The 230686-nt window shown below is 61.4% G+C and carries 183 protein-coding genes, 4 tRNA genes, 3 rRNA genes and 4 pseudogenes; 89 read left to right on the top strand and 105 right to left on the bottom strand.

The features are described from left to right. Positions 1 to 154 precede the first annotated feature (154 nt). Entirely contained in the window at positions 155 to 3043 is a 2889-nt protein-coding gene (locus K1X80_RS04435; protein WP_258571541.1) for a UDP-N-acetylmuramoyl-tripeptide--D-alanyl-D-alanine ligase, read from the top strand. Positions 3044 to 3060: 17 nt separating this feature from the next. Here the strand turns inward: K1X80_RS04435 and K1X80_RS04430 are convergent, their stop codons facing one another. From K1X80_RS04430 to K1X80_RS28050, 5 genes are all read right to left on the bottom strand, one after another. Continuing rightward, complete coding sequence (locus K1X80_RS04430; RefSeq protein WP_120731500.1) at positions 3061 to 3954, bottom strand: S9 family peptidase; 894 nt, start codon at positions 3952 to 3954, stop codon at positions 3061 to 3063. A 14-nt stretch (positions 3955 to 3968) separates the two neighbouring features. After that, positions 3969 to 5156, bottom strand: coding sequence for an HlyD family efflux transporter periplasmic adaptor subunit (locus tag K1X80_RS04425; protein WP_178118078.1), 1188 nt, complete (start codon positions 5154 to 5156; stop codon positions 3969 to 3971). Between the two features lie 29 nt (positions 5157 to 5185). Beyond that, positions 5186 to 7369 carry a type I secretion system permease/ATPase gene (locus K1X80_RS04420; protein ID WP_120731498.1) on the bottom strand — a complete coding sequence of 728 codons (2184 nt, stop codon included), beginning with the start codon at positions 7367 to 7369 and terminating at the stop codon, positions 5186 to 5188. Continuing rightward, complete coding sequence (locus tag K1X80_RS04415) at positions 7366 to 8817, bottom strand: TolC family outer membrane protein (protein WP_169989843.1); 1452 nt, start codon at positions 8815 to 8817, stop codon at positions 7366 to 7368. The genes K1X80_RS04420 and K1X80_RS04415 overlap by 4 nt, the downstream gene beginning before the upstream one ends. A 131-nt stretch (positions 8818 to 8948) precedes the next feature. Next, positions 8949 to 10871, bottom strand: coding sequence for a BapA/Bap/LapF family large adhesin (locus K1X80_RS28050; RefSeq protein WP_258571540.1), 1923 nt, complete (start codon positions 10869 to 10871; stop codon positions 8949 to 8951). A gap of 9 nt (positions 10872 to 10880) precedes the next feature. Between K1X80_RS28050 and K1X80_RS28045 the strand changes: the two genes are divergently transcribed. Beyond that, the gene (locus K1X80_RS28045) at positions 10881 to 12152 is read left to right on the top strand and encodes a hypothetical protein (RefSeq protein WP_258571539.1); all 1272 of its coding nucleotides are present in this window, start codon (positions 10881 to 10883) and stop codon (positions 12150 to 12152) included. Here K1X80_RS28045 and K1X80_RS28465 read toward each other — a convergent pair. The 3 genes and pseudogenes from K1X80_RS28465 to K1X80_RS04400 all read right to left on the bottom strand — a co-directional run. After that, positions 12036 to 13202, bottom strand: a pseudogene (locus K1X80_RS28465) (Ig-like domain-containing protein); the annotation flags it as partial. The gene K1X80_RS28045 and the pseudogene K1X80_RS28465 overlap by 117 nt on opposite strands. Positions 13203 to 14310: 1108 nt before the next feature. Continuing rightward, positions 14311 to 15198 (bottom strand): 3-hydroxyisobutyrate dehydrogenase, encoded by an 888-nt coding sequence (gene mmsB / locus K1X80_RS04405; RefSeq protein ID WP_120731496.1) that lies wholly within the window; start codon positions 15196 to 15198, stop codon positions 14311 to 14313. A gap of 14 nt (positions 15199 to 15212) precedes the next feature. Then, positions 15213 to 16739 carry a CoA-acylating methylmalonate-semialdehyde dehydrogenase gene (locus K1X80_RS04400; RefSeq protein ID WP_057439323.1) on the bottom strand — a complete coding sequence of 509 codons (1527 nt, stop codon included), beginning with the start codon at positions 16737 to 16739 and terminating at the stop codon, positions 15213 to 15215. 131 nt (positions 16740 to 16870) lie between these two features. Here K1X80_RS04400 and K1X80_RS04395 point away from each other — a divergent pair, with 131 nt between their 5' ends. After that, positions 16871 to 17818 carry a LysR family transcriptional regulator gene (locus K1X80_RS04395; RefSeq protein ID WP_057439324.1) on the top strand — a complete coding sequence of 316 codons (948 nt, stop codon included), beginning with the start codon at positions 16871 to 16873 and terminating at the stop codon, positions 17816 to 17818. A 106-nt stretch (positions 17819 to 17924) separates the two neighbouring features. On the opposite strand, the gene K1X80_RS04390 is transcribed toward K1X80_RS04395, so the two are convergent. The 13 genes from K1X80_RS04390 to K1X80_RS04330 form a co-directional block, all read right to left on the bottom strand. Beyond that, positions 17925 to 18440, bottom strand: a complete 516-nt coding sequence (locus K1X80_RS04390) for an OmpA family protein (RefSeq protein WP_057960630.1) — start codon at positions 18438 to 18440, stop codon at positions 17925 to 17927. After that, positions 18421 to 19689: a diguanylate cyclase domain-containing protein gene (locus K1X80_RS04385; protein ID WP_057960631.1), complete on the bottom strand. Its 1269-nt coding sequence runs from the start codon at positions 19687 to 19689 to the stop codon at positions 18421 to 18423. Before K1X80_RS04385 ends, K1X80_RS04390 begins: the two co-directional genes overlap by 20 nt. Next, positions 19686 to 20258 carry a YfiR family protein gene (locus K1X80_RS04380; protein WP_057960632.1) on the bottom strand — a complete coding sequence of 191 codons (573 nt, stop codon included), beginning with the start codon at positions 20256 to 20258 and terminating at the stop codon, positions 19686 to 19688. The genes K1X80_RS04385 and K1X80_RS04380 overlap by 4 nt, the downstream gene beginning before the upstream one ends. A gap of 139 nt (positions 20259 to 20397) precedes the next feature. Then, a complete protein-coding gene (gene recD / locus K1X80_RS04375) occupies positions 20398 to 22446 on the bottom strand; it encodes an exodeoxyribonuclease V subunit alpha (protein WP_057960633.1) in 2049 nt (682 codons plus the stop codon). Then, positions 22443 to 26120, bottom strand: coding sequence for an exodeoxyribonuclease V subunit beta (recB, locus tag K1X80_RS04370; RefSeq protein WP_220172682.1), 3678 nt, complete (start codon positions 26118 to 26120; stop codon positions 22443 to 22445). The genes recD and recB overlap by 4 nt, the downstream gene beginning before the upstream one ends. Then, entirely contained in the window at positions 26117 to 29566 is a 3450-nt protein-coding gene (gene recC, locus K1X80_RS04365) for an exodeoxyribonuclease V subunit gamma (RefSeq protein WP_057960635.1), read from the bottom strand. The genes recB and recC overlap by 4 nt, the downstream gene beginning before the upstream one ends. A gap of 155 nt (positions 29567 to 29721) precedes the next feature. After that, a 5S ribosomal RNA gene (rrf, locus tag K1X80_RS04360) occupies positions 29722 to 29837 on the bottom strand. A gap of 172 nt (positions 29838 to 30009) precedes the next feature. Continuing rightward, positions 30010 to 32903 (bottom strand): 23S ribosomal RNA (locus K1X80_RS04355). A gap of 248 nt (positions 32904 to 33151) precedes the next feature. Beyond that, a tRNA-Ala gene (locus K1X80_RS04350) sits at positions 33152 to 33227 on the bottom strand. Positions 33228 to 33257: 30 nt separating this feature from the next. Next, positions 33258 to 33334, bottom strand: a tRNA-Ile gene (locus K1X80_RS04345). A gap of 81 nt (positions 33335 to 33415) precedes the next feature. Beyond that, positions 33416 to 34952 (bottom strand): 16S ribosomal RNA (locus K1X80_RS04340). The 16S, 23S and 5S rRNA genes sit together here with 2 tRNA genes alongside, the layout of an rRNA operon. A gap of 629 nt (positions 34953 to 35581) precedes the next feature. Then, positions 35582 to 37075 (bottom strand): CoA-acylating methylmalonate-semialdehyde dehydrogenase, encoded by a 1494-nt coding sequence (locus tag K1X80_RS04335; RefSeq protein WP_220172681.1) that lies wholly within the window; start codon positions 37073 to 37075, stop codon positions 35582 to 35584. A 74-nt stretch (positions 37076 to 37149) separates the two neighbouring features. After that, a complete protein-coding gene (locus K1X80_RS04330; protein WP_220172680.1) occupies positions 37150 to 38499 on the bottom strand; it encodes an aspartate aminotransferase family protein in 1350 nt (449 codons plus the stop codon). Between the two features lie 125 nt (positions 38500 to 38624). Between K1X80_RS04330 and K1X80_RS04325 the strand changes: the two genes are divergently transcribed. The 6 genes from K1X80_RS04325 to K1X80_RS04300 all read left to right on the top strand — a co-directional run bounded on the left by K1X80_RS04325 (position 38625) and on the right by K1X80_RS04300 (position 44600). Further along, positions 38625 to 39545: a LysR family transcriptional regulator gene (locus K1X80_RS04325; protein WP_057437664.1), complete on the top strand. Its 921-nt coding sequence runs from the start codon at positions 38625 to 38627 to the stop codon at positions 39543 to 39545. Between the two features lie 86 nt (positions 39546 to 39631). Further along, positions 39632 to 41026 carry a uracil-xanthine permease family protein gene (locus K1X80_RS04320; RefSeq protein ID WP_057958251.1) on the top strand — a complete coding sequence of 465 codons (1395 nt, stop codon included), beginning with the start codon at positions 39632 to 39634 and terminating at the stop codon, positions 41024 to 41026. An 87-nt stretch (positions 41027 to 41113) separates the two neighbouring features. After that, positions 41114 to 41773, top strand: coding sequence for a TetR/AcrR family transcriptional regulator (locus K1X80_RS04315; RefSeq protein ID WP_057437660.1), 660 nt, complete (start codon positions 41114 to 41116; stop codon positions 41771 to 41773). A gap of 13 nt (positions 41774 to 41786) precedes the next feature. After that, complete coding sequence (locus tag K1X80_RS04310; protein ID WP_057437658.1) at positions 41787 to 42368, top strand: YigZ family protein; 582 nt, start codon at positions 41787 to 41789, stop codon at positions 42366 to 42368. A 46-nt stretch (positions 42369 to 42414) separates the two neighbouring features. Continuing rightward, complete coding sequence (locus tag K1X80_RS04305; protein WP_057437656.1) at positions 42415 to 43101, top strand: SDR family oxidoreductase; 687 nt, start codon at positions 42415 to 42417, stop codon at positions 43099 to 43101. Positions 43102 to 43241: 140 nt separating this feature from the next. Next, positions 43242 to 44600, top strand: a complete 1359-nt coding sequence (locus K1X80_RS04300; protein WP_220172679.1) for an 8-oxoguanine deaminase — start codon at positions 43242 to 43244, stop codon at positions 44598 to 44600. A gap of 85 nt (positions 44601 to 44685) precedes the next feature. Here the strand turns inward: K1X80_RS04300 and K1X80_RS04295 are convergent, their stop codons facing one another. Both K1X80_RS04295 and K1X80_RS04290 read right to left on the bottom strand, forming a co-directional pair. Then, the gene (locus K1X80_RS04295; protein ID WP_057958249.1) at positions 44686 to 46011 is read right to left on the bottom strand and encodes an MFS transporter; all 1326 of its coding nucleotides are present in this window, start codon (positions 46009 to 46011) and stop codon (positions 44686 to 44688) included. 59 nt (positions 46012 to 46070) lie between these two features. Further along, the gene (locus K1X80_RS04290; protein WP_057958248.1) at positions 46071 to 47033 is read right to left on the bottom strand and encodes an alpha/beta fold hydrolase; all 963 of its coding nucleotides are present in this window, start codon (positions 47031 to 47033) and stop codon (positions 46071 to 46073) included. A gap of 132 nt (positions 47034 to 47165) precedes the next feature. Between K1X80_RS04290 and K1X80_RS04285 the strand changes: the two genes are divergently transcribed. Further along, a complete protein-coding gene (locus K1X80_RS04285) occupies positions 47166 to 48101 on the top strand; it encodes a LysR family transcriptional regulator (RefSeq protein ID WP_128593777.1) in 936 nt (311 codons plus the stop codon). 6 nt (positions 48102 to 48107) lie between these two features. On the opposite strand, the gene K1X80_RS04280 is transcribed toward K1X80_RS04285, so the two are convergent. Next, positions 48108 to 49196 carry a calcium:proton antiporter gene (locus tag K1X80_RS04280; RefSeq protein WP_198791903.1) on the bottom strand — a complete coding sequence of 363 codons (1089 nt, stop codon included), beginning with the start codon at positions 49194 to 49196 and terminating at the stop codon, positions 48108 to 48110. 194 nt (positions 49197 to 49390) lie between these two features. On the opposite strand from K1X80_RS04280, the gene K1X80_RS04275 reads away from it, so the two are divergent. Then, a complete protein-coding gene (locus tag K1X80_RS04275) occupies positions 49391 to 50344 on the top strand; it encodes an adenosine deaminase (protein ID WP_032859755.1) in 954 nt (317 codons plus the stop codon). 31 nt (positions 50345 to 50375) lie between these two features. On the opposite strand, the gene K1X80_RS04270 is transcribed toward K1X80_RS04275, so the two are convergent. After that, positions 50376 to 51074 carry a helix-turn-helix transcriptional regulator gene (locus tag K1X80_RS04270; protein WP_220172678.1) on the bottom strand — a complete coding sequence of 233 codons (699 nt, stop codon included), beginning with the start codon at positions 51072 to 51074 and terminating at the stop codon, positions 50376 to 50378. Between the two features lie 137 nt (positions 51075 to 51211). Next, positions 51212 to 52138: a LysR family transcriptional regulator gene (locus K1X80_RS04265; protein ID WP_057958244.1), complete on the bottom strand. Its 927-nt coding sequence runs from the start codon at positions 52136 to 52138 to the stop codon at positions 51212 to 51214. Positions 52139 to 52260: 122 nt separating this feature from the next. Here K1X80_RS04265 and K1X80_RS04260 point away from each other — a divergent pair, with 122 nt between their 5' ends. Both K1X80_RS04260 and K1X80_RS04255 read left to right on the top strand, forming a co-directional pair. Next, a complete protein-coding gene (locus K1X80_RS04260; protein WP_057437646.1) occupies positions 52261 to 53274 on the top strand; it encodes a zinc-binding alcohol dehydrogenase family protein in 1014 nt (337 codons plus the stop codon). 149 nt (positions 53275 to 53423) lie between these two features. Beyond that, complete coding sequence (locus K1X80_RS04255; RefSeq protein WP_057437642.1) at positions 53424 to 53603, top strand: hypothetical protein; 180 nt, start codon at positions 53424 to 53426, stop codon at positions 53601 to 53603. An 8-nt stretch (positions 53604 to 53611) separates the two neighbouring features. Here the strand turns inward: K1X80_RS04255 and K1X80_RS04250 are convergent, their stop codons facing one another. After that, positions 53612 to 54805 carry a multidrug effflux MFS transporter gene (locus K1X80_RS04250; protein ID WP_057437641.1) on the bottom strand — a complete coding sequence of 398 codons (1194 nt, stop codon included), beginning with the start codon at positions 54803 to 54805 and terminating at the stop codon, positions 53612 to 53614. An 86-nt stretch (positions 54806 to 54891) separates the two neighbouring features. Beyond that, positions 54892 to 55089: a heavy-metal-associated domain-containing protein gene (locus K1X80_RS04245; protein WP_057958241.1), complete on the bottom strand. Its 198-nt coding sequence runs from the start codon at positions 55087 to 55089 to the stop codon at positions 54892 to 54894. 147 nt (positions 55090 to 55236) lie between these two features. Here K1X80_RS04245 and K1X80_RS04240 point away from each other — a divergent pair, with 147 nt between their 5' ends. Further along, the gene (locus K1X80_RS04240; protein ID WP_057437637.1) at positions 55237 to 55617 is read left to right on the top strand and encodes a hypothetical protein; all 381 of its coding nucleotides are present in this window, start codon (positions 55237 to 55239) and stop codon (positions 55615 to 55617) included. 260 nt (positions 55618 to 55877) lie between these two features. Beyond that, a complete protein-coding gene (gene cueR / locus K1X80_RS04235) occupies positions 55878 to 56279 on the top strand; it encodes a Cu(I)-responsive transcriptional regulator (RefSeq protein ID WP_057437636.1) in 402 nt (133 codons plus the stop codon). 75 nt (positions 56280 to 56354) lie between these two features. Here the strand turns inward: cueR and K1X80_RS04230 are convergent, their stop codons facing one another. Both K1X80_RS04230 and K1X80_RS04225 read right to left on the bottom strand, forming a co-directional pair. Further along, positions 56355 to 57251 carry a PA4780 family RIO1-like protein kinase gene (locus K1X80_RS04230; RefSeq protein ID WP_029297573.1) on the bottom strand — a complete coding sequence of 299 codons (897 nt, stop codon included), beginning with the start codon at positions 57249 to 57251 and terminating at the stop codon, positions 56355 to 56357. A gap of 174 nt (positions 57252 to 57425) precedes the next feature. Then, on the bottom strand, positions 57426 to 58703 hold the full coding sequence (locus K1X80_RS04225) for an acetyl-CoA C-acetyltransferase (protein ID WP_115127314.1): 1278 nt from the start codon (positions 58701 to 58703) through the stop codon (positions 57426 to 57428). A gap of 105 nt (positions 58704 to 58808) precedes the next feature. Between K1X80_RS04225 and K1X80_RS04220 the strand changes: the two genes are divergently transcribed. The 4 genes from K1X80_RS04220 to K1X80_RS04205 all read left to right on the top strand — a co-directional run bounded on the left by K1X80_RS04220 (position 58809) and on the right by K1X80_RS04205 (position 64812). Continuing rightward, positions 58809 to 60161, top strand: coding sequence for a 3-oxoacyl-ACP reductase (locus K1X80_RS04220; RefSeq protein WP_057958239.1), 1353 nt, complete (start codon positions 58809 to 58811; stop codon positions 60159 to 60161). 2 nt (positions 60162 to 60163) lie between these two features. Further along, positions 60164 to 61012 (top strand): MaoC family dehydratase, encoded by an 849-nt coding sequence (locus K1X80_RS04215; protein WP_220172677.1) that lies wholly within the window; start codon positions 60164 to 60166, stop codon positions 61010 to 61012. 312 nt (positions 61013 to 61324) lie between these two features. Next, positions 61325 to 62962 (top strand): collagen-like triple helix repeat-containing protein, encoded by a 1638-nt coding sequence (locus K1X80_RS04210; protein WP_220172676.1) that lies wholly within the window; start codon positions 61325 to 61327, stop codon positions 62960 to 62962. Between the two features lie 167 nt (positions 62963 to 63129). Next, entirely contained in the window at positions 63130 to 64812 is a 1683-nt protein-coding gene (locus K1X80_RS04205) for a ShlB/FhaC/HecB family hemolysin secretion/activation protein (protein ID WP_057958237.1), read from the top strand. Positions 64813 to 65259: 447 nt separating this feature from the next. On the opposite strand, the gene K1X80_RS04200 is transcribed toward K1X80_RS04205, so the two are convergent. From K1X80_RS04200 to K1X80_RS04190, 3 genes are read right to left on the bottom strand one after another with little or no spacing between them, the layout of a single operon-like run. After that, positions 65260 to 65448 (bottom strand): Flp family type IVb pilin, encoded by a 189-nt coding sequence (locus K1X80_RS04200; protein WP_128593916.1) that lies wholly within the window; start codon positions 65446 to 65448, stop codon positions 65260 to 65262. Between the two features lie 44 nt (positions 65449 to 65492). After that, positions 65493 to 65885, bottom strand: coding sequence for a response regulator (locus K1X80_RS04195; protein ID WP_057958235.1), 393 nt, complete (start codon positions 65883 to 65885; stop codon positions 65493 to 65495). 55 nt (positions 65886 to 65940) lie between these two features. Continuing rightward, positions 65941 to 66129 (bottom strand): Flp family type IVb pilin, encoded by a 189-nt coding sequence (locus K1X80_RS04190; protein WP_057958234.1) that lies wholly within the window; start codon positions 66127 to 66129, stop codon positions 65941 to 65943. A gap of 329 nt (positions 66130 to 66458) precedes the next feature. Between K1X80_RS04190 and cpaB the strand changes: the two genes are divergently transcribed. Genes cpaB through K1X80_RS04150 form a run of 8 tightly spaced genes read left to right on the top strand, consistent with a single transcriptional unit; the run spans position 66459 to position 73886 of the window. Continuing rightward, positions 66459 to 67406 carry a Flp pilus assembly protein CpaB gene (gene cpaB / locus K1X80_RS04185; RefSeq protein ID WP_057958233.1) on the top strand — a complete coding sequence of 316 codons (948 nt, stop codon included), beginning with the start codon at positions 66459 to 66461 and terminating at the stop codon, positions 67404 to 67406. 19 nt (positions 67407 to 67425) lie between these two features. Further along, on the top strand, positions 67426 to 68628 hold the full coding sequence (locus K1X80_RS04180) for a type II and III secretion system protein family protein (protein ID WP_057958232.1): 1203 nt from the start codon (positions 67426 to 67428) through the stop codon (positions 68626 to 68628). Continuing rightward, entirely contained in the window at positions 68625 to 69818 is a 1194-nt protein-coding gene (locus tag K1X80_RS04175; protein WP_057958231.1) for a pilus assembly protein, read from the top strand. The genes K1X80_RS04180 and K1X80_RS04175 overlap by 4 nt, the downstream gene beginning before the upstream one ends. Continuing rightward, a complete protein-coding gene (locus tag K1X80_RS04170; protein ID WP_057958230.1) occupies positions 69815 to 71086 on the top strand; it encodes a CpaF family protein in 1272 nt (423 codons plus the stop codon). The genes K1X80_RS04175 and K1X80_RS04170 overlap by 4 nt, the downstream gene beginning before the upstream one ends. Positions 71087 to 71096: 10 nt before the next feature. After that, entirely contained in the window at positions 71097 to 71978 is an 882-nt protein-coding gene (locus K1X80_RS04165; protein WP_200659432.1) for a type II secretion system F family protein, read from the top strand. A 1-nt stretch (position 71979) separates the two neighbouring features. Beyond that, complete coding sequence (locus tag K1X80_RS04160) at positions 71980 to 72867, top strand: type II secretion system F family protein (RefSeq protein WP_057958228.1); 888 nt, start codon at positions 71980 to 71982, stop codon at positions 72865 to 72867. Positions 72868 to 72877: 10 nt separating this feature from the next. Next, a complete protein-coding gene (locus K1X80_RS04155; RefSeq protein WP_057958227.1) occupies positions 72878 to 73594 on the top strand; it encodes a tetratricopeptide repeat protein in 717 nt (238 codons plus the stop codon). 19 nt (positions 73595 to 73613) lie between these two features. Further along, on the top strand, positions 73614 to 73886 hold the full coding sequence (locus K1X80_RS04150) for a DUF3613 domain-containing protein (protein WP_198817311.1): 273 nt from the start codon (positions 73614 to 73616) through the stop codon (positions 73884 to 73886). Positions 73887 to 74011: 125 nt separating this feature from the next. Here the strand turns inward: K1X80_RS04150 and K1X80_RS04145 are convergent, their stop codons facing one another. Together K1X80_RS04145 and K1X80_RS04140 are read right to left on the bottom strand one after the other, a co-directional pair. Beyond that, positions 74012 to 74788 carry a response regulator transcription factor gene (locus tag K1X80_RS04145; protein WP_170044503.1) on the bottom strand — a complete coding sequence of 259 codons (777 nt, stop codon included), beginning with the start codon at positions 74786 to 74788 and terminating at the stop codon, positions 74012 to 74014. Between the two features lie 126 nt (positions 74789 to 74914). Further along, a complete protein-coding gene (locus K1X80_RS04140) occupies positions 74915 to 75388 on the bottom strand; it encodes a prepilin peptidase (RefSeq protein WP_057437604.1) in 474 nt (157 codons plus the stop codon). A 72-nt stretch (positions 75389 to 75460) separates the two neighbouring features. Between K1X80_RS04140 and K1X80_RS04135 the strand changes: the two genes are divergently transcribed. Further along, complete coding sequence (locus K1X80_RS04135; protein ID WP_057437602.1) at positions 75461 to 75898, top strand: TadE/TadG family type IV pilus assembly protein; 438 nt, start codon at positions 75461 to 75463, stop codon at positions 75896 to 75898. Continuing rightward, complete coding sequence (locus K1X80_RS04130; protein WP_220172675.1) at positions 75895 to 78648, top strand: ATP-binding protein; 2754 nt, start codon at positions 75895 to 75897, stop codon at positions 78646 to 78648. The genes K1X80_RS04135 and K1X80_RS04130 overlap by 4 nt, the downstream gene beginning before the upstream one ends. Here K1X80_RS04130 and K1X80_RS04125 read toward each other — a convergent pair. The 6 genes from K1X80_RS04125 to pbpC all read right to left on the bottom strand — a co-directional run bounded on the left by K1X80_RS04125 (position 78637) and on the right by pbpC (position 85729). Further along, entirely contained in the window at positions 78637 to 80574 is a 1938-nt protein-coding gene (locus K1X80_RS04125) for a pilus assembly protein TadG-related protein (protein WP_057958223.1), read from the bottom strand. The two genes, K1X80_RS04130 and K1X80_RS04125, sit on opposite strands and share 12 nt — an antisense overlap. Positions 80575 to 80961: 387 nt before the next feature. Then, positions 80962 to 81519: a DUF4136 domain-containing protein gene (locus K1X80_RS04120; protein ID WP_186625835.1), complete on the bottom strand. Its 558-nt coding sequence runs from the start codon at positions 81517 to 81519 to the stop codon at positions 80962 to 80964. Between the two features lie 45 nt (positions 81520 to 81564). Then, the gene (locus tag K1X80_RS04115) at positions 81565 to 82167 is read right to left on the bottom strand and encodes a DUF4136 domain-containing protein (protein WP_057437597.1); all 603 of its coding nucleotides are present in this window, start codon (positions 82165 to 82167) and stop codon (positions 81565 to 81567) included. Positions 82168 to 82191: 24 nt separating this feature from the next. Beyond that, a complete protein-coding gene (locus K1X80_RS04110; protein ID WP_057437591.1) occupies positions 82192 to 82941 on the bottom strand; it encodes a methyltransferase in 750 nt (249 codons plus the stop codon). Then, a complete protein-coding gene (locus K1X80_RS04105) occupies positions 82934 to 83242 on the bottom strand; it encodes a MazG-like family protein (protein ID WP_057437589.1) in 309 nt (102 codons plus the stop codon). Before K1X80_RS04105 ends, K1X80_RS04110 begins: the two co-directional genes overlap by 8 nt. 156 nt (positions 83243 to 83398) lie before the next feature. Further along, positions 83399 to 85729 (bottom strand): peptidoglycan glycosyltransferase PbpC, encoded by a 2331-nt coding sequence (pbpC, locus tag K1X80_RS04100; RefSeq protein WP_169989301.1) that lies wholly within the window; start codon positions 85727 to 85729, stop codon positions 83399 to 83401. A 99-nt stretch (positions 85730 to 85828) separates the two neighbouring features. Here pbpC and K1X80_RS04095 point away from each other — a divergent pair, with 99 nt between their 5' ends. Beyond that, positions 85829 to 86122 (top strand): hypothetical protein, encoded by a 294-nt coding sequence (locus tag K1X80_RS04095; RefSeq protein WP_057437585.1) that lies wholly within the window; start codon positions 85829 to 85831, stop codon positions 86120 to 86122. Positions 86123 to 86250: 128 nt separating this feature from the next. Here K1X80_RS04095 and K1X80_RS04090 read toward each other — a convergent pair whose 3' ends face one another. The 3 genes from K1X80_RS04090 to K1X80_RS04080 form a co-directional block, all read right to left on the bottom strand. Then, positions 86251 to 91146: an alpha-2-macroglobulin gene (locus tag K1X80_RS04090; protein WP_220172674.1), complete on the bottom strand. Its 4896-nt coding sequence runs from the start codon at positions 91144 to 91146 to the stop codon at positions 86251 to 86253. 130 nt (positions 91147 to 91276) lie between these two features. Continuing rightward, positions 91277 to 92230 (bottom strand): LysR substrate-binding domain-containing protein, encoded by a 954-nt coding sequence (locus K1X80_RS04085; protein ID WP_169959864.1) that lies wholly within the window; start codon positions 92228 to 92230, stop codon positions 91277 to 91279. Further along, positions 92230 to 93078 carry an EamA family transporter gene (locus tag K1X80_RS04080; protein WP_057958219.1) on the bottom strand — a complete coding sequence of 283 codons (849 nt, stop codon included), beginning with the start codon at positions 93076 to 93078 and terminating at the stop codon, positions 92230 to 92232. Before K1X80_RS04080 ends, K1X80_RS04085 begins: the two co-directional genes overlap by 1 nt. Positions 93079 to 93294: 216 nt before the next feature. Between K1X80_RS04080 and K1X80_RS04075 the strand changes: the two genes are divergently transcribed. Together K1X80_RS04075 and K1X80_RS04070 are read left to right on the top strand one after the other, a co-directional pair. Continuing rightward, positions 93295 to 94638, top strand: coding sequence for an MATE family efflux transporter (locus K1X80_RS04075; RefSeq protein WP_120731453.1), 1344 nt, complete (start codon positions 93295 to 93297; stop codon positions 94636 to 94638). A 118-nt stretch (positions 94639 to 94756) separates the two neighbouring features. Further along, positions 94757 to 96250 carry a M91 family zinc metallopeptidase gene (locus K1X80_RS04070; RefSeq protein ID WP_170060007.1) on the top strand — a complete coding sequence of 498 codons (1494 nt, stop codon included), beginning with the start codon at positions 94757 to 94759 and terminating at the stop codon, positions 96248 to 96250. Positions 96251 to 96254: 4 nt separating this feature from the next. On the opposite strand, the gene speA is transcribed toward K1X80_RS04070, so the two are convergent. From speA to K1X80_RS04050, 4 genes are all read right to left on the bottom strand, one after another. Then, the gene (speA, locus tag K1X80_RS04065; RefSeq protein ID WP_029297633.1) at positions 96255 to 98168 is read right to left on the bottom strand and encodes an arginine decarboxylase; all 1914 of its coding nucleotides are present in this window, start codon (positions 98166 to 98168) and stop codon (positions 96255 to 96257) included. 196 nt (positions 98169 to 98364) lie between these two features. Further along, positions 98365 to 98736 carry a translation initiation factor Sui1 gene (locus K1X80_RS04060; RefSeq protein ID WP_029297635.1) on the bottom strand — a complete coding sequence of 124 codons (372 nt, stop codon included), beginning with the start codon at positions 98734 to 98736 and terminating at the stop codon, positions 98365 to 98367. Positions 98737 to 98918: 182 nt separating this feature from the next. After that, on the bottom strand, positions 98919 to 99455 hold the full coding sequence (locus K1X80_RS04055; RefSeq protein WP_057437578.1) for an NUDIX hydrolase: 537 nt from the start codon (positions 99453 to 99455) through the stop codon (positions 98919 to 98921). 3 nt (positions 99456 to 99458) lie between these two features. Further along, a complete protein-coding gene (locus K1X80_RS04050; RefSeq protein WP_057958214.1) occupies positions 99459 to 100526 on the bottom strand; it encodes a DUF2333 family protein in 1068 nt (355 codons plus the stop codon). A 274-nt stretch (positions 100527 to 100800) separates the two neighbouring features. Here K1X80_RS04050 and K1X80_RS04045 point away from each other — a divergent pair, with 274 nt between their 5' ends. From K1X80_RS04045 to K1X80_RS03990, 12 genes are all read left to right on the top strand, one after another. Continuing rightward, positions 100801 to 102471, top strand: a complete 1671-nt coding sequence (locus K1X80_RS04045; RefSeq protein WP_115127297.1) for a PleD family two-component system response regulator — start codon at positions 100801 to 100803, stop codon at positions 102469 to 102471. A gap of 54 nt (positions 102472 to 102525) precedes the next feature. Next, complete coding sequence (locus tag K1X80_RS04040) at positions 102526 to 104487, top strand: methyl-accepting chemotaxis protein (protein ID WP_220172673.1); 1962 nt, start codon at positions 102526 to 102528, stop codon at positions 104485 to 104487. Between the two features lie 300 nt (positions 104488 to 104787). Beyond that, positions 104788 to 105243: a type II 3-dehydroquinate dehydratase gene (aroQ, locus tag K1X80_RS04035; RefSeq protein ID WP_057437567.1), complete on the top strand. Its 456-nt coding sequence runs from the start codon at positions 104788 to 104790 to the stop codon at positions 105241 to 105243. 24 nt (positions 105244 to 105267) lie between these two features. Continuing rightward, entirely contained in the window at positions 105268 to 105732 is a 465-nt protein-coding gene (gene accB, locus K1X80_RS04030) for an acetyl-CoA carboxylase biotin carboxyl carrier protein (protein WP_057437565.1), read from the top strand. A gap of 17 nt (positions 105733 to 105749) precedes the next feature. Then, positions 105750 to 107111 (top strand): acetyl-CoA carboxylase biotin carboxylase subunit, encoded by a 1362-nt coding sequence (gene accC, locus K1X80_RS04025; RefSeq protein ID WP_003188188.1) that lies wholly within the window; start codon positions 105750 to 105752, stop codon positions 107109 to 107111. Positions 107112 to 107384: 273 nt separating this feature from the next. After that, positions 107385 to 108263 (top strand): 50S ribosomal protein L11 methyltransferase, encoded by an 879-nt coding sequence (gene prmA / locus K1X80_RS04020; RefSeq protein WP_057958210.1) that lies wholly within the window; start codon positions 107385 to 107387, stop codon positions 108261 to 108263. A 30-nt stretch (positions 108264 to 108293) separates the two neighbouring features. Continuing rightward, complete coding sequence (locus K1X80_RS04015; protein ID WP_169989296.1) at positions 108294 to 109502, top strand: DUF3426 domain-containing protein; 1209 nt, start codon at positions 108294 to 108296, stop codon at positions 109500 to 109502. 186 nt (positions 109503 to 109688) lie between these two features. Then, positions 109689 to 110702, top strand: a complete 1014-nt coding sequence (gene dusB / locus K1X80_RS04010; RefSeq protein WP_057437552.1) for a tRNA dihydrouridine synthase DusB — start codon at positions 109689 to 109691, stop codon at positions 110700 to 110702. Continuing rightward, positions 110699 to 111019 (top strand): DNA-binding transcriptional regulator Fis, encoded by a 321-nt coding sequence (gene fis / locus K1X80_RS04005; protein WP_003186237.1) that lies wholly within the window; start codon positions 110699 to 110701, stop codon positions 111017 to 111019. The genes dusB and fis overlap by 4 nt, the downstream gene beginning before the upstream one ends. Before the next feature lie 81 nt (positions 111020 to 111100). Then, positions 111101 to 112708: a bifunctional phosphoribosylaminoimidazolecarboxamide formyltransferase/IMP cyclohydrolase gene (gene purH / locus K1X80_RS04000; RefSeq protein WP_057958208.1), complete on the top strand. Its 1608-nt coding sequence runs from the start codon at positions 111101 to 111103 to the stop codon at positions 112706 to 112708. A gap of 104 nt (positions 112709 to 112812) precedes the next feature. Next, entirely contained in the window at positions 112813 to 114105 is a 1293-nt protein-coding gene (gene purD, locus K1X80_RS03995) for a phosphoribosylamine--glycine ligase (protein WP_200659408.1), read from the top strand. Between the two features lie 102 nt (positions 114106 to 114207). Continuing rightward, positions 114208 to 116985 carry a hybrid sensor histidine kinase/response regulator gene (locus tag K1X80_RS03990; RefSeq protein WP_198830432.1) on the top strand — a complete coding sequence of 926 codons (2778 nt, stop codon included), beginning with the start codon at positions 114208 to 114210 and terminating at the stop codon, positions 116983 to 116985. 62 nt (positions 116986 to 117047) lie between these two features. Here the strand turns inward: K1X80_RS03990 and K1X80_RS03985 are convergent, their stop codons facing one another. Further along, the gene (locus K1X80_RS03985) at positions 117048 to 118010 is read right to left on the bottom strand and encodes an IS110 family transposase (protein ID WP_076965387.1); all 963 of its coding nucleotides are present in this window, start codon (positions 118008 to 118010) and stop codon (positions 117048 to 117050) included. Positions 118011 to 118382: 372 nt separating this feature from the next. Here K1X80_RS03985 and K1X80_RS03980 point away from each other — a divergent pair, with 372 nt between their 5' ends. After that, the gene (locus K1X80_RS03980) at positions 118383 to 118979 is read left to right on the top strand and encodes a MarC family protein (protein WP_057437546.1); all 597 of its coding nucleotides are present in this window, start codon (positions 118383 to 118385) and stop codon (positions 118977 to 118979) included. A gap of 8 nt (positions 118980 to 118987) precedes the next feature. Here the strand turns inward: K1X80_RS03980 and K1X80_RS03975 are convergent, their stop codons facing one another. The 5 genes from K1X80_RS03975 to cobG all read right to left on the bottom strand — a co-directional run bounded on the left by K1X80_RS03975 (position 118988) and on the right by cobG (position 124354). Next, entirely contained in the window at positions 118988 to 119770 is a 783-nt protein-coding gene (locus tag K1X80_RS03975; protein WP_120731444.1) for a hypothetical protein, read from the bottom strand. Positions 119771 to 120068: 298 nt separating this feature from the next. After that, positions 120069 to 121706, bottom strand: a complete 1638-nt coding sequence (gene cobJ / locus K1X80_RS03970; RefSeq protein ID WP_220172672.1) for a precorrin-3B C(17)-methyltransferase — start codon at positions 121704 to 121706, stop codon at positions 120069 to 120071. Then, on the bottom strand, positions 121706 to 122440 hold the full coding sequence (locus tag K1X80_RS03965) for a precorrin-2 C(20)-methyltransferase (RefSeq protein WP_370694595.1): 735 nt from the start codon (positions 122438 to 122440) through the stop codon (positions 121706 to 121708). Before K1X80_RS03965 ends, cobJ begins: the two co-directional genes overlap by 1 nt. After that, entirely contained in the window at positions 122437 to 123063 is a 627-nt protein-coding gene (locus tag K1X80_RS03960) for a precorrin-8X methylmutase (protein WP_057437540.1), read from the bottom strand. Before K1X80_RS03960 ends, K1X80_RS03965 begins: the two co-directional genes overlap by 4 nt. Then, positions 123056 to 124354: a precorrin-3B synthase gene (gene cobG / locus K1X80_RS03955; protein ID WP_198792000.1), complete on the bottom strand. Its 1299-nt coding sequence runs from the start codon at positions 124352 to 124354 to the stop codon at positions 123056 to 123058. The genes K1X80_RS03960 and cobG overlap by 8 nt, the downstream gene beginning before the upstream one ends. A gap of 111 nt (positions 124355 to 124465) precedes the next feature. Between cobG and cbiE the strand changes: the two genes are divergently transcribed. The 11 genes from cbiE to K1X80_RS03900 all read left to right on the top strand — a co-directional run bounded on the left by cbiE (position 124466) and on the right by K1X80_RS03900 (position 136701). Then, positions 124466 to 125671, top strand: coding sequence for a precorrin-6y C5,15-methyltransferase (decarboxylating) subunit CbiE (cbiE, locus tag K1X80_RS03950; protein WP_198799457.1), 1206 nt, complete (start codon positions 124466 to 124468; stop codon positions 125669 to 125671). Beyond that, positions 125668 to 126378, top strand: coding sequence for a cobalt-precorrin-6A reductase (locus tag K1X80_RS03945; protein ID WP_169989292.1), 711 nt, complete (start codon positions 125668 to 125670; stop codon positions 126376 to 126378). The genes cbiE and K1X80_RS03945 overlap by 4 nt, the downstream gene beginning before the upstream one ends. A 272-nt stretch (positions 126379 to 126650) precedes the next feature. Then, positions 126651 to 127046, top strand: coding sequence for a DUF2946 domain-containing protein (locus K1X80_RS03940; RefSeq protein ID WP_200656727.1), 396 nt, complete (start codon positions 126651 to 126653; stop codon positions 127044 to 127046). A 45-nt stretch (positions 127047 to 127091) separates the two neighbouring features. Beyond that, the gene (locus K1X80_RS03935) at positions 127092 to 127574 is read left to right on the top strand and encodes a copper chaperone PCu(A)C (RefSeq protein ID WP_115127288.1); all 483 of its coding nucleotides are present in this window, start codon (positions 127092 to 127094) and stop codon (positions 127572 to 127574) included. A gap of 19 nt (positions 127575 to 127593) precedes the next feature. Then, positions 127594 to 128016, top strand: coding sequence for a DUF2946 domain-containing protein (locus K1X80_RS03930; RefSeq protein WP_220172671.1), 423 nt, complete (start codon positions 127594 to 127596; stop codon positions 128014 to 128016). A 93-nt stretch (positions 128017 to 128109) separates the two neighbouring features. Then, positions 128110 to 130185 (top strand): TonB-dependent copper receptor, encoded by a 2076-nt coding sequence (locus K1X80_RS03925; protein ID WP_057958197.1) that lies wholly within the window; start codon positions 128110 to 128112, stop codon positions 130183 to 130185. Between the two features lie 94 nt (positions 130186 to 130279). After that, entirely contained in the window at positions 130280 to 131662 is a 1383-nt protein-coding gene (locus K1X80_RS03920; RefSeq protein WP_170060001.1) for a PepSY domain-containing protein, read from the top strand. Positions 131663 to 131815: 153 nt separating this feature from the next. Then, complete coding sequence (locus tag K1X80_RS03915; RefSeq protein ID WP_057958195.1) at positions 131816 to 133924, top strand: TonB-dependent siderophore receptor; 2109 nt, start codon at positions 131816 to 131818, stop codon at positions 133922 to 133924. Positions 133925 to 133961: 37 nt separating this feature from the next. Beyond that, positions 133962 to 134750, top strand: coding sequence for an ABC transporter ATP-binding protein (locus K1X80_RS03910; RefSeq protein WP_057437525.1), 789 nt, complete (start codon positions 133962 to 133964; stop codon positions 134748 to 134750). Further along, the gene (locus K1X80_RS03905; RefSeq protein ID WP_057958194.1) at positions 134747 to 135694 is read left to right on the top strand and encodes an ABC transporter substrate-binding protein; all 948 of its coding nucleotides are present in this window, start codon (positions 134747 to 134749) and stop codon (positions 135692 to 135694) included. The genes K1X80_RS03910 and K1X80_RS03905 overlap by 4 nt, the downstream gene beginning before the upstream one ends. After that, complete coding sequence (locus K1X80_RS03900) at positions 135691 to 136701, top strand: iron ABC transporter permease (RefSeq protein ID WP_057958193.1); 1011 nt, start codon at positions 135691 to 135693, stop codon at positions 136699 to 136701. Before K1X80_RS03905 ends, K1X80_RS03900 begins: the two co-directional genes overlap by 4 nt. 51 nt (positions 136702 to 136752) lie before the next feature. Here K1X80_RS03900 and K1X80_RS03895 read toward each other — a convergent pair whose 3' ends face one another. Further along, positions 136753 to 142680: a DUF4329 domain-containing protein gene (locus K1X80_RS03895; protein ID WP_057958192.1), complete on the bottom strand. Its 5928-nt coding sequence runs from the start codon at positions 142678 to 142680 to the stop codon at positions 136753 to 136755. Between the two features lie 301 nt (positions 142681 to 142981). On the opposite strand from K1X80_RS03895, the gene urtA reads away from it, so the two are divergent. The 12 genes from urtA to K1X80_RS03835 all read left to right on the top strand — a co-directional run bounded on the left by urtA (position 142982) and on the right by K1X80_RS03835 (position 154227). After that, positions 142982 to 144247 (top strand): urea ABC transporter substrate-binding protein, encoded by a 1266-nt coding sequence (gene urtA, locus K1X80_RS03890; RefSeq protein WP_220172670.1) that lies wholly within the window; start codon positions 142982 to 142984, stop codon positions 144245 to 144247. 84 nt (positions 144248 to 144331) lie between these two features. After that, entirely contained in the window at positions 144332 to 145834 is a 1503-nt protein-coding gene (urtB, locus tag K1X80_RS03885; protein WP_128593127.1) for an urea ABC transporter permease subunit UrtB, read from the top strand. Next, positions 145834 to 146913, top strand: a complete 1080-nt coding sequence (urtC, locus tag K1X80_RS03880; protein ID WP_057437513.1) for an urea ABC transporter permease subunit UrtC — start codon at positions 145834 to 145836, stop codon at positions 146911 to 146913. The genes urtB and urtC overlap by 1 nt, the downstream gene beginning before the upstream one ends. Then, entirely contained in the window at positions 146910 to 147770 is an 861-nt protein-coding gene (gene urtD / locus K1X80_RS03875) for an urea ABC transporter ATP-binding protein UrtD (protein WP_408980317.1), read from the top strand. The genes urtC and urtD overlap by 4 nt, the downstream gene beginning before the upstream one ends. A 47-nt stretch (positions 147771 to 147817) precedes the next feature. Then, positions 147818 to 148516, top strand: coding sequence for an urea ABC transporter ATP-binding subunit UrtE (urtE, locus tag K1X80_RS03870; RefSeq protein WP_057437509.1), 699 nt, complete (start codon positions 147818 to 147820; stop codon positions 148514 to 148516). Positions 148517 to 148547: 31 nt separating this feature from the next. After that, entirely contained in the window at positions 148548 to 149387 is an 840-nt protein-coding gene (locus K1X80_RS03865) for an urease accessory protein UreD (protein ID WP_200659396.1), read from the top strand. Between the two features lie 86 nt (positions 149388 to 149473). Beyond that, the gene (locus K1X80_RS03860; RefSeq protein ID WP_032862374.1) at positions 149474 to 149776 is read left to right on the top strand and encodes an urease subunit gamma; all 303 of its coding nucleotides are present in this window, start codon (positions 149474 to 149476) and stop codon (positions 149774 to 149776) included. Between the two features lie 9 nt (positions 149777 to 149785). Beyond that, on the top strand, positions 149786 to 150316 hold the full coding sequence (locus K1X80_RS03855; RefSeq protein ID WP_220172669.1) for a GNAT family N-acetyltransferase: 531 nt from the start codon (positions 149786 to 149788) through the stop codon (positions 150314 to 150316). Between the two features lie 5 nt (positions 150317 to 150321). Beyond that, positions 150322 to 150855: a GNAT family N-acetyltransferase gene (locus K1X80_RS03850; protein WP_057437504.1), complete on the top strand. Its 534-nt coding sequence runs from the start codon at positions 150322 to 150324 to the stop codon at positions 150853 to 150855. Next, positions 150852 to 151160, top strand: coding sequence for an urease subunit beta (locus K1X80_RS03845; protein ID WP_057958190.1), 309 nt, complete (start codon positions 150852 to 150854; stop codon positions 151158 to 151160). The genes K1X80_RS03850 and K1X80_RS03845 overlap by 4 nt, the downstream gene beginning before the upstream one ends. Before the next feature lie 141 nt (positions 151161 to 151301). Beyond that, on the top strand, positions 151302 to 153002 hold the full coding sequence (gene ureC / locus K1X80_RS03840) for an urease subunit alpha (protein ID WP_115127279.1): 1701 nt from the start codon (positions 151302 to 151304) through the stop codon (positions 153000 to 153002). A gap of 100 nt (positions 153003 to 153102) precedes the next feature. Next, positions 153103 to 154227 carry a sensor histidine kinase KdpD gene (locus K1X80_RS03835; RefSeq protein ID WP_169959875.1) on the top strand — a complete coding sequence of 375 codons (1125 nt, stop codon included), beginning with the start codon at positions 153103 to 153105 and terminating at the stop codon, positions 154225 to 154227. A 796-nt stretch (positions 154228 to 155023) separates the two neighbouring features. Here the strand turns inward: K1X80_RS03835 and K1X80_RS03830 are convergent. After that, a complete protein-coding gene (locus K1X80_RS03830) occupies positions 155024 to 155968 on the bottom strand; it encodes a DnaJ C-terminal domain-containing protein (protein WP_120731426.1) in 945 nt (314 codons plus the stop codon). Positions 155969 to 156240: 272 nt separating this feature from the next. Here K1X80_RS03830 and K1X80_RS03825 point away from each other — a divergent pair, with 272 nt between their 5' ends. Further along, a complete protein-coding gene (locus K1X80_RS03825; protein ID WP_115127277.1) occupies positions 156241 to 157509 on the top strand; it encodes an Hsp70 family protein in 1269 nt (422 codons plus the stop codon). 37 nt (positions 157510 to 157546) lie between these two features. Here the strand turns inward: K1X80_RS03825 and K1X80_RS03820 are convergent, their stop codons facing one another. The 4 genes from K1X80_RS03820 to K1X80_RS03805 all read right to left on the bottom strand — a co-directional run bounded on the left by K1X80_RS03820 (position 157547) and on the right by K1X80_RS03805 (position 160382). Continuing rightward, positions 157547 to 157888, bottom strand: a complete 342-nt coding sequence (locus K1X80_RS03820) for a co-chaperone YbbN (RefSeq protein ID WP_057437492.1) — start codon at positions 157886 to 157888, stop codon at positions 157547 to 157549. Positions 157889 to 158011: 123 nt separating this feature from the next. Continuing rightward, the gene (locus tag K1X80_RS03815) at positions 158012 to 159025 is read right to left on the bottom strand and encodes an AI-2E family transporter (protein WP_057958180.1); all 1014 of its coding nucleotides are present in this window, start codon (positions 159023 to 159025) and stop codon (positions 158012 to 158014) included. A 197-nt stretch (positions 159026 to 159222) separates the two neighbouring features. Next, on the bottom strand, positions 159223 to 159522 hold the full coding sequence (locus tag K1X80_RS03810; protein ID WP_057437488.1) for a PsiF family protein: 300 nt from the start codon (positions 159520 to 159522) through the stop codon (positions 159223 to 159225). 71 nt (positions 159523 to 159593) lie between these two features. Continuing rightward, entirely contained in the window at positions 159594 to 160382 is a 789-nt protein-coding gene (locus K1X80_RS03805; RefSeq protein WP_220172668.1) for a helix-turn-helix transcriptional regulator, read from the bottom strand. A 97-nt stretch (positions 160383 to 160479) separates the two neighbouring features. Here K1X80_RS03805 and K1X80_RS03800 point away from each other — a divergent pair, with 97 nt between their 5' ends. Beyond that, on the top strand, positions 160480 to 161352 hold the full coding sequence (locus tag K1X80_RS03800; protein ID WP_198791921.1) for a DMT family transporter: 873 nt from the start codon (positions 160480 to 160482) through the stop codon (positions 161350 to 161352). Here K1X80_RS03800 and K1X80_RS03795 read toward each other — a convergent pair. After that, complete coding sequence (locus K1X80_RS03795; protein ID WP_186625844.1) at positions 161349 to 162239, bottom strand: triacylglycerol lipase; 891 nt, start codon at positions 162237 to 162239, stop codon at positions 161349 to 161351. The genes K1X80_RS03800 and K1X80_RS03795 overlap by 4 nt on opposite strands. A 175-nt stretch (positions 162240 to 162414) precedes the next feature. On the opposite strand from K1X80_RS03795, the gene K1X80_RS03790 reads away from it, so the two are divergent. After that, complete coding sequence (locus K1X80_RS03790; RefSeq protein WP_057958177.1) at positions 162415 to 162945, top strand: bacterioferritin; 531 nt, start codon at positions 162415 to 162417, stop codon at positions 162943 to 162945. Between the two features lie 133 nt (positions 162946 to 163078). Here K1X80_RS03790 and K1X80_RS03785 read toward each other — a convergent pair whose 3' ends face one another. Continuing rightward, positions 163079 to 165148, bottom strand: coding sequence for an AsmA family protein (locus tag K1X80_RS03785; protein ID WP_198830442.1), 2070 nt, complete (start codon positions 165146 to 165148; stop codon positions 163079 to 163081). 367 nt (positions 165149 to 165515) lie between these two features. Here K1X80_RS03785 and K1X80_RS03780 point away from each other — a divergent pair, with 367 nt between their 5' ends. Further along, positions 165516 to 165935, top strand: a complete 420-nt coding sequence (locus K1X80_RS03780) for a hypothetical protein (protein ID WP_057437478.1) — start codon at positions 165516 to 165518, stop codon at positions 165933 to 165935. A 152-nt stretch (positions 165936 to 166087) separates the two neighbouring features. Continuing rightward, entirely contained in the window at positions 166088 to 166720 is a 633-nt protein-coding gene (locus K1X80_RS03775) for a TetR family transcriptional regulator (protein WP_057958175.1), read from the top strand. Positions 166721 to 166725: 5 nt separating this feature from the next. On the opposite strand, the gene K1X80_RS03770 is transcribed toward K1X80_RS03775, so the two are convergent. Further along, on the bottom strand, positions 166726 to 167244 hold the full coding sequence (locus K1X80_RS03770; RefSeq protein WP_128593132.1) for a C40 family peptidase: 519 nt from the start codon (positions 167242 to 167244) through the stop codon (positions 166726 to 166728). A gap of 342 nt (positions 167245 to 167586) precedes the next feature. Between K1X80_RS03770 and ureE the strand changes: the two genes are divergently transcribed. From ureE to K1X80_RS03745, 5 genes are all read left to right on the top strand, one after another. Then, the gene (gene ureE / locus K1X80_RS03765) at positions 167587 to 168087 is read left to right on the top strand and encodes an urease accessory protein UreE (RefSeq protein WP_057437471.1); all 501 of its coding nucleotides are present in this window, start codon (positions 167587 to 167589) and stop codon (positions 168085 to 168087) included. Further along, entirely contained in the window at positions 168084 to 168758 is a 675-nt protein-coding gene (locus K1X80_RS03760; RefSeq protein WP_186625847.1) for an urease accessory protein UreF, read from the top strand. Before ureE ends, K1X80_RS03760 begins: the two co-directional genes overlap by 4 nt. Positions 168759 to 168767: 9 nt before the next feature. Next, entirely contained in the window at positions 168768 to 169382 is a 615-nt protein-coding gene (gene ureG / locus K1X80_RS03755) for an urease accessory protein UreG (protein WP_003217431.1), read from the top strand. A gap of 21 nt (positions 169383 to 169403) precedes the next feature. After that, a complete protein-coding gene (locus K1X80_RS03750) occupies positions 169404 to 169976 on the top strand; it encodes a HupE/UreJ family protein (RefSeq protein WP_057437463.1) in 573 nt (190 codons plus the stop codon). 174 nt (positions 169977 to 170150) lie between these two features. Next, positions 170151 to 171272, top strand: coding sequence for an AGE family epimerase/isomerase (locus K1X80_RS03745; RefSeq protein ID WP_220172667.1), 1122 nt, complete (start codon positions 170151 to 170153; stop codon positions 171270 to 171272). Positions 171273 to 171392: 120 nt separating this feature from the next. On the opposite strand, the gene K1X80_RS03740 is transcribed toward K1X80_RS03745, so the two are convergent. The 9 genes from K1X80_RS03740 to K1X80_RS03700 all read right to left on the bottom strand — a co-directional run bounded on the left by K1X80_RS03740 (position 171393) and on the right by K1X80_RS03700 (position 182506). Further along, positions 171393 to 172298 (bottom strand): cation diffusion facilitator family transporter, encoded by a 906-nt coding sequence (locus K1X80_RS03740; RefSeq protein ID WP_220172666.1) that lies wholly within the window; start codon positions 172296 to 172298, stop codon positions 171393 to 171395. Positions 172299 to 172494: 196 nt separating this feature from the next. Beyond that, a complete protein-coding gene (locus tag K1X80_RS03735) occupies positions 172495 to 173259 on the bottom strand; it encodes an SDR family oxidoreductase (protein ID WP_220172665.1) in 765 nt (254 codons plus the stop codon). A gap of 800 nt (positions 173260 to 174059) precedes the next feature. Further along, positions 174060 to 174776: an ABC transporter ATP-binding protein gene (locus K1X80_RS03730; protein ID WP_057437450.1), complete on the bottom strand. Its 717-nt coding sequence runs from the start codon at positions 174774 to 174776 to the stop codon at positions 174060 to 174062. Further along, positions 174773 to 175648: an ABC transporter ATP-binding protein gene (locus K1X80_RS03725; protein WP_057958172.1), complete on the bottom strand. Its 876-nt coding sequence runs from the start codon at positions 175646 to 175648 to the stop codon at positions 174773 to 174775. The genes K1X80_RS03730 and K1X80_RS03725 overlap by 4 nt, the downstream gene beginning before the upstream one ends. Beyond that, positions 175645 to 176922: a high-affinity branched-chain amino acid ABC transporter permease LivM gene (gene livM, locus K1X80_RS03720; protein WP_057958171.1), complete on the bottom strand. Its 1278-nt coding sequence runs from the start codon at positions 176920 to 176922 to the stop codon at positions 175645 to 175647. Before livM ends, K1X80_RS03725 begins: the two co-directional genes overlap by 4 nt. Positions 176923 to 176924: 2 nt before the next feature. Then, a complete protein-coding gene (locus tag K1X80_RS03715) occupies positions 176925 to 177839 on the bottom strand; it encodes an ABC transporter permease subunit (protein ID WP_057437447.1) in 915 nt (304 codons plus the stop codon). Positions 177840 to 178061: 222 nt separating this feature from the next. Further along, entirely contained in the window at positions 178062 to 179198 is a 1137-nt protein-coding gene (locus tag K1X80_RS03710) for a branched-chain amino acid ABC transporter substrate-binding protein (RefSeq protein WP_057437446.1), read from the bottom strand. A gap of 389 nt (positions 179199 to 179587) precedes the next feature. Further along, entirely contained in the window at positions 179588 to 180871 is a 1284-nt protein-coding gene (locus K1X80_RS03705; RefSeq protein ID WP_057958170.1) for an FAD-binding oxidoreductase, read from the bottom strand. 144 nt (positions 180872 to 181015) lie between these two features. Continuing rightward, positions 181016 to 182506, bottom strand: a complete 1491-nt coding sequence (locus tag K1X80_RS03700; RefSeq protein ID WP_057958169.1) for an aldehyde dehydrogenase family protein — start codon at positions 182504 to 182506, stop codon at positions 181016 to 181018. A gap of 154 nt (positions 182507 to 182660) precedes the next feature. Here K1X80_RS03700 and K1X80_RS03695 point away from each other — a divergent pair, with 154 nt between their 5' ends. The 3 genes from K1X80_RS03695 (at position 182661) to nadE (ending at position 185766) form a co-directional block, all read left to right on the top strand. Next, positions 182661 to 183551, top strand: coding sequence for a LysR family transcriptional regulator (locus K1X80_RS03695; RefSeq protein ID WP_057437442.1), 891 nt, complete (start codon positions 182661 to 182663; stop codon positions 183549 to 183551). Positions 183552 to 183720: 169 nt separating this feature from the next. After that, on the top strand, positions 183721 to 184935 hold the full coding sequence (gene pncB, locus K1X80_RS03690; RefSeq protein WP_057958168.1) for a nicotinate phosphoribosyltransferase: 1215 nt from the start codon (positions 183721 to 183723) through the stop codon (positions 184933 to 184935). 3 nt (positions 184936 to 184938) lie between these two features. Next, entirely contained in the window at positions 184939 to 185766 is an 828-nt protein-coding gene (nadE, locus tag K1X80_RS03685) for an ammonia-dependent NAD(+) synthetase (RefSeq protein ID WP_057437440.1), read from the top strand. 133 nt (positions 185767 to 185899) lie between these two features. Here the strand turns inward: nadE and azu are convergent, their stop codons facing one another. Beyond that, a complete protein-coding gene (gene azu, locus K1X80_RS03680) occupies positions 185900 to 186346 on the bottom strand; it encodes an azurin (RefSeq protein WP_057958167.1) in 447 nt (148 codons plus the stop codon). A gap of 382 nt (positions 186347 to 186728) precedes the next feature. On the opposite strand from azu, the gene K1X80_RS03675 reads away from it, so the two are divergent. Continuing rightward, the gene (locus K1X80_RS03675) at positions 186729 to 186917 is read left to right on the top strand and encodes a hypothetical protein (protein ID WP_057437435.1); all 189 of its coding nucleotides are present in this window, start codon (positions 186729 to 186731) and stop codon (positions 186915 to 186917) included. Positions 186918 to 187110: 193 nt separating this feature from the next. Here K1X80_RS03675 and K1X80_RS03670 read toward each other — a convergent pair whose 3' ends face one another. From K1X80_RS03670 to rnr, 16 genes and pseudogenes are all read right to left on the bottom strand, one after another. Beyond that, the gene (locus K1X80_RS03670) at positions 187111 to 188001 is read right to left on the bottom strand and encodes a transglutaminase family protein (RefSeq protein ID WP_115127263.1); all 891 of its coding nucleotides are present in this window, start codon (positions 187999 to 188001) and stop codon (positions 187111 to 187113) included. Further along, a complete protein-coding gene (locus K1X80_RS03665; RefSeq protein WP_057437433.1) occupies positions 188001 to 190487 on the bottom strand; it encodes a circularly permuted type 2 ATP-grasp protein in 2487 nt (828 codons plus the stop codon). Before K1X80_RS03665 ends, K1X80_RS03670 begins: the two co-directional genes overlap by 1 nt. A gap of 194 nt (positions 190488 to 190681) precedes the next feature. Next, complete coding sequence (locus tag K1X80_RS03660) at positions 190682 to 193966, bottom strand: DUF2126 domain-containing protein (RefSeq protein WP_120731413.1); 3285 nt, start codon at positions 193964 to 193966, stop codon at positions 190682 to 190684. Between the two features lie 252 nt (positions 193967 to 194218). Next, entirely contained in the window at positions 194219 to 194662 is a 444-nt protein-coding gene (locus K1X80_RS03655; protein WP_220172664.1) for a hypothetical protein, read from the bottom strand. Between the two features lie 12 nt (positions 194663 to 194674). Then, complete coding sequence (locus tag K1X80_RS03650) at positions 194675 to 195124, bottom strand: hypothetical protein (RefSeq protein ID WP_057958161.1); 450 nt, start codon at positions 195122 to 195124, stop codon at positions 194675 to 194677. Further along, positions 195121 to 195282: pseudogene (locus K1X80_RS28040) on the bottom strand (NAD synthetase); the annotation flags it as partial. The gene K1X80_RS03650 and the pseudogene K1X80_RS28040, both read right to left, overlap by 4 nt. 15 nt (positions 195283 to 195297) lie before the next feature. Continuing rightward, positions 195298 to 195750 carry a hypothetical protein gene (locus K1X80_RS03645; protein WP_220172663.1) on the bottom strand — a complete coding sequence of 151 codons (453 nt, stop codon included), beginning with the start codon at positions 195748 to 195750 and terminating at the stop codon, positions 195298 to 195300. After that, complete coding sequence (locus K1X80_RS03640; protein ID WP_057958159.1) at positions 195750 to 196667, bottom strand: hypothetical protein; 918 nt, start codon at positions 196665 to 196667, stop codon at positions 195750 to 195752. The genes K1X80_RS03645 and K1X80_RS03640 overlap by 1 nt, the downstream gene beginning before the upstream one ends. 220 nt (positions 196668 to 196887) lie before the next feature. Further along, complete coding sequence (locus K1X80_RS03635) at positions 196888 to 199191, bottom strand: YgiQ family radical SAM protein (RefSeq protein ID WP_057958158.1); 2304 nt, start codon at positions 199189 to 199191, stop codon at positions 196888 to 196890. A 190-nt stretch (positions 199192 to 199381) separates the two neighbouring features. Beyond that, positions 199382 to 200779: a replicative DNA helicase gene (gene dnaB, locus K1X80_RS03630; RefSeq protein WP_017138451.1), complete on the bottom strand. Its 1398-nt coding sequence runs from the start codon at positions 200777 to 200779 to the stop codon at positions 199382 to 199384. Between the two features lie 110 nt (positions 200780 to 200889). After that, positions 200890 to 201336 carry a 50S ribosomal protein L9 gene (rplI, locus tag K1X80_RS03625; protein ID WP_003171376.1) on the bottom strand — a complete coding sequence of 149 codons (447 nt, stop codon included), beginning with the start codon at positions 201334 to 201336 and terminating at the stop codon, positions 200890 to 200892. Positions 201337 to 201354: 18 nt separating this feature from the next. Further along, on the bottom strand, positions 201355 to 202248 hold the full coding sequence (locus K1X80_RS03620) for a hypothetical protein (RefSeq protein ID WP_057437422.1): 894 nt from the start codon (positions 202246 to 202248) through the stop codon (positions 201355 to 201357). A 36-nt stretch (positions 202249 to 202284) separates the two neighbouring features. Then, on the bottom strand, positions 202285 to 202515 hold the full coding sequence (rpsR, locus tag K1X80_RS03615; RefSeq protein ID WP_003171373.1) for a 30S ribosomal protein S18: 231 nt from the start codon (positions 202513 to 202515) through the stop codon (positions 202285 to 202287). Between the two features lie 29 nt (positions 202516 to 202544). After that, positions 202545 to 202967 carry a 30S ribosomal protein S6 gene (rpsF, locus tag K1X80_RS03610; RefSeq protein WP_003217491.1) on the bottom strand — a complete coding sequence of 141 codons (423 nt, stop codon included), beginning with the start codon at positions 202965 to 202967 and terminating at the stop codon, positions 202545 to 202547. A 324-nt stretch (positions 202968 to 203291) separates the two neighbouring features. Beyond that, positions 203292 to 204047 (bottom strand): 23S rRNA (guanosine(2251)-2'-O)-methyltransferase RlmB, encoded by a 756-nt coding sequence (gene rlmB, locus K1X80_RS03605; protein ID WP_057444490.1) that lies wholly within the window; start codon positions 204045 to 204047, stop codon positions 203292 to 203294. Beyond that, positions 204044 to 206677: a ribonuclease R gene (gene rnr / locus K1X80_RS03600; protein WP_057958157.1), complete on the bottom strand. Its 2634-nt coding sequence runs from the start codon at positions 206675 to 206677 to the stop codon at positions 204044 to 204046. The genes rlmB and rnr overlap by 4 nt, the downstream gene beginning before the upstream one ends. 224 nt (positions 206678 to 206901) lie before the next feature. Between rnr and K1X80_RS03595 the strand changes: the two genes are divergently transcribed. From K1X80_RS03595 to K1X80_RS03580, 4 genes are all read left to right on the top strand, one after another. Further along, a tRNA-Leu gene (locus tag K1X80_RS03595) sits at positions 206902 to 206988 on the top strand. Between the two features lie 179 nt (positions 206989 to 207167). After that, positions 207168 to 207254 (top strand) — tRNA-Leu (locus K1X80_RS03590). A gap of 144 nt (positions 207255 to 207398) precedes the next feature. Continuing rightward, on the top strand, positions 207399 to 208424 hold the full coding sequence (locus tag K1X80_RS03585) for an extracellular solute-binding protein (protein WP_057958156.1): 1026 nt from the start codon (positions 207399 to 207401) through the stop codon (positions 208422 to 208424). Continuing rightward, the gene (locus K1X80_RS03580) at positions 208424 to 209989 is read left to right on the top strand and encodes an iron ABC transporter permease (RefSeq protein ID WP_220172662.1); all 1566 of its coding nucleotides are present in this window, start codon (positions 208424 to 208426) and stop codon (positions 209987 to 209989) included. Before K1X80_RS03585 ends, K1X80_RS03580 begins: the two co-directional genes overlap by 1 nt. Before the next feature lie 72 nt (positions 209990 to 210061). Here K1X80_RS03580 and K1X80_RS03575 read toward each other — a convergent pair whose 3' ends face one another. The 12 genes and pseudogenes from K1X80_RS03575 to K1X80_RS03520 form a co-directional block, all read right to left on the bottom strand. Further along, on the bottom strand, positions 210062 to 211996 hold the full coding sequence (locus tag K1X80_RS03575; RefSeq protein WP_220172661.1) for a methyl-accepting chemotaxis protein: 1935 nt from the start codon (positions 211994 to 211996) through the stop codon (positions 210062 to 210064). A gap of 139 nt (positions 211997 to 212135) precedes the next feature. Continuing rightward, positions 212136 to 213425: an adenylosuccinate synthase gene (locus K1X80_RS03570; RefSeq protein ID WP_057437412.1), complete on the bottom strand. Its 1290-nt coding sequence runs from the start codon at positions 213423 to 213425 to the stop codon at positions 212136 to 212138. Between the two features lie 54 nt (positions 213426 to 213479). Then, complete coding sequence (locus K1X80_RS03565) at positions 213480 to 214667, bottom strand: ATP phosphoribosyltransferase regulatory subunit (protein WP_057958153.1); 1188 nt, start codon at positions 214665 to 214667, stop codon at positions 213480 to 213482. A 296-nt stretch (positions 214668 to 214963) separates the two neighbouring features. Beyond that, positions 214964 to 215830 (bottom strand): protease modulator HflC, encoded by an 867-nt coding sequence (hflC, locus tag K1X80_RS03560; RefSeq protein WP_017849753.1) that lies wholly within the window; start codon positions 215828 to 215830, stop codon positions 214964 to 214966. Continuing rightward, a complete protein-coding gene (hflK, locus tag K1X80_RS03555; RefSeq protein ID WP_057958152.1) occupies positions 215830 to 217008 on the bottom strand; it encodes an FtsH protease activity modulator HflK in 1179 nt (392 codons plus the stop codon). Before hflK ends, hflC begins: the two co-directional genes overlap by 1 nt. A gap of 96 nt (positions 217009 to 217104) precedes the next feature. After that, positions 217105 to 218406 carry a ribosome rescue GTPase HflX gene (gene hflX, locus K1X80_RS03550; RefSeq protein ID WP_029299582.1) on the bottom strand — a complete coding sequence of 434 codons (1302 nt, stop codon included), beginning with the start codon at positions 218404 to 218406 and terminating at the stop codon, positions 217105 to 217107. Between the two features lie 12 nt (positions 218407 to 218418). Further along, complete coding sequence (gene hfq / locus K1X80_RS03545) at positions 218419 to 218679, bottom strand: RNA chaperone Hfq (RefSeq protein ID WP_010221594.1); 261 nt, start codon at positions 218677 to 218679, stop codon at positions 218419 to 218421. A 95-nt stretch (positions 218680 to 218774) separates the two neighbouring features. Next, positions 218775 to 219746 (bottom strand): tRNA (adenosine(37)-N6)-dimethylallyltransferase MiaA, encoded by a 972-nt coding sequence (gene miaA, locus K1X80_RS03540; RefSeq protein ID WP_057958151.1) that lies wholly within the window; start codon positions 219744 to 219746, stop codon positions 218775 to 218777. After that, entirely contained in the window at positions 219746 to 221644 is a 1899-nt protein-coding gene (gene mutL / locus K1X80_RS03535) for a DNA mismatch repair endonuclease MutL (protein ID WP_186625919.1), read from the bottom strand. Before mutL ends, miaA begins: the two co-directional genes overlap by 1 nt. 14 nt (positions 221645 to 221658) lie before the next feature. Continuing rightward, a pseudogene (locus K1X80_RS03530) lies at positions 221659 to 223078 on the bottom strand (N-acetylmuramoyl-L-alanine amidase). A gap of 17 nt (positions 223079 to 223095) precedes the next feature. Next, entirely contained in the window at positions 223096 to 223563 is a 468-nt protein-coding gene (tsaE, locus tag K1X80_RS03525; RefSeq protein ID WP_057437400.1) for a tRNA (adenosine(37)-N6)-threonylcarbamoyltransferase complex ATPase subunit type 1 TsaE, read from the bottom strand. Continuing rightward, positions 223551 to 224410, bottom strand: a pseudogene (locus K1X80_RS03520) (NAD(P)H-hydrate dehydratase). Before K1X80_RS03520 ends, tsaE begins: the two are co-directional and overlap by 13 nt. 63 nt (positions 224411 to 224473) lie before the next feature. Between K1X80_RS03520 and queG the strand changes: the two are divergent. Beyond that, complete coding sequence (queG, locus tag K1X80_RS03515; RefSeq protein WP_057958149.1) at positions 224474 to 225553, top strand: tRNA epoxyqueuosine(34) reductase QueG; 1080 nt, start codon at positions 224474 to 224476, stop codon at positions 225551 to 225553. Here queG and K1X80_RS03510 read toward each other — a convergent pair. After that, a complete protein-coding gene (locus K1X80_RS03510; RefSeq protein ID WP_169851492.1) occupies positions 225535 to 226149 on the bottom strand; it encodes a trimeric intracellular cation channel family protein in 615 nt (204 codons plus the stop codon). The two genes, queG and K1X80_RS03510, sit on opposite strands and share 19 nt — an antisense overlap. A 197-nt stretch (positions 226150 to 226346) precedes the next feature. Further along, positions 226347 to 226889 carry an oligoribonuclease gene (gene orn, locus K1X80_RS03505; protein WP_220172660.1) on the bottom strand — a complete coding sequence of 181 codons (543 nt, stop codon included), beginning with the start codon at positions 226887 to 226889 and terminating at the stop codon, positions 226347 to 226349. Positions 226890 to 226995: 106 nt separating this feature from the next. On the opposite strand from orn, the gene rsgA reads away from it, so the two are divergent. Both rsgA and K1X80_RS03495 read left to right on the top strand, forming a co-directional pair. Further along, positions 226996 to 228027 (top strand): small ribosomal subunit biogenesis GTPase RsgA, encoded by a 1032-nt coding sequence (rsgA, locus tag K1X80_RS03500; protein ID WP_057437388.1) that lies wholly within the window; start codon positions 226996 to 226998, stop codon positions 228025 to 228027. A gap of 283 nt (positions 228028 to 228310) precedes the next feature. Beyond that, positions 228311 to 228706 carry a type II toxin-antitoxin system PemK/MazF family toxin gene (locus K1X80_RS03495; protein ID WP_200659362.1) on the top strand — a complete coding sequence of 132 codons (396 nt, stop codon included), beginning with the start codon at positions 228311 to 228313 and terminating at the stop codon, positions 228704 to 228706. A 53-nt stretch (positions 228707 to 228759) separates the two neighbouring features. Here the strand turns inward: K1X80_RS03495 and motB are convergent, their stop codons facing one another. Both motB and motA read right to left on the bottom strand, forming a co-directional pair. Then, positions 228760 to 229782: a flagellar motor protein MotB gene (gene motB, locus K1X80_RS03490; protein ID WP_128593134.1), complete on the bottom strand. Its 1023-nt coding sequence runs from the start codon at positions 229780 to 229782 to the stop codon at positions 228760 to 228762. Positions 229783 to 229785: 3 nt separating this feature from the next. Further along, a complete protein-coding gene (gene motA, locus K1X80_RS03485; RefSeq protein ID WP_057958147.1) occupies positions 229786 to 230637 on the bottom strand; it encodes a flagellar motor stator protein MotA in 852 nt (283 codons plus the stop codon). Between the last annotated feature and the right edge of the window lie 49 nt (positions 230638 to 230686).

The following is a 230686-nucleotide window of genomic DNA, read 5'->3' as shown; positions in this document are numbered from 1 at the left end:
AAAACGTGCATATGTTTTCCATGTCATCGCTGACAACTTCGAAGCGGCATGGCAAACAGGGGCGAATGAACTACAACGAACTCATGATCAGCTGTTGATGCAGTCGGGTAATAACCCTGAATGTACGTGGATACGTATTGAACGTGCAGTTAACGTGAAGCCAATCACTTGGGCAAAGCTCAACGAACGCTTCAAGCACCACAAGCGTAATTACTTTCGCAGTGGCATCGCGCTCGACAGTAATCTGCAAATAGCGCTCACCGAACAGGAACTGAACGCTAACGCAATCCTCTACGGCGGCAGCGAAATTGCCCATGCAACCTTCAATACAGGCAATTTTTCTGTCTATGCCAAACGCCGTTTTGCAGGGTCAACGGCATCGAACGCAATTGCCACGTTGCAACCCGATACCTTGGTCTATCTGTTCGACACGGCGGGCGTGTTCTGCGCCGAAGATGGCGTGCCCCATAGACTCAACAGCAACGCCGCAGAGGTCGGCTGGCGCACCCTGGCGGCCCTGGAGCCTGACGACGTCAGGCGGCCCATCTGCACCGCTGCCACGTATCTGGGGGAGCAGGTGCAGGACAGCGGCCAATTCGTCTACGGCTACTTTCCGTGTTTCGACCGACCGATCAAGAACTACAACACCCTGCGCCATGCCAGCAGCACCTACGCGATGATCGAAGCCTGGGCCTTGAACGGCGACGAGACGTTGAAGTCCGCGATTCAACGGGCATTGGACTATCTGACCCAAACGCTGATCAGGCCCAGCCTGCTGCCCGATGGTAGCGTGGCCGCCTTCCTGGTGGACACAGACAACGAGATCAAACTGGGCGGCAACGCGGTATGCCTGCTGGCCCTGGTCAAGTACAGCGAAGTGACCGGCACCCGCCAGTATTTACCACTGCTGGAAGCCCTCGCCAACGGTATGGCCTGGATGCAGGACCCCACCACCGGTGCTTTCGTACACGTATTGAACGCCCATGACTTGAGCCTCAAAGAGCCGTTTCGCATCATCTATTACGACGGTGAGGCCGCGTTCGGACTGATGCGCCTCTATGGGCTGACCCACAATGAACGCTGGATCAATGTCGTAGAAAAGGCCTTCGATTACTTCATCGGCAAAGAGCACTGGCGCGAGCATGATCACTGGCTCAGCTACTGTGTGAACGAGTTGACACGCTATCGCCCCGACGAGAAATACTTGCGCTTCGGCCTGAACAACGTCGCGGGCTACCTGGGTTTCGTCCAACAGCGCATTACCACCTTTCCCACCCTGCTCGAGCTGATGATGGCCGCACAGCAAATGCTGGAACGGATCGCACAACAGCCATCGCTACATCACCTGCTCCAGGACATTGACCTGCACGCTTTCTATCGGGCCTTGCACCATCGCGCCCGTTACCTGCTCAACGGTTATTTCTGGCCGGAGATAGCGATGTATTTCGCCAACCCGGCACGCATCGCCGGCGCATTCTTCATTCGGCATCACGCTTTCCGGGTGCGTATAGACGACGTCGAACACTACCTTTCCGGGCTGATTGCCTATCACCGGTATCTGCTGGATGGTGCGCCGCAAGTGAGCCAGCCTCCACCGACTGAAGCCACATCCGACTGGACCTGGGACGCCGTGACCGTGGCCCGTGTAACGCAAGGGACATGGGTACCACAGCCACCCTCGGACTGGAGGGCCACTGGCTTGACGCCCTCCATGCAGTTCTTCAAGCCGGGACGCATGCTCAATCGCCACCCCACCAAAGTCGGTCCGAACGAGGCGCAATCGGCCCTGCGCTGGGCACAGGCCAAGCCTGAGCGGCGGCCCTCGGCCTTCTTGTGCGTGGACCCGACCCCCTATCTGGACTGCGGCTTGCCGGCGCTGCAAGTCGCCGACACCAGCGAAGCGATGTTGCAGTTGGGCAGGCACGCCCGACAGCACTTCAGCGGGCAGGTGTTCGGCGTGACCGGCAGTTTTGGCAAAACCACGGTGGTGGCCATGCTCGCCCACGCGCTGAAACACTGGGGTGAGGTCGGACAAACCGAAGCCAACGCCAACCTGCCGCATGGCATTGCCTGGAACCTGGCAAGCATGCCCCCTGCAACTAGGTTCTGGGTTCTGGAAATGGCCGTGGGACGGATGCCTATCAACTCGGAACTGGTTCGCCCACACATCGCTATCGTCACCGGCCTGGCCCCCGCACACCTGGAATACCACGGCACGCTGGAGAACCTGGCCCGCAAGAAAAGCGCAATCTTCCGCTCCATGGCACCGGGCGGCCACGCGGTGCTCAACCGGGGCATGCCGTATTACGAGCTGTTCGCCCAGGCAGCAGAAACCGCGCGTCTGCAGGTGATCAGTTACGGCGAACACGTCGATGCGGATCTGCGCCTCCTGGATTGGCGCAGCGAATCGCAGCTGGTTTACGTCCGCGCGCAACGAGGCTCACAGGCACTCAACTTCACCCTGCAAGCCCGCGGCCGGCACATGGTACTCAACGCACTAGCGGTGCTGGCGTCGTTGTTCGCAGCGGGTCTGGAAGCTTGCCAGGCGCTCGAAATCCTGACTGGATTCGAACCCGTTGAAGGACGTGGCAATGTCATGCAGATCCCATGCGCGGGTGGTCATTTCCAGATGATCAACGACGCCTACAACGCCAACCCAGGCTCCATGGCCGCAGCACTGCAATCCATGGCGGACCTCCCTGTACCCTCACGACACCGGGTGCTGGTATTGGGGGATATGCTGGAGCTCGGTCCTGACACCCAGCGTTATCACCTGGAGCTGGCCACACCATTGCGTATGGCAGCGCCACGCCATGTGCTGTTGTGCGGCCCATTGATGCGCGCGCTGTACCTCGAGCTGCGCGGTGAACTGTCGGTCCAGTGGTTCGAGAATGCCAAAGCGCTGAACCTGGCCTTGATGCAGAACCCGGCGCAGTGGTTTCAACCAGCAGATTGGGTGCTGGTGAAAAGCTCGGGCGGGACCGGTTTGTCGCAAGTCTGCGAGTGGTTGAGGACGATGGAGCAGACGGTACTTGCCGAGTAACCCGCCAAGCGAAAAGCTTACTTTGCGCAACCGGCCGCCGTTTTAAGCGCGATATCGTTGCGCAATTGATGAAACGCCGGCGCCACGGCGTCAGCCTTGATCAATTGCGCCCGATGCCCCGCTTTAATCAGCGCCAGGAAAAAGCCTTCCTGCAACACGAACGGCGCCACCTGATCATCGACGTTGCCTATCACGAACAGCTGCCGCTTGGGCGCTGCGACAATGCCGTCAATGTGCTGGCCGGGATCATAGGGGTGGAGTAATCCATTGGTGTCGCGTCCCGGCCTGGAAGGCAGGCCTTTGCTCTGGCGAATCATCTGCGCACGCTGCACCAGGGCGAACGCGCCGGAGCTCATCACCGCGCATTTCACATCGTCGCGCCCCAGGGTCAATAACGCAGCAGCCACGGTCGCGCCACCGCTATGGCCCAACAAAACATACTGCCCAATGCCGTGGAGCTCACGCAGTTCATCCAGAGCGCCATTCAGCGCCATGAATTCCCGGGCCTGGCGCCGCTGCCCATGATTGCCGCTGGAGCCGTAGGTACCAGGCCGAGCCACAATCACCAGCGGTACGCCAGCCCTTTTGCTCAGTGCTTTTGCCGCAATTACCTTGGCGGCCAGGGTGTTGCCGCGGATCGCCTCGGGCGCCTGATGCATCTCGATATTTCGATCACCATGGAACATGACGATCACCACTGGCGCATGATCGAGGATAGCCCCTGCAAAGTAGCGGATGCATTCCTCACCCTGGGCAAACTCGACCCACAATGCCGAGTCCGGGTCGCTACATGTCGCCTTGTCGGCGGACGTGTTCCAAGGCAAAGGCGCTGAGCTGTCGTCGAGCGCCAAGGCACAAGGCGCGCCGACAACACTCAACCCTAGCAGCAACAGCCTGAGGGCTTTGCCCATCAGCACGTCCTCTGTCAGCGCTCGCGCAAAGCTTCACGCGCACGGTTCATGGGCTTGATCAAGTAGTCGAGGACAGTTTTCTGCCCGGTCTTGATATCCACTGAAGCAATCATCCCCGGCACAATGGAGAACGACTTGCCAGCCTTGTTCTTCAAGGTGTCGGCGTCGGTGCGGATAAACACCCGGTAGTAGAAAACCTCGGGTTTGACTTCGTCCTGGATGGTGTCGGGCGAGATGGTCACCACCTTACCGTCCATGCCGCCATAAATCGCGTAGTCGTAGGCCGTGATCTTGACCTTGGCCACTTGGTCGGGATGGATAAAAGCGATGTCCCGCGGCGAAATACGCGCCTCGATCAGCAGTTGTTCATCCAGAGGAACGATCTGCATCAAGCGCCCATTGGGTGGGATGATCCCGCCGATGGTGGTGACTTCGATGTCTTTGACGATACCGCGGACCGGAGAGCGCAAGGTCAAGCGAGTCACTGAATCCGAGCGCCCGCGCATGATCGATGACAGCGTCTCGACATCGGCATTCGCCTTGGCCAGTTCCTCACCGGCGCGCACCATGTAATCGGAGCGGGCCTGGGTCAGCTTCATCTCCAGCTCTGCCTTCTGGCGTTTGAGGCGCAGTACTTCAACACTGCTGGCGGCACCGACTTTGGCCAGGTTCTGGGTAATCTCCAACTCGCTGCGCACCAGCCCCAAGGATGAACGTAAACCCGCCTGGGTGTCCTCCAGCCCCTTGCGCCGGGTACTGAACAAATCGGTTTCGGCTCGGATCAACTCGGGGTGGCGCTGTAGTTCAACAGGAAACACCAAAGGTTTGCTGTTCACCTCTGCCTGCAAACGCGCGACGCTGGCCAGGGATGCCCGGAACTTGGAAGCGCTTTCATCGAAGTTGGATTCGGTCTTGGTCGGGTCGAGTTTCGCCAACGTCTGGCCACTGTTGACGATATCGCCCTCGGTCACGTTCAGTTCAGTGACGATGCCGCCTTCCAGGGACTGGATAATTTGCTCGCGGGAGGTTGGGATTACCTTGCCGCTGCCAGTCGAAACCTCATCGATCTCAAAAAAATAACCCCACGCACCAAACGCAACCAACAGGACAAACACCCAGAAAACCACCCGCGTCGAGCGCACTACTGTGTTGTCATCAACACCGTCGTTATAGGGTTGGGCGCCCTTGTTCTCGAGGCCCAACAGCGGAATTCTTTTGCGCTCATGGGTGTTCACTGATTCTTCCCCTTGGTTTTGGAAAGCCGGGCAATCGCGTTGTCCTTGGTGTCATCGACAAGGATCTGTCCGTTGTCGACGACGATGATCCGGTTCACCAGACTCAACACACTCATGCGGTGGGTCGCGATGACCAGCGTGCGGTGGGCCGCCCACTTGTCCAGGTTGTGGATCAATTGGCGCTCGGTCGCTTCATCCAGAGACGCCGTGGGTTCGTCCAACAGGACGATGTGCGGCTGACGGATGATCAAGCGCGACAGCAGCAACGATTGACGCTGCCCGCCTGACAGTCCGAGGCCGCCTTCCAGAATCATGTGGTCCATGCCGTCGGCGAACTTACCGATAAAGTCCGCTGCGCCCGTCAACGCCAGCGCCTGGAGGATTTCCTGATCAGAGGCATGGGGCGCACCCATGATCAGGTTGTCTCGCAGAGTGCCGTGGAACAGGCGCGAGTTTTGCGTCATCAGCCCGACATCCCGGCGCACGTCCGCCGGGTCGATATGACCGAGCGCGACCCCATCGAGACTGATGCTGCCGCTCTTCAGATCGAGCATGCCGGCCAAGGCCTGCAGCAAGGTGGATTTGCCTGCACCATTGCGACCGAGAATGGCGATGCGCTCACCCGGTTGTATCTGCAAGTCCGCCACCAGCAATGCCGGCGCCGGCGCATCGTCGGAATACTGGAATGCCGCCTGCTTGAGAACGTAATGGCCGCTCACCACTGGCAAGTGCACGCGCTTGCTGCCTTCGGCATGGTCCACCGGCAATTCCATGAGCCGGTTCAGGCTTTGCAGGGCCACCTTGGCCTGCTGCCAGCGGGTCAACACCTGGGTGACCTGCGACATCGGCGCCATCATGCGCGAGGCCAGGATCGAGGCCGCCACCAAACTACCGGTGGTCATGTCACTGGCCATAACCATCGGTGCACCGAACACCACCACCACGGCAAACACTGAACCTTGCACGTTGTTGGTCCAGGCCATCAGCTTGTTGGTCAACATCCGCAGCCGCAGGCTGGCGTCGCCACAGGTGGCGTTGTAGTGATTCCACTGGTGCTCGAAGCGCTGCTCGGCTTGCAGCGCCTTGATATCGTCCAGGCCCTGAATGGTCTCCACCAACATGGCGCTGCGCAACGAGCTTTCGCGCATGGATTGGTTGGCCAGCACTGCGAGTTTCTTCTGCGACAACACACCAGGCACCACCAGAAACAACACTGCCACCATCGGCACCGCTACCAGAGGCCCGGCGATCAGCCAGTAAATCACCAGGAACAACAGAAAAAACGGCAAGTCTGCCAAGGCCGTTGCCGTACTGGAGGTGATCAATTCACGCAGTTGCTCCAGTTCCTTGAGCTGGGAAATGAACGAGCCGGTGGACTTGGGCCGGGCGCTGTTACGCAGGCGAATGGCATGCCCGAACACCAGGTCGGACACTCGCATGTCTGCCCGCTTGCCAAGCATGTCAGTGATCCGCACGCGGGTGATGCGCATGATGAAGTCGAACACCAGCGCCAGCATGACACCACCAAACAACACATACAGGGTGGGCATCGACTCGGCCGGGATGACCCGATCGTACACCTGCATGGAAAACAGCACCCCGGCCAGTCCGAGCACACTGGTCACCAGCGAAGCCAGCATGACATAGCCATAAGGCCGCATGTCCCGCAGCACGATGCCTTTGAACCAGTCCTTCTCATAAGGTTTGATGTAGTCATCGACGCGAGTATCGCGTACGGCACTCATGGGTCGCAAAATCACGCTCTTGCGCGCCGAGTCGAGCAACTCCAGGCAACTGAGCCGGCTTTGCAGACCGCCATCGCCACTGTAGGCGATGCCCACGTGCTCGCCATCGCCCAGGGTTTCCAGGACGCCGACCTGGCCGTCACTGAACTGCAAGATCATCGGCAGTTGCCGCTGCATCAAGGTCGAGGCGTTGAAGTCGGCGATCGCACAGTTTAATCCGGCCTGGCGGGCCATCTGCCGCACCACGTCTTCCACCGAAGCGCCTTCGGTCCACTGCGCGGCAAGCCGGACACTTTGCGCCGAGCACTCCAGTCGGTAATGCCGGGCGATGCTCAGTACCGCCTCCAGCCACACCTCATAATCGAACGCCGGCGCCGGATCGGGTGCCGCGTCCACTGCACTCATGTCGCCCTCAAGCATCACGGCATCATTCATGGCCGAATCTCCACACCTTGCAAGGTGCTGTTATCTAGATGGAACGCCGCGCGCAACCCGCCGGTGTTGTAGAGACAGTCGATTTTCAGGCGCCGCAGGTCAGCCGCGGTGTTTTCCCGGTCCATGCGGGCCTGGTGGATTTCCTGCTCGGCATTGAGCAAGTCCAGCAGCGGCCGGGTGCCCAGTTCGAGGTACTGCTGACGATAAAGGTCGCGGGTCTCGGAAATGCTGCGCTCACGAAAATCCAGGGTGGAGAGCCGCTGGGCCAGACTCGAAATCTGATCCCGCGCTTCCAGCAGCCCCTGGCGTACAGCGAGCCGGGCGGCGTCGTTGGCCGCTTCGGCAGAACGCAGGGCTTGTTGTGCGGCGGACTTGCGCGCAGTAATGGCGCCGCCCTGGTACAACGGCATCTTCACGTTGAGGAACACACCGTAGCGGGTCCGGTCCCGACCGCCGGGGATGCCGGTGTCGTCGTTGTTGTCCAGATACTGAGTCACCGATGGGTCCAACGATACAGTCGGCAACGCTTGCGCCCGGGCCTGGGCGATCAGTGCCAAGGCATCGGTCCGTTGCGCCTGGGCAATCAACAGCGCCGGGGTGACCGCTTCATCAGGCGCCAGACCTTGACAGGATTGCTCCAGGCTCGCCGGAAAGTCCTGCGTAACGCTCACCGGAGACTGCGCCCCCAGCAAGCTGCTCAAGGCGCTGCGCCAGCGATTGAACTGCGCCTGCAGTTGTAACTGTGTCGCCTGCGACGCCTCGACTCGCGAACGGGCCTGGATCAGGTCTGAGCGGGTGCTGGCGCCCATGTCGCTGCGTTGCTTGGCCAGTTGCGCAATCGCCGAAATGCCCTTGATCTGGTCACCCGCCAGCGCCACCAGCAGCTGCGAACGCTGCAACTCGATCATGGCGTACGAGGTATCACGGGCCACTTGGTCGATTGACAGCAAAACCGCCGCCTGACTGCCACTGACCCTGGCCAGAGCACTGTCCACGGAACTGGACACCTTGCCGAAGTCGTAGAGCATCTGCGATGCCGACAAGGAAAAGGTCTGGCTTTGGCCGTTGCCACTCAGTCCGCTGTCGTAGCCGGAATTGAAACCGCCGCTCACTTGCGGGTAGTAACCGGAACGGGCAATGGTCACGTTCTCATTCTGCTGGTACAGCTGACCGATCGCCTCGGCAATGGCCGGGTGCCATTCCACGGCTAATTGAATAGCCCGTGTCAGGTCGAGGTTTTTCGGTATGGTCCGTTGCGGTGCCACCGGTGCGCTGACGCCCGTTGGACCACCCGGTAAATTCGTGCCCAAGTCACTGGGGCTGATGATGTTGACGCTTTCTTCGTCGTCGATAAACGACTTGGCCATGACCTGCCCTGTCGCCGGTGCAGTCAATGCCGCTGCCAGGAAAACCGCAGACAGCTGTTTAGCCAGGCTCTTGTACCTCACGTCACGTCCCCTGCTTGTTATCAACTTGTTGGGTACAACCATGGACCGTGACTGACACCTGTCACGGTCCATCGCTGCATTACCGTTGGTGAGGGAAACCGGGCCTTGCGGCCCGGCCGTCGGGTGCGTGGTTACACCACGCTGATGCCGCTTTGTATCCAGAGCTGATGGGTCTCATCTTCCTGGCTCGTGTAGATCACGTACTCCAGACCGTTCTCTACCTGAGTCGCACCAGCAGACCAGTCGCCTGTCAGATGAACGCTGTCCTGATCATCGCCCTGGATCATCAAGCGATCCGACTCGGGGCCTGTGATGGATACCAAGTCCTCCAGGCTCAACGTCAGTTCAACCGCGCTGACGTCGTTCAGGTCAATGCTCTGCACACCGCTGGCAGTGCCGATCAGGTCGCTCAGGTTGATGGCAGCATCACCACCCTCCCACAACCACCCCTCTGCCCCCGCGCCACCATCGACGTGGGTGAAGTCAGTGCCGTCGACTACCACAGGGTCGTCGCTGCCACTGTCTGCGCCGCCTTCAGTGCCCGTACTGTCATCGCCTGACGCGGCCTCATCCACCATGATGCTGGCGGCGGCGAAACCGGCGCCCTCAGTGGCAGGTGAACCAGGGTTGGCGTCGTCCCAGACCAGATCGCGGTCTGGCGAGTCGATGCGGATGTACAGATTGGCCGTGTCCTCCTGGCCGGCGGGTGTGGTGAGCTTGTAGGTGAATGTATCCACCTGGCCGATGTCCGCAAGCGCCAGACCCGGGGTTGGCGTGTAGCTATAGGAACCATCCGCTTGCAACGTCAGCGTGCCGTAGAGCCCCTGGACTTGCGCTCCAGCTTGACCGGGTATGACGTAGAGCCCGTTGACCAGCACACTCAGGACGGTCAGCGTCGAGCCGAGGCTGTCTGCTGGCGATAGATCACTGAGTTCAAGGACATTACCCGTTGCGGCGACTGCAGCCCCCGTGACGAACTCGGTCAGGTGGGTAGTGGACAACGTCAGGTCAACCGTCACAGTTCCGGCCGATACAAGCGCACCAGTCGTCGACGTCACTCGGTACTCACCCGCATCCAGCCCCGTGAAGGTATGAGCGGCCGTAGTCGTGGTCTGCTGCGTTGTCCAGACACCGTCGATCAGTTTCTGCAGGTTGATGGTCGTCGTAGGCAGCACACCGATACCTACGAAGCTGCGGCTGATTTCCAGCTCTGCCGTCGTATCGACAGCGACCACAAAGCTCTCGCTGGTATCTGTAGTGCTCCCGATTACTGGCGGCGAGTAGCTCAGCTCCGTCAGGCTTTGCGTGTCGACCAGGTTGTCGATATCGACCTGTGCAGCACCGATATCATCCGTGGCAACAACATCCACGACACCCGGTGCCGCTGGATCGGTAGGACTCCAGACAATCGTCGTATCGTTGCTGTCTATGCGGATGTACAGGTTGGCCGAAGCCACACCGCCAGCCGCCGTCACCAGTTGATAGGCGAAGCTATCGACCTGACCAATGCTCGCCACATCGCCATTTGGCGTGTAGCTGTAATCACCATTGGCAAAGATCGTCAGCTCACCGTACTGCCCTTGCAGGACCGTACCGACCGTCGCATCTGCATCGACAAACACGCCGCCGACTTCAACCTGTACTGTCGCATCACCCAGAGCCCCCGTGGAGTCCGGTTGCCCATTGAAACCTGGGTCGGTGATGACGTTACCTTCAACATCAGCGCCGGGTTCGACAATGAAGTCGGTCAGGCTTGCGTTATCGACACTCAGGCTAGCCGTTGCAGAAGCCCCAACCGCTACCAGGTTCGGGTCAAGGCTGAGCGTGAAGCGATATTCACCTGCGGCCAGACCGTCGATTTGCGCGGTCGTACCCGAACCGAACAGCCCCAGCAGATCGAGCAGGCCCGTACCACCGCTAGCCTGGTCGATACCGACCCAGCCGCCAGCACCATCGCTGACTTCAAGCACTCCAGTAAAGCCACCACCCAAGACAGACAACAGGTCCCCTTGACTGAAGGACAGGTTCAGCGTCCCGGAACTACCAGCATCCACAGAGAACTCTTGAGTCAGCGAAGGCTCCCCGACCTGGATACCACCGACTCCCAGCAACGTGAATACTCGCATATCGTCCAGTGCTGTCTGCGTAGTCACCGGCGTAACGATGAGTTCAGCAGTACCGACGTCGTCGGTTGCTTCCAGGTCAGCATCCGCGTCAGCGTCGGCATCGGCATCGGCATCGGCATCGGCGTCCGCATCGGCATCCGCGTCGGCGTCGGCGTCCGCATCAGCATCAGCATCAGCATCAGCATCAGCATCAGCATCAGCATCAGCATCAGCATCGGCATCGGCGTCCGCATCAGCATCAGCATCAGCGTCAGCGTCAGCGTCAGCGTCAGCGTCGGCGTCAGCATCGGCATCGGCGTCCGCGTCGGCGTCGGCGTCAGCGTCAGCATCGGCATCCGCGTCGGCATCGGCATCCGCGTCGGCATCAGCGTCAGCATCAGCATCAGCATCAGCATCAGCATCGGCGTCAGCGTCAGCGTCAGCGTCAGCGTCAGCATCAGCATCAGCATCGGCGTCGGCGTCGGCGTCGGCGTCAGCATCGGCATCGGCGTCCGCATCAGCATCAGCATCAGCATCAGCGTCAGCGTCAGCGTCGGCGTCAGCATCAGCGTCAGCATCAGCATCAGCGTCAGCATCAGCATCGGCGTCGGCGTCGGCGTCAGCATCGGCATCCGCGTCGGCATCGGCATCGGCATCCGCGTCGGCATCAGCATCAGCATCAGCATCAGCATCAGCATCAGCATCAGCATCAGCGTCAGCATCAGCGTCAGCATCAGCATCAGCATCAGCATCAGCATCAGCGTCGGCGTCGGCGTCAGCATCAGCGTCGGCGTCAGCATCGGCATCGGCATCGGCATCGGCATCGGCATCAGCATCAGCATCAGCATCAGCGTCAGCGTCAGCATCGGCATCCGCGTCGGCATCGGCATCGGCATCCGCGTCGGCATCAGCGTCAGCGTCAGCGTCAGCGTCAGCGTCAGCATCAGCATCAGCGTCAGCGTCGGCGTCGGCGTCAGCGTCAGCGTCAGCATCGGCATCGGCGTCAGCGTCGGCATCGGCGTCGGCATCAGCGTCCGCATCAGTTTCATCAATGTCGTGTGCAACTACCGAGCTTGGGCCGGACTCGTTCCCCGCCGCATCCTTCAGTGTCACTCCCAGCGTTTCGCCGTTGACCTGAGGGATGTCCAGCGTGACCTGGAAGTTACCGTCAGTACCGACTGTGCCCGTCCCGATCACGTTGCCAGCGGCATCCTTGACCGTGGCGGTTGAACCCGGCTCGCCCTTGCCACTGACGGTGGTGCCATCCGTGCTGACGGCCAAGTCTGTTGGCGCATCGGGCGCTGTGGTGTCGCCCGCGCTGACAGTGCCAGTCGGCGACTCATTGCCTGCAGTGTCTTTGAGGCTGACCTGCAGGGTCTCGCCATTGGTTTGTGGCGTGTCCAGCGTGACCTGGAAGTTACCGTCAGTACCGACTGTGCCCGTCCCGATCACGTTGCCAGCGGCATCCTTGACCGTAACGGTTGAACCCGGCTCGCCCTTGCCACTGACGGTGGTGCCATCCGCGCTGACGGCCAAGTCTGTTGGCGCAGCGGGCGCTGTGGTGTCGCCGGCTACGACAGTGGCGGGCGGTGACTGATTGCCCTGAGCGTCCTTGAGGGTGACCTCCAGGGTCTCTCCATTGGTTTGTGGTGTATCCAGCGTGACCTGGAAATTACCGTCAGCGCCCACAGGACCGGAGCCGATCACATTGCCAGCAGCATCCTTGACGGTCACCGTAGTGCCCGGTTGCCCTTTGCCGATGACGCTCTTGCCATCGGCACTGACGGATAAACCAGTTGCTGCACCCGGTGCCGCCGTAACTCCCCCACCGGTACCGCCGCCACCACCGCCGCCACTGCTGCTGATTGCGGCCACTGCACCACCCACGGCAAGGAGGCTAAGCCCCCAGAGTACCCAGTCCGGTACCGCGCTATCTGCCACTATGCCTGCCGCGGCCAGGTCGTCGAGCGTAGAGATCTCGCTGAATGTAAAGCCCGAATACGGCGATGAATAGTTGCCCAACAGCAACGTTCCGTCAGCGTTAGTCATTACCAGCTGGTTAGCCGCACCGTCAGCGCCAACTACAAAAAAATTCTGAATGGTGATGGTTTCTCCAGACTTTAGCGTCACCACCAAGTTCTGACCGGACTGCTGAAAGGACTGAACGCTTTCAGGCCCAACGGGTAGTTTGACAATGCTTGTGCCCTTCAGGCTGACATTGCCAAGCGTATGCTCCGTTGCCGCTCCCGTTGCTTTATCGACAATTGTTATATTTTTCATCTCACACCTGTTCTCTCTTCGATAAATGGACACACAGATTTCAGCGCGAGCGAATACTCCACGACGGTAATAACCGCCGAGCGCTCAACTTTATTTTTGCGTTATTGAAAACTAACCAGGTGCCAGTAGTTTCAGCCCACACCGGTCTCTTCACGGAGTTGCAGGCGCATTCCCCTTTGATTGCAAAGCGCGGGAGTCTCAAGGCGTGATGTGAACAGGGTTCTTGAAGGGCGTTGCGCTAGCACTTTTGTCGTGCATTGCGCCATTGTCATGAGGTCATGCAGAGAGATGCCGGACTGTCGTGGAGCCATTGGCAAAGGGCGACCGCTGGCCCAGAGGTGCAGTAACGAGCAGAGACGGCGGGCCAGTTTTTGTGCTCTCTCGAGCTCCCTGGCCTCGGCAACCTGTTCGGTTGCAAGCCCGAAACTATTTGATGTACGCATCCATTCATCAACCATCTCAGATACACCCGCACAACTTAGAAAAATTACAGCTATTCGGTTGTGACTTTCGAGGCACAACAACAGTGCCAACACTTGCCTGATCGATACTAGCGGGGAGGAAACTCAACATCAAAGGAGAAAACAAGCACGATGCAAACACTCACTAAACGTAAGTGTTTGTTCTGTTAACCCATCGCATACCTACGTTAAATAACCCATACACCCGTTATCAAAGGATGATAATCACATGTAACTACAGGGCTAACCCCATGAATATTCTATGAACAGAATCACAAACTTTACTAAAATAAAAAGAAATTGTAATACTTTATTTCGCAACTTTAATAACCCACTAAAAACCCTTCCAACTAAATAGTAGATTAGTGATAGAAACCCTATATACCGCTGTAAATACGAAATAAATGGCAAGCGACAAGGCTTGCCACATTTAGTTCTTTCAGGATGGGGAGTTGGCCAGTATTTGATGAGCTGACCAGGCTGGCTCAGCCACGGACGACCGCTACGCACAAGAGGTGCTTCGGCTAACGCTGACCAACGGAGGGAGTTGAATATCTCGTTGAGAAACAACGGAGATGGAAGGGATCGGAACTGTGTACAGCGCCAAAAACCCGAGAACCCGCCCGACGCAAGTTCTCGGAAAAAACCTATTGGGGTTTGCGGTAGCTGTTAATGATTGCCGAGAAGTCCTTGCTGCCTTCCCCACGCTGGCTCATCGCCTGATACAACTGCTGGGCCACCGCACCGAGAATTACCGGCTGGTGCGCCTGACGCGCTGCCTCAGTGGCCAGCCCAAGATCCTTGAGCATCAGTTCCGCACCAAAACCACCGGTATAACCACGAGACGACGGTGCCGTCTCGATAATGCCCGGCCATGGGTTGTACGTGTCGGAACTCCAACAACGCCCGGTTGAACTGTTGATAATCCCGGCCAGTACTTTTGTGTCGATACCCAATGCATCGCCCAGGGCCATGGCCTCGCTGACGCCGACCATGGTGATGCCCAGCAGCAGGTTGTTGCAGATCTTGGCGATTTGCCCGGTGCCGACTTCACCGCAATGCACGATGTTGCGGCCCATCTGCGCCAGCACCGGTTGCAGGGTGGCGAACAGTTCCGGGGTGGCGCCGACCATAAAGGTCAGCGTCCCCGCCTGCGCCCCGCCCGTGCCGCCGGAGACCGGCGCATCGGCCATCGCCACGCCGTGCTTGGCTGCCGCAGCCGCCACATCGCGGGCGGTCTGAGGGTCAATGGTGCTGCAATCCACGGCCGGCACGCCTTTGCCGATACCGGCGAGCACGCCGTCTTCATTCAGCCAGACGCTGCGCACATGGGCGGCAGCGGGCAGCATGGTCAACACCAGTTCGGCGCCTTCTGCTGCTGCGCGCGGTGAGGCACTGATGGTGCCGCCCAATTCGGCCAGTTCCTTGAGCACGGTCTGGTTCAGGTCAAACAGGTTCAGCGCGTGGCCAGCCTTGATCAGGTTGCGGGCCATGGGTGCGCCCATGTTGCCCAGGCCGATAAATGCAATCTTCATGGTCGTCTCCTTGATCAACGCAGGTTGATGGTGGTGTTGACACCATCATTGACGCTGTCGTCGTCGAACCAGCGGCTGGTGACGGTTTTGGTCTGGGTGTAGAACTGCACCACTTGCTTGCCGTACGGGCCCAGGTCGCCGAGTTTCGAACCACGGGAACCGGTGAAGCTGAAGATCGGCACTGGCACTGGGATCGGGATGTTGATGCCGACCTGGCCGACGTCGATTTCGCTCTGGAACTTGCGCGCCGCCGCACCGCTCTGGGTGAACAGGCCGGTGCCGTTGCCGAACGGGTTGGCGTTGACCAGGGCGATGGCTTCGTCGAGGGTATCGACTTCCAGCACCACCAGCACCGGGCCGAAGATTTCCTGGGTGTAGATCTGCATATCGGTGGTCACGCCCGAGAACAGGGTCGGGCCGACGAAGTTGCCTTGCTCGAAGCCCGGCACCTGGATGTCGCGGCCGTCCAGTTCCAGCTTGGCGCCTTCTTTCACACCGCTTTCGATCAGGTCGAGGATACGCGCCTTGGCGCGCTTGGAAATCACTGGGCCCACGTCGGTCCCGGCTTCGCTGCCGGCGTTGACTTTAAGCTTCAGCGCCAGGGCCTTGAGGTCCGGCAGCCACTGCTTGGCCGCGCCCACCAGCACCACCACCGAGGTGGCCATGCAGCGCTGGCCGGCCGCGCCGAAACCAGCGCCAACCAGTGCGTTAAGCGTCTGTTCACGGTTGGCATCGGGCAGCACCACCGCATGGTTCTTCGCGCCCATCATCGACTGCACGCGCTTGCCGTGCTTGCCCGCCAGGTCGTAGACGTGGGTGCCGACGGCGGTCGAGCCGACAAAGGACACGGCCTTGATATCTTTGTGGGTGCACAGAGCATCCACCACATCCTTGCCACCGTGGACCACGTTCAACACACCGGCCGGCACCCCGGCTTCCAGCGCCAGTTCCACCAGCATCAGGGTCGACAGCGGATCCTGTTCCGAAGGCTTGAGCACGAAGGTGTTGCCGCAGGCGATGGCCATCGGGAACATCCACAGCGGGATCATCGCCGGGAAGTTGAACGGGGTGATGCCGGCGCAGACGCCGATGGGTTGGCGCAGGGTGTAGGTGTCGACGCCACCGGCGACGTTCTCGGCGAACTCGCCCATTTGCAGGGTGCCGATGGAGCACGCGTGCTCGACCACTTCCAGGCCACGGAAAATATCACCCTCGGCATCGGCAATGGTCTTGCCCTGCTCGGCACTGAGGACTACGGCAATGCGTTTGGAGTGTTCACGAATCAGCGCCTGCAGCTTGAGCATGATGCGCATGCGCGCGCCGATCGGCGTCAGCTTCCAGGTCTGGAAGGCGCGATGGGCAGCGTCGATGGCCGCGTTGACTTCATCGGCCGTGGCAAAGGGCACACGGGCCAGGACTTGTTGGGTCGCCGGGTTGACGATGTCTTGCCATTCGGTGGTCTTGGACTCGACCCATTCACCGTTGATCAACAGTTTGGCCTGTTTGACGGTGGTATCGGCAGACGTAAGCGATGCGTTCATTGTGGTCTCCAGATCTTGTAGTTATGCAGAGAGCCAAGGCGTGAAGCGCCTTGAGGATGAGGCGTTCGGACGATTTTTGGAGTATAGATGTGCAAACTTCCAATAAGAACCCACATAAAAGCCGGTCCAACATGCAAAAAAACATCACGTCTTTAGGCTCGCTGAACTGGGATGACCTGAAGTTTTTCCTCGAAGTGGCGCGTACCCGCAAGGCCAGCGTCGCTGCCAAGCGCCTGGCGGTGGACTACACCACCGTGTCGCGGCGCATCAGCTCGCTGGAAGGCTCGCTGGGCACCCTGCTGTTCGAGAAATCCCGGACCAGCGGGTTTGTGCTGACCAATGAAGGCCAGCGTTTACTGGGTTACGCCGAGTCCATCGAAAGCACCCTGCACATGGCCTGCGAACAAGTATCGGGCTCCGGCGTGGCGCTGTCGGGGCATGTGCGCATGGGCTGTACCGAAGGGTTCGGTAGTTTTTTCGTCACCCCGCAACTGAGCCACTTCGTCGATACCTACCCGGCGATCTCGGTCGACATCCTGCCCCTGCCCCACTTCATCAGCCTGTCCAAGCGCGAAGCCGACATCGTCATCGCCCTGGAACGCCCGGAACACGGGCCCTACGTGTGCTGCAAACTGTGCGACTACAAGTTGCAGCTGTACGCGACCCAGGAATACCTCGACCAGCACCCGCCCATCCGCCGCCCGGCCGATTTGGCCGACCATCCGTTTATCAGCTACGTGGATGACCTGGCGTTCAGCTCAGAGCTGCTGTACCTGGCCAATGTCGTCCCGGGCGCCAGCGCCAGCCTGCGCAGCACCAGCGTGATTGCGCAGTACGTGGCGGCGCAGCAGGGGCGCTCGCTGGCGATCTTGCCGTGCTTCCTGGCCGCGCAGGACTCGCGGTTGCTGCCGGTGTTGGGAGAGGAGATCAATATTACGCGGCAGTTCTGGATGTATTGCCGCGAAGACCTGCGCAAGCTCAAGCGGATTACCCTGTTGTGGGATTACATCCGGGAGGTGACGGAGCAGAACCAGGGGTTGTTGATGGGGGAGACGCGGGAGATGGTGTTTGCAGACTGAATGGCTGCTGCGGGCGCAGAACGTTGGGTCGGCACTGATAAGTGTGGGAGCGGGCTTGCCCGCTCCCAAAGTTGAGCGTGTTTGAAATTCAGACCGGCCTGTCGGCTCAGTCGGCGATCACTACAATCGACACCCGGCGATTCTCGGTACGGCCCGCAGAAGTGCTGTTGGAGGCCACCGGCTCGCTGCTGCCCAGGCCTCGCAGTTGCACGTTTTCTTCCTTCATACCCACGTCCACCAAGACCTTGCCCACGCTTTTCGCCCGGCGCAGGGACAGTTGCTGGTTGTAGGCTTCCTTGCCCGAGGCATCGGTGTGGCCGTCTACGCGCACGCGTTCGATGCCCACGCCGGTGAGGGCCTTGCCGATGCGTTCGACGATCTCGGTGCTGGGCGTGTTGAGTTTTTCGACGTCGCTGCCAAACAGCACTTTGCCCGACAGGCCAAACGCCCAACCTTCGTCGGTCAGTTCGAAGCCTTGTTGTTTGAGCACCGCCACTTGCACCGGGGTCAGGCCTTTGGGGGGGGGAGTCTGGCAGCCACTCAGGGCCAGTAGCGCAATAAACAAGGTGATAAACAGAACGCGTGTGTTAGCAAACAAGGGATCAACTCCTGTGTTGAACATTGGCAGCGGGGTGCTCCGACTCCGCCGTGTGCTGGCCGCCCTGGGAAAGGCGTTTGGCCTGGTACATCGCCACATCGGCGGCATTGAGCAAGGCGCCGGGAGTGGCACCATGATCGGGATATACCGCGATACCGATACTGAGTGAGGTCAACACTTCGGTGTTGCCCGGCAGCGGGATGGGCTGGTCCATGCTGGCGATGATTTTGTCGGCGATGCGCTGGGCATCTTCGAGCTTGTGCAGGGGCGAGAGCAGGATGGCGAACTCGTCACCGCCCAGGCGGGCCACCAGGTCGCTCTCGCGCAGTTGCGCCCGCACGCGCGCGGCGACCGCAACCAGGACGGCGTCACCGGCGGCATGCCCGAAATTGTCGTTGATGTCTTTGAAGCGGTCACTGTCGAGGAACAGCACCGCCACTCGCTCGTTGAGCTTGGCCGCGCTGCGCAAGGCGCGAATCAGGCGGCCCTCAAAGAAGGCGCGGTTGGGCAGCCCGGTCAGGCTGTCATGGCTGGCCTGGTGGGCAAGGGTTTCGTTTTCGCTTTGCAGGTGGGTTTGCCAGGCTTCCAGCTCGTCAAGCAGGGCATTGAAGTCGTTGCCCAGGCTGTCGAGCTCGGCGATCTGCGCCGGCGGCACACGGCGGTCGAAGGCCCGCTCGCTGCGCGCAGCGTGGGCGACGTCGGCCAGGCTGTGCAGGGGGCCGATAATGCCGCGCAACATGCGCCGTGCCAGGTAAATCGCGACCCAGCCACTGATAGCGGTACAGATGATGATCCCCGCCAGGCCACTGAGCAAAAAGCGCAACAGGCTACCGCCGTGGCCACTCAACTCGACGGTGCCAATTTTCTGGCCTTGATGCAGGATCGGCTGGCTGATGGGCTCTTCCAGCAGCGTGTGGGCCAACTCCAGCTCGATCCTGGACAGCACCCCCGTTTCCGGACGCACCCAATGGGCCAGGGTGTTGCCGTTGAGGTCCAGCACCCGGGCTTCAGCGACTTCTTCAGTGGAGGCAATCAGCGCCAGGGCTTCGGTGGCCGCCACGCGGTCCTTGAACACCACTGCGGCTCCTACGGTGTAGTTGATCGAGCGGGCGATCAGGTGCAGGTTGTGGTCGGCATATACCCGTAGGGCCAGCACCCCCAGCAGGGTCAGGGAGACGCTGGCCATGGCTACGGCCACCAGCGCCACACTCAGGTGCCCGCGACCAAGGACCGAACGTAATGTAGGGCGGGTTTTGGCGTTACGCAGCTTCATGGCTCCGGCGCCCGACGACGGGATAACTGCAGGACGCTGGGATGGATGCGCACACCGCTGCGGGCGACGGAGTCGAGGTTGACCTCGAACGAGACTTGCTCATCAGTGACCCGCAGGCAAAACAGGCTTCCCACAGTGCATTGATCGCCGCCTTCGCTGATGCTCAGCACCGGATGGCCAGTCAACGCGGTGAACAGGCGGCCACGCTCGTCAGGAGTGAGCTTGCCGATGTACAGCGCGTCGCACGCATTGACGATATTGGGGTTGTCCGCCAGCAAGCGCTGGACCACCACCGGCCGGCCGGTGGCCTGGGTGGTACCCTTGACCAGGTCGTCGGTGTATTGGGTCGGGCCAACGATGCACAACCGCAGTTGTGCGGGCTCCACCGGCCAACGGGCGTAGCTGAGAATCCCCAGTACCACCTGGGTGACGGCCTGGGCCCGCTGGTCGGCTGCACTGGCTGTGGGCGCCTGGGCAAAAGCCAGAGGCGTGACGAGACACAAAACGGCCGATAGCAGCAATCGTCTCCAGCTCCAACTACGCTCTGCGGGCGAGACAGCCACGTTCATGCAGCGATTCTCTATGATCTTCTCGGGATAATGCCGCAACGATAGCATATTGGCGGAAACCCCATCGAGACGGGCTCTAGGTAGATTCTGCCATTCATCACGAAAAACCCGACATATCGGTCAGGTTTTTCCCACATTCTCACGCACCCAACTCCAACATCAGCCCGCTCAACCGTTTTACCTTGCGCCGCACCGCCTCTTCGAAAACCCCGCCACGGGTCTCGATCAAGCTGAAGCGATCCTTGGCGCGGGTGATGCCGGTGTAGATCAGCTCCTTGGTCAGTACCGGGTTCAGTGCATCCGGCAAGATCAAGGCCGTGTGGGCAAACTCCGAGCCCTGGGACTTGTGCACGGTCATGGCGTAGACGGTTTCCACATCATTGAGGCGGCTGGGCAGCACAAAGCGCACTCCGCCCTGGCCATCGTTGCGCGGGAAGGCCACGCGCAGCACCTGCGGCCCACCGTCGCTTTCGGGCAGCTTCAAGGCGATACCAATGTCACCGTTCATCAAGCCCAGGCCATAGTCGTTGCGGGTCATCAGCACCGGGCGGCCTTCGTACCATTGCTGGTCGCTGTCGATCAGCCGGGCCTTGAGCAGCGCCGCGGTGATGCGCTGGTTGAGGCCTTCCACGCCCCAAGGGCCCTTGCGCACCGCGCACAGCAACTGGAAGGCATCGAAGGCTTGCAACAACTGGCGCGCCCAGTCGGTCCAGCGCGAGTCGTCGCGGGGTGTCTCGGCTGCCGGGCGCGTGGTGCGCAACAGGTTCAGGTAGTAGCGATAGCCCTGGGCATCGCTGCCCTGCCCGTCCAGCACCAGGCGCTCCAGGGCGCGGTCATGCTCGCCCTTGAGGTGCAGGCAAAACAGGTCGTGGCTGCCGGCGTCCAGCAGTTGGCGAGCCTGCTCGGGGTTTTGCTGGTTGACCCAGCGCGCCAGTTGGCCGATGCCGCTGCCTTCGCCGAAACGCCGGGAATAACGCAGCATGACCACTTGTTGCGCCAGCGGATGACTGGCCTCGAGATCCTCCAGCAGGCCGCTGCCCGCCAGGGTCTCGCCACTGACGTTTTCCAGCCATTGGCGGGTGTCGGGGCTGTACCAACCCGCTTCGGCATCGCGGCACAAATCGCCGAGCACCGCGCCGGCTTCCACCGAGGCCAATTGGTCCTTGTCCCCCAACAGTACCAGGCGCGCATGGGGCGGCAAGGCATCCAGCAGGTTGGCCATCATTTCCAGGTCGATCATCGAGGCTTCATCCACCACCAGCACATCCAGCGGCAACAGGTTGCCCGCGTGATGGCGGAAATGCCGGGTGCCGGGGCGGCTACCCAACAGGCGGTGCACGGTGGTGACCTCGGTGGGGATTTTTTCGCGCACAGCGTCGGGCACTTGCAGCGAGCGTACTTGCTGGCTGATGGATTCGGTCAAGCGTGCCGCCGCCTTGCCGGTAGGCGCCGCCAGGCGGATGCGCAAGGCCGTGCCCTGCTCCACTGCGGGTGCCTGCAGCAAGGCCAACAGGCGCACCACCGTGGTGGTCTTGCCGGTGCCGGGGCCGCCGGTGACGATGCTGAACGCACCGCGCGTGGCCAGGGCACAGGCGAGTTTCTGCCAATCGACCACGCCGTCCGGGGGCGGTTGGTCGAACAGGCCATTCAAGCGCTGGGGCAGGTCGGCCGAGACCGCTTCCTGCACGGCAAGACGCTGACGCAAGGCGCTGTCGATGCGTCGCTCATAGGTCCAGTAACGCCGCAGATACAGGCGCTTGCCCGACAATACCAATGGCCGGCTTTGCGCCGCCGCACTGCCATCGACGGCCAGCGCCACCAGCGGGCTTGCGGCCAGGGCATGGCACCAATGGGCGCCGTCCAGGCCCTCGAGCAATTGCGAGGGCAGCAGCATCACGCCACTTGAAAGATCCCCTTCTGGGGGCAGCGACAGAGCGAAATCCGGGGCCTTCAGGGTTTCGAACAGGTCCAGGCACACATGGCCGTGGCCCAGTTGGTGACTGGTCAGGGCGGCGGCCAGCAGCACCAGGGGATCGGCCTGTGGATCCAGTTCGTGGAGAAAGCCGACGAACGCCTTGTCCAGCGCCCGCAGCCAGCCGCGCTCGACCCAGCGCTCCAGCAGGTGCATCAGGTCGTCAGCGCGATCCAGCGGTGCCAGTGCCTCCAGCGGCATTGTCGAGAGGCTCATAGCAGGACTCCTTGTTCCCAGGCCGGTTCGACCTTGGGCGGTTGCGGCTTGCCCTGGAACAGCAGGTCCAGGCGTTCGATCAGCTCCCGTGGCGGCCGGGTGAAATACGCGCCCTGGCTCACGGCTTGGCTACCGCGCAGGAACAGATAGAGCGCGCCGCCCACATGCCGGTCGTAATCGTAATCCGGCAGGCGCGCCTTGAGTTGGCGATGCAGGGCCAGCAGGTAGAGGACATATTGCAGGTCGTAGCGATGGTCGAGAATCGACTGTTCCATGGCCTCACGGGTGTAGGCCGCGTCGTCGGCGCCGAGCCAGTTGGATTTGTAGTCAGCCACGTAGTAGCGGCCGTCATGTTCGAAGGTCAGGTCGATAAAGCCCTTGAACATGCCATTGAGCAACACCGGCTCGGCGGCGACCCGCGACACGCCGTCATGGGTGTATTGGCAGACCAGTTGGTCGAGGGCGAGCACATCGACTTTGTGGCTGGCGAACCAGAACTCCATTTCAATCTGATAGTGCTGCGGGTCGCTCAGGGTCACAGATGCCTGCCCATGGCCCAGGCCCAACGGCAGTTGCAACAGGTGCCCGAGCCAGCCGCTGAGGGTGCCGATCCAGCCTTCCCAGCCACGTCGGTTGCAGCGCCGGGCAACGGCATCTTCGATGGCTTCGGCCGTTACGTTGAAGCCTTCGTTACCGGCCCACTCCAGCAGGCCGTGGAGAAAGGTCCCGGGGTTGGGGCCCCGTGGGAAACGGTGAATATCCCCGCCAGACGCGGCGACTTCGCGCGGTGCATCCGGGTCCAGGCGTTCGTCGTCGAACAGCTTCTGTGCCTGGGGGCTTTCCGGGGCTTCCAGGCTGGCGGCGCTCATGCTTTCGCCGATGCGCAGGGCGCTGTAGGACGCGATCCACCAGTTTTCCGCGGCCTTGCGCTTGGGCAGCAGCGGCGCGAGCAAGGTCGCGTCATTGCGCGGTGGTTGGTAGGTACTGGTGTCAGCTTCCGGCATTTGCCCGTAGGCAATCGCCGCGCAGCCGTCCTGCAAATCCATCAGCCAGCGGGCCAGGGCTGCGGACTCACCCAGGGCCGCGCCGCCGCCCAGCAGATAGCCCAGGGCTGACAGGTGCAACACCGAACTGTTGTTATTGCCGCGTTTGAGGTCGGCCACGCCCAGCCAACAGGCATGCTTGGCCCGAGTCAGCGCCACATAGAACAGACGCAGGTCTTCGGCCAGGCGCTCGTCATCAGCCTGGGCGATCAGTTCGACGGTGGGTTTCAGGCTGACCTGGGACTTGCCGTTGGCATCGTGGTAATGCAGCGGCAGGCGGCTGCCGTCGACCGGCTTGGCCGAGCAGATAAACGGCAGGAAGACCAGGTCGTATTCCAGGCCCTTGGACTTGTGGATAGTCACCACTTTGACCAGTTGCTCATCGCTTTCCAGGCGCAGGATCTGCTCTTCGCCGGCCTGGCCCGAGAGCGCTAGGTGCTCCGCAAGATGGCGGATCAGCGCTTGTTCGCCGTCCAGCTCTGCGGCGGCCTGTTGCAGCAACTCGCACAGGTGCAGCAGGTTCGTCAGCACCCGTTCGCCATCGCTGCGGGCAATCAGGGTTTGCGGCAACTTGAAGTCATGCAGCAGACGCCGCAGCATCGGCAGCACGCCCTGGGTGCGCCAGATCACGCGGTAATCGCGGAACTGCATGACTCGCTGCTCCCAGACCAGTTCGTCCTGGTTCAGTTGTTCCAGCTCGGGCAGCGACAGGTTGAGGGTGACGCAGGCCAGGGCCGCGCGCAGCGGGCGCTCGACATCCGGTTCGGCACAGGCTTTGAGCCAGGCGAGCAGGTCATGGGCTTCCTGGGAGGCGAATACCGAGTCCTTATCGGACAGGTACACGCTGCGCACACCCCGCGCGGCCAGCTCACCGCGTACGGCCTGGGCTTCCTTGCCGTCACGCACAAGGATGGCGATGTTCGACGGTTGCACGGGAGTGAAGTCTGCCCCCTTGATAAACCCTGCCGTGCCCTGCTGACCGCCATTGAGCAACGCGACAATCTGGCTGGCGCACGCGCCTGCCAATTGCTGGCGATACCGCACATTGGAGACCGGCTGGTCGGTGGGCAGGTGCCAGATATTCAGGGCTGGCAGTATGTGGCCATCGACCTGCAACTGCTCCTTGCGACCCTGGGACGACACTGGCTGGAAAGGCACCGGGTTGTCGCCGTCGGGCGTACGAAACAGAAACGCCCCACGCCCGGACTCCGCACGCTCGAACACGTGGTTGACCGCCTCGACCATCGCATGACTGGAGCGAAAGTTGGTGCCCAGGGTATGCAAGCGCCCGGCGGTGGCCTGGCGGGCGCGCAGGTAGGTGTAGATATCGGCGCCGCGAAACGCATAAATCGCCTGCTTGGGGTCGCCGATCAGGAACAGGCCGCTGCGCGGGCTGTTGTCTTCGATGCGGTAGATGCTTTCGAAGATCCGGTACTGCACCGGGTCGGTGTCCTGGAATTCGTCGATCAGGGCCACCGGGAACTGCTCGCGGATTACGCTTGCCAGACGTTCGCCACCCTCGGTTTGCAGGGCGGCGTCGAGGCGGATGAGCATGTCGTCAAAACCCATCTCGGCACGCCGGCGTTTCTCTTCTTCAAAGCGTTTGCCGACCCAGGCCGCCGCGTGTTGCAACACTGCAGCATCGGGCGTGGGCAAGGCGTCGAGGCTGGCTTTGAGGCCCGCCATGGCATCCAGGCCGGGGTGACGGGGGGCGTCGCCCTTCCAGGCTTCGGCCATACCCTCGGGGGTCAGGCGGGTGAAGCCGGTGCCGATGTCCAGTTGTTCCAGGGTTTCGTCAGCGGCCCAGGCGCTGATTTTCTCGAACCAGGGCTCGAAATAACGGGCCTGCATCTTGCGGCCGTCCACAGCCTTGGCGGCGACAGCTTGCAGGCAGATCTCGCGCAACTCGGCGGCCCATTGCTGCCAGGGGGCCTTGAGCGCCACCAGGGCCTCGCGGCGCTCGTGCAAGCAGGCCTCGATCAACTCGGCGGGCTCACGGGGTTCATCACCGGGGCGCTCGCTACCGAACAACGCGCGCACTCGGGGCATCAGCGCCGCAGGGCCACCCCAGTTGCTGCGGACCCAGTTCAGGGCATCGCCGTGCATCGGGTAGCAGAACAGCCGCCAGTAGTCGCGCAACACTTCGCCAAGCAAGTCGCTGTGGTCGGTTTCCAGGGTCTGGGTAAACAGGCTGCCACTGTCGAAAGCGTGCTCGCGCAGCATGCGCTGGCACCAACTGTGGATGGTCGAGACGGCGGCCTCGTCCATCCATTGCGCGGCGATGTCGAGGCGGTTGGCGCAACCCTGCCACTGCTCGGCGCTGTACTGATCACGCAGCTCGGCGATCAGGGCATCGGGCTGTTCGATTTCGTCACGAAAGAAACGCGCCGCTTGTGCCAGGCGGGTGCGGATGCGTTCACGCAGCTCTTTGGTGGCGGCATCGGTGAAGGTCACCACGAGGATTTGCGGCGGCAGCAATTCGCGGCCAAAACCCGCCTCATCGCCACCGTGGCCCAGAACCAGGCGCAGGTATAACGCGGAGATGGTGAAGGTCTTGCCGGTACCGGCGCTGGCTTCGATCAGTTGGCTGCCACGCAGGGGGAAGGCCAGGGCCAGGGGTTTGGTGCTCATGAGCGGGCCTCCTCGCTGGTCAGTGATCGCCAGGGGGCGGTGATGAGTGGGCGGTACAGGGTTTCGCACCAGCCTTCGAAATCTTCACTGGCGACCAGGGCCGCGTAGTCGGGGAATTGCCGGGTGAGGGCCGGGCTTTCGCGGCGCTCGCCATCGCTGGTGATGCCATCGCCTTCGTAGGCTTTAAGGGCGGCGGTCTGGGCTTTGTCCGGGTCAGTCTGGCCGAGCCAGGCGAAGGCGGTCTTCACCGCGATCGGTAGTGGTTCGCTCATGCCGGCCCGCCAGGCCAGGAGCAGGTTGCCAAGCACATCCTGGGCAAGGTTTTGCTCCAGTGGCGCCAGTAGGAGCGTGTCATCACTCGCCACCAGGCCGGTGCTCAAGGGCAGGCCACAGGCGCAGGCCACCAGGTGGTTGACCCATGGGCGGATCAGGCGATGCCACTTGCGGGTCTTGATCGAGCCGATGCTGTTGGGGATGGTGGTCACGCTGAGCAAGCCGCCATCTCTGCGCCGGTGCAAGCCGCTGACCCAGCCGTCGAGTTGAATACCCTGGTGCGCGAAGCTGACGGGCTCCGCCGTATTGTGTGGCGTGGGCCAGAGTGCCAGGAGTTGCTGGTAGCGTTGCAGCAAGTCAGGCAAGGGTTCGATCAGCTCGTTGCGCAGGCATTCGCCGAAACCGACCATGGGCAGCAGGCCACTGCCTTGAAGACGTTGCGCTTGGGCCTGCAGGGCTTGTTCGAGATGATCCGGGTCGGTCAGCGCGGCGGCGAGCAGGCTGTCGCTCAAGGTGTAGCGCTGCAAGGCGTCGAGGACGAAGGGTTCTTCATCGGCCAGGGGCACTTCAGCGGCTTCGAAAAATACTTTGAGGCGCTGGCTGAAGAAATGCCTGACAGGGTTACGCAAAAAGTCCTGCAACTGACCCAGGCTCAGGGGTTCTTCCTGGATGTGGGGTGCCAGACCGGTCGTTTCGAGGGGCTGGTCTTGAACTTCGTGTAACAGTTGCCATTCGCGGGCGTAGCTGAACAGTGGATCGCCCTCGTGGAAGTAACGCGCACTGAAGGGTTGCAATGGGTGCTCCTGGGTCATCGCCTCCAGCAACGGTTGCTCCTGGGCATGCTGCCAGCCGCTGGCGAGGTGATCGCGCAGTTGGCCGATCAGCACGGACGCCGGGCGCTCGCTGTTATCGCGGATGCTGCGGCCGACCCAACTGATGTAGAGCTGGTCGCGCGCCGAGAGCAGGGCTTCGAGCAGCAGGTATCGGTCGTCTTCACGCCGGGAGCGGTCGCCGGGGCGGTAGTCGCTGCCCATCAGGTCGAAATCCAGCGGCGGTTGCGCGCGGGGATAGTCGCCGTCGTTCATGCCCAGCAGGCACACCAGCTTGAAGGGGATGGCCCGCATCGGCATCAGGGTGCAGAAGTTCACGGCACCGGCGAGAAAGCGCTGGGACAAGCGGCCCTGATCGAGACCGGCGAGCCAGGCCTCACGCACGACAGTCAGCGGTAATTCGTCGTACAGGCCGACGGACTCGCAGGTCTCCAGCCAGTCTTCCCGCAGTTGCTCCAACTGACCCAGCAGATAGTCATCGTGTTCATTGCTGGGCAGGAAGAAGCGCTGCATCAAGTCTTGCAGGCGTGTGCCCCAGGCTTGCGGGGTCGCGGGCTGTGACAGGGCTTGGTGGGCATCGTGCAATGCGTCAAGCAGGGCGACCAAGGGCCCGATCAGCGCCGCGTCGAGGCCGCCGATTTCGTCATAGGGCTCAATGCCGGCGCAGGCTGCGCCACTGCCGACGGCGTAGCCCAGCAGCATGCGGCGCAGGCCGAATCTCCAGCTGTTCTGCTCCAGCGCACTGGGCAGGCCCAGGCCTGCGCGCTGTTCAGCATCGAGCCCCCAACGGATGCCTGCGCCTTCTATCCAACGGTGCAGCGTGGGCAGGTCGCGCTCCTGGATGGCGAAGCGTTCGCGCAAGGCGGGAACGTCCAGCAAGTCGAGGATTTCGCTGACCGGGAAACGGCTGTCCGGGAGTTTCAGCAGGTGTTCGACGGCGATCAACAGCGGGTCGCGGCCCCGTTGGCCCTGGTCCGTCAGGGTGAAGGGGATGAAACGTGGGTCTTTCTTGTCCAACTGGCCGAACACCGCACGGATATGCGGTGCATAGCTGTCAACGTCCGGGACCATGACGATAACGTCGCGGGGGCGCAACGTCGGGTCCGCGCTGAAGCGTTGGAGCAGTTGGTCGTGAAGGATTTCCACTTCGCGCTGGGCGCTGTGGGCGATGTGGAAGCGGATCGAGGTGTCGTGCTGCAGATCGACGGCCGGCCAGCGCTCGCGGGTTTCCGGGAGCGGGCGCAGTTCGAGGATATCGTCCTGTAGCTGGTTGAGAACGGTGGTCGGCTCGCTGTCGCTGAACAGGTCGATGCGCCCGTCACGGAAGGCCGACCGGTAGCTGTTGGGATCGTCGTAGCTGTCCAGCAGGTTGATGTAGTCGCGACCTTGCTTGCCCCAGGCGGCCAGCAAGGGGTGGGCGTGCTGGTGCAAAGTTTGCGGGTCGATGGTGACAGGCATCCCGGTCTTGCGCGCCTGGCGTTTGTATTCGTTTCGCAGGAGGTCTTTGTCGGCGACGATGTCGGACCAATGGTGACGGCAAGGGTTGTGCACGCAGAGCAACACCTGGCTGAAACGGGCCAGGCCGGCCAGGGCTTCAAGGGCCTGGGCGGGCAAGGAAGAAATGCCAAACACGATGACGCGGGACGGCAGGCCTTGGGGGGCGGTGTCCAGGTTATTAATGCGTTCGATAAAACGCTGGTGAACCCCGGCACGGCTTTGCGCCATGCCTTCCTCACCCACGTCCAGCAGCAACGCGCGCCATAACTCGGCCTGCCAGCAGTTGGCCGGGCTCAAGGGCTTGGCTTCGCCTCGGCCATTGCGCAACTGGTGGCGGCCAGCGGCCCAGTCTTCCAGCCAGTCGGCACGGTACACCTGATATTGATCGAACAGGTCGGCCAGGCGCTCCGCCAGTTGGTAGCGTTTACGCAGGTCAGTGTCATGGGTGAGGAAGCGTTGCAGGGGCTCGAAGTGCGGCTGGTCGATCAGCTCGGGCAACAGGCGCATCAGGCGCCACGTCAGTGGGGCTTTATCCAGCAAGGATTTGGCCGGGATTTCATCGCGGCCCAGGACCATGCGATAGAGCTGCCACATAAAGCTGCCGGGCAGTTGCACGTCGATTGCCGCGGCTATGCCGCACCCTCCCAGATCGTCCTCTTCCGGGTCTTCAGCAAGGGCCAGCTTGAGCCATTGGGCGATGCCGTTGCTTTGCACCAGAGCGATTTCGTTTTCCAGGGGAGCCAATGGATAACGACGCATCCAACTGACGACCAGGCTGCGCAGTTCATCCAGGCGATTGCCGTGGACGACCATAAATCCAGCACTGAGGGACGTTGCATCCGGCATAACGGCTTCCTTGGGAAAAGCAAAATCGAGGGAGCGACTTTAGCATTGAAGGGCGTTACAGGCGGAGTTGGACTGCGCGCCAAATCGCCTCAGCGCTTTTCGCCCGCCCAAAACAAAACCCCAACTGCTTTCGCAATTGGGGTTTCGGAATTTAATCTTGACGATGACCTACTCTCACATGGGGAAACCCCACACTACCATCGGCGATGCATCGTTTCACTACTGAGTTCGGGATGGGATCAGGTGGTTCCAATGCTCTATGGTCGTCAAGAAATTCGGGTACTGAGTCGTGACCAGATGGTCTCGCTTCAGCAAATTGGGTATGTGATAGCTTTCGGTGTTTTGTGAGATTCGAACTTTCGGTTCATTTCGTCTTCACACACCGCAATCTGATGCTTTTGCTTGTTTCCAAGTCAAGAGTAGTCAAATTGCTTGGGTGTTATATGGTCAAGCCTCACGGGCAATTAGTATTGGTTAGCTCAACGCCTCACAGCGCTTACACACCCAACCTATCAACGTCGTAGTCTTCGACGGCCCTTCAGGGAACTCAAGGTTCCAGTGAGATCTCATCTTGAGGCTAGTTTCCCGCTTAGATGCTTTCAGCGGTTATCTATTCCGAACATAGCTACCCGGCAATGCCACTGGCGTGACAACCGGAACACCAGAGGTTCGTCCACTCCGGTCCTCTCGTACTAGGAGCAGCCCCTCTCAAATCTCAAACGTCCACGGCAGATAGGGACCGAACTGTCTCACGACGTTCTAAACCCAGCTCGCGTACCACTTTAAATGGCGAACAGCCATACCCTTGGGACCGGCTTCAGCCCCAGGATGTGATGAGCCGACATCGAGGTGCCAAACACCGCCGTCGATATGAACTCTTGGGCGGTATCAGCCTGTTATCCCCGGAGTACCTTTTATCCGTTGAGCGATGGCCCTTCCATACAGAACCACCGGATCACTAAGACCTACTTTCGTACCTGCTCGACGTGTCTGTCTCGCAGTCAAGCGCGCTTTTGCCTTTATACTCTACGACCGATTTCCGACCGGTCTGAGCGCACCTTCGTACTCCTCCGTTACTCTTTAGGAGGAGACCGCCCCAGTCAAACTACCCACCATACACTGTCCTCGATCCGGATAACGGACCTGAGTTAGAACCTCAAAGTTGCCAGGGTGGTATTTCAAGGTTGGCTCCACGCGAACTGGCGTCCACGCTTCAAAGCCTCCCACCTATCCTACACAAGCAAATTCAAAGTCCAGTGCAAAGCTATAGTAAAGGTTCACGGGGTCTTTCCGTCTAGCCGCGGATACACTGCATCTTCACAGCGATTTCAATTTCACTGAGTCTCGGGTGGAGACAGCGCCGCCATCGTTACGCCATTCGTGCAGGTCGGAACTTACCCGACAAGGAATTTCGCTACCTTAGGACCGTTATAGTTACGGCCGCCGTTTACCGGGGCTTCGATCAAGAGCTTCGCGTTAGCTAACCCCATCAATTAACCTTCCGGCACCGGGCAGGCGTCACACCCTATACGTCCACTTTCGTGTTTGCAGAGTGCTGTGTTTTTAATAAACAGTCGCAGCGGCCTGGTATCTTCGACCGGCATGAGCTTACGGAGCAAGTCCTTCACCCTCACCGGCGCACCTTCTCCCGAAGTTACGGTGCCATTTTGCCTAGTTCCTTCACCCGAGTTCTCTCAAGCGCCTTGGTATTCTCTACCCAACCACCTGTGTCGGTTTGGGGTACGGTTCCTGGTTACCTGAAGCTTAGAAGCTTTTCTTGGAAGCATGGCATCAACCACTTCGTCATCTAAAAGATGACTCGTCATCAGCTCTCGGCCTTAGAATCCCGGATTTACCTAAGATTCCAGCCTACCACCTTAAACTTGGACAACCAACGCCAAGCTGGCCTAGCCTTCTCCGTCCCTCCATCGCAATAACCAGAAGTACAGGAATATTAACCTGTTTTCCATCGACTACGCTTTTCAGCCTCGCCTTAGGGACCGACTAACCCTGCGTCGATTAACGTTGCGCAGGAAACCTTGGTCTTTCGGCGTGGGTGTTTTTCACACCCATTGTCGTTACTCATGTCAGCATTCGCACTTCTGATACCTCCAGCAAGCTTCTCAACTCACCTTCACAGGCTTACAGAACGCTCCTCTACCGCATCATCCGAAGATGATACCCGTAGCTTCGGTGTATGGTTTGAGCCCCGTTACATCTTCCGCGCAGGCCGACTCGACTAGTGAGCTATTACGCTTTCTTTAAAGGGTGGCTGCTTCTAAGCCAACCTCCTAGCTGTCTAAGCCTTCCCACATCGTTTCCCACTTAACCATAACTTTGGGACCTTAGCTGACGGTCTGGGTTGTTTCCCTTTTCACGACGGACGTTAGCACCCGCCGTGTGTCTCCCATGCTCGGCACTTGTAGGTATTCGGAGTTTGCATCGGTTTGGTAAGTCGGGATGACCCCCTAGCCGAAACAGTGCTCTACCCCCTACAGTGATACATGAGGCGCTACCTAAATAGCTTTCGAGGAGAACCAGCTATCTCCGAGCTTGATTAGCCTTTCACTCCGATCCACAGGTCATCCGCTAACTTTTCAACGGTAGTCGGTTCGGTCCTCCAGTTAGTGTTACCCAACCTTCAACCTGCCCATGGATAGATCGCCCGGTTTCGGGTCTATTCCCAGCGACTAGACGCCCTATTAAGACTCGCTTTCGCTACGCCTCCCCTATTCGGTTAAGCTCGCCACTGAAAATAAGTCGCTGACCCATTATACAAAAGGTACGCAGTCACCCAACAAAGTGGGCTCCCACTGCTTGTACGCATACGGTTTCAGGATCTATTTCACTCCCCTCTCCGGGGTTCTTTTCGCCTTTCCCTCACGGTACTAGTTCACTATCGGTCAGTCAGTAGTATTTAGCCTTGGAGGATGGTCCCCCCATATTCAGACAAAGTTTCTCGTGCTCCGTCCTACTCGATTTCATGACTAAGAGATTTTCGCGTACAGGGCTATCACCCACTATGGCCGCACTTTCCAGAGCGTTCCGCTAATCTCAAAGCCACTTAAGGGCTAGTCCCCGTTCGCTCGCCACTACTAAGGGAATCTCGGTTGATTTCTTTTCCTCAGGGTACTTAGATGTTTCAGTTCCCCTGGTTCGCCTCTTAAGCCTATGTATTCAGCTTAAGATAACCATCTTATGATGGCTGGGTTCCCCCATTCAGACATCTCCGGATCAAAGTCTGTTTGCCGACTCCCCGAAGCTTTTCGCAGGCTACCACGTCTTTCATCGCCTCTGACTGCCAAGGCATCCACCGTATGCGCTTCTTCACTTGACCATATAACCCCAAGCAATCTGGTTATACTGTGAAGACGACATTCGCCGAAAATTCGATAATACTCAATTTGAGTAACTCACAAATTTTACCTTAGCCTGATCCGTTACCAGTGAAAGTAACGTTCAGTCTATCTTTCTATCACATACCCAAATTTTTAAAGAACGAACTAGTCAAAGACTAGAAATCAACATTCACCATCGCATTGATGGAATGCTCATTTCTAAGCTTTATACAGACAGAAGCAGTAGTGGTGGAGCCAAACGGGATCGAACCGTTGACCTCCTGCGTGCAAGGCAGGCGCTCTCCCAGCTGAGCTATGGCCCCGTATTTCTACAGGCGTTTCCCACACAAAATTGGTGGGTCTGGGCAGATTCGAACTGCCGACCTCACCCTTATCAGGGGTGCGCTCTAACCAACTGAGCTACAGACCCAATTTCGGGCTGCTTCTTTCGTCTTCTTCAATGAATCAAGCAATTCGTGTGGGAACTTATGGAGCAGCTGATGTCGTCGATTAAGGAGGTGATCCAGCCGCAGGTTCCCCTACGGCTACCTTGTTACGACTTCACCCCAGTCATGAATCACACCGTGGTAACCGTCCTCCCGAAGGTTAGACTAGCTACTTCTGGTGCAACCCACTCCCATGGTGTGACGGGCGGTGTGTACAAGGCCCGGGAACGTATTCACCGCGACATTCTGATTCGCGATTACTAGCGATTCCGACTTCACGCAGTCGAGTTGCAGACTGCGATCCGGACTACGATCGGTTTTGTGGGATTAGCTCCACCTCGCGGCTTGGCAACCCTCTGTACCGACCATTGTAGCACGTGTGTAGCCCAGGCCGTAAGGGCCATGATGACTTGACGTCATCCCCACCTTCCTCCGGTTTGTCACCGGCAGTCTCCTTAGAGTGCCCACCATTACGTGCTGGTAACTAAGGACAAGGGTTGCGCTCGTTACGGGACTTAACCCAACATCTCACGACACGAGCTGACGACAGCCATGCAGCACCTGTCTCAATGTTCCCGAAGGCACCAATCTATCTCTAGAAAGTTCATTGGATGTCAAGGCCTGGTAAGGTTCTTCGCGTTGCTTCGAATTAAACCACATGCTCCACCGCTTGTGCGGGCCCCCGTCAATTCATTTGAGTTTTAACCTTGCGGCCGTACTCCCCAGGCGGTCAACTTAATGCGTTAGCTGCGCCACTAAGAGCTCAAGGCTCCCAACGGCTAGTTGACATCGTTTACGGCGTGGACTACCAGGGTATCTAATCCTGTTTGCTCCCCACGCTTTCGCACCTCAGTGTCAGTATCAGTCCAGGTGGTCGCCTTCGCCACTGGTGTTCCTTCCTATATCTACGCATTTCACCGCTACACAGGAAATTCCACCACCCTCTACCATACTCTAGTCAGTCAGTTTTGAATGCAGTTCCCAGGTTGAGCCCGGGGATTTCACATCCAACTTAACTAACCACCTACGCGCGCTTTACGCCCAGTAATTCCGATTAACGCTTGCACCCTCTGTATTACCGCGGCTGCTGGCACAGAGTTAGCCGGTGCTTATTCTGTCGGTAACGTCAAAATTGCAGAGTATTAATCTACAACCCTTCCTCCCAACTTAAAGTGCTTTACAATCCGAAGACCTTCTTCACACACGCGGCATGGCTGGATCAGGCTTTCGCCCATTGTCCAATATTCCCCACTGCTGCCTCCCGTAGGAGTCTGGACCGTGTCTCAGTTCCAGTGTGACTGATCATCCTCTCAGACCAGTTACGGATCGTCGCCTTGGTGAGCCATTACCCCACCAACTAGCTAATCCGACCTAGGCTCATCTGATAGCGCAAGGCCCGAAGGTCCCCTGCTTTCTCCCGTAGGACGTATGCGGTATTAGCGTCCGTTTCCGAACGTTATCCCCCACTACCAGGCAGATTCCTAGGCATTACTCACCCGTCCGCCGCTCTCAAGAGAAGCAAGCTTCTCTCTACCGCTCGACTTGCATGTGTTAGGCCTGCCGCCAGCGTTCAATCTGAGCCATGATCAAACTCTTCAGTTCAAACATCTTTGGGTTTTTAAGAAACCCTAAACTTGGCTCAGCAATCGTTGGTTACATCTTTGATTTCTCGCGGAGTAACTTGTGATGCTGATAATCTTGTTGACTATCAGTCTGACTCCACAAGCACCCACACGAATTGCTTGATTCAGTTGTTAAAGAGCGGTTGGTTAAGATCTTTCGTCTCAACCGAGGCGCGCATTCTACAGCAGCCTCATTTGCTGTCAAGTGATTATTTTCAGAAGTTTTCGAGGATTTCCTCAACAACTTCAACCACTTGCGCTTCCGATCTCTCGTTAGCGGGAGGCGAATTCTACAGCGTTACACGCTGCTGTCAACACCTCTTTTTCTCCGCTTTCGACCGAGAGGATCGAAACGTTAATAGAGCCAAACAACACTGCTCTACCAACTCCTTCTGGGCTTCGATGAACTGAAGCAACTCGCTGTCGAATTCTGCGTAACTCTTTGTTTACCAAGGAGTTTTCCGTTTCGACTGCGCCGGAAGTGGGGCGAATTATAGACTTCCAGAATCTGCCGTCAACCCCTATTTTCACAATTCTGTCATATCGGTCAAAAAAGCCCCGAAAACGCGAAAGCCGGCCCCCAAGGGCCGGCTTTCTATTCATGCAACCTTACAAACTAGGGAACGCGAACTGCGACGCTTCATGGCTGGCACGCTGCGGCCAACGCTGAGTGATCGCCTTGCGACGGGTATAGAACCGCACCCCATCCGGCCCGTAGGCGTGCAAGTCGCCAAACAGCGAACGCTTCCAGCCACCAAAGCTGTGATACGCCACCGGCACCGGCAATGGAACGTTGACCCCCACCATGCCCACTTCAATCTCGTCACAGAACAACCGCGCCGCTTCACCGTCACGGGTAAAGATGCAGGTGCCGTTGCCATATTCATGGTCATTGATCAGTTGCATCGCCGCTTCCAGGCTATTCACCCGGACGATGCACAGCACTGGGCCAAAGATCTCTTCTTTATAGATGCGCATTTCAGGCGTCACGCGATCAAACAGGCAGCCACCGAGGAAGAAACCGTCCTCATGACCACTGACGCTCAGGCCACGCCCATCGACCACCAGCTCAGCACCCGACGACACACCGTCTTCTATATAGCCACTGACCTTGTCCCGCGCCTGCGCAGAAACCAGCGGCCCCATGTCCAGGCCACAGGAAGTACCCGCACCAATTTTCAGCGCCTTGACCTGCGGCACCAGCTTGGCGATCAGAGCATCCGCCACCTGATCACCTACACACACGGCCACCGAGATCGCCATGCAACGCTCGCCGCAGGAACCGTAGGCTGCGCCCATCAAGGCACTGACCGCGTTATCCAGATCCGCATCCGGCATCAGCACCGCGTGGTTCTTCGCCCCGCCCAGCGCCTGTACACGCTTGCCGCGCTTAGTCGCTTCGGAATAGATGTACTCGGCAATCGGCGTCGAACCGACAAAACTCAAGGCCTTGACCTCAGGCGCCTCGATCAGCGCATCCACCGCCCCCTTGTCACCATGCACCACGCTCAGCACGCCTTTGGGCAAACCGGCTTCCTGCAACAACTGGGCAATCAGCAGCGTCGAGCTTGGGTCGCGCTCTGATGGCTTGAGGATGAAGCAGTTACCGCAGACGACGGCCAGCGGATACATCCACAGCGGCACCATGGCCGGGAAGTTGAACGGCGTAATACCTGCCACTACGCCCAACGGCTGGAAATCGGACCAGGCATCAATGTTCGGGCCGACGTTGCGGCTGTATTCGCCCTTGAGGATTTCCGGTGCCGAGCACGCGTACTCGACGTTCTCAATCCCGCGCTTCAGCTCGCCGGCAGCGTCTTCCAGGGTCTTGCCATGCTCTTCGCTGATCAACTGGGAGATGCGCGCTTCGTTCTGCTCCAGCAATTGCTTGAAACGAAACATCACCTGGGCACGCTTGGCCGGTGGTGTGTTGCGCCAGGCCGGGAACGCCGCCTTGGCTGAGTCGATGGCTTGTTGAATGGTTTCACGGCTGGCCAATGGCACCTGGTGAATCACCTGGCCGGTGGACGGGTTGTACACATCGGCACTACGACCGCTGTCGTTGACCAATTCGCCGTTGATCAAATGCTGGATAAGGCTCATGCAAGGCTCCTGAAAAGTTGTCCACAGGCGCGACACGTGTCGCGCCCGACAGTTGTTCTATATAGAAGAAGAAATCAGTCGATCTTGTTCAGCACTTCGCCGACCGCATCGAACAAGCGATCCAGGTCCTGCGGCTTGCTGTTGAAGGTTGGGCCGAACTGCAGGGTGTCGCCGCCAAAGCGCACATAGAACCCCGCCTTCCACAACGCCATGCCCGCCTCGAATGGACGCACGATGGCATCCCCATCACGCGGTGCAATCTGGATCGCACCGGCCAGGCCGTAGTTACGGATGTCGATTACGTTCTTGCTGCCCTTGAGGCCATGCAGCGCATTCTCAAAGTGCGGCGCGACTTCGGCCACGCTCTGCACCAGGTTTTCCTTCTGCAACAGATCCAATGCCGCCAGCCCCGCCGCGCACGCTACCGGGTGCGCCGAGTAGGTATAGCCGTGTGGGAATTCCACCGCATACTCAGGCGTCGCCTGGTTCATGAAGGTCTGATAAATCTCGCTGCTGGCAATCACTGCCCCCATCGGGATCGCACCGTTGGTGAGTTGCTTGGCGATGCACATCAGGTCTGGGGTCACGCCGAAGCTGTCTGCGCCGAACATCGAGCCGGTACGACCAAAGCCGGTAATCACTTCGTCGAACACCAGCAGGATATTGTGCTGATCACAAATTTCACGCAGGCGCTTGAGATAACCCTGTGGCGGCACGAGCACACCAGCGGAGCCCGCCATCGGCTCAACGAACACCGCAGCGATATTCGACGCATCATGCAACTCGATCAGCTTGAGCAACTCGTCAGCCAAGGCAATACCGCCCTGCTCCGGCATACCGCGGGAGAAGGCATTGCTCGCCAGCAGGGTGTGCGGCAGGTGATCGACATCCATCATCGCCTGGCCAAAAATCTTGCGGTTACCGTTGACGCCGCCCAGGCTGGTGCCGGCGATGTTTACCCCGTGATACCCACGGGCACGACCGATCATCTTGGTCTTGGTCGCCTGGCCCTTTAGGCGCCAGTACGCACGCACCATCTTCACCGCCGTATCGGCGCACTCGGAGCCGGAGTCGGTGAAAAACACGTGATTCAGGTTACCTGGGGTCAGGTCGGTAATCTTTTCTGCCAACTGGAAGGACAAAGGATGACCGTATTGGAAGCCCGGCGAGTAGTCCAGGGTGCCCAATTGCTTGGCGACCGCTTCCTGGATTTCCTTGCGCGTGTGCCCTGCGCCGCAGGTCCACAGGCCCGATAACGAATCATAGACCCGGCGCCCCTTGTCATCGATCAACCAACTGCCTTCGGCCCCCACGATCAGGCGCGGGTCGCGCTGGAAATTACGGTTGGCGGTGTAAGGCATCCAGTGGGCATCCAGTTTCAATTGGCTGGCCAGTGTGGATGGGGCGTTTTCGGGCATGTTCATCAGCAAAACCTCGCAGGGCAAAAGGCAGCGTCGGGATTGAAAAGCGTTGTTGCAGCTAAATTGCCACGGAGATAAAGTCTAAGAAATGCAACTCTTCTAACCTTCAGTCAGGCCTTTACTAAACTATGAGCAGCCGCCGACCCGATCCACTGGCACAAGTCAGCGACTTCGATATCCGTTTGCTGCGCATCTTCCGCAGCGTGGTGGAGTGCGGCGGCTTCTCGGCGGCAGAAACCGTGCTGGGCATCGGCCGTTCCGCCATCAGCCAGCAAATGAGCGACCTGGAACAACGCCTGGGCCTGCGCCTGTGCCAACGCGGGCGCGCCGGCTTCTCCCTGACGGAAGAAGGCCGCGAGGTCTACCAATCGGCACTGCAACTATTAAGCGCGCTGGAAAGTTTCCGCACCGAGGTCAACGGCCTGCACCAACACCTGCGCGGCGAACTGACCATCGGCCTGACCGATAACCTGGTGACCCTGCCCCATATGCGCATCACCCATGCATTGGCGCAGTTGAAAGAGCGCGGTCCCGACGTGCAGATCCAGATCCGCATGATCGCCCCCAACGAAGTGGAACAAGGCGTGCTCGACGGGCGCCTGCATGTCGGCGTGGTGCCCCAGGCCAGCGCGCTGTCGGGCCTGGAATACCAACCGCTGTATAGCGAGCGCTCGCTGCTCTACTGCGCGGTGGGTCATCCGCTGTTCTACGCCGAAAACAAACAACTGGACGACCTGCGCATCAATAGCCAGGACGCCATCGCGCCGACCTTCCGCCTGCCCGCCGATATCCAGGCCCACTATCAAGCGCTCAACTGCACCGCCAGCGCTTCCGACCGCGAAGGCATGGCCTTCCTGATCCTCACCGGGCGCTTCATCGGCTACCTGCCCGACCACTACGCCAGCCTATGGGTGCAACAAGGCCGACTACGCGCGCTGAAACCGGCTACACGCTTTTACGATTTAAGCCTGGCTTCGGTCACGCGCAAAGGCCGTCGCCCTCATTTGGTGCTGGAAAGCTTCCTCGAAAGCCTGGCAGCGACCCGCTGATACGGGCCCCATACAAAACCTGAGCAAGTGGACAGCTTTTTGCAAGGCACAGGGACCATGAACCGTCAGCCCTGAGTCCACATGCCATGCCACCAGAATCCTCCAGCGCCAGCGACCTGATCTACGGCCTCAACGACCGCCCCAAACCATTGCCCGCCCTGCTCGCCGCCCTGCAACATGTACTCGCCAGCTTCGTCGGCATTATCACCCCGCCGCTGATCATCGGTTCGACCCTGGGCCTGGCCGCCCACTTGCCCTACTTGATCAGCATGGCGCTGATGGTTTCCGGTGTCGGTACCTTCATCCAGGCCCGTAGGCCATTTGGGATTGGCGCCGGGATGATCTGCCTGCAAGGCACCAGCTTTGCCTTTCTCGGCGCGGTGTTGTCGGCGGGCTTCCTGGTCAAGCAGCGTGGCGGCAGCCCGGAAGACATTCTGGCAATGATCTTCGGCGTGTGTTTTTTCGGCGCGTTGGTGCAGGTCGTGTTGAGCCGGTTTATCGGCCAGTTACGCCGGGTCATCACGCCGCTGGTAACCGGGATTGTCATTACCCTGATTGGCATCAGCCTGATCAAGGTAGGTATCACCGACCTGGGCGGCGGCTTCAATGCGCCGGACTTTGGCGCGCCGACCAACCTGGCCCTGGGCCTGTTCGTGGTGCTGACGATTATCCTGCTCAACCGCTCGAACACGCCGTGGGTACGCCTGAGCGCGATCATCATCGGCCTGCTGCTGGGCAGCGTCGCCGCCTGGTTCAGCGGCAAGCTGGTGCCCCAGCCCCTGCCCGACCTGCCCTTGATCAGCCTGCCGACGCCATTCCATTTTGGTTTCAGTTTCGATTGGAGCGCCTTCCTACCGGTAGCGCTGATTTATCTGATAAGCAGTATCGAAACCGTAGGCGACCTCACTGCCAACTGCATGATCGCCCGCCAGCCCATCAGCGGCCCTTCCTATATAAGCCGGCTCAAGGGCGGCGTGCTCGGAGATGGCGTCAGTTGCATGATCGCTGCCACCTTCAGTGCCTTCCCCAACACCACCTTTGCCCAGAACAACGGGGTGATCCAGTTGACCGGCGTCGCCAGCCGCTATGTGGGCCTGTACATCGGCGTGGTGCTGTTCTGTCTCGGGTTGTTTCCACTGATTGGCGCTGTCTTGCAGCAAATCCCCAAACCCGTGCTGGGCGGCGCGACCCTGGTAATGTTCGGCAGTGTTGCCGCCGCCGGCGTGCGCATCCTGGCCCAGGCCCCGCTGGATCGGCGCAGCATGCTGATCATCGCCACCTCGTTCGGGGTCGGCCTGGGCATCGCGGCGCAACCGAACCTGTTGCACCTGATGCCAACCCTGGTGCAGAACCTGTTCGATTCGGCCATCACCAGCGGCGGGCTGACGGCAATCGTGTTGTGCCTGCTCTTGCCGGAGTCCAAGGCCGCAACACCTGCCGCAAATCCAGCTCTGGAAAGCGATACGCTGGAACCGCTTTGACGCTTTTATCGTATCGGGACTTGTCTGAGGCTTGAGGGTGGGTTATCTGTGCAGCAATCGCATTCATCGATCTGCACGGAAACCTCCATGAGCCTCGAAGTTCCTGCCCACAACAGCCACGCCGGAAAACCCGCCAGCCGCATTCGGCAAAAGAACGAACAAGCGATCATCCAGGCCGCCGAAGACGAATTCGCCCGGCATGGCTACAAAGGCACCAGCATGAACACCATCGCCGCGAGCGCCGGGCTGCCGAAGGCCAACCTGCATTACTACTTCACCAATAAGCTGGGGCTGTATATCGCGGTACTGAGCAATATCCTCGAGCTGTGGGACAGCACCTTCAACACCCTGACCGCCGAGGATGATCCCGCCGAAGCACTGACCCGCTACATCCGCACCAAGATGGAATACTCGCGACGCCAGCCACAGGCCTCGCGGATCTTCGCCATGGAGATCATCAGCGGCGGCGAATGCCTTACCGAATATTTCAGCCAGGACTACCGCACCTGGTTCAGCGGCCGCGCCGCCGTGTTCCAGGCCTGGATAGATGCCGGCAAGATGGACCCTGTCGATCCGGTACACTTGATCTTCCTGCTGTGGGGCAGCACTCAGCATTACGCTGACTTTGCCACCCAGATCTGCCGCGTGACCGGCCGTACCAAGCTGACCAAGCAGGATATGGAAGACGCGGGTAACAACCTTATCCACATTATTCTCAAAGGCTGTGGCATCAAGCCGGCCCTCTGAACGAAGCGACTCAATGCCTTTCACCCTTACGGGCTTTTGCGAATTTCGCGAAGAAATCCGCAAAAGCCGCTTCATCACCTATGCCGCGCCGATTAGCAGCCCGCAAGACGCCCAGGGGTTTATCGAGCAGCACAGCGACCTCAACGCCACACATAACTGCTGGGCCTGGAAACTCGGTGGGCAATACCGCAGCAACGACGACGGCGAACCCGGCGGCACTGCTGGGCGACCGATCCTGGCTGCCATCGAGGCCCAGGGGTTCGATCAGGTCGTGGTGCTGGTGGTCCGCTGGTACGGCGGCATCCAACTGGGTACCGGCGGCCTGGCCCGGGCGTATGGCGGTGGCGCGAATAAATGCCTGCAAAACGCCGAGCGTATCGAGCTGATCAGCCGTGTGCCGTTGAGCTGCGCCTGCGGCTTTGCTGAACTGCCCCTGGTCAAGCTGCGTGTCGCCGAACTGGGCGGCCTGGTGGTAGAAGAAACCTTCACCGCCAATGGCGTGGAGCTACAACTGGCCCTCGGCGAAGCCCATATCGACACCTTGCAAACCCAGTTGGCCGACCTGAGCCGCGGACGAATCCTGCTGCAACGCTGAACCTGATAAGGTTGTTCACTGAACCTCGATGCCATAGGAAGCCTTCATGTCTACGCCAAAAACCGCATTGATCATCGGCGCCTCGCGCGGGCTGGGCCTTGGCCTGGTCAAGCAATTGCTGGCTGACGGCTGGCAAGTCACCGCCACCGTGCGCAACCCGCAAAAAGCCGACGCCCTCAAAGCCCTCGGCCCGGTACAGATCGAGCAACTGGACATGGACGACCAACAGGCCGTCATCGCCTTGAACCAGCGCCTGAAAGCCCAGACCTTCGACCTGCTGTTCGTCAACGCCGGCGTCAAGGGCCCGGCCAACCAGACCCCGGGCCATGCCACCCAGGCCGAAGTCGGCCAACTGTTTTTCACCAATGCTGTGGCACCGATCAACCTGGCCCAGCGCTTTGCCCCGCAGATTCGCCAGGGCAGCGGCGTGCTGGCGTTCATGAGTTCGGTACTGGGCAGCGTGACCATGCCCGACGCGCCGGACCTTGCGCTGTACAAGGCCAGCAAGGCCGCGCTGAACTCCATGACCAACAGCTTCGTGACGCAACTGGGCGAGCAGAAGCTGACCGTATTGTCGCTGCATCCGGGCTGGGTCAAGACCGATATGGGCGGCGAAGGGGCCGACCTGGACGTGGAAACCAGCGTGCGCGGCCTGATCGCCCAAGTGAACGCCTACACCGGCAAGGGCGGCCATCACTTCGTCAACTACAAGGGCCAGACCATTCCCTGGTAAGCCAGCAGATAAGCGGTGGATAGACCCCACCGCTCACTCCACGTAAACTTCCCACCTCGCCCTTACCGGCGACCCTGGATCAGCAGACAGGGCAACACTGAGCTGGCAAACCTGAACCCATCATTCAGAGGAGCCGGCCAATGCCTGCGACCCGTATCTGGTTAAAAAACCCTCTCGCGATTTTCACTGCCAACACCCTGGACGCCCGTGGCGGCCTGGTGCTGCAAGACGGTGTGATCGTCGAAGTGCTCGCCCTCGGCCAGCAACCGAGCATCGCCTGCGAACAAACCTTCGACGCCCGCGAGCACGTGGTGCTTCCCGGCCTGATCAACACCCACCATCACTTCTACCAAACCCTGACCCGCGCCTGGGCGCCGGTGGTCAACCAGCCGTTGTTCCCCTGGCTGAAAACCCTGTACCCGGCGTGGGCGCGCCTGACCCCGGAAAAACTCGCGCTGGCCAGCAAAGTCGCCCTCGCCGAGCTGCTGCTCTCCGGCTGCACCACCGCGGCCGATCACCACTACCTGTTTCCCGATGGCCTGGAACAGGCGATCGACGTGCAAGTCGAGAGCGTGCGCGAACTGGGCATGCGCGCCATGCTCACCCGCGGTTCCATGAGCCTGGGCGAAGCCGACGGCGGGCTGCCACCGCAGCAGACCGTGCAGCAGGGCGAAGTAATCCTTGAAGACAGCCAACGCCTGATCCAGCGCTACCACGAGCGCGGCGACGGTGCGCAGATCCAGATTGCCCTGGCGCCTTGCTCGCCATTTTCGGTCACCCCCGAAATCATGAGCGCCAGCGCCGAACTGGCCAACCAACTCGATGTGCGCCTGCACACCCACCTGGCCGAAACCCTCGACGAAGAAGACTTCTGCCTGCAGCGCTTCGGCCTGCGCACCGTGGACTACCTCGACAGCGTCGGCTGGCTCGGCCCCCGCACCTGGCTGGCCCATGGCATTCACTTCAACCCGGATGAAATCGCCCGCCTGGGCGCGGCCGGCACCGGTATCTGCCATTGCCCAAGCTCCAATATGCGCCTGGCCTCCGGCATCTGTCCGACCCTGGACCTGATCGCCGCCGGCGCGCCGATTGGCCTGGGCGTGGACGGTTCGGCCTCCAACGATGCGTCCAATATGATTCTCGAAGCGCGCCAGGCTTTGTACATCCAACGCCTGCGTTATGGCGCGGAGAAAATCACCCCTGAAGGCGTACTCGGCTGGGCCACCAAAGGCTCCGCCAAACTGCTGGGCCGCAGCGACATTGGCGAACTGGCGGTGGGCAAACAGGCCGACCTGGCCCTGTTCAAGCTCGATGAGCTGCGCTTCTCCGGCAGCCACGACCCACTGTCGGCCCTGCTGCTATGCGGCGCGGACCGGGCGGACCGGGTGATGGTGGGCGGCAAGTGGCGGGTGATCGACGGGCAAATCGAGGGCATGGACCTCAAGGCCTTGATCGCCGATCACAGCCAGGCGGCGCGGCAGTTGATCAACGCGTCCTAAGACGGGCCCGAGCTCGAATGCCAAAGCAGCGACCTGGGTCGCTGCTTTGGCACTTGCACAAAACGCAGGGAAAACAGCGCTCTGGTTACAGGTCTTTATGTTTAAGTTTGTCCGGCAACATAAACATCAGGATCAGGCACGCCAACAAGCTGGTGGCGCTGATCACATACAACGCGGGCGTCGCACTCCCCGTAAACTCGATGATCTGACTGACCATCAATGGGCTGACGATTCCACCGAACTGCCCCAACGTGTTGATCAATGCGATACCTCCCGCCGCGGCCGCTCCCGATAGAATCATCGGCGGCAATGCCCAGAATGCGGGGATGGAGGCAATCACGCCACCGCCCAATACGCCCAGGGCAATCACCAGCAACGTCGTATCGTCATCGAAAAAGCCCGCTAACAGAAATCCGATAGACGCCAGCAACAACAGGCCTGCCACGAATTTTCGGCGCTCGCCTGAACGGTCTGACAGGCGTCCAACGGTAATCATCGCAATTGCCCCACAGACGTAAGGCACCGCAGTCAAAAGCCCCAATGTGCCTGACGACTCCACCCCAGTGGAACGAATCAAATGCGGCGCCCAGAAATTAAGGCCATGGGACCCAAGCTGAATGAGAAAATAGAGAAACCCCAACAACAGAAGAATCGGCGATTTCAATGCGCTTCGAAAGGAGTGCTCTACAGAGGACGATTGGTTCTTTTCCGATATTTTTTGCGCCAACCATGATTTTTCGGCCCGCGTCAGCCATTTAGCGTCCTCCACACGATCACAGAGTACATTCAAGACAACGATCCCCAGCACAACGCAGGGAACACCTCCGAATAGAAACAGCCAATGCCACCCGGGAAGACCAAACACGTTATCCATATGTTCTAACAGGAGCCCCGCCAAGGGTGCGCCTATCAGTCCTGAAAATGCCGAAGCGAGGAACAAGTGCGACGTCGCTCGACCTCGAAATGCAGAAGGAAACCAAAGCGTCAGGTAAAATACGACCCCCGGCCCAAAACCCGCTTCCATTGCGCCGATCAGGAAGCGCAGCACATAAAACTGCCATTCGGTCTGGACAAAGACCATGGCACAAGTAGCAATCCCCCAGGACATCATGATCCTGGCAATCCACCTGCGCGCCCCCACCTTGTAGAGCATCAAGTTACTGGGCACTTCGAAAATCACATACCCGACAACAAATAAACTGGCCCCCAGCCCATACACCGAATTACCGAACCCTAACTCGCTTTCCAGCTGAAACTTTACAAAACTGATATTGATCCGATCAAAAAATGCAAAAAAAAAGCAAATTATAATTAATGGCATCAAGCGCCAGGTTATTTTTCTTATCAGTGCCTGGCCCTGAACATCATCCGAGACACTGTCTTGCGCCAACTCTGCCTTTGCAGCCTGCATACTTCCCCCCATTGAGAGATGTAAACCCTCTCAAATTATTATTTTTATTATTCAACGTTTCAAGCAAGACTAACCAACCACTCATCAATCATTCCGGCCACTTGATTGCTGTTAGCATCCATCATCAACATATGACTGTTACCCGACACTCCGACCGTCGGCAACTCCAAGACCCGGGAATCTACCGATTTATTTTGCAGTTGCTCAAAGTACGCCTCACATCTGTGAAGGTAGCTCTCCCACATGACACTTTTATCGCGAATGAAATCCCCCCAAATGGCTAGATGCGGAGGAAGCGTCAGTACACTTTTGGATAGTTCGGGAACTGCCGATGGCTCGATAGCAACCACCCCTTTCACCGTTCCTGCAAACTCCTGCGCCAGTTGCAGGGCGTAGTAAGCGCCCTGGCTATGCCCGATCAATACACAAGGTCCAATTTTTTCCAGCAAGGCTCTATAGCCGGCAAGTGCCCGGTGATCGGTACCTGCCCAGCGAGGCACGAACTGTTGGCCAAAAACATCCAGGTGCTCCACCGGGAACTGCTGCCCGGGGTAAGCCTGCTCTTCACGGGCCTCAGCGCAGTAACTGGACGCCGGACCGAAGCGGAAATGATGCCATACCGCATCCAGCGTCCGGTGTTCAGGCTTGCCTGCGAGGATCTCGGGATAGGCAGGCCAGGATGCACGTCCACGCTCAAACGCATCGCACAAGCAGGCGTCGTATCGGGCCTTCAGAAAAAACGTCAACCACCCCGGCCGGCCATCCGGTGTGTTTTCCCAACAGGCGCCGGTCAGGCCGCCGCCATGCAGGAAAACCAGTGGATAGGGGGAGCGTGGGTTGCTTTGTGTATACCGTTGGCAATACATCTGGCCAACCATGTGATGCCCATTCATCGACACCCGGATAGGCGCGGCGCCGGGAACCTTGGTCATCAGTTGTTCCGGAAAGCCGTCCATATACACGCGCTCTCCGCCAACATGAAAACCCTCGATAGACTTCAATGCAATGTCCTGGATCGTCATTGTGATTACCTCTGCTTTTTTTAATACACAGCTTGTTTAATCACTTGAGATTGATCCTACTCAGGCTATATTGGAAATACCGTTTTTTGATTGACCCATATATAAGATATATACCCCATGACAGGCTAACCCATGAAAAATGCCCGAAAGCTCGATATAGGCAGGCTCATTGCATTTGTGACTGTATGCGAAGAAGGCAGTGTGACGGCCGCATCGCGCAAACTGGGCATTGCACAACCTGCTCTTACTGTAACGTTGACCAAACTCGAACAAGCTATTGGTGTGCAATTGTTAACGAGAGATGCCAGAGGGGCTTCGCCGACTGCATTGGGCCAACGTTTTTTAAGCAGCGCTTATGAACTACTGGGCATGGCCGAAATGGCCTACAAAAAAATACATGAAGATTCTGATTTTCCCGAAGGAGAAGTCGTCATAGGCGTGCCCTACTCTTGCGCCAATGTATTGGTCGTCCCACTCCTGACCCGACTGGCAGCCGCCTACCCGGGAATCCGCTTGCGCGTCGTAGAGTCCCCGTCCGCTTATCTTTGGGATTGGCTGAGCGACGGGAAACTGGACATCGCGCTGCTGTTCGACCGCAAATCCTCCACCGAGGTGGTCTGCGAAGACTTCGCCCAGGAAGATCTCTACTTGGTGGGCAGTCACAGCCTGCTCAATCTGCAGGAGATCAACGTCAAAAGACTCTCGGAGTTTCCGCTGGTCATGGCCTCGCGCCTCAACCGTATTCGCACCCTGTTGGACAATCATTTGGCGGGCCACGACCTCACCCTCAATGTGAGCATTGAAATAGATTCCGGCGAATTCCAGGTGCGCTTGATAGAAACCGGCAACTGGTTCGGTATCCAGGCCGCCAGTTCCGTTGCGGAAAAACTACGCACCCGGCAATTGCAGGCCGCGTTGATAGTCCCTCGGGTTACTCGCACCATCTGCATCGCCCGCCACCGGGGAAAGTTGACGGACCCTTGCGTCGCACGTGTGATTACCGAGTTGAAACAGGAAAGCGAGAGGATGTTTGAAAACGGGCTCTGGCCCGCGCGCAAAATCACCTAGCCAGGCCTATACCCCCAGCAGCGACAGCATGATAAAGGTCGCAAACAATACAAAATGGGTCATCCCTTCGATGGCGTTGGTTTCGCCATCGTTGAGGTTGATCGCACTGACAATCAGCGTGATAAACACCATCACCGTTTGCACCGGGGTCATCGCCATCTGAAACGGCTGGCCGGTGTACAGCGCCATGGCTTCCATCACCGGCACCGTCAGAATCACCGTCGACAACGAAGCCCCCAGCGCGATGTTGACCACCGACTGCATGCGGTTGGCCAAGGCTGCGCGCAAGGCGGTCAGAATCTCCGGGGCGGCGGAAATCGCCGCCACCAGGATCGCCGTGATCACCGGCGGCGCCCCCGTGCCCTCCAGGCCAAGGTCCAGGGTCTTGGACATCACCTCGGCCAATGCGCCAATCACCACCACACCAAACACCAGGGTCGCGATGGAGAACGTCAGGTTGACCGGCGAGGCGTGCTCTTGCGGCGATGGCTTGCGACGTTTTTCCGGATAGCTGTAGCTGAAGAAGTAGCTGTGTGGCCCCACCTGCATACGCAGGAACAAGGCATACAACACCACCATCGCACCGATGGTGAAGGCCGAGTAGATTTTCCAGTCGGCCTCGGGGATAAATTCCGGCACCACCATGGACACGCCCATGGCAGTCAAGATCATCACGCTGTAGGTCCGCGCCGAATCATCATTGTAGGACTGCTCCCCATGCTTGATGCCGCCCATCAGCGCAGCCAGGCCAAGGATGCCGTTGATATCCAGCATTACGGCTGAGTAGATCGTGTCACGCACCAGGGTCGGCGATGCCTCGTTGCTCATCATGATCGCCAGGATCACCACTTCCACCAGCACCGCCGCCAGGGTCAGGATCATGGTGCCGTAGGGGTCGCCGACCTTTTCGGCGAGCAGCTCGGCATGGTGGGCCACGCGCATCGAGGCCATGACGATAAAACCGATCAGCACCAGGCCGCCGAGCAGGGCCGTCATCTGTCCACTGTGCAACAGCCAGTGCTCCAGAGGGTAGGCTGCGAGGGCGGCGATCAGCGCCAGCCACATGAACTTTTCTTGCTTGAGGGATGCGAGCATTACGGGCCTTTTCGAGCGGCAAATCAGTCATTGATGGGGTACAGACTGCGGCGTATCGCTAACGTTTCGTTACACCTTAGTTCATTCGCCCATTGCCGCAGGCACGAACAATGCTTACCGCTCGGTCAGGTTTTACCGATTATTTGCGCCCTGGCCTGTAGAATGCCGCCATTGCACCTGATGAGAATGCCCCCATGTACGACTGGCTCAATGCCCTGCCCAAGGCCGAACTGCACCTGCACCTGGAGGGTTCGCTGGAGCCCGAGTTGCTGTTCGCCCTGGCCGAACGCAACAAAATCGCGCTGCCGTGGAACGACGTCGAAACCCTGCGCAAGGCCTACGCCTTCAATAACCTGCAGGAGTTTCTCGACCTCTACTACAAGGGCGCCGATGTATTGCGCACCTCCCAGGATTTCTACGACCTGACCTGGGCCTACCTGCTGCGTTGCAAGGCGCAGAACGTGATCCATACCGAACCGTTCTTCGACCCGCAGACCCACACCGACCGGGGGATCCCGTTTGAAGTGGTGCTCAACGGCATCGCCAGCGCGCTCAAAGATGGCGAGCAGCAACTGGGCATCACCAGCGGCCTGATCCTCAGCTTCCTGCGCCACCTGAGCGAAGAGCAAGCGCAAAAAACCCTCGACCAGGCGCTGCCGTTCCGGGACGCGTTTGTCGCCGTAGGCCTGGACAGCTCGGAAATGGGCCACCCGCCAAGCAAGTTCCAGCGCGTATTCGATCGCGCCCGTGGCGAAGGTTTCCTGACCGTCGCCCATGCCGGTGAGGAAGGCCCGCCGGAGTACATCTGGGAAGCCCTCGACCTGCTGAAGATCCAGCGTATCGACCATGGTGTGCGCGCCATTGAAGACGAGCGCCTGATGCAGCGGATCATCGACGAGCAGATCCCGCTGACCGTGTGCCCGCTGTCCAACACCAAGCTGTGCGTGTTCGACGACATGGCCCAGCACAACATCCTCGACATGCTCGAGCGTGGGGTGAAGGTCACGGTGAACTCGGATGACCCGGCGTACTTCGGCGGTTATGTCACCGAGAACTTCCACGCGCTGCACACCTCGCTGGGCATGACCCAGGACCAGGCCCGCCGCCTGGCGCAAAACAGCCTGGATGCACGCCTGGTCAAGCCCTGACCAAACCCTGTAGGGGCCGGTTTTCCGGCTCCTACAAGGCCGCCATCCGGGCAATTTCCAGGCGCCCGGTCTCGGTGACCTGCAGTACGCTCGACTCATTGAGCACCGTCAGCCAGCGTGACTGCATGAACAACTGCAACAATCCCGCCCCCAACGCCCCGCCCAGATGCGGCTGCTGCTCGCTCCAGTCAAAACAATCGCAAGCCATCGTCGAGTAACTGTGTTGCGCCAGGGCCTGGGTGTAAATGCCACGCTCGGCCAATTGGCGTGCGCCCAACGGCGTCACGTGAAGCCGCTGTTCGAAGCGTTCAACCCACTTCGCCAACACCATGCGTTGATAGAGTGCTGCCGCCATTTCACCCCCCAGATGGTCATGACAAAGCCGCGCATGACGCAACGACGACGGTGCCAGCAAGGCCGCCACCGGCAGGCCGACTGCACTGCGCGCCACACTGGCCATGGTGGTACTGGCCAGCGCATCGACTGCCGCGCTCACATCGGCCGCCGCCATGCGAAAGAAGCGTTTGCGCCCCCGGGCTTCAATGCGCAGCAATCCACCCGCCGCCAATCGCGCCAGATGCGCATTGGCCGATGACGCGGATAACCCCGCCAGCATCGCCAGTTCTTCGGACGGCTTGGCCGAGCCGTCCATCAACGCCCAGATCATCGCGGCGCGTTTGGGGTCGGCCAGCAAGGTGGCGATCTGGCTGATGCAAGGTGCCTGTTCCATGTATTCACTCCCTGTAGATTCGTTGGTCTGCTCCATTTCGCGGAAAAGTATAAGTGTGTAAGCAGCAGATTCCGTGGCGTCTTACAGCCAAATCAGCGACAGCATTTGCCTGAAGTTTCCTGAATTCCCAGGGGTTATTACGTAGTCCCTTGCTGTTCAGGCAACTGCGCGCTCAACTTCCCACAACGTGCCACGAGCATTTCACGCAGGAGGTTGATCGGCTTACTCAACTGCGCGCGATGGGCGCACAGCAGATTGAGCGGTGTGCGCTCACCCTGCAGCTCCGGCAAGAGCAACCGCAGGCGGCCTGCCAGTACGTCGGCACTGACATCCAGCCAGGACTTGTAAGCAATCCCCACCCCGGCCACGGCCCAGCGCCGCACCACGTCGGCATCGTCACTGAAGCGGTCACCGGTAACCGTCAGACTGATTTCCCGTTTGCCATCCTGAAAGCTCCAATGGTCATGCACGCGGCTACCGAGCATGTACAGCAGGCAGTTGTGCTGGGCCAGTTCCTCCAGGTGGCGCGGCTCGCCATGCCGGGCCAGGTAGCTGGGCGCGGCGCACAGCACCCGGCGATTGTCCGGCGCGACCGGCAAGGCCACCAGGCTCGAATCCTCGGGTTCGCCATAGCGCAAGGCGATATCCACCGGCTGGCGGAACAGGTCGGCAATCCGGTCGCCCAGTAGCAGGCGCACACTTAATTGCGGGTGCTCGCGCTGAAATTCGTCCAGCCACGGCAACAGCAGGTTGCGGCCGAAGTCCGAAGGCGCCGACAGTTGCAAAACACCACTGACATGGTCCTGGCTGCTGGCCAGCAGGCGCCGGCCTTCATCCAGTTGGCTCAAGGCACCGCGGGCGTATTGCAAGAAACCCTCGCCCTCGGCAGTCAGGCGCAGGCTGCGAGTGGAACGTGCCAGCAAGCGCGCGCCCAATTGTTGCTCAATGCGTTTCAACGCTGCGCTGGCCACCGCCGCCGACATATCCATGACCCGTGCGGCGGCCGACAAACTCCCCAAATCCGCCGCACGTACGAACAACTGCAAATCATCAAAACGCAGCATGACCACCGCCCCGAGGGATTATCAAAAAACCATTGAAAGAGACTGCTCTTTTAGCGGGTTTTATCTGCAAGAGAAATAGCTAATGATCTAACCATCCCATTCCGCCCTTCCTGGAACTTGCCATGAAAGCCATCGCCTACTACGCCGCATTGCCGATCAACGACCCAAAGTCCCTGCAGGATATCCAGTTGCCTGAGCCGGTGGCCGGTCCGCGCGACCTGCTGGTAGAAGTCAAAGCCATCTCGGTCAACCCGGTGGATACCAAGATCCGCCAGAACGTCACCCCGGAAAACGGCGCGGCCAAAGTGCTGGGCTGGGACGTGGCCGGTGTGGTCAAGGCCGTGGGCAGTGAAGTGACGCTGTTCAAGGCCGGCGACAAAGTGTTTTATGCGGGCTCCCTGACCCGCCCGGGTGGCAACAGCGAACTGCACACCGTCGATGAGCGCATCGTCGGCCATATGCCCAAGAGCCTGGGGTTTGCCGAAGCTGCCGCCCTGCCGCTGACTGCCATCACCGCCTGGGAACTGCTGTTCGAGCGCTTGCAAGTGCCTGAAGGCAAGACCGATCAAGGCCAGAGCCTGCTGATTGTCGGCGCTGCCGGTGGCGTAGGTTCGATCCTCACCCAATTGGCGGCGCAACTCACCGCACTCAAGGTGATCGGCAGCGCCTCGCGCCCGCAAACCCAGGCCTGGGCCAAGGACCTGGGCGCTGACCTGGTAGTCGACCACAGCCAGCCACTGAGCGAAGAGCTCAAGCGCGTAGGCCACCCACAGGTGACCCACGTCGCCAGCCTGACCCAGACCGACCAGCACCTGGACCAGTTGGTCGAAGCGCTCGCGCCCCAAGGCAAACTGGCACTGATTGATGACCCCAAGTCGCTGGATGTGCTCAAGCTCAAGCGCAAGAGCCTGTCGCTGCACTGGGAATTCATGTACACCCGCTCGATGTTCGAGACTGCCGACATGATCGAGCAACACAACCTGCTCAATCGAGTGGCCGAGCTGATCGATGCCGGCACCCTGAAAACCACGGTGGGCGAGCACTTCGGCGTGATCAACGCAGAGAACCTGCGCCGCGCCCATGCTTTGCTGGAAAGCGGCAAGGCCAAGGGCAAGATTGTGCTGGAAGGCTTCTAAGAAGCGGGCTCTGTCAGTGTCGTCCGTTCCACCTGTGGGCAACGGACGGCACCGCTAGTCAGACACTTGATCCTTGTCATATTTTTGAGCGTCTTCGGGTTTATATTGGCCGCCTTTGCCACGCAATCTTTTACGTGAGGAAGTCAGCAATGAAGATCCTGATAAAAGCGTTAGCAAAATCCCAAGGCAACAAATGGCAGGTCCGCCTGGACCAGGACGCCTTTACCTTCCGCAGTGAAGCCGAGGCCCGCGCCTTCGCCAACACCCTGCAAAACCGGATCCAGGCGCCCCACCGGTTTCCCGAAAACCAGCAGCGCGCTACGGGCTGAAAAGACTGTCAGACCTGCGCTTGCAAGGCTCGCTGCCGCTGCAGGCGCTGGGTCCACATGGCCACCACTACCGCCAACACCCCGCACAGGCTGATGACGATCGACATCGGCATGGCCGTGCCGTCGTGCAATGCGCCGACCAACGATGCCGCACCCGCTGCCACACCAAACTGGATGCAGCCCAGCAGTGCCGAGGCGCTGCCGGCCCGCGCGCCCTGGCCGTTCATGGCGCACGCCGAGGTATTGGGCATGATGCAGCCCAGGCTGGCGATACACAGGAACAGCGGCACCAGCAGCGGCCACAGTGCTTCGGTATGCAAGGCACTGACGGCCAACAACGCCAGCGCTGCCGCGAGGTAAACCCATACCGTACGGGTCAGGAGAAAGGCCGGCCCGCGCTTGGACAGCAGCCGCGCATTGACCTGCGCCACCAGGATAAAGCCCGCGGCATTGGTGCCGAACAGCCAGCCATAATGCTCAGCCGGCACGCCGTACAGCTTGATAAAGACGAAAGGCGAACCGGCAATGTAGGCAAACATCCCGCCAATCGCGATGCCGCCGGTCACGGCATACCCCAGGTATACGCGGTCGGCCAGCAGGCGCCCGTACTGGCGCAACGCTCCGGACAGCGGCTGCCGAGGTTGATGGGCCGGAAAACTCTCCGGCAGACCGACAGCCACTGCCACACCCGCACCGACGCTGAACAGGGTCAACGCCAGGAAAATCGACTGCCAGCCCCACAGGCTGACCATCACCCCACCGAGCATCGGCGCCAGGATCGGCGCCAGCCCGACCACCAGCATCAACTGCGAAAAGACCTTGGCCGAACCCACCGCGTCGCACTTGTCGCTGACCACCGCCCGGGAAATCACCATGCCCGCACACCCGCCCAGGGCCTGGACGAAGCGCGCACCGATCAGCCACTCCAGGGACGGCGCATAGGCGCACGCCAGGGAGGCCAAGGTGAACAGGGTGACACCACTCAATAGCGGGACGCGCCGGCCAAAACGATCCGCCAGCGGCCCATAGATCAATTGACCGACCGCAAGCCCGGTGAAGTACACCGCCAGGGTCAACTGGATATGTTTTTCGTCGGTGCCGAACGCCACCGCCATGGCCGGGAAGCCCGGCAGATAAAAGTCGATGGCCAGCGGCGCAAATGCGCTCAAGGCCCCCAGAATGAGGAGTATGCGAAGGTTCATCAGGCACCCAAAAGAGTCGGCAGCCCGACAGTCTAGCCGCGCTTGGGTGCCTTGAACATTACGATAGCTCGCTAACTATTAAATAATCAGGCGAGCTTGGCGCTGTAGCCTTCTTCGGTAATCACGTGGATCACTTCTTCCGGCAACAAACGACTTTCCACCCCCACTTCCTTGGCGCCCAGATCGACCTTCACACTGGCTGCCGGGTCCAGGGCCTGAACGGCTTGGGTGACGGCACGAACGCAGTGGCCGCAGGTCATTCCTTCAACGCTGAATATTTGCATGACATGACTCCTTAAGTGAGGTTGCACCCAGTTTCATCCTTGCCACGATGGCAAGGTCAAGCGCCGAAAACAACAGCCGGGCTGGTATTCCCTGGCGGCGTCGGCCAAGCTGCAACCATCCACGATTTGAAACCCGGAGAATTCACCATGCGCTGGTCGCTTTTTGGCCTTGTGAGCCTGTTGAGCCTGTTCGCCGCCGCCCCCCAGGCCAGCGCGGCCGAGGATTATGCGGTGCTGATCATTTCCAGGGAGCGCCTGGAAGTCCCCACCAATTGCGAGATTGGCCTGTACGTCAATGACCAGTTGGCCGGGCGGCTGTTCCAGGAGCAATCCACCTCGTTCAACTTCCCCGCAGGCCCGGTCTCGCTGCGCCTCAAGCTACTGCCAGGCCAAGCCCCAGGCTGCCTGCCAGGATTGCTGGCGCCCAAGGCACAACACATCGAGTTGAAGGCAGGCGATGTGCGCAAACTGCGCATTGCCCAGGGTGCGGACGGCATGTACCTCAAGGCGGCAAAGCTGGGCTATTAATCTACGGCAGCCAAACAATGGAGCTTGACCTTCCCCTAAGGTCAAGGTTGATCCTACCGCTAACATTTCCCGGAAGACTGCCGCAAAGCGCAACCGCCGGCCGCGAGATCTGCGCAAAATTGGGCAGCATCCATTCGGGGCTGTTGTGTCCAACTGGTTCGGCCTGCTCGACCTGCTACGGACCCTGTCCAGCGCGGACATGGTGAGCAATGCGCTGCTGTTGAAACCTGGAAACCCAAGGATCTGGAGGATCACCGCCCATGAACATCGGTCTGGCAGCCCGGCAAAGCGGCTTGAGCGCCAAGATGATTCGCTATTACGAATCCATCAACCTGCTTAAACCGGCCAATCGCAGCGACAGCGGCTATCGCCTATATGGCCACGACGACCTGCACACCCTGGCATTCATCAAGCGTTCGAGGGATCTGGGGTTTTCCCTGGAGGAGGTCGGCAAGTTGCTGGAACTGTGGCAGGACCGGCAACGGGCCAGTGCCGACGTCAAGGCGTTGGCTCGCCAGCATATCGAAGAGTTGAACCACAAGATCCGCGAGTTGGGGCAGCTGCGCGATACATTGCAGGACCTGATGGAGCACTGCCAGGGCGATCACCGGCCGGACTGCCCGATTCTCAAGGAGTTGGCAGCGGGCGGTTGTTGCAAGTGACGGGGTATCACTGACCGCCCACAAAACCCAATGTGGGAGCCAGCTCCCACATTTACATTGCCAGTGACCTGAAGATCACTGCATCCAAGGCGGTGGCGGTTCTTCCGCCGGTTTGCCCGGTGGCGCATCATCCGCCGCACGGATCGCCTGGCGCCGCTCTTCGTCGAGCCGTGCCGCTTCGATCTCGCGCATCACGCCGCCCACATCCGCCAACTCTTCCGGCTCGTCGAACTCGCCGGTCAGCACGCTGGCCGGGTGCAAGGTGCCGGCTTCGTACAGCGCCCACATTTCCTTGGCGTACTTGGTGGTCTTCAATTCCGGGGCAAAGCGCCCGAAATACGACGCCATGTTGCCCACGTCCCGCTCCAGCATGGTGAATGCGTGGTTGTTACCCGCAGCATCCACCGCTTGCGGCAGGTCGATGATGACGGGGCCGGTCGGCGTCAACAGCACGTTGAACTCCGAAAGGTCACCGTGCACCAGGCCGGTACACAGCATCAGCACGATCTGCGAGATCAGGAAGGCGTGATACTCACGGGCCTGATCCGGTTCCAGGACCACGTCGTTCAGACGTGGCGCCGCGTCACCGTATTCATCGGCCACCAGCTCCATCAGCAACACGCCTTCGAGGAAGTCGTAGGGCTGGGGCACACGAACGCCCGCACCGGCCAGGCGAAACAGCGCCGCTACTTCGGCGTTCTGCCACGCGTCTTCGGTTTCTTTCTTGCCGAACTTGGAGCCCTTGGCCATGGCCCGGGCCTGTCGGCTGTTACGGACCTTGCGGCCTTCCTGGTATTCGGCCGCCTGACGAAAACTTCGTTTATTCGCCTCCTTGTAGACCTTGGCGCAACGTAACTCGTTGCCGCAGCGCACCACATAAACAGCTGCTTCTTTACCACTCATAAGTGGGCGCAGCACTTCGTCGACCAGACCGTCCTCGATCAGGGGTTCAATGCGTTTAGGAGTCTTCATCAGCTTTTATTGTGGGTCCTTTATTACCAAACACGCGTATGGCACTCGTTATACGGCAATCCTCGCACAGCGGGGAGAGGGTAACGAGCTTTGATCTGCTAAAGAATGCATCCAATATGCCAGATTAATCCGACAAAGCCGTTATTGCCCAAGGCGTTCGGATGATAGCCGAGATCAGCGCTCAATGATCGCTGTCACACCCTGCCCGCCCGCCGCGCAGATCGAGATCAGCCCGCGCCCCTTGCCCGCCGCATCCAGCAGCTTGGCCAGGTTGGCGACGATACGCCCACCGGTGGCGGCAAACGGGTGCCCGGCCGCCAGGGAGCTGCCCTTGACGTTAAGGCGGCTGCGGTCGATGGCGCCCAACGGCGCGTCCAGGCCCAGGCGGGTCTTGCAGTAATCGGCATCTTCCCAGGCCTTGAGCGTGCACAACACCTGCGCAGCGAAGGCCTCGTGAATTTCGTAGTAATCAAAATCCTGCAGTGTCAGGCCATTTCTCGCCAGCAGGCGTGGCACGGCATACACCGGCGCCATCAACAGCCCTTCGGCGCCGTTGACGAAATCCACCGCCGCCGCCTCGCCATCGCGCAGGTAGGCGAGGATCGGCAGGCCACGCTCCTTGGCCCAGGCTTCGCTGCCCAACAACACCAGGGACGCGCCATCGGTCAGGGGGGTGGAGTTGCCGGCGGTGAGGGTACCCTTTTCGCTGCGTTCAAAAGCCGGTTTGAGGCTGGCGAGTTTTTCCAGGGTCAGGTCCGGGCGCAGGTTATTGTCGCGGGTCAGGCCGAGAAACGGTGTGAGCAAATCGTTGTGCCAGCCCTCGGCGTAGGACGCGGCCATCTTCTGGTGGCTTTCCAGGGCCAGTTGGTCCTGTTCGGCGCGGGGAATCTGCCAGGTCTGCGCCATCAACTCGCAGTGCTGGCCCATGGACAGGCCGGTACGCGGCTCGCCATTGCGCGGCAGTTCCGGCTTGAGGTGTTGCGGACGAAGTTGTAACAGGACTTTTAATTTATCCGCCATGGATTTGCTGCGATTGGCTTGCAGCAGGATTTTGCGCAACCCCTCATTGACGCCAATGGGCGCGTCGGAGGTGGTGTCGACGCCGCCGGCAATCCCGCATTCGATCTGCCCCAGGGCAATCTTGTTGGCCACCAGCAGCGCCGCTTCCAGCCCGGTGCCACAGGCCTGTTGAATGTCATAGGCCGGGGTTTGTGGCGACAGGCGCGAGCCCAGCACGCATTCGCGGGTCAGGTTGAAATCCCGCGAGTGCTTGAGCACTGCACCTGCGGCTACCTCGCCCATGCGCAGACCGTGCAGGTTGTAGCGCTCGATCAAACCTTCCAGGGCGGCGGTCAACATGGCCTGGTTACTCGCTGTGGCGTAGGGGCCATTGGAACGAGCGAAGGGGATACGATTACCGCCAATGATCGCGACGCGGCGCAACTGAGTCATGTAAAGCTCCCTGAAGGTGGTAGGTGCAATCCTGAGCCTAGACTAGGAACGACTGTCACCGATTGATGGTCCACCCTTTGAACCCCAGCAGCCGGAGAGCGTTCCATGTCTGACCGTTATATCGACTTCGCCAACTCAAGCCTCGGCCACCGCCTGGTCTCGGCCATTGGCCTGCCGTCCCCGGTACGCCTGGAGCGCTGGCAAGCCGGGCGCCTGCGTCCGGTGGACGGCGCCCTGCTATTGGGCGGCGGCCCGCTCGCGGCCCAGGTTCAGGGGTTTGCCAATAAACTCACCGAGGCCATCTACAGCTACGGCCCCGAACCGTTGCAGGCCACGCCGTGGATTCCCGGGCATGGCCCCAAGCTCAAGGCGGTGCTGTTCGACGCCAGCCACTTGCAGCACACCGACCAACTCAAGCAACTGCGCGAATTCTTTCAGCCGCTGCTGAAAAATCTCGACCACAGCGCACACCTGGTGATTCTCGGCCGCGCCCCGGAAAGCCTCGACGAGCCGTTTGCCGCCAGCGCCCAGCGCGCCCTCGAAGGCTTCAGCCGGTCCCTGGCCAAGGAGCTGCGCAACGGTGGCACTTTGCAGCTGCTGTATGTCGCAGAAGGCGCCGAGGATCAGTTGGAAGGTGCGCTGCGGTTTTTCCTCTCGCCGAAAAGTGCCTATATCAGCGGCCAAGTGCTGCGCCTGAGCGCCTGCCCAACCCAGGTGCCCGACTGGACGCGCCCGCTGGCCGGGTGCAAGGCCCTGGTGACCGGAGCTGCCCGTGGCATCGGCGCGTCGATTGCCGAAACCCTGGCGCGCGACGGTGCCGAAATTGTGTTGCTGGATGTGCCGCAAGCCAAGGCCGATCTCGACGCCCTCGCCGCACGGTTGGGCGGGCGTGGCATTGCCCTGGATATCTGCGCCGATGACGCGGCCACGCAATTGATCGAGCAATTGCCGGACGGCATCGACATTGTGGTGCACAACGCTGGCATCACCCGCGACAAGACCCTGGCCAATATGACCCCGGAATACTGGGACGCGGTGCTGGCGGTCAATCTCAACGCCCCGCAAGTGTTGACCAAGGCCCTGCTCGACAGCGGCACCCTGCACGACAATGGCCGCGTGGTATTGCTCGCGTCCATCAGCGGCATCGCTGGCAATCGCGGGCAAACCAACTACGCCGCGAGCAAGGCCGGGCTGATCGGCCTGGCCCAAGCCTGGGCGCCGTTGCTGGCGCAACGCGGCATCAGCATCAACGCGGTGGCACCGGGCTTTATCGAGACCCAGATGACTGCGCATATTCCCTTCGCCTTGCGTGAAGCCGGGCGGCGCATGAGCTCCCTGGGCCAGGGCGGCCTGCCGCAGGACGTTGCCGAAGCAGTGGCCTGGCTAGGCCAGCCAGGCTCGGGGGCGGTCAGTGGTCAGGCGTTGCGGGTGTGCGGGCAAAGCCTGCTGGGAGCATAACGATGCTGTGGCACACATTACCCAGCAGCCCGGCGCTGCCACCGTTGTACTGGCGCGCCGCACTCAAGCGCAAAATTACCGGCACCACCCTGCCCGACTTTGGGCTGCACTGCCGGGTGCAGGTCAATCCCGAGGCAGTGGCGGCCTATCGCAAGGTCTGCGGGTTTGCCGACAGCCCAATGCTGCCGGCGACCTATCCGCACATCCTGGCGTTCGGCCTGCAGTTGCAGTTGCTGACAGCCCGGGAATTTCCTTTCCCTCTGTTGGGGCTGGTGCATCTGAGCAACCGTATCCGCGTATTCCGCCCCATGGGCGGGGTCAGCGAGGTGCGTGTCAGTGTGCATACGCGCAACCTGCGACCCCATGCCAAGGGTGCGACCTTTGACTTGATCACCACCGTCGAGGATTCCCTGGGCTTGCTGTGGGAAGGCGAAAGTCGAATGCTCTGTCGTGGGGTGAAACTCGAGGGGGAGACGCCGGAGCAATCCCTGCCAACAACTAATACCGTCAGCGAACTGACCCGCTGGCAGGCGCCGTCCGACATCGGTCGGCGGTACGCCCGAGTATCCGGCGACTACAACCCGATCCACTTGAGCGCCCTCACTGCCAAGCTGTTCGGCTTCCCCCAGGCGATCGCCCATGGGCTGTGGAACAAGGCGCGCACCGTCGCGGCCCTGCATGAACATCTGCCGGCGGCGAATATCGAGATCTACGTTGAGTTCAAGAAACCTGTGCGGCTGCCTGGACAGGTCATCTTGTTAAGCAGTGCCTCTGGCTCCAGCGGCGAGTTGCAACTCAAGGGCAATGGCGACATCGAACATATGCTCGGGAAGTGGCAGCCGATTGCCTGAAAGCGGGGTAATTTGCTGATTAATTGTATATATACACCCTAAGTTATAGCGGGCCATTGGTAGCCCGCTAACTTATTTAACTTATTGATCTAGAACACATAACCACAAATAAAAAACCGCCTTATATACCTTTGGCATTAATCATCAGGACGAGTAAGTCTGCCTGTATATAAATCGTTAATACCAAGTTGAGCGTTGCGATAAAGAGTACCGAGGACTGTTATAGCCACAACGGACGCATGTATTGCTCGCTGAAGAACGGGCGAACTAGCGAAACCAACAAAGGCTGTACCAGGTGCTAAGGAACTCATCATGAAAACTCAAGTCGTGTTGTGGAAGGCAAGTACTGCATTGGCCCTTATTCTGGCGATGAGCCTGGGAGGCTGCAGCAGTGGTGGTGGCGGCCATAAGAGCAGCGTCGCATCCTCCTCCCCGGATGCCGGTACCGACGGTGGTACAGGTGGTGGTGACGGTGGCGGCACTGGTGGCGGTACCGGCGGCGGCACTGGTGGCGGCACTGGTGGCGGTACCGGCGGTGGCACTGGTGGCGGTACCGGCGGCGGCACTGGTGGCGGTACCGGCGGTGGCACTGGCGGCGGCACTGGCGGCGGTACCGGCGGTGGCACTGGCGGCGGCACAGGCTCGACCACCAGCCCCTTGGTCACTGGGCAGATTGCAGCCAACCTGGGCGACACGCTCGGCAATGTCGGCACAGCCATTGGTGGCATCGGCACAACCGTTGGCGGCGTTCCAGTAGTCGGCACTACGGCAGGTGGCCTGGTGACCAGCGTGGGCACCGCGGTCGGCAGCATCGGCACTGGCGTCGGCGATGGCCTGGGTTCCCTGGGCACTAACAGCAACTCCCTGGGCGTTACCGTGGCCGGCGTGGCCAACGGCGTCGCCGACCTGGGCACCGGGGTTTCGAACACCGGTAAAACCCTGTCGACCACCTTGGGCGGTATCCCAGTAGTCGGCGGCCTTACTGGCGGCGTCGGTGGGGCCGCCGGTGGCCTGGTGGATAAAGTCGGCCAGGCGGTCACCATGCTCGGCGATACCTTGAGCACTGCCAGCACCACCGGTCCCCTGGGATCGGTCACCAACACCCTGGGCGGCAAAGTGCTGGTGCCTGTGGTCTCGCTGGTGGAAAACACCACGGGCAATCTGGGCAAAGCCACTGGCCTGGGCAACCCGGTCAACGGCCTGCTGGATAAAGTCGGCTCTACCGCCACCGGCCTCGGCACCCAGGTGGCAGGCGCAGGTGGCACAGGCAACCCGGTGACCGGTGCCCTGGGCACGGTACTCGGCGGTGTCGGTGCGGTAGCAGGCACTGCAGGTGGTTATGTCGCACCGTCTGCCGGAACCGGCAGTGGCAGCGCCCCAGCCTCCGGTCTGCCTGAACTGGTGGGCGGCCTGGTGGCCAACGTCGGTAACGGCCTGAATGCGGGCAACACCAACGGTACCGTCAGTGCGGGCGGTGTGGCAGGTGGCGCATTGGGCAACACGGTGGCTTCGCTCGGCACAGTGATCGGTGGCAACGGCGTCGCCAACACGGCGGCAACCGCACCGGTCGCAGGTCTTGCGAACAATGTGGGCGCGGCGCTGAACCCTGTGACTTCGGGGGTCAGCAGCCTGACCCAAAACATCGGCACCTCTACCGGCATCGGTGCACCGGTTAATGGCCTGGTGACTCAAGTAGGCGGCGCAGTCAGCGGCCTCGGTGGCAACATCACCGCAGCCAATGCCAACCCGATCACCAACACCGTGGGCCAGACCGTCAACGCAGTCGGTGGAGCGGTCTCCTCAGTGGGTGGTCTGGTCACCGGCGGCACCAGCGGCAGTGGCGGTGGCCTGCTCGGCGGCCTGAACATCAACGCCAACGCCACGGCGTCTGGATCGGCCACTGCAAACACCGGCGTAGGCGGCCTGCTCAAGGGCCTGACCGGTCAATAGAAAAATTGCACCTGGCCCATTAGACGGCCTCCCCTACAGCGCCTACGCTTGGTTGAGACGAGAGATTCCAATGGGTCTCTCGTCTTTTTTATTGGACTCCCAACCGCGTCCAAGAGCCCGGTGGGAACCTGCGAAATGCCGCTGCAGTTTTGACCATGGAGTGTCCTATGCGCGCCTTGACCCCGTTGTTATTGCTCACCCTCAGCGCCTACGTCCACGCCGAGACCCTACCCAGCTTCCTCAACAGCAACGACACCATTCGCAATCTCCCGGTCCCCAACCTGCCGGCCGACGCCTACCGCCCGGTGACGCCGCAGACCCAGCTACCCGAGACCCCGGCCGCACAAGCGCAACCGCTGCTGATGGACACCAAAGTCACCATCCGCAAGCTGCAGATCGAAGGCGGCACGGTGTACCCGCTCAAGGACGTTGCACAGGTGTTCGAGCCGTTGATTGGCCGTGAAACCAACCTCGCGCAACTGATCGAAGCGACCCGCAGCATCACTCGCCGCTACCAGCAGGATGGCTACTTGTTGTCCTACGCCTTCCTGCCCGACCAGCGTTTCGAACAGGGCCTGGTGCGCGTGGTGCTGGTCGAGGGCTATATCAAGGACTACCAGGTACAAGGCGACATTGGTTCGGTCTCGGCCTACGTCGACAAACTGGCGCAAAAACTCCAGGCCGAACGCCCGCTGACCCGCAAGACCTTTGAGCGCTATACCACCTTGATGGGGCGCATTCCGGGCGTCACGCTGCAAGCGCAAGTACCGCCACCGGGCACCACCGATGGTGCCGCGCACATGAACATCCAGGCCAGCCGCAAACCCTTTACCAGCAGCATGAACATGACCGACGACAGCCGTGGCGGCCTACAAGCCTTGATCGCCGGCACCAGCAATTCCCACACGGCAATGGGCGAACAAGTGAGCCTCAGCGGCCTGTTCCCGCCGGGTGAAGACAAAGAGCATTACTACCGGCTCGACTACAGCCAATTCATCAACGCCGAAGGCACACAACTGAGCTTGTATGGCGCGCGCTATCGCAGCGATCCGAGCACCCATATCCGCCTGAACGGCGGCTTCTCGCTCAAGCCACACCGCGAGAACGACCGCTTCTCCATCGGCCTGAGCCACCCATTGATCGCCTCGCCCAGCGAGTCCCTGACCCTCGGCACCCGCTTCTACGGGGTGAACGACAGGACTCGCTATCAACTGGTGGGTTACCCGCAACGCTTTGACGTAGAAACCGACTTGCGTGCGCTGGCCTTTGAAGGGGATTGGCGCAAGGCCGACAATCGCCAACTGCGCATCCTAAGCGCCGGCCTGTACCAGGGCATCGACGGACTGGGAGCCCACACGCGCAGTGACCTTGAGGGGATAAAGTCGGACCTGGACTTCTTCCGCCTGCGCCTGTCCGGGGTGCAGAGCGACAAGTTCTTCGACAACTGGCAAGGCGTGCTCTCGGCAGCGCTGTACTGGAGCGACGACACCTTGCCCGACAGCGAACGTGCGGTGTTCGGTGGGCAAAATTTCGGCCGAGGCTACCCGGATGACCAGGGCTCGGGCGACAAGGGTTGGGGGGTGGCCTACGAGGTGAACTACAGCTACAACCGCGCCGGCGACTGGGTAAGAATCGTGCAGCCCTACGTCGTGCTCGACCGCGCCAAGGCCTGGTTCAACAACCTGCCGGTCAAGGACAGCGACATGTCATCCGCCGCCGTTGGCGTGCGCTTTGGCGATGCCAAGTACTACAACATCGCGCTGGAGGCGGCCAAGCCGATGTCCGATATGGCAATGGATAGCTTTAACCGGCGGCCGCGCTATACATTGAGTTTTAGCTATCAGCTATAGGAACCGGCTTGCCGGCGATGCGGCGACCCGACAAGCCAGCTCCCACAGGGAACACAGCTTCGCGCTCTGACTCTGCGGTTGCCGTAGCTCTGCTTTTGATCTGGCTGTTGCTGTGGCTCTGCTTTTGATCTGGCTTTTGATCTTGATCTCAGGCGCCCCGTTAAACCACGATGGCCGCAGGCAGGTATTGCGCAGTGGGCACCCCGGCATGGATGCCGGGGTAGCCGCGACACGGCCAGGGATGGCCGATCGCGGCGGGCCCACGGAGCAATGCCTGACTGCGGGAATGCCGAGCCTAGGCGAGGCACCGAGTGGTGGGGCAAGAGCGTTTTGCTTACTTTGGCGCTTCTCCAAAGTGAGCCGCCGTAAGGGCGGAACCCTAAGTGGCCGTGACCGCAGCAACGGATATGTACACAAACCCAGTGTAGATACCTATGGCCATCGCACTCAGGTCAACGCATCCCCCACCTTGCCAAAAAACGCCTCAATCTGCGGCCCCAGCAACCTCCCAGCCGCCAACACCACCAACGCAATCACCACAATCAAAATCACATACTCGATAGCCGTCGCACCGTCCCGCCGGCGCCAGAACAGCATCGACCACGCATACATCCTCAGCAGCAGGGCAAGCAACATAGGGCATCTCCTCAGCTGGGCGCTACGGACAGGCCAACTGTTCCCTACGCCCGGGGAAACAGATTGTTCAGAGTGTCGATCAACCGAACCAGATAGATCGGTTTGCGAAACAGGTCCAGGACCTGCAACCGCAACATGTCACTGACATCATCCATTTCGGCATGACCGGACATAACAATCACGGGCAAGTGCTGGCGTGAGGTGTGCTCACGCAAGCGCTTGATCAGGGAAATGCCGCTTTCTTCAGGCATGCGCAGGTCGGTAATGACCAGCGCAATATCAGGATGCAGTGTCAGTTCCTGCAATGCGTCCGTGACGGAGTTGGCGCAGAAACAAACGAAGCCCTCGTCTCCCAGCGATTCCGCCAGTTCAACGAGGGCATCTTCTTCGTCATCCACCAACAGGATCTGCTGGCGGTTCGCAACAACAGCGTTCATGAGCAATACCTTCCAAGACAATCACTGATGGGCTTGCTCAAGGCTCTATTGCCAATCAGGTCAAGGCATCCCCGATTCTTTCGAACATGTCCGCGATCTGAGGCCCAAGCAGTTGCCCGGCCGCCAGCACGACCAGCGCAATAACCGCGACAAGAATCACGTACTCAATCGCCGTCGCCCCCTCTTTGCGATGAAAGAACAGTTGGAGTTGAACGTAGAGTTTCATCATGAAGGTAAGGAACATATGACTTCTCCTTTGCGCTTGCTTGCGCTGATATCGCAGTGCTGCACGGTGATTGCCGCGTGCCACTAGAGCATTGTCAACAAAACCCACCTCAACAACTGTAAGAACGGATTAATCACAAAGTATTAGCCGCCATTCTGGCGCCATAACCCTGTGCGTTTAAGGCAATGCGCGAGGGTTCCAAAATAAATCGTGGTGGCTAATGGCATTTTGTCTTAGCTCGGCTACCGTCAAATAGCGAAATCGTTAGATGTTCATAGCTGCCTGGTTGCGAAATCAACTCGTTAGGAAAAACGGGCCCATAGTGCAACAGGATAGGGAGAGCCTTCATGAACAGTCGTGTCAGCATGATCCTGGCCGGGTTGTTATTAATCGGTGCGCTGTTTGCAGGCTATTGGGGGCTGGTACTTAGCCGTCCGCCTGAGCCAACTGCAGAGCCATCGCCCTCTGGCGTTTCCATAGAAAAAACCGTCGCCGCCGTTGAAGACCAGACCCGCCAATCGGTGGTGGTGCTGGCCCATGATGTGCCGCCCTATGTGGCGCTCACCGCCACCGACCTGACCCTGGAAAAGCTGCGCACCGCACCGGCCGGCAGCTTGACCAGCCTCGACCAGGCCATCGGCCGCACGCCCTTGAGAGCCCTGAGCGCTGGCACTTGGCTGGACGATTCCAGCTTCAATGCCGGTGGCCCACTGGCCCGCATGATCCGCCCTGACGAACGCGCCCTGGCGGTGGCCGTCGATGAAGTCATCGGTGCCGCAGGCCAGTTGAGCCCTGGGGATTATGTGGATGTGCTGCTGTTCCTGCGCCCGGAAGGCACTAATCCGGAGCCCACCTCGCAGATCATCGTGCCGGCCCTGCGCCTGCTCAGTGTGGGCGATAACCTGGGCCCCACCAACGATGGCAAGCCCGCCGTTGCGCCGCCCACCACCGATGAAGAAAAAGCCCGCCAGGCACAACGTCAGGCAAGTCCACCGCGGACGGTGGTGCTGGCGGTGCCGCAACAGTTGATGAGCCGCTTGATGCTGGCCACCAGCGTCGGCGCCTTGCGCCTGGCGGTGCGCAGTGCCGATGAACAATTGCTGAGCCAGTACTGGGCCGGGGACAACGAGGCCTTCGCCAAACTGCAAAGCGCCAATCGCGAGCTGTACCAGTTCACTCAACTGGCCATGCTCGGCGCGCCGAAAAGACTCGCCCAGGCCGGGGGTGCCAGCGAATTCCGGCGCTCCGGCATTGAGGTCATACGCGGTAACCAAGCGACCCAACACAATCCCTGATTGAACAAGGATGCCTTGCATGCGCCAACATCTCGCACCTGCGCTCACACAAATGGCCTGGGCCCTGATGCTGTCCAGCCTGCCTGTGGGCCTGGCGTTCGCCGCCGCTGACAGCTGCAGCAACCTGGGCGCCTTGCCGGCCGTGGTCGAGGTCGGTGAAGGCCTGCAACAAACCCTGCAATCGCCCATGCCTATTACCCGCCTGGCCATCGGCGACCCGAAAATCGCCGACGTACACCTCAACGGCGATCGTGCGTTCCTGCTCACCGGCGTGGCCTCTGGCGCCACCAGCCTGATGGTCTGGACCCGTTGCTCCAACGCGCCGCGCCAGAGCATGGTGTTCGTCAAGGGCAAGGCCACCTCGACCCTGACCAGCCTGGCCCTGTCGCCCTCCGACGACCCGTTCCTGCCGAGCCAGGTGCAGACCGATATCCGCTTTGTCGAAGTCAGCCGCACCAAGCTCAAGGAGGCCAGTACGTCGATCTTTGGCGGCACCCGCAACTTCCTGTTCGGCAGCCCGCGCACAGCCGGGGGGGGCCTGCCGCTGGACAACGAGAGCTTTAACATCGGCATCGGCGGCGGGCGCTTTTCGGCGATGATCAACGCCCTGGAGCGCAGCGGTTTTGCCTATACCCTGGCACGCCCGAGCCTGGTTGCCATGAGCGGGCACAGCGCGACCTTTCTTGCCGGCGGTGAAGTGCCGATCCCGGTGCCAAGTGCCGGCAGCGACACGATCTCTATCGAGTACAAAGAGTTCGGTATCCGCCTGACCCTGACCCCCACCGTGATCGACCGCACGCGGATTTCCCTCAAGGTCGCACCGGAAGTCAGCGAGCTGGATTACGCCAACGCCTTGGAGTTAGAAGGCATCCAGGTGCCGGCCCTGACCGTGCGCCGCACCGACACCACGGTCTCCCTGGCCGATGGCGAAAGTTTTGTGATCAGCGGCCTGATCAGCAATAACAACCGCTCCACCGTCAGCAAGTTTCCTGGCCTGGGCGATATCCCGATCCTTGGCGCGTTTTTCCGTGACAGCAACGTCAGCCGCGAGGAAAAAGAACTGCTGATGATCGTCACCCCGCACCTGGTCCAACCCCTGGCCGCCAACGCCCGCCTGCCGTCCCTGCCCGGTGAAAAGCTGCGCAACTACGACCCCAACTGGTATCGCCTGTACTTCCTGGAAAATGGCAACTTCGACCGACGCACAGGACTTTCCCAATGAGCGATAGCCTGAGCCAGACGTTCCTCGCAATTACCCGCAACACCACCGACCTGGAATGGCTGCAAGGGGCCCTGGCGCCCCTGGGCCAAGTGGTCAGTGCCGGTGGCGGCAGCCTCGACGAGCTGCTGGCCCTGGTGGACGTAACCTTCGCCAACCTGGTATTCGTCGGCCTGGACCGCGAGCATGTGGTCGCCCAGAGCGCCTTGATCGAGGGTGCCCTGGAAGCCAAGCCGATGCTGGCCATCGTCGCCCTCGGCGACGGCATGGACAATCAACTGGTGCTCAACGCGATGCGCGCCGGGGCGCGGGATTTTGTCGCCTACGGCTCACGTTCCAGTGAGGTCGCCGGCCTGGTGCGGCGCTTGAATAAACGCTTGCCGCCAGTCGCCCACAATGCGCACCTGGGTGGCCTGACGGTACTGTATGGCACCCAGGGCAATGCCGACGGCGCGCTGCTGGCCAGCCACCTGGCGATGGTGGTGCAGAAGAGCGGGCAAGAGACCCTGCTGCTGGACCTGGGCCTGCCCCGTGGCGACAGCCTGGCACTGCTGGGCCTGGAAAGTTCGTTCAACTTTGGCGATGCCCTGCGCCATTTGCGCCGCCTGGACACCACCTTGATCAACAGCGCCGTCACCGCCACCGAAGGCGGCCTGCGCATCCTCGCCTACACCGAAAACGACGAACCGCTGGAAATGACCAGCGCCGCCGAGCTGTACATGCTGCTCAGTGCCTTGCGCCAACACTTCCAGCACATCGTGGTGAACCTCACTGGCCAGCGCGACAGCGAAGCCCTGCGCACCTTCGTCAGCCACTGCGACAAGCTTTTGTGGTGTACCGACCAGAACGTCCTCGACTGCCGGCGCAACCTGGCGGTGCTGAATCAGTGGCGGGAAAAAGGCATGAAACTGGAGCATGCACGGCTGCTGATCGACCGCTATCTCAAGGGCGCCGCCCCCGACACCGAAACCCTGGAAAAGAGCTTCGGCCTGGACGTCATTGCCGTGCTGCCATTGAGCCCCGAGGTGCGCCTGAACGCCAAGAACCAGGGGCAGACCCTGTTCAGCCTGGCCCCCCGGGAGCCCCTGACGCAGAACCTGAAAGCGCTTGGCGAACGCCTGGCCAAACGCACCGAGGGCATGGAGAAACCCTCCACCCGTTGGTTTGAACGGCTGCTGGGGACAACCAAATGAGCAGCGAAAATCTCTTCGGCACCCCCGCTCGCGGGCTTAACAGCGCGGTGGATCACGACGGCCTGAAACTGGTGCTGCATCGCTACATCATCGACGCCATCGAAGAGTCGGGGAAAAACCTGCTGGAAGGTTCGCGCCAATCCCTGGCGCAATTTGTCATCGACAAGGTGTCCGAATACATCACCCGCATGCACCTGGCGATTTCCCGTTATGAGATGGAGCGCCTGGCCGAAGAAATCGTCGATGAGCTGACCGGTTTCGGCCCGCTGGAAGTGCTGTTGCGTGACCCGTCGGTGACCGAGATTCTGGTCAACGGCCCGCACCGGGTGTTTATCGAGCGGGACGGCCTGCTGCACCAGAGCGACTTGCGTTTTATCGACGCCCACCATGTGGAGCGGGTCATGCAACGCATCCTCGCCCCCCTGGGCCGGCGCCTGGATGAGTCATCGCCGATGGTCGATGCCCGGCTGCCCGACGGCAGCCGGGTCAACGCGATCATCCCGCCGATTGCCCTGGACGGGCCGTGCCTGTCGATTCGAAAGTTTCGCAAAGACATGCTCAAGAGCAGCGACCTGGTGGCGATGCAGACCATCGACCAGTCGATCTTCGAGTTCTTCCAGGAAGCGGTGGGCAAGCGCTGCAATATCCTGATCAGCGGCGGTACCGGCACCGGCAAGACCACCTTGCTCAATATTCTCAGCCAGTTGATCAACCCCCACGAACGCCTGGTGACCATCGAAGACGTCGCCGAACTGCAACTGGGCCACCCCCACGTGGTGCGTCTGGAAACCCGCCCGCCGAATGCCGAAGGGCACGGCGAGGTGAAGGCCAGCGACCTGATCCGCAACGCCCTGCGGATGCGCCCGGACCGCATCATCCTCGGCGAGATCCGTGGCGTGGAGGTGCTGGATGTGATGACCGCAATGAACACCGGCCACGACGGCTCCATGAGCACCGTGCACGCCAACAATGCCCAGGACGCCCTGTTGCGCCTGGAAACCCTGGTGGGCCTGACCGGTCGCGTGGTTGCCGAAAAAACCCTGCGCCAGATGATCTGCGCGGCCCTGGATGTGGTGATCCAACTGACCCGCCTGCCCGATGGCCGGCGTTGCGTCAGCGAAGTGGTGGAAGTGGTGGGTGTGCGCGATGACGTGTATGTCACCAACACCCTGTTCCGCCATGACCGGCGCACCGGCTTTGGCTTCCTGCGCGAGGCCCTCAACCCGGCGGGTGACAAGCTGCGCCGCGAATCCGCCCTGCCGCTATAGGAGCGTCACCATGACCGGCGCCATCCTGATGTTCAGTTGCGTGATTTTGATTGGCGTGTCGCTGCACCTGTTCCTCAGTGGCCTGCGCCAGGCGGAAACCGACCGCGTGCTGGAACGGCTCGCCGCAGGCCAGCCACTGCTGGCCGAAGAACGCGGGCGCTGGGTCGGCCTGGAGCGCATGTTCCAGCGTGCGGGCCTGGGCAAACCCACCGACAGCCTGGGCCTGTGGCTGACCTGTTGGGTGTTGGGCGCAGTCCTCGGGTTTCTGGTATGGAGCTGGGTCGGCCTGCTCGCCATGCTGCTGTTGCCGCCGCTGATACTGCGGCTGTACATCGCCTGGCGCTATCGGCGGCGGGTGAAGCGGATGATCGAACAACTGCCGCAGGTGCTCGACCATACCGTGCGCAGCCTGAAGTCCGGGCGCACCCTGGCCGATGCCTTGCTGGGGGCCATCGACAGTACCGAGGATCCCTTGAAGCCCGCCATGGGGCGCATTCAGCGCAACGTGCAACTGGGGGTCAGCCTGCCCGAGGCCGCCAGTGATTTCGCCGAATTCTACGAACAGGACGAGTTCCGCATGCTCGCCCTGGGACTCAAGGTCAACCATCGCTATGGCGGCAACGCCAGCGACTTGCTGGAGAACCTGATCAAGGTCATTCGCGAGCGGGAACAAGGCGCCCGGCAATTGCGCGCCATGACCGGCGAAACACGCGTCACCGCGTTCGTGCTGGCCGGCATGCCGATAGCGATGGTGGGCTATTTCATGCTGATCAACCCCGGCTACCTGATGACCATGTGGAATGACGACAGCGGCCGCTACATGCTGCTGGCCGCGCTGAGCATGCAGGTGCTGGGCTGCCTGACGATGTGGCGCATGTTGCGGAGTATTTGAGATGGTCCTGCTGATCAGTGCCTTATTATTTCTGGCTGCGCTCGTGCTGATCGCCGGCCAGTTGCTGAACCAGCGCCGCCGCGAGCGCCTGGTCAACCAACGCCTGCAAGGCCAACTGGTGCGCGGTGACCGTCTCGGCACCCTGCTCAGCCAGTTTGGCAGCAGCCAGTTGGCCCAACGCTCGGTGAGCATGGATAACGAAACCCAGCTCCTGCTCAACCGCGTGGGCTGGCGCACAGCCAATCAGCGCTCGATCTTCGCTGCCTGCCAGATTGGCGTGCCGCTGGTGCTGGCCGGGGTGATGCTGGTGGCACAAAGCCTGATCTTTCCCAATGCCGACTCCCCGTGGATCGCCCCCCTGCTCGGCCTGGGCGTGGGCTATCTGATCCCCAAGCGCATCCTCGCCAGTGCCGCCAAGGCCCGGCAGCAGCAAATCTCCCGCGAGGTGTCGACCTTTATCCCGCTGCTGCGCATTCTGTTCGAGTCGGGCATGGCGGTTGAGCAGTCGCTGCGCGTGTTGAGCGTTGAAGCGCAGCGCCTGCTGCCCGCCCTGACCCAGGAATTGCGCTTGATCCTGGCACGGGTCGACTCGGGCCTGGAACTGGGCGAGGAACTGGGCAAGACCGCCAGGCTCTTGGCCGTGGATGAGTTCACCGACACCTGCATCATTCTGCAGCAACTGATCCAGCAGGGTGGCGGTGCCATGAAGTCGCTGCTGGCCCTCAAGCAACTGCTCGATGATCGCCGCTTGACCCGTTTGCAGGAATTCATCTCGAAGATGTCGGCCAAGATGTCGGTGGTGATGATGGTCTTCCTGTTTCCCGCTTTATTGATTGTGCTGGGGGGGCCGGCGTTTATTGCGATCTCCCGGGCCCTGAGCAGCTTTTGAGGAGCACTCGATGAAAGCACTGATTGCAGGCCTGAGCCTGCTGATGCTCGGCGGTTGTGCCAGTAACGGCCAGACGCCGTGGTCGGCGTTGATGACCCCGGGCAGTTGCACCACGCCCAGCGCCGAACAGGAGCTGTCGCTGAACCTGGCTGACGACATGGCCAACGAAGGGAAGATGCACGCCAGCCTGGCCAACCTGCAAAGCCTGCCGGAGTCGTTGCCGCAAGTGCGCCAGCGCAAGGCCAAGGTTTATCGCCTGCTCGGGCGCAGCGAAGCGCAACCGCTGTACCGCAGCCTGCTGGGCACCTGCATGGCCGCCGAAGGGGAACACGGCCTGGGGCAATTGGCGGCGACCCAGGGCGACAACGCCCAAGCCCTGGCCCATATGCAGCGGGCGGCGCAACTGGCGCCCACCAACGAGAAAATCCGCAATGACCTGGGCGTGGTCTACCTCAATCAACGGCGCCTGGAAGAGGCGCGTTTTGAGTTCATGACGGCCATGGAGCTCAAGCAAAGCGACCAATTGGCGGCGGTCAACCTGGTGACGCTGTTGATCTACCAGGACCACTGGGGGCAGGCCGCGCAACTGGCCAGCCAGGTGGGCTTGAGCCCCGAGCAGGTCAGCGAGGCCCAGGCCCGCGCCGAGAAACTCAAGGCTGCCGGCACACCTGCGGCCAAGGACCAGGTCGCGGCGGCCAGCGATGCACCGCCTGTACTAATCAAGTAAGCGCTTGAAGGAGCCGATGATGAAATTCCATTACCTCGCCAGCCTGACGCTGCTGGCCCTGCCCCTGACGGCAATGGCCATCGAACCGGGGCCCTCGTCCAAGGCCCAGGAGGAAACGGAAAACTGGCTGGGGCTGCAAGTCAACGGGCAAGCCGCCTCGCCCACGGTGCAGAGAGCAACGCCCGCCGAACGCGAACTGGCGATGCAGCGTTTGCTGGAAAGCAAAAGATACGCGATCCCCGAAAATTTCGGCGAAGGCAGCGAAGGCGGGAGCTCGGGTGGCAGCAAATAAACCACAGCCACTGGAGAAATGTGGGAGCGGGCTTGCCCGCGATGGCGGGTGTCAGCCGATAAATGCCCTGGCTGATCCGACGCTATCGCGGGCAAACCCGCTCCTACATGGCTGTACGCAAAGCGTCAGTGCGCCGTCACCCGCTGGCGCAATGCCGAGTTGCTCGGCGACAGTGCCAACGCCAGTTGGGTGCGGTTGTGCATATGGGTCAAGCGCAACACCTGGGACACGTACAGCTTGACCGTGTTCTCGGTAATACCCAGCTCGCAGGCAATCTGGTAGTTGGTCTGGCCCTTGCCCACCAGCCGGGCAACATCCAGTTGCCGGGGTGACAGCTGATTGAAGATCGCCGGCACTTCCAGGACCTCCTCGCTTACCGCCTCACCCTCGGATTGCGGCGCCGGGCCGCGACGGACCTTGTCCAGGTCCTGGTACAAATCGTCGATGGACTCGGAAAGATACTGCAGCTTCTGGTTCAGCTTCCCCAAATGCAGATTCTTGTGGCGTTCTTCCAGCGCGGCTTCCTGGCGCTGCAACCCCTCCAGCAACTCATTGAGGTTGATGGGCTTCTGGTAGTAATCGGAGATGCCCACGCGCAAGGCCTTGATCACATCCTGCTTGTCGGCCCGACCGGTCAACATAATGGCTTCGAAGGCACGCTGCTTGCCGGCGATTTTCTGCAGGGCCTGCACCAGCTCGATACCGTCCATGTCCGGCATATGCAGATCACACAGCACCAGGCCGATCTGCGGATCGTCACTGAAGCGTTGCACGGCCTGCTGGCTGGACTCACAAGGGACACAGCGATAACCGCTGCTTTCAAGAAATTCGCAAAGCTCCTCCACAATCAGCGGCTGATCGTCGACCACGAGCACTTTTACTGCAGATGTAACTTTGTCCACGCGCTACTCCATGCCTGGCAAGCCAAAGATTGACCTATCGGTTGCGAAGAACCTTCCTACTTGCTTGTATAAATAAACGTAGACGTACTTTCCGACTATGTACATAGCGATACAGAGCGCCCACGACTAATGGAGCCACGCCCAGGCCAGGCTAAAACCCACTAAAAGAAACGGCGCGAAAGGCAGCTTTTTTGACGGGTCCACCACCAGGTAACCCAGGCGCGCTCTAACACCTTGACTGGCAAGGGGCAGCAGCCGCGGCCCATAGACCAGCCAGGCGACATTGGCTACGCCAGCGCCGATCAGCGACCACAACAGGTAGGTCGAATTCGACGCCAGCGCCAACGCCGCCAGCATCTTCACATCGCCCGCGCCCAGGCGCCCGAGGGCGTAGCCGGGCAAGGTCAACAGCAGGGCCAGGCAGAACGCCCACAGCCCTTGCGCCCTGGAAGTGCCCAGCCACGTGCTGCCGCTCCACAGCAGATAAAACAGTGCCAGCAGCAGCGCGCCCAGGGTCAGGCGATTGGCAATCTGCCGCTGGCGAATATCCTGCTGCGCACACACCACCAACCAGACAAACACCACGAGGCCTTGGATCACGTAAAAACCGTCCCTTTTTTCCGATTGATTCTATGCTGATAGCAGGTAGTAGCAGTCAGGGTAGTCGCAGTGATGAAAACCAGCCTCCCTAGAAAGCAAAAAGGCGCCGTCGCTATAGAATTTGCCGCGGTGTTCGTGATTTTTTTTGCCGTGTTCTATGCCATGGTCAGCTACAGCCTGCCACTGTTGCTGCTGCAGTCGTTCAACCAGGCCACCGCCGAGGCCGTGCGCCGCAGCGTGGCACTGGACCCCAGCACCCCCAACTACAATGCAGCGCTCATCCTGCGGGCGACCCAGACCGTGCAAAGCCAATTGCAGTGGATTCCAGCGACCTTCCAGTTCCAGACGGCCCATATCAATCCGACCTACACCGCAGGCGTGCTGACCGTCGAGATCAACTACCCCTCGGCCAACCTGAAGAACGTCCTGCCGTTTATTGTGCTGCCGGGCATTGGCACGGTGCCTCGGCTGCCGACCACGTTGCACGCCCAGTCGAGCCTGCAATTTTGAACTCCGGTGACAAAATTTTCGGCAGGCTGCTCGGCCGCAACAGCGCCCAGGCCCTGGAGACGCCCGCCAGCCCAACCGCGCAAGGCTTGCACCTGCGCCTGGATCAGCATGGTCATGTGCTGGATATCAGCCGCGCGTTGCACCCACAGTTAGCCCGTCACCTCAGTGCCCAGGCCCACCCGCTGTTGCGCGACCTGCTGTGCCTGCCTGGCGCCCTGAGCATCGAAGGCACCCCCGCCGACTGGCAGCGGCACAGCCTGGACCTGGATTTCCAGGGCGCCGCCGAGACCATCCTGCATACCCGTGGCTGGATCGAACCGGATGGCGACGGCTGGATCCTGCGCCTGCTGGATATCAGCGACCTGCTGAGGGGCCGGCAATTGGCCCAGCAGCGCGAGCAGAACCATCTGCTCGCCAGCCAGATGAGCGAACAACTGCGCGTGTGCAGCCTGTCGCGCCTGCCGCAAGTGTTCAGCGAGCACCTGCGCAGCCTGACCCAGCGCTGGCGTATCCCTTGCGCGGCGATAGTGCTGCTCGACCAGCAGGATCAGGACTGGCTGGTCTACAGCAGCTACAGCGCCCATGACGCGCCGCAACTGTGGGCGCCTGGGCAGCGCCTGGGCACCTGCCTGGACAGCCTCAACGGCAACACCCCGCTAAGCCTGAAAACCCTTCAGGGCCGCAGCGAGCACCCGCGCCTGCACAGCGTGTTTGGCAATGCCGAGGGCCTGCTGGTGCCGTACCGCGATAGTCAGGGGGTCGCCGCGTGGTTGCTGTGCGGGTTCTACAGCGGCCACGCCGACGTCAGCGAGCGTGACTGGCTGAACCTCACCGCCGCCCTCGCCGCGCCCTTGCTCAGCCGCCTGCGCGAGCAGCGCCATCACCAACAACTGGAGCGGGTGGAAGCCCTGCAAGGCCTGCTCGGCACCGGCTGGTGGGAACTGCTGGCCAACGGTGAAGAGATCCTGCTGGCCCCCCAACTGATGCGCAGCCTGAGCCCGGAAGATGCACCGACCAAACAGGTGCTGGCCAACTGGCTGGAACTGATCCACCCCGCCGACCGCCAGGAACTCAACAGCCGCCTGCAAGACCTGCAAAGCCTGGGCAAACCTTTGCTCGCCAGCGTGCGCCTGCTGCGCAGCGACGCCAAACAGAACCCCATCTGGTACCGCGTCCAGGGCCAGGTGCTGGGCGCCGGCGAGCAGCGGCGCTGGATCGGCTTCATGCTCGACATCAGCGACATCAAGAACCAGCAACTGCAGGCCGCCGCCGCCCATGCCCGCCTGGACAACCTGATCGCCAGCTCACCGGCGGTGATCTACGTGCAGCGCTATGTCAACGGCGCGCTGCACCCGGCATTTTTCAGCGACAGTCTGCTGCCGCTGCTGGGCTGGACCCTGGCCGAATGCACCCACGACACCTCCGTGGAATGGGTGCACCCCGAAGACCGCGACCTGTACTTCGAACGCACCCGGCAATTGCTACGCGAAGGCAACGTGCGCAGCCGCTACCGCGTACGCGATCGCCAGGGCAACTACCACTGGCTGCTGGACGAAGCCAAGCTGCTGCGCGACGACCTGGGCTTGCCGGTGGAAGCCGTCGGCCTGTGGCTGGACGTCACCGAAGCCACCCTGGCGGCGCAACAGATCAAGGACAGCGAAGAGCGCTACCGCCTCCTCGTCGAAGACTCGCCGGCGATGATCTGTCGCTACCGCCCGGACCTGACCCTGACCTTCGGCAACACGCCCCTGGCCAACTACCTGGAATGCACGCCCGCCCAATTGCCGGGGATCAACCTGGGCCACTGGTTATCGGACGAACAGCGCAACGCCTTTGTAAAACGCATCGGCCAACTGAGCCCGGAATTCCCGGTCAGCACCGCCGAAATCAGCCTGCAACTGCCGGGACGCGAACATGCGTGGTGGGTCTGGTCTGACCGTGGTGTGTTCGACGAGCACGGCCAGTTGCAGGAAATCCAGGCCGTGGGCCGCGACAACACCGAAGTGCGCCGCTCCCAGCAACAACTGACCCAAAGCGCGAAAATGGCCACCCTCGGCGAGATGGCCACCGGCCTGGCCCATGAGATCAACCAGCCGCTGAACGTCATGCGTATGGCCATCGCCAACGTGCTCAAGCGCCTGGGCAACGGCGACGTGCAACTCGACTACCTGACGGAAAAACTCCAGCGCATCGATGCACAGGTCCAGCGTGCGGCCAGGGTGGTGGACCACATGCGCGTGTTCGGCCGCCGCTCGGAGGTCGAGCAACAGCCCTTCGACCCGGCCCAGGCGGTGGAAGGTACGCAATCACTGCTGGGCGAAGGCCTGCGCGGTAAAGGTGTGGATCTGCGCATCACGCCCATGGACTTCAAGGTGCAGGTCAACGGCCATGTCGACCAACTGGAGCAAGTACTGATCAACCTGATGGTCAACGCCCGCGATGCGCTGATGGCGCGACACGAAAAAAACCACGATTTTCGCCCATGGATCGCCCTGTATAGCGAACACGACAGCCGCCATGTGCGCATCTGGGTCGAAGACAATGGCGGCGGCATTGATGCACGGCTGCTGGAGCGGATTTTCGAGCCCTTTTTCACCACCAAACCGATTGGCGTCGGCACCGGGCTGGGGTTATCGGTGAGCTACGGCATTGTGGAAAACATGGGCGGACGCCTGAGCGTCGCCAACAGTGAACATGGGGCGCGGTTTTGCGTGGAGCTGCCGGTGGTGGGTGGGGGGTTAGATGACTAGGTAGGCGCGGCCCATATGACATGTGAGGTTGGCGCCGACTTCTGCGTTGCCCAGGTTGATGCCCAAGCCGCTGAGCAAGCCATTGACGAGGGGATCGAGTAGCGGCGAAAGCAGGCCTTGAATTGCAGTAACCAGAAGACTCACAACCAAGGCTAAGCTATCTGCAACGCCTGCAAGCAGGCCACTTGAGGCACTCCCGCTAGGTGGTTTGTAGGTTACCTGAAGGCCATTCAACGTGGCACCCAGACTGTTGATGATGTCGACACTACTGATGCTTTGATAGGTAGTCTTCGCATTCATTTCCGCGACTGGCATATAGAGCAAGCTTTGGGTTCGCTCACCGACGGTGGATTGAGCCTTCAAAAGAAAGCCACCACCGACATTACTTTTGCGTATAGCGCTGCAACCACCTAACAACGAACAATATCGTGTGCCTATATCAATCAGCCGTATGGGTTGAACGTCTACAGGCACTGAAGAAGAGAAAGCTTTAGCAGGGTCTATATCGCCGACAGCTAGGTTGGCAATTGAACTGTGCGCCAGCACCGTCAAAGACTTGGCAGCAGGTGTCGCGCAATTGAAGTCTGTCACATGACTTTCTGCGCTGGCCGCCTCGACATAAATATCCAACCTAGTCGCGATTGCGATATCAGTTCGGTCGCATGCGAGAACACATAGAACGCCACCTAATATCGCAGGCAAGTCCAGATTCAATACCCCTTTAACCACCTTGAGGGCAGGCGTCGTCAGTCCCGTCACCCCCGACACAATAGAACTCACGTCCTTAAGCACCGAAGCGTCTATAGATACCAGCGTTCTGACTTGTGCCGTACGCACAAAAATTTGATCGGTATTAGTGGCTATCCCCTGCTTGGCCTTCAGTGGGTTCCCGATGGATGAGAGTTGCGGTGGCTCAATAACTTTCGTAGTTATCGATACAGAGCCAACCAGCGGAATAGTAACTTGCCCCTCGACACTCAGACCGCTTTGCTTATTTGAAAGCTGAGCCACGCCCTGGATCAACTGAAGTAACTGCACATTGGTATTCAGTGCTGAGGTGGGCGTTCCACTGGCAATGTCCAACAGGTCACCTAACTTCAGAACTTTGGTATTTTTGGCTATCAGTTGGATAGCACTCGTCGCCCCCAGCACAACCGACGCCGCAGCTCCGTTTTGTTGAAGCACAGTAACCGCCGCGTTGAGCAACTGAGTTGGTGAAACCAAGGTGTCGAGCAGCGTTGTGTAATCCCCAGCCGTTACCTGTGCCTGAATGGCCAACTGATCCAAATAACTGAGCAAGTTGATGTCCGTCGCGGCCAAGCCTTCCCATCCAGCAGCAGTGAGCGAGAGGCTGCCACCGAGCATGCCCCCCACGACCAAATTCAGAAGATCGGAATCTGCGGTGCTTACAGAGGCAAGCGAACTTCGAATCGTCAACTGCGCTACGGGAGGAGCCAGCGCCGCAACTGCCGTCGCGGTCAATGTCGTATTAGCGTTATACGTACCGCTGAACAACCTCCAGACCCCGTTGGCGATACCGGTGGTCACAGTGCGGGTAGCAACGACGCGGATGGCTTCATTCTTGGTGGCATCTGCAGTAAAGACACGGACATTGGCCGCATTGGTCAGCAACGTCCCACACGTCACCGCCAATGCGCGGCTGCTGTCGTTGGCGACAACGGTGAAGCCATTACGGGTGGCATTCTGCTTGGCGTAATCGACGGCGGTGGTGCTGCCTGAACACTGCCCGCCACGATTGGCGGCTTCCAGGGCAGCGGTGTCGGCGACGGCCTGCAGCTTGCGTTTTTCCAGGTACAGGCGGCCGCTATCGACCACCAGCAACAGAAACACCAGGGCCAAGGCCAGGGTGCCGGCGAACACCAGACCGATTGCGCCACGCTGGCCAGAACGAAGTCGGGGAGACATCGAGCACTCCTTTGCCGGCGAACTGCCGAGCGCTTACTCTCCTGTAGTCAACAGCAGTGTAGACAAGGCTTGGCAGGTGCGCTGGCAAGTCGCCACTTTGGCGACTGACGGAAATAAACAGCGCTCGACGCGGGCTTGTCGGGCCGCCGTGCGATGCGGGCACCTCAGTGGATCGGGTGTACGGACGCGATCCCATCGCAGCCTCGCCGGGGCTCGACAGCTCCCACAGGGGAGCCGCGGCACCTGCAAATCTATCTTGGAAACACAGATCGAATGTGGGAGCTGTCGAGCCCCGGCGAGGCTGCGAAGGGATCGCCTCGGTGTACCTGTTAAACCGCAGCGCCCGCATCGCAGTGATGCAGCAGCCCTACACGGACCGAGTACAACTTAGCGTGGCGGGTAGTTGGACAACACCTTGGTCACTGTCGCCCGGATCGCTGCACTGCGGTCCTGGGGGCTGGGCGAGTTGCTCATCATCTGTTCGTCGCTGCCGCGCCACACCAGCTTGCCGTCCTTGCCGTCGAGCAAGTCGATCTGGAGGGTCGCGACCTTGTAGGTGACGTTGCGGGTTTCGTTGTACATCGGTGCGCCCCAGTAGCCATTCCACGGGCCGCCCCAGGCGCCGCCGTAGTTGGTGGTGACTTGCTGCTGACGGTCTTCGACGATCAGGTAGGCCTGCACGTTCAGGTCTGCCTTGGCCCCGGGGGCTGCCGAGCGCAAGCCGCGCTGATCGAGCTGATCGGCCACCGCCTGGCGGATGCGCTGCTCGGTCAGGTCGCTCTTGATCCGCGGATCGTCAGGGCGGTACTGCAACGCCGGGTCTTTCCAGGCCCAACTGCGGTAGGCGGCAAAGTCGCGGCTGGCGTCAAAATCGTGATTGACCTGATGAGTCTGGCAACCGCCCAGCAGCACGGCAAAAGCGAGCAACGCGATACGACGCAACATGGTAGTTCTCCAAAGGGCAAACCGAGCCTGAAATGAGAATAGCTGTTAACTGGGAGGATACGCCGTCATGGCCTTCTGCACAGCCTGGCGCAAGGCATCGCCGCGCTCACTCAGGCTGCCCTGGCTGCCCGTCTCGGCGCTGGCGCTCCATACCGCCTGGCCCGTGCGGGCGTCGAACAGGTTGACGCGCACCACCACGACTTGCACTTCATAGGTGCGCACGATCGGCACCGAGTTGTACATGCCGTAGCCGTTGCCATAGCGGTTGTAGCCACCGTAGCCGTAGCCATAATCGTCCTGCACCTGGCGCAGGCGTTTTTCCAGATGCACATCGGCGCTGACCAGCAAGTCCGGCGCGCGCTGGTCATGCACCGGCCGCAGGCCACGCTGGTCAAGGGCACCGCTGACGGCTTCGGCGATCTGCGCAGGATCTGCCCAGGCCGAGCCGGCCGGCAACTGGCCGTTGCGCCAGGCCCAATTGCGATAGGCACCGTAGTCACGCACCGGCGCCGGGTAGGCGCTGGCATCAAAGGTGTTGGCCGCCTGGGCAGGCGCCGGCGGCATGGGCTTGGAGGCCGCCACATACGGGTTGTTGCTGGAGCAGGCCCCCAGCCCCAGGCACAGCAGGATCAATGCACAGCGCTTCATTTCGATCTCCGCAGACTGGGCCGCTTAAACCGGACGGCAGATCCAGTGCAAATAACGCCCAAGTCCGGCAAAGCTTGGGTGACGACGGTGAGCGAGTTCCATCTCCAACAAGTCCTGCAAATCGGCGCGGGCCTGGAATTCCACCGGCATATAGTCGTGGAAGACCCGCACCCCGCTCTGGCTTTCGACCTGCCACAGGCCTTCAAGTTGCGCCGCCAGTTCCCGTGGGTCCAGGGGCTGTTGCGGGGTCAGGCTCTGTTTTTCGCCGGCCATGTCATTTTTGCGCATCTTGCGAAAGTGGCCCTTGAGCAAGTTGCGGTAAATCAGCGCATCACGGTTATAGAACGCCAGGGACAACCAGCCACCCGGCGCCGTCAACTGGTGCAGCACCGGCAGGATCGCATGGGGTTCGGCCAGCCATTCCAGCACGGCGTGGCACAGCACCAGGTCGTAGGGCTCGGTGAGCTGACCCAACAGGTCCTGCCAGGGCGCCTGGATGAACGTTGCACTCTGCCCCGCTGCGGCGAACCGCTGGCGGGCGCCTTCGAGCATCGGCTCGGCGGGCTCGGCCAAGGTCACATGATGCCCGCGCTCGGCCAGCCACAACGACATATGGCCCAGGCCGGCGCCGATATCCAGCACGCGCAACGGCCGCTCCGGCAGGGCCTCGGTCAAGTCGGCCTGCAACACCGCCAGGCGAATCGCGCCCTTGGCACCGCCGTAGATCTTCTCGGCAAAACGCGTGGCCAACTGGTCGAAATGGCGATCACTCATGGGTAAACCGCCGCTCGTTGTCGGCCAGCTTGGCGCTGACCACTTGATCCATATCCAGGCCCAGCTCACCGCAGAGCAGCAGCAGATAGAGCACGATGTCCCCCACTTCCTGGCCGGCATGGGCGAGTTTGTCGGCGGGCAACTGGCGCGACTGGTCTTCGCTCAGCCACTGGAAAATCTCCACCAGCTCGGCCATCTCTACGCTGGCGGCCATGGCCAGGTTTTTCGGGCTGTGGAATTGTTTCCAGTCGTTGTTATCGCGGATGCGATGCATGCGTTCGGTAAGGTGTTCGAGATTCATGGGGCGCTCCTGAAGGGGTATAGCTTCAGGCTCAAAGACGGGGATGGCAAATAAATTTGCGCTGCTTGTCAGGGCACTATCGCAGGCAAGCCAGCGCCCACATTGGACGGTGTCAACAAATCAAACTGTGGGAGCCGGCTTGCCTGCGATGGCGATCTAATCAACCACGCTGAACTCAACCCTGGCCGTCTGCCCCGCCTCATCGAGCACACTCAGTTGATAGCGCCCCAACTGCTCCAGGCTGGCATTGATGCTGTCCTGGTTGGCACTGTCGCCCAGCGGCGCACCATTGAGGAACCACCAGCGCCGCCCACTGCCGCCCAGGGCCGAGAGCTTCAGGCGCAGTTGCTGCTGGCTGCCCGCCGGCAAGCGCAGTTGATCGCCCTCACGCACACCCACCACCGACAACGGCGACGACGCCGCCAGCGCCGGTGGCGGGCAATCCGGGTCTGGCGCAGGGATGCGTGCGTCACGCCGCTCGATCCTCGGCAACCACGGTTCCAGCGGTGCCGGCCACAGGGCAATGTCCCGCGATACCGCGCCCGGGCAACTGGCCGCCACGCGCAGGCCCTTGGCATTGACCCACACGGTTTCCATCAAGCCGACACCCAAAGGTTGGTCCAGGGCCTGCAAGGTCGGCGGCGTGGTGTTGTCCAGCGTCCAGGCAAACCGCTGGCGCCGGCAATTGGCGTCGCTGCGGCTCATGGGCTGGCCCAGGGGCCAACAGATCGCCGCCACGCCGACATTCATCGGCACGGGTTTAACCGGCGCGATAATGCCGCGCTGGCTGTCGCGGTTGGTCAACACATCGTGCACTTGCAGCATCAACGGCGCCGCCGAGGCCAGGCCAAACTGGCCGGGCACCGGGGTGCCGTCCGGGCGGCCGATCCACACACCAATCAAATAGCGCGGCCCGACGCCAATGGCCCAGGCATCGCGAAAGCCGTAGCTGGTGCCCGTCTTCCAGGCCAACACCGGGCGCTGCACCAGCTCGGCCCGGGGATCACGGTCCGGCCGCGCCTGGCCACTGAGGATGCGCCGCACAATCCACGCCGAACCCGGCGATAACAACGGACGCTCCTTGAGCACATCATCGGGCTGCAAACGGATGGCCGCGCTCTTGCCGTCGCGGGCCAACGCGCTGTAGCCACCGACCAGGTCTTCCAGGCGGCTGCCGGCGCCGCCCAGGATCAACGCCAGGTTCGGCTCGGCCAGCGACGGCAGCGCCAGGGGCATGCCGCCGATGCGCATTTCGCCAGCAAAGCGCTTGGGCCCATAGGCTTCCAATAGTTGCACCGCCGGCAGGTTCAGCGAGCTGGACAGCGCCGTACTGGCCGGCACCGCGCCGGTAAAGCCCATGGAAAAATTGCCCGGTCGGTAATCGCCATAGCGCCGAGGCACATCCTGCAACAGCGATTCAGAGTGAATCAGCCCCGCGTCCAAAGCCATGCCATACAGGAAGGGTTTGAGGGTCGAGCCCGGCGAGCGCAGGGCGCTGATCATATCCACATGGCCAAAGCGCCGCGCATCGTTGATATCCACCGAGCCCAGGTAGGCGCGCACGGCCATGCTTTCTTCTTCGACCACCAGGATCGCGGCCGAGGTGTGCTCCGGCAGCCGCGCGCGCCAACCCAGTAGCAGGTCTTCGAGACGGCGTTGCAGGGTCGCGTCGAGAGTGGTGCGAATCAGCGGCGGGCTGTCGGGACGGTTCAGGCGGCGCGCCAGCAGCGGCGCCAGGCTGGGTTCCAGGCGCGGCGCCAGCAACAGGGGTTCTTCCAGGGCTTCGTCGACCGCCGATTGCGGCCACACCTGGAACTCGGCCAGGCGCCGCAGCACTTTGTCCCGGGCCTCCTGGGCGCGCTGCGGGTGACGGTCCGGGCGCAGACGGCTCGGTGCCTGGGGCAGTACCGCGAGCAACGCTGCTTCGGCGTGGGTCAGCTGTTGCGGCGACTTGCCCAGATACGCCCAACTGGCTGCCGCCACCCCCTGCAAGGTGCCGCCAAAGGGCGCGCGATTGAGGTACAGGTTGAGGATCTGGTCTTTGGACAGGTGCCACTCCAGCTGCGCGGTGCGCCACAGCTGGCGCAACTTGCCCGGCAGGGTGCGCGAATGGGGATCGAGCAGGCGCGCCACCTGCATCGACAAGGTGCTGCCGCCAGACACTACCCGCGCGCCGGTCAGGTTCTGCCAGGTCGCCCGCACCAGGGCCAGCGGGTTGACGCCGGGGTGCTGGTAGAACCAACGGTCTTCGTAGGTCAGCAGCGCATCGAGGTAATACGGCGAGACTTCATCGGTCGCCACCGGGTAACGCCATACGCCGTTGGCATCGGCAAAGCGCCACAACGGCGTGCCGTCCTCCGCCAGTACCACACGGGCCAGATCGTCCTTGGGCAACGGCAGGGGCCAGAGGCGGTCGGCCAGCCACAGCAGGGCTATCACCACCAGCAGGCTACCCAGGGTAGCGCGTGCAACTATTCGCAAATTCAAACGGGCAAACCTCTATGCTTCTAGGGAACTCGCCCAAGGGATTGGCGACCAAAGGCTCAGGTCCGGCAGATACGCCCACCCTTTCATTAGGAAACTCATATGCAGGTAGAAAGCTTTTTCGAATGGCTGGGCCAGGCGCTCGGTTCGGTCATCCGCTTTATCGTCGACGGGCTCAGCGGCCTGTTCGGCGCCCTGACCAATGCCGGCGGCAACTTTATCGACGGCCTGTCGCGCACCCTGGGCATGGACACCTCGATCATCAGCATCATCACCCTGATCATTGGCCTGATGCTGCTGTACTCGGCAGTCCGGGCGTTTATGCGGGCCTCGATCATCATGGGGATTATCTGGTTGATGCTGGGGTTGTGGCTGCTCAGTTGGGTTGTGCATTAAATACAGGCCCTGTGGGAGCGAGCTTGCTCGCGATAGCGGTGTGTCAGTCGCCGAATACATCGGCTGAAAAACCGCTATCGCGGGCAAGCTGCCACATTAAAGGCAGCACCAGTTCCTACAGGAGGCGCTTAACGCCCCTTGATCACCATATCCACTGGGGTATCCCCCACTGCCTGCCAGTTCGGCCGGTACATCGACTCCACTTGCGGCGGCGGTACGCGATAAGTCCCAGGCGTGACAGCGCGGGCCAGGTACAGCAGGTGCGTGGTGCCGTAGCCGTCCAGGTTCAGCGCGGCCACATAGCGATCATCGCGGTATTCCTGATGCTTGATCGACGCATTCTGCATCGACTCGCGCCATTCCTTGACCTGACTGCTGGCGTTTTCCAGGCTGGCGGCGCTTTGGCCCAGGTTCTGGTTCTCCAGCTCCAGGCCAGCTGGTAGCAGGTCGACCACCAGTGCATCCGGCACCCGTTGCTTGTTGGCGCTGACCGCAATGTGCACCAGCACCAGGTCGCCGCTGCGCAGGTTTTGCAGGTTCAGCGGCTGGCCATTCATCCCCAGGTACTCACGACGAATACTCAGGTTTTCGCCACCCGCTACCGGCGCGTGCTGTGGATAACCGGAGATGCTCAGTTGCTGGTAAATCGGCTCGCTGCCCGGGTTGCGCAGGGTCAGCGGTGAAGCCAGCAACGGGCCTTCCAGCTTCAGGCCGGACTGGCCGTTGTTCAGCTCGCGGGTTTCGCCGCCGCTGCTCAACTGCGCCGTCCAGTTGGTTTCCGGTTTGCCCAGCAGGCCACGGCCGGCGAGGAACAGCGAGTTGCGCTCCTGGGTCGACAGCCATGGGCTGGCCGCCATCTGGTCCGACAGCTCGAACAGGCGTTCTTCACGCTTGCCTTTGGCCAGGTCGTTTTCTTCCAGCAAGGCCAGGATCATCGCCTGATCACGCAGGGGGCTGCCGTAGTCGGCCAGCCATTCATTGGCTTTGCGCTTGACCGCCAAACCGGCGAGCAATGCCTGGTCGGCGCGCGGCTGGTCGCCCATCTTCTGCAAGGCAATCGCCAACTGCACCAGGGGCAGGCCGGAACGCGCATCGCTGCGGCGCTCGAACAAGCTGCGCAATGCGCCCAGCGGCGCCTGCTGACTGCGCGCCAGCACCAGCCCGGCGTAGGCCTGCACGGCGAAGCGCGTGTGGTCGGCGTTGTCGCTGTAGTCGACTTCAATCAGGTTGCGTTCCTGCACATAACGCAGCAGGCGTTCGCTGGCCTTCTTCAGCGCTTCAGGCGGTACGGCAAAACCCTGGTCGCGGGCGCGCAGCAGGAAGTCGGTGACGTACGCCGTCAGCCAGTATTCTTCCTCGCCATCGGCACCCCACAAACCGAAGCTGCCGTTGTAGCGCTGCATGCCCAGCAGGCGCTCGATGCCCAGTTCGATCTTGCGTTTGCGCTCGGCATCCGGCTCGCCGGTCAACCCCAGGCGTGTCAGCACGGCGGCGTCGGCGTACAGCGACGGGTACAGGCCGCTGGCGGTTTGCTCCAGGCAGCCATACGGGTAGGCCTTGAGCGCACGAATCTGCTCGCCCAGGTTCAACGGCGGGCGGCTCGACAGGCTCAACAGCGCCTCACGCCCGGCCGGTTCAAACAGGGCCAGTTCGCTGTCCGGCAGGCTCCAGGCTTCGTCCTTGAGCACTGCGCGGTATTGCTTGAGCAGCGCCGGATAAGCCGGACGCACGCCCAATGTCCATTCGCGGGTAAACGCCGGCAGGTTCTCGCCCGGCAGGTCCAGGCCGTTGACCGTAACCTTGATCTTGCCCTGGCCAAAACCGCCCAGCGCACGCACTGGAATCTGCAAGGTGGTGCGCTGGCCCTGGGTCAGTTGCACGCTTTGCGATGGCTCGCCCAGCAGGGTCAGTTGACCTTCGGCGGTCAGTTGCACATCGAGCTTCTGCGCCTTGCCCGACAGGTTGGACAGGTCCAGCGCCAGGCGCGTCTGGTCGCCGCCAGCGAGGAAGCGTGGGGCCGACAGCTCGGCAATCAAGGGCGCGGCGATCACGGTCTTGGCTTCGGCCATGCCGTAGCGGTCATCGCTCCAGGCCTGGGCCATCAGGCGCAACTCGCCGTTGAAGTCGGGGATATTGACGCTGACTTCGCCCTCGCCTTTCTCATTCAGGGTCACCGGCGCGCTTTGCAGGGCGACGATGGTGACGCTGGTGTCCGGGCGCTTGCCGCCCTTGGCCAGCGCCGCGTCACCACCAAAGGCCAGGCTGGCCAGGCGGCCCTGGCCGGCTTCGATCAACTGCCCATAGATATCGAACTGATCCACGCCATACGCCTTGCGGCCGAACAGGCTGGAGTATGGATCCGGGGTCGGGTACTCGGTGATATTGAGGATGCCCACGTCCACCGCCGCCACCAGCACATGCACCTGTTTCGGCACGCTGCCATCGGCATTTTTTGCCGCAACCTTGACCGTCAGTGGCTGCTTGGGGCGCATTTTTTCCGGTGCAGTCAGGGTCAGGCCCAGTTTGCGCTGGGTACGATCCAACGGCAGGTGCAGCAAACCCACGGCGCGTTTGGGGGTGATGTTGGCTTTGCGCTCGCCGGGACGGATCACCAGCGCGCTGACATACAGATCATGACGCGACCATTTCGGATCGAGCTTCACTGCAAAGCTCTTGCCTTCGGCCGGCACCTCGATTTCCTGCCACCACAACGGGCCTTCACTGGATTCGACCAACAGGTAGCCCTTGCCGGCTGCCGGCGGGGTGACAGTGACGTTGGCCGTATCGCCATCGCCATATGCCGGTTTGTCCAGCGCCAGCTTGACCTGGTCCGGGCGCACGGCGCCGCCTTCGGTGTTGTCCTGGGCCTGGTAGCCAGCCCAGAAGCGCTTGCTGCTGATCAACCCGGTCTGTGGGTCTTCGACTTCGACGCGGTACGGGCCCCACTCCACCTGGAAGCTGACCTTGGCCGTATCGCCGGCCTTGATGTTGACGGTCTGCTCATCGAGGTTGAGGAATTTCTCGTTGTAGTGATAGCTCCAGCCGTCGTTGTCCGAGTAGTTCCAGTAGTAGTCGCGGCGCTCGCGGATCAGGCGGACCTTGAGGTTGTCGGCCGCCAGCTTGTCACCTTGCTGGTTGGCCAGCAGTACTTCGAATTCCGCCGGGCCATCGCCATCGGTCTCCTTGCCATCGAACAAGCCGCGCAGGCCGGGCAGTTGCTCGGCCGGCCATACCGGCTGTACCAGGCGGCGGGTGATCGGGCGCCCGCCGGATTCTTGCAGGCTGGCCTGCACGATCAGTTGCAGCGGCGACTTGGCCTCGCTCCATTTGCTTTCCAGGGTCAGCTTTTCCTGGCCCTGGGCATCAAGCACGCTTTCGTCCAGTTCAAAATCCTGGCTCAGCTCTTCTTCCGTTACCGAGCCAAACTCGTAGCCCGGCAGGGCTTTGACCGCCTCGCGCAGCGGGCGCACATACACTTGCCCGCTCAGGCGATTGCCCGCCGCCGGGGCGCCATAGAGGTAGCGGCCGTTGACCTGGATAACGGCGGTGTCCGCCGGGTTCAAGGGCGTGTCGCTGCCCTTGAGTTCCAGGGCCAGGCGCTCGGGCAGGAAGTCCTCGACGAGGAATTCATACAACTGCGGCTTACCGTCACCCAGGTCGAACACCAGTTGCCAGCGCCCGGTCGGCGCTTCGCCGGCCAACTGCAACTGATATTGATAGAGGCCAGAGGCATCGGCGTCCCATACGAATTTGCGGCTGACCTGCTCATCCGGGCGGCGCACTTCGACACTCACGGGCTGCGGCTTGACGGCATTGCCGTCCTTGTCGCGCAGCAGGGCGTTGAGCAGCACGGTTTCGCCAGGGCGGTACAGATCCCGCGGGCCGAACACAAAGAATTGCAGCGGGTGCGCGGGCTGGCCGCCGATATCGAACTCGGCCAGGTCCAGCGCTGCGCTGTCGAGGCGCAACAGGCTGGTTTGCTCGCCCTGCTTGGCCAGCAGTACCTGGGCCTTTTTCGGCAATGGCAGTTCGGCGTGGCCGCCCTTCTCGGTCTTGCCCTGGCCCAACACGCGGCCTTCGGCATCGAGGATTTCCAGCTCGACGCCATCGAGTGCCTTGCCGCCTTCCAGCGCCTGGGTAAACACATGCAGGCGGTTGGCGTAACGGTGCACCGACAGGCCGATATCACTGAGGGTGAACAGCGTGGCCGGTTGCGAATAGTTGTAAGTGCCCGAGGCGCGCATCACCGCCAGGTACACGCCCGGCTGTTGCAGTTGCTTGAGGCCGGCGATGGGCAGCAGCAGGGTTTCACGGGTGTTGCGCGCAGGATTCAGGTCGAAACGGCCGCCGTACACCAGGTCGGCCATGGGCAGCAGTTCACGGGACTCATAGCTTTGCAGGCTGGTATTGCGGCCCCACTGGGCGAGAAACGCCGGTAGCGATTCGGGCTTGATGCGGAAGAATTCGACGTCGATCTTGTCGACATTCAGCGCGATCACCGGCAAACCTTCGGCCAGACGGGTGGGCAACAGGGTGCCACGGCTGGCGAAGCCGACGGTGGCTTGCAGGTCGCGGGTTTCCAGGCGGCTGACGTACTCGGCGGCGAGCTTGGCGTCATTCACCCCACGCAGGCCGGCGTCCACGGTCAGCACCAGTTTGCGCTGGGGCTCCAGGTGACGCAGGCGCAGCTCCATCAGGTTGTCGGAAAGCTCCCAGGCACCGTCGACCTTGCCGGATTTGCTGTCCACCAGGTGCAGCTTGTCGGCGAACTTCTGGTCCGGGTCCAGCGGGATCGAAAAACTCACCGACAAGGTGCTGGCGCCATCCAGTTGCACCTCAGACACGTCCACCACGCTTAACTCACGGCCTGCATAACGCTGCTTGAGCGTCGCCACGTCTACCGCGGCCTTGGCCGGCGCCGTCACCGCTGCCGCAGGGGCCGCTGGCGCTGCTGGTTTGTCGGAAGAATCGCAGGCGCTCAGCAGGGCCAGCGCGCAGGCCAGGAACAATCCTTTGTTAAGCATGGGGCACTCGTTGTGAGGGTGTCTGAGGGGTGAACTATATATCAGCGCCAGTGAAGCGGGTTATGGTGGCGATCACATTGACCGACGGAGGGCGATTTGGTTCTGTGTACAGACCAAGTCAGGTCAAACCCTACCTCTGAAATGCTCCAGCGCCCGCTATTTGCGGATGCCTCGCCCCAACCTCCCGCAGAAACTCACCCGCGCTGAGCTTGAGCCACTCAATCAACCGGGCGATGGCCGGCTCGGACTGTCGACCCTTGCGGCAAATAATGTAATACGCCGCCGGCGACATCATCACCGGGCTGCTCAAGGCAACCAATCCCCCCTCTTCCAACTGGTCATATACCAACGCCGTCCTGCCCAGTGCGATCCCAGCCCCCTTGAGCGCAAGGCTTATAGCCAGGCTCGAATCCGGAAACCGAGGCCCAGGGTGATACGGGGGGGCCGCCACCCCCTGGAACGCAAACCAACTCTCCCACCCCGGACAGATCTGATCATCCGCCCGGTGAATCAATGGGTACCGGGCGATATCCTTCGGCGCAATATCGCCATGCTCGCGATAAAACGCCGGCGAACATACGGGAAACACCGCATCGCGCATCAGCAACTCGACATGATGCTCCGGATAGTCCCCGCCCCCTATGACTACTGCGACATCAAATTGATGAGCACCCAGGCTGGCAGGGCTCATATCTGCGCTGGTCAGCACCAGGTCGAGATTGAACGAGGCGTCAGTATGCGAGCCATGCACTCTGGGAATCAGCCAGGTCGAACAGAGTGAAGAGGTGCACGAGAGGTACAACGGTTGGGCTTCGCGCGGATTGAGAACCTGCAACGCCGCCTCCAGCCCTTTGAAAAACCCATCAGTGACCGGCAACAAGGCGTGCCCTGCCGACGTCAGCTTGACGCCACGTGAGTGCCGCTCAAACAACTGCACGCCCCACCACTCTTCCAGGCCCGCAATTTGATGGCTGATGGCACTGGCGGTGAGGTTAAGCTCAGATGCCGCACGCGCGAAACTGCCCGTTTGCGCGGCGCTGACAAAAGCCTGAAGCATCGCAGTGGGTGGAGGACGCTGAGCCATCAAGTGCTCACTTTGATCAGGATGATCCCGCAAACAATGACGCACGCCGAGAGCATCCGTCGCCAGCCGAACCGTTCATGAAAGAACAGCGCGGCAATAATGGCGCCGATAATAACACTGGTTTCCCGCAGCGCTGAGACCTTGGCCACCGCGTCCAGCGACAGCGCGAACAACACCAGGCCGTAGGATGCCAGGTAAAAAACACCCCCCAAGACACCCACTCGCCAATGACTGCCAATGGTTTGGACAAGTGCCGCACGCTCCTTGCAAAACGCCAGCAGCGGGATAGGAATGCTCTGGAACACCGTCAGGTAAATAATGTATTGCAGCACCGTTTCACTGGCTCTCACACCCTTGGCGTCCACCACTGTGTAGGACGCAATAAACACTCCAGCGCCCACCGCCATCAGGATCGGCTTGAGCATGTGCGCGGTCATCCTGCGTACAAATGTCAGGCTGATGATCCCCAGGCAAATCAACAACACCCCTGCCATCGCCTGGAACGACAGTTGCTCATGCAGCAGAAAGTAGGAAAACAACGCCACCAGCACCGGCGGCACACCGCGCATCACCGGGTAGACCTGACCGAAGTCGCCCGTCTCATAGGCCTTGATCAGAAACAGGCGATAGACCGTATTCAATATCACCGAGAGCAGTACATAACCCCAGACTTGCAGGCTCGGCACATTGACCAGCGGCAGCGCCGCCAGGCAGATCACCAGCGCCGTGCCATCGACGATGGCCAGGGTCATGAAGCGGCTGCTGCCGGCTCGGACAACAGCGTTCCAGGTGGCGTGCATGAAGGCGGAGATCAGGACCAGGGTGATCGCGATATCGGAGTTATCCATGGGGTTTGGCTGTTCTGAGGAGAAGGCGGGTATTTAACTCAGCCTCGCGTGCTGGCCAGAAGCGAAAGCTCATCAGCGCAGCCATGAGCCTTCATCATGCCGACATTGCCACCCACAACGCTGGGACCTGCTGTGGGAGCTGGCTTGCCTGCTCCCACATTGGGTCTGCGATGCTGCCCAGGCAGCGTTACAATGCCGCTCCCCCAAGGAGCCCGCATGTCCACCTTACTCACCGACTGGCGTCATCGCCCCACTCACCGCCGTGTCTGGGCCCTGGCCGCGCCGATGATTCTGTCGAATATTTCGGTACCGCTGGTGGCGCTGGTGGACAGCATGGTCATCGGCCATCTGCCCCACGCCCACCAATTGGGCGCCGTGGCCGTAGGGGCCAGCCTGTATACCTTCCTGGCCTGGGCCATGGGCTTTCTGCGCATGGGCACCACCGGGTTTGCCGCCCAGGCCGCCGGGCGCAATGATGGCGCGGCGCTGCGGCAAATCCTGCTGCAAGGTCTGCTGCTGGCACTGGGGTTGGCAATGGTGCTCGGCACGGTGGGCATTCCCCTGAGCCACCTGGCGCTGGAGTGGATGCAGCCCTCCGCCGAGTTGAATCAACTGACCCGCGAGTTCTTCCACACCCGCCTGTTCGGCCTGCCCGCCGCCCTGGCTACCTATGCCTTGGTGGGCTGGTTCCTGGGCACGCAAAACGCCCGGGCGCCGCTGGCGATTCTGTTGACCACTAACCTGGTGAATATCGCCCTGAACCTGTGGTTTGTGCTGGGCCTGGACTGGGGCGTAGTCGGTTCGGCGCGGGCCTCGGTGATTGCCGAATGGACCGGCGCCCTGCTCGGCCTGGCCCTCACGCAAAAAGCCCTGCGCGCCTACCCTGGGCATATCGCCTGGGCGGCGCTCAAGGTCTGGCAAAGCTGGCGCGCGCTGCTGGCGGTCAACCGCGACATCTTTATCCGCAGCCTGGCGCTGCAGTCGGTGTTTTTCATGATCACGGTGCAAGGTGCGCGGCTGGGCGATGCCACCGTCGCGGCCAATGCCCTGCTGCTCAACGGGCTGTTGCTGACCGCCCATGCCCTGGATGGTTTGGCCCACGCGGTAGAAGCGCTGTGCGGCCACGCCATCGGCGCCCATGACCGCCAGGCCCTGCGCCGCTCACTGGTGGTCGCTTGCGGTTGGTCACTGATCGCCAGTCTCGGCTTCGCCCTGCTGTTTACCTTCGGCGGGCACCTGTTTATCGCCATGCAGACCGATATCCCCAGCGTGCGCGCAACCGCCGATCTCTACCTGCCGTACCTTGCGGTACTGCCGTTGATTGCGGTGTGGAGTTACTTGTTGGACGGTTTGTTTATCGGCGCGACCCGTGCGCGGGAGATGCGCAATGGCATGCTGCTGACGGTGCTGATTATGCTGCCGCTTGCCTGGGCGCTGCAGGGGTTGGGTAACCACGGGCTGTGGATAACGTTCCTGCTGTTTATGGCGGTGCGCAGTCTGACGTTGTGGGCGATTGCGTGGCGACTGAACAAACAGGACCGCTGGCTCGGCCAACCCTGAGAACGCGGGCTATCTGTTGATTGTTACAAAACAGCTTGGCTGTTTTTCGGGGAGCAGACCACAGAGCATTTACACCTTCGAGGTCAAACATCACCTCTCATCCAAGGTAGGTCTGTGAATGAATATACTCCCGACACCAGCAACCGCAGCCCCCCTTTCACCACGCGTCACTCCACCGGCGGAACCGGTCGGCACCCCACATATCAGCGTTTTAGCGGATGATGGAAACACCAAGATCCAGCAGATTTCAACCTATAAAACAGACCCTCAAGGCAAGCGTGTACCCGGTGTCAGCAGAGTGCTGATTACCACCTCCGACCGGGCTGACAACGTCAGTATTACCGTAGGCGCAAACCACCAGCTCAACGCGCGTATCAATGGCAAAGACTACAAACTCCCACTGACAGCAAACAACAACGCGCACTCACTGAGGATCAACACTGCTGGAGGCAATGACCGCATTACCGTCGACAAGTACGTCAACATCGAAATGCACATAAACAGCGGCGACGGTGATGACGATATTGTTTCAAATGGGCGAGTGGGGACCGTGATCGGTGGAAAAGGAAACGATCACATACGCCTGGGCACCGGCGATATGGCGGTAACTGGCGGTGATGGCGACGACACAATTACTGCCGGCACGGGCAACGCTGCGATATCGGGAGGAAAAGGAAACGATCACCTGTATGCAGGCTTTGGTCCTGCCAACAGAGTGTTATTCCTCAACGGCGACAGGGGAGATGACCATCTTTACGCTGGGCCTGGCAAGGTTGTACTAAACGGGGGAAGGGGCAATGACACACTGAGTGGTTATTACCGGACTACTTTTTATAGCGGCGAGGGCGCCGACACCATTAACTCTTATGATAAAAACGATAAGATCTATGCCAAGTCTACCGACACAATTAACAACCAAGGCAACTCTAAAATCATCCCTGTTACATATTCCGAGAGCGGTAGAAAAGGCTTGGTAATAAAAGGTACAGAACAATTCATAGAACAGACGGAAGATGTTATAGACCGACTAAGAGCCTCACCAGCGGGTCAAAAAGCACTCGAAGCCATGGATCAATTTGTTGAAGACGGGCATAGGCCTATCGTCCTTACCGAATCGCACACCCCCGGCTTTAGCGCCTACGGATTCAGGAATGAGTACACCTCAAACGCTGAGCTCAGGAAAGACCCTTTCCGCCCTGAGTTTGGTTATATAAAAGACAACAAACCGGGTTCAGTTTCGACCCAGCCCGAAATCGTTTTCGAACCCGCTGACTTTGACCAGACCTTTTCCATCTCCCCGGAGATTACGCTCCATCATGAACTCGCTCACGCGTTCAATGGAGCCACAGGGACGGGCATACCTGGCAAACAAATCCTGAAGGACGCTAATGGAGCCCCCCTCCTCAGAGGCGGAGTGCCGAGAACCGTAAACAACGAGGAATACCAAGTGGTTGGAATTCCCACGGATGCCACGCCTTTCGACTTTGACAATAACCCCAACACTCCAGCGACCAACGTCAACCCTTATCCCTTCACGGAAAACGCCCTCCGTGAGGAAATGGGCGTTCCGCTGCGCGACCGTTATGACGTGGATGAGGCGCCGCGCATCTGATACGTCAGGAAGACAGGTACGAGGAGCGGGTCAGGCCCAGGCGCAAAGCATCCAGGAACTGCGTACGCTCCGCCGCCGTGATCTTCGCGCTGGCGCACTTGTCACGGTAGTGGGTCATCAACTCCTCCGGCGACAAGTGCACGTAGCGCAGCATGTCTTCGATGGTGTCGTGGGTCTCGATCCCGGCGCTGTAGACCGTGCCGTCGTCGCGCTGGTAGATGTTCACCGAGTCGGTGTCACCGAACAGGTTGTGCATGTCCCCGAGGATTTCCTGGTAGGCGCCCACCAGGAAGATGCCCAGCAGGTAATCTTCGCCTTCGTTCAAACCGTGCACCGGCAAGCTGGTCTCGATGCTCTGCTCGTCGACGTATTGCTTGATCTTGCCGTCGGAGTCACAGGTCAGGTCTTGCAGTACTGCACGGCGCAGCGGCTCTTCGTCGAGGCGATGCAGCGGCAGAATCGGCAGTACCTGGCCGATGGCCCAGGTGTCCGGCAGGCTCTGGAATACCGAGAAGTTGCAGATGTACTTGTCGGCCAGCTTGTCATTGAGTTCGTCCAGCACCTGGCGGTGCGAGCGCTGGCGGGCCTTGAGCGAGTTGTGCAGGCGGCGGCACACGGCGAAGTAGCACTGTTCGGCCAGGGCTTTTTCCGCGAGGGTCAGTTTGCCGTCGGCGTACTGGGCGGCCACGTCGCTCATGTAGTGGGTGGCGCGCCAGTAGGTTTCGGTGACCATTTCAATGTCGGTCGGGCCCAGCAGGTCAACCAGCCATTGCACGGTTTCCGGCAGGCTTTCCTTGTTCTCGATCACCGGCACGTCGTCGTTGTGTTTCTCGACGTCGGTGACTTGCACCACCAGCATGGCGTGGTGAGCGGTCAGGGAGCGGCCGCTTTCGGAGAAGATGTTGGGGTGCGGCAGGTTCTGCGCGTCGCAGAACTCCTTGAGCATGCCCACCACCACGCCGGCGTAGTCGTCCATGTCGTAGTTGATCGAACTGGCGTTGCGCGAGTGGGTACCGTCGTAGTCCACGCCCAGGCCGCCGCCGACGTCGATGTGGTCCACCGGCAGGCCAAGGTTGCGCAGTTCACCGTAGTAACGGATGGCTTCCTTGAACCCGTGCTGGTAGTCCGCCAGGTTGGCGATCTGCGAGCCCATATGGAAGTGCAACAGGCGGATGCCCTGGTCCAGGCCGGCGGCGCGGAAGCGCTCGACCACCGACAGCAACTGCGCCGCCGACAGGCCGAACTTGGACTTCTCGCCACCGGTGTCTGCCCACTTGCTCGACGCCAGGGACGACAGGCGCACCCGCAGGCCGACCTGTGGCTTGACCTTGAGGTTGGCGGCTTCTTCGATCACCAGGCCCACTTCGGACTCTTTCTCGATCACGATAAACACGTTGTGGCCCAGCTTCTGGCCCATCAGCGCCAGGCGGATGAACTCACGGTCCTTGTAACCGTTGCAGACGATGGTGCCGCCTTTCGGTGCCAGGGCCAGCACCGCCAGAAGCTCAGGCTTGGAGCCGGCTTCCAGGCCGATGGACACGTCCTGGGTGGCGATGATGTTCTCGATCACCGCTTCCTGCTGGTTGACCTTGATCGGGTACAGCGCGGTGTATTTGCTCTGGTATTCCAGGCGCTCGATATTCGCGTCGAAGGCGCCGGTCAGCTGGCGCACGCGGTCTTGCAGGATATCCGGGAAGCGCACCAGCAACGGCAGGGACAGGCCGCTTTTGCGCAGCTCGTCCACTTGCTCGTACAAGTCGATGGGCGAGCTGTTCGGGCCGTTCGGACGGACTTCAACGCGACCGGCATCATTGATCGCGAAATATCCGGCCCCCCAATGGCGAATCCCGTAAACACTGCGGCTGTCCGCAACTGTCCATTGGCTGCCATCGTCTTTGCGTGTGCGTCGTACGGACATCGAAGTCCCCTATATAAAGTCGAAGAGCGCCACCCAAGTCAGAGGCTGGCGCAGTCTAAAGAGTGAAAATGACGATTTGCCTGTGAGAGAGGTAGACCCCGCTCGCAGGACAGAGTTTAGACACCGGTCAGGAACAGGCTCTGTGAAACCATGGAGACGACGAGCGCGCTCGTCGGTGCGGGTTTCACAGAGGCTGCTAGCCGCCGGATTTCTTCGCCTTGTAACCGAGCTTGATCAACTCGGCCAACAGCAACTCGACGTGATCGCCCTGGATTTCGATGATCCCGTCTTTCAGGGCGCCACCGGTGCCACAGCGCTTTTTCAGCACGGTGGCCAACTCCTTGAGTGGCTCGGCCGCCAGAGGCACGCCGGTGATGGTGGTCACCGTCTTGCCGCCACGGCCCTTGCTCTCGCGGCGTACGCGGGCAATACCGTCACCTTCGGGAATCAGGGTCTGTTTGCAGGTACAGGCGTCCACGGGCTGGCGACAGTCCGGGCAATGCCGACCTGCGTCGGTGGAAAACACCAGGCCACCAAGGGCGGCGAAGGATGCGGCTTTTTTGGCCACCGGCAATCCTCTTGGGAGGATGAAGACTGATCAGTGCCCGTCAACCGGCCACCAACCGCGAAGCCCCACTCAGGCAGGGGCAGCGCTACCGAACCGCCAAGGCAGTTCGGCTTGAAAAGTCGCGCAGTGTAACGGCAAAAAGCCTACTTGCTAAGAGCCAAATGGCGCCAATTTATGCAACTTTAGCGACGCGCCGCCAGATAGCGTTTTAAGGCGGCCAGGGAGTCGGGGCAATAGGACTTTTGCTCGATATCGGCCAGGACTGCCTCAATGGACATAAAACGCGCTTCCAGCACCTCTTCGGGCTGCAGCTGCAGCGGCCCATCCCAGACCGCAGAAAACGCCGAGCACCAGAGCCGGTTACCCGTATCCTCGAAAAAGAAGTGGTCGTGGGCGGTCAGTTCTACACCGCTGACGCCCAATTCTTCTGCCAGCTCACGGGCGGCCGACTGCTCGTAGGTCTCGCCAGCCCCGACCATGCCGCCCGCCGCCACGTCCCAATAACCGGGATAGATGGCTTTGCTCAGGGTGCGCCGGTGCACGCACAGTTCACCCTTTGAGTTAAACAGCATGATGTAGGTGCCGCGCCCGATCAGCCCGCGCTCGCGCAGGTCAGCACGCACCAGGGCGCCGAGCAGGTTGTCCTGCTCGTCGACCCAGGCGATGTGTTCGGCATCCGAGGCCGCGCGGTGCGCGACCTCCTTGGCGCTATCGACCATGACTCAACCCTGGTTCAGCAGTTGACGCAAGTCGATCACCGCCGCGTTGGCGCGGGAGATGTAGTTGGCCATCACCAGCGAGTGGTTGGCCAATACGCCATAGCCGCTGCCATTGAGGATCATCGGGCTCCACAGGGTTTCCTGGGACGCCTCCAGCTCACGAATGATCTGGCGCACGCTGACGGTGGCGTTTTTCTTGGCCAGCACGTCGGCAAAGTCGACTTCGATGGCGCGCAACAGGTGGGACAGGGCCCAGGCCTGGCCGCGGGCCTCGTAGAACACGTTGTCGATCTGCATCCATGGGGTTTCCACCACTTCTTCATCGAGCTGCGGCACTTCGCCCGGCGCCAGCGTTTCGGTTTTCAGCGCGGTATTGAGCTTGACCCGGCCGACACTGGCCGACAGGCGCTGCGACAACGAACCGAGGCGGGTAGCAACATCGCCCAGCCAGTTGTTCAGGTTGTCGGCACGCGCGTAGAACAACGCGCCTTTCTGGTTGGGGTCGGAGAGACGCGCCTGATAGCGGTTCAGGGAGTTGATGCCTTCCTGGTACTCCGATTCGCTGGAGGGCAGCACCCAGCTCTTGTTGTCGAAGTTAAAGCGCGGCTCGGCCTTGGCCAGGTCGGCGTCTTCGGCCGATTGCGATTGCGAGCGGGCGAAGTCCTTGCGCAGGGCACGGGTCAGGTCACGCACCTGCACCAGCACGCCATATTCCCAGCTGGGCATATTGTCCATCCACAACCCAGGCGGGAAGCGGTCATTGGAAATATAACCGCCAGGCTTGTTCAGCAGGGTACCCACCACGGTCTTGACGGTTTCGACAGTGGTAAAGCCGAGCACCATTTGTTTGCCGTCTTTTTCGGCGGCAATTTGCGCATTTTGCTGGACCGGGAACAACGCCGGCTCCTGGCTCCAATACCAGCCCAGGCCACCGGTGACCAACAGGTAAATCACCACCAGGGTCATCAGGGCACGGCTCATCAACAGATTACGAAAATAGCTGCGGGAGGCCGACTTGGGCGCAGGGCTTGGGCCTGGGGCGCTGCCTGCACGGTTTTTCCAGTCCAGCATGGCGGATATCCTTTCAGTCACTTGAGTTCAATAGCTACGACCACAACCCTACCCCATCGTGCCCGTCGGTGCGGGGCTTTTAATCAAGGTGGCGTAAAGCTGGCACTCAACTATAAAGGATGGGCGCCGATGCGCCTACGCGACCCAAGGGTCAGCAAATGAATCCACAGGACGCTGCAGTTAATTGACGTATGACACTCGTGCGAATGAAAAGAGGTGCTAGCATAGAGCCACCAGTCGACCTCAGCATGCACCCTTACCTAGTAGTCAGGATATGACCGAGCCAGAAGACCCCAGTCGTGAGCGTCTCAAGCACCACTTTGCCCAGCGGGTAATTCATCAGGCGCGTCAAATTCTTGAGATCTGGCAGCGTTTACAGCGCAGCGAATGGTCGAACGCCGAATTGAATGAACTCAGCGAGGCCAATCTGCGCCTGCTGCGTTTTGCCGAACGCTTCGAACAACCCGAGCATGGCCAACTGGCCCGGCACATCATCGAGTCGCTTAAAGCCGTGGACGAAAACCGCGGCCGCCTGAGCAGTCACCTGATCACCGACCTCAACCGTTTGATGCAGCGCCTGTCGCGGACCGGCCTGCGTCAGGGCGACCAGCTGGATCAGACCTTCCTGCCGCCGATGCGCAAGCCGATCTACGTGATGCTCGCCGATCACGACCGCGCCGAGCGCCTGGCCAAGCAGCTGGAATTCTTTGGTTTGAGTGCGCAGTCTCTGGACAGCGTGGCCGCCTTCCGTTCGTCCATGGCCGAACGCCTGCCGGCGGCGATTGTGATGGACGTGGACTTCTGTGGCGCCGGCCTGGGCCTGAAATTGGCCGCCGAAGCCCAGGAAGGCCTGGAGCAGAAACTGCCGCTGCTGTTCTTCAGCCTGCACGAAACCGACACCCCCACCCGCCTGGCCGCCGTGCGCGCCGGTGGCCAGGAGTTCCTTACCGGGACCCTGGAGGCGTCGAGCCTGCTGGAAAAAATCGAGGTGCTGACCTGCGTCGCCCAGTACGAACCCTATAAAGTGTTGATCATCGACGACTCCCGCGCCCAGGCGATGCACACCGAACGCCTGCTCAACAGCGCCGGGATCGTCACCCGCACCCTGATCGAGCCGATCCAGGCCATGGCCGAGCTGGCGGACTTCCAGCCCGACCTGATCATCCTCGACATGTATATGCCAGCCTGTACCGGCACCGAGTTGGCCAAGGTGATCCGCCACAATGACCGCTATGTCAGCGTGCCGATCATTTATCTGTCGGCCGAAGATGACCTGGATAAACAGCTGGACGCCATGAGCGAAGGCGGCGACGACTTCCTCACCAAGCCGATCAAGCCGCGCCACCTGATCACCACCGTGCGCAACCGCGCCGCCCGCGCCCGCCACCTCAAGGCGCGGATGGTGCGCGACAGCCTGACCGGCCTGTACAACCACACCCATATCCTGCAACTGCTGGAAGACTGCAGCTTCCGCTCGCGCCGCGAGAACAAGCCATTGAGCTTTGCCATGCTCGACATTGACCACTTCAAGCGGGTCAACGACAGCCACGGCCACCCCATGGGCGACCGCGTGATCAAGAGCCTGGCGCTGTTTCTCAAGCAGCGCCTGCGCAAGACCGACTACATCGGCCGTTACGGCGGCGAAGAATTCGCCATCGTGATGCCCGACACCGACCTGGACGCCGCTTGCAAAGTGCTCGATGAAATCCGTGGGCGCTTTGCCGAAATCCACTACCCGGCCCAGCCCCAGGACTTGTGGTGCACCTTCAGCGCCGGAGTGGTCGAGCTGTGCGACGGCTCCGACAGCCTGATGATGGCCGCCCAGGCCGACGAAGCGCTGTACCGCGCCAAGGACGCCGGGCGCAATCGCGTGCACGCCGCAGGCACGTCAAGGCAAAGTGCCACCTTTTCATCGGATTCCACTCAGTCCGTCATAACGCTGTAACGAAAACGCAATAACTTCAGGCACTTATTCTTCCGCCGTTGGTTGAAACCACGCATGCGCCTGAAGCTGCTGACAAATCTCAATACCCTTCTGCTGGTCGCCGTTTGCCTGGCCCTGGGCGCTACGCTCTGGTGGTCGCAACGGGCGCTTGAACGCCCTTATGTGCTGATGGAGCGCTACCTGGGCCTGTCCCAAGCCTTCCAGAACCAGACCGCGCGCAATATCGACGACTATTTGGCCAGCGGCGATGCCTTGCGCCTGAGCGCTGCCGGCCAGAGCCTGGAAAGCCTGGCGCTGAACCTGGACGAGCTGCCGCCTGAGCTAAGCGAAAAATTGCGCCCCGGCTTGCTGGACCTTGAGGGTTTCAGCAAGACCGACCTGCTGGCCGCCGGCAAGCTGGCCGGCGACCCACAAGCCTTGCTGCTGCAAGCCGAGCGGGAGCTGGGGGCCAATCTGGAGCAACTGAGCCAGTACGCCATCGGCGTCAGCTCACCGGACGCGGCGCGTTATCTACCACCGTTGCTCGCCGCCGCGCAGCATCTGGGGCGGCTATCCCTGGCGCGGGACAAACTGGTGAGCAGTGGGCGCAGCGAGCTGGCGGCCGATGTGGAGCGTGAACTGGCCAACATCCGCAGCCAGGCGGACTTGATTGAGCAGCTACCACTGTTGGGCGTGACCGCCAGCAGTGCCTCCAACAGCGATGATTTTTCGGCGTTGATGGGCCTGGAAAGCAGCGAAACCACGGTCGCCGAAGACACCGGCGTAGGCCTCAAGCGCGAGCTCAACAGCCTGCTCACGCGCTACCCTTCCGAACTGGCGCGGACCCGCGAGCAAATCCAGAAACGTACCGAACTGGCCGCCGCCACCCACCTGAAAATCAACACCGTGCAGCACGCCATTGCTGCGCTGGAGCCCGAAGTGCGCGCCCAGCACGCTCGAATCCAGGGCGAAGTGCGGGTGATCCAGGGCGTAATGATTGGCCTGATCCTGATGATCGCCCTGCTCATCGACACCCTGCAACGGCGCCTGGCGCGGGTGCTGACCAGCCTGGCGCCGGCCCTGTCGACCTGGGCCGAGGGCGACTTCAGCCAGGAGATCGCCCTGGGTGCAACCAACCGTGAACTGCATGATATTGAAGCCTCGCTCAATCGCCTGCGGACTTACCTGGTGAACCTGGTGGGCACTATTCGCGCAAATGCCGAGCAAGTGGCCGGCAGCAGCCGCGCCCTGGCCGAACTGAGCGGCGGCCTGCATGACGGCGCCGAACGCCAGGCCGGGGACACTGCGCAAATCCGTGATTCATTGGGCGAGTTGGAGGCCACTATCCAGCAGGTCGCGGGTGACGCCAGCCAGGCCGCCGGGGCCAGCCGCAGCGCCGGCGAGGCCGTAGAGCATGGCCAGCGGGTGATCGGCTTGAGCCTGACCGGCCTGCACGCGCTGGTGGGCGAAGTGCAGGGCAATGCGCAAATGATCGAGAAACTCGCCGAAGAGTCCGCGACCATTGGCAACGTGCTCACGGTGATCCGCTCGATTGCCGAGCAGACCAATCTGCTGGCGCTCAACGCCGCCATCGAAGCCGCCCGCGCCGGTGAGGCCGGGCGTGGGTTTGCCGTGGTCGCCGACGAAGTACGCTCCCTGGCCCAGCGCACGGCGGGCGCCACCGCCGAGATCCAGACCTTGATCGCCGGCCTGCAAACCGCAGCACGGCAATCGGTGGAAGGCATGCGCGCCCAGGTCGAACACGCCGAAGCCACCGCCCAGCAAGCCGAAGCGGCCGACGGCGCACTGGACGAAATCGTCGGCGCGATCCAGACCATTTCCGACACAGCCATCCGGATTGCCGATGTAACGGCCCAGCAGAGCGGCGCGGTCAGTGAGATCCGCGATAATAGCGAGCGCATCCACCAGTTGGGTGAGGACAACCTGCTGCGCATTGGCCAAGGCCGCCGCCAGGGCGAGCATCTGTTGGTGCTCGGCGGGCAGCTCAACACGGCAGTGCAGGCATTTCGCGTCTGATTCCATCCTCCAAATCAGACGGACATCAAAAATGTGGGAGCGGGCTTGCTTGCGAATGCGGTGGGTCAGTGATGGATAGGTTGACTGATACACCGCATTCGCGAGCAAGCCCGCTCCCACATTTGATCTCCTGTGTACTCGCAACCGTGTTACCAATGACCGGATCCAAGGCCCTAGTCACAAATTTTGCGCAATCCTCGCTAATCGTGCTGGCTATTGCAGAGAACTGGACAGTCACAAAGGCTTTGCGGCATAGTCGCCGGGTTCTGACGTACCCACATCAATAACAAGGAACAGCCGATGGCGACCTTACTGGTTCTGCACGGACCCAACCTGAACCTGCTCGGCACCCGCGAACCGGGTGTGTACGGTGCAGTCACCCTCGAACAGATCAACCTCGATCTGGAGCGACGGGCCCGTGAAGCCGGCCACCATCTGCTCTACCTGCAAAGCAATGCCGAGTATGAATTGATTGATCGCATTCACGCCGCGCGCAGCGAAGGCGTGGACTTTATCCTGATCAATCCCGCCGCTTTTACGCACACAAGTGTTGCTTTACGTGACGCGCTGCTGGCGGTGAGCATCCCATTCATCGAAGTGCATTTATCGAACGTGCATAAACGCGAAGCTTTCCGCCATCACTCTTACTTCTCCGACGTAGCGGTAGGAGTGATCTGCGGCCTTGGCGCCAGCGGTTACCGACTGGCCCTGGAGGCCGCCCTGGAACACATTGAAGAACAGGCTAAACGCCCCTGACCGACCCTTGGGAGTTGATGATTCATGGATATCCGTAAAGTTAAGAAACTGATCGAACTGCTGGAAGAATCCGGTATCGACGAGCTGGAAATCAAGGAAGGCGAAGAATCCGTACGGATCAGCCGTCACAGCAAGACCCCGGCCCAACAGTTCTACGCACCCCAGATGCAAGCGCCGGCGCCTGCCGCTGCTGCTCCAGCCGCCGCACCTGCTGCTAGCGCTGCACCTGCCGCACCTGCTGCCCCTGCGCTGAACGGTTTCGTGGTCAAGTCGCCAATGGTCGGTACTTTCTACCGCACCCCGGCACCGACCTCGCCAGCCTTCGTTGAAGTGGGCAAGACCGTGAAAGTGGGCGACACCATCTGCATCGTGGAAGCGATGAAGATGATGAACCACATCACGGCCGAAAAAGCCGGCGTCATCGAATCCATCCTGGTAGAAAACGGTCAGCCGGTTGAGTACGACCAGCCGCTGTTCACCATCGTTTGAACCGCGGAGCGCCTTCGATGTTGAAACCTGCGAAGAAACTGCAAAAAGTCCTGATCGCCAACCGCGGCGAGATCGCGCTGCGGATCCTGCGCGCCTGTAAGGAAGAGGGCATCAAGACCGTCGCTGTTTACTCGACGGCCGATACCGAATTGATGCACGTGAAACTGGCGGACGAAAGCATCTGCATTGGCCCGCCACTGGCCACGAACTCGTACCTGAAGGTCTCGAACATCATCGCCGCGGCTGAAGTGACCGGCGCTGACGGCATCCACCCTGGCTACGGCTTCCTCGCGGAAAACGCCGATTTCGCCGAACAGGTGGAAAAATCCGGCTTCGCCTTCATCGGCCCGAAAGCCGAGACCATTCGCCTGATGGGCGACAAGGTGTCGGCCAAGGACGCGATGATCGCAGCCGGCGTGCCAACCGTTCCAGGCTCCGACGGCCCACTGCCGGAAGACGAGGAAACCGCCCTGCGCATTGGTCGCGAAGTCGGTTACCCGGTGATCATCAAGGCCGCCGGCGGCGGTGGTGGTCGCGGCATGCGCGTGGTGCACAAGGAAGAAGACCTGATCGAAGCGGCCAAGCAGACTCGCTCCGAAGCGGGTGCCTGGTTCGGCAACCCGATGGTCTACCTGGAAAAGTACCTGACCAACCCACGTCACGTGGAAGTCCAGGTACTGTCCGACGGCCAGGGCCACGCCATCCACCTGGGCGACCGCGATTGCTCGCTGCAACGCCGTCACCAGAAAGTCCTGGAAGAAGCTCCGGCACCGGGCCTGGATGAAAAAGCACGTCAGGAAGTCCTGGCACGCTGCGTCAAGGCTTGCATCGATATCAACTACCGTGGCGCCGGGACTTTCGAGTTCCTCTACGAGAACGGCCGCTTCTACTTCATCGAGATGAACACTCGTGTGCAGGTAGAGCACCCGGTTTCGGAGATGGTCACCGGTATCGACATCGTCAAGGAGATGCTGAGCATCGCCGCTGGCAACGTGCTGTCCTTTACCCAGGACGACGTGAAGATGCACGGTCACTCCCTGGAGTGCCGGATCAACGCCGAAGACCCGAAAACCTTTATCCCGAGTCCAGGCCTGGTCAAGCATTTCCATGCACCAGGCGGCAACGGCGTTCGCGTCGATTCGCACCTGTACAGCGGCTACAAGGTTCCGTCCAACTACGACTCGCTGATCGGCAAGCTGATCACCTGGGGCGCCACTCGCGACGAGGCCATGGCCCGTATGCGCAATGCCCTGGACGAAATCGTGGTCGACGGCATCAAGACCAACATCCCCCTGCATCGGGATCTGGTTCGTGATGAAGGCTTCTGCGAAGGTGGTGTGAACATTCACTACCTGGAACACAAGCTGGCCAACCAGTAAGTTTGTGCTCCACCCACAAAACCGCCTTCGGGCGGTTTTGTCGTTTATGCGCACACAAGAACACCACAAAACCCTGTAGGAGCTGGCTTGCCTGCGATAGCGGCAGGCCAGGCACTGATGAGCAAGCTGACACCCCGCCATCGCAGGCAAGCCAGCCCCCACATTTGGCTCCCGTGCTGTCAGTGGTGTCGTCTTCTGGCCTGCTCTCGCGTAAACTTGCGCCCTTTCGCAGCCCCACCCCGCTGCACACTCATTTTTTCAAAGGTGCCCGCCATGCCTTGGCTGCAAGTCCGTCTCGCCATCAGCCCAGAACAAGCCGAAACCTATGAAGACGCGTTCCTCGAAGTCGGCGCCGTGTCGGTGACCTTCATGGACGCCGAAGACCAGCCGATTTTCGAGCCTGAGCTGAACACCACGCCGCTGTGGTCCCACACCCACTTGCTGGCCCTGTTCGAAGACGGCACCGACGCCAGCAGCGTGTTTGCCCATATGGAACTGCTGACCGGCGGCCCGCTGCCCGAGCACCATAGCGAAGTGATCGAAGACCAGGACTGGGAGCGCAGCTGGATGGATAACTTCCAGCCCATGCGTTTCGGCCAGCGCCTGTGGATCGTACCAAGCTGGCACGCGGCCCCGGAGCCTGAGGCGGTCAACCTGCTGCTGGACCCGGGCCTGGCGTTCGGCACCGGCACCCATCCGACCACCGCCCTGTGCCTGGAATGGCTCGACGGCCAGGACCTGCAAGGCTGCAACGTGCTGGACTTCGGTTGCGGCTCGGGCATCCTGGCCATCGCCGCGCTGTTGCTGGGCGCCAAGGAAGCCGTCGGTACCGATATTGACGTGCAGGCCCTGGAGGCCTCCCGCGATAACGCCGGGCGCAACAACATTCCTGAAGGCAAATTCCCACTGTACCTGCCGGAGCAATTGCCCCAGGTGCAGGCCGATGTATTGGTCGCCAATATCCTCGCCGGGCCGCTGGTTTCGCTGGCTCCGCAACTGTCGAGCCTGGTCAGGCCCGGTGGGCGCCTGGCGCTGTCGGGGATCCTCGCCGAGCAGGGCGAAGAAGTCGCCGCCGCCTACGCCCAGGACTTCGACCTGGACCCCATCGCCAACCGCGATGGCTGGGTACGCATCAGCGGTCGTCGGCGCTAGAATGAGCGCCTGCATGAATCGGATGGCCGCATGACCGACAGTTTCGTCACCCAGTGCCCGCATTGCCAAACCCGCTTCCGCGCCAGCCATGCTCAATTGAGCGTGGCCCGTGGTGTGGTTCGTTGCGGCTCGTGCCTGCAAGTGTTCAATGCCGCCCGGCAACTGCTGGAGCAACGCGCCCACGCGCCTGAAGCGCCGGCTGCCGAAGCCCCGCCACGCGCCATCAGCCAGAAGCAATGGACCGCCGAAGAGCTGGACCTGGACCACCTGAACCTCGACGAAGAATTGGCCAAGCTCGAGCGCCGGGAGATCCAACACACCCAGCCCCAGGGCAGCGACCGCCGCCAGGCCGGCGCGGACCGTCGGCAAAAAGACGAGTCGATGATCGCCAGCCGCGATACGGTCAAGGCTGAAGAAGAACAGTGGGCCGCCAGCCTGTTCAGCGACCCGCCGGACGAACGGGCTGCGACAATCGCCCACACCGAGGAAACCGTCGAACCAGCCCCGGCCCCCACGGGCAAGCCCCAGCGTACCGAGCCCTCGATGTCCTTCGACATTCACGAGGTGGACGATGAGCCCGTGCTGCGTGCCGACGACGCTCTCGACCCGCCCGAGCCAACGCTCAGCAGCGAGCCGGACGAGCCCGAGCCTGAACCACGCCGCAAGCGCACACGCGCCACGGGCAACGTCCATGACGAGATGCTGCAGGACCTGGAAGACGACCCGCTGCACCTCTACGCCGGCAAGCGCCCCGCCGGCTGGGGCCGCCGCCTGCTCTGGCTGACCCTGGTGCTGCTGGCCGCCGCCGCCCTCGCCGGCCAGTACATTGCCTACCAGTTCGACGAACTGGCCCGCCAGGACAAGTACCGCCCATGGTTCCAGGAACTGTGCCCGAAACTGGGCTGTACCGTGCCGTCGCGGGTGGATATTGCCCATATCAAGAGCAGCAACCTGGTGGTGCGCAGCCATCCGGAGTTTGCCGGCGCGCTGGTGGTGGATGCCATCATCTATAACCGTGCGACGTTCTCCCAGCCGTTCCCGCTGCTGGAGCTGCGCTTTGCCGACCTTAATGGCCGGATGATCGCCAGCCGGCGCTTCAAACCCGCCGAGTACCTCAGCGGCGAGTTGGCCGGCCAGACCGAGATGCCGTCCCAGACCCCGATCCATATCGCCCTGGACATTCTCGACCCAGGCAACAAGGCCGTGAACTACAGTTTGAGTTTCCACTCCCCCGAGTGATTGGTTGCGCGCGTCAAGGTTCGGACGGCAGGTTATTGACTTGCTCGTCCACGACCAAACCGCTGGCGATAAGAAAATAACTGCTCAGATTTTATCCAATTCAGCCTTTAACCAGTCATCGAGAGCGGGTATCATGCCAACCCTTTTTCGAACTCTAATGATCCGGCCCCACAACAGGGAAGTCCTATGTCGGCGGTACGCATCGGCCCATATACATTGCCAAACGCTTTGATTCTCGCCCCGATGGCGGGCGTCACTGACCAGCCCTTTCGTCAGCTGTGCAAACGTTTGGGGGCAGGGCTTGTAGTCTCGGAAATGGTCACCAGCGACATGAGCTTGTGGAACACCCGCAAATCGCGGATGCGCATGATCCACGAAGGTGATCCCGAGCCCCGCTCGGTGCAGATCGCCGGCGGTGATGCGCAAATGCTGGCGGATGCGGCCCGAGCCAACGTAGAGCTGGGTGCACAGATTATTGATATCAACATGGGTTGCCCGGCAAAAAAGGTCTGCAACAAGGCCGCCGGTTCCGCCCTGTTGAAGGATGAGCAGTTGGTGGCCGAGATCCTGCACGCCGTGGTGGGTGCAGTGGATGTGCCGGTCACCCTGAAGATTCGCACCGGCTGGGACCGGGACAACAAGAACGGCCTGACGGTGGCGAAGATCGCCGAACAGGCAGGCATTGCAGCATTGGCGGTGCATGGCCGCACCCGCGCTGACCTTTATACCGGCGAGGCCGAATACGACACCATTGCCGCGATCAAGCAGGCAGTGTCGATTCCGGTCTTTGCCAACGGCGACATCGACTCGGCCGAGAAAGCCCGGCGCGTATTGCACGCAACCGGTGCCGATGGCCTGTTGATCGGCCGGGCCGCCCAGGGGCGGCCATGGATTTTTCGTGAGATCGAGCATTTCCTGCGTACCGGCGAAATCATGCCGGCACCGGGGCTGATCGAGGTGGAACGTATTCTGCTAGAGCATCTGGCCGCCCTGCACATCTTCTATGGGGACGTGATGGGCGCGCGCATTGCTCGCAAGCATGTGGGTTGGTACCTCGCAACCCTGCCCGGCGCCAAAGAGTTTCGCACCGGGTTCAATCGTTTGGATGAAACGCAAGCACAGGTCACCGCCGTTCGTGAGTTCTTTGCCGAACGAGACAAGAGCCTGAGAGCAGGGGACGGAGAAGGGGTGGCCGCATGACGATGATGACCGAGACTTTAGTGAGTGGAACAACACCCGTGAGCGACAACGTCAATTTGAAACAGCACCTCAACACGCCGAGCGAAGAAGGCCAGACCCTTCGCGGGAGCGTCGAGAAAGCGCTGCACAATTATTTCGCCCACCTTGAGGGCGCGGCCGTCACGGATGTGTACAACCTGGTGCTCTCCGAAGTCGAGGCGCCCTTGCTCGAAAGCGTGATGAACTACGTCAAGGGCAACCAGACCAAAGCCAGTGAGCTGCTGGGCCTGAACCGTGGGACCCTGCGCAAGAAGCTCAAACAGTACGATTTGCTGTAAGCATTCAATCAAACCAGAAAGGCGCCCGCGTAAAACCGGTCGCCTTTTTTGCTGACTCCTTTGCTTTTGATGGAAATTGAGATGACCGACCAGACTACCCGCCTGCCGATCCGCCGCGCCTTGATCAGTGTTTCCGACAAGACCGGGATCCTCGAATTTGCCCGGGAGCTGGAAGCCCTGGGTGTGGAAATCCTCTCCACGGGCGGGACCTTCAAACTGCTGCAGGACAACGGCGTGGCCGCAGTAGAAGTCGCGGACTACACCGGTTTCGCAGAAATGATGGACGGTCGGGTCAAGACCCTGCACCCGAAAATCCACGGCGGCATCCTCGGCCGTCGCGGTATCGACGATGCCATCATGAACGAGCACGGCATCAAGCCGATCGACCTGGTGGCCGTCAACCTCTACCCGTTTGAAGCCACCATCAACAAGCCAGGCTGCGACCTGCCGACCGCTATCGAGAACATTGATATCGGCGGCCCGACCATGGTGCGCTCGGCAGCCAAGAACCACAAAGACGTGGCCATTGTGGTCAACGCCAGCGACTACGCCCAAGTATTGGAAAGCCTGAAAGCTGGCGGCCTGACCTACGCCCAGCGTTTCGACCTGATGCTCAAGGCCTTCGAACACACGGCGGCCTATGACGGCATGATCGCCAACTACATGGGCACCGTGAACCAGGCCGCCGAGACCCTCAGCACTGAAGGCCGCAGCCAGTTCCCGCGCACCTTCAACAGCCAGTTCATCAAGGCCCAGGAAATGCGCTACGGCGAGAACCCGCACCAGAGCGCGGCGTTCTACGTGGAAGCCAAGCCTGCCGAAGTGGGGATCGCCACCGCGACCCAACTGCAGGGCAAAGAGCTGTCCTACAACAACGTGGCTGATACCGACGCCGCGCTGGAATGTGTGAAGAGCTTCGTTAAGCCAGCCTGCGTGATCGTCAAGCACGCCAACCCGTGCGGCGTGGCCGTGAGCCCGGACGCTGAAGGCGGGATCCGCCAGGCCTACGAACTGGCCTACGCCACCGACACCGAATCGGCATTCGGCGGCATCATCGCCTTCAACCGCGAACTGGACGCCGAGACCGCCAAGGCCATCGTCGAGCGTCAGTTCGTCGAAGTGATCATTGCCCCATCCGTCAGCGAAGAGGCCCGCGCCATCGTCGCCGCCAAGGCCAATGTGCGCCTGCTGGCCTGTGGCGAGTGGTCGGCTGAGCGTGCCGCTGCCTGGGACTACAAGCGCGTCAATGGCGGCTTGCTGGTGCAGAGCCGCGACATCGGCATGATCGGCAGCCAAGACCTGAAAGTGGTGACCAAGCGCGCACCGACCGAGCAAGAGATCAACGACCTGATCTTCGCCTGGAAAGTAGCCAAGTACGTTAAGTCCAACGCCATCGTCTACGCCAAGAACCGCCAGACCATCGGTGTCGGCGCTGGCCAGATGAGCCGCGTGAACTCGGCGCGTATTGCAGCGATCAAGGCCGAACACGCCGGCTTGCAGGTGGTCGGTTCGGTGATGGCCTCGGACGCGTTCTTTCCGTTCCGTGATGGCCTGGACAACGCTGCAAAAGCGGGCGTGACTGCGGTGATCCAACCGGGTGGCTCGATGCGTGATGCTGAAGTGATTGCCGCCGCTGATGAAGCCGGCATTGCCATGGTCTTTACTGGCATGCGCCACTTCCGTCACTGATTGATCGCGCCCACGCTCCGCGTCCCTCGGACGCAGGGCGTCCGTAGAGGCATTCCCACGCAGAGCGTGGGAACGATCAACTAACAGAATTTGAGGTTTTTGAAATGAATGTTTTGATCATTGGCAGCGGTGGCCGTGAACACGCCCTGGCCTGGAAAGTCGCCCAGGACCCTCGCGTCCAGAAAGTCTACGTCGCGCCCGGCAACGCCGGTACCGCCATTGAAGCCAAGTGCGAAAACGTCGCCATCGACGTCTTGGCCCTGGAGCAACTGGCCGACTTCGCCGAAAAGAACGTGTCCCTGACCATCGTCGGCCCTGAAGTACCGCTGGTGGCCGGCGTCGTGGACCTGTTCCGCAGCCGTGGCCTGGACTGCTTCGGCCCTACCGCTGGCGCCGCCCAGTTGGAAGGTTCGAAAGCCTTCACCAAGGATTTCCTGGCTCGCCACAAGATCCCGACTGCCGACTACCAGAACTTCACTGAGATCGAGCCCGCCCTGGCTTACCTGCGTGAGAAAGGCGCCCCCATCGTGATCAAGGCCGATGGCCTGGCCGCCGGTAAAGGCGTGATCGTGGCGATGACCCTGCAGGAAGCCGAAGACGCGGTGCGCGACATGCTCGCCGGCAATGCCTTCGGTGACGCCGGTTCGCGGGTGGTGATCGAAGAATTCCTCGATGGCGAAGAAGCCAGCTTCATCGTGATGGTCGACGGCAAGAACGTCTTGCCGATGGCCACCAGCCAGGACCACAAGCGCGTCGGCGACGGCGACACCGGCCCGAATACCGGCGGCATGGGTGCCTACTCCCCTGCCCCGGTGGTCACCGCCGACGTGCACCAGCGCGTCATGGACCTGGTGATCTGGCCGACCGTGCGCGGCATGGCCGATGAAGGCAATGTCTACACCGGCTTCCTGTACGCCGGGTTGATGATCGACAAGGCCGGCAACCCGAAAGTCATCGAGTTCAACTGCCGCTTCGGCGACCCGGAAACCCAACCGGTGATGCTGCGTCTGCAGTCGAGCCTGGTGCTGCTGGTGGAAGCCGCCCTGGCGCAAGCGCTGGACAAGGTTGAAGCCCAGTGGGATCCACGCCCAAGCGTCGGCATCGTGCTGGCCGCCGGCGGCTACCCTGCCGACTACGCCAAGGGTGACCTGATCCAGGGCCTGGACGCCGCGGCTACGCTGGAAGGCAAGGTGTTCCATGCCGGGACCGCGCTCAAGGATGGCCAGGTGGTTACCGCCGGTGGCCGCGTGCTGTGCGCCACCGCCATGGGCGCCAGTGTCGATGCCGCCCAGCAGCAAGCCTACAAGCTGGCTGCAAAAATCGACTGGCAGGGCTGTTTCTACCGCAAGGACATCGGCTATCGCGCCATTGCCCGTGAGCGGGGCGAGAGTCAGTAAACAGCTATCCGTTCGGCTAGGCAGGGGCCTTTGGCCCTTGCCGTCCCATTACGGTCCCGCGCATAGTTAACCCCGTGCATTAACCTACGAAGGGATTTCGCCGTGCGCTGGCTCAGGATCGCCATAATCTTCACGGTCAGTCTGCTGACCCTGCTCTGTCTGTTGCCGGCCCAGGCCGTTGCGCAAGGCAGCGGCTGGGCCGTATTGCTTGATGAACAGGCCGACCTGCAATTGAGCGATATTCGCTCGCCACGCTATATCAACCAATTCAGCCCTATTGAACTGGAACGGATCACCGCCGCCGAACCCAACGGTGCGCTATGGGTACGTTTCAAGCTGCAACCCGGCAAGCACGAGCAAGTGCTGCGGGTCTTCGCGCCGGACCTGGCGCATCTCAATCTGTATGTGCTGGACGGCGACACGCTGATCGAGCAGATCAACACCGGCACCCGCCAACCCCAGGCCGAACGCCCACTGCCCAGCAGCGAATTCATGCTGCCCATGCCCCAGAGCCAGAGGCCCCTGGATGTGTATGTGCGCCTGGTCTCGGAGCATGAGCTGCGGCCCTACCTGACCCTGGAACCGGCCGTGCAGGCCGCCGCCAACCAGACCCAGACCCTGGTCTACGGCCTGTTGTTCGGCTGCCTGCTGATGCTGATCCTGCACAACCTCACCCGCTACGCCTACCATCGCTCGCGCAGCAGCCTGTGGCTGGCGGCCTGCGAAGTGCTGCTGATGCTCAGCCTGTTGCTGTTGCTCAACCTGCTGGGCCCGTGGCTGCCGAACTGGCAGGCGGTGCAAACCCCGGGCGCCTACATGGCGTTGCTGCTGACCGCGCCATGCGGCCTGATGTTCGCCTACCGTTTCTTCGCGCCATTGGGCCCGCACCCGCTGAACAAGTTGCTGATGGCGGACATCCTGTTGATCGTGCTGTGCGGCCTGTTGCTGCTGTTCGTCAACACCCTGCCGCTGAATATCATCACCTACGCCCTGGTGGCGCTGGCCGGCCTGAGCATGCTGTTTGTCTCGGCCTACCACTGGCAAAAAGGCTACCGGCCGGCACGCCTGTTCCTGCTCGCCATGGTGGTGTTCAACACCGGCACGCTGATTATCCTCCCGGCCCTGCTGGGCCTGACCCTGGTGGCGCCGCAAGGCCTGATCATCACCTTGCTGGCGGTGATCTGCGTCAGCGGCCTGTTGATGAGCCAGGCCCTGGGCGAGCGCCAGCGCAGCATCGTCGAGGATCGCTTCAGCCTCAGCCGCGACCTGGCTGCCAGCAATGCCGAAATTGCGGCCAAGGCCGAGTTCCTGGCGAAGATCAGCCACGAAATCCGCACCCCCATGAACGGCGTGCTGGGCATGACCGAGTTGCTGCTGGGCACGCCGCTGTCGGTCAAGCAGCGCGACTACGTGCAGACCATCCACAGCGCCGGCAATGAACTGCTGACCCTGATCAACGAGATTCTCGACATCTCCAAGCTCGAGTCCGGGCAGATCGAACTGGACGATGTGCAGTTCGACCTCAATGCCCTGATCGAAGACTGCCTGAGTATTTTCCGCGCCAAGGCCGAGCAGCAGAACGTCGAGCTGATCAGCTTTATCCAGCCCCAGGTGCCACGGGTCATCAGTGGCGACCCGACACGCCTGCGCCAGGCCCTGTTGAGCCTGCTGGAAAACGCCCTGCAAAAGACCGACGAAGGCGAAGTGCTGATCGTGGTCGCCCTGGATGAGCGCAGCAGCAAACCGCGCCTGCGCATCGCCGTGCAAGACAGCGGCGTGCCGATGGAGGCCGCCGAGCGCGATGCCCTGCTGCACAGCGAACTGCACAGCAAGAACTTCCTCTCGGCCACGCGCCTGAGCGGCCACCTCGGCCTGGTGATCGCCCGCCAGCTGATCCTGTTGATGAATGGCGAGTTCGGCATCAAGGCGGGCAGCCAGCAAGGCAGCACCCTATGGCTGACCTTGCCCCTGGACCCGGAGCGCCTGGAACACCCGACCTCGGACCTCGACGGCCCGCTGCAAGGTGCGCGGGTGTTGGTGGTGGACGACAACGACACCTGCCGCAAGGTGCTGGTGCAGCAATGCACCGCCTGGGGCCTGAATGTCAGCGCCGTACCGTCGGGCAAGGAGGCCCTGGCCCTGCTGCGTACCAAGGCGCACCTGCGCGACTATTTCGATGTGGTGCTGCTGGACCAGAACATGCCCGGCATGACCGGCATGCAACTGGCGGCGAAGATCAAGGAAGACCCGAGCCTGAACCACGACATCCTGCTGATCATGCTCACCGGCATCAGCAATGCGCCGAGCAAGATCATCGCGCGCAACTGCGGGATCAAGCGCATCCTGGCCAAACCAGTGGCGGGCTACACCCTCAAGACCACCCTGGCCGACGAGTTGACCCAGCGCAGCAAGGGTGTGGTCCAGCCGCGCCATGCCGCGCCGAACGTCCCCGTGACCATCACCGTGCCCAGCGATTTCCGCATCCTGGTGGCCGAAGACAACAGCATCTCCACCAAAGTGATTCGCGGCATGCTCGGCAAGCTCAACCTGCAACCCGACACGGCCAGCAATGGCGAGGAAGCCTTGCAGGCGATGAAGGCCCAGCGCTATGACCTGGTGTTGATGGACTGCGAAATGCCGGTGCTCGATGGCTTCTCCGCGACCCAGCAGTTGCGGGTCTGGGAAGTCAGCAACCAGCGCACCCGCACGCCGGTGGTGGCGCTGACCGCGCACATCCTCTCGGAACACAAGGAACGCGCACGCCAGGCCGGGATGGATGGGCATATGGCCAAGCCGGTAGAACTGTCGCAACTGCGCGAGCTGGTGGAGTACTGGGTGACACAGCGCGAGCAGCCGCAGGAGCAGGCGCACACGTCCTGAATCACCACACATCCCTGTGGGGGCCAGAGCTGGTTTGGGGGAACTGGCTTGTGTGGGAGATTCTATGGTTTTGGGGAAGCCCCCAAAACCGCTTTTGACTGGTATTCGCTCAGGTTTTTCATGAGCGAAAAGGCGATGCGCGCCAGCTTGCGGCCAATGATGACCAGGGCTTGAGTCGTTTTCAGGCCCCTGGCCAGATAACCCTCGTATAAAGGTTTCCAGGCTTCTGACCTGATACCTGCTGACGCCGCGTTATGCAGCAATCTGCGTATCTCTGAATCTCCCTTCTTGCTCAATGAGCGGCGTCCGCTCATTTGCCCGGAATCGGATACTCTCAAGTCCATTCCCAAGAACGCGATGTAAGCGTCAGCACTTTCAAATTCTCCTCGCTGAAACGCCATTACCAGGGCAACCGCTGTCAGAAAACCAATGCCCTCGACGGCTTGGCAGCGCTTGACCTGATGCAAAAGCCCCGCCTCAGTAACAGCATCTAATATCCTTTTCTCAATGAGCCCCTCATGCCTATCAAGACACGCTGAAATGCTCTTGGACGAGGCCTTGAGTGATGGCTCGCCCGCCCAGCTCTGATTCAGTGCAACACGCATTTTCACCAGCGCTGCGCGTCGACGCAGCAAGCTTTGAAGCTTGGTATAAATCTTCGGCGGCGGATTCCAGGCGCGTAAATCAGCCTGTTCATTCTTCAAGTAGCGAGCCAGCAACTGCGCATCACTGAAGTCTGTTTTAGCGCGACCACCTGTGCCTTTGCGGTAATGGCTAAGGCGATATCCATCAATCACGTAAACGATATGGCCCATCGAATGAGCCAAATTGACGGTATCCACGTGATAGATATTGGTGGCTTCAATTGCGATGGCGCTGCCCGCAGGCAAAGACTTCAGCCATGCCTTCAGCTCGCTTTTCTTGTTCGATACGATCTTTGTTTCAGCAGTTTCACTTTGATAAACAACTACTTCGGCTTTAGCGACATCCACTCCAATGATTGATTGCGAGACAGTCATTGCCATGAGAAAAGCTCCGGGTTAGGGTTTACGGGCTTGTCGGGGCTTCACCGTTGCGCTGGCTTGCTTCTATCGTCGGTCATGGCCGATGCATTCCTTATCGGCGCTTTGGTGAAGGGGTGGGACGAAGTCTCCCACGGTCTGTACTGGCTAGAGTCAGATGCTGGCTTTTAGTCCCACCACCCCTACAAGTCTAACCATACAAGCTGGCTTGCCTGCGATGCAGGCACCCTGGTTTTCCAGTTGCACCGAGGTGATGCTATCGCAGGCAAGCCAGCTCCCACACAAGCCCACTCCCACATTGGTTCGCAGTCGCGCCTTCTGGCCCACAAGCCTGATAAACTCCCCCTCGCCCTTCCTTCGCTGTGAGCTCCCACCATGCTCCACGTGTTGTTCAGCGTTTATTTGAAGATGCTGGTGCTGTATAGCCCCTTCTTCGTCCTGTCCTGCTTTATCAGCCTGACCCGGGGCTATTCCAGCAAGGAGCGGCGACGCCTGGCCTGGAAGGTCGCCCTGGCGACGCTGGTGTCGAGCGTGTTGCTCTACCTGTTTGGCCGGGTGATTTTCAGTGTATTTGGCATCACCGTGGACGCCTTCCGCATCGGCGCCGGCAGTGTGCTGTTTATCTCCGCCCTGGGCATGGCCCAGGGCAAGTCGGCAGTGCAGACCGACAATGTGCAGCAGGACGTGACTATCGTCCCCCTGACCATCCCCTTGACCGTCGGCCCCGGCACCATAGGCGCACTGCTGGTAATGGGTGTCAGCCAGCCCCATTGGGATGACAAGCTCATGGCCATTCTCAGCATCGCCCTGGCCAGCCTGACAGTGGGCGTGGTGCTGTATCTGTCCAACCGCATCGAACGCATCCTCGGCGACCAAGGGCTGCAGATTGTCAGCCGCCTGATGGGCTTGTTCGTCTGTGCGCTGGCGGCGCAGATCATCTTTACCGGCGTACGCGGTTACTTGGTGCCCTGAGGCCCCGGTCAGATCCGATATTGGGCGATGGCCAGCAAGACCTTGTCGCCCGCACTCTCACGCAACTGCTGGAGGGTTGCGTCGTTGACCACGGCAGGGTTGAGCATCAGGCAGGTCTGGCCGCTGTAGGCTTCGACCGTGGAGCTGTCCCATTCAAAAAACGGCACCCCCACTTTCTTGCTGACGCCCTGGGCGCTGTAGGTCACCAGCACCATCAACACCTCACCGTCGACCTCGGAACAGGACGCCAGGCCAAAGTCGCCGCCCTCATGGTTGACGATGTTGCGCTTGAACAGATCAAAGGGTGCCGACAGCTGTTTCAAGGCGTCGAAAGCATCCGCCGCCAACTTGGGCAGCACCATCGCCAGGGAGCCTGACAGAAACGTCGAGGCCACCGTGGAGGTGATGATATTCAGCGCCGCCACCTGCACGCTCAGGCCCTTCACGGAGGTGGTGACGCGCTCGAAACTGCTGCGTATCGGCAGCCACCCCAGGTTGCCCATGACCTTGATGAACTCGTCGTACCAGGCCTGCGTGCCGCGCCCCACTTTCAGCACATCACTCACGTAGCTGCTGGCCAACAGGTAACTCTTGCGGGTGTATTCCTTGTTGAGGCGGCTCATGCCCGCGACAAACGAAAACACACTGTTATTGATCACCGCGCCATTCAGGTCGCCGTCAGCCTGCACCGGCGCCGGCGAACCCGCCGGCCGGCTGCTCAGCGGCAGTCGGTACGCCGCGATCAGCTTGTTCTTTTTAGCCAGATTGATTCGTTTATGTTTGCGCTCCATAACTGTTTCTCCACAAAAACCCACATGGGCTTACAAGAAACACTAGTCGCGTGATTGAACTTTTTTCAGGGGGTACGGAGAGCGTCATTTCACCGTAGGAAAAATCAGAGTTTGTTGCACACCGCGTAAATACTGGGGATGGGGTGACGCCTGATAATCGCAGGCTTACTTTCTGCAACTGAAAGAGAGGAACCGTTAATGGCATTGCGAAATGACGCGGCAGAACACAGAGGTTTCTGTCATCAATGATTAGCCTTTTCTGACAGATCAGCGGCCCCATTGCGGGGCCGCTGCCGTTTCAGGAGGCCGGTTTCTCGCCATACCAGCGTGGCGTGTACACCCACTCACCACCGCCCATCCGAGGGAACGCGCAGGTGGTGGACGAACCAATCAGCACCATGGTGCGCATGTCCACCTGGTCCGGGGTCAATTGGCCCAGGGTGGTGGTGCGCAGCGTTTGCCCGGGGCGCCCGATATCGCGCCCCAGCACTACAGGCGTGGCGGCGAGGCGGTGCTGGGCGACGATTTCCAGGGCACGCCCCAGTTGCCAGGGGCGCGAACGGGAGATGGGGTTGTAGAACGCCAAAGCCAGGTCGGCCTGGCAGGCCAGGTCCAGGCGTTTCTCGATGATGGACCAAGGCTTGAGGTTGTCCGACAGCGACATCACGCAGAAGTCATGGCCCAACGGCGCACCCGCCTGGGCCGCGGTGGCGAGGGACGCCGAGACCCCCGGCAAAATCTCCAGCTCGACCCGCTGCCAGGCCGGGTCGCTGGATTCGTGCAACGCCTCCAGCACCGCCGCAGCCATGGCGAACACCCCTGGGTCGCCGGAAGACACCACCACCACCGAACGCCCCTGGGCCGCCAGCTCGAAAGCATGCCGTGCCCGCTGCATCTCTTCGCGGTTATCGGTGCAGTGCTGCACCTGGTCGGCGCGAAACGGCCCGGCCATGCGCACATAGGTTTCATAGCCCAGCACATCGCTGCAGCGCGCCAGTTCAGCCTTGACCGCCGGCACCATCAACTCGGCTGCGCCGGGGCCCAGGCCGATCACGGCGAGACGGCCACGGGGGCGACCCAGTTGCGCCAGGTCCACGGGCCCGGCGGCCGAGTGGATGACGATATCGGGGCCTGCCGCCAGCGCCGTAAAGCGCAGCGGCACGCCCAGTTCCAGCGCCGCCTCATGCAGTTCGCCACTGGCCATGTCGGCGTCATCGGCCAGCAGGCACGCCAGGGACTGCACGGCGATGCCGTCCTGCTGCAACGCCTGGCGCACCCGCGCGGCCAAGCCGACGCCGGGGCGGCAGGTGACCCAAGTGTTTTTCGGATAGATCAGCAGCTCATTGGCCGCCGGCACGCGCTCGGCACTGCCGATATGAATGCTCAGGCGCGCCTGCTGGTCCTGCGGCAGGTTGGCCTGCTCCAGCCATGGCGCAGCGCCTTCAATGCGCACCTGTTCGCCGGCCAGCAAGTCCGAGACAAAACGCTTGCCCAGCTCAAGGTCCGCCAACTGATAACCCTGGGGCGGGTTGAGCAGGCAGGTGCCAAAGCGCAGTTCACCACTGGTGGTAATCGCAGCCGCCACCCCCAGGGCCGCCGCGATTTCCCGCGCCATGATATTCACCCCGCCCAGGCCGCCGAGCAACGGTACCACCGCGCTGCCGTCTTCAGCGACGGCCAGCACCGCCGGTTCTTCGCCTTTCTCCAGCAACAGCGCCGCCAAGGTGCGAATCACAATCCCGGCCGCGCACAGGGCAATGATCGGCGTGCCCTGTTGATACAACTGGCGCACGGTCGCGCCAAATTCGCTGTAGGTCTGGTCGGCGCCCTCCACCCGGCCGGCCAGGCCGTGGATCAAGGCGCCGGGGTACACCTGCTGGATGCTGCGCGCGGTGGCGAGGCTGCCCTGGCCGAGAATGACGATCGCCGGCATCATCACCCTTGCCACCTTTCGCCCGGCACGATGATCAACGAGAAATATGGCGAAGACATGGGCTCCACCTGATCCAGCGCGACGATTTTCTGGTTGGCCATGGTGGCGCGCTCCACATACAGCGCACGCCCGGCCAGCCCCAGCTCCTCCAGCACCTGGCGCACCTTGGTGAAGTTGCGTCCCAGCTTCATGATCACCGCCGCATCGGCATCCGCCAGGCGGCGCTTGAGTTCGTCGTGGGGCAGCACCCCGGACAATACCGACAGGCTCTGGTTGCGATACACCAACGGCGCACCCAGCACCGAGGCACCGCCGAGCATCGAGCACACGCCGGGGATGACTTGGGCGTCATAGCGCTCGGCGAGGCGGTCATGCAGGTACATGTAGGAGCCGTAGAAGAACGGGTCGCCTTCGCAGATCACCGCCACATCGCGCCCGGCATCCAGATGCGCGGCCACATCAACACTGGCCGCGTCGTAGAAATCGCTGATCACCTGTTCATAGGACAGCGGCGCCGGCAAGGCTTCGGTGGTCACCGGGTACACCAGCGGCATCAGCGTCTGCTGGGGCACCAGGTGTTCTTCGATAATGCCGAACGCATTGCCCTTTTTGCCCTTGGCGACGAAGTACGCCACCACCGGCGATTCGCGCAGCAGGCGCAGGGCCTTGAGGGTAATCAGTTCCGGGTCGCCGGGGCCGACGCCCAGGCCAATCAAACGTCCACGTGCCTGCATCATTCGACCTCCGTAGCCAGGGCGTTGACCGCTGCGGCGGCCATCGCACTGCCGCCCAGGCGGCCTTGCATGATCACAAACGGCACGCCACGGCTGTCTGCGGCGAGCATCGCCTTGGACTCGGCGGCGCCGACAAAACCCACCGGGAAACCGAGGATCAGCGCCGGCTTGGGGGCGCCGGCGTCGAGCATTTCCAACAGATAGAACAAAGCAGTCGGCGCGTTGCCGATCACCACCACACTGCCTGCCAGGTGCGGGCGCCACAGTTCCAGGGCGGCAGCGGAACGGGTGTTACCCAGCTCCCGCGCCAGCTCCGGCACGCTATCGTCACGCAAGGTGCAGATCACTGGGTTATTGGCAGGCAGGCGCGCACGGGTCACGCCTTCGGAGACCATCCGCGCATCGCACAGGATCGGCGCACCGGCGGCCAGGGCCTCACGGCCGGCTTTGCCCGCGCCTTCAGAAAACTGCAAACCGTCGATAGCCTCGACCATGCCGCAGGCGTGAATCACCCGCACGGCGAGTTTTTCCAGGTCGGCCGGGATGCGATCCAGCTTGGCCTCTGCGCGAATGATCGCAAAGGAGTTGCGATAGATCTCCTGACCGTCGCGGATGTAATCAATCATCGGTGTTGCTCCGTGGACGGGCACGCAACACGGCGCCCGCCGCTTCAATAGAAAGGTTGTGCGCGTGCAGGCGGCCGAAACCCGGCTGGCCTGCATCGCGAAAATAGAGGTCGTAGTGCCCGGTGCCCACTGCCAGCAGGGTAATCGGGGCAATGTGTGCCGCAGCGCAGGTGCGTGGGCAGCCAGACAGGTGCACATCAAGGCCATGGTCCTGGAGCAGCGTGGCCAGGTGCAGGGCGTCGGCCTTGGTGTCGGCCAGGGCCTTGGCGCAGCCGCTGGAACCGGTGCAGGCAATCAGCCGCGCCAGGGCCTGGTCGGCGGAACAGAGGAAGCCCAATTGCGCCAGGCCCGTCGTCACGCGCACGGCGGCGTCCGGCGCCAGGTTGGGCAGCAGCAGGCCTTGCCACGGGGTGAAACGCAATGTGCCGTCGCCCTGCTCGAGGGCCAGTTGCGCGGCGCCACGCAGCATGCTCGAGTCCAGGCGTCCTAATGGCGTGACCGCCGCCACATAGACCTGCTGCGGTTGGCGCTGTGGATAAGTGCCAAGGCGCAAACTGCTCGGGTTGGCGCGGCGACGATAGCCATCGGCGGGCAGTACCGGCAGGCGCAAGCGCCTAACGAAGTTATCCACAGACGTGTGTGTCAGCAGGTCGCGCATGCGGTTCTGGTCGGGTCGGGCCAGCTCAAGAAACAGTTCCAACACCGCCACGACCAACTCATGGCCTTGCTCCAGGGGTACGGCGCCCAGCGGCCTGTCATGCCCCGGGCAACCGGCCAGGCCGAATGCCAACAAGGTCTGGCCCTGCGTGGGGTAAGCCGATAACCACAGGTCATGATGATGTTCGAGCATCGCCAGGGCTTCGCCGCCATCCAGTTGCACGGCGAACTTGGCCGACAACTCATGGAACCGTGGATGGGTTTGCAGGGTGGCGAGGATCTGCTCCGCCAGGGGCCGGGTGTCCAGCAGCATGTCGCGGTCGATGCCCGCGCCGGGGCTGAGCATCACATTGCGCACATCGTCGCCCGCAGCGGTGGTCGGGCCCAGGCCTGCGGCCAGCAGGTGCGCGATCAAACCCTCGTGCTCCAGGCCAATGCCGCGGATCTGCAGGTTGGCGCGGTTGGTCGCCTCGATCACTCCGCCGGCGTAGGTTTGCGCGGCGTGTGCCACGGCCAGCGCCTGCGCGGCGGTGATGACCCCACCGGCCAGTTTGATCCGGCAAATCCCGCCATCCAATGCCTGGACAATACGCAGCAACCCCGGACAACCCGAGGGACGTTTGCTGGCGGACAGAGGAAGTGGCTTCACGGGGGCTACCGGTTCACGGGTAAAGGCGCGGTATTATGCCTGCTTTGTCCGGCAGCATGAAAAGCCTGCCCGTCGGATGTCGTTCAAGGAATCAATATGTCGCCCTGGCTGACAGTAGTAGGCATTGGTGAAGATGGCTTCAAGGGCCTGGGCAGGAATGCCCGGCATGCTCTGTTGCGCGCCTCTCGTATCATCGGCGGCCAGCGCCAGCTGGATTTGCTGCCGGTGTGCATCCGCGGCGAACGCGAGCTGTGGCCCAGCCCGTTTTCCCTGGAGCCGCTGCTGGCACGGCGCTTTGAACCGGTGTGCGTACTGGCCAGCGGCGACCCGATGTTCTACGGCGTCGGCGCCAGCCTGGCGCGGCAGGTGGCGGCGGATGAGCTGTTGATCCTGCCGGCGCCTTCGTCGGTGTCACTGGCGGCGGCGCGCCTGGGCTGGCCGTTGCAGGACGTGGTGACACTGTCGGTGGTCGCCCGCCCGGTGGTCGCGCTCAATGCTCATCTGGCCAGCGGCGTGCGCTTGCTGGTGTTGAGCAACGACGGCCAGAGCTCGACGGCCATCGCCGCGTTGCTGCGCGCCAGCGGGTTTGGCCCGAGCCGCCTGAGTGTGTTTGAACACCTCGGTGGCGCGGCCGAACGGCGTATCGATGGCCACGCCGAAAGCTGGCAAGACCCAGCCATTGCCGCGCTGAACCTGGTCGCCATCGACTGCCTCGCCGACGCCAATACCCCACGCCTGTCGCGCCTGGCCGGCCTGCCGGACTCAGCGTTCAAGCATGACGGCCAACTGACCAAGCGCGATGTGCGGGCGATGACCCTCGCGCGCCTCGCCCCCACCCCTGGCGAATTGCTGTGGGACGTCGGCGCCGGCAGCGGCTCCATCGGCATCGAGTGGATGCGCGCCCATCCCAGTTGCCGCGCCCTGGCGATTGAAGCCGACGCTGGCCGCCAGCAACTGATCGAACATAACCGCGATGCCCTCGGCGTGCCTGGCCTGCAATTGATTCGCGGCAGCGCGCCCCAGGCTCTGGCAGGGCTGGAAGCGCCTGATGCGATTTTCATCGGCGGCGGCGTGACCCGCGACGGCGTGCTCGACACCTGCTGGCAACACCTGCGCCCCGGTGGGCGGCTGGTGGCCAATGCCGTGACCCTGCAAAGCGAAATGACCCTGATGGCCTGGCGCGCGCAACACGGCGGCGAGTTGACCCGCATCCACGTGGCCCAGGCCCAGCCCCTGGGCGACTTCGATACCTGGCGCCAGGCGCTGCCCATCACCTTGCTTGAAGTGCTCAAGCCGCTATGAAGCGCATCCTGCTGCTGGGCGGCGTGACGGAAGCCCTGGCCATCGCCCGCACCCTGGGGCCCCAGCATATCTACAGCCTGGCCGGGATTGGCCGGGTGCCCACTGACCTGAGGTGCCAGGTGCGCGTCGGTGGTTACGGCGGCGCCGCAGGGCTGGCGCAGTTTATTCGCGAACAGGGCATCGACCTGCTGCTGGACGCCAGCCATCCCTACGCCGCACAAATCAGCGCCAACGCCGCCCAGGCCGCGCGCTTGTGCACGATCCCCTGCTGGGCCCTGCGCCGTCCCGCCTGGCAGCCACAACCGGGTGATGACTGGCGTGAAGTCAGTGACTGGGCCGGGCTGATCGAGGCGTTGAAACCCTTCCAGCGCCCACTGTTCACCCTCGGCCGCGAACCGCTGCAACACCTCGATGAAATCCCCGCCGGGCAGTTCTGGACCTTGCGCGCCCTGGACGTCTACCCCGGCAACGAACGCTGCGAAGTAATCGGCGCCCGTGGGCCGTTTTTGATCGAGGATGAACGGGCGTTGTTCGAACGACGGCGGATTGATGTGCTGATCAGCAAGAACAGCGGCAGCAGCGCCACCGAACCCAAGCTGGAAGTGGCCCGCGAGCGCGGCATACCGGTGGTGGTTTTGCAGCGGCCGGTGTTGGCGGGGGTGGATCGGGAGTTTTTGACGGTCGACTCGATACTGCAGGCTTTATAGAACAACACGGCTCAAATGTGGGAGCGGGCTTGCCCGCGATAGCGGTGTATCAGTCAGCATATTTGATCCTGACATACCCCAATCGCGGGCAAGCCCGCTCCCACATTTAGGACTGCGGTGTTTTCGCGATTGGTAATCCTGCGTTCGCGTCTATCATGATAAGCACAGCCACTGACATCACTGCGACACCAAACCACACCAGCAACTTTTACTTATGCCCCCCGATCAGGCTAAATACCCACTTGATCGCTTAACCCTACGGATTGTCCGCCATGGCCCGTCAACGCTTTGCATTTGCCTGGATCGCCTGCCTTGCAGTGCTGTTCAATGCGTTTGCCATGCCATTGGCCGGGGCAATGCAACAGGGTAAAAGCCCTGCCGAGCAATTGCTGTGGGGCAGTTTCTGTTCGTCCAATGGCAGCAAGCTGGTGGCGATGTCCCTGGGCACGCTGGATATACCGGCGCCGCAGCAGGACGAACATTCCAGCATGCAGCATTGCTGGTGCTGTTCGGGCTCGGCGCCGTTGGTGGCGCTGCCGGGGCATGTGCCGCAGTTGTATCTCACACGAATCGACCCGGCGCCTGGCCTGCCATCGCCTGCCCTGCAAGCCCCGGCTCCGCGCCAGCAATGGCCGAGCCTCAACCCCCGCGCCTCTCCTACCGTTTGATCACTTCGCAATTGAACTGCGTTTGAATCGTTCTGGAGAACTGCCATGCTCAAATCTTCCCTGCTTCTGGCGGCCTTGCTGCTGCCTGCGTTCAGTGCCGCCAATGCCGATGACTACAAGGCCGGCGACCTGCTGGTGAGCGACCCCTGGTCACAGGAATTGCCGCCCAATGCGCCGACGGTAGCCGCCTACTTTGTGATCCATAACCAGGGTGAAGCCCCGGACCGCTTGCTCAGTGTCGACACGCCAGTGGCGGCCAAGGCCGAGCTGCATGAGCATGTGATGCACGGTGACCTGATGAAGATGCAGCAGGTGCCCAGCGTGGCCGTGCCGTCCAAGGGCGAGCTGACCTTTGCGCCGATGGCCTATCACGTGATGCTCCTGGATCTTAAAGATCGCAGCCAGTTGCGCGACGGCCAGCACTTCCCGCTGACCTTGAACTTCGAAAAGGCCGGGCCGGTAAAAGTGCAAGTCTCGGTGCAAAAAGTACCGCCGATGGCCGAGCACGGGCACAAGCACGCCCATTAACCAGCCCAGGCCGCTCCCCATGGGTGCTCGCGCCAACAGGTCGACCACGCGCCGCCGCCAGCCTTTGAGGTTGGCGGGCGGCAGTTGGATCAGCCTGTTCGCCATGCTGATGATCTTTATCGGACCGCTGATTTCCCAAGCGATGCCGATGGATCATCACGCCGGCATGTCGATGCAGATGTCCATGGACGACACCTGCCATGCCGCGCCCCAGCACCCGGCCGAGCACACCAAGGCCCCCGCCGCCGACCACGTGATGTGGGAGAAATGCGGCTATTGCAGCCTGTTGTTCAGTTGCCCGGCCCTGCCTGGCAGCGTGTCATTCGTGGCCCTCGGCAGCCCGCCGCCGGCCACTGGCCTGATCCCCACACCGCGCCTGGGCCATGCCCGGCAGAGCATTTTCCCCGGCGCCCGCAGCCGCGCCCCGCCCAGCCAGTCGTAGACCGCCAATAACACACAACTTCGCACGGCCGCCTTCACACAGACAGCCGCAGGCTGCTGGCCGTGTTGTTTACGACTGATTGATGGAATTTTTATGTCCAGGTTTCCTGCTGACACCCGTATGGGACGTACCCCTGTGCTCGCCGTTTTGTGCGGCGCACTGTTGGCGCCACAGGCGTATGCCGACGAACACGCCGAGCACCACAATGAGCTGAGCCCGACAGTGATTACCGGCGTCGCCCCCAGCTCCCCCCTGACCATCGTCACCAACCCCAAGGACCCGCGCCAGCCAGTGCCGGCCAGTGATGGCGGTGACTACCTCAAGACCATCCCCGGCTTTGCCCTGGTGCGCAATGGCGGCACCAATGGCGACCCGGTGCTGCGCGGCATGTTCGGCTCGCGCCTGAATATCCTCACCAACGGCAGCATGATGCTCGGCGCCTGCCCTGGCCGCATGGACGCACCCACCTCCTATATCTCGCCGGAAACCTACGACAAGCTGACCGTGATCAAAGGCCCGCAAACCGTGCTCTGGGGCCCGGGCGCCTCGGCCGGTACGGTGCTGTTCGACCGTGAGCCGGAGCAGTTCGGCGAGTTGGGCACCCGAGTCAATGCGAGCATCCTCGCCGGCTCCAACGGTCGCTTCGACAAAGTCGTGGATGCCGCCGCCGGCGGTTCACTGGGCTACATTCGCGTGATCGGCAACCAGGCTCACTCCGACGATTACAAGGACGGCAACAACGACACCGTCGCCTCGCGCTACGACAAATGGAACGGCGACGTCGCCCTCGGCTGGACCCCGGACGCCGACACCCTGCTGGAGCTCACCGCCGGCCGTGGCGATGGCGAAGCGCGTTACGCCGGGCGCGGCATGGACGGCTCGCAGTTCCTGCGCGAAAGCCTCGGCCTGCGTTTCGAGAAATCCAACATCGGCGAGGTGCTGGACAAGGTCGAAGCACAGGTCTACTACAACTACGCCGACCACGTGATGGACAACTACAGCCTGCGCACGCCGTCGGGCACCGGGATGATGGCCGGGCCCATGGCTTCCAACGTCGACCGCCGTACCCTCGGCGCGCGGATCAAGGCCACCTGGCGCTGGGCCGATGTGCAACTGATCAGCGGTATCGACGCACAGACCAACGAACATCGCCAGCGCAGCAGCGCCGGGGTCGACACCTACAAGAACCTGCCGCGCAACAAGGACGCCGACTTCCATAACTACGGGGTGTTTGGCGAGTTGACCTGGTACGCCGCCGACAATGACCGGCTGATCACTGGCGCCCGCCTGGATCGCGCCTCGGCCAAGGATTACCGCCAGCGCACCGGCAGCGGCATGATGAGCCGCGCCAACCCGACCGCTGGCGATACCCGCGCCGACACTCTGCCGTCCGGTTTCGTACGTTATGAACATGACTTGGCCGACAGCCCGACGACCCTCTACGCCGGCCTCGGCCACGCCGAACGCTTCCCGGACTACTGGGAGCTGTTCTCCCCCGGCAAAGGCCCAGCGGGTTCGCTGAATGCCTTTGATGCAGTCAAACCAGAGAAAACCACCCAACTGGACTTCGGCCTGCAATACAAAACCGCTGACTTGGAAGCCTGGGCCTCCGGGTATGTCGGCCAGGTGCGCGACTACATCCTGTTCAACTACACCCCGGGGATGATGGGCATGACCTCCCAGGCGCAGAACATCGACGCGCGGATCATGGGCGGTGAATTGGGCGCAGCCTACAAGCTGACGGCCAATTGGAAAGCCGATGCCACCCTGGCCTACGCCTGGGGCAAAAACAGCAGTGACGGCAAGGCCCTGCCACAAATGCCGCCATTGGACGCGCGCTTCGGCCTGACCTACAGCGAAGACGACTGGAGCGCCGGCGCCTTGTGGCGCGTGGTGGCGGCACAAAACCGCATCGACCAGAACAAGGGCAACGTGGTCGGCAAGGACTTCGCCAAGAGCGGTGGCTTTGGCGTGTTCTCCCTCAATGCGGCGTACCGCATCAACAAGAACTTCAAGGTCAGCACCGGCGTCGACAACCTGTTTGGCAAGGCCTATGCCGAACACTTGAACCTGGCCGGCAACGCTGGCTTCGGCTACCCGGCCAACGACCCGCAAGCCATCAATGAACCAGGGCGCACGCTCTGGACCAAGGTGGATATGAGCTTCTAACAGGTGGCTTTGTGTAGGAGCGAGCTTGCTCGCTCCTACACAGGCCCGTACCTCCAGACCTACCTATAAATAAAAAACCTTGCGGAGCACCCTGATGAACCCGCCAAAGATTTCCTTCTACAACCTGGCCTGGCGCTGGCATTTCTACGCCGGGCTGTTTGTCGCGCCCTTCATGGTGTTGCTGGCAGTGACCGGCATCATCTACCTGTTCAAACCCCAGCTGGACCCGTTGATGTATGGCGACCTGCTCAAGGTCGAGCCCGCCGCGCATGTCCTCAGCGCCGACGAGCAATTGCAGCGCGCCAAGGCCGCCTACCCCCAAGCCACCCTCAGCAAATACCTGCCACCTGTGGACGCCAGCAGCAGCGCGCAATTTGTCCTGCACAACGCCGGCCACGAACTGACGGTGTTCGTCGACCCCTATCGCGGCAACGTGCTCGGGGAGCAGGACGCGACCTACAACCTGCAAGCCATCGTGCGTGCCCTGCATGGCGAGTTGATGATCGGCACCACTGGCGACCGCCTGATCGAACTCGCGGCGGGCTGGGGTGTGATGCTGGTGGTGTCCGGCCTGTACCTGTGGTGGCCGCGCGGCCGATCGGCCGCCGGGATCCTGTGGCCACGCCTGGGCAGTCGCGGGCGCCTGTTCTGGCGCGACCTGCACGCGGTCACCGGGTTTTGGGGCGCGGCGTTCCTGCTGCTGATGATCCTCAGCGGCCTGACCTGGACCGGCTTCTGGGGCAAGCAATACGCCGACCTTTGGAACCGCTTCCCGGCCGCCATGTGGAACGACGTGCCGCAATCCGACCAGCAAGCCCGCAGCCTCAATACCGCCACGCAACAGACCGTGCCCTGGGCCATGGAAAACACCCCCATGCCGATGTCCGGCGAGCATGCCGAGCACATGCAGCACGGCGGCATGCACCACGGTCCTGCCGCCCCGACAATCAGCCTGCAGCAGCTGGTGGACCTGGCCACCGCACGCCAGGTCGAGCCGGGCTACAGCATCACGTTCCCGACCACAGCCACGGGCGTGTTCACCCTCGCGGTGTTCGCCAACGACCCGCGCAATGATGCGACCCTGCATGTCGACCAATACACCGGCAAGGTCCTGGCCGATGTGCGCTGGGAGCACTACAACACCGTAGCGCGGGTCACCGAGTCCGGGGTGATGCTGCACGAGGGCAAGATGTTCGGCGTGGTCAACCAGATCATTGTGCTGCTGGTGTGCCTGATGATTCTGCTGAGTTCGGTCAGCGGCCTGGTGATCTGGTGGAAGCGCCGGCCACAGGGTGGCCTGGGGGTTCCGCCGTTGCGCCATGACCTGCCGAAGTGGAAAACCGCGATGGTGATCATGCTCGCCCTGGCGATTGTTTTCCCGCTGGTCGGCGCCTCGCTGATCGTGGTCTGGGTATTGGATCGGCTGGTCTTGTCACGCCTGTTCAAGCAACGTGAATCGGCCTCATCTTCTGCATGAGGTAGGCGAGATGCCCTACATAGAGGCGTTATGTAGTCTTACGCGGGCTTTCATCCTCCACGTAAGAAGTGTTAACTTATAACACTTATTGCACTGTCCCCACTCGCCGCGCCCAGCGGCGAGTACCGTCTCGAAGAAGCGATCTGCCGCCCGATGAACAAGTACCTTGCCAGCGGCCTGTGCCTGCTTGCCTTGCACAACAGTGCCCAGGCACTGACCCTGCCCGTCAGCCCCGTGACCGCCCCGGCGGTGGACAGCGCACCGGTCGACCTCAACACCCCGACCACCGCCGGTTCGCGCCTGGGCCTCAGTGCCCTGCAAACCCCCGGCAGTGTCGAAAGCCAGACCGGCGAGCAGATCCGTGAACGCGCTGATGCCAGTGTGCAGGACGCCATCTCCCGCGCCACCGGCATCAGCCGCACCGGCACCCCGGGCGACGGCGGTACCTCGCTGCAGGCTCGGGGTTTTGCCGGCCAGGGCTCAGTGATGCAACTGTATGACGGCAACCGCCTCTACAACGGCATGGGCACCTCGACCTTTCCGGTCGACACCTGGGCCGTCGAGCGCGTGGACGTGCTGCGCGGCCCGGCATCGGTGCTGTATGGCGAAGGTGCCACCGGCGCGGTGGTCAATACCGTCGCGAAAAAGCCCTTTGAGGGCGAGATCGAAAACCACATCCGTCTCGGCTACGGTTCCTATGATCGCCAGCAACAGGCCCTGGACAGTGGCGGCTCGCTGACCGACACCCTGAGCTATCGCCTGAACCTCAATCGCCTGCGCAGCCATGGTTTTATCGACCGTGGCGACTCGGCCAGCGATTTTGCCAGCGGCGCCCTGCGCTGGCAGGCTGCCGACAACCTGAGCTTCACCCTGGCCCACGACTACGGCGACCAGCGCCCGCAGAACTACTTCGGCACACCACTGCTCAACGGCCACTTGCACAAGGGCCTGCGTGACAAGAACTACAACGTCAGCAACGACACCCAGCATTACAACGACCAGTGGACCCGCCTGAGCAGCGAGTGGCAGATCAACGACAGCGTCAGCGCGCGCAACGAGCTGTACTACCTCAAGGCCCAGCGCCGCTGGCAGAACGCCGAGAACTACAATTTCAGTGCCGGGCAACTGACCCGCAGCGGCTTCTACGGCATCAAGCACAACCAGGAACAGGTCGGCGACCGCCAGACCTTTACCTTCAAACACACCCTGTTTGGCCTCGACAGCCAGACCGTGACCGGCGTGGAATACAACCGCATCCGCTTCCGCCTGGCCAGCAACTATCCGTTTACGGATGCAGTGACCGACGGCCAGCCCATTGACCTGAAACACCCGGCCCAGGCACCGTTTGAAAGTGCCACCCCGTTCCTGCCGCTGTTCGCCACCACCACCAAGCAGTTCGCGGGCTTTGCGGAAAACCGCCTGCAACTGACTGACCGGCTCTCGCTGATCACCGGCATCCGTCGCGACTACGTGCACCTGGACCGCGATGAACTGCGCAGCGGTGAACGCAACGACAAGACCCTCACCGGCAACAACTGGAAGGCCGGCCTGGTGTTTACCCTCACCCCGGACACCTCGGTCTACGGCCAGTACGCCACCAGCACCGATGGGGTCGGCGGCCTGATCTCCCTGAGTTCAAGCCAACAGGCGTTCGACCTGTCCACCGCCAAACAGACGGAAATCGGCATCAAGCAAGCCTTCTGGGACCAGCGCGGCGAGTGGACCCTGGCGGCCTACCATATCGTCAAAAAGAAACTGCTGACCGATGTACCGGGCAACCCGCAGTTCAAACAGCAGGTGGGCCAGCAATCCTCCGACGGCCTGGAGGCCAGCCTCGACCTGCAACTGCCCCACGCCTGGCAACTGCAGGCCAATGCGGCCATCGTGCGGGCGCAGTACGACGACTTCCAGCAGGACGTCGGCGGCGTGCAGGTTTCGCGCGACGGCAATCGCCCGGTGGACGTGCCGCGCCGCACCGCCAACCTGTGGCTCAGCAAGGCCGTGACCGACGACATCCGTGCCGGGGCCGGCGTGCGTTATGTGGATGCGCGTTACGCCGACATGGCCAACCGCAATGAGCTGCCCAGCTACACCGTGGTCGACGCCACTGTTTCGTGGAAAGCCCTGCGCAACACGACATTGGGCCTGCAATTGAATAACCTGTTCGACCGCACCTATGCCGTAAGCCAATACAATGACGGCCAGCAATGGATTCTGGGGGAGCCGCGCTCGTTCTTCGTGACGGCGGACTACACCTTCTGACCCCCACCCCGGATCGCTGTTTGACTTGAGATATTTGATGCCCACACTCAACCTTCATCACCTCGCCTGGTCCCCCCTGGGGCATGGCCACTGCCATCACCAGTTCCATCTGCGTGATGCCAGCCTGCAGGTGGGTGCCGGGGAGTTTGTCGGGTTGATCGGGCCCAATGGCAGCGGCAAGACCAGCCTGTTGCGCTGCGCCTACCGCTTCAGCAAACCCGAGCAGGGCGAAGTGCACCTCGATCACCAGAACGTGTGGAAGCAATCCTCGCGCTGGTGCGCCCAGCGCATCGCCGTGGTGCTGCAGGAATTCCCCGATGCCTTCGGCCTGCGGGTCGATGAAGTGGTCGCCATGGGCCGCACTCCGCACAAAGGGCTGTTCGACAGCGATACCCTGCACGACCGCCAATTGATTCAACAGGCCCTCGAGTCCGTCGGCCTGCTGGGCTTTGAAGACCATGCCTTCGCCACCCTGTCCGGCGGTGAAAAGCAGCGCGTGATCCTCGCCCGCGCCCTGGCCCAGCAACCGCAACTGCTGATCCTCGACGAGCCGACCAACCACCTCGACCCGCGCTACCAACTGGAGCTGCTCAAGCTGGTCAAGCGCCTGCAGATCGGCACCCTGGCCAGCATCCACGACCTGAACCTGGCCGCGGCCTTCTGTGATCGCCTGTACGTGATCAACCATGGCCGCATCGTCGCCAGCGGCACGCCCCACCAAGTACTGACCGTCGAGCTGCTGCGTGAGGTGTTCGGGGTTGATGCCTTGATCGACACCCACCCTTTGTCCGGCTACCCACGAATCACCTGGATAACCCAACCATGATCCTGCGTTCCCTGCTGTGCCTTACCCTGCTGTGCGGTGCAACCCAGGCCTTTGCCGAAGCCACCCGCTACCCGTTGAAGATTCAGAGCTGCAACCGCGAGGTAACCTTCAATCAAGCCCCTGAACACGCGGTCAGCCACGACATCAACATGACCCAGATGATGCTCGCCCTGGGCCTCAAGTCGCGCATGGTCGGCTACAGCGGCGTGACCGGCTGGAAGGCGGTGACCCCGCAAATGGCCACCCTTCTCGACGGCCTGCCGGAACTGGCGGCCAAGTATCCGTCGGTGGAAACCCTGCTCAATGCCAACGTGGATTTCTTCTTCGCCGGCTGGGACTACGGCATGCGCGTCGGTGGCGACCTCACCCCGCAAACCCTGCAACCGTTGGGCATCAACGTGCTGGAATTGACCGAGTCGTGCGCATTCGTGATGAAGCGTTCGGCCGCGACCCTGGACGACACCTATAACGACCTGCGCAACCTGGGCCGGATCTTCGACGTGCAGGACCGCGCCAATGCCCTGATCGCCCGGATGCAGGCCCAGGTCGGCGCCGTGCAGAAAACCCTGCCCGCCGAACAGCCACGGGTATTTCTCTACGACAGCGGCGAAGACCGCGCCATGACCTCCGGCCGCCTGGGCATGCCCCAGGCGCTGATCGCGGCCGCCGGCGGGCGCAATATCCTCGACGATGTGGATGCCAGCTGGACCCGGGTCAACTGGGAGACCGTCGTCGAGCGTAACCCCCAGGTGATCGTGATCGTCGACTACAGCGAAATCACTGCCGAGCAGAAAATCCAGTTCCTGTTGGATAACCCGGCCCTGCAATCGGTGGATGCGATCAAGCAGCGGCGCTTTATCGTGATCCCCTACGTGCAGGCCACGCCGGGCATCGACAATGTGCTGGCGGTGGAAACCCTGGCCAAGGGGTTCCACGGCCAATGATCGAGCGCCGCTATGCCCTGCTGCTCGCCGCCCTGGGTGCGGTGCTGCTGGTGTCCTGTGTGGTCTCGCTGGGCTTCGGCTCGGCGCGGGTGCCGGTGGACGTGGTGTGGCGGATTCTGTTGCACAAGGCCCTGGGAATCGGCGAAGTGGATTGGTCGGTGGGCCAGGAGCATATCGTCTGGCTGATCCGCGTGCCGCGCATGGTGCTCGGGGCACTGGTGGGCGCCGGCCTGGCGCTGATCGGCGCGGTCTTGCAGGCAGTCACCCGCAACCCGCTGGCCGACCCGCACCTGCTGGGCGTGACCTCGGGCGCCACCCTGGGCGCGGTGATTGTGGTGCTGCATGTCGGCCAGATCATCGGCCTGCTGACCCTGCCCATCGCCGCCTTTATCGGCGCCTTGCTGAGCATGCTGGTGGTGCTGGCGGTGGCCAGTCGCAACGGCCGGCTGGAGAGTGATCGCCTGTTGCTGTGCGGCGTGGCGGTGTCGTTTGTGATGATGGCGGCGGCCAATCTGCTGCTGTTCATGGGCGACCATCGCGCCGCGTCGGCGGTGATGTTCTGGATGCTCGGCGGCCTCGGCCTGGCACGCTGGGAACTGCTGGCGATTCCCAGCGCCACCGTGCTGTTGGGCCTGCTGTTGCTGCTGGGCATGGCCCGCCCACTGAACGCGCTGATGGCCGGCGAGCAGACCGCCGTGACCCTGGGCCTGAATGCCCGCACGGTACGGCTGCGGGTGTTTTTGATTGCCTCGCTGATGACCGGCGTGCTGGTGTCGATCAGCGGCTCTATTGGCTTTGTCGGGCTGATGGTGCCGCATATCGCCCGGCGCCTGGTGGGCGCCGAGCACCGGCGCTTATTGCCGGTGTGCGTGCTGGTGGGCAGCCTGTTCCTGGTCTGGGTGGACGTCGCCGCGCGCACCCTGATCGCCCCCGAAGACCTGCCGATAGGCGTAGCCACGGCGGCGATTGGCGGGCTGTTTTTTATTGGCCTGATGCGCAGGCGCTAGGCCTCCTCAACACTCATCGACCGGCGGCGTATCGGCAGGTGACCCTCGCCCTTACAACTCATCGCGGTCGCGTATCCTCAACGCTTCATCCATCTGGATTTCTTCGGTTTGCGTGTCGTCGCGGGTATCGACCTGAGCGTCTGACAGGCGTCCCTCGTACCGCCATAACGCATCCCGCTCCAGTACAAAAAGCTCACCGCTACTGGTCACGCGTTTCAAAAAGACACTGGGCTGAAGACCGGTGCCCAACACCATGACCTCCTCTTCCATCCTGGAAAAACTCGGGATGTATTTGAGGAGCGCCCCTTCGCGAACCGACAGATAAACGCTGGCTGGCCGTTGCGCATGGGCACGTACCACGCGCAGATAGAATCCGAGGAGGGTCGGGCCGACAAAGTTATTGATCAGCCTCTGTTCCTTGGGATCACTGCTTTGAGTAGACGGCATGCTTTTATAGACAAGCTGGGCAGCGACCACTTCATAGCGCGACGGGAACACGGGTAACGGCACCGGGCGGCCCACCGGCTGTACCAGAGGCTGTACCGGCCCGTCGGGCCCCGTGTAGAAAAGTGCCAGTTGCTGCGCCGTATCGAGCCCGGCCGCCAATGGTTGCGTTCCGACAAACGAGGTGCGCGTGGGGTTGCCCAATACGGCGGCCAGGTACTCCCGCCCCCGATACGGCGCGAGCCTGCGATGGATGGCGCGCGCTGCATCGTCGGCAAGGGAAAAGAGCGGGCCACAGGCCTGCCAGGTTGCAAAAAAGCCTTCCCCCGTACCGGGTCGCCAATCGGCGGCGACCCGCACAGTGCCGGACCAGACACGGCCCTCGATCAATATATCCAGATTGCCTCGGGCAATCAGGCTGCGCACGTAGTCGAGCATGCGGGCGCCCCCCTGCAGTAGCTGCAAACGCAGGGTCTGTAGCGTGCCCAGGGTGTCCAGTTGCTCATCAGTGCCAAGGTACTGATACCTGAGCAGCGCGCCGTCCAGGCACGACAGGTAAAACGTTAGTTTTTTGTCCTTGAGCCCGTGAATGGAGAAGCGTATCCCCGTATCAATATCCGAGGGCAGAAAGAACGCCTGATGCAACGGGTCATCCTCCGCTGTCAGAACCTCCCGGGTAGCACAGAGGTAGAAACCTTCGAGCGTATAGCCCTGGGGAAACAGGCCCTGGGGGAAAACCTGGTTGTAGTCGCGATAGCTCTGGCGCACCAGCGGCAGACTGACCATGTAATGCCCCGATCTGTGCGACTTGAAGATGTAGCCGAACTGCAGGCTTTCGCCGTGCCTGCAGTGCTCATGGGCATAGCGCACGGCATCCTGTTCCTGAGTGAAGACCGGGCTGAACGGCGGATCGGCCAGCGAGTTCCTGATCAATAACGGCTCAGGTCGGTCGAGGTTGGCAATGAACGGGGTGCTGATCCTGCGGGGCAGACCCCACACCTGGCTCCCCTCCACGACCCGCAATACACCGGCCTGGCCCAACCGGGAAACAAACTCGACCGGGGTCAGCGTGCCATCGCGCATCTGGCGCTCGACAAGGTTATCCAACAGTTCCGCCCGTTCGAGCTTCAACGGCAGCAAGGCCTTTTTCAGCTCATCCTCCAGGACTGTATGGCTTCGGGTGTAACTGAGCACACAGCCGTCACTGCCCAATAGATACTCACGGGTCAGGCGCGTGTCCGGGGACTGCAACGATGAACTGATCACCCGGGTGGAGAGCATGTTGCGATAGACGTTTTTTTGCGTGACCTCCAGAGCAAACGGCAACTCCCGCACCGGGCTGGTGCGGTAGCGCGCGACAATCGTGTGTCCCGCCGGAAAGCCCCCGGAGGCGACCACTTCATCCGGCAGGATCCACTTGGGATCGAAATCTTCCCGAGGCACCCTCAACGGTTCGGTCGCCACGAACAGGCCGTCAGGGCGTTTGAGGATCACCCCCCCCATCCCTCCGTTATCGTGATTGCTCAGCTGCGAGCGCACATGCCGCACCGCATCATCCTGCTCCTGGAAAGCCGGCCCCAGGCGACGACGGATAAAGTTCCTATAGGGCCGCCATAACACAGCGTTTTCGCTCACCGGGCCCCGTCGGTCCCAGCACTGGCTGCTGTACAACACCCGCAAGTCTCCGGCCTTGGCAATCAGCGAAATATAGCGGCGGGTATCCAGGGAGCCATTGCGCAGGCTCATGCCCTGGATCGTCACACCGTCCCCGCCACTACTCTGCTTGAGCAATGACGAAGCCTGGGGCTGATACCGCAGCAAGGCCCCGTCCAACGTCGAAAAATACACCGGCAGCACGGGAGTGGTGGAAGACCGCGGTAAATTCCGGGCATCCTCTTCAGCACGCAACAACACCTCGGGCGTGACAAAAAAACTCGTCAGCCAGGCCTCTGTCGTGGATAGCCCCACGGGCAGCCATTGCTGTGAATACAGCAGGCCCACCAGGACAAACCCCTTGGCGAAATCGCCACCGGCCAGATACCCGGCGCCTCGGGTGGAATCACTCAACCAACGCCCGTCCGGCTTGACCGGCAACAGTTCACTGACCACGAATTCATCGCGTTGTGGGTGTTTGAGGATGTAGGCCGCCCCTCCCTGGGCATCCAGGTTCCTGCCGTACCAGCGAACGTGGGCGTTGAGTGCCGCCGCGTCCTGGCTGTTGAAAATCGCACCAAACGCCGGGGCTTGCAGAGCCACTTCGGCGTACTCGAAGTTGGGCGTCCAGTCGTTGTAGACCTTGCCACGCGGCCCCCACAACTGGCTGCGAATCAGCACCTGCAGATTGCCCGCCTCCGCCAGGCGGCTGACAATGTCCACGGGCTTGAGCTTGCCGCTTTCCAACCGTTCGAAATACCCATGCTGGCCCGGCTCGCGGGTGGTGTTGTTGAGCACCAGCAATTCATTGGCCGAGCCACTGGGGGTGTAGCCGATCAGGTTGTTCGGCGACCCGCTCAGATAGGCCGGCTGCCGGGACTCGATCACCGAGCGGATCTCCCTGTCCGAGAACATCGTGATATTCACCTCCAGGTCGGCAAGGGTCCAGCCAAGACGCCGCTGGCGCCCCAGGTCACTCAAGGACAAAGCCGCATGGGACGCGTAGCGGGCATGAATTTCATAACCCGCCGGGGGCACCAGCAAGCCACTGCCCTGTGTCGGCAGCAGCAGGTCGGAGGCAAAGCCGTCACCGTGGATGCTCACCGGATCAGTGAACACAAACCGCCCGTCGGTCTTCTTGAGGAGGTAGCCACCCAGAGCGGTCCCACGGCGAAAGCCGATCTTCTCGTGGGCATGGCGTGCGGCGTCATCGGCCGTCAGGAACGAGGCACTGAGCACCATGGCGCCCGAGCCCAACGGCAGTTGCTCAAGGTCATGCATCGGCCCCAGGACGTTCCATAACCCGCCCTGCTGAAGCACCACCAACTCCCCAGCGCGGATGACCCGGCGCACGAACTCGCGCGGGGTCAGCGAGCCATCGAGCAAGGCGGCCTGGTTGCCGTTGTCGGTTACTGCCTGGCCCGCCACGCTGAACAGTTCGTTGGCGGTCTGCGCACTCGGCACCTGCCAATGCAGCAGCGCGTTGTCGGCGGTCTGCAGATACAGCTTGAACCCCAGTCCGGCGATTTGCAGGCCGAAGGTGGCGATGGCCTGAGTCATGGCGTCCACCCACAGCGCCGGGCTGGCAAAGCGCTTGTACAACCAGGCTTCGCTGGCCGGCAATTGCCCGGGCTCGAAGCGCGGTGCGTTCCGGTAGACGCCGACCACCCGATAGTTAGAGAGCAGTTTCGGCTGACCGTCGGCGCGGGTCGGGAACAGGCTTGCCAGGGTCGAGCCCGCCGCCACCGGTAACGTCGCGACATACGACGAGCGGGTCTGATGCTTGAGGACAAACCCCTGGTATGCAGCAGGCGGCAGCGAGTCGAGATTATTCAGGGCGATCAGCGCCGCCACATGCCCCATGCCGGCGACCGGCGTAAAGAACGGCTGTTCCTGCACACTGCCGGCGGGGGCGACCGGGTTGCCGAGACGCCAGCCTCTGGATATCCGACCGCGAGCACCGCCCCAGACACGATTGGGCAAAACCACCCGCAGGTCTCCAACATCCGCAAAGCCCCAGATGGCCCCTTCAAAGTCAGTGAATGGCTCGATCTCCAGCTCGCCGGTCAGTTGCTTGAGCAGCTTCTGCTCCGCTGCCGAGCCGCTGCTCATGTACTTGAGCAAAGAGCCCTCCGGCCCCGAGAGATAGTGGGCCGGGGCGAACTCGCGGTTACCGATGATAAACGCCTGGTCGGCCGACGAGAAAAAGCTGATAAACACCCTGACCTGGTCGGCGGAAAACTGTTCGTGCAGCTGTTGTTCCCCAGCGGAGCCTGCCGGATGCGAATGGTAGAAGGCGTGGCAGTCATAGGGCGACGGTGCAATGAAGTAGTCATGCTCGTCGGTGGCCATCATGGTGCGGAAATCAAACTGAATGGACGCACCGGCCACCGGCTCAGTGGCGAAATAACGCCCGCCCTGTTTCAGTACCGCGCCGCCATACTCCTTGTCACGCCGCTCGCCGATCCGATTGTGGGCCCAGCGGGCAGCATCGTCGGCCGTGGCAAAAGGCGGGCTCAAGACGGGCTTGGGAATCAACGAACAAGCACGCCAGTGCCCATCGACCGGGCCAACCTTGTCCCAGATCTTCCCTGCCCGGATCACCGCCAAATGCCCGGCCGCTGCCACGCGCAGTACAAAATCCCGCGGCCGCAACGTGCCGGCAAGCAGCGCCGAATCAATCTGGTTATCCACCACCCGACCGCTGGGCGCGACGCGAAAAAGCTCCGTCTCAGCCGCCGAAAACCCACAGGTGTATCGCAACAACGCGCCATCGTTGAGGTTGCGATAGAACCACAGCTGGCGCCCCGGCCCCAGTAAATCCGTGGCCTGGTGCCCCTGATAAAGCTGGGTCGCCAGCTCAAGCGGAGTAAAGAAGTTACGGTACAGCCAGGGTTCCAGGGCGGCGAGCCGCACTGGCGTCGGGGTTTTTCCCAGATAGACCCCGACCCAATGAAAATGGTCGTGCACCACGCGCTTGCCATCCGGGGTGCGCGGGAAGAGCTGTTGAACCGACAGCGCCGGTGCGCCATCGGCCTGGGGTTCGCTCAGCACATAGTCTTCTTTGTCGACGTGCTTGAGGATAAACACCGGCCGTGTCCGCTGGGGGCTGCGCGCCTGCAGCACCGCCAACGCAGCCGTCAGTCCCGCCTGGACAGGCCCGCAGGCAGGCAGGTCGTAGGTGTGTGAAGCAAAGGGTGAATACGGCTGCCACTGCTTGGGAACGGTGCCCACCGAACCGCCCCACAAGGGACTGGACACCACAAAGGACAGTTGGCTGACACTGAGCACCTTCTTGATAAGGCTTTCCGGTTTGTTGTCGGGGATCCCGTCCTCATGATTGAAGTGCAGCTTTTGATCAAGCCAGACCCCGAAACGGCGCTCCTCTTCCGAGCCGCTGGTGACATGCTTGAGCAGCGCGCCGTCGGGAGCGGACAGATAGGACGCAGAGAAAAAACCGCGCTCCAGAATATTGATGGCCAGATCAATGTCCGAAAAAAAGCCGTTCAGCGCCCGGACCTGACGATCGGAAAACTGCGGATTATTGGCTTCGAACTCATCGAACAGATCGGGGTGAGAGTGGTAGTCGGCCACACACCGATAGCCTTCCGGGGCCAGGTACTGCCCATTGCTGTCGACCTTCAGTACCTTCCAGTGATCGAAACTATTGCGCTCCCCGGCGATGGGCTCGGTGGAATGAAAGTAACCATCCGCCAGGCTCTCCAGAATCACTCCGCCGTACTCCACATCCCGCCGCCGACCAATCTGCTGATGAGCATAACGAGCCGCATCATCCATGCTGGCAAAGGCCGGCCCCACTGGCGGCAGCACCGCATCTGACTGCAAACCGCCCCCGAACCAGCCGCGTTTAGGTCGCTCCATGACATCCCCTCCAATTGGATAATCGCTGTGGCCAGACGCTGGCCACACAGCCAGCCAAATAATCACCGCTGCGGCCTGGCAGGGGGCGCTAGATAGTTATCTGCCGTCGCGCCCTGCCCTATTCGGGCGCGCCTCACGCACCAGCATGCAAAACAGGCCCTCACTTGGTGCAGCGTGCCTTGCCCACCCAGTCGATAGCCCCTGCAACCGCGCGGTGCAGGCACTAGGCACAGCCTTTGCAAACGCTCCAGCAATGCCCCTATCTGCCCTCATGAAAATAATCAGTTCTGGAGATCGCACCATGAAGCGTCGCAGCTTGATCAAGGCTTTCACTCTGTCGGCATCCATTGCCGCCATGGGCCTGACCTGGACCGTCCAGGCCGCCGAGACCATCAAGGTCGGCATCCTGCATTCGCTGTCCGGGACCATGGCCATTTCCGAAACGTCCCTCAAGGATATGGCGCTGATGACCATCGACGAGATCAACGCCAAGGGCGGAGTGAACGGCAAGATGCTCGAAGCGGTGGTGGTCGACCCGGCCTCCAATTGGCCGCTGTTCGCCGAGAAGGGCCGACAGTTGCTGACCCAGGACAAGGTCGCGGTGGTGTTCGGCTGCTGGACCTCGGTGTCGCGTAAATCGGTACTCCCGGTGTTCGAAGAACTCAACGGCCTGCTGTTCTACCCGGTGCAATACGAAGGCGAAGAGATGTCGCCCAACGTCTTCTACACCGGCGCCGCGCCGAACCAGCAGGCGATCCCGGCGGTGGAATACCTGATGAGCGAAGAAGGCGGCAGCGCCAAGCGTTTCTTCCTGCTGGGCACCGACTACGTGTACCCGCGCACCACCAACAAGATCCTGCGTGCGTTCCTGCACTCCAAAGGCGTGGCCGACCAGGACATCGAAGAGGTCTACACCCCGTTCGGCCATAGCGATTACCAGACCATCGTGGCCAACATCAAAAAGTTCTCGGCGGGCGGCAAGACCGCCGTGGTCTCCACAGTCAATGGCGACTCCAACGTGCCGTTCTACAAGGAACTGGCCAACCAGGGCCTGAAGGCCACCGAGGTGCCGGTGGTGGCGTTCTCGGTGGGTGAAGAAGAACTGCGCGGCATCGACACCAAGCCGCTGGTGGGCAACCTGGCGGCGTGGAACTACTTCCAGTCGGTAGAAAACCCGGTCAACGCCAAGTTCGTCGCCGACTGGAAAGCCTACGCCAAGAAACACAACCTGCCGGGCGCCGATAAAGCGGTGACCAACGACCCGATGGAAGCCACCTACGTCGGCATCCATATGTGGGCGCAGGCCGCTGAGAAAGCCAAGTCCACCGACGTCGACAAGGTGCGCGAAGCCCTGGCCGGCCAGACTTTTGCGGCACCGTCGGGCTACACCCTGACCATGGACAAGACCAACCACCACCTGCATAAGCCGGTGATGATTGGCGAGATCCAGTCCGACGGCCAGTTCTCGGTGGTGTGGCAGACCGAAGGGCCGATCCGTGCCCAGCCTTGGAGCCCGTACATCCCTGGCAATGACAAGAAGCCGGATCACGCGGTGAAGAGCAACTAAACCGCACCACAGATCAAATGTGGGAGCAGGTCGAATCGCCGCTCCCACATAAACCTAGTCCGCGCATGACCAGGACATTTGTTTATGCCCACTGCCCTCCACCGCTTCCTCCTGGCCTGCCTGCTGTTGCTGCCCCTGGCCGCACACGCCGGTGATGCCGAAGACTTCCTCGCCGCCAACCCGAGCCAACAAGCCAAGCTGTTGCAGGACTGGGCCGCCCAGCCTGACCCGGCGCGCATCGAGTTGGTCAACGCCCTGCAACAAGGCCAACTCACGGTCAACGGCGAACCCAAGACCGTGCGCCTGAACAACCGCCTGCGCGGCCTGATCGATAATGTGCAGGCCAGCCAACAACTGCTCGCCGCCGATCCCACGGTGCGCCTGGCCGCTGCGCGGACCCTGCAAAAAAGCGCGCAGCCTGCGCAACTGAAATTCCTCGACCAGCAACTCGCCAGCGAAGCCGACGACGACGTCCACAGTGCCCTGAGCCTGGCCCTGGCCAACCTGCAACTGGTCGACCCCGATCCGGCCGTGCGCCTGGCTGCCGTGCGCCTGCTTGGCAGCACCGGCGACCCGCTGGCCCGCACGCGCCTGGAAGCCTTGCTGGCGCCCGGCGTGGAAACCGATGCCGGGGTGCACACCGCCGCCGAAACCAGCCTGGCCCAGGTCAAGCGCAAGTTGCTGGTGGGCGAGATCCTCGGGCAAGCCTTCAGCGGCATGTCCCTGGGTTCGATCCTGCTGCTGGCGGCCCTGGGCCTGGCGATCACCTTCGGCTTGCTCGGGGTGATCAACATGGCCCACGGCGAGATGTTGATGCTCGGTGCCTACTCCACCTACGTGGTGCAGTTGCTGATGCAGCGCTACATGCCCCAGGCAATCGAGTTCTACCCGCTGATCGCGCTGCCGGTGGCGTTTTTTGTCACCGCCGGCATCGGCATGGCCCTGGAACGCACGGTGATCCGTCACCTCTACGGCCGCCCCCTGGAAACCTTGCTCGCCACCTGGGGCATCAGCCTGATGCTGATCCAACTGGTGCGCCTGCTGTTCGGTGCACAGAACGTCGAAGTGGCCAACCCGGCCTGGCTGTCGGGCGGGATCCAGGTGCTGCCCAACCTGGTGCTGCCGTACAACCGCATCGTGATCATCGGCTTTGCGTTGTGCGTGGTGGTGCTGACCTGGCTGCTGCTGAACAAGACCCGCCTGGGCCTCAACGTGCGTGCCGTGACCCAGAACCGCAACATGGCCGCCTGCTGCGGCGTGCCCACCGGGCGTGTGGACATGCTCGCCTTTGGCCTCGGCTCGGGTATCGCCGGCTTAGGTGGCGTGGCCCTGAGCCAGATCGGCAACGTCGGCCCAGACCTGGGCCAGAGCTACATCATCGACTCGTTCCTGGTGGTGGTGCTCGGCGGGGTCGGCCAGTTGGCCGGCAGCGTCATGGCCGCCTTTGGCCTGGGGATCGCCAACAAGATTCTCGAACCGCAGATCGGTGCCGTACTCGGCAAGATCCTGATCCTCGCGCTGATCATTCTGTTTATCCAGAAACGCCCGCAAGGACTCTTCGCACTGAAAGGACGGGTGATCGACTGATGAACCAGCCATTGATGCTTACAGCCGCGCAAAAGGCCGGCCCCAAGGTAACGATCGCGGTGGGTGTGGTGATCCTCGCCGTGCTGCTGGCGTTGCCGCTGCTGTCGCTGCTGCCTGCCGATAACGCATTGCATGTCTCGGCCTACACCCTGACGCTGGTGGGCAAGATCCTCTGCTACGCCATCGTCGCCCTGGCCCTGGACCTGGTGTGGGGCTACGCCGGTATGTTGTCCCTGGGGCACGGCCTGTTTTTTGCCCTAGGCGGTTATGCCATGGGCATGTACCTGATGCGCCAGGCCGCCGGCAGCGAGTTGCCGGCGTTCATGACCTTCCTGTCGTGGACCGAACTGCCGTGGTATTGGCTCGGCACCCAGCACTTCCTCTGGGCCTTGTGCCTGGTGGTGTTGGCCCCGGGTTTGCTGGCGCTGGTGTTCGGCTTTTTTGCCTTTCGCTCGCGGATCAAGGGCGTGTATTTCTCGATCATGACCCAGGCCCTGACCTTTGCCGGGATGCTGTTGTTTTTCCGCAACGAGACCGGCTTTGGCGGCAATAACGGCTTTACCAACTTCCGCAGCATCCTGGGCTTCGGTATCACCGAGCCCGGTACCCGCGCGGTGCTGTTCCTGGCCACGGTGCTGCTGTTGGTGGGCAGCCTGTTTATCGGCTGGCGCCTGGCCCGGAGCAAGTTCGGGCGGGTGCTGACGGCCCTGCGCGACGCGGAAAACCGTCTGATGTTCTGCGGCTATGACCCGCGTGGCTTCAAGCTGTTTGTGTGGGTGTTGAGCGCGGTGCTGTGCGGCCTCGCCGGGGCGCTGTACGTGCCGCAAGTGGGCATCATCAACCCCAGCGAAATGTCGCCGACCAACTCCATCGAAGCCGCCGTATGGGTGGCCCTGGGCGGGCGCGGCACACTGATCGGCCCACTGCTGGGTGCAGGCGTGGTCAACGGTATGAAGAGCTGGTTCACCGTGGCCTTCCCGGAGTACTGGCTGTTCTTCCTGGGGGCACTGTTCATTATCGTCACCCTGTACCTGCCCAAGGGCATCATCGGCCTGCTGAAGAAAAGGGGCGAACAATGAGAGTCACGGCAACCGACCAGTTCATGCTCGAACCGATCATCGAACCGAACCGCGACCAGGGCACCAGCCGCGACGCCATCGGCCTCGGCCAGGCCGCCGGCAAGGGCCTCAATACCCGCCATGGCACGATCCTGACCCTGGAAGATATCAGCGTCAGCTTCGATGGTTTCAAGGCCCTCAACGACTTGAACCTGTACATCGGCGTCGGCGAATTGCGCTGCATCATCGGCCCCAACGGCGCGGGGAAGACCACGCTGATGGACGTCATCACCGGCAAGACCCGCCCCAGCCACGGCAAGGCGTGGTTCGGTGAAACCCTGGACCTGAGGCGCATGAGCGAAGTGCAGATCGCCCAGGCCGGTATCGGCCGCAAGTTCCAGAAGCCCACGGTGTTCGAGGCCCTGAGCGTGTTCGAGAACCTGGAGCTGGCACAGAAGACCGACAAATCGGTGTGGGCCAGCCTGCGCGCGCGTCTGAGCGGTGAACAGAAAGACCGCATTGAGGAGGTGCTCGACACTATTCGCCTGACCACGTCGGTACAGCGCCCGGCCGGTTTGCTGTCCCACGGCCAGAAGCAGTTCCTGGAGATCGGCATGCTGCTGATGCAAGACCCGCAACTGTTGCTGCTCGACGAGCCCGTGGCCGGCATGACCGACGCCGAGACCGAGTTCACCGCCGAACTGTTCAAGCGCCTGGCGGGCAAGCATTCGCTGATGGTGGTGGAGCACGACATGGGCTTTGTCGGCTCGATTGCCGACCATGTGACGGTGCTGCACCAGGGCAGCGTGCTGGCCGAAGGGTCGCTGGAGCAGGTGCAGGAAAACGAGCGGGTGATCGAGGTGTACCTCGGTCGCTAGGCCAGATGCAAGCCAGCTCCCACAGGGGATTTGAGGAGAGTTTGAACATGTTGCAAGTCGACAAACTGCACCAGTACTACGGCGGCAGCCACATCCTGCGCGGCCTTTCGTTCGACGTGAAAGTCGGTGAAGTCACCTGCCTGCTCGGCCGTAACGGCGTGGGCAAGACCACCCTGCTCAAATGCCTGATGGGCCTGCTGCCCGCCAAGGAAGGTGCGGTGAACTGGGAAGGCAAGGCCATCACCGGCTTCAAGCCGCACCAGCGGGTACACGCCGGCATCGCCTACGTGCCCCAGGGCCGCGAGATTTTCGGCCGGCTGACGGTGGAAGAAAACCTGCTGATGGGCCTGTCGCGTTTTCCCGGCAGCGAAGCCAGGGAAGTCCCGGCGTTTATCTACGAGCTGTTCCCAGTGCTGCTGCAAATGAAGCACCGGCGCGGTGGCGACCTGTCCGGTGGGCAACAGCAACAACTGGCCATCGGGCGCGCCCTGGCCAGCCGTCCGCGCCTGTTGATCCTCGATGAGCCCACCGAAGGTATCCAGCCGTCGGTGATCAAGGAGATCGGCGCGGTGATCAAGAAGCTCGCCGAGCGCGGCGACATGGCGATTTTGCTGGTGGAGCAGTTCTACGATTTTGCCGCCGAACTGGCCGATCAATACCTGGTGATGTCCCGGGGTGAGATCGTCCAGCAGGGCCGTGGTGAAAATATGGAGGCCGACGGTGTACGCGGCCTGGTTACCATCTAATCTGTAGCGTCCCGTTGATTAAGCCCTGACCATGACCGTTCCTGCCCCCACCGCCATGTTCACCCCCAGCTGGCACGCCGCGCTGGAGTTGGGCTATGCACGCTTCGGCGCCAGCACACGCCCGGTGATGCGCCGCCACCTGGGCCCGCTGCGGGTGCAAAAGCACCTGTACGCCGAAGGCCCCGAGGTGTGCCAGCACATCATCGTGCACCCGCCGGGCGGGATTGCCGGAGGGGATCGCCTGGAGATCACCGCCCACCTGGCTGAGGGCGCGTGGGCGCAATTGACCAGCCCCGGCGCCGCCAAGTGGTACCGCGCCAGCGGGCCGGCCTATCAGCAGGTGGCTTTGACGGTCGAGGCCGGCGCCACCCTGGAGTGGCTGCCCCAGGAAACCATTGTGTTCAGTGCGGCCCAGGCCGAACTCAGCACCCGCATCGACCTGCACGGCGACGCCCGGCTGTTGTACTGGGATGTGGTGGCGCTGGGGCGCCCGGCCAGTGGCGAGCGTTTCGAGCGCGGGCACTTCCAGTCGCACCTGGACATCCGCCGCGACGGCCAGTTGCTCTGGCATGAGCGCCAGCGCATCGTCGGCGACGACGGCCTACTCGACTCGCCGATCGGCCTGGATGGCCAGCCGGTGTTTGCCACCTTGCTGGTGACCGGTGAAATCGACAGTGAACTGCTGGAACAGTGTCGCGCCCTGCCCCATGCAGTACGCGGCGACCTGACCCAGTTGCCGGGCTTGCTGGTGGCGCGCTGCCTGGCCAGCGAGACCCTGCTGGCGCGGGCGTGGTTGATTGATTTATGGCGACTGTTGCGCCCGGCACTGCTGGGGCGTGAGGCTGTACCCCCAAGAATTTGGAACACATGAAGGTGGAACCGGGCTTGTGTGGGAGCGGGTTCCCACAATGAATCTTCGGTGTTTTTTAGAATGCTTTTTATGACGGACTGCTGACCATGGACCTGACCCCAAGGGAAAAAGACAAACTGCTGATCTTCACCGCAGGCCTGGTGGCCGAGCGCCGCCTGGCGCGCGGGGTGAAGCTCAATTACCCGGAAACCATCGCCTATATCTCCGCCGCCCTGCTTGAAGGCGCGCGCGACGGGCGCACCGTGGCCGACCTGATGCACTTTGGCACCACCCTGCTCAGTCGCGAGCAAGTGATGGAAGGCATCCCGGAGATGATCCCGGATATCCAGGTTGAAGCCACTTTCCCGGACGGCACCAAACTGGTGACCGTCCACCAACCCATCGCCTGAGGCCCGGCCATGTCCTTGCTGATTCGTGACGCGGTGCACGGCGACCTGCCGGCCATCTGCGATATCTACAACGATGCCGTGCTCAACAGCACCGCCATCTGGAACGACCAACCCGTGGACCTGGGCAATCGCCAGGCCTGGTTCAGTGCGCGCCAGGCGCAGTGCTATCCGATCCTGGTGGCGGTGGAGGCCGAGGAGGTGGTCGGCTATACCTCGTTCGGCGATTGGCGGCCCTTCGACGGTTTTCGCCACACCGTCGAACATTCGGTGTACGTGCGCAACGACCAACGCGGCAAAGGCCTTGGCCCCTTGCTGATGCAGGCACTGATCGAGCGCGCCAGGGCCTGTGACAAACACGTGATGGTCGCCGCCATCGAAAGCGGCAACCAGGCCTCGATCCGCCTGCATGAGCGCCTGGGCTTCAGTGTCACCGGGCAGATGGCCCAGGTAGGCACCAAGTTTGGCCGCTGGCTGGACCTGACCTTTATGCAACTGCTGCTCAACCCCGGCGCCCAGCCGCCGGCGGTTCACAAGGAGTAATAGCGATGAACGCTGCCCAACTGCGTCGAGTGAATGCCGAAAGTTTTGCCCATTACCGCCAGGGCTTGATTGAGTTGTTGCTGGACGCCGTGCAGCACGGCGCATCGGTAGGTTTCATGGCCGACCTCGACGCGGCCCAGGCGCGCAGCTACTTCGATGGCGTACAAGCCGGCGTCGAGGACGCCAGCGTGTTGCTGTGGGTGGTGGTGCGTAATGAGCAAGTCCTGGCCAGCGTGCAACTGGCGCTGTGCCAGAAAGCCAATGGCCTCAACCGTGCCGAGGTGCAGAAACTATTGGTGCGCAATGACGCCCGGCGCCACGGCCTCGGCCAGCAATTGATGAGCGCCCTGGAGCTGTGCGCGCGCCAGCACAAGCGCGGCCTGCTGTACCTGGACACCGAAGCTGGCTCCCCCGCCGAAGCCTTCTACCAGGCCCTGCGCTACACCAAAATCGGCGAGCTGCCGGACTACTGCCAAAGCCCGGACGGGCGCTACAGCCCGACCGCCATCTACTACAAGACCCTGGGGCAACCTGCATGATTCCTGGCCAATTCCAGATCCAGCCTGGCGACATCGAATTGAATGTGGGCCGGCGCACATTGAGCCTGAGCGTGGCCAACAGTGGCGACCGGCCGATCCAGGTCGGCTCCCATTACCATTTTTTCGAGACCAACGACGCGCTGACCTTTGACCGCGCCCTCAGCCGCGGCATGCGCCTGAACATCCCGGCGGGCACGGCGGTGCGCTTTGAACCGGGGCAGAGTCGCGAGGTGGAGTTGGTGGAGCTGGCAGGGTTGCGCCGGGTGTTTGGCTTTGCCGGACGGATCATGGGCGACCTCGACTGACTGATCGTTCCCACGCTCCGCGTGGGAACGCCGCCTGGGACGCTCCGCGTCCCGCTCTTAACGTCGTGACGCAGAGCGTCAGCGGATGCATCCCCACGCAGAGCGTGGGAACGATCAACACAAATTTTTCAGGACACCCCAATGAAAATCAGCCGCCAAGCCTACGCCGACATGTTCGGCCCCACCGTCGGCGACAAGGTCCGCCTGGCCGATACCGAGCTGTGGATCGAAGTCGAACAGGACTTCACCACCTACGGCGAAGAAGTGAAGTTCGGCGGCGGCAAGGTCATCCGGGACGGCCAGGGCCAGAGCCAACTGCTGGCCGCCGAGGTGGTCGACACAGTGATCACCAACGCGCTGATCATCGACCACTGGGGCATCGTCAAGGCCGATGTCGGCCTGAAAAATGGCCGCATCGCCGGGATCGGCAAGGCCGGCAACCCGGACATCCAGCCCGGCGTGACCCTGGCCATCGGCGCCAGCACGGAAGTGATTGCCGGCGAAGGCATGATCCTCACCGCCGGCGGCATCGACACCCATGTGCACTTCATTTGCCCGCAGCAGATCGAAGAGGCGCTGACCAGTGGCGTCACCACCATGATCGGCGGCGGCACGGGCCCGGCAACCGGCACCAACGCCACCACCTGCACCTCCGGCCCGTGGCACCTGGCGCGCATGCTGCAATCAGCCGACGCGTTTGCGATGAACTTGGGCTTTACCGGCAAGGGCAACGCCAGCCTGCCCGAGCCTTTGATCGAGCAGGTCAAGGCTGGGGCGATTGGCTTGAAGCTGCATGAAGACTGGGGCACCACCCCGGCCAGCATCGACAACTGCCTGAGCGTGGCCGACGAGTACGACGTGCAGGTGGCAATCCACAGCGACACGCTCAACGAGTCGGGCTTTGTCGAAACCACCCTCGCCGCCCTCAAGGGCCGCACCATCCACACCTATCACACCGAGGGTGCCGGCGGCGGGCATGCGCCGGATATCATCAAGGCCTGCGGCTTTCCTAACGTGCTGCCCAGCTCCACCAACCCGACCCGGCCGTTCACCCGCAATACCATCGACGAACACCTGGACATGCTGATGGTCTGCCATCACCTCGACCCAAGCATTGCCGAGGACGTGGCCTTCGCCGAAAGCCGCATCCGCCGCGAGACCATCGCTGCCGAAGACATCCTGCATGACCTCGGCGCCTTTTCGATGATCAGCTCCGACAGCCAGGCCATGGGCCGCGTAGGCGAAGTGATCATGCGCACCTGGCAAACCGCCGACAAGATGAAGAAACAGCGCGGGCCGCTGCCCGGCGACGGCGAGGGCAATGACAACTTCCGCGCCAAGCGCTATATCGCCAAGTACACCATCAACCCGGCGATCACCCACGGTATCAGCCATGAAGTGGGCTCCATCGAAGTCGGCAAATGGGCCGACCTGGTGTTGTGGCGCCCGGCGTTCTTCGGCATCAAGCCCACGTTGATCCTCAAGGGCGGGGCAATTGCGTCCAGCCTGATGGGCGATATCAACGGCTCGATCCCCACCCCGCAGCCGGTGCACTACCGCCCGATGTTCGCCAGCTTCGGCAGCTCGCTGCACGCCACCAGCCTGACGTTTATCAGCCAGGCGGCGCTGGCCGAGGGCCTGCCGCAGGCGTTGGGCCTGAAGAAGCAGATCGCCGTGGTCAAGGGGTGCCGCCAGGTGCAGAAGACCGACCTGATCCACAACGACTACCTGCCAGACATCGACGTAGACCCGCAGACCTACCAGGTCAAGGCCGATGGCGAACTGTTGTGGTGCGAGCCGGCGGACGTGCTGCCGATGGCCCAGCGTTACTTCCTGTTCTGACCGTTCATCGGCAGATACCCGCCGTGCCAGTGAAGCGAAGAGGTGTAAGGCGCTACGATGCGCCACGCTTCTTCACTGTCTTGCACTTGGGAACCTGGCTATGCGCCTATCCGAATTCATCGTGTTACATGCCGACCGGATCGTCGATGAATGGGAACAGTTTGCCGAAACCTTGACCCCGGCCGCCGAAACCCTGAACCGCACGCAACTGCGCGACCACGCGCACTCCATCCTGCTGGCCGCTGCGCGGGACATGAACACCCGCCAGAGCGCCAGCGAACAGGCGGCCAAGGCCAAGGGCGAAGGCCTGGAAAAAACCCCGAGCCTGGACGAAGCCGCCGCCAGCCATGGCGAGCTGCGCCATACCGTTGGCTTTGACCTGGTACAGATGACCTCCGAGTTCCGCCACCTGCGCGCTTGCGTGATCCGCCTGTGGGTCAATCACCTGGAATCGCCAGAGCTGACCTATTTCCAGGACATGATCCGCTTCAACGAAGCCATCGACGAAGCCCTGGCCGAATCCACGGCGGCCTACGCCGAGCAGGTCAATCGCTCGCGGGATATCTTCCTCGCCATCCTCGGCCACGACCTGCGCGCACCGTTGCAGGCGGTGAAGATGTCCACCGAGATGTTGTTGCGCAAAGCCCCGCTGGACAGCAAAGGCCTGAGCCTGGTGGGCAATATCCAGAATGGCGCCCGGCATATGGGAGCGATGGTCAGCGATCTCTTGGAGTTTGTGCGCAGCCGGCTGGGCAGCAGCCTGCCGATCGAGCCCAAACCGATGAACCTGGCCGATGCAGCCAGGGAGGCCATCGCCGAAGCGTGCGCAGGCCGCCCGGATTGCCAGGTTCACTTGCATACCGACGGGGACACCCAAGGGCAGTGGGATCGCGGGCGCATTGATCAACTGCTGCAGAATCTGATCGGCAATGCGTTACAGCACGGGCTCAACGGCCAGGCGCCGACCCTGAGCCTCGACGGCACCGCCGACAGCGTGGAACTGCGCATGCACAACTTTGGCCCGCCGATTCCCCAGGCGGCGCTGGGTACCGTATTCGACCCGCTGGTGCGCAGCGCCACTGAAGAACTGGGCAGCAACTCGACCAGCCTTGGGCTGGGGTTGTTTATCGTCAAGGAAGTGGTGCAGGCCCACCGAGGCACGATTGAAGTGGCGTCCAGCGAGGCGGGGGGCACCACGTTTACCGTGGTACTGCCACGCCGATAGGCCACGCAAATCCTTTGTGTGTCGAGCTTTAGCGAGGCTGCGATAGCGGTGGGTCAGCCAACATCAATACTGGCTATGCCGCCGCCATCGCAGCCTCGCTGGGGCTCGACAGCTCCCACAGTAAACTTGCGTTCCTGACACAGATTGAGAGGCGCCGCCAATCCCTGTGGGAGCTGTCGAGCTTTAGCGAGGCTGCGATAGCGGTGGGTCAGCCAACATCCACGCTGGCAATGCCGCCGCCATCGCAGCCTCGCCGGGGCTCGACAGCTCCCACAGTAAACTTGCGTTCCTGACACAGACTGAGAGGCGCCGCCGATCCCTGTGGGAGCTGTCGAGCTTTAGCGAGGCTGCGATAGCGGTGGGTCAGCCAACATCAATACTGGCAATGCCGCCGCCATCGCAGCCTCGCCGGGGCTCGACAGCTCCCACATTGGACTGGTGTTCCTGACACAGATTGAGAGGCGCCGCCAATCCCTGTGGGAGCTGTCGAGCTTTAGCGAGGCTGCGATAGCGGTGGGTCAGCCAACGTCAATGCTTGCAGTGCCGCCGCCATCGCAGCCTCGCCGGGGCTCGACAGCTCCCACATTGGACTGGTGTTCCTGACACAGATTGAGAGGCGCCGCCAATCCCCGTGGGAGCTGTCGAGCTTTAGCGAGGCTGCGATAGCGGTGGGTCAGCCAACGTCAATGCTTGCAGTGCCGCCGCCATCGCAGCCTCGCTGGGGCTCGACAGCTCCCACAGTAAACTTGCGTTCCTGACACAGATTGAGAGGCGCCGCCGATCCCTGTGGGAGCTGTCAGCGGTTCCAGGTTTCCCGTGGATCAAAGTTGGCCTTTTTCGCCAATTCCTGCCACAGCGCCTTGACCTCTTCGTCGCTGCTTTTCGGCATCACTGCCTTGAGCTGCACAAACAGATACCCGCGCTGCCCGGCCTTGTTCAGCAAGCCATGGCCCTTGGCCCGCATGCGCTGGCCATTCTGGCTGCCGGCCGGGACTTTGAGGTTGATCTTGCCGGTCAGGGTCGGCACCGCGACTTCTGCACCCAGGGCCAATTCCCACGGTGCCAGCGGCAAATTAATCACCAGGTTTTCGCCTTCCACCTCAAACTTCGGATGCGGCGCAAAGCGGATGATCAGGTACAGGTCGCCATTCGCGCCACCACCAATCCCCGGTGCGCCCTGGCCCTTGAGGCGGATGCGCTCGCCATCGGCCACGCCGGCCGGGATCTTCACGTTCAGGCTCTTGGTGGTGTTGCTGACGTGCTGGCCCGCCGCATTGTATTGCGGCACCTGGAAGCTGATCGCCTTGGACTCGGTAGACAGCGTCTCTTCCAGGAACACCGGCAGCTCCATCTCCACATCCTGGCCGCGACGGCCGGGGCTGCGCCCTTGAGCGCCGCCGAAGCCGTTGCCACGCGAACCAAAGATCGAGCTGAAGAAGTCCGAAAACTCGCCCGTGTCCTGGCCACCGCCGAACCCGCCACGGCTCTGCCAGCCTGGCGGCCCCTGGAAAGGTTGACCGTGCTGGCCATAGCGGCGCAATTCGTCATATTCGGCGCGCTTGTCGGCACTTTTCAGCGCTTCATAGGCTTCCGAGGCGTCCTTGAACTTCTCTTCCGCGTCCTTTTCCTTGCTGACGTCGGGATGATACTTACGGGCCAGCTTGCGATAAGCGGCCTTGATTTGCTTGTCATCGGCCGTCGGCTCGACACCAAGAATCTTGTAATAGTCTTTGAAATCCATGGGGGCATCACCATCCGTTATCGAGATCGCACAGTCGAGCCCTGCCTGCCGGGGCATTGCGGGGCGATTCGAGGTGCGTCAGAAAAATATCGGCGGCTTGCAGGACAAACTTGATCCTTTCGACAGCCACCAACCGTATGCACAGGAGTTGGGGGCAAGGAGCCGACCTTTCAAGGTAACAAGTCTGCTGTATTTAGCGGATAGTCGGCCTACGCATCTGCACGCGAGTGACATACACTGCGCGGCCGTTTTTTAACCGGAACCTGTTAGACATGAACAACACCTCCCCAGCCCGTGCCTGCGGCATCGACTTCGGCACGTCCAACTCCACTGTCGGCTGGATCCGTCCCGGCATGGAAACGCTTATTGCGCTGGAGGACGACAAGATCACCCTGCCGTCGGTGGTGTTCTTCAACTTCGAAGAACGCCGCCCGGTGTACGGCCGCCTGGCGCTGCACGAGTACCTGGAAGGCTACGAAGGCCGCCTGATGCGCTCGCTCAAGAGCCTGCTGGGCTCCAAGCTGATCAAGCACGACACCAGCGTGCTGGGCACGGCCATGCCGTTCAAGGACCTGTTGGGCCTGTTTATCGGCCAACTCAAGAATCGCGCCGAAGCCACCGCCGGCCGTGAGTTTGAAGAAGTGGTGCTGGGCCGCCCGGTATTTTTCGTCGACGACGACCCGATGGCCGACAAAGAGGCCGAAGACACCCTGGTGGACGTGGCCCGCAAGCTCGGTTTCAAGGAAGTCTCGTTCCAGTACGAGCCGATTGCCGCAGCCTTCGACTACGAGTCCACCATTGAAAAAGAAGAGTTGGTACTGATTGTCGACATCGGCGGCGGTACCTCCGACTTCTCCCTGGTGCGCCTGTCGCCCGAGCGACGCAAGCATGACAACCGCCACGACGACATCCTCGCCACCGGCGGCGTGCATATCGGCGGTACCGACTTCGACAAACAGCTCTCGCTGGCCGGCATGATGCCGCTGTTCGGCTATGGCAGCCGCATGAAAAGCGGCGCCTACATGCCCACCAGCCACCATATGAACCTGGCCACCTGGCACACCATCAACTCGGTGTACTCGCAAAAATCCCAGCTGGCCCTGGGCAGCATGCGCTACGACATCGAAGACACCGGCGGCATCGACCGTCTGTTCAAGCTGATCGAACAGCGTGCCGGCCACTGGCTGGCCATGGAAGTCGAAGAGACCAAGATCCACCTCACCCACGAGGACAGCCGCCATGTGCCGCTGGACCGGGTAGAACCGGGCCTGAGCGTGGAACTGAGCCGCGCCCTGTTCGAGTCCTCCATCGACAACCTGCTGGAACGGGTGCGCAACAGCGTGACCCAACTGCTCGACGACGCCTCGGTGGATGTGGCCCAGGTCGACACGGTGTTCTTCACCGGCGGCTCCAGCGGCATCCCGGCCCTGCGCCAGAGCATCTCGGCAATGTTGCCCAATGCCCGGCACGTGGAAGGCAACATCTTCGGCAGTATCGGCAGCGGGCTGGCGATTGAGGCCAGTAAGCGTTACGGCTACTGAGTGAAGAAATCGCCTCGTGATGGCACGGGGCGATTCATCACAACTTACCTGTGGCCAACTGATCGACCCATGCCTTGAAGGTATCGGCATAGTCATAAAAACCGACAACCGTACGGACTAATTTTCCGTCCCGGAAAAACAGCGTGGTTGGCGCGGACTGCACGTCATAAGCAGGCGTTTTCTCGATTGGGCCATTGACCTCCAGCGTCTTGTCGAGGAACTCAATAGCCGTGCCCTGATCCCGGGCTGCAGCCTCCAGTGTCACGACCATTCTGTTTGAAGAGGGCTTGCTGGCATTACTGAACAGCACAATCACTGGGGTCGTGGCCTTGAGCACACGACTTTCAAAGCTGCTGGCATCTACCGTAGGCAAAGACATGATTTAGCTCCTGTCGAAACGAAAAATGATATTCCGCACTCAGGAGCAGACCAGCAAACCCGTGGTGGGTCTACTGTCAGAAATAACAGGTGTGAGCCAAAGGCAGCCTCCTACCGCGGCTCTCTAAACCATCCCGCCCAGCTTCAATTCACTCTTCAAATACGCATAGTAGATCGGCCCCGCCACCACTCCCGGCAGGCCAAAGGCTGCCTCGAACACCAGCATCGCCAACAGCAACTCCCACGACTTGGCGCTGATCTGCCCGCCGACGATGCGCGCATTGAGGAAGTACTCGACCTTGTGGATCACGATCAGGTAGCCCAGCGCCGCCACCGCCACCCAGATCGACACCGACAACGCGACGATGGTGATCAGGGTGTTGGACATCAGGTTGCCGATCACCGGCAGCAGGCCCAGCAGGAAGGTGAGGACGATCAGGGTCTTGGTCAGCGGCAGGTGGATCCCCGCCAGCGGCAGCACCACCGCGAGGAATATCCCGGTGAAGATGGTGTTGAGGGCGGCGATTTTGATTTGCGCGAAGACAATGTTGCGAAAGGCCTGGACCAGCAGGTGCAGGCGGTCGAACAGCACGGCGGCCAGGGGTTTGCGTTTGGTCAGGTCGGGCACCCGTTGCAGGGCGATGATCGCCCCCAGGACCATACCGATCAGCAAAGTCACGAACATATGGGCGGCGTCTTTGCCCACCAGTTGCAGTTCGCTCAGGTGCTTGCTCAGCCATTCGCCGATGGCCACGCGAAACTCGGCGGCGCTGGCTGGCAGGTAGGCGTCGAGGAACGGCGGCAACTGGCCGCGCGCGCGGTCGACCACGCCCATGAATTTATCGAGGGAGGCCCCGGGGTTTTCCGCTTCGTGCAGCAGGAAACTGATGGCACCAGCGAAAATCAGGGTCAGCGCGCTGACAATCACAGTGCCAAGCAACGCCACCGCCAGCCAGCGCGCACGCCGGCCTTCGATCAGGCGTTGCAGCTGCGGGGTGAGCATATTGACCAGTTCGAAAACCAGCAGGCCGGCCAACAGGCTGGGCAGCAGTTTTAACGGTAGGACCAGCAACAAGCCGCCGAAAATGATGATGTAGCTGGCCAGCAACAACACATGACGCTGAGAAAACGTTGGCATACAGCCTCTAAACGAACGGCGTTAAAGGATGGGCAGTCTGCCAGCCTTGGGACAATCAAGCGAGAAGTCTGATGGCTGTAAACGCCATCGACTGTGGGAGCGGGCTTGCCCGCGATGGCGCTGGCTCAGTCGATATCTCGCCGGCTGACACACCGCAATCGCGGGCAAGCCCGCTCCCACAGGGGTATTTAAGCGGGTCAGCCTTTGAGGCAGGTGCTCATAAAGGTTTTACGCGCATCGCCGGTCAGCGCCTTGGTTTTTGCCGACGCGTTGCAGTCCTTCATTTTTTGCTGCTGCGGGGTCAGGGTCTTGGCGTCGTTGGCGGCCGGGGCCGAGAGGCAGGTTTTCATGAAGGCCTTGCGCTCGTCGCCCTTCAAGGTCTTGGTCGAGGCTTCGGCATTGCAGGTGGTCATTTTGTTTTGCTGGGCAGTGGCCGCAAACCCTTGGGAACAGAGCAGCAGACCGATCATCAACAACGGAATACGCAACATCTTCATGGAGTTTTCTCCCTGTTACCACGCCGAGGGGCGCGGCCTCCCCTGCAGTGTAGACAAAGCCTGTTACACCTTCACCTGCTACGTAAGTTCGTTCGTCGATACTGCTCCGGCGTACAACCGGCCTGGCGCTGGAACATCGCAATAAACGCCGAGGCGGTGCTGTAGCCCAGGTCAAACGCCACCTCCTGCACGCTGCGCGTGCTTTCCAGGGCCTCGATGGCCGCCAGAAAGCGCAGGCGCTGACGCCACTCGCCAAAGCTCATGCCCAGTTCGCGCACAAACTGCCGGGCCAGGGTGCGCTCGCTGACATGCACCTGCTGCGCCCACAGCGCCAGCGCGCGATTGTCCCCAGGATCGGCCTGCATGCCTTCAAGCACGCTGAGCAGGCCGGGGCTGCTGGCATACGGCAGGAAACAGTCATGCACCGGCGCCTGCTGGAGTTGGTCCACCAGCACCTGGGCCAGGCGCACGTCGGCCTCGTTGGCCGGGATGTTCACGTCGCGCTCGGCGAAATCACTGAGGATCGCCTTGAGGATGTTGCTGATGGTCAGGGTGCAGGGCTGCTTGGGCAACAGCTCGCACAACGACGGCGACAGGTACACCGAGCGGTAGACAATCGCCTGGGCATTGTAGGAACTGTGCTGGGTGTTGGGCGGGATCCACACCGCGTATTGCGGCGGCGACACAAACCGGTTGCCGCCCACTTCAAAGCGCATCACGCCACGGGCCGAGTAGTCCAGGGAGCCCCAGGCATGCTGATGGCGGGAGGCGCGGCTGTCGGCGGCAAATTCCGAGTAGCGGAAGTACACCGGGGCCGGTAGCACGTCGAAATCGGGCAGGTTGATGTAGGTCTTGGACATATTGTCTGGATACAAAGGCGGCTTGTCTGGATCGAAGTATAGGCTTCGATCCAGACAAAGGATAATCAACCCTCACTAACGTTCCTGGTTCCTTGCAATGCAATACGCTTATCCGCTGCTGGCCATCTTTATCTGGGCTGGCAATACCGTGGTCAACAAACTCGCCGTGGGCTCGATTTTCCCGGCCGAGATCGGTTTTTATCGCTGGCTGCTGGCGGCCATCCTGTTCACCCCGTTCATGCTCAAGCCGGTCATTGCCAACTGGGCATTGATCCGCCCCAACCTGGGCAAGATCGCTGTGCTCGGCGTGCTCGGCATGGCGGTTTACCAGAGCCTGGCGTACTACGCCGCGAGCCTGACCAGCGCCACCAATATGGGGATCATCCTGTCGCTGATGCCATTGATGGCCCTGACTGCGGCGATTATCAGCCTCGGCCAGCGCCTGACCTTCGGCGCCCTGACCGGGGCGGTACTGTCGTTTTCCGGGGTGGCGGTGGTGGTGTCGGCCGGCAGCCTCGGCGCGCTGCTGCAACACGGGGTGAACCTGGGCGACGCGATGATGTTGGTGGCCACCCTGGCCTACGCGATCTACAGCACCCTGTTGAAAAAATGGCAGCTGCGCCTGCCGCCCCTGGTGCTCCTGTATTTGCAGGTGCTGGTGGCTGTGGTGGTGCTGTTTCCACTGTTCCTGGCCTCGGACAAGGTCGGCCTCGGCCCGTCGAATATTGGCCTGGTGGTGTACGCCTGCTTGCTGGCCTCGATGATTGCGCCGCTGGCGTGGATGCATTCGGTCAAGCAGTTGGGGCCGAGCCGGACCACGCTGTTTTTTAACCTGCTGCCGTTGATCACCGCGCTGATTGCCGCAGTGGTGCTCAAGGAACAGCTGGCGCTGTATCACCTGGTCGGCGGCGTACTGACGCTGGGCGGGGTGATTTTGTCGGAGCGCTGGACGACGCCCGTAAGACGTTAAAGCCCGGCCGCCTTCAACCGCTGTGCATGCTCGACAAACAGGCGGATCGGCTCGGCCCCCTTGCCCACCAGGCCCAGCGACTGGTTGACGATATCGAAATGGTCCAGCGCATAGTCGTCACCGATCACCGTGCCCAAGTGTGAGCTGTAGCGCCCGACCATGCCGTCGCACTGGCCTTTCTCCTTGACGAAGGTCCGTGCAAACAGCCGGCAACTGCGGTTGGTGCCGTCCAGCAGGTTGCGCCCGCGATCGGTCTTGCCCGGCTGCAGGGTGCCGGACCAGGAGTAATAGCGCACACCGCCCACTTCCTCGGCGCCCTGCCCGCCCCAGGTATCTGGCAGGCCCTGAGGGTACTGGCGATTGAACAGCGCCACTCCCGCGCTGGTCAGCGACTGATGGGAGGCGTGGATATCCGCCGCAAAACGCGGGCCGCGATAGCCGGTTTCCAGAAGCCCCATCACCACGCCCACCAGGCGCAACAGCGCACTCATGATCCGGCCCTTGGCGCTGTCGGCCGGGTAGTGGGTGTGCAGGTAGTCTGCCAACTCCGAGCCGTGATTAGGTCCCGCCACCGACGTCACCGAAGCCACCCATTCCGGGCGTTTGGCCGCTGCGTAACGGGCGGTGAGCGAGCCCTGGCTATGGCCGATCAGGTTGACCTTGTCGGCGCCGGTCTGGCGGCGTATCTGCTCGATCTGCACCAGTAACTGCTCGCCACGCACCTCGCTGGAGTTGAGCGGCGCCACTTGCACCGCAAACACCTGCGCCCCGCCGGCACGCAAGGCCGGAACGATGCCGTACCAGTACGGGTACAGCACCAGCCGTACAAACCCGAGCATGCCCGGCACCAAAACCAGGGGATAACGTGTAGCCAATGTCTGCGTCATAGGGGCAAACGTCCTTGAAAGAGGCGATTAGGCTGATCCTAGACCAGCCCTGCCGCCACCGATATGACACCCGGCAACATCCGATAAAACTTTTTGCGCCGCGCAGCACTCACAACTTGGAGCGATCACGCCCCGAGAGTGTGGCTCAAAACCGGATTAGCCTCAGGAGATTGAAATGACTGACATGCATTTGTCTGACGTAAGCACCCTTCGCGAACGAGCACGCAAGAATGTGGAAAACGGCGCGGTGACCGAAGGCTACAGCGCCGACCGCGAAGAGATCCTGCGTCTGCTCAATGAGTCGCTGGCCACCGAACTGGTCTGCGTGTTGCGCTACAAGCGCCACTACTTCATGGCCAGCGGCCTGAAAGCCAGCGTCGCCGCCGATGAGTTCCTGGAGCACGCCAACCAGGAACTGGAACATGCCGACAAACTGGCCGAGCGCATCGTGCAACTGGGCGGCGAACCCGAGTTCAACCCGGACCTGCTGTCCAAGAACTCCCACGCGCAGTACGTAGCCGGCACGACCTTGAAGGAAATGGTCTACGAAGACCTGGTGGCCGAGCGCATCGCGGTGGACAGCTATCGCGAGATCATCCAGTACATCGGCGAGAAAGACCCGACCACCCGCCGCATCTTTGAAGACATCCTGGCCCAGGAAGAAGAGCACGCTGACGATATGGCGGACATTCTCAAAGACCTGTAAGGCTGCCAGCACAGCTAACAACGGTGGGAGCGGGCTTGCTCGCGAGAGCGGTGTATCAGTCAGCATTTTTAGCGACTGAGCCACCGCTATCGCGGGCAAGCCCGCTCCCACATTGAGCTATCGGTTTCTTCGGTTAGCCTTTCACCGTTTTCGGTGCCTTGCCTTCCCGCATCTGCTGCAACAGCGGCACGCACTGGTTCGGCTCATCCCCACTCGGCGCCACCAGCGCCAGCAAGCCCGCCGCAGGGGCGACGATCACACCCAGCGCCACCATGCCTGCGCCACGCAACAACAGTGGCACCGTCTTGACCCCGGCATTGGGCTTGATAAACGGCCCGTTGACGTACAACGGCGAGCGCAGCGAGAACAGGCGAAAGCCCTTGGACTCTGGGCTGATCGTCAGGTCCAGCTGTTCGCTGGCCATGTTCGCGGTGCCGTCGATGTAGATGATCGCGTTCTCGGTATCGAATACAAACAGGCGGGTGGTAGCCAGGCCGGTCTTGATGCCGAAATCTGCCGCCGCGCAGTTGATCTTCACTTCCTTGTCGCCAAACAGTTTGCCAATCACATAGTTGCCCACGTTCAGCCCGGCGATTTCCATCAAGCCACGGCTGATGGCTCCGTCGTTGATGAGCATTTTCAGATCGCCATTGGCACTGCCCAGCAACGCTGCCACCGAGTTGCCGCGCCCGGCGATATCGGCATCGCCATTGAGCTCGCCGAAGCTGGTCTTCATCGGTTCAAAGGTGGGGAACAGTTGCTTGAGCTTGAAGTTGCGCGCCGTCAGTTTCGCCCGGCCTTCCAGCGGGGTGATGCGGCCATTGAGGCGAATCTGCGCATCGAGCTTGCCGCCCGCCACACCGAAACGCAGGGGTTCGAGGCTCAGTTGGCCGTCGTTGAGCACCAGGTGCGTGTAGAGGTCGGTAAAGGGCAATTCGGCACTGTGGACGATGCGTTTGCCGGTGAACTCGACATCCGCGTCCATATCGCGCCAGCGCTCGGTGCGGAACTCCTCCACCGGCAACACCTTGGTCGCCGGTTGCTTGCTTTCACCGCCACGAGCTTTTTGCTTGGCATTGGAGTCGGCACCGATCAGCGGCGCGAGGTCGGCCAGCAGCAGTTGATTGGACACCAACGCGCCGCTGAGCTTGGGCCGTGGCTGACTGGCGACATAGGCCAGGTCGCCGTGGATGTCGCTGTTGCCGATCTTGCCGTTGAAGTTCTCATAGCGGAACGACGCACCGCCGGCCTCCTGCAACTTGGCGATCAGGCGCCCATCGGTGGAATAGGCCGGCGAGTCCGGCAGGGTCACGCCAGTCAGTGGGTAAAGGTTGCCCAGGCTGGTACCGGACAGTTTCAGGCGCAGGTCCAGGGCGCCGAGGTTCAGTGGGTCGGTCAGGGTGCCGGCCAAGGCAATACTGGTATCACCGATTTTCGCCTGGGCTTGCAGGGGGAATGGCTTGGCAGCGTCCTGCAGGGCCAGCAGCCCGCCGATCTTGCCGCTGCCCGCGAGTTTCTGGCCGTGGTACTGGCCGCTGACCTTGAGGCCGAAGGCATAGTCCTGGGGTGTCGCGCCCTGCTCCAGGGCCTTTTTGGCATCGCGCTCGCCGACGATTTCGCTGAATGCGATGGGTTTGCCCAGGAGGTCGATCAGCACATCGAGACGGGTCTTGAGGGTCTGGTCGTCGAGGGTCACGTGGCCCTTGTCGAAACCGATGGCACCGATATCCACCACCCAGTTGGACGGTTCGGCATTCGGATCCTTGGGATCAAAGGTGAAGGTCCAGTTGGCGCGGCCATCGGCCAGGCGCTGCAGCTCGGCGCTCGGTTCGGTCAGGTCGATGCGCGGGATCACCACGCGCTGGGCCAGCAAGGCCAAGGGCGAGATGCGCAGTTCAACGCGCTTGAGGGTGACCATTTGCGGTTTTTTCGACCACTCGGGGTTGCCCAGGCTCAGGTCTTCGGCCACCACATGGGGCCACGGCACCCAGGCGCGCCAACCGCCCTCGTCCGGCTCGCGCTGCCAGACCACCGCCAGGTTGCCATTGATGGCAAAGGCGCGATGCAGCTCTTCGGAGACTTTGGCATTGAGTTGCGGCTTGATCCGGTTCCAATCGAAGAACACCAGGATCAGTACCACTGCGGCGATCAGCAGGGCGAAGCAAGCACTGCTCCAGGCGAGAATTTTACGAGTGCGCGTCATTGCACAGGGCTCCTGATTACGACTGCGCGTGCCACGGGCCACGCGCGCAAGGGCTAAAGCTTATATGGCTACGACTGGCAAATGGCCTGGGGGTTTAACCGCAGAGGGCAATTAGCAGTGAAAAGCGTTTTTTCTGACTAATCCGACAGCTTCTTTCATCAATGACGCACCATTGTTACCCACGCCCGTGTCGAAAATACCCACCTCGGTGCAAAAGCGCGTGCTTGAGAGCCGCGATTTAGAGCCTCGGCGCAGAACAATCAATTCTGTTGATTATTACCATTGCGTTTATGAACTTTTATATCGAGATATCGAGAGTAGCATTGGCTCCGTACCCACTTTATCGCCCTCCCAAGGAGCCACTCTCATGAAACGCCAATTACTGCTCAGTGTTGCACTCTCCGTCCTGGCCACCAGCGCTTTTGCCCTGCCAGCCGCAGAACAAGCCATCCCACAAGCCAAGGCTGACGCCGCGCACATCAGCCAGACCGTTGCCGAAGGTGGCCGCGATCGCCTGGAACAGAAAGGTCTGGTTGAAGGCGGTTCCGACCGTCTGCAAGAGCGCAACGCCGTCGCCGAAGGCGGTCGCGATCGCCTGGAACAGAAAGGCCTGGTTGAAGGCGGTTCTGAGCGTCTGCAGAAACGTGAATTCGTAGCCGAAGGCGGCCGTGATCGCCTGGAACAGAAAGGTCTGGTTGAAGGTGGCTCGGACCGCCTGCAACAGCGCGAATTCGTTGCCGAGGGCGGCTCCGACCGTCTGGATGACATGCATAAAGCTACGAGCTAAGCCCGTGCCGGCCCTGAAAAAAGCCCGATCCCCAGTGATCGGGCTTTGACTTTGTGGGACCTGCCCCCCTTTTGCCCTGTTTCAAGTTCGACGCCGGTAAAGTTGTTTTGCTAGAGTGCGTCGCTGTCCTTGTCTACAAAGCCCAGCTGCCAATGCTCCCCCGCGCCGAACAGAAGCAACAGACCCGCCTTGCCTTGATGGACGCAGCCCGCCATCTGATGGAGGGTGGCCGTGGGTTTGGTAGCCTGAGCCTGCGTGAAGTGGCAAAGAGCGCCGGCATCGTGCCCACCGGTTTTTACCGTCACTTTGCCGATATGGACCAACTGGGCCTGGTGCTCGTCAGTGAGGTCGGCCAGACCTTCCGCGCCACCATCCGCCTGGTACGCCACAACGAATTCGTCATGGGCGGCATCATTGATGCCTCGGTGCGGATCTTTCTCGATGTGGTGGCGGCCAACCGTTCGCAATTCCTGTTCCTGGCCCGCGAGCAATACGGCGGTTGCCTGGCCGTGCGCCAAGCCATCGGCGCGCTGCGCGAGGACATCACCTCGGACCTGGCAGCCGACCTGACGCTGATGCCCAAGCTCCAGCACCTGGATGCCGACGGTTTGCATGTGATGGCCGACCTGATCGTCAAGAGCGTGTTCGCCACCCTGCCCGACATCATCGACCCGCCCGCCGCCGCCCTGCCTCCGCATCTCACGCCCCAGGCCAAGATCACCCAGCAACTGCGCTTTATCTTTATCGGCCTCAAGCACTGGCAAGGCCTGGGCAGCACCGAGTAGCGCGGTCAACGCACCGTGTGAAAACGCTTGGCGGTGGTGTAGTTCTTCTTCCAGTAGTTGTTGGCCAGGGAGTCGATGCGGATGCTCTTGCCCTTGCGCGGCGAATGAATGAACTTGCCCTCACCCACATAAAGGCCGACATGGCCGACCTGGCTGCTGCCATTGGCCTTGAAAAACACCGCATCGCCGGGCTGCAGCGCATCACGCTTGATCGTCGCCGCCGTTGACCGGTGCATCGCCGCCGTGGTGCGCGGGATGACAATATTGGCCTCGGTCTTGAACAGATAGACCAGCAACCCGCTGCAATCGAACCCCTGCTCCTGGGAGCTGCCGCCCCACTTGTACGCGGTGCCCAGCAACTCATGGGCGCGGTCGACCACACTCTCGATGGTGGGTTGCGGCACGGCCTGCAACGATGAACTGAAAGGGGCCAGGGAAGTGGTGCGCTTATTGAAGTTGGCCGAAGCCGATGAGGTGATGCCAAACAGACCGACCATGACTACACATAAAAATGACTTAAACATGAGGAACGTCGCAATGGATTAAACACGGGGGCGAAATCCTAGTGAAACGACGCGTAGAAATATGAGCGAGGAATCCCCTATGCGCGTAGGAGCAATCCCAAATCAACCCTGGGACAAGTAGCTGAAGGAAACGCCCTGCAAAACAGCTGGCGGGGCCCGCCAAAACCGCCCAATTCGGGTGCTTGCGCAGCCCATGACGCACCACAATGAATCACTCCCTCACCACCCCCTCGCCCCGTTTAGTGGCGCAACGCCCCAGACCTACGGCGTTTTCCTACGTCCAGCAGGGTTGGCAAGCCCCTTGCTCTAGCCTGTTTATCGCTCATAGCTGGAAGCTTCCTGATGCTGGTGATCCACCGCCGAATCGCCCCCCAACCCACCTGGGCCGCAGAGTTGCTGCTGAACTTCGAAGCCCGCAGCAAAAGCCGCCTGCGCTGTTTCAGTGCCGAGGGAGAAGACGTCGGCCTGTTTCTGGAGCGCGGTCAGCCGCCGCTGCACGATGGGGAATTCCTACAGGCTGAAGACGGACGTGTCGTACGTGTCTGCGCGCGCCCTGAACAACTGCTGCACGTAACCTGCAGCAGCGCCTTCGAGCTGACCCGCGCGGCCTATCACTTGGGCAACCGCCATGTGGCCCTGCAAGTGGGTGACGGCTGGCTGCGCCTGCTTGATGACTACGTGCTCAAGGCCATGCTCGAGCAATTGGGGGCCCATGCCGAAACCCTCGAAGCACCGTTCCAGCCCGAGCACGGCGCCTACGGTGGCGGTCATCATCACTCACGCCACGGTGACGAAGACTTCAACTACCCGCCCAAACTGCATCAGTTCGGCGTGCGCCTGTGAACCCGGCCTGGGCGCTGTTGCGTCTGGCCAGTCCGCAATTGCCGATTGGCGGCTACAGCTATTCCCAGGGCCTGGAAATGGCCGTGGACAATGCCCGTGTCAGCGATGCCGACAGCGCCCGACGCTGGATCAGCGACCAACTGCTACTCAACCTCGCACGCTTCGAAGCGCCGCTGTTGCTTGCCCAGTGCCAGGCCGCCGCCGACCAGGACTGGGCGCGCCTGCGCCAGCTCTGCGAAGAGCATCGTGCCAGCCGCGAAACCCGCGAGCTGTTCCAGGAGAGCCGGCAAATGGGCTACTCCCTGCAACAACTGCTCAACGGTCTGCCGGAACTGGATGACGCAGCGCGCCGCTTTCTCGACGCCACCCCCGAACCCCACCTGGCCCTGGGCTGGGCACTTGCCGCGCGCGCCTGGGCGATCAGCCCCGAGGATGCCCTGGCCGCCTGGCTGTGGAGCTGGCTGGAAAACCAGTTGGCGGTGCTGATGAAGACCCTGCCCCTGGGCCAGCAGGCCGCCCAACGCCTGACCAGCGAGCTGCTGCCGTTGCTGCAACAAGCCCAGCAGGACGCCCGCCAGTGCGATCCCCATCACGTTGGCAGCGCCGCGTTCGGCCTGTCCCTGGCATGCATGGCCCACGAGCGCCAGTACAGCCGCCTGTTCCGTTCCTAGGAGAAACCCATGAACACACAACCTCTGCGCGTCGGTATCGGCGGCCCCGTTGGCTCCGGCAAGACCGCCCTGACCCTGGCGCTGTGCCTGGCCCTGCGTGATCGCTACAACCTGGCGGTGGTCACCAACGACATCTATACCCGCGAAGACGCCGACTTCCTGGTGCGCAACCAGGCCCTGGCACCCGAGCGCATCATCGGCGTAGAAACCGGCGGCTGCCCGCACACGGCGATTCGCGAAGACGCGTCGATCAACCTCGAAGCCGTGGATCAACTGAACCGGCGCTTCCCAGGCCTGGACCTGATCCTGGTGGAGTCGGGCGGCGACAACCTGTCGGCCACCTTCAGCCCCGAGCTGTCGGACCTGACCATCTATGTGATCGATGTGTCGGCCGGCGACAAGCTGCCACGCAAGGGCGGGCCGGGGATCTGCAAGTCGGACCTGTTGGTGATCAACAAGATCGACCTGGCGCCGCTGGTCGGCGCCTCGCTGGAACTGATGAACAGCGACACCCAGCGCATGCGCGGCGGCAAGCCGTTTGTGTTCAGCAACCAGAAAACCGGCGTCGGCCTGGAAGAAATCGTCGCCTTTATCGAACGCCAGGGCCTGCTGACCGCAGCCTGATCCCTTACCAAGGAGCTGTTTATGAGCCTCAACAAACTGTTTGCCGCCGCCACCCTGCTACTGGTCCCAGCCCTGGCCTTTGCCCATCCGGGCCACGGCGACAATGGCCTGGTGGCCGGCATCAGCCATCCCCTCGGCGGGCTGGACCATTTGCTGGCGATGCTGGCCGTCGGCCTATGGGCAGCGCAGCAACAAGGGGCGGCGCGTTGGGCGCTACCGTGTACGTTTGTCGGCACCATGCTGCTCGGCGGCGTGCTGGGGTTTGAAGGGTTGGCCTTGCCGGCCCTGGAAAGCGGGATTGCCGCGTCGGTACTGGCCCTGGGCCTGGCGGTGGCCTTGGCGATTCGCCCGCCGGTGGCGCTGGCCGTGGCCGCAACAGCGGTGTTTGCCCTGTTCCATGGCGTGGCCCATGGCCTGGAGCTGCCGGACATGACCAGCCCTTGGGCGTATGCAGCCGGGTTTGTCGGGGCGACGGCGGTGCTGCACGCGGCCGGGTATGCGCTGGTGCGCTTCTTGCCGGCTGCGGCGGCGCCGCTGGTGCGGCTGGCGGGCGCGGCTTCGGCGGCGACCGGGGTCTGGTTGCTGGCGGGCTGAGCCTTGCGGTGCCTGTAAGGGATCCATCGCAGGCAAGCCAGCTCCCACATTTGAAGGGGTTCACAACTCAAAAATGGGGAGCGGGCTTGCCCGCGATAGCGCTCGCACAGACACCACTGTTCTCAAGCCTGCTACCATGCGCGGCAAACACCCCTGCCGTGACGACGCCAGCCGATGCCCATCGCTCCAAGCTCCGCCCACAAGCCTCAATTGAACGCCGTGCTCACGCACTTCAACGACCTGATCGTGCCGCTCTGGCAGGGTCCGGGCTGGAATGCCGAGCTGGCGTTGCCCTATGAGGCGCTGGACGCCGACCATCGCCCCTTGCCCCCGCAACGCTACCGCGCCATGGCCTGTGCCCGGCAGTTGTATGTGTTTGCCAGCCTGATCGGCGAGCCAGGCAAAGAGTTTGCGCAAGAGCGCGCTGCGGCGTTGTTTCGCTCGCTGCAACGGCACTTCCATGACGCCGAGCACGGCGGCTGGTTCTACAGCATCGACCCCCACGGCAATCCGCTGGACCAGCGCAAAGACCTCTACACCCACGCGTTTATCATCTTCGCCTGCGCCCATTACTGGGCCAAGGTCCGCGAGCCGTTGGTGGAGTCGGTGCTCAATGCCGCCCTGGAAGTAGTCGCCGAGCGCTTTGCCACGGGCGACGGCCTGTATGAGGCGGTCCTGGAGCGTAACTGGTCGTCCCTCGAGTCCGGCCCGCTACAGAACCCGCTGATGCACCTGGCTGAAGGCTTCCTCGCCACCCTCGCGGTGCGTGAAGACGCGGCAGTGCAACAGGCCCTGCTGGCACTGGCGACGGCCATGCAGCAGCGCTTTATCGAGCGCCAGCATGGCGTGATGATGGAGAAACCCCTGGGCGCTGTGGATAACTGGTTCGAGCCGGGGCATCAGTTTGAATGGTTCTTCCTGCTGGAGTCCTCGCCCCTGCTGCGCGGCACTGCGCTGCATGCCTCGCTGAGCAGGGCATTTGCCTATGCCGAGCAAACCGGTGTGGATAACCTCACTGGCGCCGTCAGCGGCATGTTGGCGCTGGACGGCAGCGTGCGTGACGCCACCCAGCGCATCTGGGCCCAGGCCGAGTACCTGCGGGCACTGACCTTGCGCCCGGGCAGCGCGGCGGTGCTGGAGCGCCAGTTGCTGGCGTTGCAGCAGCATTTCCTGCATGCCAGGGGCTGGAATGAGTGCCTGGATGCCAAGGGTGAGGTGAGCCGGCGGGATATGCCGTCGACTACGCCTTACCATTTGGCTACCTGCTATCAGGGGTTGAGCGAGTTTCTCGGCTGATTTTCCCGGCCCCATCGCAGGCAAGCCAGCTCCCACACTTGAACGGTTTCCATCGTTGGAACGCAGTCGAATGTGGGAGCTGGCTTGCCTGCCAGAGCCTCACCTCGGTCTAACGGCCGATCACGCAATCCACTTGCGATCCCCAGTAAAACTGATCGTCAGCCACCGCGCCTTGTCCGGCGCGCCCAGCCCTGTGGATATCTCTTCACGTAGCCCGTCGAGCGTCGCAACCTTATCCACCGGGTAATCGGCCGGCAACACCACATGGATCTCGATAAACCGCGCCCGCCCGTGTTTCTGCACGTAGGACACGTAATCCTCGAAACCATGCCGGGCCTGGGCCGCATCCATCACTTCGCGCACCTTGTCGTCCAACTGGTCCGGGGCAATCCCCAGCACGTCGCGCAAGGCCGGGCGCAGGATCTTCAAGGCCGGCGCCAGCATGCTCAGGGCCAGCAGGATCAGGATCAAGGGGTCGACATACACCGCCCACTCGCCGTAGCCCTGGGACTTGAGCAACAACGCGGCCTGGAAGCTCACCAGCAGGCCCACGGAGAGCATCGCGTCCACCAGCCAACTGATATTGTCGAACTGGATCAGCGACGACTGCAGCTTGCGGTTGCGGTGGCGCACATAGAAGAAGTAGGCGAACTCGACCACGGTAAACACCGCGGCGTAGATGATCACCAGCCCCAACTCGATCTCGCGCCCGCCATTGATAATGCCGAACACCCCGTTGAGAAACGCGTAGATGGCGATCAACAGCAGGAAACTGCCCTCGATCAGCAGCACCATGGGTTCCAGGTGCCAGTAGCCGAACTGGAAGCGGTCATTGCTTTTCTTGGCGATCAGCTTGGCCGTGATCAGCATCAGCACCTTGATAAAGGTCGCGATCAGCGAGAAAAAGCCATCGAATAAAATGGATTGGGCGCCTGATATCACACCCGTGACAATCCCGGCGATCGCCACGGCGAACATCAGGATGGTCGATTGTTTGAGCAGTGCCTGCTCACCTCGGTTACTCACATATCCTCCTGTCAAAACCTTTAAACCGCTGGTTGCGGTGGGGTTTTCAGGAGTGGAGTGTACCTTATGTCGCCTTTTGGCCGATTTGCCGCCTTCGCCGGCAACCCCGGCTCCCCCATTTGATTGCATTTCAGAAGAGGGAGCCGCGCTGCGACGATTCGACTTGCCCGCGCTGCAGGCGGCGCGGTGCTAAACCTTATTTAGCCCCACGCTCAATCGCAAACCCTGCCCAGGTCTGGCTGACCGGCATCAGCTCCAGGCGGTTGATGTTCACATGCGCCGGGGTGTTCATCACCCAGAAGATGGTGTCGGCAATATCTTGCGGCTGGATCGGCTCGGAGCCCGCATAGGTGGCGTCGTAACGCGCCTGGTCACCGCCGAAGCGCACCAGGGAGAACTCGCTCTCGCACAGGCCCGGCTCGATGTTGGTCACGCGTACGCCGGTGCCTTGCAGGTCGCAGCGCAGGTTCAGGGAGAACTGTTTGACGAACGCCTTGGAGCCGCCATACACGTGGCTGCCCGGGTACGGGTAGTTACCGGCGATGGAGCCCAGGTTGATGATCCCGGCGCCACGACCATGGGCGATCAGGCGCGGCAGCAGCAGGCTGGTAGTGGTCAGCAGGCCCTTGATGTTGGTGTCGACCATGGTTTCCCAATCGTCGAGGCTGCACTTGGGCGCCGGGTCGGTGCCCACGGCCAGGCCGGCATTGTTGATCAGCCCACGCAGTTTGCTGAACGATGGCGGCAGGTTGGCAATTGCCTCCTCCATGCCCTTGCGATCACGCACGTCCACCACCAGGCCATGCACCTCGGTCTGCTTGGAAAGCTCTTCGACCAGGACATTCAAGCGCTCGGCGCGCCGACCGGTGAGCACCAGTTTCCAGCCAGCCTCGGCAAAGCGACGGGCACAGGCTTCGCCGAAACCTGAAGTTGCGCCAGTAATAAACAGCGTGTTGGACATGGTGTTCTCCTTGCGGGCATCGGGAAAAAATCAGCCAGCAGAATGCCCTTACGCCGCCGTTGCGGCAACCGCTATGCACATAACTTCATGCACACCTGATCACTTTTTAACCACCCCAGGTAAAGCCTTGTAAACCGTGGCCTGCAGCCATATGCGCGCAGGTTATCCACAGCTGCGCCCACAGTCTTTGGGGGCAAGTACAAAACCCTCCAGGCCCCTATGTACAAGGCTTTCAGGGCGATTCAAAAAGTTTTTTGCTTGACCTTGGGCGGGCCATATGTAGGCCCCTGCGGGAGGATGAGTCGGGATGCATGGCTCCAGGCCAGTAAATCCGGCCTCTACACCAGTCTTTCCAGAGTTTAACCACAGACTTATCCACAGGCTTGAAGGTCATGTTTCGGTCATATACCTGTGTCTATGAACAGGTTGACAAAACCTGCGACACTCCACAAAAAAGCCCCTGATCAAAAAACAACCATAGCGCTACAGGCCGCGTAGATAAAGGCTTGCAGCCAGCTACTCCCATGTTACCCACAGCCGGTTCCACAGTGGATGGGGACAAGTCATTTGTGTGACAAAACAGGGATTTGCGGCGGCTATATGTCGCGCTTGAGGAGGTGTGTGGATTTGTTTTCCACAATTTGCCGGAGGGCCTGTGGACGACCGAAAAATGCAGGCGCCCGCTGATCGTTCCCACGCTTCGCGTGGGAATGCCGCCAAGGACGCTCTGCGTCCCAAAGCGTGACGCGGAGCGTCACAGGATGCGCTCCCACGCAGAGCGTGGGAGCGATCAGGCCGGGTTAGTGCCCGCCGAGGTAGGCGTTGCGCACTTCCTCGTTCACCAGCAACTCCTTGCCGGTGCCGGTCAAACGGATTTCGCCGTTGACCATCACATACGCCCGGTCAGACAGGCGCAACGCATGGTTGGCGTTCTGCTCCACCAGGAAGATGGTCATCCCGGTGGCGGCCAGCTCGCGCAAGGTGGCGAAGATCTGCTTCACCACAATCGGCGCCAGCCCCAGGCTCGGCTCATCGAGCAGCAACAGCTTGGGTCGGCTCATCAATGCCCGGGCAATGGCGAGCATTTGCTGTTCGCCACCGGACATGGTCATCGCCCGCTGGTTACGCCGCTCCTTGAGCCGTGGAAACAGCTCGAACATGCGCTGCATATCTTCGCTGGCGTGCTTGTCGCCAATGGGGATGGTGCCCATCAGCAGGTTTTCCTCGACGGTCATGTCCGGGAACACCCGCCGCCCTTCCGGGGACTGGGCGATGCCATTGGAGGCGATGTAGTGGGACGACTTGTGGGTGATGTCCACGCCCTGGTAGAGGATCTGCCCGGACTCGGCGCGCGGCTGGCCGAAGATCGACATCAGCAGCGTGGACTTGCCCGCGCCGTTGGAGCCGATCAGGCTCACCGTCTCACCTTCGTCGATGTGCAGCGAGACTTTTTTCAGGGCCTGGATCGGGCCGTAAAACACGTCCAGGTCCTTCATTTCGAGGATAGGCGTACTCATACCAACTCCTCTTCATCGGCGCCCAGGTAGGCCGCAATCACTTTCGGGTCGTTACGGATCGCTTCCGGCCCGCCCTCGGCGATGACGTTGCCGTGGTCCAGCACCACGATGTGGTCGGAAATACTCATCACCATGCCCATGTCGTGTTCAATCAGCACCACTGTGAGGTCGTGTTCGTCGCGCAGCAGGCGAATCATCGCGCTGAGGGCTTCGGTTTCCTGGGGGTTGAGGCCCGCTGCCGGTTCGTCCAGGCAGATGATCTGCGGCCGGGTGCACATGGCACGGGCGATTTCCAGGCGGCGCTGCTGGCCGTAGGAAAGCTCGCCGGCCAGGCGGTTGGCACAGTCCACCAGGTCCACCACTTCCAGCCAGTAGAAGGCGTGGTCCAGTGCATCGCTTTCTGCCTTGCGGTAGCCCTTGGTGTTGAGAATGCCCGCCAGCATGTTGCGGTTGACCCACATGTGCTGGGCCACCAGCAGGTTTTCCACCACCGACATTTCCTTGAACAGGCGAATGTTCTGGAACGTACGCGCCAGGCCGGCACGGTTCACCAGGTGGGTGCCGCCGAACATCTTGTAGTACACCCGGCTGAAAAAACTCTTGGGCGACACGAAGTCGGTGGGCTTGAAGCGTTCGCCGAGCAACTGGATCACGTTGGTCTGCTTGCCACGGATATTGAGTTCGATCTTGCCGCCGCTGGCCGTATAGAAGCCGGTCAGGCAGTTGAACACCGTGGTCTTGCCAGCGCCGTTGGGGCCGATCAGGGAGAAGATAGAGTTGCGTTCGACCTTGAGGCTCACATCGCTCAAGGCCTTGATGCCACCGAAGTGCATCATCAGGTGTTCCACGTTGAGGACCACTTCCTTGCTCATGGCGCTACCCCCTTGCGTGGTGTCACGCCGCTACGGCTGATCCGGATCAGGCCACGCGGTCGCCAGATCATCATCACCACCATCAACACGCCAAACAGCAGCACACGGTACTCGGAGAAGCTACGCAGCAGTTCAGGCGCCACGGTCAGCACGAACGCGGCAATCACCACGCCCACCGTCGAGCCCATGCCGCCCAGTACCACGATGGCGAGGATCAATGCCGACTCGAAGAAGGTGAACGAAGACGGGTTGACGAAGCCCTGGTAGCTGGCAAAGAACACCCCGGCCAGACCGGCCGTGGAGGCGCCGATGGTGAAGGCCGAGAGTTTGACCAGCACATGGTTCAGGCCCATGGAGCGGCAAGCGATCTCATCTTCACGCAGGGCTTCCCAGGCGCGACCCACTGGCATGCGGGTCAGGCGGTGCTTGATGTACAGCACGGCCAGCACCACCAGGAACAGCACGATGTAAATGAACAGAAATTTCACGTTGGGGTTGTAGGCGATGCCGAAGAACTCATGGAACGGCACCCCGCCTTCTTTGGCGCGGCGGCCGAACTCCAGGCCGAGGAAGGTCGGCGATGGCACCGGCATACCGTTCGGCCCGCCGGTAAACGACAGCCAGTTGTTGAGCACCAGGCGGATGATTTCACCGAAACCCAGGGTCACGATGGCCAGGTAGTCACCGTGCATTCGTAACACCGGGAAGCCGAGTATGCACCCCGCCAACGCGGCCGCAATGGCCGCCAGCGGCAACACCGTCCAGAACCCCAGCCCGAGGTATTGGTACCCCAGGGCCAGGCCATAGGCGCCGATGGCGTAGAAAGCCACGTAACCCAGGTCGAGCAACCCGGCCAGGCCCACCACGATGTTCAGGCCCAGGCCCAGCAACACGTAGATCAGCCCGAGGATCACCACGGTCAGCAGGTATTTGTTGGCAAAAAACGGAAAGACAATGGCGATCACGATCAGCGCCGGGATGATCCAGCGCAGCCGCGACTTGTAGTCCGGCGCCAGCACATGCACCCCGGAGCCCGAGCTTTCAAAACCCTGGAGGATCTTCAAGCCCTTGGGCGTTTGCAGGAACAGGCTCATGACCAGCCGCCCGGCCATGACGATGGCGACCAGCAAGCCCACGCGGGCCGGCTCCAGGTTGAAGCTGTAGCCGTCCAGGACCACGCCGACGATAGGGCCGAACACGATCAGGGAAATCAGCCCGGCGAGGACCGCATCGACCACACTTTTCTTGATATCAATAGATTTGGCAGCAGACATGTTTACACCTTCGCCACGAGAGGGCGACCAAGCAGGCCCTGGGGACGGAAAATCAGAATCACCACCAGCAGGGAGAAACTGAACACGTCTTTGTAGTCAGAGTTGATCAACCCCGAGAACAGCGACTCGGAAATCCCCAGGATGATCCCGCCCAGCATCGCCCCAGGCAGGGAGCCGATGCCGCCGAGTACCGCTGCGGTAAATGCCTTGATGCCGATGATAAAGCCGGCATAGAAGTCGAACGTGCCGTAGTTCAGGGTAATCAGCACACCGGCCAGGGCCGCCATGGCGGCACCGATGACAAACACGTAGGAAATCACGCGGTCGGTGTTGATCCCCAGGATCGAGGCCATCTTGCGGTCTTGCTGGGTCGCACGGCACATGCGGCCGAGCTTGGTGTACTTGATGATGTAGGTCAGCAGCGCCATACCGGCAAAGGCTGCGACCAGGATAAACACCTTGGTGTAGGTCAACTGGACGAACCCGGTGCCGATATCGACGCGCCAGGCGCCGGCCAGCAGAGTGGGAATGCCTTGTTGCTTGGCGCCCTGGGCGATCTGCGCGTAGTTCTGCAGGATCAGCGAAATCCCGATGGCGCTGATCAGCGGGGCCAGGCGCGTGGAGTTACGCAACGGTTTGTAGGCGACACGCTCGATGACCCAACCGTAGACGCCCGTGACGACAACGGTGAACACCAGGGTGCCAAGAATGAGCAGCGGGAAGGATTCGAGGCCGAAGTAAGCCAGCAGTGCCAGACTGATCGCCGCGAGGTAAGCGGAAATCATATAAACCTCGCCGTGGGCGAAGTTGATCATGCCAATGATGCCATAGACCATTGTGTAGCCGATGGCGATCAGGCCATAGACCGACCCGAGGGTCAGACCGTTGACCAGTTGCTGCAGGAAAATACCATCCATAACGCAATCTCACGCGGTGAGAACCTGCACACCGTGGGGTGTGCGGTCCTTCTGGAGGAAAAGACAGATCTGGTGCCGGACGCAATGGCCCGGGCAACCGCGATCCAGTGTGGGAGCTGGCTTGCCGGCGATAGCGGTCTCACATTCAACACAGGTGCTGGCTGTCAGTCCGTCATCGCGGGCAAGCCCGATTCCCACAAGGGGTCGGTGGTGGCTGGTTGATTACTTCTGCTTTTCCAACTGGTGGTATTTGCCGTCCTTATCCCACTGGTACACCACGTAGTCGGAGACTTTCAGGTCACCCTTGGTATCCCATTCTTTCTTGCCCATCACGGTTTGCACCGGGTTGGCCTTGAGCCACTTGGCTGCATCTTCGCCCTTGTTGGACTTGGCGCCGTTGAAGCCGGCGGCCAGGGCCTGGATCGAGGCGTAGGCGTACAGGGTGTAGCCTTCAGGCTCGGTGCCATTTTTGCGGAACTCTTCCACCACGGCCTTGCTGTCTGGCAGCAGGCGCGGGTCGGCGCCGAAGGTCATGTAGACGCCATTGACGTACTGCGCACCACCGGCGGTCGCCACCAGTTCGTCGGTCACGACACCGTCGTCGGACATGAACTTGACGTCGTTGAGGCCGGCTTCACGGATCTGGCGTACCAGTGGACCGGCTTCCGGGTGCAGGCCGCCGAAGTACACAACGTCGGCACCCAGCGAGCGGATCTTGGTGACCAGGGCGCTGAAGTCTTTTTCGCCACGGGTCAGGCCTTCTTCCAGCACCGGCTTGACGCCGCGCTTGGTCAACTGGGCGGCGGTGGCATCGGCCAGGCCTTTGCCGTAGGTGTCCTTGTCGTTGATGACCGCGACTTTCTTGCCCTTGAGCACGTCGACGATGTAGTCGCCGGCCACGATGCCTTGCTGGTCGTCACGCCCGCACATACGGAACATGGCCGCCAGGCCACGCTCGGTCACTTGTGGGTTGGTGGAGCCTGGAGTGATAGCGATGATGCCCGCTTCGTCGTACACCTCGGAGGCTGGAATGGTGTTGGACGAGCAGAAGTGGCCGACCACGCCGATCACTTTGTCCTGGTCGGCCAGGCGGTTGGCCACGGCCACGGCCTGCTTGGGTTCGCACGCATCGTCACCGGCCACCAGCTTGATCTGTTCGCCGTTGATCCCGCCCGCCTTGTTGATCACATCGGCTGCCGCCTGGGCACCTTTCATGTACTGCTCACCGAAGGCTGCGTTGGCGCCCGTCATCGGCCCCGCCACGCCAATCTTCACATCAGCTTGAACAAACGTAGAAACACCCAGCGCGGCAGCTACCGCGAGGGCCAGGAAACCTTTCTTGTAAAACGTCTGGGACATGAGTGGTGCTCCGAGTTTTTTGTTGAATGGGCACTGCAATTTCACTTCAAACTTTCACTTGAAACCTTCACCGGAAAGCTGAGAGCAAGCGGCGTGCCATTGCGTTTTTATATTTCAAAAAGACACGGTGTCATTGTTATTACAGGCGTTTCGGTGCCTTTTTGCCGGGACGTGCAACCCTCTGGAACGCAGAGGTGCAACCAAAGGCCCGAAAGAGTGAAACCCGCCGATTGGACTGATGTCAGCCAGCCATCAAGCGCCCCTTCGGACATCTGTAACCACGCGCGTAACGGAAGTGCACATTTACAGTGCGTCACTGCTACGACTCGCACCAATACAGATTAGTAGCCGGCTAAGAAAACGCCGGCTTTTGGGCGGTATTTCGCTGATCAGATGACAATTCGCAGGCATTGGCCGGCGTGATACAACGAAAACCCGGCTTCATACAGGCAACTGCGCAGGCCCACCCCGGCCAGAGGCTGCATCGGTGCAAACGGAATCGGCAGAGCCTGGGGATCCTGGTGACACAGGTAGTCGGCAAATGCCTTACCCACCACCGTCCCGGTGGTCACGCCACGCCCGTTGTAGCCAGTGACGGCCACCAACCCGGGCGCGGGCTCGAACAGCCGCATCAGATGGTCCGGGGTAAAGGCGATACAGCCGGTCCAGGTGTATTCCCAGTCCACCGCCTTGAGGTACGGGAAATAGTGCTGCTGCACACGGTCGGCCCAGGCCTTGAGGAACCAGGCGGGCTTCTGGTTACCGTTGCCCAGGCTGCCCAGCAACAGACGCCCGTCGGCATCACGCCGGATACTGCTCAGCACCTGACGGGTATCCCAGGAACCCTGGCCGCCCGGCAGGATTTGTTGCGCGGCGGCATCGGTCAACGGCGCGGAGGCTACCTGATAGTAATAACCGGGGAAAAAGTTGCGCCGCAGCTCGGTCCATTCACCTTCGGTGTAGGCGTTGGAGGCGATCACCACTTGTGCAGCCTGCACCGCGCCCTGGGCAGTTTGCACAGACCAGTGCTGCCCCTGGCGCTCCAGTTGGGTCACCGAGGAATGATCGAACAATTGCCCACCCAGGCCCACGGCTGTATGGGCCAGGCCGCTGGTGTAGGCCATCGGGTTCAAGGTACCGGCACGCCGGTCGAGCAAGGCGGCGGCGATCTTTCGGGTGCCGGTGGCCTCCTCGCACGCGGCCCCCGTCAACAGTTCGACCGGTGCACCACGGCGCTTCCACTGCTCCTCGCGGCTACGCAGGTCCGCTTCGCCACGGGCGTTGTGCGCCATGTGCAACGTGCCCTCGCGGCGCAGCTGGCAATCAATGTTGTATTTGTCGATCAGGCTGAACACCAGGGACGGTGCCGCACCGAGCATGCGGTTGAGCTGGCTGCCCACCGCCGTGCCGAAACCGGCCTCGATCTCGTCCGGAGGAATCCACATCCCGGCGTTGACCAGCCCCACGTTGCGCCCCGAACCGCCATGGCCGGTGCGATGGGCCTCCAGCACGCAGACACTTTTGCCTTGCTCCAGCAGGTGAATGGCCGCCGACAAACCGGTGATACCGGCGCCGATCACGCACACATCCACCTTGACCTCACCCTTGAGGGCGGCGCGATCCGGCCGGCCAGGGGTCAGTTGTTCCCACAAACACGCTTCGCGTAATGGCATTGCCAGACTCCGGGATCTAACCAACAACGCTTATTCTGAATTGCGAACCCAATCGGCTGTGGGAGCTGGCTTGCCGGCGATAACGATGGTGAGTCCAATACCGCTATCGCCAGCAAACCAGCTCCCACATTGACCGCACCTGATTCAGTCGAAGGTAATGCCCTGGGCCAACGGCAGTTCCAGCGAATAGTTCACGGTGTTGGTCTGCCGGCGCATATACCCGCGCCAAGCGTCCGAACCCGACTCACGCCCGCCACCGGTCTCTTTCTCGCCGCCAAACGCGCCGCCGATCTCCGCGCCACTCGGGCCGATATTGACGTTGGCGATCCCACAATCACTGCCCACTGCCGACATGAACTGCTCGGCCTCGCGCACATCGGTGGTGAAAATGCACGACGACAAGCCCTGCGGCACCGCGTTATTCAGGCGCAATGCCTCGCTGAAGTCCTTGTAGCCGACCACATACAGAATCGGCGCGAAGGTTTCACTGCACACCACATCGCTCTGCTCGGGCATTTCGACGATGGCCGGCGACACGTAGTAAGCGTTGGGGAACTGGTCCTGCAACTGACGCTTGCCGCCAAACACCTTGCCGCCTTCGCTCAAGGCCTGCTCCAGGGCGTCCTGCATGTTTTCAAAGCTGTGTTTGTCGATCAGCGGGCCGACCAGGTTGCCTTGCAGCGGGTGACCGATGCGCACCTTGGAATAGGCGGCCTTGAGGCGCGTGACGATTTCGTCCTTCACCGACTCGTGGGCGATCAGCCGGCGCAGGCTGGTGCAGCGCTGGCCTGCGGTACCGACCGCACTGAACAGGATGGCACGCACGGCCATGTCCAGGTCGGCGCTGGGACCGAGGATCATCGCGTTGTTGCCGCCCAGTTCCAGAATGCTGCGAGCAAACCGTGCGGCGACTTTCGGCGCCACTTCGCGGCCCATGCGCGTGCTGCCGGTGGCGCTGATCAGCGCCACACGCGGGTCGTCCACCAGGGCGGCGCCGGCATCGCGCCCGCCGATGACCACCTGGCAGAGATACGGCGGCGCGTCGCTGAAGTTTTTCGCGACACGTTCAAACAGTGCCTGACAGGCCAGGGCGGTGAGTGGGGTCTTTTCCGAGGGTTTCCAGATCACCGCGTTGCCGCACACCAGCGCCAGCGCCGTGTTCCACGCCCACACCGCCACCGGGAAGTTGAAGGCGCTGATCACACCCACCACGCCCAACGGGTGCCAGGTTTCACGCATATGGTGGCCAGGGCGCTCGGAGGCGATGGTCAAGCCGTACAGCTGACGCGACAGGCCCACGGCGAAGTCGCAGATGTCGATCATTTCCTGCACTTCACCCAGGCCTTCCTGGGTGATCTTGCCGGCTTCCCAGGACACCAGTTCGCCCAGGTCGGCCTTGTACTCACGCAGCAGGTCGCCGAACTGGCGCACCAGCTCACCGCGACGAGGCGCCGGCACCTTGCGCCAGGCGTCGAATGCATGCTCGGCGCGACTGACCTGCTGCTCGACCTCGGCCGCCCCTTCCCAGTGCACACTGGCGATGCGGCTGCCATCTATAGGTGAATGCACAGGCTGCTTCCCCGCCTGGTACAACGCCGGGTCTACACCGAGACGATCAAGCAATGCGGCAACCATGGGTCACTCCTTCAATCCACCAACAGAAAAATTGCGCCGTGGCCCGCACGACGATCCAGGCCTTATTTGTAGCTGGCCCAGGACTTGCCAACAAACGACGATTAGGCGAGATATCATTCCGTTTATTCATGCAAAACAAAAAAAGAGGCGTGCCGTGCTCAATAAAAGACATTTGCCCTCGATCACCGCCCTGCAGTGCTTCGAGGCCGTGACCCGCCACCTGAGCTTCACCCGCGCCGCCGAGGAACTGAACCTCACCCAGAGCGCCGTCAGCAAGCAGGTCGCACAATTGGAGGAGTTGCTGCAGCACCTGTTGTTTCGCCGGGTCCGCCGACGCTTGCAGATGACGCCGGCGGGCGACCTGTACCTGGTGGAAGTGCGCAAGATCTTGAGCCAGGTGGAGATGTCGACCCACTACCTGCGCTCCTACGGCGGCGAAACCGAAGTGCTGCGCGTATCGACGCCCTATACCTTTGGCGCGCGCTGGCTGGTGCCACGGCTCAAGGGCTGGCGCCTGCGCCACCCGCAGATCCACCTGGACCTGTGCAACGAGCAGACGCCGGACGAGTTGCTGCAAGGCAAGGCCGACCTGGCCTTCTACTTCGGCACAGGCGCAAGGCCTGGCACCGAAAGCCTCAAGCTGTTCAGCGAGGAACTGGTGCCGGTGTGCGCCCCCGACAGCCTGCCGGCCCAGCCCTTCAGCGACCCCACGCAACTGAGCGAGTTGGTGCTGCTGCAAAATGCCTCGCGCCCCCAGGGCTGGCATGACTGGTTCGCCAGCCTCGGCTACCAGACCGAGCACAGCTACCACGGGCCGCGCTTTGACACCTTCTATATGTGCATCCGCGCCGCGCAGGTAGGTTGTGGCGTGGCGCTTCTACCGCGTTTTTTGGTGGAAGAAGAGTTGGCAGACGGCAAGTTGGTGATCCCCTGGCAGCACGCAATGCCCAGCCAGGATGCGTACTACCTGGCGTATCCGGAGCATTCGGCAGAGGTGCCTAAGGTGCGGGATTTTGTGAAGTGGATGATGGAGCAGGTTGTTTAGCCCCTGGAATACCGCCATCGCAGGCAAGCCAGCGCCCACATTTGGAATGCATTCTCCTGTGGGAGCTGGCTTGCCTGCGATGACGCCAGAGGCCACGACAAAAAAACCTCTGGCAAAACAACACAGGTCTATGCGCCACTAGCGCCATTCTTGTCTGGAGATTCCCGTTATGAGCGAGAGTGTGTTTGCCGATCGCATCGTGCAGAACCTGCTCGACACCGACTTCTACAAGCTGACCATGATGCAGGCGGTGCTGCACAACTACCCCAACGTGGAAGTTGAATGGGAATTCCGTTGCCGTAACAGCGAGGACCTGCGCCCCTATCTGGCAGAAATCCGCTACCAGATCGAGCGCCTCGCCGAGTTGAGCCTGAGCCCGGACCAGTTGGGTTTCCTGGAACGCATCAGCTTTATGAAGCCGGACTTCCTGCGCTTCCTGGGTTTGTTCCGCTTCAACCTGCGCTATGTGCAGACCGGCATCGAGAATGGCGAGCTGTTTATCCGCCTGCGCGGCCCCTGGCTGCATGTGATCCTGTTTGAAGTGCCGCTACTGGCGATTGTCAGCGAAGTGCGCAACCGCTATCGCTACCCGACCATCATCCTGGAGCAGGCCCGCGAGCAGCTGTATCGCAAGTTCGACTGGTTGACCGCCAATGCCAGCAGCGACGAGCTGGCCGAGTTGCAGGTCGCGGACTTCGGTACCCGCCGGCGCTTCTCCTACCGCGTGCAGGAGGAAGTGGTGAATGTGCTCAAGCACGACTTCCCCGGCCGTTTCGTCGGCACCAGTAACGTGCACCTGGCCCGCGAACTGGACATGAAGCCCCTGGGCACCATGGCCCACGAATGGATCATGGCCCACCAGCAACTGGGCCCGCGCCTGATCGACAGCCAGATCGCCGCCCTCGATTGCTGGGTCCGCGAGTACCGTGGCCTGCTGGGGATCGCCCTGACCGATTGCATCACCACCGATGCCTTCCTCAGCGATTTCGATCTGTACTTCGCCAAGCTGTTCGACGGCCTGCGCCATGACTCCGGCGACCCGGTGCAGTGGGCCGAAAAAGCCATCGCCCATTACCACAAGCTGGGCATCGAGCCGATGAGCAAGACCCTGGTGTTCTCCGACAGCCTGACGCTGCCCAAGGCCCTGGAGATTTTCCGCGCGCTGCGCGGTCGGATCAATGTCAGCTTTGGCATCGGTACCAACCTGACCTGTGACATTCCAGGTGTGGAACCGATGAGCATCGTGCTTAAAATGACCGCCTGCAATGGCCAGCCCGTGGCGAAGATCTCCGATGAAGCGGGCAAGACCCACTGCACGGATCCGAACTTCGTCGCCTATTTGCGCCACGTTTTCAAAGTACCTGCCATCTCTAGCGAGGAGTGAATCATGCAAGCCGTACAGCGTGAGATTGCTGAACAGCTCAAGGTCCAACCACCGTTCCAGGACCACGCCGCCCTCGAAGCGGAAGTGGCCCGGCGGATTACCTTTATCCAGGACTGCCTGCTCAATTCGGGGCTCAAGACCCTGGTGCTGGGCATCAGCGGCGGCGTCGACTCCCTGACCGCCGGCCTGCTGGCCCAGCGGGCGATGAAAGAGCTGCGCGCGCTCAAAGGCGATGACGCTTACCGCTTTATCGCGGTGCGTCTGCCTTACGAGACCCAGTTCGACGAACACGATGCCCAGGCCAGCGTTGACTTCATCAACCCCGACGAACGCCACACGGTCAACATCGGCCCGGCGGTCAAGGCCCTGGCCAATGAAGTGGCGGCCTTCGAGGGCAAGGCGGCGGTGTCCCGCGATTTTGTACTGGGCAATACCAAGGCGCGGATGCGCATGGTCGCGCAATACACTATCGCCGGCGCGGCAAGTGGCCTGGTGATCGGCACCGACCATGCGGCGGAAGCGGTGATGGGTTTTTTTACCAAGTTTGGTGATGGCGCCTGCGACCTGGCGCCGTTGAGCGGGCTGGTGAAAAACCAGGTACGGGCGATTGCCCGGTACTTTGGTGCGCCCGAGTCGCTGGTGGAGAAGATCCCGACAGCCGACCTGGAAGACCTCTCACCGGGCAAGCCGGATGAAGCGTCCCATGGCGTGACCTATACCGAAATCGATGCGTTCCTGCACGGCCAGCCGGTGCGTGAGGAAGCGTTCAGGATTATCTGCGAGACCTATCGCAAGACTGAGCACAAGCGGGTGATGCCGTTTGCGCCTTGAGGTGAGGCGGGTGGTTGTGTATTGATTGTCAGGCCGCTATCGCGGGCAAGCCCGCTCCCACAGTTGAATGTATTCATACATCAAAATGTGGGGGCGGGCTTGCCGGTGACGAACGATAACGCGGTCTGTGGCCTTACTTCAGGGTCACAGTGCCTTTCATCATCGCGACGTGGCCAGGGAACGAGCAGAAGAACATGTACTTGCCGTCAGCCTTGAGCTTGGACACATCGAAGGTCACCGAGTCGGTCTCGCCAGCGCCGATGATCTTGGTGTGGGCGATGATGCGGGTGTCGTCTTTTTTCAGGTAGTTGTTGTCGATACCGGCGGCCATGCCCTCGGTTGCAACCGGCTGCATATCAGCCTCAGTGGTCAGCACCCAGTTATGGCCCATGACGTTCTTCGGCAGGTTGCCCGAGTGCTTCAGCTCAACGGTGAACGTCTTGCAGCTCTTGTCGATTTCAATGGCCTTGGTATCGAAGGACATTTGGTCGGTGGAGTCGACAGTGACCTTGCACTCTGCAGCGAGCAACTGACCGCTGGCCAGAGTCAGCAGGGAAACAGCAACGATTTTGGCGAACATGTGAATCTCCAAGGCAGGGTTTAAAAAACGCATATGCGACAAGGGTGCCTGAGGCAGGCAGATGTTCCAATGATCTGAATCAACAGATTGTATACAACTTTAGGCTATCAGACTGATCGACAGAATCAACCAGCCAAAGTGCCGCACGCTGCCTATGATCGGCTCATCTTTCCTTCCTGGAGTCCGAGCCATGCACCTCAATAGCCTGTTATGCAGCCTGCTTGCCGCTTACGCCTGTGGCGCCAGCGGTACTTACGAAACGGTTAATGTCGACTAACGTTTAGTCAGCAGAGACGATTCTGAAACCCGATTACCCCTTGGAGCCCGTTTAAAGGCAGAATACCCGCCGCTCAACCTCACCTTCGACCCCAGAGGATCGCCCATGGCAAAACCTAATTACTCCTTCGCCAAACGTCAGAGAGACTTGGCCAAGGAACAGAAGAAAGAGGAAAAGCTGCAACGTAAGAAAGCTGCGGCCGACGAAGAAGCAGGCGCACTGAACCCGGATGCTGAAGGGGAAGTGATTGCTGACGAAACTGAAACCCCGAAAGACCCGGCACCCGAGGCCTGAACCCCCGCCTCAATGAATGCCTGACCTGTGGCGAGCAGGCTTTATGTGGCGAGCGGGCTTGCCCGCGTTGGGGCGCGAAGTGGTCCCAGAACTGGGACGGCTACGCAGTCCAGCGGGAGCAAGCGCCCTCGCCACAGCACACGCTCGCCACAGCGGCCTGCTCTCCACGGGAGCATTGGCCACACCGCATCGGTTATTCCAGCGGCATCACCGTCACCCGTACTTCCGGGTCATGGCTGCCCCCTCCCAGAATCACCCCGCGCAACGGCGAGACATCGGAAAAATCCCGGCCCCAGGCCAGGGTGATGTGCTCCAGTGCCGGCTGCACATTGTTCGTCGGATCAAAATCCACCCAGCCCGACAACGGGCAAAACACCGACACCCACGCGTGCGACGCATCAGCGCCGATCAGCCGTGGCTGGCCGGGCGGGGGCTGGGTCAGCAGGTAGCCACTGATGTAACGCGCCGCCAGGCCCCGTGAGCGCAGGCAGGCAAGCATCAGGTGGGCAAAGTCCTGGCACACCCCCCGTCGACGCTCCAGCACCTCCACCAGCGGCGTGGCGACCTGGGTGGCTTCGGCATCGAAGGTAAACTCGCTGAAAATCTTCTCCATCAACGCCTGCACGCCCAGCAACAGCGGCCGGCCAGCCGGAAAGCAGCTCTCGGAAAAATCGACGAAGTTTTTCTTCAAATGCACGTAGGGCGATTCGAAACGATAGCGGCACGCCTCGATCGCCTCTGCCGACAACGGCTGGCCACTGTAGGTCAGGCGGTTGCGGGTCTGGTCCCAGGGCGGTGACTGGTTGAAATCCAGCACAGGCCGGGCCAAAACCTCCACGGTCAGGCCGGCGTTGACCAGCAATTCGTCATGGGGCCGCTCGAACGCCAGCCGGGTGATCGGATTGCCAAACACATCCAGCTCATCACGGCGCGCCGTCGGCTCGGGGCTGATCTCCAGTTGCCGCGAAGTGCAGCGCTGCCACGCACACGGGCGCGGCCATAAGTGCGCCAGTTGCTGGGCCAGGGACACCGGGCTGTCGTAGTGATAATGGGTATCGTGGAAAATCTGATAGCGCGCGCTCATTACACAGACACCGTTTGCTGGCTGACATCATCCACATGGGCAAAATGGCGCAGGGCCAGGCGATCAGAGACTTGCCCGCTTTCATCGGCGACCGCCTGCAACAGGTCCGCCAGGCCGTCGAGGGCCGCGCGCACGCTGGCGTCACCAAACAACGGGTTCTCCAGGCAACCCAGGTCAAAGCGCGACAGGCGCTCCACCAGCGGCGCCAGCCCAGTCTCCCGAGGCACGCCGAAGTCATCGTTGAGGCGACGCAGGGTGCGACTCACCAGCTTGAGCTGGAACACCACCGCGTGGGGGTTCTGTTCATCCAGCAGCAACAGGTCCAGCACCGGAATCAATTGCGGCACTGCCAGGTAACGCGAGCGGTAGGTGATGCTGCTGTTGCCCAACTCCAGCAACCACTCCAGCCCGGCCTGGTCGAACACCGCCACGCCACGCAGGAAGGCCGCGAGGCTGCTGCTGAGAAACTGCAGGCGCTCGATGCGCCGGCCCATCATCAAAAAGCGCCAGCCTTCGTCGCGGGTCATGTCGTCGAGGGCAAAGCCGGACAAGGCCGCCAGCGACATCACCAGGCGATTGAGAAAATCCAGCAGCTCGCCAAAATCCGGCGTCTCGCGCTCCAGCTCCAGGGCTTCGCGCTGCAACTCCACCAGAGCCTGCCAGTTCTCCCGGGACAGCTTGCCGCGCACCTGGGATGCCGCCCACTGCAAGCGCTGCAAGTTGGCGCGCAGGCTCGACGGCCAGTCATCACCGAGCAGGGCCTGCAGCAGGCGCTCGGGCAACTCGCCCTCCTCCGGCAGCAGGCGCAGGCTCTCACCGAGTTCTACGGCGGCCTGCAGGGCCAGCGGGTCGTCACCATCGACATAGCGCGCGAGCACCACACGCAGCCAGCGCGCACTGTTATCGCAGCGCTCGCAGTAACGGCCGAACCAGAACAGGTTTTCCACCACCCGCGAAGGCAGGTAGGGGTCGCGACGCACCAGGTCATGGGTGCCGATCACCCGCTGCGCACGCCATTGCTCGCCACCGGGGGCCCGCTCGCCCAGCACCCAGGTGTCCTTGCTCGCCCCGCCACGTTGCATAGACACCACTTCGGCGTCCGCGTGGGCTGCCACGCGGGTCAGGCCGCCCGGCAGCACCCGGTAACCATCCTCACCGGCCACCGCGTACACGCGCATGCCAATGGCGCGATGTTGCAGATGATCATCCACGGTGTGCCAGACCGGCGCCTGGGACAGCTGCGCCAGCTCCTGGGCCACGTAGGCGTATGGGCGCGCCTGCATGCGTTCGGCCAGGGCCTGGCGTTGTTCGTTGTTCAAGTCGCGGCCAAACACCGGGGCAAAACTTTGCGAAGGAAACGCCGGCTTGATCAGCAACTCCGGCAGTTTTTCCAGGGCTTCGGCCAGTACCGGGGCCTCGCCGCACCACCAGGTGGCGATGGACGGCAGGATCAGTTCTTCGCCAAACAGAAATTGATTGATCTTCGGCAGGAAACCCAACAGTCCAGGGGACTCCAGCACGCCGGCGCCCAGGGCATTGGCCACCAGCACATTGCCCTGGCGTACCGCATCCAGCAGGCCGGGCACGCCCAGGGCCGAGTCGGTGCGCAGTTCCAGGGGGTCGCAGAAATCATCGTCCAGGCGGCGCATGATCGCGTGCACGCGGCGCAGGCCGCTGAGGGTCTTGAGGTACACCGTGCTGTCGCGCACGGTCAGGTCGCCGCCTTCTACCAAGGGGTAGCCAAGCTGGCGGGCCAGGTACAGGTGTTCGAAATAGCTTTCATTGAAGCGCCCCGGGGTCAGCAGCACGATCAGCGGCGGCTGGTCATCACCGGGCGCCTGGCGGGCCAGGGTTTCCTGCAGGGTGCGGAAGAACCCGGTGAGGTGCTGCACCTGCAAGTCGCGATACAAATCCGGGAAGGCACGGGAGACGATGGTGCGGTTTTCCAGGGCATAACCGGCGCCGGAGGGCGCCTGGGTGCGGTCTGCCGTGACCCACCAGCGGCCATCCGGGGTGCGCGCCAGGTCCACCGCGTACAGGTGCAGGAACACCCCATCGGGCGGCTGGATGCCCTGGCACGGCCAGAGGAAGTTGTTATGCCCAAACACCAGTTCTGCCGGCAGCAAGCCTTCGGCAATCAGGCGTTGCGGGCCATACAGGTCGGCCAGCACCGCATTGAGCAAGCGCGCACGCTGGGCAATGCCTGCCGACAAGTGCGCCCACTCATCCGCCGCCAATACATGGGGCAGCAGGTCCAGTTCCCATGGGCGGTCGGCGCCCTTGGGGTCGGCATAGACGTTGTAGGTCACGCCGTTTTCCTGGATCTGCCGCGTCAGCAACGCCTGGCGCTGGGCCAGTTGCGCCGGGGTGCTGCGCTGCAGGTGGTCGAGCAGGCGCTGCCAATGGGCGCGCACCGCGCCGCTGCCATCCAGCAGTTCGTGATAGGTGCCCGCAGTCAGCGGGTAACGGTCGAGCAAGTCGGACATGGAACGCTCGGCAGGGGCAAGGGAAGCCAGATTAACCTAACAAACACTGCAAATCCTCTGTGGAAACTGGCCGTGTGGGGAAGCGGGCTTGCTCGCGATAGCAGTGCGTCAGCCAATGCATGTCCTGGCTGATACTCGGTCATCGCGGGCAAGCCCGCTCCCACATAAGCCCGCGCCTACAGGTGGGGTTGTGTTTAGTCATTTTTATTGGGGAACCGCCGCAGATCCAGGGTCATTGGCAGTTCATCGTTGATCACCATCGCCGGCACCGGCAATTTGCCCGGGCTGTGACCCAGGCGGAAAAACCGCGCCATGCGCCGGCTTTCCGCTTCGTTGGCATTCACCGGCAAGCTGTCGTAATTGCGCCCACCCGGATGGGCCACGTGGTATTGGCAGCCGCCCAGGGAGCGTTGCATCCAGGTATCCAGCAAATCGAACACCAGCGGTGCATGCACCGCGATGGTCGGCTGCAGGCAATTGGCCGGTTGCCAGGCGCGATAACGCACGCCCGCGACGAATTCCCCCACCCGGCCGGTGGCGTGCAGTGGCACCGCCACCCCGTTGCAGGTCAGCACATAGCGCTGCGGCGCCAGGCCGCTGAGTTTTACCTGCAAGCGCTCCAGGGATGAATCCACGTAGCGCACCGTACCGCCCGCCGCGCCCTCTTCGCCCAGCACATGCCAGGGCTCCAGGGCCTGGCGCAGTTCCAACTCGATACCGCTGACGGCATAGTCGCCGACCTTGGGAAAACGGAATTCCAGGTGTGCCGCGAACCACTCGGCGCGCAGTGGATAACCGGCGGCGTTGAGCTCGACGATCACGTCGGCAAAGTCCTGCTCGATAAAGTGCGGCAGCAGGAAGCGGTCGTGTAGCTCCGTGCCCCAGCGCGCCAGCTTCGGCGGCGCGTAGGGCTCACGCCAGAAGCGCGCCACCAGGGCGCGCAGCAGCAGCTGTTGGGTCAGGCTCATGCGTGCATGGGGCGGCATCTCAAAGGCGCGCAGCTCCAGCAGGCCCAGGCGCCCGGTAGCACCGTCCGGCGAGTAGAGCTTGTCGATGCAGAATTCGGCGCGGTGGGTATTGCCGGTGACGTCGATCAGCAAGTTGCGCAGCAAGCGGTCCACCCGCCACGGCGGGCATTCCTCGCCTGGCGCGGGCATCTGCGCAAAGGCGATTTCCAGTTCGTACAACGCGTCATTGCGCGCCTCATCCACCCGTGGCGCCTGGGAGGTCGGGCCGATAAACAGCCCGGAAAACAGGTACGACAACGACGGATGGTTATGCCAGTAACTGATCAGGCTGCGCAGCAGGTCCGGGCGGCGCAGGAACGGCGAATCCTTGGGCGTGGCCCCACCCAGCACAAAGTGGTTGCCACCGCCGGTGCCGGTGTGGCGCCCGTCGATCATGAATTTTTCGGTGGTCAGGCGGGTTTGCCGGGCCTCTTCATAGAGGAACTCGGTGCGCTCCACCAGTTCGTCCCAGGTGGCGGACGGCTGCACGTTGACCTCGATCACGCCTGGGTCTGGCGTCACGCGGAAGTTGCTCAGGCGCGGGTCGCTCGGCGGCTCGTAGCCTTCCAGCAATACCGGGCAATGCAGTTCCTGGGCGGTGGCCTCGATGGCGGTCACCAACTCCAGGTAATCCTCGACCCGCTCCAGGGGCGGCATAAACAGGTAGAGCCGCCCTCCCCGCGCTTCGGCGCACAAGGCGGTGCGGGTCAGCCAGTCGGCAGACTCGTCGACCTTGGGTACACGCTCGTCGCTGGGGGCCGGCTCGCCCGGGGCTGACGCGCTGATGGCCAGCGCCGGCAGATCTTGATTGGGATCGGTGGGGTGCACAAAGGGGTAATCTGCCGCCGTCACCCAGGGCTGCGAGGCCAGGGGCAAGCGATAGCCCAGCGGCGAATCCCCCGGCACCAGCCGGCAATGGGTGTCACGCAGGTACCAGCGGCCGCTCTGCCAGCGATCATTGGCTGCGGTGCGCGCCAGGGGCAGCACATGACCGATGACTTTATCCAGGCCCTGGCTGAACACCTTGCGCAGGCGTTCGCGCTCCAGCTCATCCTCCAGGCGTGAATCCTGGGCGCTGACGTTCTGTGGCAAGGCACCTTCGCGCCACAGGTAGTAAAAATTGTCCTCGAAGGCCGGGAATACAAAGCGCGCAGGGAGCTTCAGGCGCTCGGCAATGCTCGCCAGGAAGCGCCCGGCCATGACCTCATCCGCGCCGTAGTCTTGCTGCTCGTCGGCGATCAGCGCGTCGTTGTGCCAAACCGGCACACCGTCCCGACGCCAATGACAATTGAGCGACCAACGCGGCAATTGCTCGCCGGGGTACCACTTGCCCTGGCCGAAGTGCACCAGGCCCTTGGGCGCGTAGTGCTTGCGCATGCGCTGGAACAGCTCGGCGGACAGTCGGCGCTTGTCCGGGCCCAGGGCAGCGGTGTTCCACTCGGCACCGTCGGGGTCGTCGATGGACACAAAGGTCGGTTCGCCGCCCATGGTCAGGCGCACATCGTCCTTGAGCAGGTCGCTATCAATCTGCCGGCCCAGGGCCTGGATCGCCAGCCATTGTTCTTCGGTGTAGGGCTTGGTCACCCGAGGGGCTTCCCAAATGCGTTCCACCGACATTTCGTGGGTGAACTCACACTCGCACGGCTCCACCAGCCCACTGATCGGGGCGGCAGACGATGGATCGGGACTACAGGCCAATGGGATATGCCCTTCACCGGCGAATAGACCGGAGGTGGCATCCAGGCCGATCCAGCCGGCGCCGGGCAAATACACCTCGCACCAGGCGTGCAAGTCGGTGAAGTCCACCTCGGTGCCGGAGGGCCCGTCGAGGGCTTTGACGTCGGCGGTCAACTGGATCAGGTAACCGGAGACAAACCGCGCCGCCAAACCCAGGTTGCGCAGCAGCTGCACCAGCAGCCAGGCCGAGTCGCGGCACGAGCCGGAGGCGTTTTCGAGGGTGAATTCCGGGGTTTGCACGCCCGGCTCCATGCGGATCAGGTAGCCGATATCCGCCGCCAGGCGCTGGTTGAGGCCGACCAGGAAATCCACGGCCGGCAGCGGCGTGCGGTCAATACCGGCCAGGTACGCAGCAAACTTCGGCGTCAGCGGCAGAGTTTCCAGATACGGCGCCAGCTCTCGCTGCTCGTCGGCGGCGTAGCTGAAGGGAATTTTTTCGGCGTAGGGCTCAAGGAAAAAGTCGAACGGATTGAACACCGCCATCTCGGCGACCAAGTCGACCTCGATACGCAGCTCATCGGTCTTTTCCGGGAACACCAGGCGCGCCAGGTAATTGCCCTGGGGGTCTTGCTGCCAATTGATGAAATGCTGCTCGGGCAGCACCTTCAGCGCGTAGGACAGGATCCGCGTGCGGCTATGGGCCGCCGGTCGCAGACGCACAATCTGTGGGCCAAGCTCCACAGCGCGGTCGTAACGGTAATGCGTAACATGGTGCAACGCGACATGAATCGACACGGCGGCCTCCTGCGAGCCAGAGCATGAACACAAAGCGCGCAAGACTTATGCCAGAGCGGCGGTCATTGCGCTTTATCGAGGGAGCCGGTGCAGTACAGCACCAAAACGGCGCGAGAGCGGCCGTCGTGGTGCGAGGGTTGCACATATTTGTGGCGCAAGTGCGGGGCGCAGTGGTGAATCTACCCAATCAGCGCTTTTTGCGCGTTGCGTTGAAACCGGTTATCGAAGGCAACGCCTTCACATGCGACTACTCTATCTAGCGGTTGATTTGACAGACTGCCGAATGCGACGGATTCCAACGAGTTCTGTACGCATCTCTCGTTGAACCTTGCTGTTAAGTGTCAACAATCCAAGGAATGGGAATAACAGCGCCAACCCATAGAGAACTTTATGAGGCTGGTACTGAACCATTGGAACTACAAACACTAGACAGGCGAGGTAGATACCGACCATCACCCACACCCAGGAGGGTCGGCCCCGCAAAATCATAAAGTTGCTATGGACCGTCAACAGAATGAGCAGCGCCCCGACCAACATGATCTTGAGCCCCACTTGAGCCAGCGGCACATCACGAAAATAAGTGACGAACGCCAGCGCAACAGCCAATGCCAACGAAAAATACGCAGCGAATACACCACCCAGAAACGTCAGAAAGTATTGCCTGAAAAAGTCGCGTAGCGTCATTAACTCGTTCATTCGCTTACCCCATCAACGCTTTTTGCGCGTTGCGATTACGGCTTGGCGCAGGTGGCGTATTTCGAGCAGCCGCTGGCGCATTTCGCGATGGCGCTGACTATTGAGCAACAGCAAGCCCAGCAGTGGGAACAATAAGCTCAAGCTATAGATCAACGGATGCTGCTGATCACGGATGGCGGGCAACACACCTAGGAAGCACAACCCCAGGAGCACCGCCAGCGGCCGCACCCATTGCGGACGCCCGCGAGCAATCATGAAATTGCAGTGCACCACCACCAAAGTGAGCGCGATGCCACCCAGGAACGAATACTTTGCATTGTCCTCCATGGGAAGGTCCTGAAAATAGCTGTCGAAAAACAACGGAACTGCAAATACCAACGTAAAAATGGACGCGAATATCCCCCCCATAAAGACCGGAAAATACTGCGACAGAAAACTACGAATGCTGGGAATCTCATTCATTGCTCAATCTCTTCGTACAGGCCTACAGCAACAGTCCGAACATTCCCCGAAATCGCACTGCCGGTAAAACCGACCGCAGCACCCAAGGCATCCTTAATTTGCGTGACTGTTGCATGCTTGACTTCGGTAGGCGCGAAACGCTTGGGGAGTTCACGGCTAGTGAATCTGCACAATCACCGTTTTTTGTACTTTGCGGTCGCAGCCTGGCGCAGATGGCGCAGATGGCGCAGCTCGACGAGTTTCTGTCGCATTTCCCGATGACGCTGACTATTGAGCAACAGCAACCCCGCCAACGGAAACAGCAGCCCCATTACATACGCTGCCATATGTGGCCGATAGCTATAGGTTGGCAACACGACCAGCAAACATACAACGTAGAAGGCTGCGATAGCCCAAGCCCCCCATTCTCGCCCTCTGATCATGACGAAATGGCTGAACGCCAAGAGCAAGCCCAAGAAAACTGCCGCCAGAAAAGAGTAACGCGCCCGCTCTGGGTCACTGCGAAAAAATGTACTTGATGCCAATGAAATAGCGGCAGAGAGAGAGAAGCAGGCAAGGAAGAACGCGCATATAAACGCTGGAAAATATTGCGCCAAAAAAGCTCTTAATGAACCAGGACGATCCATCACTCAACCTCCTCATAGAGGCCAACTGCAATCGTTCGAATGTTGCCTGATATAGCGCTCCCGGTAAGACCAACGGCAGCCCCGAGGGAGTCTCTGATCTGCGTCACAGTAGCGTGATTGATCTCGCTAGCTGAATAGCGCTTGGCCAGCAGACCGGAGCGCTGGCGCAGTTTCAAGAGTTTATTGCTCAGTCTTGGATCTTTCAGGCTCAGCAACTCTTTGGTGAGCGCCTTGCGTTGCTGGCGGGTCAACCCCTTGGACAACTCGTACCAACTTCTGCCAGTGGTCACCTTTCGAGCCTGCAGCAGCCGAAGAGTGGTCAGAGTAGAGGCGCCGGCACCCAGCAGTGAAGCGGCGTCCAATACCGGCATTGCATAGCGATACCAGTCCTCGCTATCCATATCGTCGTTGGCTGCCGGGTCATTGAGTTCGTTGATAGTTCTCACCCCCCCGACGACACATTGCGCAGTACTGGCCGCTGCAGCCGTCGCACCGATGCCCGCCACCACCAGGCTCGCGCCACCCGTGAAAGGCACGGCGACTGTACCGCTGAACACAACAATCCAACCGAGGATTGCGCCCGCACAAGACAGGGTCGTATTGACTGCTTCGCCCACCAACCGGGACTCACGCGGGTTGTTAGCCACCTGATTGGCAAACTGCGCCGGCGAAATGTACCTCTGCGCCTCACGCAAAATGATGCGCTTGGGCTTGATGCTGCAGATCGGCTTGAACTCGCGCAGGGTAATGACATTGAAGTCAGCGTCGATATACACCACCCCTGCGCCGACGATGCCGGGGTCGGCGTCGATGGCCGCGAACAGCCGTGGCAGGTTGATCTGGCTTTCGATGCGCTGGCGCGCCATGAACTGGGAGCGGTTGGAGTCCATGCCGATGTTGAGCAAGGGGTTGCTCATGGGGTGTTCTTCCTTGAAATAGGTGGTGTCTGAACTGGCGCCTTCGCGAGCAAGCCCGCTCCCACAGTTGACCGAGTTCCAGCATGAGAATGCGGTCGAATGTGGGAGCGGGCTTGCTCGCGAAGGCGATTCAATGGGCGCCACCTTAACAAACAGGTTTCCCACCCGCTAGAAAGCAAAACGCCAGCACGAGGCTGGCGTTTTGCATTTCAGGCTGCGATCAACGCGGTACGACCGGCTTACGCGCAGGCTTCTTGCCTTTGCCCTTGGCCGCGTCGGTGCGCTCTTTAGCCGCCTGCTTGTTGCGGGCCATGGCCGCGGCCTTGGCTTGTTCGCGCTTGTCCCACGGGTTGCTGCCGTCGCTGCCACGAGGCGGCAGGCCGGTGTGCTGGGTGAGGATCCTGGTGGTGGTTTCCTTGGCGACCTTATGGCTGCCCACCGGCGTCGAGTTCTTGCGACGGGCGCTCTGGTAGCTGTCGGTGGACGGCTGATGCAGCGGAATCAACTGATCCTTGCCCGGCCCGATCAGGTCGGCGCGGCCCATGCGGGTCAGCGCTTCACGCAGCATCGGCCAGCCTTTGGGGTCGTGGTAGCGCAGGAACGCCTTGTGCAGACGGCGCTGTTCTTCGCTCTTGACGATGGTCACCGCGTCGCTCTTATAGGTGACCTTGCGCAGCGGGTTCTTGCCCGAGTGGTACATCGCGGTGGCGGTGGCCATTGGCGACGGGTAGAACGCCTGCACCTGGTCGGCGCGGAAGCCATTGCCCTTGAGCCACAGGGCCAGGTTCATCATGTCTTCATCGGTGGTGCCGGGGTGGGCGGCGATGAAGTACGGGATCAGGTACTGCTCCTTGCCCGCTTCCTTGGTGTACTTCTCGAACATGCGCTTGAACTTGTCATAGCTGCCAATGCCCGGTTTCATCATCTGGTTGAGCGGACCTTCCTCGGTGTGTTCCGGGGCGATCTTCAGGTAGCCACCGACGTGGTGGGTCACCAGCTCTTTGACATATTCCGGCGACTCCACGGCCAGGTCGTAACGCAGGCCGGAAGCGATCAAAATCTTCTTCACACCCGGCAAGGCACGGGCGCTGCGGTACAGCTGGATCAGCGACGAGTGGTCGGTGTTCAGGTTCGGGCAGATGCCCGGGAACACGCAGGACGGCTTGCGGCACGCGGATTCGATTTCCGGGCTCTTGCAGGCGATGCGGTACATGTTCGCGGTCGGCCCGCCAAGGTCGGAAATCACCCCGGTGAAGCCTGGGACCTTGTCGCGGATCTCTTCGATCTCGCGGATGATCGACTCTTCGGAACGGTTCTGGATGATCCGGCCTTCGTGCTCGGTGATCGAGCAGAAGGTGCAGCCGCCGAAGCAGCCACGCATGATGTTCACCGAGAAGCGGATCATGTCGTAGGCCGGGATTTTTTCCTTGCCGTACACAGGATGCGGGACACGGGCGTAAGGCATGCCAAACACGTAGTCCATTTCTTCGGTGGTCATGGGAATGGGCGGTGGGTTGAACCACACGTCCACTTCGCCGTGCTTCTGCACCAGGGCGCGGGCGTTGCCTGGGTTGGTTTCCAGGTGCAACACGCGGTTGGCGTGGGCATACAGCACTGCGTCGCCACGGACCTTTTCCACCGATGGCAGGCGGATCACGGTCTTGTCGCGGGTCATGCGCGGGCTGGCGAGGATCTGTACGACCTTGGCTTCTTCCGGGTCTTCAACCGGGCCCTTTTCCTGCTCGATGGCGCAGGCCTGGGTGTCCTGGGTATTCACGTACGGGTTGATGATCTTGTCGACCTTGCCCGGGCGGTCGATACGGGTGGAGTCCACTTCGTACCAGCCCGCTGGCGTGTCACGGCGAATGAACGCGGTGCCACGCACGTCGGTGATGTCTTCGATCTTGTGGCCCCACGACAGGCGCTGGGCAACTTCGACAATCGCCCGCTCGGCGTTGCCGTACAACAGGATGTCGGCGGTGGCGTCGATCAGGATCGAGTTGCGCACCCGGTCCTGCCAGTAGTCGTAGTGGGCGATGCGGCGCAGGGAAGCTTCGATGCCACCGAGCACGATCGGCACGTTCTTGTAGGCTTCCTTGCAACGCTGGCTGTACACCAGGCTCGCACGGTCCGGACGTTTACCGGCCATGCCGCCAGGGGTGTAGGCGTCGTCGGAGCGGATTTTCTTGTCGGCGGTGTAGCGGTTGATCATCGAGTCCATGTTGCCGGCCGCGACGCCGAAGAACAGGTTCGGCTCGCCGAGCTTCATGAAGTCGTCTTTGGACTGCCAGTTGGGCTGGGCAATGATCCCGACGCGGAAGCCCTGGGACTCCAGCAGCCGGCCAATGATCGCCATGCCGAACGAAGGATGGTCCACGTAGGCATCACCGGTGACGATGATGATGTCGCATGAATCCCAGCCAAGCTGATCCATCTCCTCCCTGCTCATGGGCAGGAATGGCGCTGGACCGAAACATTCGGCCCAGTACTTGGGATAGTCAAATAACGGCTTGGCTGTTTGCATGACGGTGACCGGTGTTGAGATGAAAAATCGCGGGCGCGGAATATAGCACAAAATTTGACCAATTCCGACGGTAATGGTCGGAATTGTGCTGACTCCATCGCGGGCTAGCCCGCCCCCACACTTGAATGGTGAATGCTTTCAAATGTGCGGGCGGGCTTGCCTGCGATAGGGCCCTTATAGACGCTGGAAACTATTCGTCGTCGTCGAAGTTATAACTGCCCGGCGCCAGGTTCTCGAAGCGCGTGTACTTACCGATGAACGCCAGGCGGATAAAGCCGATCGGCCCGTTCCGCTGCTTGCCGATGATGATTTCGGCAATGCCCTTGTGCTCGGTTTCCGGGTGATACACCTCGTCGCGGTACACGAACATGATCACGTCGGCGTCCTGCTCGATCGCTCCGGATTCACGCAAGTCGGAGTTCACCGGGCGCTTGTTGGGACGCTGCTCCAGGGAACGGTTGAGCTGGGACAGCGCCACCACCGGGCAGTTGAATTCCTTGGCCAGGGCTTTGAGGGACCGGGAGATTTCGGAAATCTCGTTGGTCCGGTTGTCGCCGCTGGAGCCGGGGATCTGCATCAACTGCAGGTAGTCGATCATGATCAGGGCGATATCGCCGTGCTCACGCACCAGGCGCCGGGTACGCGCACGCATCTCGGACGGGCTGATACCGGCGGTGTCGTCGATAAACAGCTTGCGGTCGTTGAGCAGGTTGACCGCCGAGGTCAGGCGCGGCCAGTCGTCGTCTTCCAGGCGACCGGCACGCACTTTGGTCTGGTCGATCCGGCCCAGGGACGAGAGCATACGCATGATCAGCGATTCGCCTGGCATCTCCAGGGAGTACACCAGCACGGCCTTGTCGCTACGCAACACGGCGTTTTCCACCAGGTTCATCGCAAAGGTCGTCTTACCCATGGATGGACGGCCGGCGACGATGATCAGGTCGGACGGCTGCAGGCCGCTGGTCTTCTCGTCGAGGTCGGTGTAGCCGGTGGAAATACCGGTGATGGCGTTGTCAGTGTTGAACAAGGTGTCGATACGGTCGATGGCCTTGGTCAACAGGTCGTTGACGCTGACCGGGCCGCCGGTTTTCGGGCGGGCCTCGGCGATCTGGAAGATCTGCCGTTCGGCTTCGTCGAGGATCTCGGCGGCGGTGCGACCTTCAGGGTTAAAGGCACTGTCGGCGATTTCGGTGCTGATGCCGATCAACTGGCGCAGGGTCGCCCGCTCGCGCACGATCTGGGCATAGGCCTTGATGTTGGCGACGGACGGGGTGTTTTTTGCCAGCTCACCGAGGTAGCCGAGGCCACCGACTTGCGAGGTCTGGCCTTCCTTGTCCAGTTGCTCGGCCAGGGTCACCACGTCAATCGGTGAGTTCTGGTCGGCCAGCTTGGCAATGGCGCGGAAGATCAAGCGGTGGTCATGCCGATAGAAATCACCGTCCGAGACTTGATCGAGCACACGTTCCCAGGCGTTGTTATCCAGCATCAAGCCACCGAGCACGGCCTGTTCGGCCTCGATGGAATGCGGCGGCACCTTCAGGGCAGCGGTTTGCAGATCGTATTGCTCAGGAGCTGAAATATCGTTCATGGCCACTTGGAATTAGGGGGTGTGAAAAAAACAAAAGGCACGACCTGTAAACAGGATCGTGCCCGATGTTAACCGCCTGGCACGCGAGGTGCCAGTCAGTTAGGTGCTACTTAAGCTGCTACCACGACAACGCGTACGGTGGCTTCAACTTCAGCGTGCAGGTGCACGGCTACGTCGAATTCGCCTACGTTGCGGATGGTGCCGTTCGGCAGACGAACTTCGCTCTTCTGCACTTCAACGCCGGAGGCGGTCAGTGCATCAGCAATGTCGTGGGTGCCGATCGAACCGAACAGCTTGCCTTCGTCACCGGCGGTGGCAGTGATAGTCACTTCCAGCTCGGCCAGTTGGGCAGCACGGGTTTCAGCCGAAGCTTTCTTGTCTGCTGCGGCTTTTTCCAGCTCAGCGCGACGCTCTTCAAACGCAGCCAGGTTGGCAGCGGTTGCAGCGGTAGCTTTGCCGTATGGCAGCAGGTAGTTACGACCGTAGCCGGCCTTAACGTTTACTTTGTCGCCCAGGTTGCCCAGGTTGGCGACTTTTTCCAGAAGGATCAGTTGCATGTGAAAATCCTCTAACTTTTAACCTTCACCGTTCGCGTTATCGGCGTCTTTCGGCGCCAGACGACCGCGAAAATCAATCAGGCCGTCGACAATGGCCAAGACCACGAGTAACGGATAGATCAGTTGCATAAACAGCAACAGCGTCACGTACAACCCCACCAGCCAGAACTTGGCCAGGCGCTTTTGCGCCACCAGCCCATGCATCAGGGCCAGCCCGGCAATCACCAGCGGTACGCTGCACAACGGCGTCAACATGGCCATTTGCGGACCAAAGTTCGGCCCTACAAGCATGCACGCCAGCAGCAACATCGCTGGTCCTGCGGGGATTCTGATACTGCGAAACTCGCGACCAAAACCACCCGGGTTATACAACAACGCCTGCCAGTAGCGCCCAAGAATCAGGCTCAGCACACTGACGATCTGCAACAGTGCCGCTATCAGGCCGGTAAGGACCGGAGCAATCAGTGTGGCCATGCGCGCTCGCTCATCTACCGACAATTGCTGGTAGAGATCCCCGAGGGCCAGTGGCAGGATTTTTACCAACTCCTGCGACAGCGCCTCGATTTGCGGGCGGAAAGCCGCGCCAAGCACCACTGAATACACCACTCCCAATGCCACGCTGACCAGCAGCGTACGGACCCAGGACTCACTTGCGCGTAAAACCAACGCAAGGCTCGAAGACCCCAGCAGTACCAGAAGTACCCGTGGGTCGTCGAATTGCAGCCACCAGATCAAGGCCGGCAGCAACCCCAGGGCAAGAACGCCCAGGGCGTCCTTCAAACCGCGCCGCAGCAGCACAAGGCTTCCTGCGGCAGCACCCAACCAATACAACAACGGCAATGCAGCACATCCAGCCACTACCAGAGTGGCCTGCACACGACCGCGCATGATGAACTCAGCTAAGGCGCGCATGCATTCAATCCCCTACTACTTGTCGACTGCCCGGTCTCAGCGGCCGTGGCTGTCGGTGTAGGCCAGCAGGGCCAGGAAGCGGGCGCGCTTGATAGCGGTGGCCAGCTGACGCTGATAACGAGCTTTGGTACCGGTGATACGGCTTGGAACAATTTTGCCGGTCTCGGATACGTAGGCTTTCAGAGTGTTGAGATCTTTGTAGTCGATCTCCTTCACTTCTTCAGCGGTGAAGCGGCAAAACTTACGACGACGGAAGAAACGTGCCATTTGATAGGCTCCTTAATAAGGTCCGTGGATTACTCGTCAGCGTTATCGCTGTTGTCGCTGTCATCACTATCAGCGCTTTCAGCGCCTTCGTGCTCAGGACGGTCGCGACGCTCACGGCGCTCACTGCGGTTTTCTTCAGCCTTGAGCATCTCGGATTGGCCGGTAACGGCTTCTTCGCGACGGATGACCAGGTTACGGATCACTGCATCGTTGTAGCGGAAGTTGTCTTCCAGCTCGGCCAGGGCCTTGCCAGTGCACTCAACGTTCAGCATCACGTAGTGAGCCTTGTGAACATTGTTGATTGCGTAGGCCAGTTGACGACGGCCCCAATCTTCCAGACGGTGGATTTTGCCGCCGTCTTCTTCGATCAGCTTGGTGTAACGCTCTACCATGCCGCCGACTTGCTCGCTTTGATCCGGGTGGACCAAAAAGATGATTTCGTAATGACGCATGAATGCTCCTTACGGGTTGTAGCCTGCCGCTCAAAAACGGTCAGACAAGGAGTGAATGACACTTAGGAATCTTGCCACTGGGAGGCACATGCGTGCCCGCCGGGAAGGCAAGGGGCGCAATTGTAGAGAAGGGGGAGAAAGGGCGCAAGGCAATTGGTGATTATTTGACCAAAAACCAATATGGGAGCTGACTTGTGTGGGAGCTGGCTTGCCTGCGATAGCATCACCTCAGTACAACTGATGTACCGAGGTGCCCGCATCGCGGGCAAGCCCGACTCCCACACAAACCAGCTCCCACATTTTGCATCTATGCCAGGCTCAAAATTACTTCTTGGACTTGGCCTTGGCGCCACGCTGACGCTGGGCTTCGAACAGGCAGACGCCCGTCGCGACTGAAACGTTGAGGCTGCTGACGCTACCGGCCATCGGCAAGTGCACCAGGTAGTCGCAATGCTCTCGGGTCAGGCGCCGCATGCCCTTGCCTTCAGCACCCATGATCAGGATGGTCGGGCCGGTGAGGTCCTGGTCATAGATGCTGACCTCGGCCTCACCCGCCGTACCCACGACCCACAAGCCGCGCTGCTGGAGTTTTTCCAGGGTGCGCGCCAGGTTGGTCACGGCCACCAACGGAATCACTTCCGCTGCGCCGCAGGCGACTTTACGCACGACCGGGGTCAAGGTAGCCGACTTGTCTTTCGGCACGATCACCGCCAGCGCGCCGGCAGCGTCCGCCGAACGCAGGCAGGCGCCGAGGTTGTGCGGGTCGGTCACGCCGTCCAGCACCAGCAACAGCGGCGCACCTTCGGTGCGGTCGAGCAGCTCGTCGAGCATGGCCTCGCCCCAGACCTGGCTCGGACTCACGTCCGCCACCACGCCCTGGTGTACGCCTTCGACCCAGACGTCCATTTCGCGCCGCTCGGCCTGACCGATGGCAACTTTATTCTGGTTGGCCAGCTCGACCAACGCTTGAACGCGCGGCTCGCTACGACCCTCGGCCAACCACACTTGCTTGACGCGCTTGGGGTGGTGACGCAGCAACGCTTCTACGGCGTGTACGCCGTAGATTTTTTCCAGACTCATGACTTGGCCTTAGGTTTACGCGACCCGCCGCTCTTGGCAGGGGCCGAACCCGCTTTTGGCGGGCCTTTACGGTGTTTACTCGGTTTGCTCGACGGCTTGTCGGCGGCCTGGGACTTTCCCCCAGACGCCGCTTTACCACCGCTTTTGGCTTCGTTGAGCAACTGCTGCTTCAACTCGCGACTCTTGCGCAACTCGGCGTTTTTCGCCGCCGCATCACTGGGGCGGTACGCGTCGCTGACCTTTTCCTTGGCCGAGGAGCGGCGCGCAGGCTTGGCCGGCGCAGGCTCGGCAGCCGCTGCAGCTTTCGCAGGAGCGCCTTTTTTCGCCGGCGCTGTGGTTTCGGCACCCCGTTTTTTGCGGCCAATCGGCGCTTCGAGGGTTTTTTCAGCCATCTCGAAGTCGATCTTGCGTTCGTCGAGATCGACGCGCATGACCCGTACTTCTACGGTATCGCCCAAACGGAAGCTGCGACCGGTGCGCTCGCCCGCCAGGCGGTGATGCACAGGATCGAAGTGGTAGTAGTCACCCGGCAAGGCGGTGACGTGCACCAGACCTTCGACGTAGATGTCGGTCAGCTCGACGAACAGACCAAAACCGGTCACGGCGGTGATCACGCCTGGGAACGACTCACCTACGCGATCCTTCATGAACTCGCACTTGAGCCAGTTCACTACGTCACGGGTGGCTTCGTCGGCACGGCGCTCGCTCATGGAGCACTGCTCGCCCAACTGTTCCAGGGCCGCTTCGTCGTACGGATAGATCCGTGCCTTCGGAATAGTCATGGCACCGGCGCGCTTGACGTGCGGGGTGTTCTGCTTGGAATGGATCACGCTGCGGATGGCGCGGTGCGTGAGCAAGTCCGGGTAACGGCGGATCGGCGAGGTGAAGTGGGTATACGCCTCGTAATTCAGGCCGAAGTGGCCCTGGTTGTCGGCGCTGTACACCGCCTGGCTGAGGGAGCGCAGCATCACGGTCTGGATCAGGTGGAAGTCCGGACGGTCCTTGATGCTGGCCAACAGAGCCTGGTAATCCTTCGGCGACGGGCCATCCTTGCCTTTGTGCAGGGACAGGCCAAGCTCGCCCAGGAAGGCGCGCAGTTTTTCCAGGCGCTCCGGTGGCGGACCATCGTGCACCCGGTACAGCGCAGGAATCTCGTGCTTCTTCAGGAATTCGGCGGTGGCCACGTTGGCCGCCAGCATGCATTCCTCGATCAGCTTGTGCGCGTCATTGCGGGTGGTCGGCGTGATTTCCGCGATTTTGCGCTCGGAACCGAAGATGATCCGGGTTTCCTGGGTTTCAAAATCTATCGCGCCACGGACATGACGTGCGCCCAGCAACACCTTGTACAGCGAGTAGAGCTGCTTGAGGTGTGGAACTACGTCAGAGTACTGGCTGCGCAAAGCCTTGGCTTCGCTGGTTTTCGGCGTTTCCAGGATGGTGCTGACCTTGTTGTAGGTCAGGCGGGCCTGGGAGTGGATCACCGCTTCGTAGAACTGGTAGTCGGTCATTTCGCCGGTTTTCGAGATGGTCATCTCGCACACCATGGCCAAACGGTCGACTTTCGGGTTCAGGGAGCACAGGCCGTTGGACAGCTGCTCAGGCAGCATCGGGATCACGCGCTCAGGGAAGTACACGGAGTTGCCGCGCACCTGGGCTTCGTTATCCAGGGCCGAACCGATCTTCACGTAGCTGGATACGTCGGCAATCGCGACGAACAACTTCCAGCCGCCGGAGAACAGGCGCAGCTTGCCGGGCTTGGCTTCGCAGTAGACCGCATCGTCGAAGTCGCGGGCATCTTCGCCGTCAATGGTGACGAACGGCAGATGACGCAGATCTATGCGTTTCTCTTTGTCTTTTTCTTCGACTTCCGGCTTGAGCTTGGCGGCTTCTTTGAGCACAGCCTCAGGCCAGACGTGAGGAATATCGTAGGTGCGCAGCGCAACATCGATTTCCATGCCCGGCGCCATGTAGTTGCCGACCACTTCGACGATATCGCCCTGTGGCTGGAAGCGCGGGGTTGGCCAGTGGGTGATTTTCACCTCGACGAACTGACCGACCTTGGCGGCGCCATTGCGGCCCGGGGTCACCAGCACTTCCTGCTGGACCTTCGGGTTGTCCGGAATCACGAAGCCGATGCCGCCTTCCTCGAAGTAGCGACCGACGATGGATTCGTGGGCACGGGACACCACTTCGACGATCACGCCTTCGCGTCGACCGCGACGGTCCAGGCCGGACACGCGCGCCAGGGCGCGGTCGCCATCGAACACCAGGCGCATTTGCGCCGGGCTCATGAACAGGTCGTCACTGCCGTCATCAGGGATCAGGAAGCCGAAGCCATCACGGTGACCGGCAATGCGGCCAAGGATCAGGTCGAGCTTGTCCACCGGCGCGTAAGTGCCGCGACGGGTGTAGATCAACTGTGCATCGCGCTCCATGGCGCGCAGGCGGCGGCGCAGTGCTTCGAGTTGGTCTTCGGTGGTCAGACCGAATTCTTCAACCAGCTGCTCGCGGCTAGCAGGCGAACCCCGATCGGCGAGATGCGCCAGGATCAGTTCGCGGCTAGGAATAGGGTTTTCATATTTTTCCGCTTCACGAGCGGCCTCGGGATCGAGGGACTGCCAATCGGCCATTAGAGAGTTTTCACCTTGTCTATATGTGGGTTAGTTTGGCATACGCGTATTGAAACGGGAAATTTCAAGCAATAACTAGCCCGCAAATGCGTTTTATAGCCGCGCAAAACCACCTTGCGTGACCGCCTGCGAAATTTTCCAGGCTTTTTTGATGACGGGGGTTTACAGCTCAAAAGCCACTCCGTATAGTGCGCGCCATCGACGACGGCAACGTTGAAGATACTGCCCAGATGGTGAAATTGGTAGACACGCCAGCTTCAGGTGCTGGTGACCGCAAGGTCGTGGAAGTTCGAGTCTTCTTCTGGGCACCAATTCAAAACTTGAGGTTTGCGCCTTGAGTCTCACAAAAACCCGCGAAAGCGGGTTTTTGCGTTATAGCCCTTTGATTTTTAACCCAAAAGTTGATTTATAAAATCAAATCAGGGGTTTACAGATCAAAAAGCCCGCCGTATAGTTCGCCCCATCAACAGCGGCAACGTTGCTTGATAATGCCCAGGTGGTGAAATTGGTAGACACGCCAGCTTCAGGTGCTGGTGATCGCAAGGTCGTGGAAGTTCGAGTCTTCTCCTGGGCACCAAATTCAGATCAAACCCGCGAAAGCGGGTTTTTTCGTTTCCGGGGTTTAAAAACTCCACCCGCAATTCCCGCTGCGCCCGCACTTGAGAAGTTTTATCGTTTATCCTTGCAATGATTTGTTGCACTCAAGTGAGGAACACCCCGGATGATGATCCGCGATATCCGTCTCAAGACATCCCTTCTGCGTGGCCTGACCATCACTCTGCTCGGCCTGACCCTGCTCTCTCCCACCGCCTACTCGGCCGACAAGGTTGAACTGACCCTGTACAACGGCCAGCACAAGGAAGTCGGCGATGAACTCGCCAAGGCCTTCGAAGCCAAGACCGGCATTCATGTGAATGTACGCAAGGGCAGCAGCAACCAACTGGCCAGCCAGGTCGTCGAAGAGGGTGAGCGCTCCCCCGCCGACGTGATCTACACCGAAGAATCCCCACCACTGAACAAACTTGGCGAACAAGGCCTGCTGGCCACTATCGACGCCAGTACCCTGGATGTCCTGCCCAAGGAATACGTGGCCGCCAATGGCGCCTGGATGGGCGTCACCGCACGTACCCGGGTAGTGGCCTTCAATCCGAAATTGATCAAGGAAGAAGAGCTACCCAAGTCGGTACTGGATTTCGCCAACCCCGAGTGGCAGGGCAAAGTGGGCTTCGTCCCCACCAGCGGCGCCTTCCAGGAACAGGCCGTGGCCATCATCAAACTGCATGGTCGCGATGCCGCCGAAGAATGGCTGACCGGGCTGCGCGCGTTCGGCAAGGTCTACAGCAATAACATGGTCGCCCTCAAAGCCGTGGAAAACGGCGAAGTAGCGACGGTGCTGGTGAATAACTACTACTGGTTTGCCCTGAAAAAGGAAAAAACCAACCTGGATTCGCAACTGCACTACTTCACCGATGGCGATGCTGGCGGCCTGATCACCGTATCGGCAGCAGCGGCATTGAAATCCAGCAAGCACCCCAAGCAAGCCCAGCAACTGCTGGCGTTCATGGCCAGCGAAGAAGGCCAGCGGGTTATCACCAACACCTCCGCCGAGTACCCGCTGCGCAAGGGCATGCAGTCCAACCGCGGCCTCAAGCCATTCAGCGAACTGCAACCGCCCAAAGTCACTCCCGCCGACCTGGGCAACGCCGAAGAAGCCCTGGAGCTGGAACGTGACGTTGGCTTGAACTGATGACCCCATCGCAATCTGCCCCCGCCTTGCGCGGCGGCTTTAGCCCCCGGCGCAAACGCCCGTCAATCTGGCTGCTGCTGCCGGTCTTTTTACTGGTGGGCTTGAGCCTGCTGCCGTTGGTGTATGTGGGCCTCAAGGCCTGGCAAGCCGGCTGGGCCGAGGCTGTGCATCTGCTGTGGCGCCCGTATGTGTTCGGGCTACTGCGCAACACCTTGGCATTAATGGTCGGCGTGACCGTCGCCTGCGCGGTGATCGGCCTGTCCCTGGCCTGGCTGCTGGAGCGCAGCAACCTGCCGGGCCGGCGGATCTGGGGCGTAATCCTGTGCCTGCCGTTTGCCGTGCCGGCGTTTGTCAGCAGCTTTACCTGGGTATCCCTGAGCGCCCAGTTCGAAGGCCTGGGCGGCGCCATCCTGGTCATGACCCTGTCCAAATACCCCCTGGTGTTCCTGCCAGTGGCGGCCACCCTGCGTAACCTGGACCCGTCCCTGGAAGAGTCGGCCCGCACCCTGGGGCTCAATCGCTGGAGCGTGTTTTTTCGCATCACCCTGCCGTTGCTGTGGCCGTCGCTGCTGGCCGGCGCCCTGTTGATCGCCTTGCATATGCTGGTGGAATTCGGCGCCCTGTCGATCATCGGCCTGCAGACCTTCACCACGGCGATCTACCAACAGTTCGAATTGGAGTTCAGCAACGCCAATGCGGCGATGCTGTCTGCGGTGCTGCTGGTCATGTGCCTGACCCTGCTGTGGCTGGAACTGCGCGTGCGCGGCAAGGGCCGGCATGTGCGCACCGGACAAGGCGCGGCGCGGCATGCCGAACAGGTTCGACTGGGCAGATGGGCGCCATTGGGCCAGCTGTACTGCCTGATGCTGGCGATCATTGGCAGTGGCATTCCGTTGGGGATGCTCGGCTACTGGCTGGCCGTGGGTTCTTCAGCAGCCTTCCCGGTAGCCGAGATCAGCGAGGCGCTGCTGTCCTCCCTGGCGCTGTCCCTGGGCGGCGCGGCACTCTGCCTGGCGCTGGCCGTACCGGTGGGTCTTCTGGTGGTGCGCTACAAAGGCCAACTGGCGCTGTGGGCCGAACGCCTGCCCTACTTGCTGCACGCCCTGCCCGGCCTGGTGATTGCCCTGACCCTGGTGTATTTCGCCCTGCATTACGTGCCGGCGCTGTATCAGGCCTCGGCGTTGCTGCTGATCGCCTACGCGCTGCTGTTCCTGCCACTGGCCCAGGCGCCGATCCGTACCGCCCTGAACAAGGCTGCACCGCAACTGGAAGAGGCGGCCCGCACCCTCGGCGCATCGTCATTCAGCGCGTTTTGCCGGGTGACCCTGCCGATTATCTTTCCGGCATTGGGCGCGGCGTTTGCGCTGGTGTTCCTCGATGCGATGAAGGAGTTGACCGCGACTTTGCTGCTCAGTCCAACCGGGTTGAATACCCTGGCCACGGCGGTGTGGGCGCACACCTCGAATGTGGAGTTTGCGGCGGCGGCGCCTTATGCGGCGCTGTTGATTCTGGTGTCGGGGCTGCCCGTCTACCTGCTCACGACACGGATGTATCTGAGCCGCTGAGAGCGCTATCGCAGGCAAGCCAGCTCCCACATTGGAGTGGGTTTGCCCGCGATAAGGCCCGAGCCGCCAACCTCAGGCCCGGAACTGCCCCAGGCTGGCCTTCAACTGCGCCGCCAAGCCATCCAGCACCTTGCCACTGGCCGTGGTTTCCACCACCGCCTGCGCTGCGCGCTCGGCCTGGGTATGGATCACCTCGACCCGCCCCCGCACCGCATGCGCGCCCTGGGCCTGATGTTCGGCAGCCCGGGTCGCCAGGCCAATCGCCGCATGCACCTGCTCCACTGAGTCTTGCACCGTTTGCTGCAAGCGCACACTTTCGCGCAGCACCAGCAGACCCTCGCTGGCCTGGCGCCCGGCCTTGCCGATGGTTTCCACCGCCTCACGCGCGCCTTGCTGCAACGCCACGATATGCGCCTGGATATCACCGGTAGAGCTTTGGGTTTTACTGGCCAGTGCCCGCACTTCGTCTGCCACCACCGCAAAACCCCGCCCGGTTTCACCGGCACGCGCTGCTTCAATGGCGGCATTCAGGGCCAGCAGGTTGGTTTGCTCGGCAATGCCGTGGATCACCGTCAGCACCACTTCAATCTGCTCGCTTTGCTGGGCCAGGCGCTCGATCACCTTGGAGCCGGCCTGCACCTGCCCGGCCAAGGCCTCGATCAAACTGCCGACTTCGGCCGAAGTACGGGAATTTTCATCCGTGGCCTGACGGATATCCACCACCTGCTGCAACGCGGCTTGCATGGCATGGCTTTCGGCCTGGGCCTCGTCAGCCATTTGCGACAGCGCCCGCAGGCTCTCGGCCACTTCATCACGCTGCAAACCTGCTGCGGCATCGGCGCCGGCATTGCGCAGGGTCATCGCGCCGATTTCCACGCCGGTACGCTGGGCCACATCCCCCGCCTCGCGCACGATGGGCTGCAACTTATCCACAAACCGATTGACCGCCGAAGCCATGGCGCCGATTTCATCCTTGCTGTTGATCTGCACACGCTTGGTCAGGTCACCGTCACCGGCCGCCAAATCATCCATGGCCGCGATCAGCAGCTTGAGGCGATTGACCACCCGCCGCCCCAGCACCACGGCAATCAGCAACAGCACACCCAGGCCCACCACCGCCAGACCCAGACCGATACGCCAGCGCAGGGCCTGCGCGGCCTCTTGTACGGCGCTGGAGGTATTGGCGGTCATTTGCGTGGCCGTGGCCTGCGCCGACTGCAGACGGGCACCCATGGCCGCCGCACTGTCCGCCGCCGCGCCTTTGAGGCTGTCGCCCACCAATTGACCGCCACTGGCGATCAGCGCGGCAAAACGCTGGTCCAGCGCCGCCAGGTCCGCCTCGACCGCTGCGGTGGAAACCCCCATCAGCACCTTGCCGATCTCTACACCATTGGGGCTGATGGACGCTTCGACGTAGTACACCGAAGGGTCGCTTTTCGCAGCACTCAACACTTTGTCCAACGCACGGTCGCCCTGGCCTTTTTCCAGGAGCGCCTTGTTGATCGGGTTTGCCCGGTTCAAATAACGAGTCAGGTGCTGGCCTGTGGCGTCGTCATACACCACAAACAGTACATTGGGATTGCGCTGGGCACGCCGAGCGAACTCCGACAACGCAGGAACATCGCTGTCCCACATTGCACGGGGCGCAACCGAGGCCAGCAACTGCGCCATATCATTGGCAGAGTCCCTCAGGTCCTTTTCCAGGGTCGTACGCAGTTGCTGCTGCTCTTGCTTCAATCGCGCAGAAAGCCCGGCCGTGAGGCGGTCGCTGGTGCTGGACGACAAGCTATCCAGGCTGGACGTCACTTCCTTGCCGGCCTGGGTCAATTCGCCCGACAGTTTCTGGCTGTCCACACCCAGGCGTTTGCCCAAATCGGCTTCCAGGGCCGTGACTGTGCTCCGGGTCAGGGCGACCGCCACCAGCACTTGCACCAAAAGAGCGATACCAAGGGTAACGAACACCGGCCGCAACAGCCGGCTTTGTAACAATGAGAGAACGGCAGACATCGGGAATCCCTCCACCACGGGTGCCATTAAATTGATAGCACCGCGAAAGAGAGAAACATAGCAAGGGTCGTGCCGTGCGCACCGCAGAAACGACAAAGGGCCCCCGAAGGGACCCTTTGCTTTTTACATCAACAGCTTATTAAGCGAACGGATGACGCAAAACGATGGTCTCGTTGCGGTCCGGGCCCGTCGAAATAATGTCGATCGGCGCGCCAATCAGCTCTTCAACGCGCTTGATGTAGGCGCGGGCGTTAGCTGGCAGTTCTTCCAGGGTCTTGGCACCCACGGTCGATTCGCTCCAGCCCGGCACTTCTTCGTACACAGGCTGCAGGCCCACGTAGCTGTCAGCGTCGGTCGGGGCAACATCATTACCTTCGGCGTCTTTGTAACCAACGCAGATGTTGATGGTTTCCAGGCCGTCGAGTACGTCCAGCTTGGTCAGGCAGATACCCGAGATGCTGTTCACGTCGATAGCGCGACGCAGGATGACAGCATCGAACCAGCCACAACGACGGGCACGACCGGTCGTCGCGCCGAACTCGTGGCCTTGTTTGGCCAGGTGCGCACCGACGTCGTCGAACAGCTCAGTCGGGAACGGACCCGAACCTACGCGCGTGGTGTAGGCCTTGGTGATGCCCAGGATGTAGTCCAGGAACATCGGACCAACGCCCGAACCCGTCGCAACGCCGCCAGCGGTGGTGTTGGAGCTGGTCACGTACGGGTAGGTACCGTGGTCGATGTCCAGCAACGAGCCCTGGGCACCTTCGAACATGATGTCTTTGCCGGCGCGACGCAGGTCGTGCAGTTCGGCAGTCACGTCCAGCATCAGCGGCTTGAGCAGCTCGGCGTATTCCTTGCACTCGGCCAGGGTCTTGTCGAACTCAATGGCTGGCTCTTTGTAGTAACCGACCAGCATGAAGTTGTGGTAATCCACCAGTTCACGCAGCTTGTCTTCAAAGCGCGGCATGTTGAGCAGGTCGCCCACACGCAGGCCACGACGTGCAACCTTGTCTTCGTAGGCCGGGCCGATACCGCGACCGGTGGTGCCGATCTTCAGCTCGCCACGGGCCTTTTCACGGGCCTGGTCCAGCGCAACGTGGAAGGACAGGATCAGCGGGCAGGACGGGCTGATACGCAGGCGCTCGCGCACCGGTACGCCTTTCTCTTCCAGCTTGGTGATCTCGCGCAGCAGGGCGTCAGGTGCAACCACCACGCCGTTGCCGATCAGGCACTGCACGCCTTCGCGCAGTACGCCCGACGGGATCAGGTGCAAGACGGTTTTTTCGCCATCGATGACCAGGGTGTGGCCAGCGTTGTGGCCACCTTGGTAGCGCACTACGGCGGCAGCATGTTCGGTCAGCAGATCAACGATCTTGCCTTTGCCCTCATCACCCCATTGGGTGCCCAGGACTACGACATTCTTACCCATAACACTTGTCCTCATTCGCGCAAACTTGGTGCCGGCGTTGGCCGGCAGGAAAACTCAAGAAGCCAGTGGCGATACTTGCCAAAGCCCGTTCTGCTGAATCAATTGCCGGTCGCAGTCCGCTTCACGGGCGGCGGCCAATGGCTGCCCAGGCAAGGCCTGGACGACACGCTGACCCTCACTGCGCAACTGGCAGACCTGCTGCCAGAGTGCCGCGTCCGTACTGTCTGGCATCCAGATACCGCCAGACGGTAGCTCGACTTCAGCACGCCCCAGGGTCACCAGGGTTTTCAAATCGGTGGAAAAGCCAGTCGCCGGACGGGCACGACCGAAGTCGGCGCCGATATCGTCATAACGACCGCCCTGGGCGATGGCTTGGCCAACGCCCGGAACAAACACCGCGAACACCACACCGGTGTGGTAGTGGTAGCCGCGCAACTCACCCAGGTCAAAATACAACGGCAGTTGCGGGAAGCGCGCCGACAACTGCTCGGCAATCGCCAGCACGTCGTCCAGGGCCGCCAGCACCGGGGCCGGCGCGTTGGCCAGGCGATCACGGGCAGCGGTCAGCACTTCGCGACCACCACACAGGTCCACCAGCGCACGCAGCATGCCAGCCAGGTCGGCAGGCACGCCTTCGGTCAGGGCGATCACTTCGTCGATGGCCTTGCGCTGCAGGGCATCGAACAACTGCTGCTCCACTTCGCCGGACAAACCGGCCGCACGGGCCAGGCCACGGTAGATACCGACATGCCCCAGGTCCATGTGGACATCCGGCACATCGGCCAGTTGCAGCATCGCCAGCATCAGGCTGATGACTTCAACGTCGCTGCTCGGGCTCGCATCGCCATACAACTCGGCGCCCAACTGGATCGGGCTACGGGACGATGACAAGGCGCGCGGTTGCGCATGCAGCACGCTGCCGGCGTAGCACAGGCGGCTCGGCCCTTCACGACGCAAGGTATGCGCATCAATGCGCGCCACTTGCGGCGTGATGTCGGCGCGAAAGCCCATTTGCCGGCCCGATTGCGGGTCGATGACCTTGAAGGTGCGCAGATCCAGGTCCTGGCCCGCGCCGGTCAGCAGGGATTCCAGGTACTCGATATGGGGAGTCACGACAAACTCGTAACCCCAGCTCTGGAACAGATCCAACACCTGGCGACGCGCGATTTCAATACGCGCAGCCTCTGGTGGCAGTACTTCTTCGATGCCATCTGGCAGCAGCCAGCGGTCTACCGTTGCCATTACGCCATTCCCCTATGACCCGGCCTGCCCTTGGGCGAGCCTTGAGTGAAGCAGAAAATACCCGGCCCCTGCATAAACCACGCGCAAGAGCGACGTGACGAATGGCCTGTAGACGGCCTCGTCGGGCACTTTCCTCGAAAAACCTGTCACGCCTGCAACGCACAACAACAATCAAACATGCAGACGCAAAAAAGCCGGGAATTTCCCGGCTGCCGCATCATACACCCGTTTTCCGAAAGGATCACCCCGCCGAGCGTTTTAGCCGCCCGACGGAGTGGAACCAGCCAGTCAGCGGGTTACTTGGACTTTTCCAGGTAGCGGAAGAAATCGCTACTTGGGTCCAGCACCATGACATCGGTTTTGTTCGCAAAGCTTTCACGGTAGGCACGCAGGCTACGGTAGAACGCGTAGAACTCCTGGTCCTGGCCATAAGCCTTGGCGTAGATCGACGCGGCTTGGGCATCACCATCACCACGAGCCTCTTCGGACTCACGATAGGCCTCTGCCAACAGTACGCGACGCTGACGGTCGGCATCCGCACGGATACCTTCAGCCAGTTCGTTACCCTTGGCACGGTGCTCACGCGCCTCACGCTCACGCTCGGTGCTCATACGCTCGAACACGCTGCGGTTCACTTCCTTGGGCAGGTCAATGGCCTTGACTCGAACATCGACCACTTCGATACCCAGCTCTTTTTCCGCCATGGTGTTCAGCGAACGGGTGATGTCAGCCATCAGCGCATCACGTTCACCGGATACCACCTCGTGCAGGGTGCGCTTACCAAACTGGTCGCGCAGGCCCGATTCCAGACGACGGGACAAACGCTCGTCGGCAATCTGCTTGAGGCCGGAAGTCGCGGTGTAGAAGCGCTCGGCATCCTTGACGCGCCACTTGGCGTAGGCGTCAACCATCACGGCTTTCTTTTCCAGGGTCAGGAAACGCTGTGTCGGTGCATCCAGGGTCATCAGGCGGGCGTCAAACTTGCGCACCTGGTTGACGTAGGGGACTTTCACATGCAGGCCCGGCTGGACATCCGCCTGAACCACACGCCCGAATTGCAGCAACACCGCACGCTCGGTCTGAGCCACGATGTAGAAGCAGTTCCAGGCAGCGATGACCACGACGACGCCCACAATCAGGGCGGTCAGCGATTTATTGCTCATCAACGACTCTCCCGGGAACGTGTTTGCTGTTGCTGCAAGTCAGCGGCCGCACGGGCGCTCGCTTCGTTGGCAGCGGCAGTCGAACTGGCGGAAGACGAAGTACTGCCGGCACTACGACCACCTTCGATCATCTTGTCCAGCGGCAGGTACAGCAGGTTGTTCTGCCCACCCTTGTTGCCGGTCACGAGAACCTTGCTGGTGTTGGTGAAGACTTCCTGCATGGTGTCCAGGTACAGACGCTCGCGGGTGACTTCCGGTGCCTTGCGGTACTCGGCCACCAGCTTGGTGAAGCGGTCAGCCTCACCCTTGGCGCGGGACACGACTTCGTCGCGGTAACCGTTGGCATCTTCAATGATGCGCTGGGCCTGACCACGGGCTTCCGGCACCACGCCGTTGGCGTAGGTTTCAGCCTGGTTGCGCGAACGCTGCTCGTCTTCACGGGCACGGATCACGTCATCGAAGGCTTCCTGCACTTCACGCGGTGCCGCTGCGCTCTGTACGTTGACCTGGGTAACGGTGATACCGGTGCGATAGGTATCGAGGAACCGTTGCAGGCGCTCCTTGATCTCGCTGGCCATCAGTTCACGGCCTTCGGTCAGCACCTGGTCCATCGCAGTGGAACCCACTACGTGGCGCAGGGCGCTTTCGGTCGCGTGCTGCAAGCTGATTTCCGGCTGGTCGACGTTAAGCACGAAGTCCTGCAGATTGCTGATCTTGTACTGCACGGTCAGCGGCACTTCGACGATGTTCTCGTCTTCGGTCAGCATCTGGCCCTGCTTGGTGTAGGCACGCTCACGCGTGACGTTCTCCATGTACTTCTTGTCGATCGGCGGGAAGTAGATATTCAGGCCGGGGCCGACAGTCTCGTAGTACTTGCCGAAGCGCAGCACCACGGCTTGCTCCTGCTCGTCCACCACATAGACCGCGCTGTACAGCCAGACAGCCGCCAGCGCCACGAGGCCCAGGCCAAGCAGGCCGTAGCCGCCGCCCTTGCCTGTGCGACCGCCGTCGTCACCACCACGTTTTTTTCCACCACCGAACAACCCATTCAGGCTTTCCTGCAGCTTTCGGAAGGCCTCGTCGAGATCTGGTGGCCCCTTGCGGTCGCCATTATTGCGGCGTTTACCACCCCAAGGATCCTGATTATTCGAGTTGCCACCCGGCTCATTCCAAGCCATAGCGCTCTCCATCTGATAAAGCAAAGACGCACCCACGGCGCGCCGACCAATGCTACAGAATGCCTGCCACAGCGGCACAACCGCTTTCTCAGGCTTTTATTGCAAAGTGTGTTGTTCGAGGAACTCCGTCGGTACAACGCCCTCACGACTCACCAGCCGATTGAGCTCCGAACGAGGCAAACGAACAGCCAGCAGGCTGACACCCTCTTCGTCGTGTTCTTCTTTCTGTACGGCACCCAGTTCAAAGAACTGAGCACGCAGTCGAGCAAAACGCTGAGGCAAGCGCAAGGTGCCGACGAACAAATCGCCACCGAGCAACTCGGCAATCGCCTGCTCAAGCAATTCCAGACCACTACCGTCCCGCGCCGACAGCCAGACCCGCTGGGGCCTGCCGTTTTCGTCGCGCTGGATTTGCGGCTCCACACCTTCAAGCAAATCGAGTTTGTTATAGACCTCGAGGATCGGCAAGTCCTGGGCGCCAATCTCACCCAGTACTACCATGACCTGCTCGATCTGCAACATCCGGTCAGGCTCGGCCGCATCAATGACGTGCAGCAGCAGGTCGGAGTTGCTCGACTCTTCGAGCGTAGACCGGAATGCCTCGACCAGCTTGTGCGGCAAGTGGCGGATGAAGCCCACAGTGTCGGCCAGCACAATCGGCCCCAAGTCGTCGAGTTCCAGACGGCGCAAGGTCGGGTCAAGGGTGGCGAACAATTGGTCTGCCGCGTACACGTCCGATTTGGTCACGTTGTTGAACAGCGTGGATTTACCGGCGTTGGTGTAGCCCACCAGGGACACGGTAGGGATATCCGCACGGGTACGGCCGCGTCGCGATTGCTCGCGCTGACTGCGCACCTTCTCCAGCCGGCCCTTGATCTGGCGCAGGCGCACCCGCAGCAGACGCCGGTCGGTTTCGAGTTGGGTTTCACCCGGCCCACGCATGCCGATACCGCCACCCTGACGCTCAAGGTGCGTCCAGCCGCGAACCAGGCGGGTGCTCATGTGGTCAAGCTGGGCCAGTTCGACCTGGAGCTTGCCTTCATGGGTACGGGCGCGTTGGGCGAAGATATCGAGAATCAGACCGGTACGGTCAATCACGCGACACTCGAAAACACGTTCGAGGTTACGTTCCTGACTGGGCGTGAGGATGTGATTGAAGATAACCAGATCGGCTTCTTCGGCATGGACCAGGTCGCGCAGTTCCTCGACCTTGCCGCTGCCAATCAGAAATTTGGCGGTTGGCCGATGACGCGGCACGTTAAAAAACGCGACGGTCTCGGCGCCGGCCGAATTTGCCAGCTCCTGAAACTCCTGCGGATCTTCGCGCGCCTCAGGGTCCTGTCCATCCAAGTGAACGAGGATTACTCGCTCACCACCACCGTGGCGCTCAAAGAACAAAGGAGACTCCTATCAGGCGTTACCTGGCTCAGCGTCACCCTGTTCGGATTCGGTTGCGCTAGGCAGACGAATTGGACGAACCGGCACTACTGTCGAGATAGCGTGTTTGTAGACCATCTGGCTGACGGTGTTTTTCAGCAGGATCACGAACTGGTCGAAAGACTCGATCGTACCTTGCAGCTTGATGCCGTTGACCAGATAGATGGAAACCCCAACTTTCTCTTTACGTAAAGTATTCAAGTAAGGGTCTTGTAGCGAATGCCCTTTTGACATGTGCCGCACTCCTTTAAGGATCAATAATAAAAAATCGGAAAAATAGATAGCTTGTGACCGTCACACCCCCAAGGATAGACGGCAATTGCAAGGACTCAGCTCAATATGGAGACCGTTCCCAAGTATTTCAAGGCGCGTGACAGATTGTCGCAATCCAGACTGTCCAGCCAATGCAGGTCAGTCCAACTGCGCAGCCAAGTGAACTGGCGTTTTGCCAATTGGCGCGTGGCAATAATGCCGCGCTCCTGCATTTCGGCTGACGTCAGCTTGCCATCCAGATGATCCCAGACTTGGCGGTAGCCTACAGCACGTATCGAAGGCAATCCCGGATGCAGATCACCTCTTGAACGCAGTGCTACGACCTCCTCCACGAACCCCTGTTCCAACATAATTGTGAATCTTTGTGCAATTCGTTCATGCAGCACCTGCCGATTCGCCGGAGCGATAGCCAGATTGGCGACAGTATAGGGCAATTGTCCCGGTCCAGAGGTGCCTGCGTCAGTACTTTGCGCAGATTGTCTGAGGCGATGGGCCGTCATTGTCTGGCCACTCACGCGCCAGACTTCCAGAGCCCGGCTCAGGCGCTGGGGGTCGTTGGGGTGAATGCGCGCGGCAGATACCGGGTCAATCGCCGCCAATTGCTCGTGCAGGGCCTGCCAACCAAGGCGTGCAGCCTCTTCTTCGATTTCGGCGCGCACCTGCGGATCGGCGGGCGGCATGTCGGCCAAGCCTTCCTGCAGCGCCTTGTAATAGAGCATCGTGCCGCCCACCAGCAGCGGGATATTGCCCCGCGCGGTGATTTCAGCCATGGCCGCCAGGGCATCGGTACGAAAATCCGCCGCCGAGTAGCTTTGCGATGGATCAATAATGTCGATCAGTCGATGGGGATGGGCGGCCAACAGCTCCTTGGACGGCTTGGCGGTACCAATGTCCATGTCCCGGTAAACCAGGGCTGAATCGACACTGATCAGCTCACAGGGCAAAACCTTGGTCAGCTCGATCGCAAGGTCTGTCTTGCCGGCGGCCGTCGGGCCCATCAGGAAGATGGCGGGAGGTAGAGAGCTCATCAGCGGCCGCGCAGGAATAGTTTGTCCAGATCATCCAGGCCCATTTGGGTCCAGGTCGGTCGGCCATGGTTGCACTGGCCACTGCGCTCGGTGTTTTCCATGTCCCGCAGCAGGCCGTTCATTTCCGGCAGGGCCAGGCGCCGGTTGGCGCGGATCGCGCCGTGGCAGGCCATGGTGCCGAGCAGTTCGTTGATATGCGCCTGGATCCGGTCACTGGTGCCGTATTCCATCAGGTCCGCCAGCACGTCGGCCACCAGCCGATTGGCCTCGGCCTGCTTGAGCAGGGCGGGAATCTGCCGGATGGCCAGGGTTTCCGGGCCCAGGCGCTGCAACTCAAAACCCAGTTTCTGGAACACCGCGTGGTGCTCCTCGGCGCAATCGGCTTCCCGCTGGCTCACCGCCAGGGACTCCGGCACCAGCAATGGCTGGCCGCTCAGGCCTTCACTGGCCATGGCGATCTTCAGGCGCTCGTACATGATCCGTTCGTGGGCCGCGTGCATGTCCACCAGCACCAGGCCGTGGGCGTTTTCCGCGAGGATATAGATGCCCTTGAGCTGGGCCAGGGCATAACCCAGGGGCGGGATATCACCGCCGCCTTCCGGCAGGGCCACTGCGCCCGACTCGGCATCGGGCAGCGGCGCGAAGAATTCGCGATAGGCCGCCTGGGCCTCGGCCACCGGCACCGCCGATTGCGGACGCGGGGTGTATTGATACTGATAGCCCGCCCCCGCGCCGGAACCCGGCGCCGGGTAACTTGGCTGGGCTTGCGGCGATTGCAGCAGGTTGGCCGCCAGGCTCATTTCGCCCTGGGGCCCGAATTCACCGGCCTCCGGCCCTGTCGGGCGGACGACGGCGGTGACAATCGGCGCCGCCAGTTGATCGTCCGGGCGCACATCGCCCAAGGCACGGTGCAAGGTGCCATAGAGGAAGTCATGGACCATGCGCCCGTCACGGAAGCGCACCTCGTGCTTGGTCGGGTGCACGTTGACGTCGACCACCGCGGGGTCCACTTCAAAAAACAGCACAAAGGTTGGGTGCCGGCCATTGAACAGCACGTCGCGATAGGCCTGGCGCACCGCATGGGCCACCAGCTTGTCGCGTACGGCACGGCCATTCACAAAGAAATACTGCAAGTCTGCCTGGCTGCGGGAGAACGTCGGCAGGCCGACCCAACCCCACAAATGCAGGCCGTTACGCTCGATCTCAATCGGCAGCGCCTGTTCCAGGAAGCCTGCGCCGCAGATTGCCGACACGCGTCGGGCGCGGGCGGCATCGTCATTGGCCTCATGCAGGCTGAGGATGGTCTTGCCGTTGTGGCGCAGGTGGAAGGCCACATCAAAGCGCGCCAGGGCCAGGCGCTTGATGACTTCTTGCAGGTGATCGAATTCGGTTTTTTCGGCCTTGAGGAATTTGCGCCGCGCCGGGGTATTGAAGAACAGGTCGCGCACTTCCACCGAGGTGCCCACTGGATGGGCTGCCGGCTGGACCCGAGGGGCCATGTCACGGCCTTCGGTTTCCACCTGCCAGGCCTGTTCGGCGCCACGGGTGCGGGAGGTCAAGGTCAGGCGCGCCACGGAGCTGATTGATGCCAGCGCCTCACCACGAAAGCCCAGGCTCATCACCCGCTCAAGGTCTTCCAGGTCACGGATTTTGCTGGTGGCATGGCGTGCCAGTGCCAGCGGCAGGTCGTCCGAGGAAATCCCGCTACCGTCGTCGCGCACCCGCAGCAGCTTGACGCCGCCCTGCTCGACATCCACGTCGATGCGCTTGGCGCCGGAGTCGAGGCTGTTTTCCAGCAGCTCCTTGATCACCGACGCCGGGCGCTCAACCACCTCGCCCGCAGCGATCTGGTTAGCCAGCCGCGGGCTGAGCAGTTCGATGCGCGAAGCGCTGTTCAATACCGATTCGCTCATTACTGTGCTGCCAACTTAGTGCTGGGGATGGTCAACACCTGGCCGACTTTCAGCTCATCGGTTTTCAGGTTATTGGCGCTGCGCAAGGTGGCGGCCGAAACCTGGAAACGCACGGCCAGCATGGCCAAGGTGTCGCCGGGCTGCACCCGGTGATCACGCGGGCCCTGGGCGATTTTCCCGGAGTCCCGTAGCCAGGCGATATAGGTGCCCGGCGGCGGGTTCTGCTGGAAGAACTGACGCACGCCGGAACTGATGGAGCGCGCCAGCGCCTGCTGGTGGCTGGCGCTGGCCAGCTTGTTGGCTTCGTTGGCGTTGGAGATAAAGCCGGTTTCGACCAGGATCGACGGGATATCCGGCGACTTGAGCACCATAAACCCGGCCTGCTCCACCCGCTGCTTGTGCAACGGGGTCACCCGGCCCATGTTGGTCAGGACTTTCTGCCCGACGTTCAGGCTGGAGGTCAGCGAGGCAGTCATCGACAGATCCAGCAATACACCCGCGAGCATGCGGTCCTTGTCATCCAGGGACACGTTGCCGGCACCGCCGATCAAGTCGGAACGGTTTTCGCTGTCGGCCAGCCAGCGTGCGGTCTCGGATGTGGCGCCACGATCCGACAGGGCAAACACCGAGGCGCCAAAGGCGGCCTTCGACGGGGCGGCGTCGGCGTGGATCGACACGAACAGGTCGGCGCCCTTCTTGCGGGCGATTTCGGTACGCCCGCGCAGCGGATGAAGTAGTCGCCGGTACGGGTCAATTCGGCGCGGTAGCCTTTCATCCCGTTGATCTGGCGCTGCAATTCGCGGGCGATGGCCAGGACCACGTCTTTTCGTGCTGGCCACGGGAGCCCGAGGCGCCCGGGTCTTCACCGCCGTGGCCGGCGTCGATCACCACGATGACGTCACGTTTGCCGGCCGGGGCTGGCGGCAGCGGTGGCAACTTGACCTGGGGCTGCGCGGGGCTGACCGGCACGGCTGGCGTGGTGGCGACAGAAGGCGCAGGTGCAGGGGCTGGTGCCGCATCGGCAGGGTTATCGAACAGATCGACCACCAGGCGGTTGCCATACTGGGCGTTCGGCGCGAGGGAAAAACTCTTCGGCGTCACGACCTTTTTCAGGTCGATGACCACCCGCAGGTCGGTCGGCGTGCGCTGGGCCGAGCGCATCGCGGTAATCGGCGTGTTCGCAGTGGAGACCTTCAGGGGCGCGGCCAGGGTCGCACCGTTGATGTCAATCACCAGGCGATCAGGCGCCGTCAGGGTAAAGACACTGTGCTGGACCGGGCCAGACAGGTCGAACACCAGTCGCGTGTTATCCGGAGCTCGCCACAGGCGCACACTTTTCACCTGTGAAGCAGCCAGAGCATTGACAGTCATTGCCGCAAGCAACACCCCCACGACAGCAACCAACGCGCGAAAGCGCATACCTAACCCACCCATTATTAGAATTTCAAAGCCAAAGCGGCACACCAGGACTCACTGCGCGCGCTCTGGGACAACAATTTCAACTGACGCCCATGGTTATGCGCAGTAATGGTAATGGTCAGGTCGGGCTTTGGCAAAAAGCCTGTGCCCTTGTCCGGCCACTCGATCAGGCACAAGGCGTCGCCATCGAAGTAATCGCGGATGCCCATGTACTCCAATTCCTCGGGATCCACCAGGCGATACAGGTCGAAATGGAACGCCCGCACCTCACCGATCTCGTAAGGTTCTACCAGGGTGAACGTCGGACTTTTCACTGCACCACTATGCCCAAGCCCGCGAATGATGCCGCGCGACAGCGTGGTTTTGCCGGCGCCCAGATCACCTTGCAGAAAAATCAGGCCCACACCCCCGGTGATCTCGGCAATGCTTTTGCCGAGAGCCACCATGGCCTCTTCATCCGCTATAAACAGCGTTACTTCAGACACGGTGACTGCTCCTCCAACAACTGACGAATGGCGGGAATCAGGTCACTGGCCACCAGGCCGCGACCCAAGGTGCCCTGACGATCGCCCGCCGTGGCGTGCAACCACACTGCCAGGCTGGCGGCCTCGAACGCTGGCATGCCTTGGGCCAGCAGCGCGCCGGTCAAGCCGGCGAGCACATCCCCAGGCCCGCCGATGCCATGGCCGGATGCCCCTGGTCACAGCGCGCCACCCGCCCATCCGGGCTGGCGATCAGGCTGCCCGCGCCCTTGAGCACCGTGACTGCATTGAATTTCTGGCTCAGCGCGCGCGCCACCTTAAGCCGGTCGGCCTGAACCTCGGCTGTCGAGATCCCCATCAGCCGCGCCGCCTCCCCTGGGTGCGGAGTGATCACGCAATCGGCCGGCAAGGTTACATGGCCTGCGGCCAGCAGGTTCAGCGCATCGGCATCCCAGACCTGGGGTTGCCGGGCATTGGCGGCCACCGACAGCAGGCTTTTGCCCCACGCCATGTCGCCCAGGCCAGGGCCGACAACCATCACCGAGACTTTTTCCAGCAAGCCCATCAACTGATTGGCCGAATGCACCCCGCGCACCATGACTTCCGGCAAGCGGGTCAAAGCGGCGGGGACATGTTCACTGCGGGTCGCCAGGGACACCAGGCCAGCGCCGCTGCGCAAAGCGCTTTCGGCACTCAGTAGCGCCGCGCCGCCAAAACCATGGTCGCCACCAATCACCAGGACGTGGCCAAACTGCCCCTTGTGGGCCTCTGGGGAACGCGCAGCCAGTTGCGGCAATTGGCCGGGCAACAGGGGCTGCACGTCGGTTATTTCGTGTTTTGTCTGCGGCATGCGTCTTCAAGCTCCGATGTCTGGCAGAATTATACGCATCTAACCTGCGGTTTCTCTCGTCTCATGCCTGCTATTACCACCGATCTGCCCGCCCTCGCCCAATCGATCAAAGACTGGGGTCGCGAGCTGGGCTTTCAACAAGTCGGCATCAGCGGCCTGGACCTGGCTGAGCATGAACAGCACCTGCAGCGCTGGCTCGACGCGGGCTACCACGGCGAGATGGACTACATGGGCGCCCATGGCAGCAAACGCTCGCACCCGGACGAGTTGGTACCCGGCACCTTGCGCGTGGTGTCCCTGCGCATGGATTACCTGCCCGGCGATACGCAAATGGCGCAGCTGCTGGCCCAACCCGAAAAAGCCTATATCTCCCGCTACGCCCTGGGCCGCGACTACCACAAGCTGATCCGCAAGCGCGTGCAGCAACTGGCCGACCGCATCCAGGCACAGATCGGACCGTTTGGTTTTCGCGCCTTCGTCGACAGCGCCCCAGTGCTGGAAAAAGCCATCGCCGAACAAGCCGGCCTGGGCTGGATCGGCAAAAACACCCTGGTCCTCAACCGCAAGGCCGGTAGCTACTTCTTCCTCAGCGAACTGTTCGTCGACCTGCCACTGCCCGTCGACCCGCCCCACAGCACCGAACACTGCGGCCGCTGCACCGCCTGCCTGGACATCTGCCCCACCAATGCCTTCGTCGGGCCCTATGTGCTGGACGCCCGGCGCTGCATTTCCTACTTGACCATCGAACTCAAGAGCGCAATCCCCGAGGATCTGCGGCCACTGATTGGCAACCGCGTGTTCGGCTGCGATGACTGTCAGATCGTTTGCCCGTGGAATCGTTTCGCCCGACCTTCAGGAGAAAGCGATTTCAAGCCGCGCCACAACCTGGATAACGCCGAACTGGCCGAGTTATTTATGTGGGATGAGGATAAATTCCTCAGCAGCACCGAAGGCTCGCCGCTACGCCGCGCCGGTTATGAGCGTTGGCTGCGTAACCTGGCCGTGGGCTTGGGCAACGCGCCTTCCAGCATTCCGGTGCTGGAAGCCTTGAAGGCGCGCCGGGACTACCCCTCCGAACTGGTCCGCGAACATGTCGAATGGGCGCTGAACCAGCACGCGACGCGTCAATGTTCGTCGTTGTAGACGAACTTGGGCATTTCCCAGTGAAAGCGGATGGCCAGCAGTCGCAGTAGAAAACCGCTGAACAGGGTGAGCAGAATCGCTTGCTCGCTGGGCAGTTCGAGGTAGATGCACAGCATGTAGCACCAGGCGGCGAGGAACGACACGCTGGCATACAACTCGCGGCGGAAGATCAACGGAATATCATTACAGAAAATATCCCGCAGGATCCCGCCGAAGACTCCGGTAATCACCCCGCTGACCGAGGCCACCAGCATGCCGTGCCCCATTTCCAGGGCCGTCATGCAGCCGATCAGGGTGAAAGCCACCAGGCCTACGGCGTCCAGCGCCAAAAACAGTGAGCGCAAGTGGCGCATCAGCGGGGCGATAAAGATCGTCACCAATGCCGCTACCGAGGTCAGCACCAGGTATTCCGGGTGTTTGACCCAGGTCAGCGGGTAATGGCCGAGCAACACATCGCGCACCGAACCGCCACCCAGCGCCGTCACGCAGGCGATCAACACCACGCCAAACCAGTCCATGCCACGACGGCCGGCGGACAAGGCGCCGGTCATGGCTTCGGCGGTGATGGCGATGAGGTAGAGCATCAGCAGCATGATGGCGATCCTTGCAAAGAGGCGCGCAGTCTAATCATTTGGCGAGGGCACCAAAAGGGGGCGCTCGGCGAAAGACCGAGCATGCCCACACTTGGAATGCGATCAAGTGTGTGGTTTGAGGGCACAGAACTTTGCACACACCACACAGCAACTGTGGGAGCGGGCTTGCCCGCGATGGCGCCAGCCCTGGCGCCACGAACTCAAGCCTTGATGAAATGCTTGCGGTAATGCTGCAACTCGGCAATCGACTCGCGGATATCATCCAGGGCCAGGTGGGTGCTGCCCTTATGGAAGCTGTCCTTGACATCTGGCGCCCAACGCGCGGCCAGTTCTTTCAAGGTCGACACATCGAGGTTGCGGTAGTGGAAGTAGCTTTCCAGCCCCTTCATATGGGTATAAAGGAAGCGGCGGTCCTGGCAGATGCTGTTGCCACAGATCGGCGACTTGCCCTTGGGCACCCACTTTTCCAGGAAGGCAATCGTCTGGGCCTCAGCCTCGGCCATGCTGATGCGGCTGTCGCGCACGCGCTGGGTCAGGCCCGAGTTGCCGTGGGTGCGGGTGTTCCACTCGTCCATGGTGGCCAGCACCGCGTCGCTGTGGTGGATGGCGATCACCGGACCTTCGGCCAAGGTGTTGAGGTTGCTGTCGGTGACAATGGTCGCCATCTCGATGATGACGTCGGTGTCAGGGTTCAGACCGGTCATTTCCAGATCGATCCAAATCAGGTTCTGTGGGTTTTGCATGTCGTGGTTCCTTGGCACCTTGGCGTAGCTGCGCAGTTTAGCAGGCGGGGCGTGCTAGACTCGCGACCGTTTTATCCAACCTTTGCATTATCGACACGGAACACCAATGGCCAAACGCCAGCTCAACCGTCGCCAAAACTGGCGCATCGAAAAAATCCAGGGTGAACGCGCTGCCCGCGCCGCCAAACGTGAATCTTCCGCCGTGGAAGCGCTGGAGGGTGGCGACCTGGGCCCCGAACAAACGGGCCTGGTGATCGCGCACTTTGGGGTGCAGGTCGAAGTCGAGGCCCTGGAGGGCGAGCTGGCCGGCGAAGTGTTCCGCTGCCACCTGCGCGCCAACCTGCCGGCCCTGGTAACCGGCGACAAAGTGGTGTGGCGTGCCGGCAACCAAGGCATCGGGGTGATCGTCGCGCAACTGCCGCGCAGCACCGAACTGCGCCGCCCGGACAGCCGTGGCCAACTCAAGCCGGTGGCGGCCAACGTCGACATGATTGTCATCGTCTTCGCCCCGCTGCCCGAGCCACACGCCAACCTGATCGACCGCTACCTGGTGGCGGCCGAGCACGCTGGCATCCGCCCGCTGTTGCTGCTGAACAAATTCGACCTGATCGACGACCAGAACGCCCCGGCGCTGAATGCGTTGCTTGCGGTGTATCGGCAGTTGGGCTACCCGGTGCTGGAAGTCTCGGCACACCATGGCAACGGCATGGAACAGCTGCAACAGCAGTTGGACGGGCGCATCAGCGTGTTCGTCGGCCAGTCGGGCGTGGGTAAGTCGTCGCTGGTCAACAGCCTGCTACCGGAAGTCGAGACCCGCGTCGGCCCGCTGTCGGAGCTGTCCGGCCAGGGTACGCACACCACCACCACCGCACGCCTGTTCCACTTCCCGGGCGGTGGCGAGCTGATCGACTCCCCCGGCATCCGTGAATTCGGCCTGGGCCACGTCAGCCGCGCAGATGTAGAAGCGGGTTTCATCGAGTTCAACGACTTGATCGGCACGTGCCGCTTCCGCGACTGCAAGCACGACCGCGAGCCGGGTTGTGCGTTGCTCAAGGCCCTGGAAGACGGGCGCGTGCAGCAACAACGCATGAACAGCTATCGCTCAATCATCGCGAGTTTGCCGGAAAGCAGTTACTGAGTGGCCATGCCTCGATACACTTTAAGTGCAGCCTGCAACCCCCTACTCCATTGATTTAATAGGGGCCGGCATCAAGAATTCAGGACAACTGGGTGGCTCGTTGACACAAGCCAGCTTGAATTCGGAATTCCTGATGCCCATAATCACTCCGTTACCGGCGAAAGTCGGCAGGAGTCTGGATCCTTCCCGGAGTTGATCCAGCGGCGCAGAAGGGGCGAAGCAAGCTCCACTGCGTGTCGAATGAAGCCGCCTTCGGGCGGCTTTGCTTTTGTGGGACATTCGATTGACTCTCTACTATCACCCCAAACAAGGCGATGTTCTTCTCTGCGATTTCACACGAGGCTTTGTCGCCCCTGAAATGCTGAAGATCCGTAAAGTCGTGGTGATATCCCCTACCTCCAGCCACAATCGCAGGCTGTGCACTGTAGTCCCGATCGCCTCTACTGCCCCCGAAGTCCAGCATGCCTGGCACCACCTGTTACACATCAACCCCCTTCAGTCCGATGGCTACAAAGAGCTGTGGGTGAAGTGCGACATGATCTATACCGTGAGTTTCGAGCGCCTCGACAAGCTGCATAGAAAGACCCGCTCCAAAGGTCGGGAGTACTTCGTACCGCGGCTGAATACCGATGATATGCAAGGCGTGATCAGTGGCGTCAAAGCCTACCTCCCACTTTGAGCACAAGTAAAAACGCCCCGACTGATCGGGGCGCTTTCATTTAGACGGTACGCCTACGAGCCTGGCGCAGGCACCGTAGGAGCCTTTACCCCGCCCTCATCAAACAGATTCAGCTTCTGCCGCAACTCATGGGCCGGCAACGGCTGCTGCTCGGGTGGCAGGGCATTCGGGTCTACCGGCACTTCACCCGGCGCGCCCTCGCCCTGGGTCGGTACCGGCGCAGGGGCACCCTGCTCGCCTTCGATGGCACGCTGGGCCTTTTTGGTCAGCACCACAATATCAATGCGCCGGTTGATCGGGTTGAACGGGTCCTGGACATCAAACAGCTGGGATGAAGCAAAGCCCACGACGCGCGCCACCTGGGTATCCGGATAGCTGCCGGCCACCAGGACACGGCGGGCGGCGTTGGCACGGTTGGCCGACAACTCCCAGTTACCGAAATCGCCCAGGCCCGAATACGGCTTGGCATCGGTGTGGCCGCTGACGCTGATCTTGTTCGGCACCGCCTTGATGGTGTCGGCCATGGCCAGCAGGATGTCTTCGAAGTAAGACTTCAGGCGCGCACTGCCAGAGTCGAACATCGGTCGATTGGCCGCATCCATGATCTGGATACGCAGGCCATCCTGGGTGATATCGAAGTGGATCTGATCCTTGAATTTTTGCAATTGCGGGTTTTCATCGACCTTGTTCTGCAACTCTTGCAGTAACAGCTCCAGGCGTTCCTGCTCGACCTGTTCGGCCATGCTCTCGACGGTCTGGCGTTCGATCGGGATATTTTCCTGGGGCGCTTCGGTCTGCACCTCCGGGTTGATGGTGCGCTCAGGGGCCAATTCGGGCGAGCCGCCCAAGTCGATCACAAACGGCGTGCCGCTCTCGGAAAACCCAATGGGATCCTTGAAGTAACCGGCGATGGCGATCTTCTGTTCCGGCGTCGCGGTGGACATCAGCCACAACACCAAAAAGAACGCCATCATCGCCGTCGCAAAGTCAGCGAAGGCAATTTTCCAGGCACCACCGTGGTGCCCGGCAGCGAAGCGCTTGACGCGCTTGATGATAATCGGCTGGTTGTTTTCCATGGCTTAGCGACCGCGAACTGCTTGTTCCAGCTCGGCAAAGCTTGGACGGTGCTTCGGATACAGCACCTTGCGCCCGAACTCCACCGCCAGGGATGGCGGCATGCCGGAAGCCGAAGCCACCAGGGACGCCTTGATCGCTTCGTAGATATTCATCTCTTCCTTGGCGTCGTGGGCCAGGGAGGTGGCCAGCGGGCCAAAGAAGCCATAGGCCGCGAGAATACCGAAGAAGGTCCCCACCAGCGCCGCACCGACATGCTTGCCGATCGCGGCCTGGTCGCCCTCGCCCAACGACGCCATGGTCACCACGATTCCCAGCACCGCCGCGACGATACCGAAACCGGGCATGCCATCAGCGATACCGTTCACGGCATGGGACGGGTGTTCGATTTCTTCCTTGAGGCTGAACAGCTCCATGTCGAACAAGCCTTCCAGCTCGTGGGGGGCCATGTTGCCGGAGGACATGATGCGCAGATAGTCGCAGATGTAGGCAGTCATGCGGTCGTCCTTGAGCACGGCCGGGTACTTGGCGAAGATCGGGCTCGCCGCAGCGTCCTCGATATCAGCCTCGATAGCCATCATGCCTTCACGGCGGCTCTTGTTAAGGATCTCGTAGACCAGGCCCAACACTTCCAGGTAGAACGTGTGGGAAAAGCGCGAGCTGAACATGCCCAGCGATTTCTTGAGCACGTGCATGGTCATGTAGCTGGGGTTAGCTTGCAGGAAAGCGCCAAACGCCGCACCGCCGATGATCAGCACTTCGAAGGGCTGGATCAGCGCAGCAATTTTACCGTGGGACAGAACGTATCCGCTGAGCACGCTTGCGATGACGACGATGATGCCGATAATTTTAGCCATAGGGGATGAGTACTTGCGCCGTCGGGTTCATGGACATATTCGGAAGATC

It is taken from the genome of Pseudomonas sp. So3.2b, assembly GCF_019464415.1.
In the GTDB taxonomy this organism is placed as follows: Bacteria; Pseudomonadota; Gammaproteobacteria; order Pseudomonadales; family Pseudomonadaceae; genus Aquipseudomonas; species Aquipseudomonas shahriarae.
The sequence above is the reverse complement of the archived record's forward strand: the minus strand, read 5'-3'. Positions and strand labels throughout refer to the sequence as shown.

Coding starts and splice junctions, on each gene's coding strand:
- azu (WP_057958167.1), bottom strand. CDS start 186,346: ATGTTCGCCAAAATCGTTGCTGTTTCCCTGCTGACTCTGGCCAGCGGT.
- K1X80_RS04190 (WP_057958234.1), bottom strand. CDS start 66,129: ATGTTCCTTACCTTCATGATGAAACTCTACGTTCAACTCCAACTGTTC.
- K1X80_RS03985 (WP_076965387.1), bottom strand. CDS start 118,010: ATGGCAATGACTGTCTCGCAATCAATCATTGGAGTGGATGTCGCTAAA.
- K1X80_RS04175 (WP_057958231.1), top strand. CDS start 68,625: ATGAGCGATAGCCTGAGCCAGACGTTCCTCGCAATTACCCGCAACACC.
- rsgA (WP_057437388.1), top strand. CDS start 226,996: ATGGCCAAACGCCAGCTCAACCGTCGCCAAAACTGGCGCATCGAAAAA.
- K1X80_RS04055 (WP_057437578.1), bottom strand. CDS start 99,455: ATGGTCGATAGCGCCAAGGAGGTCGCGCACCGCGCGGCCTCGGATGCC.
- K1X80_RS04015 (WP_169989296.1), top strand. CDS start 108,294: ATGACCGACAGTTTCGTCACCCAGTGCCCGCATTGCCAAACCCGCTTC.
- K1X80_RS04225 (WP_115127314.1), bottom strand. CDS start 58,703: ATGACTCAGTTGCGCCGCGTCGCGATCATTGGCGGTAATCGTATCCCC.
- K1X80_RS03565 (WP_057958153.1), bottom strand. CDS start 214,667: ATGGCAACGGTAGACCGCTGGCTGCTGCCAGATGGCATCGAAGAAGTA.
- K1X80_RS03730 (WP_057437450.1), bottom strand. CDS start 174,776: ATGAGTACGCCTATCCTCGAAATGAAGGACCTGGACGTGTTTTACGGC.
- cueR (WP_057437636.1), top strand. CDS start 55,878: ATGAACATCGGTCTGGCAGCCCGGCAAAGCGGCTTGAGCGCCAAGATG.
- K1X80_RS03845 (WP_057958190.1), top strand. CDS start 150,852: ATGATTCCTGGCCAATTCCAGATCCAGCCTGGCGACATCGAATTGAAT.
- K1X80_RS03725 (WP_057958172.1), bottom strand. CDS start 175,648: ATGAGCAAGGAAGTGGTCCTCAACGTGGAACACCTGATGATGCACTTC.
- K1X80_RS03910 (WP_057437525.1), top strand. CDS start 133,962: ATGCCCACACTCAACCTTCATCACCTCGCCTGGTCCCCCCTGGGGCAT.
- K1X80_RS03855 (WP_220172669.1), top strand. CDS start 149,786: ATGTCCTTGCTGATTCGTGACGCGGTGCACGGCGACCTGCCGGCCATC.
- cobJ (WP_220172672.1), bottom strand. CDS start 121,706: ATGATGCCGGCGATCGTCATTCTCGGCCAGGGCAGCCTCGCCACCGCG.
- K1X80_RS04155 (WP_057958227.1), top strand. CDS start 72,878: ATGAAAGCACTGATTGCAGGCCTGAGCCTGCTGATGCTCGGCGGTTGT.
- K1X80_RS03715 (WP_057437447.1), bottom strand. CDS start 177,839: ATGGATGGTATTTTCCTGCAGCAACTGGTCAACGGTCTGACCCTCGGG.
- K1X80_RS03850 (WP_057437504.1), top strand. CDS start 150,322: ATGAACGCTGCCCAACTGCGTCGAGTGAATGCCGAAAGTTTTGCCCAT.
- rpsR (WP_003171373.1), bottom strand. CDS start 202,515: ATGGCACGTTTCTTCCGTCGTCGTAAGTTTTGCCGCTTCACCGCTGAA.
- miaA (WP_057958151.1), bottom strand. CDS start 219,746: ATGAGCTCTCTACCTCCCGCCATCTTCCTGATGGGCCCGACGGCCGCC.
- recB (WP_220172682.1), bottom strand. CDS start 26,120: ATGAGCACCAAACCCCTGGCCCTGGCCTTCCCCCTGCGTGGCAGCCAA.
- K1X80_RS04115 (WP_057437597.1), bottom strand. CDS start 82,167: ATGAAGCGCTGTGCATTGATCCTGCTGTGCCTGGGGCTGGGGGCCTGC.
- K1X80_RS03665 (WP_057437433.1), bottom strand. CDS start 190,487: ATGTCCGACTTGCTCGACCGTTACCCGCTGACTGCGGGCACCTATCAC.
- K1X80_RS03925 (WP_057958197.1), top strand. CDS start 128,110: ATGTCCAGGTTTCCTGCTGACACCCGTATGGGACGTACCCCTGTGCTC.
- rpsF (WP_003217491.1), bottom strand. CDS start 202,967: ATGCGTCATTACGAAATCATCTTTTTGGTCCACCCGGATCAAAGCGAG.
- rplI (WP_003171376.1), bottom strand. CDS start 201,336: ATGCAACTGATCCTTCTGGAAAAAGTCGCCAACCTGGGCAACCTGGGC.
- hflC (WP_017849753.1), bottom strand. CDS start 215,830: ATGAGCAATAAATCGCTGACCGCCCTGATTGTGGGCGTCGTCGTGGTC.
- fis (WP_003186237.1), top strand. CDS start 110,699: ATGACGATGATGACCGAGACTTTAGTGAGTGGAACAACACCCGTGAGC.
- K1X80_RS03655 (WP_220172664.1), bottom strand. CDS start 194,662: ATGAACGAGTTAATGACGCTACGCGACTTTTTCAGGCAATACTTTCTG.
- urtE (WP_057437509.1), top strand. CDS start 147,818: ATGTTGCAAGTCGACAAACTGCACCAGTACTACGGCGGCAGCCACATC.
- ureE (WP_057437471.1), top strand. CDS start 167,587: ATGCTGGTGATCCACCGCCGAATCGCCCCCCAACCCACCTGGGCCGCA.
- K1X80_RS03980 (WP_057437546.1), top strand. CDS start 118,383: ATGCTCCACGTGTTGTTCAGCGTTTATTTGAAGATGCTGGTGCTGTAT.
- K1X80_RS04295 (WP_057958249.1), bottom strand. CDS start 46,011: ATGCAGGCTGCAAAGGCAGAGTTGGCGCAAGACAGTGTCTCGGATGAT.
- K1X80_RS04265 (WP_057958244.1), bottom strand. CDS start 52,138: ATGCTGCGTTTTGATGATTTGCAGTTGTTCGTACGTGCGGCGGATTTG.
- K1X80_RS03865 (WP_200659396.1), top strand. CDS start 148,548: ATGACCGTTCCTGCCCCCACCGCCATGTTCACCCCCAGCTGGCACGCC.
- K1X80_RS04305 (WP_057437656.1), top strand. CDS start 42,415: ATGTCTACGCCAAAAACCGCATTGATCATCGGCGCCTCGCGCGGGCTG.
- K1X80_RS03800 (WP_198791921.1), top strand. CDS start 160,480: ATGCAATACGCTTATCCGCTGCTGGCCATCTTTATCTGGGCTGGCAAT.
- K1X80_RS04085 (WP_169959864.1), bottom strand. CDS start 92,230: ATGGCTCAGCGTCCTCCACCCACTGCGATGCTTCAGGCTTTTGTCAGC.
- cbiE (WP_198799457.1), top strand. CDS start 124,466: ATGTCGCCCTGGCTGACAGTAGTAGGCATTGGTGAAGATGGCTTCAAG.
- K1X80_RS04335 (WP_220172681.1), bottom strand. CDS start 37,075: ATGAGCCTTATCCAGCATTTGATCAACGGCGAATTGGTCAACGACAGC.
- K1X80_RS03795 (WP_186625844.1), bottom strand. CDS start 162,239: ATGACGCAGACATTGGCTACACGTTATCCCCTGGTTTTGGTGCCGGGC.
- K1X80_RS04260 (WP_057437646.1), top strand. CDS start 52,261: ATGAAAGCCATCGCCTACTACGCCGCATTGCCGATCAACGACCCAAAG.
- K1X80_RS04150 (WP_198817311.1), top strand. CDS start 73,614: ATGAAATTCCATTACCTCGCCAGCCTGACGCTGCTGGCCCTGCCCCTG.
- K1X80_RS03785 (WP_198830442.1), bottom strand. CDS start 165,148: ATGACGCGCACTCGTAAAATTCTCGCCTGGAGCAGTGCTTGCTTCGCC.
- K1X80_RS03935 (WP_115127288.1), top strand. CDS start 127,092: ATGCTCAAATCTTCCCTGCTTCTGGCGGCCTTGCTGCTGCCTGCGTTC.
- K1X80_RS03960 (WP_057437540.1), bottom strand. CDS start 123,063: ATGATTGATTACATCCGCGACGGTCAGGAGATCTATCGCAACTCCTTT.
- mmsB (WP_120731496.1), bottom strand. CDS start 15,198: ATGAAGATTGCATTTATCGGCCTGGGCAACATGGGCGCACCCATGGCC.
- K1X80_RS03585 (WP_057958156.1), top strand. CDS start 207,399: ATGATGATCCGCGATATCCGTCTCAAGACATCCCTTCTGCGTGGCCTG.
- K1X80_RS04075 (WP_120731453.1), top strand. CDS start 93,295: ATGTCCACCTTACTCACCGACTGGCGTCATCGCCCCACTCACCGCCGT.
- prmA (WP_057958210.1), top strand. CDS start 107,385: ATGCCTTGGCTGCAAGTCCGTCTCGCCATCAGCCCAGAACAAGCCGAA.
- purH (WP_057958208.1), top strand. CDS start 111,101: ATGACCGACCAGACTACCCGCCTGCCGATCCGCCGCGCCTTGATCAGT.
- K1X80_RS03825 (WP_115127277.1), top strand. CDS start 156,241: ATGAACAACACCTCCCCAGCCCGTGCCTGCGGCATCGACTTCGGCACG.
- K1X80_RS04400 (WP_057439323.1), bottom strand. CDS start 16,739: ATGAACGCATCGCTTACGTCTGCCGATACCACCGTCAAACAGGCCAAA.
- K1X80_RS03915 (WP_057958195.1), top strand. CDS start 131,816: ATGAACAAGTACCTTGCCAGCGGCCTGTGCCTGCTTGCCTTGCACAAC.
- accB (WP_057437565.1), top strand. CDS start 105,268: ATGGATATCCGTAAAGTTAAGAAACTGATCGAACTGCTGGAAGAATCC.
- K1X80_RS03575 (WP_220172661.1), bottom strand. CDS start 211,996: ATGTCTGCCGTTCTCTCATTGTTACAAAGCCGGCTGTTGCGGCCGGTG.
- K1X80_RS04230 (WP_029297573.1), bottom strand. CDS start 57,251: ATGAAGACTCCTAAACGCATTGAACCCCTGATCGAGGACGGTCTGGTC.
- K1X80_RS04385 (WP_057960631.1), bottom strand. CDS start 19,689: ATGAAGCTGCGTAACGCCAAAACCCGCCCTACATTACGTTCGGTCCTT.
- motB (WP_128593134.1), bottom strand. CDS start 229,782: ATGGAAAACAACCAGCCGATTATCATCAAGCGCGTCAAGCGCTTCGCT.
- K1X80_RS04205 (WP_057958237.1), top strand. CDS start 63,130: ATGCGCGCCTTGACCCCGTTGTTATTGCTCACCCTCAGCGCCTACGTC.
- K1X80_RS04160 (WP_057958228.1), top strand. CDS start 71,980: ATGGTCCTGCTGATCAGTGCCTTATTATTTCTGGCTGCGCTCGTGCTG.
- dnaB (WP_017138451.1), bottom strand. CDS start 200,779: ATGAACGATATTTCAGCTCCTGAGCAATACGATCTGCAAACCGCTGCC.
- K1X80_RS04215 (WP_220172677.1), top strand. CDS start 60,164: ATGCTGTGGCACACATTACCCAGCAGCCCGGCGCTGCCACCGTTGTAC.
- K1X80_RS04315 (WP_057437660.1), top strand. CDS start 41,114: ATGAGCCTCGAAGTTCCTGCCCACAACAGCCACGCCGGAAAACCCGCC.
- K1X80_RS04240 (WP_057437637.1), top strand. CDS start 55,237: ATGCGCTGGTCGCTTTTTGGCCTTGTGAGCCTGTTGAGCCTGTTCGCC.
- K1X80_RS03775 (WP_057958175.1), top strand. CDS start 166,088: ATGCTCCCCCGCGCCGAACAGAAGCAACAGACCCGCCTTGCCTTGATG.
- K1X80_RS03750 (WP_057437463.1), top strand. CDS start 169,404: ATGAGCCTCAACAAACTGTTTGCCGCCGCCACCCTGCTACTGGTCCCA.
- K1X80_RS03905 (WP_057958194.1), top strand. CDS start 134,747: ATGATCCTGCGTTCCCTGCTGTGCCTTACCCTGCTGTGCGGTGCAACC.
- K1X80_RS03645 (WP_220172663.1), bottom strand. CDS start 195,750: ATGGATCGTCCTGGTTCATTAAGAGCTTTTTTGGCGCAATATTTTCCA.
- ureG (WP_003217431.1), top strand. CDS start 168,768: ATGAACACACAACCTCTGCGCGTCGGTATCGGCGGCCCCGTTGGCTCC.
- aroQ (WP_057437567.1), top strand. CDS start 104,788: ATGGCGACCTTACTGGTTCTGCACGGACCCAACCTGAACCTGCTCGGC.
- orn (WP_220172660.1), bottom strand. CDS start 226,889: ATGCAAAACCCACAGAACCTGATTTGGATCGATCTGGAAATGACCGGT.
- K1X80_RS04210 (WP_220172676.1), top strand. CDS start 61,325: ATGAAAACTCAAGTCGTGTTGTGGAAGGCAAGTACTGCATTGGCCCTT.
- K1X80_RS04245 (WP_057958241.1), bottom strand. CDS start 55,089: ATGCAAATATTCAGCGTTGAAGGAATGACCTGCGGCCACTGCGTTCGT.
- K1X80_RS04290 (WP_057958248.1), bottom strand. CDS start 47,033: ATGACGATCCAGGACATTGCATTGAAGTCTATCGAGGGTTTTCATGTT.
- K1X80_RS04040 (WP_220172673.1), top strand. CDS start 102,526: ATGCGCCTGAAGCTGCTGACAAATCTCAATACCCTTCTGCTGGTCGCC.
- K1X80_RS04390 (WP_057960630.1), bottom strand. CDS start 18,440: ATGTTCAACACAGGAGTTGATCCCTTGTTTGCTAACACACGCGTTCTG.
- K1X80_RS04105 (WP_057437589.1), bottom strand. CDS start 83,242: ATGAATCTCGAACACCTTACCGAACGCATGCATCGCATCCGCGATAAC.
- K1X80_RS03570 (WP_057437412.1), bottom strand. CDS start 213,425: ATGGGTAAGAATGTCGTAGTCCTGGGCACCCAATGGGGTGATGAGGGC.
- K1X80_RS04110 (WP_057437591.1), bottom strand. CDS start 82,941: ATGAGTGATCGCCATTTCGACCAGTTGGCCACGCGTTTTGCCGAGAAG.
- ureC (WP_115127279.1), top strand. CDS start 151,302: ATGAAAATCAGCCGCCAAGCCTACGCCGACATGTTCGGCCCCACCGTC.
- recC (WP_057960635.1), bottom strand. CDS start 29,566: ATGCCGGATGCAACGTCCCTCAGTGCTGGATTTATGGTCGTCCACGGC.
- K1X80_RS03640 (WP_057958159.1), bottom strand. CDS start 196,667: ATGAGCAACCCCTTGCTCAACATCGGCATGGACTCCAACCGCTCCCAG.
- K1X80_RS04330 (WP_220172680.1), bottom strand. CDS start 38,499: ATGAACATGCCCGAAAACGCCCCATCCACACTGGCCAGCCAATTGAAA.
- K1X80_RS04200 (WP_128593916.1), bottom strand. CDS start 65,448: ATGTTGCTTGCCCTGCTGCTGAGGATGTATGCGTGGTCGATGCTGTTC.
- rnr (WP_057958157.1), bottom strand. CDS start 206,677: ATGGCCGATTGGCAGTCCCTCGATCCCGAGGCCGCTCGTGAAGCGGAA.
- K1X80_RS04320 (WP_057958251.1), top strand. CDS start 39,632: ATGCCACCAGAATCCTCCAGCGCCAGCGACCTGATCTACGGCCTCAAC.
- urtD (WP_408980317.1), top strand. CDS start 146,910: ATGAGAGTCACGGCAACCGACCAGTTCATGCTCGAACCGATCATCGAA.
- speA (WP_029297633.1), bottom strand. CDS start 98,168: ATGTCCGTACGACGCACACGCAAAGACGATGGCAGCCAATGGACAGTT.
- K1X80_RS04180 (WP_057958232.1), top strand. CDS start 67,426: ATGCGCCAACATCTCGCACCTGCGCTCACACAAATGGCCTGGGCCCTG.
- K1X80_RS04300 (WP_220172679.1), top strand. CDS start 43,242: ATGCCTGCGACCCGTATCTGGTTAAAAAACCCTCTCGCGATTTTCACT.
- K1X80_RS03820 (WP_057437492.1), bottom strand. CDS start 157,888: ATGTCTTTGCCTACGGTAGATGCCAGCAGCTTTGAAAGTCGTGTGCTC.
- K1X80_RS04125 (WP_057958223.1), bottom strand. CDS start 80,574: ATGTCTCCCCGACTTCGTTCTGGCCAGCGTGGCGCAATCGGTCTGGTG.
- motA (WP_057958147.1), bottom strand. CDS start 230,637: ATGGCTAAAATTATCGGCATCATCGTCGTCATCGCAAGCGTGCTCAGC.
- K1X80_RS04050 (WP_057958214.1), bottom strand. CDS start 100,526: ATGCTGGACTGGAAAAACCGTGCAGGCAGCGCCCCAGGCCCAAGCCCT.
- K1X80_RS04395 (WP_057439324.1), top strand. CDS start 16,871: ATGCAAAAAAACATCACGTCTTTAGGCTCGCTGAACTGGGATGACCTG.
- K1X80_RS03965 (WP_370694595.1), bottom strand. CDS start 122,440: ATGATGCAGGCACGTGGACGTTTGATTGGCCTGGGCGTCGGCCCCGGC.
- K1X80_RS03830 (WP_120731426.1), bottom strand. CDS start 155,968: ATGGATTTCAAAGACTATTACAAGATTCTTGGTGTCGAGCCGACGGCC.
- K1X80_RS03650 (WP_057958161.1), bottom strand. CDS start 195,124: ATGAATGAGATTCCCAGCATTCGTAGTTTTCTGTCGCAGTATTTTCCG.
- K1X80_RS03745 (WP_220172667.1), top strand. CDS start 170,151: ATGCCCATCGCTCCAAGCTCCGCCCACAAGCCTCAATTGAACGCCGTG.
- purD (WP_200659408.1), top strand. CDS start 112,813: ATGAATGTTTTGATCATTGGCAGCGGTGGCCGTGAACACGCCCTGGCC.
- K1X80_RS03710 (WP_057437446.1), bottom strand. CDS start 179,198: ATGTCCCAGACGTTTTACAAGAAAGGTTTCCTGGCCCTCGCGGTAGCT.
- K1X80_RS04220 (WP_057958239.1), top strand. CDS start 58,809: ATGTCTGACCGTTATATCGACTTCGCCAACTCAAGCCTCGGCCACCGC.
- K1X80_RS04275 (WP_032859755.1), top strand. CDS start 49,391: ATGTACGACTGGCTCAATGCCCTGCCCAAGGCCGAACTGCACCTGCAC.
- urtA (WP_220172670.1), top strand. CDS start 142,982: ATGAAGCGTCGCAGCTTGATCAAGGCTTTCACTCTGTCGGCATCCATT.
- urtB (WP_128593127.1), top strand. CDS start 144,332: ATGCCCACTGCCCTCCACCGCTTCCTCCTGGCCTGCCTGCTGTTGCTG.
- K1X80_RS04165 (WP_200659432.1), top strand. CDS start 71,097: ATGACCGGCGCCATCCTGATGTTCAGTTGCGTGATTTTGATTGGCGTG.
- rlmB (WP_057444490.1), bottom strand. CDS start 204,047: ATGAGTCTGGAAAAAATCTACGGCGTACACGCCGTAGAAGCGTTGCTG.
- cpaB (WP_057958233.1), top strand. CDS start 66,459: ATGAACAGTCGTGTCAGCATGATCCTGGCCGGGTTGTTATTAATCGGT.
- K1X80_RS03895 (WP_057958192.1), bottom strand. CDS start 142,680: ATGGAGCGACCTAAACGCGGCTGGTTCGGGGGCGGTTTGCAGTCAGAT.
- K1X80_RS03975 (WP_120731444.1), bottom strand. CDS start 119,770: ATGGAGCGCAAACATAAACGAATCAATCTGGCTAAAAAGAACAAGCTG.
- K1X80_RS03940 (WP_200656727.1), top strand. CDS start 126,651: ATGGCCCGTCAACGCTTTGCATTTGCCTGGATCGCCTGCCTTGCAGTG.
- K1X80_RS04430 (WP_120731500.1), bottom strand. CDS start 3,954: ATGGGCAAAGCCCTCAGGCTGTTGCTGCTAGGGTTGAGTGTTGTCGGC.
- K1X80_RS03635 (WP_057958158.1), bottom strand. CDS start 199,191: ATGCAAACAGCCAAGCCGTTATTTGACTATCCCAAGTACTGGGCCGAA.
- K1X80_RS03700 (WP_057958169.1), bottom strand. CDS start 182,506: ATGGTTGCCGCATTGCTTGATCGTCTCGGTGTAGACCCGGCGTTGTAC.
- K1X80_RS04250 (WP_057437641.1), bottom strand. CDS start 54,805: ATGAACCTTCGCATACTCCTCATTCTGGGGGCCTTGAGCGCATTTGCG.
- K1X80_RS03900 (WP_057958193.1), top strand. CDS start 135,691: ATGATCGAGCGCCGCTATGCCCTGCTGCTCGCCGCCCTGGGTGCGGTG.
- K1X80_RS04285 (WP_128593777.1), top strand. CDS start 47,166: ATGAAAAATGCCCGAAAGCTCGATATAGGCAGGCTCATTGCATTTGTG.
- K1X80_RS03860 (WP_032862374.1), top strand. CDS start 149,474: ATGGACCTGACCCCAAGGGAAAAAGACAAACTGCTGATCTTCACCGCA.
- K1X80_RS04095 (WP_057437585.1), top strand. CDS start 85,829: ATGCAGGTAGAAAGCTTTTTCGAATGGCTGGGCCAGGCGCTCGGTTCG.
- K1X80_RS04135 (WP_057437602.1), top strand. CDS start 75,461: ATGAAAACCAGCCTCCCTAGAAAGCAAAAAGGCGCCGTCGCTATAGAA.
- K1X80_RS03670 (WP_115127263.1), bottom strand. CDS start 188,001: ATGAGCGCGCGCTATCAGATTTTCCACGATACCCATTATCACTACGAC.
- K1X80_RS03930 (WP_220172671.1), top strand. CDS start 127,594: ATGGGTGCTCGCGCCAACAGGTCGACCACGCGCCGCCGCCAGCCTTTG.
- K1X80_RS04310 (WP_057437658.1), top strand. CDS start 41,787: ATGCCTTTCACCCTTACGGGCTTTTGCGAATTTCGCGAAGAAATCCGC.
- K1X80_RS04380 (WP_057960632.1), bottom strand. CDS start 20,258: ATGAACGTGGCTGTCTCGCCCGCAGAGCGTAGTTGGAGCTGGAGACGA.
- K1X80_RS04255 (WP_057437642.1), top strand. CDS start 53,424: ATGAAGATCCTGATAAAAGCGTTAGCAAAATCCCAAGGCAACAAATGG.
- K1X80_RS03770 (WP_128593132.1), bottom strand. CDS start 167,244: ATGTTTAAGTCATTTTTATGTGTAGTCATGGTCGGTCTGTTTGGCATC.
- K1X80_RS04045 (WP_115127297.1), top strand. CDS start 100,801: ATGACCGAGCCAGAAGACCCCAGTCGTGAGCGTCTCAAGCACCACTTT.
- K1X80_RS03675 (WP_057437435.1), top strand. CDS start 186,729: ATGGCAAAACCTAATTACTCCTTCGCCAAACGTCAGAGAGACTTGGCC.
- K1X80_RS04070 (WP_170060007.1), top strand. CDS start 94,757: ATGAATATACTCCCGACACCAGCAACCGCAGCCCCCCTTTCACCACGC.
- pncB (WP_057958168.1), top strand. CDS start 183,721: ATGAGCGAGAGTGTGTTTGCCGATCGCATCGTGCAGAACCTGCTCGAC.
- K1X80_RS04170 (WP_057958230.1), top strand. CDS start 69,815: ATGAGCAGCGAAAATCTCTTCGGCACCCCCGCTCGCGGGCTTAACAGC.
- K1X80_RS03920 (WP_170060001.1), top strand. CDS start 130,280: ATGAACCCGCCAAAGATTTCCTTCTACAACCTGGCCTGGCGCTGGCAT.
- K1X80_RS03780 (WP_057437478.1), top strand. CDS start 165,516: ATGAAACGCCAATTACTGCTCAGTGTTGCACTCTCCGTCCTGGCCACC.
- K1X80_RS04120 (WP_186625835.1), bottom strand. CDS start 81,519: ATGTTGCGTCGTATCGCGTTGCTCGCTTTTGCCGTGCTGCTGGGCGGT.
- K1X80_RS03945 (WP_169989292.1), top strand. CDS start 125,668: ATGAAGCGCATCCTGCTGCTGGGCGGCGTGACGGAAGCCCTGGCCATC.
- K1X80_RS03705 (WP_057958170.1), bottom strand. CDS start 180,871: ATGCCATTACGCGAAGCGTGTTTGTGGGAACAACTGACCCCTGGCCGG.
- K1X80_RS03835 (WP_169959875.1), top strand. CDS start 153,103: ATGCGCCTATCCGAATTCATCGTGTTACATGCCGACCGGATCGTCGAT.
- dusB (WP_057437552.1), top strand. CDS start 109,689: ATGTCGGCGGTACGCATCGGCCCATATACATTGCCAAACGCTTTGATT.
- queG (WP_057958149.1), top strand. CDS start 224,474: ATGCCTGCTATTACCACCGATCTGCCCGCCCTCGCCCAATCGATCAAA.
- K1X80_RS04090 (WP_220172674.1), bottom strand. CDS start 91,146: ATGCTTAACAAAGGATTGTTCCTGGCCTGCGCGCTGGCCCTGCTGAGC.
- livM (WP_057958171.1), bottom strand. CDS start 176,922: ATGTCTGCTGCCAAATCTATTGATATCAAGAAAAGTGTGGTCGATGCG.
- K1X80_RS03815 (WP_057958180.1), bottom strand. CDS start 159,025: ATGCCAACGTTTTCTCAGCGTCATGTGTTGTTGCTGGCCAGCTACATC.
- urtC (WP_057437513.1), top strand. CDS start 145,834: ATGAACCAGCCATTGATGCTTACAGCCGCGCAAAAGGCCGGCCCCAAG.
- hflK (WP_057958152.1), bottom strand. CDS start 217,008: ATGGCTTGGAATGAGCCGGGTGGCAACTCGAATAATCAGGATCCTTGG.
- K1X80_RS04280 (WP_198791903.1), bottom strand. CDS start 49,196: ATGCTCGCATCCCTCAAGCAAGAAAAGTTCATGTGGCTGGCGCTGATC.
- K1X80_RS04080 (WP_057958219.1), bottom strand. CDS start 93,078: ATGGATAACTCCGATATCGCGATCACCCTGGTCCTGATCTCCGCCTTC.
- hfq (WP_010221594.1), bottom strand. CDS start 218,679: ATGTCAAAAGGGCATTCGCTACAAGACCCTTACTTGAATACTTTACGT.
- accC (WP_003188188.1), top strand. CDS start 105,750: ATGTTGAAACCTGCGAAGAAACTGCAAAAAGTCCTGATCGCCAACCGC.
- K1X80_RS03805 (WP_220172668.1), bottom strand. CDS start 160,382: ATGTCCAAGACCTACATCAACCTGCCCGATTTCGACGTGCTACCGGCC.
- nadE (WP_057437440.1), top strand. CDS start 184,939: ATGCAAGCCGTACAGCGTGAGATTGCTGAACAGCTCAAGGTCCAACCA.
- K1X80_RS04195 (WP_057958235.1), bottom strand. CDS start 65,885: ATGAACGCTGTTGTTGCGAACCGCCAGCAGATCCTGTTGGTGGATGAC.
- K1X80_RS04420 (WP_120731498.1), bottom strand. CDS start 7,369: ATGAATGATGCCGTGATGCTTGAGGGCGACATGAGTGCAGTGGACGCG.
- K1X80_RS04325 (WP_057437664.1), top strand. CDS start 38,625: ATGAGCAGCCGCCGACCCGATCCACTGGCACAAGTCAGCGACTTCGAT.
- K1X80_RS03810 (WP_057437488.1), bottom strand. CDS start 159,522: ATGAAGATGTTGCGTATTCCGTTGTTGATGATCGGTCTGCTGCTCTGT.
- recD (WP_057960633.1), bottom strand. CDS start 22,446: ATGAGCCTCTCGACAATGCCGCTGGAGGCACTGGCACCGCTGGATCGC.
- K1X80_RS03790 (WP_057958177.1), top strand. CDS start 162,415: ATGACTGACATGCATTTGTCTGACGTAAGCACCCTTCGCGAACGAGCA.
- K1X80_RS04270 (WP_220172678.1), bottom strand. CDS start 51,074: ATGGAACAGGCACCTTGCATCAGCCAGATCGCCACCTTGCTGGCCGAC.
- K1X80_RS03620 (WP_057437422.1), bottom strand. CDS start 202,248: ATGCGCGCCTTAGCTGAGTTCATCATGCGCGGTCGTGTGCAGGCCACT.
- K1X80_RS03735 (WP_220172665.1), bottom strand. CDS start 173,259: ATGTCCAACACGCTGTTTATTACTGGCGCAACTTCAGGTTTCGGCGAA.
- K1X80_RS03580 (WP_220172662.1), top strand. CDS start 208,424: ATGACCCCATCGCAATCTGCCCCCGCCTTGCGCGGCGGCTTTAGCCCC.